Raw genomic sequence first — 230,686 nt, forward strand, 5'->3', positions numbered from 1 at the left:
ACTGGAAATCTGTTTGTTCTGTGGTTCAAAAGTTTGTTTTTACTACTAATAGCAACAGCTCTCCACATACGTAAAAAATCGAAGATTCGACGGAGTCAATGATGTTGTTTTTGAGCTGTATGATTTGACTTTCAACTTAACAATAACATAAGGCGTGGTATTACGTTTTATTACTTAAGGTTTAAAACTTCTAATATTTAATATCAAACTTTGTATCTATTACACGGGGAGTTAATACGTCATTTCCAGCTTGACTGGAAATCTGTTTGTTCTGTGGTTCAAAGGGTGTTTTTATTACTAGTAGCAACAGCCCCCCCCACATACGTAAGAAATCGAAGATTCGACGGAGTCAATGATGTTGTTTTTGAGCTGTATGATTTTAGACTTTCAACTTAACAATAACATAAGGCGTGGTATTACGTTAAATTACTTTAGGTATAAAACTTCTAATATTTAAGATCAAACTTTGTATCTATTACACACCCCTAACCCCTCTCAAGAGGGGAGTTAATACGTCATTTCCAGCTCGACTGGAAATCTGTTTGTTCTGTGGTTCAAAGGGTGTTTTTATTACTAGTAGCAACAGATCCCCGCATACGCGAGAAATCGAAGATTCGACGGAGTCAATGACTATTTGGTTGGTAGTTGTTGGTAGCTAGATACTGAATACTTAAAACTCTTTAGCAAAGAATTAAATAAATTACCGAATTGGGAACTTTTTATTATATTTGCAGTATTAAAGAATAAAATGTGAGAATAATATCAAGACGAACATTACGTGAATTTTGGGAAAAACACGCAGATAGTGAAGAACAATTAAAAGCGTGGTTTCGTGAAACAGAAAAAGCATCTTGGAAAAATAGCAATGAGTTAAAATCTGAATATCCAAGTGCAAGTGTTTTAAGAGATAACAAGATAGTTTTCAATATTAAAGGAAATAATTACAGGTTGATTGTTAAAATGAATTTTGAATTTCAAATATCTTGGATATTATTTATTGGAACTCACGCTGAATATGATAAAATAAATGCTAAAGATTTGTAATGATGGAAATTAAACCTATAAAAAACGAAGTAGATTATCAACAAGCACTTGACAGACTTGAACTGATTTTTGATGCAACAAAAGGAACAAAAAAAGGAGATGAACTTGAAATACTTACGATTTTAATTGACAAATACGAAAATGAAAATTTCCCAATTGGAATGCCCGATCCAATTGAGGCTATTAAATTTCGAATGGAACAAATGGGGATGAAACAAAAAGACCTTGCTGAACTTATTGGATTTAAAAGTCGTGTAAGTGAAATTTTAAATAAAAAAAGAAAATTGACTTTAGAAATGATTAGAAAAATAAGCATTTCTTTACATATTCCTACTGATATCTTAATACAGGAATATATTGTAGAATAATATTTACTGTGGCCTACACAATAATTACGTCATTTTCAGCTTAACTGGAAATCTGTTGGTGCTGTGGTTCAAATGTTGTTTATATTGCTTGTAGCAACAGCACCCCACATACGTAAAAAATCGAAGATTCGACGGAGTCAATGATGTTGTTTTTGAGCTGTATGATTTGACTTTCAACTTAATAATAACATAAGGCGTGGTATTACGTTAAATTACTTTAGGTATAAAACTTCTAATATTTAATATCAAACTTTGTGTCTATTACACGGGGAGTTAATACGTCATTTCCAGCTTGACTGGAAATCTGTTTGTTCTGTGGTTCAAATGTTGTTTTTACTACTAATAGCTACAGCTACCCACATACGTAAAAAATCGAAGATTCGACGGGGTCAATGATGTTGTTTTTGAGCTGTATGATTTTAGACTTTCAACTTAACAATAACATAAGGCGTGGTATTACGTTAAATTACTTTAGGTATAAAACTTCTAATATTTAATATCAAACTTTGTGTCTATTACACGGGGAGTTAATACGTCATTTCGGCTAAGCTCAATACAGCGCTCAAGAGGGGGAGTTAATACGTTGTAATCTTCCCCAAAAATGAGACAGTTTAGAAATAGAACATATTTTTTTAAATTTGAAGTGAAAATTTTAAAATTATTGATGCTTTGGAGAGCTCAATATTATTAGAAAAAAACAGCACTATTTAGAACAAAAACAAATTAAAAAGAACAGATAAGTATTTAAATAATTTATTTAAATTTGACAAACCCTAAAAAAAATACTGAATTCATTTATATATTTAATTAGATTTCTGAACTAACAATCCGCTGTTTTTTTAAGTGATTTTTATGGGTTAAAAGTAGCTTAATTTTAAAGCTGGTTTGCTTTAAATTTCAGTTAAAATAACATAGAATTTGTTTTATGCAGTTTTATTAAAAGATAAATAATTGATTGTATAAAATGAGTTATATACAGGCTGAAAACGGAATTTTTGATGAAGAAGAATCAATCAAATCAATAAAATGCAACCAAGAATAGAGAAACTTTCCGAAAAAAAATTAGTAGGAAAATCATTAAAAATGTCTTTAATTACTAATAAAACTACCGAATTATGGAAAGGTTTTATGCCTAAAGTAAAAATGATTCAAAACAAAGTTGGTTCAGATTTTATTTCAATGCAGATTTATGATAAATCTTTGAATTTTAAAGACTTTAATCCACAAACTGAATTTACAAAATATGCTATGATTGAGACATCTAAATTTGAGAATATTCCTGAAGAAATGGAAACACGAATTTTGAAAGGTGGACTTTATGCAGTATTTGTACATAAAGGAATGGCAATAGATTTTCCGAAAACATCGCAATATATTTTTAATCAATGGCTACCGAATTCAGAATACGAATTAGACCAAAGAGAACATTTTGAACTTTTAGGAGCAAAATACAATCCTACCGATAAAAATTCGGAAGAGGAAGTTTGGATTCCGATTAAATATCGTGAAAATATCAGCACATAATAACTCATAAAATCTATGCATACATTTCAACTAAATAACGAACAGACAAACATTTAATAAACGGTTTGCTACAACCAAAAAAAATATGAAAAATTTTATAAAACACTTTATAGTATTAATTACTTTTATTTCATTGTTTGGTTGTCCGTCAGATGATGATGATTGTATGAAAACAATTACAATACCTCAATATTATATAAGTTTAGGCCAATCTTATAGTTATGACACTACACTAGAAGTTCCTTGTGACTTTGCTGAGCCTGAAGAACCTCAATTAATAGAGCCTCCAATATTAGAAAATTTTTCATTTGAAATATTAAATTTCAACTTTACACCTGACACAGGAAACAATACTTCTAGATTACAGTTTCAAATCAAATTGAACAATTCAAATAATTATAGTATCAATGGTGTACCTATTATAACTATGAATTCAGATGGTTTAGAATATTCTGGTAGCTTTTCAAAAGACGCATCTGTTCCTTGTTATCAAATTGACGCTAATTCAGATTGTATATTGACTTATGATAAAGAAAGCTCTTTAGATTTGGGAATAATTAATTCAATTCAGATAATTAAGGTAGCGTACTATTTAACAAATTAATAGAACAAAGAAAAGTAAAAGCTAATTGCAATAGCTTTTATGATACGATATATAAAATATGTTTAAGTGGAGTCCAGAACCCACGCTTAAAAAAACGGGGAGCAACTGAAAATCCATAAGAGTAGGGGAATTCAATCTAAAACAGAAACAAAAATGGAAGCACAAAAGGTAGACATGTTTATCATGGCAAATGTCAAATACTTTGAAAGTCATCAAATTGCTCAAATCAGAGAAAAACTTATCCAAATGGATGACTCTAAATGGGGTTTGGTTCAAACATTACAATTTAAAGAGCCAACAACAAGCCTTATTATTTCATTGCTTGCAGGTAGTTTAGGTATTGACCGTTTTATGATTGGAGATACTGGTTTAGGTATTGGTAAATTAATTACTTGTGGAGGATTTGGAATTTGGGCTATTATTGATTGGTTTTTAATTATGGGAGCTACCAGAGAGAAAAATATGGCTAAACTTCAACAAGTTTTATATTAATGTCAATTAACAGGAATAAGTTATATACGCTATTATTTATTTCCTGTTTGGCGGGGTATATATATCTTTATATAAGTATGACTTCAAATTTTATAGAACCTAAATCAGTTGAAGTTTGCCCAATAAAGTTTACAACAAATATGCCCTGTCCCTCTTGTGGATCAACACGCTCTGTTATTTCAATTGTTAACGGAAAATTTAGTGATGCATTAAGTATAAATCCTTTAGGTTATATTATTGCTGTTATAATGGTTTTAATACCTCTATGGCTGTTAATAGATGTTTTAATTAAAAAGAAATCACTATTTAAATTTTATATAAAAATGGAGACCTATTTAAAAAAGCCACAACTTGCAATTCCATTAATTGTGTTGGTACTTATTAATTGGATTTGGAATATTACAAAAGGACTATGATAAAAGTAACAAACTTTGCATATAAACCAGGGGAGCATGAAGCTGAAAAAGCCTCAAATAGTTACCTTATGTCATTAATTGCTATAATGGGAGGCTTACCCTTACCAATAATTAACCTTGTAGCTACTTTGATTTTTTATTTAGGAAATAGAAAGGGAACCTATTTTGTACGTTGGCACTGTACACAAGCCTTACTTTCTCAAATATCAGTACTTTTTATTAATAGCTATGGTTTTTGGTGGACAGTTTCAATAGTTTTTACTTCAGATGAAAGCATTACAAATAACTATATAGCCTACATAATTGCAGCTTTAATTTTCAATCTTTCTGAATTTATAGCAACTATATATACTGCAATTCAGGTACGAAAAGGTATTCACGTATCGTGGTGGTTTTACGGTAGTTTAAGTAATTTAATATGTAAACCAACATTATGAAAAATATTTTTATACAAGGTTTAACAATAGTAGTGCTGTTTTTCTCAACTTGGTTTGTTTTAACAAAGGTTGACTGGATGACTATTTTAAAAATCGAAAATAGAACCAATAAAACTGAAGAAAAGCTTGGTGAATTCTTTTTGGAGACTTTCAAGCAGTCAGAACAAGAAAATACAAATCCATTTGTAGCCAATGCTATTGATAGTATTGTAAGTAAAATTTGCTCAGAAAATGAAATTGATAAAAAAATAATTAAGGTTCATATATTTGATAAAGATGAAGTAAACGCTTTCGCGTTACCTAATGGGCATCTTTTAATTTATAGTGGCTTGATTTTAGCATCAGACAATCAAGAAGAACTAAGCGGAGTAATTTGTCACGAAATAGCACATATTCAGTTAAATCATTTAATGAAGAAATTGATAAAGGAAGTGGGGCTTTCAGTGTTAATCTCCATGTCAACGGGCAATGGTGGACCTGAAATTATAGGAGAAACGTTAAGGTTACTATCATCATCAGCTTTTGACAGAACTTTAGAGCAAGAAGCAGATATTAAAGCTGTGGAATATCTTATCAATGCAAAAATAAACCCTGAACCTTTTGCTAATTTCTTATACAAGTTATCAGATAACGAGAACGAAGCCATGAAATATGTGTCGTGGACAAGCACCCACCCAGACTCAAAAGAAAGAGCGGAATATATTATTGAAGATAGTAAAAATAACGCTACAGTTTATGAGTCTGTACTATCAATCAATACTTGGGGGCAATTGAAAGTAGCATTGGAGGAATGAAAAAAATGAAAATTTCTACAGGTAACACTGTAATTGAAAAGGTAGATTTAAATAATTTTAGGAACCGAACTTAGAATTTTAAAACCCTCAAGAATTATAAAAAGGGAAGAGCTTCATTTTTACCATTTACTTGCTCATTAACAGAGTTGATGCTAAATTCTTAATGAATAAACATTATTCTGTCAAGTAGTTCTTATTAGTTTGATGATTATTTTTTACTCATAAAACAACTTACTCATTAGCCCCTAAATAAACCCAATACTCATGCTCTTTACAAAACTTAGAGTTTTCGTGTATATGGTTAATAATACCATTTTCCTTAAAGAATGCTTTAAATTCAACGGTGTCTTCTGTAGTGTTTAATACTTCTAGTTTTACCCAATTCACAGATTTCGTCCATTTTTCAATGGCTCTTTTTTCTTGTTTGTTTGGTCGGGTAGAGGAATGATGACTTTTTTGTAAGTAGTTTACATTTGCCAACACAAATGCACTATACCTAGAACGCATTAATTGTGCTGCTGTGCTAACAGTATGAATATTTTTATGTGCTTTTTGGCAGCACTCACTATATTTTTTTTGAGGATTACAAGGACACTGCATATAATTAATTTACCAGTTCTTTTTTAGCTTTAATTCTGAAACAACGTTCTGAACCTAAATATAACGGATCTCCATATTCTTCAGACCAAAAACCATCTAAGACGTCATTTGATATACAACGATAAACTACAACTCCTTTAAAAGTGTTTTCTTCTTCGCCTAAATAACTAAAATTAATCACTAAAATATTGTCTTTAAAAAAACCAGATCCAGTTTGTGTTTGGTCAGCGTGAATTAACCATTTAGCCAGTATTCTATTATTGGCATCCAGTGCTAAGGTTAATGTACCTTTATACGTGTTTTCAGAAGCATCTTGATTGCTCCCGATAATACTAAATGTTCCAACTAAATCTTCTACATTCATATAAACATCAAATTTAAAGAGTCAAAGATACTGTATCTATTAAATTGAACAATAAAAAGTTCTATTTGGGCATTAAATAAATTAATAGACCTGTGGCTAAATTAAACCAAGAATTTTAAAATAGAAAAGCTATATTTATTTTTTAATTTGTAGACTCCAAAAAATTATTTTAAATAATGGCAGAAGGAAAAAAATTTGGAACGTTTGAAGGTGTTTTTACACCATCTATTCTTACTATTTTAGGGGTAATTATGTATATGAGATTGGGATGGGTAGTTGGTAATGCCGGCTTATTAGGTGCTATTATCATTATAGTTTTGGCTCATGTGATTGCTGTTACCACAGGTTTAAGTGTTTCGTCTATTGCAACTGATAAAAAAATTGGGGCAGGTGGTATTTACTATGTGTTATCTAGAAGTATGGGAATTCCCATTGGAGGTTCTATTGGTATTGCCCTTTATGTAGGTACTTCGCTCTCAATAGCATTGTATTTAATCGGATTTGCAGAAAGTTTTAATGATTATTTCGGCTTTGGCACAGCTATTAATGATATTCGTTTAACAGGAACTTTAGCACTAGTTAGTTTAACAATATTGGCTTTGATAAGTACTTCGCTAGCGTTAAAAACTCAATTTTTAATTCTATCAGCCATTATCATTTCATTGATTGCTATATTTTTTGGGACTTCAAATTTTGAACCTCAAACGGTTCAATTATTAGCTCCTGAGCATGCGGTTTCTATGGAAGTTGTGTTTGCCATATTTTTCCCAGCTGTTACTGGTTTTACTGCAGGTATCGCCATGAGTGGCGATTTAAAAGATCCGAAAAGTTCCATTCCAAAAGGAACATTAATGGCTATTGGTGTTGGACTTGTTGTTTACATAAGTCTTGCAGTTTTTCTTGCGAATAAGGTAAATTCAGAAGTATTAATTTCGGATTATAATATATTAATGAAAATTGCTTTATTCTCTCCAGCAGTAGTTGCAGGTATTTGGGGTGCTACACTTTCATCTGCAATAGGTGGTATTCTGGGAGGTCCAAGAATTTTACAAGCCATGTCAATTGATAAAATAACACCAAAAATATTTGGAAAAGGTAATGGGAAAAATAACGAACCAGTAAATGCTTTGTTGTTGGTATTTATAATTGCACAAGCGGGGATATTAATTGGTGAATTGGATGTTATTGCACGTGTAGTTTCTATGTTTTATTTAACGGCTTATGGTTTTATTAATATTTCCTATTTTTTAGAAAGTTGGGCAAACCCAGATTTTCAGCCTAGTTTTAAAATCAAACGTTGGATAGGCTTACTTGGTTTTATGGCTTGTTTTGGTGTCATGTTTAAATTGGATACCCTTGCAATGATGGGCGCTTTAATAGTTATTGGAGGCTTATATTTTTGGTTGCAACGCAAAGAAGTAAAATTACAAACCAATGACGTTTGGCAAAGTGTATGGGAAAATGTTGTAAATAAAGGATTGAAAAAAATTGACGATCAAGAAGTAGAAAAATCTAATTGGAACCCTAATATCATTCTATTTAGCGGACAAAGTGACCATCAATCTTATTTATTACAGTTGGGTAAAACAGTTTCTGGGCGTACAGGAATTGTTACAAATTTTAAATTGATATTAGATACATCCAATTTACAACCGCTTAAAAAATCGGAGCAAATTGTAAAAAGTGAAGAGTTTAAGGAATTAGGAATATTTGGACGACAAATTAAAGTAAGTAACATTTATGATGGAATTACGACCATTGCTTCTGCCTTTGGATTTTCGGGTGTAGAGCCAAATACTATTATGATGGGGTGGCCAAAAGGATTGGAAAATTCTAAGGAATATTCAAAAATGACACAAACTTTGTTGTATTTAGATTATAACTTATTGTATTTAGATTTTGATAAAAAGGCCAAGTTTGGGAATTATGATACCGTAGATTTTTGGTGGAGAGAAACAGATAGTAAAAATGCTGAAATGATGTTGAATATAGCACGTTTTATCATTGCATCTCCACGATGGAACAATACAAGTATTAGGGTATTATTTGTAAATAATAACAATGTAGATAAAGCATTAATTCATGCTAAAATTTATAAATTGGTTGAAGATTTAAGGGTAAATGTTGAAATCATAATCATAAATAATGCTGTTGAACAAAAACCTTTTTATAACTTAATTGAAGAAAAATCTAAAGCAACAGGTTTAACCATTATCGGTATACCAAATTATCAGATTGAAAAACAAGCTGAATTTGTATTGAGAACAAATCATTTATTTGAAACTATAGGCTCAACTCTTTTGGTGAAAGCCTCAAATAATTTTAATGTGTTAGATTTAGATTTTGTAAATAGGTAATCTTATTTTTTTACAGTTGGATTGTTACTTTCCGATACAACATTTATAAATCCTTATTTTATAGGGGTTTGAAAGAGATGAGGTACAAAAAGGCAAAACATGTGACACGGAAATTAGCAATTGTTTGTAACTTTTTTCAAAGATAATCATTTCACCCGTGATTTCACCTCTCTGTAACCCCTTATTTCACTAGGATTTCATAAAACTCTCACTTTTTAAGGGTGAAATGTTGACGCATAAAAATAATTAATTTTTTATCAAATTTTCAGCGTTTTTTGTTGGTTACATGTTGCACAAAAATTAGAAAGTGAGCAAAATAAGGAAAAACTGAATTTTTTTGAGGTACAATAGGTACAACAAAATACGTAATTCATATAAAAATGCTTTTTTACGAAGTTGATTATATAGCTACTTCTTTTTTAGTATTAAGGAATGAGGAAAATCCACACTAAATTACGGGAAACCCATCTTTAATAAGCCTACTGATATTTATCACAGCCTCTTTAATTTATTTTTTTTATTTTAGCATTGCTATGAATTACACTACGGAAAACCGTACGATTAATCGGATTAAACGTACTAATTTTCAATTTTATTTTGAAATTGAAAAGAAAGAAAATAGGTCCTCTAGCATAAAACATAAAAGAATAACAAAAAACTGTTTATCCAGTATTATTAAAGGATAAACATGAGTTTTTAAGGATATAACAAGTTACCTGCAAGCAAAAAAAATGATATGAGATTAATAAAAGCAAGAGTACAAAATTTTCGAAGTATAAAAGATACAGGAGAATTTGAAATAGAAAAATTAAAAACAATTTTAGTTGGGCCAAATGAATCTGGTAAAACAGTATTATTAAGAGCTTTACAACAGCTTAACAAACCAGATGGTATAGACGGTTTTGATTTAATTAGGGATTATCCTCGTTCTTTATATAATGATATAACTACTGGCAGTGTAAAGGCCGAAAATATAGAAATAGTTCGTGGATATTTTGAACTTGATGAAGAGGATAAAAAACTAGTTCCTGAAGAATATAAAAATTGTACTTATGTACTTTATAGGTTGCTTGACAACAAAGGTCGGCACTGGCTAGACAATGCACCTAAAAAAAAAACATATAAAGATATAACAAAAGATTTATCTCGATTAAATGCTCATATTGATAAGCAATTTGAAAAAGATGAAGATTTTGATCCTGAAAAAAAACCAAGTATTAGATTAAAAATTGTTACAAATGTTTTCTCAGATTCAACCAATCTAACCAAAGAAAACACAACTAGTTTAATTAAAATATTAGAAGAATTTTATCCTTTAATTGATGAAGAAAATGAAAAAGAAGAAGACAGATACTCAAAGATTATTGAAATAATAGAATTTAATAATAAATATGATGAAGTACTTAAACTATTAGGTAGTCGTATTCCTGTATTTGTACTTTTTAATAATTATTTCAAAGTTAAACCATCGATTCATTTAGAACATTTAGCTGAACGAATAGAAAGAAATCTTTTAGAAGACGATAAATTTTACGATTACGGAAACCTTTGCTTATTAAAATTCTTAGGTTTTAAAGTTCGAGAATTGGCTGATATTGGAAATACTACAAGTCCTGATAAAAATGATATAGATGAATTAAAAGAGTATAGAGACACTCTAGATAATAGAACTTATCAACTTAATGCTGCAAGTATTAAATTAACAAAGGAAATAAAAAATATATGGAACCCTAATCCAAATAGACCTGAAGCTGAAAAAATTAGAATTACAGCTGACGGGCAATACTTAAAGGTGGTTGTAGAAGATGAAATTGGAGTAGAAATTGAACTTGATCAGCGTTCAGAAGGCTTTCAGTGGATAGTTTCATTTTTTGTAGTATTCTTTGCTGAAGCAATGGATAAACATAAAAATGCAATACTTTTGTTAGATGAACCTGGTATGAGTTTACACGGATTAAAACAACGTGACTTTAGAGATACTCTTTCTAGATTATCTATTACTAATCAAACTATTTACACAACCCACTCTCCTTTTCTAGTTGGAGCTAATGAATTAGATTTGGTAAGAGTTGTAGAATTAAAAGACCGAGAAGAAGGAACAAAAGTTCACACCACATTATCTTCAAGTGACCCAGCAGGATTACTACCGCTTCAAGAAGCTTTGGGATATGATTTGGCACAAAGTTTATTCACTCATCAGAAAAATTTAATTTTAGAAGGTTTAACTGACTATTGGTATGTTGAAGCAACATCTACAATGTTAAGAGAATCTAATATTATTGATTTTGACAAGAAAATAGCTTTAGTATTTGCAAATTCAGCAGGGAAAGTTGTTTATTATGCTACAATTTTACATTCTCATAATTTAAAAATTGCGGCTTTATTAGATTCTGATGCAGCAGGTGACCAAGCAGCTCAACAAGAAAATTTAGTTCACACATTGGGAAATAAAAACATATTAAGAACTAAAGATTATTGTTTAGATGTTAATAAACCTGAAATTGAAGATTTATTAAGAGAGACTTTAATAGAAATTGTTAAATCTGAATATTCAAAAGATGTAAAATCAATATCAGATTCTCAACCAACTAGACCAATTATAGATATTTTCACTCAAGAAGTTCCAGATTTTTCAAAATATAAATTAGCTAAAGCTTATTTAAGATGGTGCAAAACTAATGAAGCTAAATCATTAACTGAATCAGAAATAATATTTTGGAAAAAATTAATTGGAGCAGTAAATAAAGCATTGAAATAGTATTATGGATGAAATTTTAAAACCTTCAGTTATTGCATCTTTTACGGCTTTATGTATATCATTAATTACTTTATATCAATTTTTCAAAAATCAACGTTTTCAACAAAAACAATTTGATAAAAATTTAAATAGAACATTGACTAATAAACTTTATGATTTGAGAATAGAAAATTATCCATTAGCGTATGAAATAACTGACATTATTTATAAGCATAAAGGAGGTAATTACGATTATCAAGAATTAAAAACTGTATTAGAAAATTTAATTGTTTGGAAAAAAGGAATTGTTAATTTAATAATTTCCGTTGAGTGCCGTGATAGTTTTTATGATCTAAGAGATGTTTTAATGAAAAATCCTGCTAATAATCAGGAATATTCAAAAGAACAAATTGATAAGATATTTCAAGCAAATAAATTCTTTAGAAAACAACTAAGACGTGATTTAGGATTTATGTATAGAGAAGAAAGATTAAGAAGGAAATAAAGCCAGCAGGTAACATAGGGTATAAAAAATTGCTTAATTCAATAGAGTAGAATGTTTATAAAACATAAAAAAATTAAATTTAAACATCGGAAAATTGCGGTTTCAAACCCGCAACTTTCCATACCCTAAACCGTTGGGCAAAATTAAAAAAAAGGAAAATGACACTTTTAGAATCACTATATAAAATTTGTAAAGAAAACATCGATGAAACTAATGATTGGTATAATTGGAGAAAAATAAATGAATCATTTATTCCTGATTCTATATCACTTCCCAAAGGCAATCAATACATCAAAAACATTTACTTGAAAAAGGAACTTAATTCCAAATGGGAGAATGAAATTGATTTAAAAAAACGAGGAATTTATATTGAGTATTATATAAAAACTTGGGGAGGAATAAAAGGAAATAAAAAAGATTCAATAATAGAATATCAGACAAAGAGTGCTGATGAATTAATTAAAAAAGGAGTTAAAGGAATTGCTTCTTGGTCAAAAGCGTTAGTTCTACATAATTATAACAAATATGCTATTTTTGACGCTAGAGTTTCTTGCTCATTGAATTGTTTACAGATTATTGATTCAGTTGATGATAAAATTTTATTTCCAATACTTGCAAGTCAAAATAAAACTATCATTACTGCAAATAAAAAATTAAAAAGAATATCTAAAATTGAGAAATGGGAGATAAGTAATGAAACTACTTTCTATAATCAATATTTGAATACCTTAAAAACTACATCTGAAAAATTAAACACTAATATTTCAACAGTAGAAATGCTACTCTTTGCAAAAGCTGAGGAATTAATAAATAAATCATCGCTCTGATAAAAACTTTGCCCAACAACTCATAAAATTTATGCTTAAATTTCAAATAGAACAAATGACAAATGATTTGCTTCGTCCAAAAAAATGTCCAATTTTACAAATGCTCAAATCATAACTTTAAACCGTTGTGAGTATACCATAAATCTAGACTAAATTTAACATTTGAAGAAAAAAACACAATGCTAAAATTGGATTGAGGAAATCCGTAAAGAAATAAACTAAAAAAGAGATAATTTAGTCAAATTGAAATATAAAGAACATATTAATCTTACTCATTTAATAAAAGCTTCTGAACAAATTGTTCCGCTAGCAGTAACAATGAGAACAAAAATTGATGGGCTTAGAGAGTGTTTCTAAAACATAAAAATATATATCATCTATGAATCTATTTCCTATTAAAAGTTTAAATTATAGTAAGTTAATTTTCCTTTTGTTTTTATCATTGAGTGCCTGTATGACTAGTTCTAAAATAGCAGAAACAGAAATTGAGTTCGTTCAATTTGGTACAGGTGGTGGTTTTACAGGTGAAATAAAAACGTATATGCTAAATTCAAGAGGTGAGCTTTTTGAGAATGATAGTCTACTTAAAAGTATTGATTTAAAGGCAACCTTAACATTGTTCAAATTAGCAAAAGAAATAAGTGATTATGAATTTAAAGAAACTGGAAATATGTATTCGTATATCATAATTAAAAAAAGAGAAATTACTAATAGAATTGTTTGGTCTTTTGGTAACACGAAAGTTAATCAAGATGTTATTGAATTTTACAAAAAATTAAAAACGACAACAAAATAAATAAACTTTGAAAAAAAATCACATTAAACCGTTAGGAATCATTTTATTAATCTTGATTTCTTCTTATTCTTTTGGACAAGTAAAACAGCAATCTGCTCCAAAATTTAAAAACCCATTCCAAAGTAAGTCTACTAAAGATACAGCTCAAATAAAATCGCCTATAATTGGTAATAAGACAGTACCTATTCCTCAAGGTAAACCAAAGATTAAATTGGATAATGGTTCTTTTTCAGTTAACCTTAAAAAGGATAAATTAGCTAAAGCAACGGCACTAAAAGAATTTAGCGCCTGGTTACCTATGAATGATAGCAAATATTCATTTGAACAAGTATCTGAAAAAACTGATAAACTTGGTTATACTCACACTAATTTACAACAGTTTTATAATGGTTACCCAATAGAGGGGAAGGTTGTTATGTTGCATTCTAAAAATAATATGGTCACTGCAATGAATGGACAATTATCAGATTTACCAACTATTAAAACCATGTCAACTATTACTTCAGTACAAGCCACAGAAATAGCAAAAAACTATTTAAATGTTACAGAGCTAATTCAAGAATATCCTGTGGAAAAGGTTATTACTCAAATTTCTGGGAGTGAAAAAAAGGAAACTAGGTTGGCTTATAAAATAAGAATTGATTCCAATGCTCCTTTTATGATGTATCATGTTTATATTGATGCCGAAACTGCGGTTGTACTTAAAAAAGTCAGTTTGATTGCTCATACGGATACTCCTGGTACAGGTAAAACGCTTTATAGCGGTACACAAGACATTACAATTGATAGTTATTCTGGTGGATATCGTCTTAGAGAACAGGGAAGAAAAATTGAAACATATGATGCCACGAATGCAACTTTTGTAAATAATACAGGTTTCACTGGGTCTTCAGATTATGTTAGTTCTTCAACTGATTGGGTTGGTGTTTCGAGATTAAGCTCGTTTTCAATTTCAGCAGTTTCAAAGACTTGGTGGTATGCCGCTTTTGCTGATCAAATACCAGATTTATATATTGTTATCAAAGATGCTTCAAATCAAAAAGTTTACACATCTAAGTATGTAAGTGATGCAAATCCACCTTTAACATTTAATAATATTAATTTAAATCTTACGAATGGACCTTATAAAGTAGAAATTTGGGATTATGATACTTTTGGAGGGGATGATTTTGGTGGAAGTTATATTATTTCAGCTGATGTTGGAACTGGAAGTTGGTCCGGAAGTGGTAATGTTGGTACTTATGAGGTTGTAACATCTAGCTTAGCTTCTTTGGATGTTCATTGGGGGATGGAACAAACTTATGATTTTTATTTAAATGTTTTTGGTAGAGATAGTTATGATGGTTTAGGAAGTGTAATAAAGCAGTATATTAATCCGCCAGCTTTACAAAGTGAAAAAGGAGAAAGTCCTAATAATGCTTATGCTATGCCAGCACCATATAATATGATGGCTTATGGACTTGGGGATGGTGTACGAATGAATCCAGTAGTTGGGCTTGATGTTGAGGGGCATGAGTTTACTCATATGGTTGTTGATAACAATGGGAATGGAGGACTGGCTTATGAAGGTGAATCTGGAGCTTTGAACGAATCTTTTGCAGATATTTTTGGAGTTAGCGTAGAATTTTATTCAGGAGTAAATCCAGATTGGTTTATGGGAGAGGATATTATGGTGAGTGAACCTTTTTTGAGATCTATGTCAAATCCAAATGATAGCAATGGCCCAGATACTTATAATGGTACACATTGGGTGGATCCTTCAAATTTGGATTATGATCACGGAGGGGTGCATACGAATAGTGGGGTTCAAAACTTTTGGTTTTACCTACTTAGTGAAGGAGGGACAGGAACTAATGATTTGGGTAATCCTTATGCTGTAACTGGTATTGGAATTTCTGAGGCTCAACAAATTACTTATAGAAATTTAATCACTTATTTGGGGTCTAATGCTACTTATTTAGACGCATATTATGGCTCATTACAAGCAGCTGAAGATTTATATGGAAATGGATCTGTTCAATACAATTCTGTTAGAGAAGCTTGGTATGCAGTAGGGATTGGAAATGATGCAAGTGATTCTTGTAGTGGTGTAATAGAATTAACGGAGGTTAGCGGTACTGTTACAGATGGTAGTGGTTCTTCTAATTATATTAATAACGCAAATTGCACATGGGTTATAGCACCAGCAGGAGCTTCTCAGATTTCATTAGATTTTACGGAATTGAATACTGAATTAAATTTTGATACAGTATATCTGTATGATGGTCCAGATGAAACATATCCAGTGATAGCAACTTTGACTGGTACTGTTTTACCTTCAACTATTACAACAACTTTAGGAGTAGGAGCTATGTGCATAAAATTTGTTTCAGATGCTTACACTACAAGTAGCGGTTGGAGTGCAAATTATACAACGATTATTAAAGAAGGAGAAACTTGTCATGGAAGTACTGTTTTTGCATCGAATTCAGGGAGTTTTAGAGTTGGATCAGATATTAGTGGTTATGGGAATAATCAAAATTGTTATTATTTTATATCACCTCCTTGTGCTGAATCGGTGACACTTTCATTTTCTGAGTTTGATACAGAATTGGATTATGATGGTGTTATTATTTATGACGATTGGGAAGGAAATAATCAGTTAGCTGTTTATTCTGGTATAAGTATTCCAGCTTCAGTTACGTCAAACACAGGTCAAATGTTAGTGATTTTTGTTTCTGATCATTCTAATATAATGAAAGGTTTTTCGGCAGATTATACTTCTACTGGTGCTGATAACTACGGTGAAATAACTGTTTTAAATACGACTGATTATGGAATCATTTCTGATGGTAGTGGTTTAAATAATTATTGTAATAATCAGGAAAATAGCTGGTTGATCCAACCACCACAAGCTACAAGTATTACGTTAACTTTTACTGAGTTTGCTGTAGAAGAAGCTTCTTCTGATGGGGCTACAATTTATGATGTGGTTGAGGTTTATGACGGAGCAACAACCAGCTCAACACTTTTAGGGCGATTTACCGGAGCAAACTTACCACCTGTTATCACTTCTTCAGGTAGTAGTTTATTAGTAAGATTCAATTCAGATTTAGACATTAATGACAAAGGCTGGGAAGCATATTACACTTCAACACAAAATTCGTATTGCTCAAATGGTATAGTATTATCAGCGGCAAATGGAACGTTTTCTGATGGTAGTAATACAGATAATTATACTAATAATAGTATTTGCTCCTGGCTTATACAACCATCTAATACAAGTTCTATTTCTCTTTCATTTACAGAATTTAATACCGAGATTGATTATGATGGAGTTGTTGTGTATGATGGAGCAGATAGTTCTGCACCAATTTTAGGTCAATTTTCAGGAACAAGCTTACCGCCTTCAATCAATTCTACTGGAGGTGTTATGTACATTGAATTTTTATCGGATATAGCAAATAGGGAACAGGGGTGGACTGCAAGTTATACGTCTACTAGTACATTAGGGATTTCAGATAGCTTTTTTAAATCAAATTTAAAGGTTTTTCCAAATCCTTCAGATGGTATTTTTACCATTAAATCTAATTTTAATGAGCCAGTAAATTTTGAAATGTTTGACGTATTAGGTAGGGAAGTTTTAAAAATGAATAAATTAGATATAGGAATTAATGAAATTAATGCAACTAAATTGTCTTCAGGAACGTATTTAATTAAATTTACAAATGAATATGGGAGTTATATTGAGAAGTTAATTATCAATTAATTTTATGAATAAAAATAAACTTCAAATACTAAAAAATTTAGTTCAAAATAGAGCAACATCAACTACAATTTAAAAATAAATAACCATAAGAATATGAATAACAAGTTTTTATTATTAATTACACTAGTATTAACAAGTACTATATCAATTTCAAACACAAAAAATAATTTTGAATTAAAACCAAGTAAAGATCCTATGGCAGAATTTACTTTTGCTATAACTGGTCGTGCACCTGTAAGTGTACAATTTGTAAATCAATCTAAAAATGCTGAAATTTTTAATTGGGATTTTGGAGATGGAACAACTTCAACTGAAGAAAACCCAGTTCATACATATAATGAAGGAGGTCCATATATTGTCACTTTAAGAGTTTCTTTAGGAGATAAACATGACAAAATTCAATCTATTGTCAAAGTAGAAGAGAAACCTTCAAAAGTAATTATAAATAAAATTTCATTGAAAAAGATGCCTCTACTTCAACCAGATGGTAAACCTTGGGATAGAGATGGTGGAGTTGAGTTATACGTGAAAATTCTTGATGGTAATAATAACAACAATACTTTGTTAAAAAAATCAAATGTTCTTTGTGAAAATTTGAATATCAATAATCAACTTCAAGTGAATGCATTATTTAATAACCTGAAATTAAGAGTAATTAATGATACCTATTTTATTGTATTTATGGAATATGATGAGTGGTCGGATAATGAACAGGTCGGTTTCTTAGGTGTAAATTTCAACAATTATGCAATAGTTGGTAAAGACCAATATCCAACAAATATATTTTTAGAGCAAAACGGAATGATAATAGATCTTGATCTTGATTGGGAGTAAATGAAATAAATTTTAAAAATTAACTATGGGATTACTAAACAAAATATTAGGAAACGCAAGTGAAGTTTCTTCAGAAAGTTTAAATGAAAAATACGCAAGATTATTAGTTGATGGAGAACAAGTTGAACTTGGCTTTAAATTATTTAGAGATGTATTTATGTTTACCAACAGAAGACTTGTGTTAATAGATGTTCAAGGGTTAACAGGAAGTAAGATAGAATACAAAAGTTTACCTTATAAACATATTTCAAGATTTTCATTAGAAACAGCAGGTACATTTGATTTGGATGCTGAATTAAAAATTTGGATTTCCAGTGAAAACACACCAACAGTAAGTAAAAAGTTTAACAAAAGTATTAATGTTTATGAAGTTCAAAAATACTTGGCAGGTAAGGTAATGTAATAATAATTTATATAAAATGAAGAAACCCCTATTTTTATTGTTCCTAATTTGTGAACTGGCAATTTCACAAATTACTCCTATAACCATAATGTCCGGAAGTTTAAAATTACCTGGAATGCAATACAAACAATATACTTTTGCTTTTGCACAAGGAGATCGTATTGTATTTAATTATAAAGAGTTAAAAAATAAGGCGATAAATAAGATTGAAGTTTTTGAAATGCCTTCTAAACTAAAATTTTCAAGATTCAAGCCAACTAGTATTTCAAATGAAATAATAACAGTTCCTCAAACGGGTATTTATGTATTTAAATTCACCAATACTTCTTTAAGTAAAAGAGTTGCTGAATTGTCAATTCAGCGAATGCCTAAAGATGTTTCAACGATCTATTTTAATACGACTCCTCAAAAAAGAATAGTCTCAGACACCACTTTTACTACCCGCATTGAAAAAAGATTGGTAAAAACTATTTATGAAACAAAGCCTATTATTGACAAACAGCAGTTTTATATCAATAGTGGTTCAAATGCAATGTTTAAAGGAGGTAAGTCTAGAATTGTGATTCCAATTTCACTTCCGGTAAATACTGTTGAGTGGTATTATACTTTTTCAGCATCTAGATCTGAAGCAGAAATAAATAAGATTTCAAGTAATATGCAGCTTGCTTCAGAGTTATCCCAATTAATAGATCAATCAGGGTTGCTTTCTTTTGGGATTGATCAATTGACCCAACCACCAGGAGCAGATTATTGTGATGTTTATTTAATAGACCATGCTAATTATAGTAAATTTATAAATAAAGAGGGCTTTTCACATTATCCAATTGGTACTAGGGAAAATATTTTATCAGGTACGGTAAAGGTAAAAGCGAATTTACCTAATTCGTATTTAGGAATTAAAAATCCAGATTCAATGAATGGAATACACTTTGCTATTGAAGTAGTTGCGATTGTAAAAGAAAATATTTATGAAACTGTAGAAGTGAAAGTACCACATATTACAACTCAAGAAATGCTGTTTATTGAAGACTGAAAATGTAAATTTTAAAACATTGATATGAATGAAAAAGACCTATTATCTCAGTTAAAGAAGAAATTTCCAGTACTCGTAAGTGATTTGTATCCTTTTCCAAAACCTTACCAAGGTAAAGAAAAGGTAAAAGCCATTGTTTTGGGTGCCGATCCTAGCCATATTGTTGATGGTTTACCTAAACCTCTTAAGGAAGTATTTCAGCTAGACAATCCAAGATCTCCTTATTGGAGGTCTATTCAAAGGAATATTGACCACATTGATGGGGTGACTTTAGATAATTTATATGTTCAAAATCTATGTAGAAATTATTTCACTCAAGAAACAAGCGAAAATGAACATTGGTCTGAAATAGCTAGAAATTATTGGGCGCCATTTCTAAAACAAGAATTGGATGGGAAATTTGACGTTAGAGTTCCTGTTTTAATGACCACGGAGTTTATTTTGCATTCGCTTTTGAAAGACCCAACCATTAAATTAAAGGCAACGGATATTTATACGAATCATATTCTAATTAAAAAAGAAGATAATTTACTTGGAAGGGATTTGATTACTTTTTATCGACATCATCGATATTCTTTAACTAATTGGGATACTTATAAAGAATTTATTGAAAATAAAATTATAAATTAAGTTGCGGAATGTAATTCAAAGTTTACGTATATTTATTTTTTTAAAGCTATGAATAAAAAAGACCTATCTGAAAGAGATATTTGCACTAAATTCATAAATCCAGCTATTGAAAAAGCAGGTTGGGATATGAAACGACAAGTAAGAGAAGAAGTTTCTTTTACGGATGGTAGAATTATAGTGCAAGGAAATTTATATACAAGAGGAAAAAGCAAACGAGCAGATTACATTCTTTACTACAAATCCAATATTCCAATAGCTGTTATAGAAGCTAAAGACAATAAAAAACCTGTTGGAAATGGAATGCAACAAGCTCTAGATTATTCAGATATATTACAAATCCCTTTTGTATTTACTTCTAATGGAGATTCTTTTGTATTTCACGATAAGACAAAAACGTCTGGAGCAGTTGAGCAAGAGATTCCGTTAGATGATTTCCCTTCACCAGAAACATTGTGGCAAAAATATTTAGCATTCACAAATATTGAAACGCCTGAATCTAAAGAGATTGTAGAAAAAGATTATTTTGCTGACGATAGTGGAATGACTCCTAGGTACTATCAACAAAACGCCATAAATAGAACGATAGAAGCTGTTGCTAAAGGACAAGATAAAATAATACTTGTAATGGCAACTGGTACAGGAAAAACTTATACTGCATTTAATATTATTTGGCGTTTATGGAAAACAGGAATTAAGAAACGAATTTTATTTCTTGCGGATAGAAACGCTTTACTAACCCAAACTAAAAATGGGGATTTTTCTCCTTTTGGTAATGAGGTAATGCATATTATTAAAAACCGAAAAATTGATAAATCATATCAAATATATTTTGCCCTTTATCAAGGGTTAACAAGTACTGATGAAGACAAAAATGCTTACAAAGAATTTAGCCAAGATTTTTTCGATTTAATAGTTATTGATGAGTGCCATAGAGGAAGTGCTTCCGAAGCATCTGCCTGGCGTGATGTATTAACGTATTTTAATACGGCAACACAAATAGGTTTAACAGCAACTCCAAAAGAAACAAAGGATGTTTCTAATATGGAATATTTTGGGAAGCCTGTGTACACGTACTCTTTAAAACAAGGTATTGACGATGGCTTTTTAGCACCTTATAAGGTAGTTAGAATTACCACCAATGTAGATGAAGGTTGGAGACCTACTGCTGGTTTAGTTGATAAATACGGAAATGAAGTTGAAGACCGTATTTACAATTTAAAAGATTATGACAGAAAACTAGCGATAGATGAGCGTACAGAAATTGTAGCAAAGAAAATTACAGAATATCTAAAAGCAACAGATCGTTTTGCAAAAACCATTGTGTTTTGTGTAGACATAGACCACGCCAACAGAATGCGACAAGCATTAATAAATGAAAATGCAGATTTGGTGGCTAAAAACTGGAACTATTGTGTGAAGATTACGGGCGATGATGAAGTTGGAAAACAAGAATTAGATAATTTTACGGATGTTGAAGAACGTTTTCCGGTAATTGCAACCACGTCTAAAATGTTAACAACTGGTATTGATACTAAAATGGTGAAATTTATTGTTTTAGAATCTAACATACAATCGGTTACAGAATTTAAACAAATTATTGGTAGAGGAACAAGAATTAGAGAAGCAGAAGGTAAAGTGTTTTTTACCATAATGGACTTTAGAAAAGCGACCAATATTTTTGCAAGACCTGATTTTGATGGAGATCCTGTTCAAATTTATGAACCTGCACCTGATGAACCTGTTGTGCCACCAATTGAAGATGATACAACACAACCAAATGATGATGGAGAACCTATAGATATAGAAGGGTTTAAACCCACAACACCAAATATAGATATTGACGATACGGAAGATGAAGTAAAAAAGTATTATGTAAATCATATACCTGTTTCAATAGTTAATGAACGTGTTCAGTATTACGGAAAAGATGGTAAATTGATTACAGAATCATTAAAAGATTATTCAAAAAAGAATATAGAAAAAGAATTTACATCGCTTGATAAATTTATTCTACGATGGAATAATGCTGAAAAGAAAGAAGAGTTAATTAAAGAATTAGCAGAACACGGTGTTTTGCTAGAAGCGCTGCGTGAAGATGTTGGACAAGATTTAGATGATTTTGATTTAATATGTCACATTGCTTTCGACCAACCTGCTTTAACACGAAAAGAACGTGCTAACAGCGTACGTAAACGTAATTACTTTACAAAGTATAGCGAAACTGCTCAAAAGGTTTTAAATAGCCTATTAGATAAATACGAACAAGAAGGGATTGTTTCAATAGAACAAGGATCTGTACTTAAAGTACAACCTTTAAGTCAAATGGGTTCAGCAGTTGAATTGGTGAGAGCATTTGGTAAAAAGAAAGATTTTGATAAAGCCATAAAGGAATTAGAAAACGAAATTTATAATATCGCATAAATTGATTATTCAAGACAAAATTAAATTACCAGAAGGAAGACGGCTAGAATTTAAAGAGATTTTACCTACTAATTCAGATTTAGCAAAAACAATTGTTTCTTTTGCTAATGATGCAGGTGGTGAACTATTTGTTGGGGTGAAAAATAATCCAAGAATTATTATTGGAATTGAGGAGTTGCAGTTAGATAGTGTTGAAAATCAAATTAGTAATATTATAAATGATCAATGCGCACCTTCAATTTTTCCAGAAATTACTTTTATAAAAGATAATGGTAAAAATATTATTCGCATTTATATTCATAAAGGTGGTAAACCTCCATATTTCATCAAATCTAAAGGAAAGGAAAGAGGAACTTTTATTAGAGTTGGTTCGTCTAATAGATTGGTCAACAATGAAATATTGAAAGAATTAGAAAGGCAAGGGAATAATATTTCATTTGACTCAGAATTATATTTCAAAAAAAAGCATGAAGATTTAATTTGTAAAGATTTTGATATTTTTTTCAAAGAAAAAACAAATGAAGATTTAACTATTGAGGTTTTAAAAAAGTTAGACTTAGTTAAAGAAGAACAAGGTCAGTTATTTCCTACGTATGCATTAGTTTTATTATCGGAAGATTTAGCTAAGAAGGAGTTGTTTCCGAACTCTAAAATTGAATGTGCACGTTTTAAAGGAACTATTCCTGGAAATTTTATTGATCAAAAAACTATTGATATAAGTATTGCTTTGCAAGCAGAGCAGGCTTATCAATTTGTAAAACGTCATATTTCTAAGGGTACAGAAGATTACGATGGAGTTTACAGAAATGATCGTTGGGAATATCCAATAATTGCTATTCGAGAAGTTATTAGAAATGCAATAATTCATAGAGATTATTCTCTTACTGGAAAAGATATTAAAATTGCCATTTTTGATGATAAATTAGAAATAACTAGTCCAGGGAAATTATTACCTACTGTTGATTTTAACGAAATGGATGCAGGTCAATCAGATGTGCGTAATAAAGTACTTGCACCAGTTTTTAAGCGTTTAGGAATTATTGAGCAATGGGGAAACGGATTGCAGTTAATTGCGAATGATTTACAAGCATATCCAGAAATAGAACTTGCCTGGAAAGAACCTGGAGTAGCGTTTAGAGTATCGTTTATTAAGAAAAATTATAAGTTGCAGCAAGAGTTAGAGCACGAGTTAGAGCACGAGTTAGAGCACGAGTTAGAGCACGAGTTAAGGCACGAGTTAAGGCACGAGTTAGAGCACGAGTCTATGTATACAGAAGTTTTAAAAATTATAGCAACCAAAACTACTGCTACTAAAGGGATTGCAATAGCTTTAGGACACAAAAGCATTTCTGGAGCGCTAAAGAAAACGATTGCTAAACTACAAGAACACAGGCTCATAGAATGGACCATTCCAGATAAGCCAAAAAGCTCCAAACAACAATATAAAATAACAAATAAAGGAAACGTATTTCTACAAATTATAAAGAATAAAAAACTAAATGAGTAACATAACAACAAACATAAAAGGCATACGCGACATCATGCGTAAGGACACAGGAGTAGATGGAGATGCACAACGTATTTCTCAAATGGTATGGATGCTTTTCATGAAAATATTTGCAGACAAAGAAGAAGAATGGGAAATTACCATAGACGATTACGAATCACCAATTCCTGAAAACCTAAAATGGCAAAACTGGGCAGCAGATGATGAAGGCTTAACAGGCGATGCTTTAATGGAATTTATAGAAATTGAACTGTTTCCTGCGTTGAAAGAGTTGGATATTACCATAAGTCCGCAAGCAAAAATTATTCGTTCGGTGTTTGACGATACTTATAACTTTATGAAAAACGGAACACTCTTCCGTCAAGTTATAAACGTAATCAACGAGATAGATTTTAATAGCACGAGTGAGCGTCATGTGTTTAATGATATTTACGAAACCATTTTAAAAGACCTACAATCTGCAGGTTCTTCAGGTGAATATTACACACCAAGAGCAGTTACGCAGTTTATGGTTGATATGATCAATCCACAATTAGGTGAAAGCGTATTAGATCCTGCTTGTGGTACAGGAGGTTTTTTAACTTGTACTATTGATGGGGTTCGTAGTCAAGTAAAAACATCAAAAGACAGAGACATATTACAAAAATCAATACGTGGTATTGAGAAAAAACCATTACCACATTTACTGTGCACTACCAATTTAATGTTACACGGTTTTGATTTGCCAGCAGTGCGTAGAGATAATTTATTAAGCAAACCATATGCAGATTGGGGAGCAAAAGACAAGTTAGATATTATACTCTCTAATCCACCTTTTGGAGGAGTTGAAGAAGATGGTACCGAAACCAACTTCCCTAAAAAGTTTAGAACCAAAGAAACTGCCGATTTATTCCTAGCCTTAATCATCAAGTTATTAAAAAATAAAGGTCGTTGTGCTATTGTATTACCTGATGGAACTTTGTTTGGCGAAGGAATGAAAACACGCCTAAAAGAAGAGTTGTTAGATAAATGCAACTTACATACTATTGTACGTTTACCAAATGGCGTATTTAACCCATACACAAGTATTAAAACCAACTTATTGTTTTTTGAAAAAGGCACTCCAACCAAAGAAGTTTGGTATTACGAGCATCCTTATCCAGATGGTGTAAAAAGCTATAATAAAGGCAAGCCTATTAACATTAAAGAGTTTGATACAGAAAAAGCTTGGTGGAACAATCGTGAAGAAAATACACAAGCTTGGAAAGTTTCTATTGAAGAGATTAAAAAACGAGGTTATAATTTAGATATTAAAAACCCTCATCAAGAGGTAGATACTTTAGCAAGTCCAAAAGTAATATTAGAAAAACTTATAACTACGGAACAAAAGATTTCTACCATACAAGACGAAATTATAAATGTGTTAACTGAAGCTTTAAAATAATATGCAGTTACTACAACATTTTAAAGAACTTACGGTTAATCCTAAAAATGCTCAAGAATTAAAAGGCTTGATTTTACAATTAGCAATACAAGGAAAATTAACAGCTAATTGGAGAACAGAAAACCCAAATATTGAACCTGCTTCAGAATTATTACAGAAGACATTAAAAAAGAAGGAAGAACAAAGCAAGAATCAAAAAAAGAAAAAAGAAAGGGCTTTACCATCACTTACAGAAGACGAAACACCTTTTGGCATTGCAAGAACTTGGGTTTGGACAAGACTTGGAGAAGTAGGAACAACAAATGTTGGATTAACTTATAAACCTGCACATAAAAATGATTCAGGAGTTCCTGTTTTAAGGTCTTCAAATGTTCAAGAAGGAGAGTTATGCTTGAAAGATTTAGTTAGGGTAAATACTGATTATCGAGAAAAAGATATAATAAAAGAAGGTGATTTACTTATTTGTGCGAGAAATGGCAGTAGAAGACTTGTTGGGAAATGTACAATAATTGGACAGATTGATGAGATTATGGTTTTTGGTGCTTTTATGGCAATATTTAGGTCAGATTTTAATCCATACCTCCAATTATTCATTCAATCGCCTCAATATAGGTCAAAATTAGATGGAGTCGAAACCACAACAATAAATCAAATTACGCAAGGGAATTTAAAAGCTACAGCGGTACCTCTTCCACCACTAGAAGAACAAAAAGAAATCGTAAAAGTAGTAGCAACGCTGTTTAAAGAAGTTGAACAATTAGAGCAATTAACTTTGGAACGTATTGCTTTAAAAGAGGACTTTGTGATTTCTGCATTAAACCAACTCACCACAAATAATACAAAACAAGAATGGACTTTTCTACAAGACCATTTTAAAAGTTTCTTTAATCAAACTACCAACATTAAAAAGTTACGAGAAACGGTTTTACAGTTGGCAGTACAGGGAAAACTTACAGCAGATTGGCGCTCTCGTCATCCTGAACTTGTTTCAGGATCTCATCACGCGAGCGAACTCTTGAAAAGCATCCAAGAAGAGAAAACACAACTCATTTCAGACAAAAAAATAAAAAAGGAAAAATCGTTACCAAAAATAACCAAAGAGGAAATTCCTCATGAATTACCTGAAGGTTGGGTTTGGTGTAGGTTACAGGATTTAGTAAATGTAGGAACAGGTTCTACACCTGCAACTTCAAATTCGTCATACTATGGAGGTGAAATTCCTTGGTATACTAGTTCTGCTACTAATGATTTATTTGCAAAAGAATCAGAAAAACTAATAACAGAAAAAGCACTAAAAGAAACAAATTGTAAAGTTTTTCCAAAAGAAACATTAATAATTGCAATGTATGGTCAAGGTAAAACTCGTGGACAAATTAGTGAATTAGTTATTCCTGGAGCAACTAACCAAGCAGTTGCAGCAATGGTTTTTTATAAAACCTCAAAAGATTTTAAAGAATATATAAAATATTTCTTTAGAAAAATATATGATGAAATTAGACTTTTAGCAGAAGGAGGAGCACAACCTAATTTAAATGTTGGTAAAATTAAAAACACAATTCTACCACTCCCACCACTAGAAGAACAAAAAGCCATTGTTCAAAAAGTAAATGGGTTAATGGGTTTCTGTGATAAATTAGAGCTAGAAGTACAACAAAGCCAAAAACAAAGTGAGCAGCTAATGCAGAGTGTTTTAAGGGAGGTTTTTGAGAAAAAAAAAGCTTTTAAATATGAAGTATAATATAGTTTTGATTGGTGCAATGGGAATTGGTAAGACCACTATTTCTAACCTTATTTGTGAACAAAATAACGCTTATTCAGTACTTGACTCAGACGCCATAAAAGGAGGGCTAGTTGAAAAATTAGGGTTTGATGAGAAAGAGTATCAAGAAATACTTGATCAGAAAGGTTGGTTAGAAAGTAATAATTATGCTCGGAATTTTTTGAAGCCAGAGCATTTAAATGTAATTCTAGATGTAGCTAGCAGTAACAAGATTATTAATCTGGGAGGCGATTTTATAGACTGGAATAATGAAGAAGATTTTGAAAAATGTCACAAATATTTAAGAGATTATCCAAATGTTATAATGTTAAGATACTCTAATGATTTGAAAGAAAATTATGATGAACTATCAAAAAGGATTAAAAAACGAATAAATAAAGACACATCTGAATCATTACAGCAACAAGTTGAATATAATTTGACTTATATCCAGAGTGATTTGTTTAGTAAGGTGGCAAAACATGTAATTGAAACAAAGGGGAAAACAGAAGATGAGGTCGCTATGGAAATAATTAAAATTTATAGTGACTCAATTCCTAAAATAGATGATTGATTTAAAGAAGCAATAGAATACGATTAAACCCATTTAGAACAAATCATGCAAAGTTGTTTGAGGGAGGTTTTTGAGGGAGAAGTAGCTGTTGCTAAGTAAAATTAAATTAAGAAAACTAATGGATGATAAAAGCTATGACTTAAATAAATTATTTGAGTTTTTTAAATATTGGAAAGATTACACACACTCAACAGAATTTTATAATGAAGGTTGGTTACTAAAATTGTTAGTGTATGCAATTACAGATTTTGGTTTAAAAGAGCATCCGCTATATGTAAATGAAAATGAGAAGTTTTTTAGTGAGGGGTTACTGCCTAGTCCATTCTTAACGGAAGGTAAAAAAAATCCTTTTGCTGAAAGTCATACTCATGCAGATGGTGCAATAGGTAATTTTACTATTGGAAACAACAGTAGTAAAGGTCTTTTAGAATTAAAAGGAAACAAATTAAATATTTTTGAAGCTAAAATTAATTCTGGATTTTCAACAGGTGTTACTAATGCTTCATTTTATAATCAAGCTGCGAGGAATGTTGCCTGTATAGCAGAAACAATTGATAAAGCAGATAAACTCGAAAATTTAGACAGCTTATCAATTGGTTTTTATTTAGTGGTTCCCAAAGATCAATATGAAAAAAAGAAGAGTTTTGAAGAGTTCTTAGATAGAGACCATATTTTAAAAACCGTTAAAAAAAGGGTTGATCAATATAAAAATGAAGGTGATTATGTAGAAAGAAAAGACTGGTTTGATACAAAGTTTACACTAGTTCTTAAACACTTAGAAAGAAAGCCTCTTTTTTATGAAGATGTAATTACTGAGTTAAAAGGTTCTGTCTATATAAAGAAGATTAAGGACTTTTATAATTCCTGTATTGAATACAACTAAACAAAGAATAGAGTACGCAGTTAAAACAAAGTAGTTTAGGGAGGTTTTTTGAAAATTAGTAAATAAAAATATTATGAAAAGATTAATATCACATTCAAATTTCAGCTACGCTAACCTTAGGGATGAAACTATACAGTTCCAAGTTCAAGCAATTTATAAGAGTGAAATTGATTCTGGAATTGAATTATTAAGTTATCAAGAATTTAAAGGAATAACCATAGATCATATTGACAATGAAAATATTAATAATCCGATTTATTTCAATGATCGTTTAAATAATATTTTGACAAAATATCAATTGGATCCAAATTGGGAGGATAACTTAAAATACAATTGTCATTATTATTCTTTTTTTCAAGATACAGATTATTGGTTAGATGATATAGATGGTTTTCTAAGAGTTAGTGAAGCTAAGTTTGTAATTTCTGAATATTCATTAGAAGAAGTTTTTGTTGAAAGTGATATTATATTATTTATTGATAAAGATGACAAGATTATTCATTCTTGCAGATTTGAGAATAATCAGTTTATTCATAAATGTGGTACTAGAGGGCTTCATCATTTCAATAGCTTAGAAGATTGGAGAAACTGTGAAGAATGTAAATACGATGAAACAAAAAATTATAAAGTTTGTAGGTTAAATTTGAAATATAAAAAATGAAATTTTACACAAAAAATAAGCAAGTAATTTTAACCTTTCTGTTTATTATTGTTTTAGCTCTTTTATTCAATAAAAATTTGGCTAATATCCTTTTAGAAATTGGAAGATTAATTAATTATCATTCTGCTTCATTCTTTATTGCTTATATCATTATTTTGATTCTTATAATATCAGGTTATTTATATGTATTTATTAAACCTTATGTTTTAAATAAAAAAGTTTCTCTTATTGTAGGGATATCAGTTTCAATTTATATGATTTTATTATTAGCAGATAATAATCTTCATTTTGAAACATTTATTGAAAAAAACAAATATTTCAGATACGCTAATATTTTATTTTTAGTTGGTATAACTCAGTTTATTTATTTAATTATAAATATCAATTTGAAAAAATCAAGTAAACTTGAATCTGAAAAATTCAATAATGATATAGAACAGTTTAAAGATTCTAGTTTTATTGAAGATGGGTTATTTGTAGACGGAGAAATAGATAATGAATTAATTTTAAATCGTCTTTTAGGAATGCTTAATAATTTTAAGCCAAATTCTTCCTTTTGTGTTGGTTTAAATGCCGTTTGGGGTCATGGTAAAAGTAGTTTTCTTAAACGTTTTGAATATAAGTACAGAGCAACAAGTGCTAATAATATTATATTTTGGTATAACATATGGAAGAATCGTGAATCAACTGCTATTATTGAGAATTTCTTTGATGAACTTAAAAACAACTTGACTCCACACTCAGGAGAATTAAGTAATTCTATTGATTGTTATGTAGAAGCTATTTTAGCATTATCAAGTTCTCAAACCCAAACAATCTTAAATGCAGGAAACAAACTGCTTAGTCAAGATAAAACTTTAGAAACTTATTACAATGAAATTAATGAAAGTATTAAAAAGATTGATAAGCAAGTAGTAATTATCCTAGATGATTTAGATCGTTTAGAAAAAAATGAAATATTAAGTTCGCTAAAGCTAATTAGAACTTTGTCGGATTTTAATAATGTTATTTTTATTGCAGGATATGACAGAAGCTATATCACTAAAAAATTAGGACCAGATTATAAAGGTTATATTGATAAAATATTTAATGTAGAAATTAATTTTTTACCATCAGATCGAAATTTATTGTCTCAATTTTTAATTAATGAAATTGAAAAAATTGAAAATAATTCTAATAGAAATGAAGTAGATAAAACTCTTTCAGAATCGTTCAAAAATTTATTTTCAAATTTCAATGATTTAAGTTATTCAGATTTTTTCTCAACATATAGAGGTGTAAAACGTTTTATTAATGAATTTAAATTCAACTTAACATTTTTAGAGAATATTAATGATGTCCAATTAGATCAGTACATTCTTTTGAAACTTTGCACATATAAATTTAGATTTACTCAAAATTTAATTTTTAATGATTTAGATAAATTACTTACACTAAAGTCTGTCGATAAAGTAAATGAAAAATTACAATTTGCATCTTTTGAAAATCAAAATATTTATGTCTTTGATAAAGAGGCTAAAGAAAAAATCAACCAATTATTAGAGAAAAATAAAATTGATCCTGAAGATGTTATAATTATTAATGCGGTTTTAGTTTCTCTATTTAGTGAGAGGAATGATATTCAATACTACGAGGATAGAAATACAGCAATTTCAAAAATATATTATACAGAACTATACGTTAAAAATGATATTGCTACAGGTAAATATAAAGTTTCGAAATTTCAAGAATTATTTGAATCTAATGAACTTCATTCAATAGGTAGCGAGATTGAAGATTTGCCTAGTCAACTTAAGGGGCAAATAAAGAATGAGATAATGAATTTTATTTTTTCAAAGGTTAAAATTGATTCAGTTGATCGATTTATAGATGTGTTAAAAACCATCAACTTTAGTATGATTTCTTATTCTATTAGTGAGGATAACAAAATATTAAGTCTTATTGATGAAAAGTCTAATGAGTTATTTAATAGTGATGAAAAATTTATTGAATCTTTTGAAGCCATTCTAGTAGAGGCTAAAATTGGTTATTTAGCTAATCTGATAAGTGAAGTAAATATAAATGAAAAGCGAACTATAAATGGAACTTATAGTGCTAGTAGCATAGCTAATTATTCAAGTTCTACTTTTAATGATAGAACCATAAAAAGAGTCTCTTTGAAAATATTAAATGAATTAATTGATAAATCTGCGAATGTTGATATTATTTTGAATGCCTACCACTTATATACTCAGGCTATAGTTCAAGATAAAAAAATATTTAGATCATTTGAAGCTAATGAGCTAGTAAAAAAAGACATATGGAATAGATTTGAAAATTACATAGATACAGGACTATTAGACTATTCTCATGATGGTCCAACAGTAGGATTTGAAGACATAAGATATTATTATCCTCCTCATTTTTTCATTCAAATATTTTCAACAAAACAAACATATCAGACAGTGATAGAGAATCCTTTAAAAAAGTCTGTTTTTAATCTGTATGTAGAAATGGGATGTGCAAGTTATATTACTTTTTTAAGAGATTATTTAAGTAATAATGAAGTATCAAATGAAATAGAATTGAAGGTAAATAATATGATCTCCCTTTTAGATTACACTATAGCTAATCCAAATACTAAATTGATTGATGACGTATATGTGCAAATAGTAGGTTCTTAATTAATATTTTAATGTTTAAGGAGGAAAGTATTGGGGGTATTAATGAATTAATAGAATTACACATTAAAGATTTTAAAAAAAACAAGAGTTTACTATTGAGGATGGTGAGCAATATCAGGTGATAAATTAGAACTAAGAAATAGGTAAATGAATATCAAATCATGGAAGAATACACAAATAGAATTAATTAAAAATGACTAAACCACAAACCATACAAATATTTTTACCAGTCGGTTCACCAATTAATTTAAAATAAATATGGCTAAATCAGATAATATGTTATTCAGTACTGTAACCCTTGAAAATATAAAAACTGCAGTTGACGAATTCAATGAAAAAGGAACTCCTGATGGTTTTAGTACTTCAAAATATTATGATGTAAAAATTGATGGAGTTTTATATCCACCAATGCCCATCATGGCCATTGCCAATTATTATGCTACTGATAGAAAAGTGGAGAATTATTTTTCAGGAGGTGAAAATACACCTTGCTTTAAAGCATATCAAAGATTAGGAATTGAAATTATAACAAAGTCAAATAATATGTTAGAAAAGTTCAAATACCAATATTTATCACTCCCTATTTATCTGTTAATTAGACTTTCTAAAGAGAAATTTAGTATAGACAATATAGATAATATTGTAAGAGATCTGCAAAATTTTCGAAATACGGAGAAGGGAACCATCACTCAAAACCTTTTTCAAAAAGCATTTGATTGGGGAAGTGAAGATAAAAACAAAGCCATCAATTTATATCGATTAATGTTGAATGGTGATGAAAATGCTTTTAATCAATTAAGAGTTAGTGAAATTCTAGAATTCTCGAAATTGAAAGATATTAGTTTAGAGGAATTGGAAGCCAAAATTAATAAAAATAAGGGAAGTTGGATTATACCATCCGGATTCGAAAACAAATTTGACTTTCCTGAAATGCTTTCTAAATTTTTAGAACAAGCTAAAACCAATAATTTAAAAACGAAGCAGTATCCAAAAACATACGGAGAACTTAAAGTTAAAGTAAGTTTTGGAGCAGGAAATCAAGCTGAAATTCCTTGGATAGCCTTGTTAAAAGAACCTAATAGAGTTACTGAAGGGATTTATCCGGTTTATCTATATTTCAAAAAAGAACAAACGATCATTTTAGCTTATGGATTAAGTGAAACGATTAACCCAACTGCTATATGGAATATTGAGGATCCAACGACTATCACTAATTATTTTTATAAAAATGGTCTTGGAACCCCTAAACATTATGGTAGTTCTTATGTTTACAAGGTATATGATGTGAACGATTTACCAGATGAAGCGATTTTAAATGATGATTTAGATGGGATATTATCTATTTACAACCACCAAGAGGAGCCTATTTCAATTGTAGTAGATACCGAAGGTTTAGTAGAGCCTGAAACAATTATTGAACAAGAAGATTTTAAACTCTCAAAATTAATAGAAGATGCAGCAATATCAGGTTTGTTATTTAGTGATAAACTACTTACACGTTTTGTGAGTTCCTTAATTACTAAGCCATTTGTTTTATTAAGTGGCTTGTCTGGTTCTGGAAAGACAAAATTGGCACAAACATTTGCAAAATGGATATGTGAAAGCGATCAACAATATTGCGTTGTACCAGTTGGAGCAGATTGGACCAATAGAGAGCCTTTATTAGGGTATGAAAACGCACTAGATAGTAAAGAATATGTTTTACCTGAAAATGGTGCTTTACAATTGGTTATCAATGCGAATAAGAAACTTCATAAACCTCATTTTTTAATTTTAGATGAAATGAATTTGAGTCATGTAGAGCGTTATTTTGCAGACTTTTTAAGTGTTATGGAGTCTAAAGAAAAGTTTAAGTTGCACAGTGATCAAGAGGTTCTAAAATCAAAGGTTCCATTTGAATTGCAATGGCCAAAAAATTTGTTTGTAATAGGAACTGTAAATATTGATGAGACTACATATATGTTTAGTCCGAAAGTATTGGATAGAGCCAATGTTATTGAATTTAGAGTGCAAGAGGAAGAAATAGCTACCTTTTTAAACGCACCAAACGATATTAATTTCGAACATTTAATTGGGAAAGGAAGTACTATGTCCCAAGATTTTATTGGAATGGCGGCGAATGGTACTAATAGTATAATTTCTGAAAATTTAAACACTGCGTTGGTTTCATTTTTTGGACAATTGAAAAAAACAGGTACTGAATTTGGTTATAGAACAGCGATGGAAATACACAGGTTGTTTCATCAACTGGCTGTTGTAAACCCAGATTTGTCTGAAAATGAACAAATAGATATTGCGATAATGCAGAAACTATTGCCAAAATTACATGGTTCTAGACGTAAACTTTGTCCGGTGTTAGAAAGTTTAGGGAAGTTATGCGTGGATAACGTAGATGTTAAAAAAGCCTACTTTGAAAATTCTACAGATCTAAATTATGATACTGAATCTGTTATTTATCCTTTATCGCTTGAAAAGATCACCAGAATGTATAAAGGATCCATTGATAATGGTTTTGCTAGTTACGCTGAAGCATAAATTATGACAGGAAAAAGCTCCATTATTATTCCATTAGATTTTATAGAACAGGATCTAAATCTTTTTATAGATGATAAAAGGAATGAAACCTTGTTTTACGCAGAGGATGCCTTACGTAATAATGAAGCCCCTTTTCAAATTCAAGAAGGGAATTTTTACGATTATGAGTTTAGTAGTGAGGACTTTTATTTTCAAAAAACTGAAACGATACAACCACATAGAAGAAAGGCTTATACTGGGCAAATAGCACCCAATATTTATGTAGGTACTTTAACGCTGGAGATTTATAAAAAAGACATTGATAAGTCCGTTGGAACATTAAAATTAGAAGTACAATCTATCAAATCTGAATATCGCGAGGATTATAGGTATATGTTGGAAAGTATTACTGAGAAATGTACCGATTTAATTTTGCAATCGAACTCACCAGTTAGTCATTCTTTTCAAACAGATTATAATATTGATAGTAAGACTTTATACCAGCGCTTTGCTTTTATAAAATCTATTATCCAGTCGGATGACTTTGAAGAGGCTATTCATAGAATTATTACATCACCAACAACCATTTGGAAAGAAAAAGAAGAAAAGGTTGATGTTAGGAAAATGAAACGATTTAATGCTAACGCTGTAAAGCAGTTGGTTAATGGTTCTAATAGGGTTTCTTTAAACTCTGGGCATCCGTTATCCAGAAGAGGTCTTACTACGGTGTCCGACAAGATAAATTCAACTAAGAAAACTGAAAATGTTGATACCAATGAAAATAGGTTTATAAAACATGCCTTAAATACTTTTTTAAAGTTTTGTATTGATTTACAGTCACATCCGAAAGCGGGAGACCGATTGAAGAAGGAAGCTGATCTTGTGATCAATACTTTGGAGAACCATTTACAACATAGTTTATTTAAGGAAATATCTAGACCAGAAACCTTGAAATTGAATAGTCCTATTTTACAGCGAAAAGAAGGGTATAGAGAGGTTTTGAAAGTGTGGTTGATGTTTGATTTGGCGGCTAAATTAATTTGGGAAGGTGGTGAGGATATTTATAGTGGCGGTAAAAAAGATATTGCCACATTATATGAATATTGGTTGTTTTTTACACTCTTAGACATATTTCAGAAGAAGTTTGAAATTGAACCAAAGGAATTAGAGAAATTAACAAATTACAATTCTAAAACTAAAAACTTAAATCTTCAATTAAAGCAGGGGAGATTCACAGCTTTAAAAGGGGTTTATATCTCTCATTCCAGAGCCTTGAATGTGAAATTTAATTACAATCGAAGTTTTTCAGGAGCTTCTGTTTACCCTAGTGCAGGTAGTTGGACTACCACTATGCGACCAGATTATACACTTTCATTTTGGCCTAAAGAATTAAAAGAAAAGGAGGCAGAACAAACAGAGCAAATCGTTCATATTCATTTTGATGCAAAGTATAAGATTAATAAAGTTGATGAAATTATAGGAAATAGATCAGGTGCCACTGAAGTGGAACTAAATGAAGAAAAGTTAGCACAAAAAAAGGGAACTTATAAAAATGCAGATTTGTTGAAAATGCACGCTTATAAAGATGCTATTAGAAGAACAGGCGGTGCTTACGTATTATATCCTGGAACTGAACAGACAACCAAAATTGGATTTCATGAGATATTACCTGGACTTGGGGCTTTTTCAGTAAAACCATCAAAAATAAATGTGGAAACAAGTCATGTGGAAGCATTCATAGATAAAGTAATTGCACATTTTGTCAATAGATCTACTCAGCGTGAAAACCTAGCTACTAAGACCTATGATATTCATAATACAGCGATTATTAATAAACTGAAACAACCTATACCAGAGTATTTAAATAATAGAAAATTAATTCCTGATGAAACTTTTGTACTGGTAGGGTATTACAATTCAGTAGAGCAATATAATTGGATAAACACAAAAAAATTATATAATTTTAGAATGGGAAGTACCGCAGGGTCTTTAATATTGGATAAAGAAACTGTAGATGCAAAATTTTTACTATTACATGGTAGAGGAGATCAACATTCAAATGAGTTATGGGAAATAAAAAGTAAAGGGCCTAAAGTATATTCAAAAGATAATTTGATTTCAAAAGGCTATATCAATCCTTCCTCAGATCATTATCTAGTGATTGAAATTGAAAAGGTAGATCTAAATAATTTTGGAAATCAAAATTGGAACTTTAAAAAACTCAAAAATTATAAAAAGGGAAGGGCTTCATCTTTGCCGTTTACCTGCTCATTAACAGAGTTGATGTTAAATTCTTAATGAAAAACATTATTCGGCCAAGTAGTTCTTAAACACTTTACGCGATAATGCCATTTTATAGCTCAAAATTCACTCATTGTTTATTTTTCCTAATACGAATTAAACAATATTATCTAATGAGTTTATATAATTTGGATCTTCTAAATATATTAATGAACTGGTTGCCATATCAAAATAGGGCAGGGCACCATCATATCTACGATCCATATTTTGTATTAAAAAAAATCGAGTGCTAATTAACCTTTTAATTTCATCTAAATCACCTTTGGTTGCTGGTTTATTTTCCTTTGAAACAAATAAGTTTTTTGCGTATGCTGTTGCAGCATTTGCAGCTAATGTACCAGCCATAGCATTTCCAACCCCAGCTGCACTCATAGCTTCAACTTTCATTTTTTCCTGTTGTACAGCAAGTGCTTCAGAGAGGTGGTCTATAGGTTTTTTAATAGCTTTCTTTTTCTTGTGTTGGTGGTTTTTGTTTCTACAAGTATCAGAACAAAATTTTTGAGCTTTTCGTCTTGTAGGTATAAATTCATTTTGGCAAAATTGACAGGTATAGTATTTTTCTTCCATGGGGTTTTTAATATTAAGCGTAAAGGAAACGTTTGTTTTACGTATAATTGTTTTAGAAACGGTGTTTTAATAAGTATTCGTTGGCTTTGTCTTCAATATCATCTTTAGTTGTTCCCTTTCCTTTTTCTAGCCAGTCTATAATTTCTGATTTCTTAAATTGCAACTTAGCACCATTTTTATAAAACGGAATTTTACCTTTATGTCTTAAATCATAAATAGTAGGAACTGCATAATTTGTGAGTTCAGAAACTTCTTTTACGCTTAAAAAAACATCCTTTATTTGCTCATCTTTTTTGATAGGAGCTTTTGAAGGTTTTGGTGTAGGATACAATTTTTCTCCCAGTTGTTTATATAATGGAGTATTATAAACAGATCCGCCATAGTTTTTTATTTCAAACTTTTTAAAGTTATTCAACTCGTACATTAATTTGTAAATAGGATGGTAGTTACTAAACAAATTAGCTGTTTTACTTATGGCATCATAAATGGCTATAGATTTGATAAAACCTTCCAGATTAAAACTTTTTTGTTGATTGTTTTTCTTCAGAAGAGGAATAATTTTATGATTTAAAATTTTATTTATAGCATCATCTTCAAACATAATCTCACGATCATTAAATAGCGTTAAATACTCAGATTTACGAGCTACAGGAATGTTGTTTAATGCGCGTTGTTTGTAATGAGAAACTTGATCTGATAATTCTCTATAACTATAATCATAAGTGTAACCAATATTTTTTAACTTGATGAGGTTTCTTTTGAGTAACTTTTCTGAAATAGAAAGATAGCTGTTTAGTGTATTGTTATATAATTTGTTATAATCCATTCAAGTTTAATTTTATGCGGTTAGCAGCTTCAATCTTATTTTTATTAATAACCTTAGTGTAGATTTGAGTTGTATTCACATTTTTATGCCCCAATAATTTTGAAACAGTATAAATATCTGTTCCATTGGCTAATTGGAGGGTAGCATAACTATGCCTAAAATTATGGAAGCTAATTTTTTTATGAATTTTTGCTTTTTCAATCCAAGGTTTTAAATACCGAGCAACGTCATTATAATTCAAACTAGTAAAAACTTTACCCTCGGTTGTTCCTTCTTGTTTTAGTATATCGTGGGCATCATTAGCAATTGGATGATTGTGAATGTTGCCAGTTTTTTGTTCTTTTAGTTTTATATAATATCCTTGATGAATGTCTCCAAAGATAGTTTCCCATGTTAAATTTTTAATATCAACAAAGCGTAAACCCGTTAAAGCCGAAAATAAAGCCGCTCTTTTAATTTGTGGAAATTTAATATCTGTATTCCATAATTTAATTAATTCTTCTTCCGTAAGGTATTCCCTAAAAGTTTGCTCTTGCTTAATATATTCAGTTTGTTTAGCAAGATCTATTGAGATGATATTTTCTTTGAAAGCTCTTTTTAGTACAAATATGAAATGTTTGTAATATGTTGCAGCTGTATTTTGTGCTAATTTACTTTTACTAGATTTTAAACTAGTTGTTGTTAAAAGAAACTCTCGATATTTATAGGCTATTGCCAGTGTTAAATTTTGTGAGCTGATTTTGTTACCAATAAATGATTTAAAATAGTTAAATGAAGCCTGCCAACTCAAAGCATTGTTTTTAGATCCATTATTGAAGTACTCCAGAACAATAGCGTAATAGTAATCTACAAAATTAATATTGACTTCAATATTTTCCTTAAAACCGAATTCTTTGTTTTTTAACTGTACCAGTCTTTTTGCCCTAATCACTTCTGCTAACTCAATGGTAGTTTTATTGTGTTCTCTTTCAAATTGGTTTTTTGGATAGTCGTGAATTTTTAATTTTAAAAACTCACGTCTGGTTTCTTTACCAGTTTTAGGACTTATGATAGGAGGAAAGTAGTCTAAATATAAACTAGTTTTATCATTTGCTATTTTTTTATGTCGTAGGGTTACATTAGCCATTATTGTTCGGGGTTTTTAGGTTTACCAAATAATTTTATAATATCTTTTTTTAGCACATAAACAAACCTTCCTTTTTTTATTTTTTCTATGCTATTCTTTTTAATATGACGATCAATGGAGCGGTTTGATAAATTATAATATCTTGATATTTCACCTACGCTAAAATAACTATTATTATCATCTTTCTTGCCTTCATTTAAAATAATTTCCTCTGAATATTCATTTTCAAATTGATTGGTGATCAAGTTTTTCAAGTCTTTTTTTCTAATGATTACTCTAGCTCCAAATTTTGCTGCTTTCAGGTGTTTGTTTTTTATTAATCTTTGTACTGAAGACATGCTAATTCCTAATAGAACCATTACATCTTTCATACTTAACAAATCTTTTGCTTTTATAGTTTTTAGATGAGTATCATAAGGGATGATTTCATCATTTTGAATTAATGGTTTTTCACTGTCATTTTTTTTCTTTTTTCGTGCTTTTTTTCTGTAGTGCTCCTGATTACACTTGTGGCTACAATATTTGGTTTTTAATGTTTGTGCCATGAATTGCTTACCACAATAGCTACATTTTTTTGCGATTTTCATACAGTACGTTTTTAGATTTTTATGGTCCTTTTTAGTCCTGATAAGTCCATACAAGTCTGGATCGGTCAGAAACTCCTCAACACTCGTCAAGCAATGTAATTTTTCATACTTTTTTTAAAAAAGGTACAATAAATGTACAAAAACAATCTAAATATTACGTTTTTTTACAAAATGGAAAGGTCCGAAAACAAAGAGAAACTGTTGATAACTCTAGGTTTTCGGACCTTTTTTTTTGTAATTTTTTGTAAATTATTTGCCGATACAAAAATTAGCAAAAATATTACCTAGTAAGTCTTCAGTAGTTACTTCTCCAGTAATTTCACCTAAATAAAACAATGCTTGTCTAATATCAATTGCAAATAAATCTGTACTAACGTTTAGGTCTATGCTTTGTTGAATTTCCTTGATCGAAGTATAAGCATTATTCAAGGCTTCAAAATGTCGAGAGTTACTTACAATGGTTTCATTATTACTCAATGCTCCTTTATTTGCTAATTGAGTAAGTGTGCTAATAAGCTCATTAATTCCTGTTTTATTTTTTGCTGAAAGTATAATTAAATCGGTGTAGTTTGTGTTTAGTTCTGTGATTTGATTATTGTCTAACAAATCAGCTTTATTAACAATTGTCAATATTTTTTTAGCAGGATATTTTTCTTTCAGTTCTGTAATTTGTTGTTGAAGCGAATCAATTTTAGAAGCATCAATTAAATGCAATACCAATTGTGCTTTTTCAATATTTTCAAATGTTTTTTGAATTCCGATGCTTTCTACCACATCTTTTGTAGCTCTTATTCCAGCTGTATCAATAAAACGGTAAGCTACACCTTCAATAATCAATTCATCTTCAATAGCATCTCTTGTAGTTCCTGCAATATCACTTACAATGGCTCTTTCTTCATTTAATAGCGCATTTAATAAGGTCGATTTCCCTACATTTGGTTCCCCTACAATTGCAATTGGAATTCCGTTTTTCAATACATTTCCAAGCGCAAAAGAATCTATTAATTGTTTTAAAACAGCGCTAATTTCATTCACTAATTTTGTAAACGCTGTTCTGTCTGCAAATTCAACATCTTCTTCAGCAAAATCTAATTCTAATTCAATTAAACTCGCAAAATTTAACAATTGTTCTCGAAGTTTTTCAATTTCACTTCTAAAACCACCACGCATTTGTTGTAATGCAACTTGGTGTGACGCTGCTGAGTTTGACGAAATTAAATCGGCAACAGCTTCTGCCTGACTTAAATCCATTTTTCCGTTTAAAAATGCACGTAGTGTAAATTCTCCACCATTGGCATTTCTAACGCCATTTTTTAAGAATAATTGTAATATTTCTTGTTGAATATATACGGATCCATGGCAATTTATTTCAACCACATTTTCTCCTGTATACGAATTAGGATTTTTGAATACAGAAACCAATACTTCATCAATAATTCTAGTGTTATCAATAATATTTCCTAAATGAATGGTGTGCGATTTTACGGTTGTTAAATCTTTATTTCCAAATTTAGATTGAAAATGTTGATTCACAATTTTAATGGCATCTTCACCAGATAAGCGAATAACAGCAATGGCTCCAACTCCTGAAGATGTTGCCAATGCAATAATAGTATCGTTTTGTATTGTATTCATTGTGCAAAGATATATTTTTTAAGTGAGAAGTGAGAAGTGAGAAGTGAGAAGTGAGAAGTGAGAAGTGAGAAGTGAGAAGTGAGAAGTGAGAAGATGCTTCGCAGGCTCAGCAATGAACAGTTAATAAAACAATTATATGACTATACTTGAAAATAGGGTTCAACTATGATAAATTGAACCCTATAAAGAAGTTTACACACTTTATAGGATAGTGTCGCTAACTGCTAAAATCGAACTGACAACAGCTAATATATAGCACGTTTTATAAAATCTTCAAAGTCTTCATAAAACTCTTCAAACTGATGCATTGCTTCATTAAAAAACAAGAATACGCCTTGCCAAGTATTTTTATTATGTATGTTAAATTCACCATTGTAGGTAACATACACTCTATGAATCAATTTTCCGTTTTCTAAAGGGTATAATTCGTCAAAAACAGCATCAGGTATATAGTCTTCTAATAAATTACTTTTAACTTCAAGTAGTTGTTCAAATAGCAATTCATTTTTGGTTTTGTCGTACGATTCAATATCTAAACAAACCATTGCTTTTTTTTGATCGGCTACAAATTTAAAACTGAACCCTTTTATTTGTGTATTGTATAACAACCATTTTCGCGGAAACGATTTTCCGTAACTTGTCCAAAATTCCTTTCTAAGACTTGCAGATTCTTCTTTACTAAACATTTATCCGTGTATTTTTGCTTTAAACCCTCTTGATTTCATAAATTCAGCTTCATATTCCAACAATCCTTTCCATTTTTCATCAACAATTACTCTATCTTGATATTTGCGTGCAAAATTTAAAAATGTGGTATAATGATTTGCTTCCGAAGCCATTAAATCTAAATAAAATTTTGATAATTCTTCATCTTTCATATTATCAGCAAACACCTTAAAGCGCTCACAACTTCTAGCTTCAATTAAAGCCGCAACTAATAAACGTTGAATTAGGCTTTCATTACGGTCTTTTGTCTTTGGAAAATAATTTTGCAAATGTGCCGCATAATCATTTTTTTGACCTCTTCCTAACACCATACCGCGCTTTACCATAATGTCATGAACCATTTTAAAATGTTCCATTTCTTCAATAGCAATTAACGCCATTTCTTGAACCAACTCCGTTTCTTCAGAATAATTAATTATGATTGAAGTTGCATTTGCGGATGCTTTTTGTTCAGCATACGCGTGATCGGTTAATATTTGTTGCAAGTCGTTTTTTGCAATTTCAGCCCAAGAGGTTTCAGTTTCAAACTTTAGTCCTAACATCATTATGTATCAAATTTAAATTTAAGTTCTTCTAAACTATTTTCAGCTCCAACCAAGGTTATAGTGTCGCCCAATCGCATACGTGTATAACCGTGAGAAACCAATAATTGTCCTTTACGTTTTATTGATAAAACCAACACATCTGCAGGTAAACGTAAATCTCTTAAACGTATACCGTGAATGTCTTCATTTCTAATTTCTATATCCATAGAATCTTGTCCTTCATCCATTCCTAACAATAATGAAGTAGCATTAGGAGAACGTACAAAGTGATCTAATAGGCTAACAATTGCCGTTGCAGGTTCTATAATTAATGCACCAAGTTTGTGGAATTTTTCAAAATACTCACGATTTTCTAATCGTACTACAACGTCTTTTATTCCAATATGTTCGTATATTAATTCAGCCAATTTATAATTATCTTCATCAGATAGCATTAAAATTACAGCTTCGCTATTCTCTAAATTTAGTTCTTTTAACGATTTATAGGTGATAGATGGTAAATTTATAATTTCAAAATCATTTACCTCTTTTTTATTCGTAACATCAAAATTGATGATTCTAGACTCCCAATTTTGTTTTTTTAGTTGATTTGCCAATGAAATGGATTGATCTTCTAATCCAAATATTACAGAATCTCTTGTGCTCTTAACAACAGGCGTTTTAGCTCTTAAATGACTTTCTTTCACATAATTTAACGACCATTTAAACAATGGAGGTCCAATTAACTGATTGATAACAATAATGGCAATAACAATGGTTTCAAACTGTTGTCCCCAAACAGGAAAAACATCGGATATTACGGTAGCTAAACCTAATGCAACACCCGCTTGTGTTAAATAAGGCATCCACGCTATAAAGGCATATTTTTTAAAATCGTTTGCCGCATACACCCCAAAAATTCCTCCAAAAAACATAGTGATTAATCTTAAAAAGAAAAGCGCAATAGCAATTCCAAATACACTCATTAATGTTTGAATAGAAAGTGATGCACCTGTTAATGTAAAGAAAATGATATATATAATTGGACTAATTTCTTCTAAAGCTTCTGAAAATTCTATTCGGTGTTTGCTGTAATTTGTTAAAACAAAACTTCCAATAATACAGATCAAAAGCGGTTCTAAAATAAACTCATGCTGAAATAATTCAACAGATTTTATATTTACATAATAGGCAAATAAATAAGTGCAATAACCAATTATTAAAATGGCAATTCCTTTCATTTTAATATCAGCCTTCGTTAAAAATGGTACTTGTAAAATTTTACCAACTAGGTATCCAAGTGCAAAGGAAGTGATTAATTCAAACAATAAGATCACAAAGAAAAGGATGTCGGTTGTTTCGTCATTAATCAATGCTTTTGCTACAGACAAACAAATGGCAAACAATATAATTACCAGCACATCTTTTACAACGGTAACACCCATTACAGTTTTTGTAAAGGGGCCGTTAGCTCTCATTTCATTGATAACCGCTATTGCGGAAGAAGGTGAACGTGCAACAAATATGGTGGCAAATAATATAGCAACCCCAATTTTATGTGTTGCAGGCATTTTAGCCATAAAAGGAATATAACCAGCTATAAAATATATGACAATTGAACTCATTACAAATGTAATTACCAATTGGCCAATGGTCATCCATTTAATACTGTTAATTCGACTTCGTAAATCGTTTAAATACAACTCTGAACCAGCAGAGAATGCAATAACAGAAAGTGCTATCTCGTTTAAAAAATTTAAATCGTGAATAGCGGTAGGTGAAATAAAATTTAAGACTGAAGAACCGGCAATAATTCCGGTAATTATTAATCCTGTAATTAGTGGAAATTTAATTTTTTGAAAAACTTTAGCAATTTCATTAGCTGCAATGGCAACAATTAAAAAGCCTACTAAAAATGTTATTAATAATTTGATGTCCAAAAGCTACGGGATTTAAATTTTTAATTCATTATAAATAGTTGCTATAATTACAAATCTAAATCAAAAGTCTTCTTAAACAATTCTAAGGCACTATTTTTTTCTTTTAATTTTTCATAGCGTTCTTGTGGTGTGTAAGCGAATTTTTTTGTTTCAGATTCATTTACATGAATTATCAAATCAGTTTTAAAGTTATTAAGACATTCACGTAAAAATTTCATTAAATATGTTTTTTCACGTGTTAACTGATCCTTCATCAATAAGTTAGGAAGGGTATAATGCAATTCATTTCCTTTTGCAGTAGGTACATCAGCTTTCATAATAGAAGCAACACTTTTATGGCCTTTTTTTAATAATTTTTCAATATAAGCGTTCCACAATTCAACAGCCTGTGTTTGTGTAAAAGGGTCAGAAGGTAAGCCTTCAACTTCTTCAAACTCAACTTCAGTTTCTGCAATTTCCTTTTTTAAATGAATGCTTTTAAGCGTTAAGGCTGAAGTTCTTCTAGGTCGTGTATTTAGAGTTGGCTTTGCTAGTGCTGGTTTTGCTACCTCTTCAACACTTTTTTTAGTGATTTCTTGTTTTACCTCGGCTAATTTAACTTCTTGAGGTTGCTTATTTTTTACAGTTCTTTTTATTTTTTGTCGGTAATGAATTGCTGCAATTATGTAAGGTTTGCTATTTTTTTTTTCTCCATCAAAAGTGATAGAGGCTAATTGCATTAGGGCAAGTTCAACTAATAATCGCTGATTTTTACTAGCCTTATATTTTAAATCACAATCGTTTGCAAGGTCAATTGCTTGCAGTAAAAAACGCATTTCACATTTTTTAGATTGCTCTAAGTATTTCTTTTTAGCATTGTCTCCAACTTCTAATAAATCGATTGTAATTTGATCTTTAGCCACCAATAAATCTCTAAAATGTGAAGCCAAACCACTAATAAAATGATGTCCTTCAAACCCTTTTGCTAAAATGGTATTAAAATGAATTAAAACTTCAGGAATTTTATTTTGCAATAAAAAATCGGTGGTTATAAAATATTCATCGTAATCTAATACGTTTAAATTTTCAGTAACCGCTTTTCTAGTTAATTCATTTCCCGAAAAACTTACAACTCTATCAAAAATAGATAAAGCATCACGCATAGCACCATCAGCTTTTTGCGCAATAATATGTAGCGCATCATCTTCAGCATTGATATTTTCTTCTTTGGCTATTTTTTCTAAGTATTTTTTAGCGTCTAAAACTCCTATTCTTTTGAAGTCGAATATTTGACAACGTGATAAAATAGTCGGAATTATTTTGTGTTTTTCAGTAGTTGCTAATATAAAAATTGCGTGCGCTGGTGGCTCTTCTAATGTTTTTAAAAAGGCATTAAAGGCTGCTTGCGACAGCATGTGAACCTCATCAATAATATAAACTTTATATTTTCCTGTTTGTGGTGGAATTCTAACCTGATCGGTTAAACTTCTAATGTCATCAACAGAGTTATTTGAAGCCGCATCTAATTCAAAAATATTAAATGCAAAGTCATCTTCACTAGTTTCTCCAGCGTTTTCATTTATTTTTTTAGCCAAAATTCGGGCGCAAGTTGTTTTACCAACACCACGGGGACCGGTAAACAATAAAGCTTGCGCTAAATGGTTGTTTTTTATAGCATTTTCAAGCGTGTTTGTAATTGCTTGTTGCCCAACAACTTCCTCAAAAGTTTGAGGTCTGTATTTTCGAGCTGATACTATAAATTGTTCCATTTATTGAATGTTGGTTATTTTACAAAAATATAAAAACGAATGGTTTTTGAATGCTTATCGTGGATTATTTTCATAAATTTTATTATACAAATGAAGGTATTTTTTTAATATTTCAGTACGCTTAGGTTTCATTGTAGGTGTTAATAAATTATTTTCAATACTCCACACATCAGGTGTTAGCTCAAAGCGTTTAATGGTTTCCCATTTCCCAAAACTTTTATTCCCTTTTTTAATCTCTTTTTCTATTCTTTTAACCACATGTGGATTGTCAATTAATTCCTGATTGTTTCCAGGGATTGGCTCGTGATGAATGCGTGCCCATTCTCGTAAAAAATCAAAATTTGGTTGTATTAAAGCAGCAGGCATTTTTTGACCTTCACCTACAACTAATATTTGCTCAATAAAACGAGATTGTTTCATTTCGTTTTCTAAAAGGGCAGGGGCAATGTATTTTCCTCCTGAAGTTTTAAATATTTCTTTTTTACGACCTGTAATTGAAAGAAAACCATTGCTATCAAATTCACCTTTATCACCGGTATGAAAAAAGTCGCCAGTCATTACACTTTTTGTACGTTCAGGATCTTTGTAATACCCTTGCATAACATTAGGCCCTTTTACTAAAATTTCACCATCATCAGCTATTTTCACTGTTACATTGTCTATAGTTTTACCAATGGTTCCTATTTTAAACATATCGCCTTCAATCATATTTACCGAAATAACTGGAGACGTTTCTGTTAATCCGTAACCTTCCATAACGGGCATTTGAGCAGCAGCAAATACTCTTGCCAAACGTGGTTGTAAAGCAGCGCTTCCTGAAACCATTGTTTTTAAATTTCCACCTAAAGCTTCACGCCATTTAATGAAAATTAATTTATTGGCAACTTTAAGTTTTTGTTCGTACCACCAACCATTAGCTTGGTATGGTTCATATTTTAAACCTAAATCAACGGCCCAAAAGAACAGCATTTTTTTGATTCCTTTTAATTCAGATCCTTTATTGATAATGCCATCGTACACTTTCTCTAATAAACGAGGAACAACGGTCATAAATTCAGGTTTCACCTCTTTTATATTTTCACCAATTTTGTCCATTCCTTCCGCAAAATAAACCGAAGTTCCAGTAAATTGATATAAATAATGCAGCATACGTTCAAAAATATGGCAAACAGGTAAAAAACTCAATGCTTTAATTTTTCCGTGTTCTAAGGGAAGTCTAGGTGTGCTATCAATAACATTGGTAACAACGTTTCTGTGCGAAAGCATCACACCTTTTGGTTTTCCTGTTGTTCCTGAAGTATAAATTATGGTTGCTAAATCGTCTGTATTTATGGATTCTTTTAGTTGTTCAACTTCACTCTGTAAGCTTTCATCACTACCTAATTCAATAACTTCTTTCCAGTTTTTACATTTTTTCACTTCGTCGAAAGAATAAATTTCTTGTAAAGTTGGGACGTCCTTTTTAATGGATTTTACTTTTTTGAATAAATCTTTATCAGAAAGGAAACAGTGAGTAACTTCAGCATGATTAAAGATGTATAAAAAATCTTCTTCGGAAATAGTAGGATAAATAGGTACATTGATAGCCCCTATTTGAAGCATTCCAAAATCTAAAATATTCCATTCAGTCCTATTGTTGGTTGAAATTACGGCTATTTTATCACCGGGTTTTACACCTAGTTTTAATAATCCACGACTTATAGCATTTCCTTTTGCAATAAATTCTTGCGAAGAAGTAGCTTCCCAGTTTCCATTGTATTTGGTGTTGTAAGCCTTAGGTAAATTAAAGGTGTCGAGTTGATGGTAGGCAAACTCGAATATCTTAGTTATTTTTTTTGACATTTGATTTGGTTTAAATGAAGTATTGCAAAGTATAAAATATAAAATGATTACACAAGAATGTAAGTTGCTTAGCTATCATATTAATTAGTTGTTATAAATTTTATCGAATAACTGTTTGTATTTAATTTTTATTGCACTGCGTTTTAATTTTAACGTTGGTGTTAACAGTCCGTTCTCAACAGACCAAATATCAGCGGTTAATTCAAACGCTTTTATTTGTTCCCATTGGCCAAAATTTTTATTGGCACTATCAATTTCTTTTTGAATGCGGTTAATTACTTTTTTATTTGAAATTAAGGAAGTGTATGCTTCATTAGTCTCAATATTTTTTCTTTTACACCATTCAATTAAAAATTCAATTCTGTTTGTAGTTGTTACTACGGCAATTTTATCATTTGGTTTTATACTAAGCCTTAATAATGCTCTGCTTATGGTGTTGGCAAGTTTTAAATACTCTTGTACAGAAGTAGCTATCCAACTATTATTTAACTTCGTGTTAAACAGTTTTGGTTGCTTATTGTTTTTCAACAGTAAATAAGCAAAATCAAATAGTCGAGTTGCATTTTCAGTCATTAATAATATTGGTTGGTTTCTGCAAAATAGAAATTAATAACTGATTTTGCAAAACTATATATAGGACTGAATTTATGAATGATGAAAAATGAGCAATTAAATAAGTTAAATTTTTACAAATAATGTTTTTTATGCACTTGTTTTAATCTAATAAATGAAATTTCTAATACTTTTTACGCATTTTTCAGTATTATTATGAATTGTTTTGTAGCTTATTTTAACCCAAAAATATGCTAAATTATTTTCTAAAGTATCAAAACTGTTAATATTTTAATGAATTCTATACGCTAGCTATATACTTCAAACGTTTTAGTAAAAAAGCCAACAATAGCAGTCTAATTAGTCCTAAAATCTAAGGTTTAAGGGGTTTTTAGTCGTATTTTTGTATTTTAAAAATCGAAGGTTATACATTAAAAATATAAGCACATGAAAACAGTAAGTTTTAAAAAAGGAATTTGGGAAAGTACGATTAACGTAAGAGATTTTGTATTAAAAAATATAACTCCATACCATGGAACTCACGACTTTTTAGAAGGTCCTAGTGAAAAAACTAATAAATTATGGGACACTTGTAAAGAAGCAACGCAAGAAGAAAGAGATAGAAATGGTGTTCGTTCTGTAGATACTGAAACAATCTCAACAATTAGTGCTTTTGCAGCAGGTTATATTGATAAAGAAAATGAAGTAATTGTTGGTTTACAAACCGATGAATTATTAAAAAGAACAATGAAACCTTTTGGAGGTTTTAAAGTTGTTCAAAAAGCATTGTCTGAGCAAGGTGTTGCGCCTAATAAAGATTTAACCGCTTTATTTTCGAAATTTGTTAAAACCCATAACGATGGTGTTTTTGATGCCTATACGCCTGAAATTAAAAAATTCCGTTCTTTAGGATTTTTAACAGGATTGCCAGATAATTATGCGCGTGGTAGAATAATTGGAGATTATAGAAGAATTGCTTTATACGGTGTTGATAAATTAATTGAAGCTAAAAAAGCAGATCAAGCTGCAATTACTGGCCCAATGACTGATGCTGTTATTCGTTTACGTGAAGAAGTAGCTGAGCAAATTAAAGCTTTAAAAGAAATTGTTGAATTAGGTAATATTTACAATCTTGAATTAAACCGTCCGGCTACAAATGCTCAAGAGGCTGTACAATGGACTTATATGGCTTATTTAGCAGCTGTAAAAGAGCAAGATGGTGCAGCAATGTCTTTAGGTAATGTTTCTACATTTTTAGATATTTATATTGAAGAAGATTTAGCTAAAGGTATTATTACTGAAGTTGAAGCCCAAGAATATATTGATCAAATGGTGATGAAATTACGTATGGTACGTCATTTACGTATGGCTGCTTACGATGAAATTTTTGCAGGAGATCCAACGTGGGTTACTGAAGCTATTGGAGGTATGTTTTCTGACGGAAGAACTAAGGTTACAAAAACATCATTCCGTTTCTTACATACATTGTACAATTTAGGACCATCACCTGAACCTAATATGACTGTTTTATGGTCTAATGATTTACCTGAAAACTTTAAAAGATATTGTGCAAAAGTATCTATTGATACATCTTCAATTCAATTTGAAAATGATACGTTAATGGTTGCTAGTCGTGGTTCTGATGATTACGGAATTGCTTGTTGTGTTTCTTACCAAGAATTAGGAAAATCTATTCAGTTTTTTGGAGCACGTACCAACTTAGCAAAAACATTATTATTAGCGTTAAATGGTGGTCGTTGTGAATTTACAGGAACACAAGTAATCAATGGAATTCCAGCATATACGGATGAGTATTTAGATTTCGACAAAGTAATGGCAAACTTTAAAGTTGCTATGAAAGAAGTAGCGCGTGTGTATAACGATTCAATGAATATTATTCATTATATGCATGATAAATACTACTACGAAAAATCTCAAATGGCTTTAATTGATACCAACCCAACAATAAACATTGCCTATGGTATTGCAGGATTATCAATTGTTGCCGATTCACTTTCAGCTATTAAATATGCAAAAGTAAAACCTATTAGAAATGAAGAAGGTTTAACGATAGATTTTAAAATTGAAGGAGAATTTCCTTGTTACGGAAACGACGATGATAAAGCAGATATGATTGCAGCAAAAGCAGTAGCAGATTTTAACGATGAGTTAAAAAAGTTACCAGTGTATAAAAATGCTACACCAACAATGTCTGTATTAACAATTACATCAAACGTTTCTTACGGTAAAAAAACAGGTGCTACACCTGATGGAAGACCTCACGGAATTGCTTTTGCACCAGGAGCTAACCCAATGCACGGTCGTGATAAAAACGGAGCAATTGCCTCTTTAAATTCAGTAGCGAAAATTAGTTACGAAGATTCTCAAGATGGTATTTCTAATACGTTCTCTATTGTGCCTAAATCATTAGGAGCAAATGAAGAAGATAGAATTGAGAATTTAACAGCTACTATTGATGGTTATTTCTTAAACAATGCACAGCATTTAAATGTAAATGTATTAGACAAAGAAACATTAATTGATGCAATGGAACGTCCAGAAGAATATCCGCAATTAACAATTCGTGTTTCAGGATATGCTGTTAACTTTGTTCGATTAACAAAAGAACAACAAATTGAAGTTATTACACGTTCGTTCCACGATTCCATGTAATATTAAATATAAATTGTATTATTGGTGTCCAAAAGGTTAATTCGTTAATTTTTTGGACACTTTAATTCAAAAACTACGCTTATCAAAACTACTAAAACTAAACTAAGAGTTCATTCCATAGAATCATTCGGTACCCACGATGGTCCGGGGATTCGATTTGTAATTTTTTTACAAGGCTGTAAATTAAAATGTTTGTATTGCCACAACCCTGATACTATTGAAACTTCAGGAGGAACGGAGTACGAGGTTGAAGAATTGGTAAAAATGGCAAAACGAATGAAACCTTATTTTAGAGCCAATGGTGGCGTTACGGTTTCAGGAGGAGAACCTTTATTGCAGTCAAAAGAATTAATTCCTTTTTTTAAGCGATTGAAAGAAGAAGGTATTCATACAAATATTGATACCAACGGAAGAATCTTAAATAATTCAGCAAAGGAGTTGTTAGATGAGTATGCCGATTTGGTAATGCTTGACATTAAGCATATGACTGAAGATGGTTACGAAGCACTTACAGGAATGCGAAATAAAGAAACCACCTTTAATTTTGCAGCTTATAGAGAAGCATCAGGTAAAAAAATGTGGTTGCGTTATGTATTAATTCCAGGAATCACTAATAAACCTGAATTATTACACGCAATGGGAGAACACTTTAAAGAGTATAAAACCATTGAAAAAATTGAAATTCAACCGTATCACAAGCTAGGAGTTCACAAGTGGGAAGCTTTAGGTTGGGAATACCAGTTAAAAGACGCCCGTGAAAACACCCAAGAAGAAATAGAGGAAGCTGCGGCAATTTTATCGAAGTATTTCAAAGAAGTAAAAATAAATTAAAAAGTGTTGTTAGAAGCAACAAGATATTTTCAAAATGAATACCCCAAAAGAAGTAATAAGTATCGTAAGTAAATTAGCCTTAAACAAAGGAAATTATACAATAAATAAAACATTAATACTTGCATTTTTAGCAGGAGCATACATTGCATTTGGAGGCTTGTTAGCTTTAATTGTAGGTGGAGGTACACCCGGAATTGCAGCTTCAAACCCTGGAATTACTAAATTCTTATTTGGAGCAACTTTCCCAATAGGGCTGATTCTTGTGGTAGTTGTAGGAGCAGAACTTTTTACAGGTAACAATGCTTATTTTATTCCAAACTTAATCAATAAAAAACAAGGTATTCAGGCGTTGCTTAAAAATTGGGGTTTGGTATATGTTGGTAACTTTGTTGGCGCAGTTTTTGTAGCTTATGTTATTACACATTTAACGCATATTGTAAGTGGTTCTCCATTTCAAGACGCCGTACATAAAGTCGCAATTGGTAAAACTAGTCATACGTTTTTAGTTACCTTTTTAAAAGGAATTGGTGCAAACTGGTTGGTTTGTTTAGCCGTTTGGCAAGGAATGGCAGCTAAAGACACTACAGGTAAAATACTGGCTATTTGGTTACCAGTAATGGCATTTGTTACCATGGGGTTTGAGCATAGTATTGCAAATATGTATTTTATTCCGTTGGCTATTTTTGAAGGCGCAGATATTACGTGGACTACTTTTATAGTAAAAAACCTAATTCCAGCAACTTTAGGGAATATTGTTGGAGGCGTGCTGTTTGTCGGTTTGCCGTATGGTTATTTATTTGGAAAGAATCAATAAAAATAGCTAAGCCGTTCAGGAGCATTGATTCAAAATCTTACCATACTAAAAATTAATTAGTATAAGAATCTGAAATTTTAAGTCAATTATTTGGGCGTTCCCTTTCAGGTCGCGTCTTCACTACTCGCTTTTTTTAAGTTGCTAAAAAGCAACAAAAAAAGAGCTCAAACATGCCGTTCAACCGCTAACGCAAAAGCAAGTTTGCATCCTGTTTTTTAGTGATAGCTAATAAATCACCGTTTTCTAAAGACACCTGAAAACAATAAACCACCAATAATTCCCATCAAGGTAAAAGCAACTTGTTCGTAAATATTCCCTGCAATAATAATAGATGAGTTTAAAAACGAATTGCTTAATCCCATAAAAGATTTACTACCTGGCACAAGCATTACAATGCCTTGCATTAAATACACCGTTTTTGGTGTTTTTGTAATTCTATTGAATAAATTACTAATAGCTACTGCGGCAATTGTTCCTATAAAAGTGCTAAATAATACACCATAACCTGAAAATAGTACGGTAAGAAAGAAAACCAAAACAGCTGTAACAACTCCTAAAAACATGTCTTTTTTTCGAACCTGAAAAATAGGTAATAAGCTCATTGAAAATAAAGGAATACCGCAAAACATAATCCATTGTGGTAAATCAGATATATGAACTAATTGCTTAAAATCAATAATTGAAGACATCAAAGCCAAGCCGAGTAAAACCCCGAAAAATTGTTTAAATAGCGTAATAATGGAATCAAATAATTTAGCACCTCCAGAAACTAAGTTTTTTGAAGTGATTTCTTCTAAAGAGGTGGTTATGGATAATCCTGGTATAAATATAATAATGGCAGACAAAATGGTAATACCAACATTCAAATCAGGAAATACCAAATGTAATAAACTGGCAATAATAGTTACAGCAAATGAGGTTAACGATTCTAAAATGGTTTCAAAATAATTAGACTTTGTAGAGATATAAACAAATGGGTAAATCAAAGCACCTAATAGCAAAGCAACAATTAACGAGATCCAATTGGTGCCAATCATTAAGCTAAACCCTGCTGATGCAAGGGCATAAGATAATGTTAGTATAAAATGATTTGTTTTTTTAGTTTCATCGTTGATTAATTTTAACTCGTGAATCACTTCTGAACTGTCAATTTCTTTTGAAATTACTTTATTGGTAACTTCATCAACACTTGATAATCCGCCTAAGTTTAAAATTCCGGGAGGAATACACTCTATATAATTATAGGTTTGATCGTCTTCATAAAACACATAATTTATCCAAGTAGGTAAGTCCATAAATACACCATTAATACCTTCGGTTTTAGAAACTTTGGTTAAATAAGATTGTATTTTATAAGAAGGCACACCGTAGATATGTAGCGCTTTACCTAATTCAATAATATGTTTGTATTTATCAGGAATTTTCATTTGTTGCTATTCAATTAAAAATGCAAATGTAAACTATTGATGTATATGTATTTAACTCGTTGTGAATTTTAAATAAATATCATGAATGTTCGTGAATTTTAGCATTTTGTAGCCTTAAATAGCAATGTACATAGAAACTTCATTAAAAAAAGTGATATTCTCGATACATTTATTATTCAGATATCAGTTGAAATGATGTTGATTAATAAACTTTTAAGTAAAAAAAAGGCTTTCAAATGAAAGCCTTTTTTAGATACTATATGTTACTTATTTAGTTAACCAATTTTTAGCATTTACAAAAGCTTCGGCCCAAGGCGAAACTTCATCTTTTCTTCCGTTAGGATAATTAGCCCAGTTCCATTGAAAAATAGAACGTTCAATATGAGGCATCATTACTAAATGTCTACCATCTTTACTGCTCATCATTGCCGTGTTGTAATCAGAACCATTTGGATTTGCAGGATACCCTTCATACGCATATTTAGCAACAATATTATAAGCACTTTCTTCCATAGGTAAGTTAAATTTACCTTCACCATGAGAAATCCAAACGCCTAAAGTACTTCCAGCTAAGTTAGAAAGCATTACAGAATTATTTTCTTGAATGGTTACAGAAGTAAAATTACTTTCGTGTTTATGAGAATTATTATGTAACATTTTTCCGTGAACTTCGTGTTCAGGATTGATTTCTTCTAATTCCATAAATAACTGACAACCATTACAAATACCAACAGATAAGGTATCTTTTCTTTTGAAGAAGTTTTGTAAAGATGTATTGGCTTTTTCGTTGTATAAGAATGCACCTGCCCAACCTTTTGCTGAACCTAACACATCCGAATTACTAAATCCACCAACAGCACCTACAAACTGAATGTCTTCTAAGTTTTCACGCCCAGAAATTAAATCGGTCATATGTACATCTTTTACATCAAAACCAGCTAAGTACATGGCATTTGCCATTTCACGCTCAGAATTTGATCCTTTTTCACGAATAATAGCCGCTTTAGGTCTTGGTTTTGTAGCATCAATTTCAGGAAGTTTTCCTGTAAAATGTGTTGGGAATGTATATTTTAATGGTTGATTTTTGTAATTGTCAAAACGATCTTTCGCCAAACCATTTGCAGTTTGTTTGTCATCTAACAAATAAGAAGTTTCAAACCAAACATCACGTAATTCAGGGATGTTAAATTCTAAAACTTCGCCATTGTTGTTAATTTTTACAGTTTCACTTCTAACAGCATTTCCTAATTCAAAGAATTCAACGTTGTTATTTGCTAAAATTACAGGAACATCTTCTGAAATACTTTGGAAAATAATTCCGCTGTTTTCAGCAAATAAAACTTTTACAGCATCACTTTCACCTAAAGCAGAAATATCAATGTTTAAGCCTATCATTTCTTCAGAGAAACATAATTCTAATAAGGTAGTTAACATTCCTCCAGCAGAAATATCATGACCCGCTAAAATTTTATCGTCTTTAATTAATTGTTGAATGGTGTTAAAAGCATTTTTGAATTTAGCAGCATCCTTAATTGTAGGAGTTTCTGTTCCAATTTTGTTTTGCGTTTGTGCAAAAGAAGAACCGCCTAATTTATAAGCATCATTTGATAAGTTGATGTAATAAATTTTGTTCATTCCACTTTTTTGAAGCACAGGTTCTACAACCTTTGTAATATCGTTACAATGACCAGCAGCTGTAATAATTACAGTACCGGGAGATATAACATCTTCATTAGGATATTTTTGTTTCATTGATAAAGAATCTTTACCTGTTGGAACATTGATACCTAATTCAATAGAAAAATCTGAAACAGCTTGAACAGCTTTGTATAAACGCGCATCTTCACCTTCGTTTTTACAAGGCCACATCCAGTTTGCAGATAATGAAATTGAAGCTAAATTATCTTGTAAAGGTGCCCAAATAATGTTTGTTAATGATTCTGCAATGGCATTTTTACTACCAGCAGCAGGATCAATTAAAGCACTTATAGGAGCATGTCCCATAGCCGTAGCAATTCCTTCTTTACCATTATAATCTAAGGCCATTACACCAACATTATTTAATGGCAATTGTAAAGGTCCGGCATTTTGTTGTTTGGCAACCTTTCCACCAACACAACGGTCTACTTTATTTGTCAACCAATCTTTACAAGCAACAGCTTCTAACTGCAATACTTGTTTAATGTAGTTGTAAATTTTATCTTGAGTATAAGAAATTTCTTGGTAATTTCTTACAACTGTTTTATCAGTCATAATGGTTTTAGGAGAACTTCCAAACATATCATTCATTTCTAAATCCATTGGTTTTTCACCAGTAGTTTTAGATTCAAATGTAAAACGATGATCATTAGTTACTTCACCAACTTCATAATAAGGAGCACGCTCACGATCTGCAATTCTATGCAAATATTCAGCATCTTTTTCTCCAATAACCAATCCCATACGTTCTTGAGATTCGTTTCCTATAATTTCTTTTGCTGAAAGGGTAGGGTCACCTACAGGTAATTTATCTAGGTCAATTAATCCACCAGTATCTTCAACTAATTCTGACAAACAGTTTAAATGTCCACCTGCACCGTGATCGTGAATAGAAACAATGGTGTTTACATCACTTTCTACCATACCACGAATGGCGTTGGCAGCTCTTTTTTGCATTTCAGGATTTGAACGTTGTACCGCATTTAATTCAATACCACTTTCAAATTCTCCAGTATCTGCAGAAGAAACCGCAGCACCTCCCATACCAATTCTATAATTATCACCACCTAAAATCACAATTTTATCGTGTTCTTTTGGCGTGTCTTTTAATGCTTGTTCTTCTTTTCCGTAACCAATTCCACCAGCTTGCATAATCACTTTATCAAAGCCAAGTTTACGAGCATTTGTCATGCTGAGCTTGTCGAAGCATTCTTCGTGTTCAAAAGTTAATACTGAACCATTAATTAATGGTTGTCCAAATTTATTTCCAAAATCTGAAGCTCCGTTAGAAGCTTTGATTAAAATATCCATTGGAGTTTGGTATAGCCACTCACGTTCTTTCATACCGTTTTCCCAAGGTCTATTATGGTTGCTGAGCGAAGTCGAAGCATCTTTTAAACGAGAATAAGAAGTCATATAAACTGCAGTTCCAGCTAAAGGTAAAGAACCTTTTCCACCAGCCAAACGGTCTCTAATTTCTCCACCAGCACCAGTTGCAGCTCCGTTAAAAGGCTCAACAGTTGTTGGGAAGTTATGTGTTTCAGCTTTTATTGAAATAACCGATTTAAAATCTTTTTTCTCATAGAAATCAGGTTTATCGGCAGATTTTGGTGCAAATTGCTCTACAACAGGTCCTTTTACAAAAGCAACATTATCTTTATACGCTGAAACAATTCCGTTAGGGTGTGTTTCAGAAGTTTTACGGATGAGTTTAAATAAAGAGGAAGGCATTTCTTCTCCATCAATAATAAAAGTTCCGTTAAATATTTTATGGCGACAGTGTTCGGAGTTTACTTGTGAAAACCCAAACACTTCAGAATCAGTTAATTTTCTTCCAATTTTTTCACTAATTCCATTCAAATATTCAACTTCTTCATCGCTTAATGAAAGTCCTTCTTGTTGATTGTAAGCTGCAATATCTTCAATATCTAAAACAGCTTCAGGTTGAATGTGAATATCAAAAATTTCTTGATCTAATTCTTCAAACTTCTGAAAAATCATTGGGTCAAATGATTCTTTTTCGTTTGAAGCTGTAAATTCTTCAATTCTTATGATGTCATTAATCCCCATATTTTGGGTAATTTCAACCGCGTTTGTACTCCAAGGAGTAATCATAGCAGCACGTGGGCCAATAAAATAAGCTTTGATTGAAGAAGCAGCAACTTTTGTTTGATTTCCAAAAAGCCAATTTAATTTGTCAGTAGTTTCTTGCGAAATATCTTTTGACGTTTGCACAGCATAAATTTTGCTGTTTTGGTTTCCAAAGAAATGAATCATATATAGATTGTTTTTAGTGTATTGTTAGAAAGCGCAAATTTAACTAATTTATTAGAAACAATGCTGTTAGTTATTACTGAATTTAAACACTTATTAATGAGTTTTAAACAATTTTTTTCAAAGCTAAATTTCTTTGCTTTTTTTGTTAAATAGTTAACAAAGCATTACTTTATGTAAATATTTGAAAAATGTATTGGGTTAGTTTTAAACAATTGTATATATTTGTGCTGTTAAAATAAAAGAAATGAAATCAATTCAATTACATCATCATCATCATACTACTGGCAATCAAGCGAGCTAATGATGTATTGAATAAACTAAAATATATGTTAAACCCGTTTGATTAATTCAAGCGGGTTTTTTATTTAAAACTGTTTGAATTTTTCAAGCAAAAAAATAAAAAAAATGAATAAAATTAAAATTGCAGTACAAAAATCAGGGAGATTAAATGAAGATTCTCTAAAATTATTAAAAGATTGTGGAATTTCTATAGACAATGGAAAAGATCAATTAAAAGCTTCAGCAAGTAATTTTCCTTTAGAAGTATTGTATTTAAGAAACGGTGATATTCCACAATATTTAAGAGATGGTGTGGTTGATATTGCGATTATTGGAGAAAATGTATTGATTGAAAAAGGCACAGATATTAATATTGCAGAGCGTTTAGGTTTTTCAAAATGTAGAGTTTCTATTGCAATTCCTAAAGATGTGGAATACAAAAGTATTCAGGATTTAGATGGCGCTCGTATTGCAACATCGTATCCAAATACAGTGTTAAATTATTTCAAACAATTTAACGTGAAACCAGATATTCACTTAATTAACGGTTCGGTTGAAATTGCTCCAAATATTGGTTTGGCTGATGCAATTTGTGATATTGTTTCTAGTGGAAGTACCTTGTTTAAAAACAATTTAAAGGAGGTTGAAAAAATGTTGACTAGTGAAGCTGTATTAGCTGCTTCACCAAATATTTCTGAAGAAAATCAGAAAATTTTAGACAAATTACAATTCAGAATTCAATCTGTTTTAAAAGGAAGAAAATCTAAATATGTATTAATGAATGCGCCTAACGATAAGGTTGAAAGCATTATTAAATTATTACCAGGTATGCGAAGCCCAACGGTTTTACCTTTAGCAGAACCAGGTTGGAGCTCAATTCACACAGTAGTTGAAAAAAATTCGTTTTGGGAAGTTATTGACGAGTTAAAAGCAAACGGAGCAGAAGGTTTATTGGTAGTTCCAATTGAAAAAATGGTACTTTAAAAAAAGGTTTAAGAGTTTAAAAGTTGAATAGTTAAAGTTATACCATGAAAAAAATAATAAATCCTGCAAAAAGTGAATGGTCTCAAATTTTAGAACGACCAACGCAAACTGTTGAAGCAATTGAAGAAACGGTAACCTCAATTTTTGATGATATTAGAAGAAATGGAAATGACGGTGTAAAACGCTACACTTCTATTTTTGACGGTGTTGAGTTAGATGATATTTTTGTTTCAGAAGCTGAAGTTGTTGAAGCTGAACAATTGGTTTCAGAAGATTTAAAAGAAGCTATAAATACAGCAAAGGCTAATATTTATAAGTTTCACGCTGCACAAAAAACAGGTAAGATAGTAACAGAAACTACAGAAGGGGTTGAATGCTGGCAAGAAAAACGTCCGATTCAAAAAGTTGGATTGTACATTCCAGGAGGAACAGCACCTTTATTTTCATCGGTTTTAATGTTAGCGATTCCAGCACAAATTGCGGGTTGTAGAGAAATTATTTTAGCAACTCCACCAAATAAAAGAGGTAAAATTCATCCTGCAATAATTTATGCAGCACAACAATGTGGTGTTACCAAAATTATAAAAGTAGGAGGAATTCAGGCAATTGCAGGTTTAACCTTTGGAACAGAAACAATTCCGCAGGTGTATAAAATATTTGGACCTGGAAATCAATACGTAACTGTAGCTAAACAATTGGCAACTAAATACGGTGTTGCCATTGATATGCCAGCAGGACCAAGTGAATTGTTGGTAGTTGCTGATGCAACAGCAAACGCTAGTTTTGTCGCCTCTGATTTATTAAGTCAGGCAGAACACGGAACAGATAGTCAGGTGATTTTAGTATCAACTTCAAAAGAAAAATTAGCAGCAGTTGAAATTGAAATAGAAAAGCAAATAGAACTACTTTCAAGAAAAAAAATAGCCAAAAAAGCCATTGATAATTCAAAATTATTATTTGTTGAAACCAAAGAAATTGCATTGCAATTAATTAATGAATACGGTCCAGAGCATTTTATTGTTTGTACGGCTGATAATGATTTTTATGTAAACGGTGTAGAGAATGCAGGTTCGGTATTTATAGGTGATTACACTCCTGAAAGTGCTGGTGATTATGCTTCAGGAACCAATCATACCTTGCCAACAAATGGGTATTCAAAAGCCTATTCGGGTGTAAATTTAGATTCGTTTTTAAAATCCATTTCATTTCAAAAAATATCAGAAAAAGGAATTCAAAAAATTGGAGAAACCATTGAGATTTTAGCAGCTGCAGAAGGCTTAGATGCCCATAAAAATGCAGTTACTTTAAGGTTAAACAGTTTAAAATAAATTGCAAATAGTTATAAAAATGAAAATTGAACAATTAATTAGAAAAAACATTCAAGCTTTAAAACCGTATTCTTCTGCAAGAGATGAATACAAAGAGTTAGGGACTGATATGATTTTCTTAGATGCGAATGAGAATCCGCATGAAAATGGTGTAAACAGGTATCCAGATCCTCAACAAACAACCGTTAAAAGTGAATTAGCAAAAATTAAAGGTGTTAAAGAAACTCAAATTTTGTTAGGAAATGGGAGCGATGAGGTGTTAGACCTAGTGTTTAGAGCCTTTTGCGAACCAAAAGTAGATAATGTAATTACCTTGCCGCCAACTTATGGAATGTACAAAGTATTGGCAAATATTAACAATATTGAAGAAAAAGAAGTACTGTTAACCAACGATTTTGAGCCTAGTGTAAAGAAAATTTTGGAAGCTGCCGATAAAAACTCTAAAATCTTGTTTTTATGTTCGCCTAATAATCCTACAGGAAATACTTTTTCTAAAGAATCGGTAGAGGTTTTATTAAACATGTTCAACGGTTTGGTAGTAATTGATGAAGCTTATATTGATTTTTCAAAAGAGAAAAGTTGGTTGAAAAGATTGCATGAATTTCCGAATTTGGTAATTACTCAAACCTTGTCTAAAGCCTACGGAATGGCAGGTATTCGCTTGGGTATTTGTTATGCTTCCGAAGAAATTATTGCAGTTTTAAATAAAATTAAACCCCCTTATAACGTAAACGAACTAACTCAAAAAAGAGCCATAAAACGTTTACTAGATGTTAAAAAGGTGAAAAGTGAGATTCATAAAATTTTAAAAGAGCGTACTCGATTAATTGAAAAGTTAAAAGACATTTCATTTATAAAAGAAATTTACAATACCGATGCTAATTTTGTGTTGGTTAAAGTAGATGATGCAAACAAAAGGTATAGCCAATTAATTGATAAAGGAATTGTAATTAGAAATAGAACAACTCAACCATTATGTGAAAACACATTAAGGTTAACAGTTGGTACTAAAAGAGAAACAAAGATTTTAATACAAGCATTAAGCGAAATATAAAATGAGAAAAAAAGTTTTATTTATTGATCGAGATGGGACGATGATTAAAGAACCTGCCGATGAACAAATTGATGCATTTGATAAATTAGTATTTTATCCACAAGTATTTACATATTTAGGTAAAATTGCAAAAGAATTAGATTTTGAATTAGCCATGATAACCAATCAAGATGGTTTGGGAACCGATGTGTATCCTGAAGATACTTTTTGGCCAGTTCATAATTTTATAATGGATTCTTTTGAAAATGAAGGTGTTATGTTTTCGGATGTATTTATTGATAAAACTTTTCCTCACGAAAATGCAGATACACGTAAACCAAAAACAGGTTTGTTAACCAAATATTTTTCTGATGAATATGATTTGGAAAATTCATTTGTAATTGGCGATCGTTTAACCGATGTTGAATTGGCAAAAAATTTGGGTGCTAAAGCAATTTTCATCAATGATGACACAAATTTAGGAACCGATGAAATTTCTGTAAAAAGAAATGAATTAGACGAATTTATTGGTTTAGAAAGTAACGATTGGGAAAGAATTTACGAGTTTTTAAAGCTTGAAAATAGAACGGCTGAATTAACCAGAAATACCAACGAAACAAAGATTTATATCAAATTAAATTTAGACGGAACTGGTAAAAGCGACATTTCAACAGGAATTGCATTTTTTGATCATATGCTAGATCAAATTGCGCGACACGGAAATATGGATTTAACCATAAAAGTAAAGGGAGATTTAGAAGTTGATGAACATCATACGGTTGAAGATACGATGATTGCTTTAGGTGAAGTTTTTGCCAAAGCATTAGGTAATAAATTAGGGATTGAACGTTATGGTTTTTGCTTGCCAATGGATGATTGTTTAGCACAAGTAGCTATTGATTTTGGAGGAAGAAACTGGTTGGTTTGGGATGCTGATTTTAAGCGTGAAATGATTGGTGCTATGCCAACTGAAATGTTTTACCACTTGTTTAAATCTTTTACTGATGGAGCGCGTTGTAATTTAAATATCAAAGCTGAAGGTGTAAACGAACACCATAAAATTGAAGGCATATTTAAAGCCTTTGCAAAAGCTATGAAAGCTGCTGTAAAAAGAGATTCAGAAAAAATGATTTTGCCAAGTACAAAAGGACTTTTATAATGTAAGATATTAAATATTAGAAGTTAAAAGTTAAGCATACAATTAAACTTTTAACTTCTAATATCTAACTTTTAAAATCAAAAAATTGAAAATAGTTATAATTAATTACGGAGCAGGAAATATTCAGTCTATAAAATTCGCTATAAAGCGTTTAGGCTACGAAGCTGTGTTATCGCATGATGAAGAAGAAATAAGAAATGCCGATAAAGTTATTTTTCCGGGTGTAGGTGAAGCAAGTAGTGCTATGGAAATGCTAAAATCTACAGGCTTAGATAAAGTAATTCCAACCTTAACGCAACCTGTTTTAGGGATTTGTTTGGGAATGCAATTGATGTGTAAGTATTGTGAAGAAGGTGATACCAAGGGATTAAATATTTTTGATTGCGATGTGTTGCGTTTTGATGAAAGTGAAAAAGTACCACAAATTGGATGGAATCAAATTGAAAATTTAAAATCGGATCTGTTCAAAGGAATTAAAGAAAAAGAATATATGTATTTGGTGCATAGTTATTATGTTCCAATGAACAATGAAGCCATTGCAACCACCAATTACGGATTAAAATATGCTTCGGCATTGCAAGAAAAAAACTTTTATGGCGTGCAATTTCACCCAGAAAAAAGTAGCAAAGCTGGAGAACAAATAGTGCGAAATTTTTTAGAAATGTAAATAAATTAAGGCTGTAGTGTCATATCTATGAAAACAGGAATCTAAACAGTGTAATAAATGGATTCTTACCTACGCAGGAATTAAAGGTTTTAAGTTATAAATGAATCGTCACCCTGAACTTGATTCAGGGTCGCAATAAAGTAGGATTGTTGAATGAGATACTGAAACAAGTTCAGTATGACGGAATAAAAAAGAATAAAGTAAACAATGAGAATAATACCAGCAATAGATATCATCAACGGAAAATGTGTACGACTTTCAAAAGGAGATTATGCAACTGAAAAGGTGTATAATGAAAATCCGTTAGAAGTGGCTAAAATGTTTCAAGATCACGGAATTCAACATTTGCATTTGGTTGATTTAGACGGAGCAAAAGCAAGTCATATAGTGAATTATAAAGTATTAGAAACCATTGCTTCAAATACGAATTTATCAATTGATTTTGGTGGTGGATTGAAATCTGATGAGGATTTGAAAGTCGCGTTTGAAAGTGGAGCTAATCAAATTACAGGTGGAAGTATTGCTGTTAAAAATCCTGAAATATTTAAAAGTTGGCTTGAGAAATTTGGTGCAGATAAAATTATTTTAGGTGCCGATGCCAATAACGAAAAAGTGGCTATTAGCGGTTGGTTAGAAGAATCTGATAAAGAACTAATTCCTTTCATTCAAAGTTATTTAAAAGAAGGTGTGAGTTATGTAATTTGTACAGATATTTCAAAAGACGGCATGTTACAAGGACCTTCATTTGATTTGTATCAAAAAATATTAGATCAAACCAATGTTGTCACTTCGAGCGCAGTCGAGAAGATAAAACTAATAGCTTCAGGAGGAATTTCAACCTATGATGAATTGCCACGTTTAGCTGAAATGGGCTGTGAAGGAACCATTGTTGGTAAAGCCATTTACGAGCATAAAATTAGTATGAAACAGATTGAAAATTTTATTTTAAATAATTAGTAATTAGCTTTTAGCCGTTAGCCTTTAGCTAATTGCCAAGAGCCAAAAGCGAAAAGCTATTAAAATGTTAACAAAAAGAATAATACCTTGTTTAGATATTAAAAACGGAAGAACCGTAAAAGGTGTCAATTTTGTAGATTTACGAGATGCTGGTGATCCTGTTGAATTGGCGGAGATTTATGCAAATGAAGGTGCTGATGAATTGGTGTTTTTAGACATTACAGCTACAGAACAACGTAGAAAAACATTAGTTGAATTGGTAATGCATGTCGCTGAAAAAGTAAATATTCCATTTACTGTTGGTGGTGGAATTTCATCAGTAGAAGATGTTGAAGTTTTATTAAACTCGGGAGCAGATAAGGTTTCTATAAACTCTTCCGCAGTAAAAAATCCGCAATTAATCAATGATTTGGCGGCAAGATTTGGAAGTCAGTGTGTAGTAGTTGCAATAGATGCGAAACAAATTAATGGCGAGTGGATGGTGCATTTGGTTGGAGGAAAAGTCCCTACAGATATTAAATTATTTGACTGGGCAAAAGAAGTTGAAAAACGTGGTGCAGGTGAAATTTTATTCACATCAATGGATCACGATGGAACAAAAAACGGTTTTGCAAATAAAGCGTTAGCTTATTTAAGTGAATTGGTAAATATTCCAATTATTGCTTCTGGAGGTGCTGGAAATATGCAACATTTTGCTGATACTTTTATTGAGGGAAAAGCTGATGCAGCTTTAGCCGCTAGTGTTTTTCACTTTAAAGAAATAGAAATTGTAGATTTAAAAAACGAATTAAAAAATCAAGGTGTTGCTGTTAGGTTATAGTGTCATTTCTACCAAGGTAAGCATCTTTAGTCATGCATAAACAGATTTCTGCCTACGCGGAATGACAGAAAGTTGTTTTAAAGAAGTTCGAATAGCGATAGTTTAAAAAGATAATAACTGATAATTATGAATATAGATTTTAATAAGAATAACGATGGTTTAGTTCCTGCTATTATTCAAGATTTTGTAACCAGACAAGTTTTAATGTTGGGTTATATGAACAAAGAAGCGTACGAGAAAACAGTTGAAACTGGAAAAGCTACTTTTTTTAGTAGAACTAAAGATAGGTTATGGACTAAAGGCGAAGAAAGTGGTAATTTTTTAAACGTGGTTTCTATAAAAAATGATTGTGATAGTGATTCTTTGTTGATAAAAGTAAAGCCCGTTGGCCCAACTTGCCATAAAGGAACTGATACTTGTTGGGATGAAGTAAATGAACAATCTTTCGGTTTTCTTTCTGAATTAGAGAGTGTAATTACTAGTAGAAGAGTAAATGCCAATTCAGAAAAAAGTTATGTGGCATCTTTATTTGAAAAAGGAATCAATAAAATTGCTCAAAAAGTAGGAGAAGAAGCGGTTGAAATAGTTATTGAAGCTAAAGATGATAATGAAGAGTTATTCTTAAATGAAGGCGCAGATTTGTTGTTTCATTATTTAATTTTATTACAAGCTAAAGGATATACCTTAAAAGATATTGTTAAGATTTTAGAAGGAAGACATAAGTAATTACGAATTACGAATTACGAATTGCGAATTTTTAGAATTAACTTCTAATAGCGTATATTTAATATCTAAAATTTAATATTTTGAATATGATTTCAATATCTACATTAGACTTTTTGAAGCAGCTAAAACGGAATAACAACCGTGAATGGTTTGCTGAACATAAGGCTGAATTTCAAATAGAACAACAAAAAGTGAAAGACTTTTACAATGCTATTGAGGAGCAATTAAAAGCACACGATGACATTGATAAATTTAAGTTGTTTAGAATTTATAGAGACGTTCGTTTTTCAAAAGATAAAACACCGTATAAACCGCATTTTGCAGGTTCATTTTCTAGAGCAACAAATCGTTTACGCGGAGGCTATTATTTAAGAATTCGTCCGGGAGAAAGTTTTTTAGCTGGTGGATTTTGGGAGCCAAATAAAGAAGATTTATTGCGAATAAGAAAAGAATTTGAAATGGATACTTCAGAAATTCGTTCAATAATTGCAAATGAAAATTTTGTGGAGTGTTTTGGTGAATTGCAAGGTAACGCCTTAAAAACTGCACCAAGAGGTTTTGATAAAGAGCATCCTGATATGGATTTAATTAAAATGAAGCAATTTATTGTTGTTCAAAATTTTACAGATCAAGAAGTTACAGCTCCCAATTTTATAGACGAAGTAGGTAAAAGTTATCAAACGATGCGTCCGTATTTTGATTATATGAGTGAAATACTTACCACTGATTTAAATGGAGAATCTATTATAGGTTAAAAAAAACAGGTTGTCTTAAAAGTTTACTTTTTAGACAACCTGTTTTATATGAATCAGTTAGGGTAAGTTATTCTACAATTATTCTTTTTGTAGCAACAGCTTCATCACTTTTCACTTTTAATAAATATACTCCACTTGGAATATGATCAATCATCACTTTGTTATCTCTTGATGAAGGGGTTTTGATACTTTTTATAAGTTGCCCTGTGATAGCAAACAATTGAATAGTGTTTATTTCGTTATTAGATAAACGAATTGTTATTGAATTATTTTTTGAAGGATTAGGATACACATTAAATAAATCAGCAACAAATTTGTATACACTTAGTGTTGTTGCGTGTGAGCCAATTCCATCAATAACGTCTTTTCCTAAAATATCCCATTCACTCTCAGTATAGTCTGTCCTTGGCGCTATAACAGAAGATTTTCTTCTTAATGTTTGATCTTTAGCGAAATCAGAACTGTTATTAATTACGCCTACAATATCAATTAAAATTCCATTTTTAAATAAGCCAACTGGATCGTTTCCATTAAAGTCAATTGGAGCCCCATTTTTTGTAGTATTAGCTAAGTTTAGCAAGGCTGTAATAGCACCGCTATTCACAATACTATATACGTTACCATTAGATAATGAGCCACTTAAGGTTAGTTCATTTACCCAAGAACCAGCTCCATTAACTTGTTTTTTAATTGAATAGATACTTAAGTTAATGGTATTACCAGTATAGTTTGCGATTTCAATAGCTTTATTATTTCCTCCACCTTCAACATATTCAGAGATAAACAAATCATTTGCTCCAGATTGTTGCTTTAAAGTAGTAACTTGTAAAGTATTACTAACTAATGAAGTATTGTTATCAGCGTCCTTTGCATAAACAGTAAAGTTGTAGGTTGTTTCCGACGATAAAGAAATTGCAGTATATGAATTTGGAGCAATAGATGCTAAAAACACACCATCTTTAAAAACTTCGTAAGATGTAACTTCAACATTGTCAGTTGCAGCAGTCCAATTTAAATCTACAGACGAGCTAGAGATGTTTGAAGAAATTAAATCGGTAATTGTTGAAGGTTTTTCAGTATCAATAAAATTATCAGTTGTCACTTTTTTTGTATTACTAACAGTTGATGTATTTCCTGCAGCATCTTTTGCGTATACTGTAAAATTGTATGCAGTATTTTTAGTTAAACCTGTAACTGTTTTTGAATTTGTTGTAGAAGTGGTATATAAAGTGCCGTCAACAAAAATTTCATATTTAGAAATACCAATATTGTCGGTAGAAACAGTCCAAGTCAAATCTACGGTGGTGTTTGTAATGTTTGAAGCAACTAAATTTGTTGGAGTTGTAGGGGTTTCTGTATCAGGAACAGTATTCCAACGATCTTCTGCAACAGGTCCTCCCCAAATTTGAGTTGCTAGGTTTGGGTTATCAATAAAAGGATTTCTATTTCCCTGACCGTAAGTATTAGAAGTATTTTGTAAATAATCATTTCTATTGTCTTCATAATTAGAAACAGGATCTTCAGCATTCCATTCTAAAAGAAGATCAATCATGTTTGAATCTATTGAGTTTGTAGATCCAATAGTTACATTGTTAGGGTAACATCTGTCACCATAACGTAAGTACATATACATCATCATTCTTGCAACGTCTCCTTTCCATTCGTCTCCAGGATACCAACCGCTACTTATTTGCCCTGAGTTTCCAGAACCATCAATAAATTTTAAGCTACCTCTAGCGCCATTTCTAACTACATCACTAGCTCTTAGATGATGTACATCTGCACCAGGACCACTAGTTTCTAAATTAGGTATTCCAAGTGATTTTGGATAAGTGTGTTCTCTGTTCCATTCGCAGGAGTTGCCTCCACCAAAATAAGCTTTATCTCTTGTTCTATGGTCATCATCAGTATTGCTTAGACAAGTATTATTGCTGTAACCATACAATAAATAAACATTATCTGCTGAATCAGGAACTAAATCTACAATTTTAAGGGCTTCTCTAGCCTCATCGTAGCTTAAATTATAGGTGTGAGTAGTCGTGATTTTTGAAGCTAATTCGTTTTTTAAATCTAGACCTGTTTTTGTAAGTGTAACATCACTATAATATGTCTGTTGGCAAAATCCTATATTTGCAGTTAAACATATAATAAAGAGTAATAGTTTTTTCATAAAAAATGTATTTAAAAATTTAAAAACACGAATTTATAGAAAATTTTATAGGACTGTACAATATTTTGTGTTTTAGCTATTTAATAATTGAAAAAATGATTTTGAAATTCATAGGTAAAAATTTTAAATTTGTCCATTGGAAAAATTGTCGAATAAAAATAATATAAGATCTAATAAACTCTTATATATAGAAAATTTAACAAGGATAAACGTATTCATATGTGTTTAAAACAAATTAGCGGTCATTGTAAAATAGCATATTGTAAAGTATATACAGGCAAATAAAATAATGAATAAATTAAAATTAACTATTACATTGCTTTTGACAATAGGTTTTATTGGGAAAGCACAAACGACAAGATATTTTGAGTTTTCTACTAACTGTGGATCTGGAAACTGGCAAGACACTACATTTATTGCTGCGACTTCAAACCAAGTATTAATCGACACGGTTCTCGCTAATATAGCAAAACCTTTTAACCAAAGGAAATTTATTAATGGGAACATAGACTATGGAAACGGCGGATACAATCATAATGCAAGTCATTGGTTTTTATGGCATTTTATTCCTAATGAATGGGATCTTACGGAAATGGCAATTGAGGTTTGTGACGGTTGCCCATACACAGATGTTGACGCAGATACAGCTTATTGGGTTGGAATTATTGGTCAGTTTTGCCCTTGGAGTAGTCGACCAGTTAAAGAAGTAACAAATACATTAGGAATTGATACCCCAATTTTTGAAAATGAAATTTCACTTTATCCAAATCCAACCAAAGATAAGTTAAACTTGAAGTGGAATAGTTTAAATAATATTACTGTTACTATTTATAATTCAATAGGACAAGAATTATGGACTGTATACTTGTCTAAACAGCATAAAATAATAGACATATCAGAACTTGAAAACGGTATTTACTTTTTAAAAATTCGTGACAGAAATAAAATAGCAATCAAAAAAATAATTGTAGTTTAAAATAAGCAACGAATAGCCATCTCTAGTGCTGTTGGTTTTGGGAATAGAAGAATAATATCAAAATTAATGATTCATTTACTTTACTTTGTTATTTTTGCAGCATAATAATTAAAATTATCTGAATATTTTAAAATGCAGGTAAAAACAAAGCATCGCATTGTCTTAAGTACTTATTTCTTTTTATCGGGTCTCTGTTTTGCAACTTGGGCATCAAGAATTCCTACCATAAAAGATTTTTTTAATTTCAATGAAGCTGAACTTGGTACAGTATTACTTTCAATGCCAATTAGTTCGCTTATTGGATTGCCCATTTCAGGTTGGTTGGTATCAAAATTCGACAGTCGTTTTCCATTGATTGTGGCTATGTTTTTTTTAACAATAGCTCTTGCATCTATTGGGTTTGCAAACACCCCTTTTTTATTGGTAGCAGCACTTTGCTTATTCTCTTTTAGTTCGCGTATTTTATATATTGCTATGAATACCCAATCAATTTCAATTCAAAAGGAATTTGAAAAAAAAATAGTGGGTTCTTTTCACGGTCTTTGGAGTGCAGGAGGGTTGTTAGGAGTTGTATTTTCAACGATTATGGTGAAATATGAAATACCAATATATATTCATTTAGCTTTAGTAGCGATATTTATAGTGGTTATTTCGTTATTGGTTTTTCCATATATACTAACAAATGACAAATCAGCATTTGGAAATAAATTAATTTTTGGAAAACCAGATCCATTTGTTTTTTACTTAGGAATGTTAGTGTTTTTTGCAGCAATTTGTGAAGGCGGTATGTTTGATTGGAGTGGTGTTTATTTCAAAGAAGTTATAAACGAACCTATTTTTACCTATGGATATTTATTATTCATTGCATCAATGGCTTTGTCTAGGTTTTATTCAGATAAATTAATGGATATAATAGGGTTGGATAAAACGTATATTTTGAGTGCCTTATTAATTTCCGTAGGTATTTTATTAGCCATTACATTTCCCTATTTTTATCCTGCTTTAATAGGTTTTTGTTTGGTGGGTTTTGGAACTGCAGCTATTTTTCCAATGACATTTATGTTAGCTGGAACATCCAAAAAGTACTCACCTGGAATGGCAATCTCAATTATATCAACGTATGCAACTGTGGGTATGCTTATTGGACCTCCATTAGTAGGATATATGGCACATACATTTGGATTAAAAAATGCCTTTTATATTTTTGTTTTTGCAGGTTTACTATTTATCCCATTATCACAATTTTTCTTCCGATATCAGAAAAGAGACTCAACTCAGGAGTAAGTAGATGTTCCTATGTTGATTTAGTGAGATTTAAAAACAAATGAAATTTAATGATGTAACTTTTTTTGAGTTGAGGGGAATTTTGTGTTATCGAAATATGTTTTATAGGTTGTTCAATTTGAGTGAATTAGAAGAATATTATTGGTTTTGAAAATAAACGTTTAATTCAGATTTTATGAATATATTTGCACGAAATTTGAAATTACTATATATGAAGCGTATCAATGAATACAAAAAAATGTTTAAGGTTGAAGGTGAGATTAATCTGAAAGAATTAAAAAAAACTTACAGAGATTTGGTGAAGGAATGGCATCCAGATAAGTTTCAAGATGAAGAAAAAAAGGAAAAAGCAGGTATTGTAAGTACCAAAATTATTGATGGTTATCATTTTTTGGTTAGCATAGCTCCAGAAACAAAAGCGGCTAATTTAGAAGAATATGCAAGCATCACTTCAGCTTCAAATATTGAAGATTTCCAACATAAAAGTATGCTTTTAGAAATTACGTTTGCTTGTGGAACCACTTATGAATATTTTGGTGTTAACAAAAACCTCTTCACTAAATTTGTGAATAGTGGAAAGCGATCTAATTTTGCAAAAAGGAAATTATATAATTCTTTCCTTTATAGAAAATCTAAAAAAGCAGCATAAACCAAAAAATTTAACTTTAGAAGTTTATACATAAAAAAACCTTTCAATAATTTGAAAGGTTTTTTTGTACTGCTTAATGTTTATAGGTTAATAATTTAGTATTCAATCCAACCCATAATTGTATTTGCAACAAATCGAGGTTCTGGAGGTAAAGAATAAATGTCTTTTTCGTAATTTTTATTATAAGGTGAAATATTCATGATTTTACCATCAACTACTAATGTGCTACTTCCTCCTGGATCAAATCCCATAGCTTTGTGCATACCGTACTTTTGTAAAATATCAGCCATATCAAAATGAGTTGCACCCACTGATTCTCTAATTCTACCATTTACCATTAACACCATTAGTTTTCCTTCTTTGGTAATTCCAACGGCTATTTTTGGTCCTCGCATATCTGTGAAATCTAAACGAGCTGCTTGTGTTTTTATGGAGTTGGCTGTTTTCCAACCTTCTTCTTCCATATTTAACACTTGTTTTCCTTCATCTAATAATAGTGGCCCGGCTTCAATAGCATATAATATTTCACTCCAATTATAAGGATTTTCTGTTGGTTCTAATAACAGGATATCTATTGTTTTTCCTATTTTAAAGAGCTCTTCTGAAAAAATTTCTGAAGGAATTGACAATGTAATTCCAACAGGAATTATCGAAGTAGTTTCGTTAGCTTTAGTTTTAAGTATTTGTTTTACGGTATTTCCTGCAATTCTTACAATTACATTACCATTGGCTTGTATGGTTTCATTGCTATAGGATAAATCGTAAAAACAAGGAGCTGTGTCGCTATGTTTGTTATAATTACTTGCTTCAAAAACTAGCTTTTTTTGTTTTCCTTTCACTATAAAACCAGCTTTGGTATTCACTTTACGAATGTCAACGTTACCATTTTTATATATAATAAAGGCAGGTTTATTAAATAAAGGCGGACAAAATACTTTATTGTTCATAATTAATAAACCTAAAGGAGAACCAATATATGTTTCAGGCAATCCTAGTTTTCCAACCAATTCAGGGTTTAAAATATAACCACCATTCCAAGCTAATTCAATTTTGTCTGATTTTTTATTTTTCTTTTGATACTCTTTTATCAGCGCAGGAACATTTTTAGGTTCTTTATTGGCAATATGAGCAGCAAACTTCCAATTGTGTTTTTTAGTGTCAATTTCAGCCAATACACCGCTCCAAGGTAAACCATCATCATACACACCACCAGCAAATGATGATTTTACTTTTTCTATAGCATCGTTCTCTTTTAAACTTTCTTTAATTTCTTCTAAAAGTTTTGCAATTGGTGTTCCATTTTCAATGGCATCTTTAGAAATGAGTTGTAATAATTCTTTTTCTCCTAATGTATTTTTAAGCTCTTTAAATAGATCACTTTTTAAAACTAACTCAAAGTCTTTTGCTGTTTGAATTGGCGTAGGGTAGGCTAAAGTTGTGCGAACTCCTGCAGGAACATACTGAATAAAACCACAGTCTTTAGGTATTCCCATTATTTTGGCAGTCATTTCATACAACACTTTTCCAATGTGGAAATGATCAATTTCAATAATGTCAGTCATCATTGCGGCATATTCTCCATTGGTAATAATAAAGCCGTTTGATTCTTTTATTTTGCGTAAAATTTGAATTGCTTTTGCACCCATTTGAGGAAAATGAACCCCTTCAGACCATTGCTTGGTTTCAATAATTTGAACAATACCCGCTTTGTATAACAAGGTTAATTCTGGTTCTTTACCGCTTTCTAAATACTCTTTAATATTTGCACTTGAAAACCATTTGGTGATTCTTGGTTCATGAATAAAAATATACACTTTTTCTAATGATTTACCTTTTGTGTCAAGCACATCTTGTGTAAGTTCTTGTTGAATGGTTAATTCCAGTTGTGCACGAATAGGTTGTAAAACAAAATATTCTAATTCGTGTTTGATATAGCGTCCTGGGAAATATCCTTTTGGAACGTTGTTCTTTAAATTTTTAGTTAATATTTTTCGATCATCAATTCCAAGGAATTTACTGTTTGTAAGTTGAAATAAAGCCAATTCCCAATCTGCAAAAAACTGTGGAGCCAAAGTTAAATCGGCTAGGTTAGTAGGTTTAAAAACATCGTTATAAATCATATTTACCAAACCAGTAACTTCTTGGTAGGTGAAAGCTTGGTAGGCATACGATTTTTTATTTCGATGTCTGTAAGCCATTGCGTGATCGTGGCGAATGGTAAATTCACCATCTACATAGCTAAAAATATCATCAATGGCGTTATAATATTCGTGAATAAGCTCTAAATCGGTATTTACTAAATCTGGAATATCATTTTCCATCATTCTAGCATAACTCATTACTTTTCCTTTCACAAGTTGTTGTTCAACCCTGAAAAAGCTAGGATCGATGAGCGATTTTAGGTACAACATAAACGACAAACGGCCATAACCTGGTAAATAATGTCTTGTTTTTTTATTCAGAATGGCAAGTAAATCTTCATTTTCAAAATTTACAGATGCTTTGTATTGTTCCAATAAATGAATGACTTGTGGATTTACTTCTGAAGAAATTGCGTTTAGCTGATAATACATTCGTTTTAGAATATATTTCATACTTTTTTCAAGAGATTCTAGGCTGTATCGTTTATTTATAACATTTCTGTTATGGGTAACATCAACCATTCTGTTTTGTGGATAAAATACGTGATCACATATTTTTTCAGCCAATTGTTTTGGAACTTTAGAACCTTTAAATTCTAGTACTTTTAAACGCATGGATTCCTCTAAATGATAACCAATAACTTCGTCATAAACTTCTCTTGGTTCGTATTGTCTACAAAAAATAGGTGTACCACAAGCTGCAGCTTCAATAATTGGTAAACCTCTTCCTTCTGTTTGACTTGGTAATAAAATTAAGGAAGCAACATCGTATAATTGCTCAATATCTAATGGTTTTTTATATTTTTTCTTGAAGTCGTTTTTGTCGAACTCACTAAATAAAAAACCTAAAAGTACTCTTGATCTAAATTCTTTTGGAAGTTCCTTCAAAAACGTATTAAAATCTTTTTTTAAATCTTCATAATAATGCTGTTGTCCGTGTGGAATTGGACCTGAAACAATTAATGAAAGTTTTAACTGTGGATTGGTGATAAATTTTTCAGAGAAATTTTCATACGAAAATAAACGATGAATGAGTTTAAAGTTCAGCTCAATAGATTTTCGGCTAATAACTCTAGTTGGTTGTAAAAAAACAATGTTATTGTTGACAAAATCAAACTCTTTAATGGTTTTGTATCCTAATAATATAGGTTTTAAAGAGCGTTCACTATCCTCGTGATTTGCGGCTTTATGAACAGTAATTGTATCCTTTTTATTGGCGAAAATTGAAGAAACTTGCATAAACGCTTTGATAATATCGCGCTTACTCATTTGATGCATTTTGGTGTCAACAGCGGTTCCTAATAAAGCTACATTTGCCGGATTGTGTCCATTGATATCAATTAAGTGGTTTTGTTGAATTTTATTGATATTCACATTCATCCAAGAGCGACTTTCCCAAGGATACAGCATTTCAATAACAGAGAAAAATTCACCTACATGTGAGTTGTGAAAAAAGAAATCTCGTGGTCCTTTTTTCAATCCTTTCTTTTTAATGTCTACTTCTTTATTTCCACCTTCCCAGTAAAAGTCATGATTGTTATTAATTACAGGCAGCCCTAAATATTCTGAAAGTAAAACGGTTGCAAAGGCTAACGAAACATTGCCAGGATTTGAACAAACATTGATTAAATAGAGCAGCGAAATATCATTTTCTTCAATATAAGTACCTAATTTTTCTATCAATACTAAAACTTCTTTCCAAAACTTACCAATTAGGTTGTTATAAGCTTCACTACCACGTTCCATTTTAATATTAAAGAAATCGTTGTACAGTGGCCAAGCATCAAAAGCTTCCATTTCTGGAATTACTTTTTTGAAAGCGTCTTTAGGAATAAGTTCATCAGCTTCCTGTTTAATATCTCCAGCAACAAAGTGAATGGGGATATTCGGGTAAATATTTTTAAAGGTTTTAGCATACTTTTCCGTTTCTACAGTAATACCATCAATGGTAAAATAAAATGTAAGGAAAGCAATGCCTCCTTTTTCAAGGGCGGCATCATAGGATTGTGCAGAGCCTTTAAAGGCAGATTTTGAGTTTTGATCTTTAAATTTATCAATAAATAAACCGAGATCAAACCAAGTGTTAATTTTTTCGTTTTTTAATTCATTTAAAATGGTACTAATTTTCGCTGTCTTTTTTTTAATCATTCTTTATATTAAAATTTAAATAGATTAGTTAATTTTTCTTCAAGTACTTCAAACGAGAAATATTTTTTACCAAGATTAAAGTTGTATTCGCCAATTTCTATGCATCGTTTTGGGTTGTAAATAATATCAGACATTTGTTGTACACTTTCAGAAGTTAAATTACTGTCTTCAATCATTACGGTTTCAAATCCCTTATTACCAATATCTTGCATATAAACGGGTTTGTAATTATTTACAAAAATTGGTTTTTTGGCCAGTACAGTTTCTACAAAAGCATTTCCAAAACCTTCATAAGTACTAAAATAAGTTGCCGCTCTACCGTGCGCATAAACATCAGATAAATCTTTATGATCTAATACTTTATGTGCTGCAAAAATAATTTGATTTGAAAGGTTTAATTCGTGAATTTGGTCTATCAACTCATTGTAATATTCTTTATTTTCATCGTCGTTATTATTTCCTGTAATCACCAATTTCAGTTTTTTATCGTTGAGCTTGTCAATTAATGAAATAGCGGTTTCAATTCCTTTTCGCCTTACAATTCGGGTAACTTGTAATAACGCTATTTCATCTTCAGTTACACCAACATCTCTAAGGAAAAATTGATTTTCTGGAGTTGGAACACCATAAACTCTATCAAAATCCATCACATTAGGCACTAAAGTGGCATCAATATTAAATCGGTTTTTAAAGGTTTCTACACCAAAAGTATTGATTACTGCGTGCTTTACATTTGGAAGCAATAACGGAAAATTATCATCTACATATTTGTTGATTTCAGGATGTACTGAGACATATCGTTCACCACGTTCCCAATGAAAATCGTGATCGTGTGTTACAATTGGTATTCCCGTGTTTTTAATTAGTTTTTTAATGGCAATTCCCATTGATAGTTGGCAGGGTAGTGCCGATGCATTTTCAGAGAGAAGTACATCAATTTTTTTGTCTTTTACCCATTGACGCATATCTTTTTCAATGGTATCTGACCAATTTTCTACGTGATTTAATAAAAGATCTGGATCTTCATCTGGTTCAAAAAAAGCTTTACGTTGTTCCCATTCAGCTTCAGGAGAAAAAAATGACAATGCCGGATATAAATAGTCATGTTCATAATTTATATTCCAAGATTCAAATTCTCCAGACATTATAAAAACCTCATGACCCAATTTTTTTAATACTTCAATCCACTTTTCAGTTTCGAGTGCTACACCATCTACACCTCCAATTCTTCCAATGATAATACCTATTCGCATGTTCATAATATAAAAGTTAGTAGTTACTAAAGATACATTTTTATAAAAATTTTAAATGGTTTTAGCTGCTTATGTTGTATAAATTACCACTTCAAAAATTTAAGTTAGTTTTAAATAAGGGTTCTAAAAATAAGTGTGCTTATTTTGATAAATTGATAATTTAAAAAACTACGTTTTGTACAAAACGGTTTTTTTAAGGAACGAGATTTACCTTAAAAATGTAGTATATTGATAAGGGATTCCTCTTTTAAACTATAGTATATGGTTAAATGCTAATAAAGTAAGAATGATTTTATTACTTTGGTTTAACTAATTCTTTTTAATTATTTCCTTGGATTTAGGTTTTATATGGGTAATGTAAATTTAAAGAGACTTCCCTTTCCAACTTCACTTTTAACCCAAATTTTTCCGCCAATTTTTTCAATAAATTCTTTACATAGTACCAAACCTAAACCAGATCCTTTTTCATTTTCAGTTCCCCTAGAAGAACTATTTGTAGCGGTTTTAAATAGTTTTTTGCAATTTTCGTCATTTATTCCAACACCATTATCAGCAACAGAAATTTCAATATGTTTTTGTTTTTGTATAGCTGAAATGGTAATTATTCCATTTTTTTTAGTGAATTTAATGGCATTTGAAATTAAATTTCGTAAAACGGTTTTTAATAAATCAATATCAGTATGAATTTCAATTTCATTTGTTTTAATATAATTTAATGCAATATGTTTAAATTTAGCAGTTGTTTTAAAGTTGCTAACCATTTCATCAATTGCAGATGATAAATTAATTTTTTGAGGCGTGTACACAATTCGTCCTGATTGGGATTTTGCCCAGTTTAATAAGTTGTCTAGAAGATCTAATGTGTTTTTTGCAGACGAATTTATAATAGATAAATACTGCTTGTTTTTATCAGCATCATACTTTTTTTCATTTTTAACCAATAGTTCAGAAAATCCTAAAATGTTATTAAATGGACTTCGTAAATCATGTGCAATTATAGAGAATAGTTTGTCTTTTGAAGTATTTAATTCTTTTAATTCTTGATGTACTTTTTTACGATCTGTAATATCTCTAACGCTCGCAATCACTTCATTTTTATTTAAAAAAGAAAATTTGGCTTCAAAATATTTTAATTCATCCATTTGTATGGAGTATTCCATTTCAGAACTTCCGGTTTCTAAAGTTTCAGTTATTTTTTCTTGAATAGAGAGGGCGAGTTCTTTTTCAAATATTTCTGAAATAGATTTATGAATAAATTCTTTAGGATCCGATAATAATTTTAAATCTTTATTTTCTTGATAAAAATCAATAAAAACACCTTTTTTGTTGAAATGAAATATATAGTCGGGTATGGTTTTTAAAATAGCTTTCAGTTTTTCTTTACTTTCTTTTAGGGCATTTTCTATATTATGGTGCTCTGTAATATTTACGGCTAAACCAGATACTCCTATTATTTCACCTTCTAAAAAAATGGGATTCAGAGATACTTGGTAAAATTCCTTGTTATGACCTTCTTTATTCAAATAATCAAAAACAATTTGTTTTCCTGCAAGTGCTTTATCGTACTTCGATTTCCAAAAATCAAATAATCTAGGAGTAAGATAGCTTAAGGAGTTCAATCCTTTATAGATCTCATTATTAAATGTTTTTAAATAATTATCTTTATAAATAGTATTGTAAATGTTAAAGTTGTAATTTCTATCAATTGTCCATATTCCTTGTTCTCTGTTATTTATTAAAGAGTTTAAATATGATTCTCGTTCTTCAACTATTTCTTTAGATTTTTTCAAATCATTGTTCATTAATTCTTGTGTTATTTTTTGAGCTATAATAACTTCTTTTGAACGATTAATATTCTTCATGATTGTTTTTAATACTAAAACAATTGATACAGAAATTATAATGTATGAACTTATCATGTCAAACACGTGGTCTCCCTCGGTTAGATAAGAGAATTGTATTGCTTGAGGGCTTAAGTAGCTGAATACAGCTAAAAATGTGTAAATAATTATATTTAAACTTAACAATGGGATGTAGTTTTTATTATAAAATCCTAGGATATAAATATTAAGTCCTAAGAAAACTAACACACTTGAACCATTAATTCCTGCATTGTAAAACCACCCTAAAATTGAAAACGAATATAATATTAGAGTGAATATTAGTTTAGAAACTTTAAAGTAATTTTTGAAATTGCTAAGCCAAATTAATAAAATTCCAAGGGCTGAAGTAATTAAAAATAAGATTGAAATAAATAAAGGTTGATAAATAAAAAAGGACTGAGCAAAACCGCATAGTGAAAAGATGAATAGCAATATGCAAATTTCATTAAAAATCTGATAATCAAGTGGAAGTTTCTTGTTTCGCTCCCAAATTTTTTGGACAAATTGGTGCATGGTAATAAAATTTAAAAATCTATAGCAATTTAAGATAAACCTAGTTCCAAAGTTGTTTATATCAAATTTTTGATTTAAAATTAAGAATAACTTTCATATAAAACAACCTTTTTAAGATATTTAATACTTTTTAATCTTAAATAATGGAATTTCTAAAATATTGATTTTTAATAATATTTCAAAAAAATAAAAGAAAAATCTAACCTTGTTCTTGAGCTAAAACTTCACGAACAGCCAAATCATATGCTTTGATGCTTTTTGCTTTTTTAATTTTTTTGAAAGTTTTACGAGAATCTGAAAAAGTAGTAGAGAAATACTCCCAAAAACTTGTCATTTTCAACAATAAATGATGTTGACCAGAAAGTGCCTCGCCATATTGATTGTAAATTTCAGCATGAAAGTCTTCAAATACTTGCATTTTTGAAGTTGGATATTCCAATGTATTGTTTTTAATCATACTCGGTAAAAAAGGATCTGAGATTAGCCCTCTACCTATCATCCAATTATTTATTGAAGGGAAACGCTCTTGCAGCTCTTTAAACGTTGTTACAGATGTTATATCACCGTTGTAATATAGTTTATGTGTTGTATTGTTGATGCATTTTTCAAAAGCGTCTAAATCAACACCTCCTTTATACAATTGTTTTCCAATACGTGCGTGAATAGCAATATTTTTAAGTGGGAATTGTTCTAAAACAGGCAGCGTTTTTAAAATTTCATTGCTATTTTCATAACCCATTCGCATTTTCATTGAAATAGTAATGTGGCATTTTTCGTACACTTCTTGAAGAATTTGTTCAATTTTTACAAAATCACAAATTAAACCAGCTCCCATTCCTCGTTTAGTAACCATAGGGTAGGGACAACCTAAATTCCAGTTCAATTCTTTATAGCCAAGTTGTTTTACATAATTTGCTACAAATAAAAATTCTTTGGCATCATTTGTCATTATTTGTGGTATTACCTCGATATGCTTATTGTTTTCAGGTAAAATATCACGTTCATAAGCTTTTTTGATATCAAGCTTACCATTTAATTTAATGTAAGGAGCATAGAACGTATCAATACCGCCAAAATAAGTATTGAAAGCATTTCGAAACCGAAAATCTGTAAACCCTTGAAGAGGAGAGGAAAGTAATGAAAAATTTGAATCCATATAATCAGCAAATATATAACAAAAGCCTAGTATTTATTGTTTTGTTATTTTTAAAATTCTGATTTAAGGTTTCATGTAAAATTGTATAAAAACAAAATAGACTATTAATTAAAAATTAATAGTCTATTTAACCAAATCTAATATAAATAATAATAATTGTTATAAGGTAATTATTAACCTCTAACTTCTTTAATTAGCGCCATTGCATTTTTTACATCTTGCTCTAATTTTGCGTAATCTTTGTTCGCAATAATATCTTTTGAAATCAATTGAGATCCCATACCAACACAAGTAACACCTGCATTAAACCATCCTGTTAGGTTTTCTTTGTTTGGAGCAACACCACCAGTTGGCATTACACTTGTCCAAGGTTGAGGACCTGTAATTCCTTTTACAAATTGAGGTCCGTAAATATCACCAGGGAATAATTTTACAATTTCACAACCTAATTCTTCAGCTTTTGTAATTTCAGTTAAGGTTCCACATCCAGGAGACCATAAAACTTTACGACGATTACAAGCAATTGCAATGTCTTCTCTTAAAACAGGAGTAACAATAAAGTTAGCACCTAAAGCCATATATAGTGAAGCAGCTGCAGCATCGGTAACTGAACCTACACCCATAATCATACCTGGTAATTCAGCAATTGCATATTTAGTTAATTCACCAAAAACTTCGTGAGCGAAATCTCCACGAGCAGTAAATTCCATTAATCTTGCACCACCATCGTAACAAGCTTTTAATACTTTTTTACTTAATTCAATATCGTTATTAAAAAACAAAGGAATCATCCCTGTTTCTTTCATTGCAGTTGCAACTTCTATTCTTGTAAATTGTGCCATTTTTGTTGTTTTTTGAATTTTAAATAGGAATATTGAACCGCAAGTTATGCGGTTCAACTGTTCCTAAAAACCAAACTTAATTAATAATAATCAATATTGTTATCGAGCAACTCTACCAGAGGCATCTCCACCCATTAATTTATTTACTTCATCAACAGTTACCAAGTTAGCATCACCCTTAATCGTGTGTTTTAAACAAGAAGCTGCTACTGCAAAGTCAAGTGCATTTTGATCATCTTCTGGGTATTTTAATAATCCATAGATCAATCCTCCCATAAATGAATCTCCACCACCAACTCTATCTACAATATCAGTAATTTGATATTGACGTGTTTCGTACATTTTTGTACCATCGTATAAAACTCCAGCCCACGTGTTGTGAGAAGCTGAAATAGAACCTCTTAAAGTAGTAATTACTTTTTTAGCTCTTGGAAATTTTTCGATCATTTGCTCACAAACTGATAAGAAAGCTTCTGCTTTTACATCATGTCCAGCAGTTTGAACTGCTGCACCGTCTGGCTTAATTCCAAAATGCATTTCTGCATCTTCTTCATTTCCTAAAACAACATCACAATAAGAAGTCAATTCAGTCATAATTGCTTCTCTATGAGCATCATCACAGAAATTCCAAAGTTTAGCTCTATAATTTAAATCTGTAGAAATAGTTAATCCTAATTTGCTAGCAGCTTTAACAGCTTCTAAACAAACATCAGCAGAACTTTGAGAAATAGCAGGTGTAATCCCAGTCCAGTGAAACCATTCAGCTCCAGCAAATACTTCTTCCCAGTTGATCATTCCTGATTCAATTTCAGACATTGAAGAGTGTGCACGGTCATATACAACTTTAGAACCACGAGAAACTGCACCAGTTTCTAAAAAGTAGATTCCTAAACGGTCACCACCATATACAATCTTATCAACACCAACACCTCTTTTACGCATTTCCATCATAGCGCATTCACCAATGTCATTTTTTGGTAAACGAGTTACAAAATCAACAGGTACTCCATAATTTGCTAAAGATACTGCTACGTTAGATTCTCCACCTCCATAAACAACATCAAAATTGCTTGCTTGAGAAAATCTTAAAAATCCTTGAGGAGCTAATCGCAACATGATTTCTCCAAACGTTACTACTTTTTTCATTCTTTACTTATGTTTAATTTTAGTTTGTTACATCGTTGTAACAGTTTTTTAAAAAATATAGAATTAGTTAAAATTCTATTTTTATAAACGACTATTTTTTAACTTAAAGGCTTGATTTAAATTTATTTATTTATGATTTGCCTTTTTTTTTATTGAAAAAATAGATACATTTGTTCCAACGATGTAGCAAATGTATAAAAAATTTGGGAACTAAAAAAAAAACTACCATAAAAGATATTGCAAATGTTTTGGGATTAACTCCATCTGCAGTTTCTAAAGCATTAAATGACAACCCACGAATCAGTGATAAGACGAAGATAGCGGTAAAACAAGTTGCAGAAAATTTAAATTATCAACCTAATCATTTGGCAAGTGCCCTAAGAAGCGGTAAAAGTAATTTAGTAGGTGTAATAATTCCGCGTAATAACAGTAACTTCTTTTCCTCAGTACTTGAAAAAATGGAAGAAGTACTTAATAAAAAAGGGTATAATATTATAATAACACAGTCTTATGAATCTTATAAAAAGGAGTGTTATAATATAGATTCATTATTATTTACCCAAGTTGACGGAATAATTGCTTCAATGGCAAATGAAACTACCAATCTCAAATTTTATGAAAAAATTAAATCAAAAGGCATTCCTTTAATTCTTTTTGATAGAGGGGAAAATGATTTAAATGTAGATTATGTTGGTATTGATGATTACGATACTAGTTTAGAGATTGTTGAACATTTGGTTGGTAGTAATTACAAAAGGATTGCGCATATTGGTGGATTTAGTCACACTCGTATTTTTAAAAACAGGATTAGAGGGTATATTGATGCTTTACACAAGTTTGATCTTCCGTATGAAGAAGAATTAATGAGTGAAAGTAATCTTACCTTAGAAGATGGAAGAAACATAACAACAGCATTGTTAAAGTTACCTAATAGACCCGATGCTATTTATGCTGCAGGAGATTATGCAGCTTTAGGTGCCTTACAAGTTTTAAAAGAGCAAAAGGTTAAAGTACCTGAAGAAATAGCTTTAGTTGGTTTTGGAAACGAACCATTTACGTCTTTTGTTGAACCATCAATATCCACCATTAATCAGCATAGTGCTCAAATAGGTAGGTTAGCTGCAGAAGCTTTTATAGAGAGAATTAATAATCCAAAGAAAGAAGTGTCACTTAACAAAATTATTTTAAAAGCAGAATTAATTGTTCGAGGTTCTTCAGATAGAAATTAGAGATACTACTATATATTTTAATTTATAATTATTTTTTATTTTAAAACAGCTATTTAAAGTTGAAGTTTAAAATAAATAAGTATATTTTTGAGTGTTATTATCGCATTCTTTTATGAAATTTATACAGCGTTACTTATTAGTTTTATTTTTTTGGTTAGGTCAAATAACGATCTTCTCACAAAATTCTATAGAAAATTTTAAGGTACTAGTGAACCCTACCGAACCTAAGATGGAGGTAGTTTTGAGTAACTATATACAATTTAATTCGATTAGTGGTAATGAAAAAGAAGCAGGTGAGTGGTTAAAAAAAGTTTGTAGTGACAAAGGATTACATATTACTTCAATGGGAACAAGAAACGGAAATTATAATTTTTCTGCTTCATTGTATCCATTATCAAAACAATTACCAAACATTATTTTTTTAAACCATATTGATGTGGTTCCTTCAGGAGATATAGCAAAATGGGATTACCCTCCATTTTCAGGGAAGATTACAGAAACTGAAATTTGGGGTAGAGGTGCTTTTGATAATAAAGGAAACGCCATGATGCAATTGTTTGCATTGTTAGATATAAAAGAAAAATATAAAGATATACAATTACCCTACAATATTACTTTCTTAGCAGTTTCAGTTGAAGAAACACAAACAGAAGGTGGTGCACAATTTGTGGTTGAAAATTATTTAGAAAGTTTAAATCCTGCAGTATTAATTGGTGAAGGTGCTCCTGGTTTAATTGGTATTTTAGACGAAACATCTACAAAACCACTATTTGGAATTTCTGTAGCGCATAAAAGAGCTTTGTGGATTGAATTAGAACTTTCAATAAAAACTTTTGGACACGGTTCAGTAACTCCCAATAATTATCCTACAAAAGCGATGAATAAAGCGTTGCATCGTCTTTTAAAAAAGAAATCAAAAGTAGTTTATAACGATTTAAATGTAGATTTTTTAAAACAATTGGGATATGTTGAAAAAGGATTTAAAGGTTGGATTTTAAAACATCCAAGGTTATTTAAATGGGTGTTAACACCGCAATTAAGAAAGAAAGAAGAATTATTTGCTTTATTTTCAAATACAACCACTTTAACAGGTATTCAAAGTAAAGGTGAAACTATTAATGTTATACCTAGTACCATTAAAGCAACCTTAGACTGTAGATTATTGCCTTATGAGTCGAGTGAATTATTTTTACAGAAGTTAAAGAAAAGGTTGAATAACGATAACATAAAGGTAACAATTAAAGAAAATATGCCTGATGTAATTCCATCAGACAATCAAACAAAGTATTATCAATGCATTGAAAGAGGATTGTTACAATCGTATCCAGATAGTGACGTAATTACTACGTTGTTACCAAATTTTAACGATGTTGGTATTTTTAGACTTTTTAAAGTCCCTGCTTATGCCATAACACCACTTGTTTTAGAACGGGAATATTTAGAACATATTCATAATGAAAATGAACGTATACCTATTGATAATTTAAATAAGGGAAAAAATGCTTATGTAAGCATTATGAATGAAATATTAAAGAAACAATAATTATAAATGTTCTTTTAAGGTTTTAATTTCATCACGAAGTTTTGCAGCAATTAAGAAATCTAATGCTTTAGCCGCTTCTTCCATCATTTTACGTTTGTCTCTAATTTTTTGTTCAATTTGTGGTTTTGTTAAATAAGCTAGTTCTTCTTCAGCAGCCATAGTTGCAGTAGCATCGTATTGATAACTAGAACCAGTATTATTTCCTAAGGTATTTTCAATACTCTTTTTAATTTGTGTAGGTGTAATTTTATTTGCAGTATTGTAAGCTATTTGTTTTTGTCTTCTTCGTTCTGTTTCATCAATAGTTTGTTGCATACTATTGGTCATTTTATCGGCATACAAAATAGCTTTCCCTTCAACATTTCTAGCAGCTCTACCAATAGTTTGTGTTAAGGAACGATGCGAACGTAAAAAACCTTCTTTATCAGCATCTAAAATAGCTACTAATGAAACTTCAGGTAAATCCAATCCTTCACGCAATAAGTTGACTCCAATAAGCACGTCAAACAGTCCTTTACGTAAATCTGCCATAATTTCAACACGTTCTAAGGTGTCAACATCAGAATGTATATAACGACAACGAATTTGAATTCGACTTAAATATTTGGTCAATTCTTCCGCCATTCTTTTGGTTAACGTAGTCACCAATGTACGTTCATCTTTTTCAACTCTAATTTGAATTTCTTCAATTAAATCATCAATTTGATTTAAGCTTGGACGTACTTCAATAATCGGGTCTAATAAACCAGTTGGTCTAATCACCTGATCAACAACAACACCTTCCGTTTTTTCTAACTCATAATCCGCAGGTGTAGCACTTACAAAAATCACTTGATTTTGAATCATTTCAAATTCATCAAACTTCAGTGGACGGTTGTCCATTGCAGCTGTTAATCTAAATCCGTAATCCACCAAATTTATTTTACGAGATCTATCACCTCCATACATGGCGTGTACTTGCGAAACCGTTACGTGGCTTTCATCAATCACCATTAAATAATCATCAGGAAAATAGTCTAATAAGCAGAATGGTCTTGATCCAGGCTCCCTTCCATCTAAATATCTCGAATAGTTTTCAATACCGCTACAATAACCCAATTCACGAATCATTTCTAAATCAAATTCGGTACGTTCTTTTAGTCTTTTCGCTTCTAAATGTTTACCTACTTCTTTGAAATATTCATATTGCTTCATTAAATCTTCCTGAATAGCGTGAATGGCATTTTGTAAAACATCAGGAGAGGTTACAAATAAATTGGCAGGATAAATATTGAGTTGCTCAAATTTTTCAACTACCATATTATTGGTTACATCAAAGCTTTCAATTTCTTCAATTTCATCTCCAAAGAAATGAACTCTATATGCATGTTCCCCATAAGAAGGATAAATAGTAATGGTGTCACCTTTAACTTTAAACGTTCCGCTGCTAATTTCAGTTTCAGTTCGTGAATATAAACTCGTTACCAATTGTTGCAAAAATTTGGTTCTTGCAATGGCTTGATCTACTTCAATAGAAATAATATTCTTTTTGAATTCAACAGGGTTTCCAATACCGTAAATACACGAAACCGAAGCAATAATGATGATATCTCTTCTTCCTGAAAGTAGGGCAGAAGAAGCACTAATTCTCAACTTTTCAATTTCTTCGTTGATGGATAAATCTTTTTCAATATACGTTCCTGTGGTTGGTAAAAAAGCTTCAGGTTGGTAATAATCATAATACGAAACAAAGTATTCCACAGCATTGTTGGGAAAAAATTGTTTAAATTCAGAATATAATTGTGCTGCCAATGTTTTGTTATGTGCCAAAACTAGCGTTGGTTTTTCAACTTGTTGAATCAAATTTGCCACAGTAAATGTTTTTCCAGATCCTGTAACACCCAACAAAGTCTGATACTTTTCACCTGAATTAACACCTTCAACTAATTGTTTAATAGCTTCGGGCTGATCTCCTGTGGGTTTAAATTTTGATTCTAATTGAAACTTCATGCTGCAAAAATAAACTAAATATTTACGATTTATGATGTATTGTAAAATTGAATAAATTTTTAGGAAGAAGAAAAGTTGTTTCGTTAAATTTTCTACAATTTTATTGTCGAACCAAACTAAAGTGACCTTTTAACACACGTCCGTCTTCTAATTCAACCCTATACCAATAGTCTGTTGAAGGCAATGGGTTTCCTTTGTAAATTCCGTTCCAACCAGGACCTAATGGATCTAAAATAGCAATTAATTTTCCAAATCGGTCAAATATATATACGTTTGAAGTCGGTTGAAATTCAATTCCCGTAACGTGCCAAGTATCATTATAACCATCATTGTTAGGTGTAAAGAAATTTGGAATGCTAATTACAGAAACCTTTACGGAAGCTTCTAGGCAGTTTTCTAGATCTCTAATTTTAACGAGATGTTTTCCTGAAGTTACATTTTCAAAAACGTTATTAGTTTGAAAATCGCCATTATCTAAAGCATATTCATAATTACTTATAGGTAAATTAAGTGTTAAAACAGTAATGGTATTGTTGGTTGAATTGTCAATGATTTCAATATTATCTATACCAAAATTTGGTAAAATTCCAACAGGTTGCTCATCAACCTGCACAGCTTTAGTTTGGGCACATGCGTTTCCATTTACAATGGTTGCCGTTACGGTATACAGGTCTGGCTCTGTAATTGAAATTTCAGGAGTGTTCCCAATAACGTTACCTGCTTCATTTACCCAACTATATTCATAAGTTCCTTGAGGGTTTTCAATACGAATTGTTGTGTTGCTCGACGAAAAACAAATAGTTGTATTTGAAGCTAAATCAAACTGCGGAATAGCTTGAACGTTTAAAGTAACGTGAAAACCTAGTCCGAAACAACTGTTATTTATATCATCCGCACGTACTACAATTTGCTGTGTGTTTGGTGTTGTATTGGTGTAATTTGTTTCGTCTATGGCATTTTGTTCCGCCAAAGCATCCTCAATAGTTTCATAATATGTAATGGTAAAACCTGTTTGCGGCAACAAAGCGTTCAACACCTGATTGGTTGCAGCGCTAAAATCAAAAGTAGCTATTCCGTTTAAAATATCACATTCATAAAAGTTGAGCATTAAATCGTCAGGAATATCTGTTACGGAAACTTCTAAATTCACTTCAGCAACAGCTTTACAAGAAGTTGTATTTTCAACACTTGCCCAAACAGTTGAAGTTGTAGCGTTTGAAAAAGCGGTTGGATTTGCAATTAAAAATGTGGTATCTGCGTTAATAGCAGCCAAAGAATCGGTGTAATACGTAATTGTCTCGGTTAAATAATTTGCTGAAATTAAGTTGTTGGCTTCTTCCAAATTAAAATTTACAATGCCATCCAAATCATCATCACATTGAATTAAAGATACAGGAGAATTTACAATAGGAGTTTGAGTGAAAGTAACTTGTGTAGACTTGCTATTAAAACAAGTTATTCCACTTAAACCAGTTGCTGTAACTGTGTACAACCCCATAGTATTGATATTTATACTTGATGTTGTACCTACTAAAATTCCATTTTCATCTACCCATAAATAGGTGTATGTTGCGAGTGGATTTTCAACTGAAATAGTTTTAGGGGTTTCATTTTCGCAAAAACTAATTGTTGTTGCTAAATCAAACTGCGGAATAGCTTCAACGTTTAAAGTAACGTGAAAACCTAGTCCGAAACAACTGTTATTTATATCATCCGCACGTACTACAATTTGCTGTGTGTTTGGTGTTGTATTGGTGTAATTTGTTTCGTCTATGGCATTTTGTTCCGCCAACGCATCAGCTATAGTTTCATAATAACTAATTGCAAAACCTGTTTCGGGTAATAAGGCATTTAACACCTGATTTGTTGCAGCGCTAAAATCAAAAGTAGCTATTCCGTTTAAAATATCACATTCATAAAAGTTGAGCATTAAATCGTCAGGAATATCAGTATTGGTAACTTCTAAAATTACTTCGGCGACCGCTTTACAAAAAGATGTGTTTTCTACACTAGCCCAAACAGTTGAAGTTGTAGCGTTTGAAAAAGCAGTTGGATTTGTAATTAAAAAGGTAGTGTCTGCATTAACCGCAGCTAAAGAATCGGTATAATAGGTAATGGTTTCGTTTAAATAATTTGCTGAAATTAAACTATTTGCTTCTTCAAGGTTGAAATCAACAATACCATTCAAATCATCATCACATTGAATTAAAGTTACGGGGGAGTTTACGATAGGAGCATCATAAATTGTTACGTCTATTGATAAATTAGACGTTGTTGAGCCAATAGTAACTGTTGCTGTAATGGTAAATATTCCTGCGGAAGAAAATAAATGAGTTGGGTTCAAATCGGTAGAGGTATTATCTGATCCGGTTGAAGGATCTCCAAAATCCCACAAAATACTGGATGGTGTTGTTGATGAGTTTAAAAAGAATTCAGTGGGAGTTCCAAAACAAACATCCGTGGCAGTTATGGAAGGTTCTACAAAAAATGAAGCGATAAAAGGAGGCAACCCTTCAACAGCATTTCTAAAGGAATCTCCATTACTTATATCAATGGCATCGTGTACATAATTACAGGCTATTCCATCAGCTTCAGGATTATTTATAACTCCCAAATAAGGGGTTCCAACTTGTGTTATTCCTAATGAAATTGAACAAGCTCTATATATTTTACCATCAATGGCCAATTGTAGTGCACCTCTTGTATTTACCATTGAAGTGTGAATTAAAACCCTTGAATTAGAAATATTGGCACTCAATAAATCGTATTGAATAATTTTACTTGGCGGCGTTCTTCCTTGCGCATTATTCTTATCAGTTTCAACATATAGTTTTTCAGAAGATGGAGAAAATTCAACACCATAAGGTATGTCGTCACTTTCATCTAATGTTAGTTGCATTTCATTAGAAACAGTTCCTGTAGTAGGGTTAAAATCAAATAATCTAAAACTTTGAGTACTACTGTAATTTGCACAGGCAATTTTAGAACCATCAGGAGTTATTTTTAAATAACCAATAGAGCCTTCAGAATTTGATACTGAGGACGTAATAGGAGTTAGATTAACTCCAGAAGCATCAACCAACCAAGCATAGAACTGATCTCTGATAAAAGTAATTACCCAGTATGAGTTGCTGTTTGCATGTTTAATTGCTGTAATTTTTTCAAATGCAGGAGCAATTACGGGAATGTTTTTTTCAGAAGTTACAACATCTCCCATTCCTCCATTCAATGTTAAATTAACGGTGGAATAATTAATTCCGTTAGATGTTAATCCAGTTGGATTGTCATCAACAGTGAAAATGTAATATTGATCTGTATTATTTGGTCTAGGTATAATAATGGCAGATTGTGTGCTAGAAGTATCTCCTAATAATCTTCTACCATTAGGCATAATGTTATGATTTCTATCCCAAACAGTAACACCATCAGTATAAAACAGTAAATTACCCATTTTATCACTAATAGTTGCGCAACCTTCATAGGTATCAATTTGTCCGTTAGTTAATACAACAGGTGTACCTGAGTTAAAATCTAACCCAGCATATTGACCAAAATACCATATAGCAGCTTCTTTTTGGGAGAAAGAAATTGTTGGTAAAATAAATAGCAACAAAATCAATAACCTTTTCATCACAAAAGATATAATATATTAAAGTTACTATAAATATTTGAAAATTAATAGTTTGTGCCTTAAAAAAAGAGTGAGTTAGGTTAATTATTTTCTTACCAAACTAAAATGTCCTTTTCTAATTTTTGAAGTTCCATCATTGCCGATTAATTCAACAGAAAACCAATAATCTGAAGAAGGTAAAGTTTGTCCGTTATACAATCCATTCCAACCATTGCCTCTAGGGTCAATTTGAGTGATTAACTTTCCATATCTATCATAAATATAAATGTTTGAAGCATTGTAAAAGGTTTCGTTAATTCCTAATACTTTCCAAGTATCATTAAAGCCGTCATTATTTGGTGTGAAAAATTTAGGATATCCTATAACTGAAACATCAATAGAAGTAATTCCACAGTAATTTTTATCTCTAACAAACACAGTGTGAATTCCTGGAGAAACATTCTCAAAATAAGGTTCATCTTGAAAAAGGTTAGTATAAGAATCTAGCGCAAATTCATAATCTCCAATTCCTAAATTTGTAGTTGCTATTGTTATTGAATTGTTCTCTGAATCATCAACAACAGTTATATCATTTTGAGAAATAGTAGCAACGCTAGAAGGTTCAATTTTAATTGAAGCAGGAAAGGATTTACATCCTGCACTTGAAGTTGCAATAACAGTGTAAATTCCTTCTTTATTTATAGTTGCAAAGGCATTGTTACTTATTTCGGTTCCATTATTATTCATCCAAATATAGGTGTAATTTCCTTTTGCATTATTTACCGCAACTGTAATAGGGTTTAAATTTAAACAATAAATAGCCGAAACATCTAGATCAAATTCTGGTCGAGGTTGCACAACAAGTTCTAAATAAGGACCTAAACCAAAACACGCTCCGTTATCTTCACTTTCAACCCTAACATAGAGTATTTGGCTGAATGGTGTTTCGCTAAAATAAGGTGTAGTTTTTTCTATTGTATTTTGCTCCAATTGTGCATCCTCCAAATTTTTGTAATATTTGACATTTAAGTTTTGACCGGTAGGAAATAAGCTTATAATTTCAGTGTCATTTTCTGATAAGTTGAAAAAATGCAATCCATCAATTGTGTCATCATCATCACAGGTAGTACTTGTTTTTAAATAACCTGAAGGAAACGAGGTTGAAGAAACTAATAAATCTACTTGAGCAATTCTAAAACACCCGTTTTGGTTTTCAATTCGTGCATAAACAGTAGCTGCTGTACTATTTGAAAATGGAGTTGGTGTTATTGAATTTGTATTTGCAGTAGCATTGTTGAAACTTAAAAAATAAGAAACCACTAAATTAGGATTATTTAAGGTTAGATATTCATTGGCTTCATTTAAATTAAAATTGGTAAAACCATCAGGGGTACCATCTTCATCACATTGTTTAAAAGTGAAAACATCATTAATAACGGGTAAAACCAATACTTCAATATTGAAAGAAGATGAAATTATACAATTACTATTTAAATTACTGGTTATTTGAAAATAGATAGGTTGTATGTTTTGTATGGTGTTTTTATAAGCCGTTTTATTGCTTATTGGGAGCGTAAGTGTTGCTTCTTCAAAATACTCAATAGTGAAATCTGAGGCTAATTGTCCATTTAAAATTTCAGTTTCTTTAGCTGTTAAATCAAATATTTCAAATCCATCGGTATCCGTTCCAGTTGTATTTGAATCACAAGTTGTTAGGTTTGTGATTGTATTTGGTGGGGCAGGAGATTCAAAAAGATGTAGTTCAAAACTTTCAGTTTCATAACAAATTGGGTTGTGAATATTATGAATTCTAGCATATAAAGTTTCCGTTGTAATAGCTACTGAATTTGTATAGGGTTCAACAATAGCATTGCTATTATTATCAGCATCTAATTGATTTGTAAAATAAACAACTTCAAATAAAGTAGCATCTTGTCCGTTTAATATTTCAGAAGTAGTTGTAGAAAAATCAAAGGTGTAAATACCATCATTATCATCATCACATTGTAAAATATTGGTTGGTTTGGTAATAGTTGGTGGTTGATAAACTTCTAACTCAACATTTCCATTATATGAAATTTTAAAGCCACAATCATCTATGGTTTCTGCTTCAAAATAATAAATACCTTCATTAACAGTACTTAAATTTGGCAAGTTTAGTGTAGCACTTGTACTTATAACTAAATTATTTAAAGTCCATTTATAAGTAGGATTTCCTTCTATAGCTTGGGCTGTAAATTGATAATTTTCACCAATACATCTTTTTGCAACAGTATTATTTAGATTTTGAACAGAAACTCCATCTGTAATTTCAACAGGAATTAAAAGAGAAGCAATAAAAGGAGGTAGACCTTGCATAGATAAACCAGAACCTAAGTCTAAAGCTTTTAGTTCAAAATTACACTCTTCTTTAGTTTCATTTGGTACATTAATGGCGTTTAAGTAACGCGTTCCAATTTCATAAGAAGAAGGGACGGTACTATAAATTTTACCATTAGGTGCTAATTGAAGTGCACCTCTATACCCAACTTGTGAACTTATAAGATATCTTGTGTCAGGAATGTTTGCATCATTTACATCAAATTGGTATAGGTTATTAACACTATCTCCATCAAAAGTAGTTACATATAACTTTGAAGAGTTGGGAGAAAATTCGACACCATAACTATAGCCGTGAATTCGAGGGTTGGTAATTAGTGAAACACCATCGTTTGATACTTTACCTGTTGTATCATTAAAACTATATAAGTATAACTGCCCAGCACCATAGGTTGCACTGGCAATTTTTTTTCCGTTAGGAGCTACTTTTAAATAACCTCTAGGGTCTTCAGAGTTGTATGTTACGGTTGAGTATACGGGAGTAGTTTGCAATCCGAAAGCATCAATTTTAAATGAAACATACGTATTATCAACCAATGATATTACCCAAAACGAATTACAATCGCTTCCTTTTACTGAAGTGATTTTTTCTGTCCAGTTAGCGCTATTATTACCAGATAATATTATAGGTCCTTCAACAACATCACCTAAACCTCCTCTTGCAGTCATATCTACTTTATAGCTGTGTAAACCTTCTGTAGCTTTAATTAAGTTTCCTTCAAAATCATAATCATTAGCACCTACAGTAAAAATATAGTATTGAGAATTGTTACCGGGATGCGGGACAATAATGGCCGATTGCGTGCTAGATGGGTTTCCTAAGAGGTTTTGCCCGTTCGTCATTTTTTGGTGGTTTTTATCCCAGACAGTAATTCCATCGGTATAAAAAAGTAATTCACCACTGCTATTAGAGAAAGAAGCACAGCCTTCATAAGTGTCTAAACTCCCAGATATTGGTGTTGCCGTTCCTCCGTTGAAATCAATACCAGAATTTTGTCCAAAAAACCAATGATTGGCTTCGCCTTGAGCAAAAAATGTTAATGAGCTAAATAAGAAAATTAGCAATAAAATCTTTTTCATTAAAATTATATATTTTTAAAGAACATCAAATATATAAATAACTTAAAGATTTATGATTAAAATTATTTATTTTCTAACCAAACTAAAATGCCCTTTTCTAGTTCTTATTTCACCTTTTGTGTTTGTGAGTTCTACAGAATACCAATAATCAGTTGAAGGAAGTATTTCTCCGTTGTAAAGCCCATCCCAACCATTTCCATTAGGATCAATAGTGGTTATTAATTTACCAAATCTGTCGAAAATATAAATTTTTGAAGTTGGGTAAAAATCTTGGTTAAGACCTAACACATTCCAAGTATCATTAAAACCATCGTTGTTTGGTGTAAAGAATTTAGGGAAACCAATTACAGAAACTTCAATTTCTGAAATTCCACAGTTATTTTTATCTTGAACATATAATGTGTGATTTCCTGCTTCTACATAATCAAAATAGGGTTCATCTTGAAAATTATACGGATTGTCTAATGCAAATTCATAAGCTCCAATTCCTAAATTATCGATAATTATTGTTATGGTATTATTATCAGAATCGTCTTTAATAATTAAATCATCATACGTAATAGTTGCAATAATTGATGCGTTTACATTAATGGTTCTAGTGCGTTCACATAAAGTTCCATCTGTTTTAAGCAGTTTAATGGTATAAACTCCAGGTTCTGATACGGTTGCAGTAGCTTGTGTTGAAATTAAATTTCCACTTTCATTTTTCCATTCATAATTAAAAACTTCGGAAGGGTTTTCAGGAAAAACACTCAAAGTAATATTTGATGCTGGTTCTGTAATACAAATTATTTGTGGTGTTATAACTTGAAAATTAGGTAACGGATTTACAATGAAATCTAACGTTGTTTTTGCTATACAAACTGAATTTAAAGGATTTATTACTTCAACCAAAACTGTTTGCGAACTGGTTGTAAATGGATTTGGTAACGGACTAGATAATTCCGTACCAGTTGCATCATAATAATGAACTTCCATATTTGTTTGTGTTCCTAATAGTTGTGCTTCAATTGATGAAGTATCAAAATCATAAATCCCGTCATTTGATTCATCGTCACAAACAGGAGCAATGCTTACAGGATACGCTACAGGCGATTTATCTACAATAAATTCTAAAGTAGTTTCATCGTAACAAGGTCCGTTAGGAGATTGAGTATTGTTATTTTCAACCTGTATGGTGATTATTTGTGAAGTTGACAAAAACGGATTTGGTAAAGGGCTTGGAAGCGGATTACCACTTTCATCAAAATAACTTAAAGTTACATTTGTTTGTCCGTTTAACACAGTTGATTCTACTAAAGAAGTATCAAAAGGAAATAAACCATCATCGTCATCATCACATTGGCGGCTCATAGTTACAGGGTTTGCAAAAGGCAATGCTTCAACATTTAAGGTAATATGAGCACCAAAACCTAAACAATCATTGTCAAGTTCGCTATCAACTCTAATATAAATATCTTGTGAATTTGGATAGCTAATATTTCTATAGTTTGAAATGTCTGAAATGGCATTTATTTCAGCCAAAGCATCGTCTTCATTTCTATAATAGGTAATAAAAATTTGCTGTCCTGAAGGGAAAATTGCTCTTACTTCAGCATCTACTTCACTAAAATCAAAAGCAGTAATACCATCTCTTTTGTTATTATTTGCGTTATCATCTCCATTTTCATCTAAAAAATCATCACATTCATAAAATGTGCGGTGATAGGTTGAAGGAATTCCTGTTGTTGAAACAAATAATTGTATTTCAGCAACTCTTGTACATCCAAATTGAGATTCAATACTAGCCCAAACAATGTCTTTATTTACCGTTCTGTTTTCAAAAGTAGTTGGGTTTGTAATGGCGTTTGTTTGTGAAATGGCTTCAGCTTCAGATAAATAATATGTAAAAGTTTCATTTGCTGCATTTCCAGATATTTCATCATTTACCTCAGTTAAATTAAATAAACTAAACCCATCAGTATCGTTATCACATTGTTTTAAAGTTACAGGTGAAGTTATAATAGGTAACGGATGCACGATTAAATCGAACGTTAAATGCGAATTTACGCAGCCTGTAAGCTTGTTTAAAACACGAACAAAAATGGTTTGTGAATTTGGACTTGAAGTGTTTGCATGTGGACTAACTAATGGAGAGTTTCCTGAAACGGCATCAGCTTTATTGGCATGATATGTAACTTGGTAATCTGCACTAGGTTGTGTGCCTAAAATGGTGTTAGTTTGACTTTCTAAATCGAAGGTTTGAATAATACCATTGGTATCATTTCCGTCATCTAAATTATCACAATCTTCTAAATCTGATACCGTATTTGCAACTGGTAACGGATTTACAATAACGTTAAAAGTTAAATGAGGGTTTACACAGCCAGTGGTATTATTTACAATTCTCACATAAATAGTTTCAGAAAACGGACTCAAAGTATTTGCATGCGGACTAGTAAGTGGTGAATTTCCTGAAACAGCATCAGCTGCTGATATGTGATAGCTTACCGTATAATTTGTTGGTAACTGTGTTCCTAAAATAGTACTGGTTTGACTTTCTAAATCAAAATTTTGTACAATACCGTTCGTATCATCACCATCGTTTAAATTATCACATTCAACTAAATCGATCACAGGATTTGCAATTGGTAACGCATTTACAATGAGTTGAAAATTTAAATTTGTTACAAAACAACCAGTGATTAAATTTTCAACTCTCACATAAATAGTTTGTGGATTTGAAGTGTTTTCAAACGGACTTGTTAAAGCTCCAGTGTTAGTATCAGCTTCAGTTTGTGATAAGTGATAAGTAACGCTATAATCAGCAGGGTTTTGAGTTCCTAAAATAGTACTAGTTTGACTTTCTAAATCGAAATTTTGTACAATTCCATTGGTATCATCACCATCAACTAAATCGTCGCAATTTTCAAGGTCTAAAACGGTATTTGCAATAGGTAATGCATTCACAGTTAATGTAATTTCATTAGAAATTAAGCCACAACTATTTCCTGTTTTTTCTAAAACAACCCGGTATTTATAGTTGTTGTAAAGTAATGGAGTAATGGTTATAGTTAACTGGTTAGTAGTTGCGTTAGTGTAAATTAAATCATCAACAATATTTGTCCATAAAGTACCATTATCAATACTTACTTGCCACTGATAACTATCAATAATATTTGTTTCAACAGTTAACATTACAGTTTCTAATTCACAGATTGTTTTATCTATAGGTTGGGTTGTTATTTCAATAATTCCAGGCGTGCTATAATTAGTATTAGGAGTAGCGTATCCATCACTTCCTGTAATTAACCCATTTAAAGGGTTTGTACCTGTACCTTTTATAATAGTTTCATTGGTATCACTCGGTGTAAATCCAGCTTCAAAAACATCAAAACAAGCATCTCCATCGCTATCACTATCTATATAATCAAAATTTGCATCTCCGTCAATATTTCTAATGGTATAACCAACTAATCCACTATCAGGACTTGTTTCAGCATTGTCATCCCATCCATTTAAACCAATAGTAGTGTTTACATTATCTATAATTCCGTTGAAATCTGTGTCAGGTAAACCACTACCAGATTCTTCTAAATCGTAAATACCATCGTTATCGCTATCTAAATCTAAATAGTCTGGTATATTGTCGTTATCCGTATCAACAGGAATTGCATTGATATCAAAAACATCATCTAAACCATTGTTATTGCTGTCGTTTATAAGTAATACTTTAAGAGTTCCAGTTGCTTCAGCAATATCAGGAATACCATCATTATCACTATCGTTGTCAAATTCATTAGAATTTCCATCATTATCGCTATCAATAGGCACACAAGTTGCTATTATTTTAAAAGCTGCACTTGTATTTACGGTATCTGAAATATTTTTATGTTCGTATGAAAAGAAATCAACCATACTCGACACAAATTTGAATGTGGCTGTTCCGCTAGCAAGTGATGTTCCTTTTATTTTGAAATGAATTTCGAAGGAAGAAAATTGAGTGATACCACTTTCAAAAACACCGTCATAATTAGTATCTACTAGCAGTTGATCATCAGGGTCTAAAAGTGTGATGGTTTTTTGGTTTGAAACCTGAATTATAAATTCGTCTTGATCTGTTAGAGCACTATTTGCATTTACTTCAATATTTAAATTTTTATTGAAGTTTAGTTGATATTCAGTACTTGATTCGGGTAAACTGTTTTTAGAACCTAAGGTACTTGTAAGTATGCCGTTTGCGTCTCCTGTTATGTTGTTTGAAGGATCACCAACAGGAGTACTAATAACACCTGTGTATGAATAACTGCCTACAGGTAAACTTCCACTTAAAAGATTTGATAAATTTATAGTTTGATCACCGTAAGATTCGGTACAATTTAAAATTCCGTCGTTATCATTGTCAATATCAATATTGTCAATAATACCATCGTTATCGGTATCATCAGGACAAATACTTACAGGAACTTCATCAGACAGTATTTCATCTCCAGTACAGGTAATTCCTTTTAAATAGTAGGTTCCAGTACTAAACGGACCATTACCAGGAAAAGTAGGTTTAAGCGTTTGAGTCGTATTTCCTGTTGGAATAAAACCCCCTCCAGAGCCATCATCATAATACCATTCAATACTTTCAAAAGCGCCCATATTTGCAGCTTCTAAAGTAATATTGTCAATACAATTACCGAGGGTAACAAAATCTGCGTCAAAATTAATTTCGGGAGCCGTAGGGAATCCTGAATAAAAACTTCCTGAGGTAGCAGCACCGTTGTAATTAAAATAAGCACAATACAATTCGTCATCGCTTTCAACAGAAATATTTCCCGTTAAACCTAATACTTTATAGGTTTCATATTCGGTATTTCCAGTAACATCAAAAGGACCCTGCGTAGCAAACGATGAAAGAGGAGTATTATTTATGGTAACTGTAGCTCCTTTTTTAGTAACAATTGAAATTCCACCAGTATATGCTGTTGATCCTATATAATCAATATTTGCAATATTATTTACATTTCCTTTCGTTTCACAACTTAAAGGAGGTACAAAAAACATTCCTTGGTTTGCCTCACTTGTTGTAGCTCCAACTCCTTGGTATGCAAAAACAGGATAAGAAGCTTTTACATTCATATTTCCAACGGAACTATATTTATCACCTTCAATTAAATAATACTTTCCTGTAATAGTTATTGGAGCTTCTCCATTTATACTTATAGTTGTACCCGTTGTATTAGGTACAATTAATACATTTTCCCATTCATTTTGTCCATCACCTTTTACAAAAATATATTCTAATCCAATTTTATCAGCACCAACAATTTGATCTATTCCATAATCTCTTCCACCACCATTATGAAAACTTCCATTGGCTGAACCACAGTTTACTACAATAGCTTTGTCAGATTTTACGAGAGCACCAATTAAACCATCTTTATTGTTTTCTGGGTAAGTTGCAGAATAACTATTCATTGCAATAATGTAGTATTCCCCTTTTTGGAGTGTTTCTGAATAAGGAAAAGTTTTTGTGCTACCAATAATTTCGGTATCATTAGAAATATCGGAAAAAGTAACTTTTGTATTGTCTTCAGTAGCCATTACAGAAAGAAAACTAAGTAAATTTTCACTAGTTGACCCATTGTTATTTGTGGTTCTACCTGCTTGGTTTGTAAATGCGCCAATTCTAAACTCAGTTCCTAAAGCCGAGAGTCCTTTACTTACTAATGCACCAGCTTGCGCACCATTTTCACTATTCATTCTTACAGAAGCATAAATTAAATCTGTCGCTTCAATAATATAACCTCTTCCGTATAAAACTCTACTTGAATTAACAGGGTCATCAAACAATGGTCCGTAGCCAAAATTATTATCTAATTCAATCCTTTGAGGAGAAGTATTTGATACAGTTCCTGTAATATTGTTATTTGGATCGGTAGCTCCTATAATTATTTTAAACTCTACAGGAGTTTCACTAGGTGTTGAAATGTATAAATATTGATCTCCTGGAAGAGAACTACCGTTATTTGCCGCTGTTAACGGCGGAATGTAATGCGTTTTACTTAATTGTGAATAATTTATTTGGACGGCAAACAACAGCAGTGCCCATAACAGTAAATTTTTTAACCTAACTATATTCACAAATTGATCATTTTATATTTAGACCAAATTTACATGTAAAAGTTTAAATATGAATAAAAAATAATTTCAAAAAATACTGTAAAATATTACAAATCACGTTTTTTTAATAAAGCGTACGATAAATAGATAAATAGAAACGTCCAAGCAATCGCAATTATAAGATCTAAAGGTTGTACCGAAAAATCTTTTGATAAATCCTCTCCAACTTGTTTTGCAACCGTTTTAACAGCATCTAGTCTAGAACCTGGCTCTTTAATTAGGTTACTTAATGCTTCAAGAGGTAAAAAGTTTTTAATTTTTTGTGCAGTTTCCCAAGAAACAGCTTTCCAACCTAAAATTGCAAATATTAACCATTCAATAATATACCAAATTATCATAGCTCCAACTGCAAAGGCAGATCGTTTGACTAAAATCCCTAGATATAATCCAAACGAGAAAAAGCCTACTAGTTTTAAAAAGAATGCAGGTAAATACTCTAAATCCATTAATATTATTGATAATTCAGTATAATCTGAATATATAAATCCAAGAATTAGTGATACAGAAAAAACAAATAATGTTGAAATTGCTGAAAATAGGATTACGGTATAAAATTTAGAAAGAATAAATTCTTTTTTACTTAAACCATCTATTAAATTCTGTTTAAGGGTTTTGTTACTATATTCATTAGCCATCATAGATACAATAACAAGAAGTAAAAATAATTTTAATAATGATGCTACATAAGTGTTGAAATGCCAAATGTATGGGAAGTTAAAAATACCCATTTCTGCTAAATGAAATTTAATAGGACCAATATCAAATTTAATGGCTGCAATTAGTGCAATAGATGTCAATAAGGTAAAATAAATAAGAATTAAAATTCTACTTGCTCTGTTGTATTTTAATTTATGGATTTCAATATTTAGTAATCGTAGCATTTTAATTTTTGTTGTTGGTTAATGATAAAAATTGTTGTTCTAAGCTTGGTTTACGTTTTACCAAATGTGATAAAAGTACACCATTTTGAAATAAGTAACTGTTTATTTCTGTTGCAGTTACAGGTTTGCTTAAAGTGGCAATAATAATGTCTTCGTCATTTTTTATTGAAGAAATACCTTCAAATTTAGACAGTAATTTGATTAGTTTTTCTGAATCATCTTCAACCTTTAATTCAAACAAGCCATGTGAAGCGGTCAATTCATCTACTCTTCCTGAATATAATTTTACGCCTTCTCTAATAACCACAACATGTGTACAAACTTTTTCAACTTCATCTAATAAATGTGAAGCCAATAAAATAGTGGTACCAGTTGCAGCAATGTCTTTAATAATTTTTCGTATTTCGTGAATTCCCTGCGGATCTAGTCCGTTGGTTGGTTCATCTAAAATTAAAATTTCAGGATTATTTAACAACGCCGAAGCAATGGCTAAGCGTTGTTTCATTCCCAAAGAAAATGTTTTGAATTTACTGTTTCGTCGTTCGTATAAATTAACAATTTTTAATTTTTCATCAATATTAGAACGGTCAACTTCTTTAATTTTGCACACCAAATCAAGATTTTGAGCGGCGGTCATATACGGGTAAAAGTTAGGGCGTTCTATAATAGCGCCTACTTTTTTTAGTGCCTGATGTGTGGATAAGCTACCATCAAACCAGCTAAAACTTCCAGAAGTTTTGTTGACAACATTTAAGATAATTCCCAAGGTGGTAGATTTTCCACTTCCGTTAGGACCTAGAATTCCATAAACGTTTCCTTTTTTGATATCAAATGATAAATTATTTACTGCGTGAATGGCTCCAAATTTTTTATTGAGCTTGTTAAGAGATATAATTGTTTCCAATAGTTTGGTGTTTAGTATAAAATTAAGACGAAGAATTGTAAGATTTGTTACAGCAATATAGTAAATTTGCTCGGATTAATTTATAAAAAGTATGGAGGAACAGCAATTAATATCAAAGAAAAAACCAGCATTTCCAATAAATCAAGAATTGTCTGAGTATTTAACCAAATACAGTAGAAGTATTAAAATACCTGTTTTTTATGATGATTTGTTGCGTTTTGCAGGAGCTATAAATTTGTATGATAAAAAAGGTGAAGATACCTTATGGGTACGTGTTTATTATCCTGAACATGAGCGTGATGAAATTGAATTAAGTTTAAAACGGATGTATATGATTCTTCACGGTGATGGTGGGGAAGACTCTTTATCTTTTTTAAATATTGATGGAATTGATTATTGTACGTTTGGAAATTCTAAACCTTTTAGAATTAAAATTAGAAATGTATTAAACGATAATCACACTTATATTTATGTGAAAAAAGCCGATGCTTCCAGAGTTTATGGCTTAGAGTTAGAACATATATTATCTCCAAATAATATCAACTTTCTAATTTATAAAGATACCTTAATTGAAGAGCATGTACTAGGTATTCCTGGAGATCAATTTTTACTGGAGAATTTAAAGCAAGTTTCAAAAAGTGGTTTAAGAAGACTTTCTAAAGAATTTGTAAAATTCAATGAACGTTGTATGATTCGTTTGCTAGGCGATATGCGTTCTTATAATTACGTGATTGTTGCTTCGTACGATTTTGATCAGGTTGAATATAGAATTAGAGCAATGGATTTTGATCAGCAAAGTTATGAAGGGAATTTAAAAGTATACTATCCGCAGTTTTTTAAAGAGAATTATCCTTTTGTTAAAATGGTATCGGATAATTTAGGACCAGAATCTGTTGAGCAATATAAAAAAGAAGAACGTTCAGCAATAGCTAGGCGTTTAAAAGGTTCTCACATACGTATTCATAGGTTGATTGATTGTATGAGTAATGACCAAATTTCAACTCCTGAAAAAATAGATCAATTAAAAATGGATTTGAAAAAATATACGGGCGATTTAAATTTTAAAGAACCTACGTCTATGGGAGGTATTTTAGATGTGGCTTTTAAATTTGTAATTAGAAATTACGAAAATGTAAACACATACATTATTCGTTAATACACTAAAATTAAAGCTTCACACGAAGGTATGAAGCTTTAATTATTAAATTTTATAAAATAGAAGGTTTTTTAGCGATTGAATAGTTGATTAATAATTATCTAAATCAAGATCATCAATACTATCAAAGTTATTTTCGTCATTAAAAATATCAATTTCATCTTCATCATCTAAAGAAATTTCTGCTGTAAATTCTTTTTCAGGAGCTTCATCAGGAACATCTCCAAATGAAAGCGCTATAATTGGTAAGTTTTCTTCAGTAGCGTCGGCTATATCTGTAACTTCAACAAAAAATGACCACATAGACATAAAATCGTACACGTAAATTAATTTGTCTCCTTTGCGTTTAAAGGTCTCTGCAACTAAGCATTTTTCCATAGTAATTGCCATTCCATCTTCAGACATGTCAAACAACGGAATTTCTTCTCCTTGCTCCCAATTAACATCCGTTGTATAAAAAGAAGCCATTTCTTGACCTTTAAAACCAAAAGATTTTGCAATGGTAAAATGTAACTCTTCTAAGTGAATGTTACTTGCAACAATAATATCTCTAAACACATCTTCTTCAACATCTAATATTACTCGAAATTTGTAGGCCATAATAGTTTTTTAAATTGTTGCAAAGTTACTATTTTAAATTCTTATTTTTACCATTCAACTTTGAAATTATATGGACAAAAAAGCAACCTTAGAAATGTTAAATAAAATGTGTGAAAATACATTAAATGAAACATTGAATATTAAATACACCGATTTAGGGGAAGATTTTTTAGTAGCTACAATGCCAGTTGATTACCGCGTTCATCAACCCGATGGGATTTTAAATGGCGGTGCAACAATGGCTTTAGCTGAAAGTGTTGGTAGTCCAGCTTCAATTTTAGCCATAGATCGTGAAAAGTATTCAGTGCGTGGTATAGAATTTTCAGCCAATCATTTACGAAGTGTAAAAAGTGGTTTAGTTACAGCTACGGCTACAATTATTCATAAAGGAAAAACAATTCATTTGGTTGAAATTAAAATTGTTGATGAAAGAAATAGAGTGATTTCATTATGTAAAATCACCAACTATATTTTAGCGAATAAAAAATAAATGCGGAAGAGAATTTATAAAATACTTAAAATAATTACGATAGTTTTTTTACTATTAGTTGTTGTTTTAGCAGTGTTTTTTTATCGATTTTCTCAACCAAAGTCTGATGCGTATATTCAAAAAGAGTTTAAAGAAAATAATGCTAAAGTTTTTATAACACAAAAGCAGTTTAAAGATTTTAAGTATCGAGTTTTAGCCACCCAAAAAGAAATTGACACAACGCTTCCATCATTAGTTTTTATTCACGGCTCCATAGGTTCAGTGCTCGATTTTAAAAGCTATTTAATGGATAGTGAGCTAAATAAAAATGCTAATTTATTAGCGTATGATAGGGTAGGATATGGCGAACAACAAACTGGTGAAGTGCAAGAATCTATAGCTTTTGAAGTTGAATTGTTAGAAGATTTTACCAAAAATTTAAAGATTAATAACACCGTTTTAGTTGGTTACTCGTATGGAGGTCCTATTGTGTTAGCTTCAAAAAAAAAGTACAAAAAGGTGGTGTTGCTAGCACCTGCTGTTTATTCAGAAGTAGAGCCAATGCCATGGGCGTTGAATTTTTATAAATGGAATAGTACGCGTTGGTTGGTTCCTTTAGCTTGGCAAGCGGCTTCCATAGAAAAATTATCACATAAAAAAGATTTATTAAATTTTGAAACTCACTGGGATTCAACGCCTTCAAAGGTTTTGAGTATGCACGGTTCTAAGGATTGGATTGTTCCTTATGAAAATTCATTGTATTTAAATAAGATATTTACACCAAATAAGTTTGAATTAGTAACTTTGAACGGTGCCGGACACGGGTTGGTTTGGTCACATTTTGAGGAAATAAAAGCAACCATTTTGAAACAACTAAAATAATTTAACTTGCAGGAGATTACTCTTTTTTTTGAAAAAATTGAAGGCATTATAAATTCAAATTTGCCTTTTGTTGTGTATAGGAAGCCAAATGAAAATTTGGTAACAGTAATTGTTCAAAATACAACTAAAATGTACACTGTAAATTCTTTTATGGAGCGTGGTTTTGTATTTGCACCTTTCAATAAAAAAGAAGCTTCCATAATTTTTCCAGCAAATAAAACTACTACGTTTTCAATAACTATAAAAGATTTTAATGAAGTTTCTAATGTTGAGCAAAATGCTAAAACTAAAATTATTTCAGACCTAGAAAAAGAGAAAGAGCAACATATTTTATTGACCCAAAAAACAATAGAATTTATTGAACAGAAAGCAGCTGAAAAGATTGTAATTTCTAGAAAGGAAACAATAAAATATAGCCAATTAAAGGTGTTAGAGAGCTTTAAACGTATGTTGAAAAACTATCAAAATGCCATGGTTTATTTGTGGTTTCACCCAAATATTGGTTGTTGGATGGGGGCCTCACCAGAGAGATTGATTCATATTCAAAATAATCAATTTAAAACAATGGCGTTGGCAGCAACACAAGCCTATGTGGATACAACAAATGTAACTTGGAAACAGAAGGAGCAACAAGAGCAACAATTTGTAACAAATTATATTTTAAATACGATAGAAAAGACAATAGATACCATTAAAGTTTCTAAACCTTACACTATAAAAGCAGGAAGTTTGTTACATATTCGGACAGATATTACAGGGAAATTAACTTCGGAAAAAATGTTAGGAGAGCTTGTAAATGCATTGCATCCAACACCAGCCGTTTGTGGGGTGCCCAAACAAATTGCTACCAATTTTATTGTAGAAAATGAAAACTATCATCGGAAGTTTTATACGGGCTATTTAGGTGAATTAAATGTACATAAGGAAACTAATTTGTATGTAAATTTACGTTGTATGGAAGTTGAATCTGAAACCATAGCACTTTATATTGGTGGTGGAATTACAAAAGATAGTGTTGCTGAAAAAGAATGGAATGAAACTGTTTTTAAGGGAGAAATTATGAAAACAATCATATAAAAAAGAAATACCAAGTTTAAATCTTTTGTTTTTTCAACGCAATTTAAAATTTCAAGCAATACATCCCAATTAAGTGTAATTTGTTAAACTTAGTATGTTCTTTTTTGAGTTATAAATGTAAAAATATTTAAGGTGTTTGGGTCTTTAAATCATAAAATTGAATACTCAAATCGTAAAAATTAAGAATTTAATTTTTTAAAGAGAGCAGGTGTTTTATGTTCACTGGCTTTAAAAATTCGTATAAATGAATTTACGGAACCAAAACCGGAAAGTTCGCTTATTTCAGCAATAGAAAGTTTAGGGCTTTTTTTCAGGAGTAGTTTTGCTTCATTAATTCTATAGCTATTTACAAACTGATTAAAATTACAACCAATTTGCTCGTTTATAATATTTGAAACATAGGAGCGGTTTGTACCAATGTGTTTTGCCACTTGTAAAATATTTAATTGCGGATCTAACCAAGGTTTGTCGTTTTTAAAATAAGTTAATAATTCGGCTTCAATTGTGTTTAATTCCTTTAGATGTATTGTTGCATCTTTAGTTGTTTCAATGTTATTACTTAAATTTATTTCCGCAGGAATTTGCCTTAAACCTACAATTGCCAAAATAATAAATAATAGCGTAAACAAGCTGCACATAAATAATAACTGTAAACCGTTTTCATCTAAAGGAGTTCTTCCAATTACGGTAACATAAAATCCAGGAATCGACATAAGTACGATAAAGGATATCGTTACAATGTAAAAATATTGTAGCTGAAACTTATCAAGGTTTGAATAGAAATTTTGCATTTTGTTTTTTGCGATAATAAGAAATCGAATGGTTAAATAATTATAAAACAATATTTGACCTAAATGAAAAAACCGACTTCCCTTATACATATAACTTAGCCATAAAGCTTCTTTGGTTGTAATTTCAGTACCGTATAAATTGTTATTCATATACATTTCGTAATTCTCCCAACTCGTAGATAAAACCATAATAAACATAAGTAAAGCAACTAAAATTGGTGGAATAAAATGATAACTTTTTTTAGTTGCTACAATATTAAAATTAAAGGCACTGTAAATATAAATGTAATACAGGGGGTAAAAAGCGAGCAATGCGCTTAAGAAAATAAAATCAAAATATCTAAACGTAATCCAGTATTCATTAAACGACAAAAAATGACCAACAAATAATAAAAAACTATTGAAGAAGAATAGCCCTAAGAAAAAACGATTTTTAAATTTTTTTGAACTTGTTGCAAACAAAAAGATAGCGCCATAAAGGTTTATGAAAAGTGTAGATAATAAGGCAACTATTTTTATCATAACTTAGGGTTACTTATAATGGGTTGATTTGTATGTTTTTATCTACTAAAATTAAGTGTTATTTGTGGGTAATTAGATGATATTTATCAAGGGTGAATTTGAAAGGCCTTAATTATTGTACTATGATAAGTTTCTTTAACTTTGCAGCGTTAATATTTTTAATGAATGACGCAGTTTCCAAAAAATAAATTGGCTCAGTTAGTAATCGCTTCATGCATAGCAAATGGTATTGAACAAGTGGTTATTTCTCCAGGTTCAAGAAATGCTCCATTAACCATAGGTTTTTCAAATCATTTAGAGATTAAAACCTATAGTATTGTTGATGAGCGAAGTGCTGCTTTTTTTGCTTTAGGAATGGCACAACAGTTGCAAAAACCAGTTGCAATTGTTTGTACTTCAGGTTCAGCATTATTAAATTATTATCCGGCAATTGCAGAAGCATTTTACAGCAATATACCGTTAGTGGTAATTTCAGCAGATAGGCCAGCACATTTAATAGATATTGGAGATGGGCAAACTATTCGGCAAGAAAATGTTTTTGAAAACCATATCCTAAATTCAATTAGTTTGGTTGAACATTTAAACGTAGAAAATTCGATTGCAGAAATGTTACAAGAAACAATCGAAATTGCAATGGTAGAAAAAGGACCTGTACATATCAATGTTCCTTTTGATGAACCTTTGTATGAAACTACTTCTGAATTAATTACATTAGATAAAGTAGATTCAACGGTTGAAGAAATTCCTTTAGATGTTGATGAACTTCAAAAATTTGCGGATGTTTGGAATAGTTCTACAAAAAAAATGGTATTGGTTGGTGCGTGTATTCCTGATGAATTGTTGCAAACGCAATTAGCACATTTCACTAAAGACCCTTCGGTTTTGGTGCTTATAGAAAATACAGCAAATGTTTCACATGCTAAATTTATTAATAGTATTGATAAATTGATATTTCCTTTAGAATCAAATGAACTAGAAGCTTTTCAGCCCGATATTTTATTGAGTTTAGGAGGTATGATTGTTTCAAAAAAAATAAAACAACATTTACGTAAAATTCAACCAAAGCTACATTGGCATATAGATAGTAAAAGGGCTTTTGATACGTTTCATTGTTTAAAGCATCATTTTGAAATTTCACCACAGTTATTTTTTAGTCAGTTTTTCTTTTTAACAAAACCAGTAGCTAGTAATTACCAACAATTTTGGTTGCAAAAAAAAGAACTTCGTTTAAAAAAACACGATAAGTTTATTGAAGATTGTGAATTTTCAGATTTAAAAACGGTTGCTATTTTATTAAAAAGTATTCCAAATAATTCATTATTACAGGTAAGTAATAGCGCTGTAATTAGGTATACACAGTTATTTGATTTAAACAAAACACTACAGGTTTTTTGCAACAGAGGTACTAGCGGAATTGACGGCAGTACAAGCACAGCAATTGGAGCAGCGGTAGTTTTAGAAAAAAATACGGTTTTTATCACAGGAGATATTAGTTTTTTTTATGATAATAATGCACTTTGGAATAGTTATATACCTAATGCGTTTAGAATTATTGTGGTAAATAATGGAGGTGGAGGTATTTTTAGATTTATACCAGGGCCTCAAAAATCTAACGCCTTAGATTATTTTGAAACACCACACAATTTAACAGCCGAACATTTGTGTAAAATGCATAAATTTGAATATTCAAGTGTTTCAAATATAACCAATTTAGAAAGCAAGCTTTCTAAATTTTACAATACTTCTAATGCACCAAAACTATTAGAAATATTTACACCAAGAGAAATAAATGATACCGTGTTAAAAGCGTATTTCAACAATTTAAAAGAATAAAAATGGATTTAAAAGTAGGAGATAAAGTAGATTTAATTGTAGTTAGAAAAGCAGGAATTGGTTTTACAGTTTTAATTGAAGAGGAATATGAAGGAATGTTATACAGAAATGAACTGTATCAAAAAATAGAAGAAGGACAAAGGTTAGTTGGTTACGTTAAAAAAATACGTGACGATGAAAAGATTGATGTAAGCTTACAAGCAGTTGGTTTTAAACAAACTATTGTAAAAAATGAAATTACCATTTTAAATGCTTTAAGACAACATGATGGGGTTTTAGCATTGCATGATAAAAGTGACCCTAACGATATTAAATACCAATTAGGAATGAGTAAGAAAGCATTTAAAAGTGCTGTTGGCGGGTTGTTTCGTCAAAAATTAATTGCTATTTCTGATGAAGGAATTTCTTTTGTGAAGTAAAAAAATCATATAAAAAGAAGCTGTCTGAAAGTATCAAAATTAGTCATTCTAGATATGTCACACTGAGTTTGTCGAAGTGTGTTTTAGAATCTCATTATGCTGATAGTCAATCATTATGAGAGCCTAAATCATCCTTCGGCTCCGCTCAGGAACCGAGTTTCATGTTGACGAAAATTTTACGTTTAAACAGCCTCTTTTTTATGTCTAATTTTCAAAGCTAATTATTCTACACTTGATCCAAAAACTTATCATATTTATAATAGAATTTGAATCAAGTACAGGTTGTCGTTATTTTTATTGTTATAACTCTATAAGATCACTTACAGCATCTTTATGAACCATTACCGAAATGGTTTTAAGTTTGAAAAAAGCTTTACTCATATACACGTAACCATTGTTTCCTATTCGGTTGCTATTTGTACCCCAAGAATTTTTTACTTTGTAATATTCTGTTCCATTTTGATCTTTTACCAAACCTACAATATGCATTAAATGATCATCGGTAGTATTAAAATTCTCAAACTCTTCTTGTCTAAATTCTGGAGTAACATCTTTTTCTGTTACAATATAAGTCAATGATTTTTCTGTTTCATTTGGATTATTTGGTAATATGGCTACACCATATTTTGAAGAAAATGTTTTTTCAGAAACATCGCAATCTAAAGCCAAGGTATATCCTTTATCTAACGCTATATCAACTCCATCAACTAACTCATTTAATGGAATATTATAAAAACTTCCGTTTGAAAAATTGTCGGGAATATTCAATACAAATTCAGTATGAAAAGGCTGGTGTAAAAATGAAGTTAATGTAATATAGTTGTTTGGTTTTATATTGGTCATTTTTAAAAATGACATAGCGTTGTATTCAATTCCTTCATAGAGAAATGTTGCTGAAGGAGTTCCTAAATGAACTGTTAATATTGAATCAACAGCTACTTTCCAATTGCTGTGTTTAGAATTTTTATCGTTTTTAATATAAGCATCTAATACTTCTTTAAGGTCAGGAACAATTTTAGCGTGGTTATGTATTTTAGCATTACCCAATAAACCTGAATAAGCAATTTCTGGCTGTAAACCATTTTTTTGAACTGAATTCATCACATCGTGTGCCAATCCTCCTTCGCTAAATTGAATTTTACCTTGTCGCATTACATAATTCCAAGATTTGTCCATATAAGCATTTCTAACATTGTACATTTCAGAAATATCAATCATTTTTCCTGAACTTCTGAATATTTCAGATTCTAAAAATGAAGAGGTAGAAAAGCTCCAACAAGTTCCTGTGTTTCCTTGACTTTTTACTGCAGAAGCTTCAATATCAATAACGGTTGTGAATTCGTATTTTTGTTCCGTAGGAATATGAACTTTAACAACAGTATCTTCTTGCGCGTAAAAGATTGTTGAAATGCATAAAAATGCAATTGTAAATAGGGTTTGTCTCATAATATATTTTTAATTTTTAGGTTCTGTGTAAGTTCCATCTCTTTTTGCTAAAACACGTTCAACATTTTCGTAATAAGCATCGGCATTTGGATCGCCTTCAGGAAGCTTCATATAACCACTTTTATAATAATTAAGTGCCTGTTTTAACTTTTGTCCGGTTTCATAATAACGACCAATATAATAATCTCCAATTGGAGATTCTTCATATAATTTGTTAATCATTTCGCCAAAATTCTTTAAATAATCGCCGTTTTCTTTATCTAAAATAATAGATTCAATGGCAAATATATCTTGCTCTCTAATTTTTAAATTACTTCCAAAAAGATATTCAATTTCAACATATTTATTTTCTAAATAAGCAATCGCATCAGGTGGTGAAAGGTTTTTAATATTGGTGTCAAATTCTTCTTTAGAAATAGCTGAATATAAGTCGAAAATAAACGATAAAGCACTAGAAATTGACTGGCCAATTGAAGCTGTTTTTGAACTGTTTTCAAAAGTATCAAACTTGTATTTAAACTTTTCGTTGGATAGAGCGCTTAACAAACTATTAGTGTTTGTAATTGCTGCTTGTCGTTTTTCTGAATTTTGTTTTGTTGTTGAAAGGTAGTAATATACATTTTCGGTGTTTAGCTGTTTTACTTTGTTTTGAATTAGCGTTGGCATGTCCATAGCGTAATAAGGGCTTACATTTATAAATGCATTAAAAGCAGGATAATCTTCAATTAAAAAATAATTTATATAATTGCCAGTTAATGTATTTCCAACAATGGTTTTGAATGGAGAAACACGATAATTTTCTTCAAAATAATCAAATAATTCACTTCTAATAAAACGGTAAAAAGCTTCACCTTGCTCGGTAGGAAAACTATTTTCTTTTAAATACGAACAATCTTCATAACGTTCGTTGTATTTATTTTGGTTGATTCCTACAATAATTTGTTCTGGTGCCTCTTCTTTGTTTGCAAATAAAATAGCGTTTCCTACATAAACATCAAACAAATATTCAGCATCTAAAACAATGGTAAGTGGATAAAACTTGGTTGAATCAATTTCATAACTAGGCGGAATGTAAATTTTAATTGAACGCTCAATTCCTAATTCATTTGAATTGAAATTTTTTAGTTGAATGTTTTGCGACCAACTTTGGTAACTAACCAAACACATTGTAAAAAGTAGTACTAATTTTTTCATAATTTTTTATATTTTAAAATTCAAAACCTAAACCAAATCGAACACGGGTACCATCTTTTGACCCAAAAAAAGATAAATTAAAATTAATTAATTCAGCTGCATCTGCCCAAATTCCTCCACCATAGGAGGTTTTCCAACCGTTAGAATCTTCGCCTTTATACCAAACCCTACCATAATCAAACCCGCCAAAAGCACCAATTTGAAAAGGAACAATCTTTGTTTTTATTTTGGTGAAATTATAGCGAATATCTGTATTGTTATAATATGATGTATTTCCTGTAAAACGGTTGTTATTATAACCACGCAAACCATCATCTCCACCAATACTTGCTGCATTATAAAACTTAAAATTGTCACCAATTATTATATTTCCTTTAAATTTTGTTGCTAACATTAATTTACCGTTTGTTGTTAATTTGTAATTAAATCCTATAGCAGGTGTAATATACCCATTGTTTTCAGAAGTATCAGTATTTATATTTGTCCGCCAACCAGCTTTAAAACCAACTGCCATTCCAAGTGTTGGAAATGTACTTTTATTAAAATTTTCATAGTAATAGGAAGTTCTTACACCCACGTAATTGTGTCTTTTTTCATTAAAAATAGGGAATAAATTAATAAAACGATTGTCTGTTTTTTCAATTTCTATACTTTCAAATGTCGGTCCAAATTTAATTTCACCTCCCATTCTTCCTGTCCATTTTAAAGAAGGAGAAGCGGCGTATGTGCTAATTCTAACTCTGTGATAGTCTTTTCCAAAAATATCTTGTAGGTTTTTGGAATCGTTTCCATAGCCATAAAAATTATGTGTAAAGTTCGGACTTGTAAAAAGGCCTTCTACTAAAATATTCCATTTATTAAAAACATTGGCAAATTCACCACTGTACCTTAAATCGTAACCACTAGAAGCAAAATAATAGCTTAGGTTAATAATATGTTGTTGAGAAAACGGATTTCTTTCAAAGCCATAAATAGTGAAAATATCAGAAACACCAATTTTTAATCCATCGTCAGGGTTTGCGCCAATAGCTGGCTTAATTCTGTTTTGAGTGTACTTATATTTTTTAAAGTTGTACAAATTCATGTCGTAATCATCAAATAAACGTTTCCGACCTTTATTAGTTTTAAACGTGTTTTTTTTTGAATAGAAATCATAAACAGTAACTCTTTTACCACTTTTTATATTGTAAATGTCATTGTTTTGACCTCCAATAATTTTTAGCGTAATAGCATTCTTTTTTTCTCCAGAGACAATAAATGTATCGCTATCATCTAATCCGTAAATCCAAATCTCTTTAGTTTCTTTTTTAGAATACGTTTTATTGAATATTTCGGTGCCTTTTTTATCTTTTTTAATATTTGAAATAGTTATTTCTGTAATCCCATTTTTTAAACGTTTAATTTCAAATAAATTATCTTTATCGTTACCTGTTACAATAGGATATTTTATTAAATGTTCATAGTACTCACCAGCTATTTTATATAAATTATTTAAACGACCTTTTAATTTTTGCTTGATTATTGAAATGGTTTCATCTTGAACTTCTAAAGGCATTTCAGACAATGCTTCATCAATAACTTTATTGGTAATATTTTTTTGAAGAAAGGCAACTTGTTCTTTCCAATCGTTATAAGTAGCTTTTTGTATAAGTGACAAGTCTAACGGAAAAGGTGCGTGATTAAACCATTTTACATTTCGTATATCCTCATCATAAATTTGAAGAAATTTTAATCCTGGAACTATGCGACTTATGGCGCCTAAAGCAAAACCATCATAAATAGAAAAAGCTTGATCTCTATCTCTTGGTATAGGCTTGTACATTGTTTTACCATTCTTTTTAAATTCAGCCCATCGCCATTGATCTTGATGTCTATCCCAATCACCAATTAACATATCAAATAAACGAGCTCTAATATAACTAGCTTCATCCAAATAAAAATCGTCAGATTTTCTTAAATTCTTATAAAAATCATCTGTACTTATAATTGTGTTTGAATTGCCAAAATTATTTTTATCTCCGTGACCAGAGGTAGCACGTTCTTCAATCAAATACAATTCACCACCAAAATTGGTATTGAATTGTTCAAGAGATGGTTGCTTCGGAACAAAATATAAAACTGGGTTAGCGTGAAGTACATCAGCAGCGTTAGCTAATTTTCCAATAGTTATAGGAGCATAAGGATGAGCCGTAGTATAAATGTCTAGTAATAAACTTTCAGTATACGTATTAGAGTATTCATCTTTAATATATTGATCTCTAAAAGCTACAGCTTGTAAATATTGTGTAGCGCTTTTGTGTAATGCTCTCATAACAAACTCTTGTCCAGATGCATTTTGAAGTCTTAATGAACGAGATTGATTACCGCCACCTTTTCGAACAGGTTTTAAGCCTCCAAATAAAGTGTCTAAATTTACCGTTGAAGCCTTTATTTTAATACCATAATATTTTCGATAATGCGTACCCCAAAAGCTGATGAAGGCATTACTTTTTTCTGTATCTTTTTGAAGGTAGATTGAGGCGGCTATGGTGTCAGGAAAATTCAAATCATACTTATTTATATCTTCAATAGTTTTTGTATTCTGAATGTTGGCTTTAAAAAGCAATTCTTTTATGCCATTCGTTTCAGTATAGTAATACACCCAAGAGGCTCCATTTTTATATTTTACAAATTTAGCATAACCCAATCCTCCGTAAGAGAATTTACTGCCTTCAATAACCCTTGCTGGTGAAGTTTTTGAACCTGAACCACTAATAATTTGTGGAATTTTATCATTTACAATGTACTGTAAATTGTGCTCGTGACCAGAAACAAAAATAATATTTTCTTGTTTTTGGCTAATAGTTAATAATCTTTTTCTAAGGTCCTGATAATATGGATTTATCATATCTTGGGAGGAAAGACCACTTGTTTTACGTAAAACATTAACTAGACTTCCAATTATTGGTAAAGGAAACGAACCTCCTGTAGGATAAAGTTGGGCTTTTAAAGAATAGTGCCCCGCATGAGATCCATAACTAAACATAGGGTGATGAATAGCTACAACAGTTGTTTTTAGTGTGTTTTTTTTAATTAAACGTTCATATTCTTGAAAAAACTTTGTTCTAGTTTTTATTTCACAATTGGCATTCATAGCTGGGTTTTTATCCCAGTTTTCAAGGTACCATTGCGAATCAATAATAATTAAAGCAATCTCTTCAGAAATATCAAGCATGGTAATTGGACAACCATTTTTTGGTAAAAAAGAATCTTTATCATCTAATTGTTTTGTAATATAATTAGCTTCTCTTTCTAAGCCTTCAATACCATCATTGTAATAGTCATGATTTCCAGGTATAAATATAGGAGTGCCTTTAAAATCTTTTACCAAATCAATTTGAGTGTTCAATCTATGTTCTGCTAAATCTCTTTCAGGATCCGATTTTTTAGGCATTCCCTTTTCATAAATATTATCACCCAAAAATAAAACGGTAGCATTTGTATTTGTTGTTGAAAGTTCTTTTTTTAAGAGCTTAAAGTGGCTTAACGGATTGCTAAAACTTGCGTTTCCAGCATCACCAATTAAATAAAATGTATGGTCAATTTCATCGCTAGATTCGTAGTTTTCCTGATGTTCAATTGTAATAGATTCACTATATTGCTTATTGTAAGAAGCACAACCAGCAATAAAAAGAGTAATTAAAAAAAATGAAAGTTTAGCACTATTAAATCGACTCATTGATGGTGTTTAAATTTAAAGTTTAAAAATACATAAAATAATGTATTTTTATTGTTGGTTTTTAATTAGATGAAATGCTACAAAATGATTTTTTTAAAGAAGTAAGAAGTTATGTGTTTAATTTGTTCAAAAATGAACTTCCTGCGGAAGTAGTATATCATAATTTTAATCATACTGTTGAAGTCGTAAATGCTGCTTTTGAAATAGGAAATGCTGAACATATTTCAGGTAAAGAGATGGAAATCTTGTTGTTAGCTGCTTGGTTTCATGATGTGGGAAATGTAAAAGGGTATAAAAATCATGAGGCTGAAAGTAAAAAAATGGCTGCTGAATTTTTAGCAAATAAAAGCTTCAAAAAAGAAAGTATCGCACAAATAGAAGCATTAATAGATGCGACTAAAATGCCTCAAAAACCAAAAAATAAGTTAGAAGAAATAATTTGTGATGCCGATTTAGTGCATTTAGGGAAGAAAGACTTCAAAGAAAAATCAGAACTATTAAAGTTAGAGTGGGATTTATTAGGTTATAAAAATGTATCAGAATTTGATTGGTGTTGTGAAAATGAGAATTTTTTAACTACCCATTCGTTTTTTACAAACTATGCTTATGAAAACTTCAATCATCAAAAATCAATAAATATATTAAAACAGCATAAAGATTTAAAAAAAATGAAGGAGAAAGCTGTTGAAAAGCCCAAAAAGAAGTCATTAAAAAAAATCGATACACCTGAAAAAGGCATAGAAACAATGTTTCGCGTTACGTTAAGAAATCATATCAAATTGAGTGATATTGCAGATACAAAATCAAATATTTTACTTTCTGTGAGTGCAATTATGATGTCTATAGTTTTAACAACCCTAGTTCCTAAACTTGACAAAGCAGGTAATTCATATTTAATTTATCCAACACTTATTTTTTTAGTAATTACTGTTTCTACCATTATATTTTCAATTTTAGCTACCCGTCCAAAAGTAACATCAGGAGATTTTACCAAGGAAGATGTAGCCAATAAAAAAGTGAATTTGTTGTTTTTTGGTAATTTTTATAAAATGAAATTAGAAGAATTTCAGGAGGGGATGTTTGAAGTTATGGGAGATTATAATTACTTGTATAAATCCTTAATGAAAGATTTGTACTTTTTGGGAATCGTACTTCAAAAAAAATATAAATTATTAAGAATTGCCTACACTATTTTTATGATTGGTATTGTGGTTTCAGTAATTGCCTTTATTATTTCTTTTCGAATAATGAGAGTAGAAACTGGAGCAATTGAGCCTAGTTTTTTTGATTTATTGTTTTAAAACTTCGTTTAAAGTATTGTTTAGCGAGTTAGAATAATTTATAGTAACTCTTAAAGCTTTTAAACCAGAAATACCTTGTAAATTTTCAAGGTCTAATTCTTCAATTGTATTTAACAAATAACCATTAGATTGTAAATATTTTATATGTTGCATATAGTCAGTCATGTCTTTAGATTGGCTATAAACAATTGCAATTTTACCGGGTTTTGTTAAACGTTCGTTGGTGTTTTTAATATGCACTTTATCAATACGTTTTTTAATAATTTCGTATCTAATATTGTAAGCGCCGTCAACATCAAATTTTTTCTCATCCATTCTAAATTTAATTGCTAACGGGTTGCTATGAACCAATATTAAAGAAGCAATTTCTAACGGATGTGGTAATGTACTTTTTAAATGATGGGCAATTTGCTCAACCTCACACATCATTTGTAATTGCCACAATCTTAAATTATTCAAATAAATAGGATCATAAGTTTTATTTTTAACTAGAGATTGACCAATGTACATATTGTGATCAATACCATCGGTTTTGTAGCGTTCAAAATAATGAGGAAACATTTCTTGAGCTTCTTCTTGCTTCTGATCAATAAAACGAGCCAACGTTTCATTTAACGTATTTACACTATCGTCGTACATTTTTCGCTTGTAATAAATTACATGTAATTCATCATCAATTAAATTCATATAATCCGAAATGTCGTTTTGCAGTGTTTTGTCTAATTTTTTTAAATGATTAAAAACAGGGTAAATATCTTTTTGTAAAAAGTCCGTTAAACTATTCTCATCACCAGAATTTAATCCTTTTTTTATGTTGTGTAAACACTCTTCAATTCTAAAAATTAAATCGTTATAAATAGGTAATTTATATTTTTTAAAGGCTTTTTCAATAATAGCAGAAGCTAATTTTAATTGCTTCACTAAATCTTCCTGAATGGCAATATTTCTTGCGGTTGAAGAACCTTTTATGTCACTTTGCCCATAAAGAGGTGTAACTTGTTCAAAAACAATACTATTTAAATTGTGTATTTTTTGGTTGTTTTTTATGCTGAATAAATGCTGTTCAGCTTCTTCATAAAACTTCCATTTTACACTAGGGTGAATGGCCGTATAATTTTCTTGAATGATAGATTCTAATTTGTTATTGAACTCTTCAATAAATCGTTTTACAGCGATTTTAAAATCAGGAATAACATCTTTTAATTTGTATGCGTTTATTGAATTTAGTTCATATTTTTTTGGGGAAACTAGTTCTAATAGTACCAATAAATTTTCATTTAGTTGTAAAGGAACCAATATAATACTTTCAATATGATTAGCTTTTAATGCTTTGTAGAATCCATTAAGGTTGTTTTGTTCGCCATATTTTTGAATATCAGAAATGGCCAATAATTCTTTATTTTCAAAAACCTTTGAAGCGATACCATTACAAAAGAAGCTTTCAAAACTGTTATTTTTAACTTCAAGTTTATTGGTTATGAAGCTATTGTTTTCAATAGTTCTGTTGAATTCAAAATGATGATCGATACGGGTGTATGACGAGATACCAAATTCAATGGTTGAAGAATTATATAATTTAGCAATACTTTCCCCAATTCTATTGAAGGCTTCTTGATCGTTTTTTAGTAGATTTTCTTTTAAGTTTGTTAACGATTGATCACCAGTAGCATCTACAAGGTTTATGATGCCAAAACCTTTAAATTCGTAACTATTTGGTGGGAATTTTTCTTTCCAAATATCAATATTATTGAAGTTATCTAGTAATAAGTGAATATCTTCATCTGTAATTTCAGGAGCATTTGCTAAAGGTTTTACTTTAAAAAAATCTCCGTTGTAAAGCGTTTTGTAGTGTTTAATTAAACCGGTACTGGTTGGTATATCGTAATAAAAAGGTCTTCTAAAATCAATATTTACATGGTAGCAGTAGCCTAAAATAAACGCACAAGAAAGTATGTAGGTGTTATTTTCATCAAAATTCCGAAGTTTTAATCTATACTCATCACCAGCATCATCTAATAGTTTTTCAAACCTAGTAGAGAGTTTAAATGTTGTAAATTCAAAAGGAATGCTTGCTGCTTTAATTTCGTTTGTTTGCAACATTTCAGGAAATAAAATGTCTAACAATTTGTCGATTTGAGCGTTGTATTTTTCTAATTTCTTAGGGTCTTCAAAACCCAATCTAAGTTCAGGGTACGCTTTGTATTCTTCCAGTAGTTTAACAGCTGCGTGGTATAAATAATGGTTTTTTTGTTGAATGATGCTTTCAAGGTACTCAAAAACAGCTTCAAAACTAATATGTAGTTTTAAAGGCAAATCGGTTGTTTTAGTATAATTTGAAGGTATAATTCTCATTTGGACAGCTTTTCAATTTCTATTGTCGGTTTTACAATAACAAAATTACGAATTACAATCGGAATTACATGAGCTTGGTTACCAAAGTCACATTTATAACTTTTAAGTAATAATTTTTTAAACCATAAAAAACAATTATTTTAGCCTTAAATAACAACTGAATATGGAAAAAATAAATTGGAAAACTGTAAAAGAGTTTGAAGATATTACGTATAAAAAATGTGATGGTGTTGCAAGGATTGCTTTTAACCGACCAAATGTTAGAAATGCTTTTAGACCTAAAACTACAAAAGAACTTTACGAAGCTTTTTACGATGCAGGTGAAGATACTTCAATAGGTGTTGTGTTGCTTTCTGCGGAAGGCCCTTCAACTAAAGATGGTGTTTATTCATTTTGTAGTGGAGGCGATCAAAAAGCGCGTGGGCATCAAGGTTATGTAGGTGAAGATGGGTACCATCGTTTAAATATATTAGAAGTACAACGGTTGATTCGTTTTATGCCAAAAGCAGTTATTGCTGTGGTTCCGGGTTGGGCTGTTGGTGGTGGTCATAGTTTGCATGTAGTGTGCGATTTAACTTTGGCGAGTAAAGAACATGCTATTTTTAAGCAAACTGATGCTGATGTTACTAGTTTTGATGGTGGTTACGGATCGGCTTATTTAGCAAAAATGGTTGGACAAAAAAAAGCGCGTGAAATCTTTTTCTTAGGAAGAAATTATTCTGCACAAGATGCTTATGAAATGGGTATGGTAAATGCTGTAATTCCGCATGATGAGTTAGAAGCTACCGCTTTTGAATGGGCACAAGAAATTTTAGCAAAATCGCCAACCTCAATAAAAATGTTAAAATTCGCTATGAATTTAACTGATGATGGAATGGTTGGACAACAAGTATTTGCTGGAGAAGCAACACGTTTAGCCTATATGACGGATGAGGCGAAGGAAGGTAGAAATGCCTTTTTAGAAAAACGCAAACCAAACTTTGAGAAAAAGTGGATTCCTTAAAATAAAATAGGTTTTTACTTTTAACACAGATTTAATAAGAATGATTCCTGCGAAAGCAGGAATCTTATAAAACAATACTAAGTTACTTATTTATGAAAATTATTTGCATTGGTCGTAATTATGCCAAACATATAGAAGAGTTGGATAGTGAAAAACCAGTAAATCCAGTCATTTTTTTAAAGCCAGATTCTGCTATTTTAGCTAAAAATCAGCCATTTTTTATTCCAGCGTTCTCAAATGAAATTCATTATGAGGTAGAAGTATTGGTTAAAATAAATAAAGTAGGAAAGTACATTCAAGAAAAATTTGCGCATAAATATTACGATGAAATTGGTTTGGGAGTAGATTTTACAGCACGTGATTTACAAAATGAATTAAAAGACAAAGGATTGCCTTGGGAAAAATCTAAAGCTTTTGACGGGAGTGCTTTAATTGGGAAGTTTGTAGCCAAAGAAACGTTAGGTGATTTAACAAGTTTAGATTTTACACTGCATAAAAATGAAACTCTTGTTCAAGAAGGCAACACCAATGCAATGCTTTGGAAAATTGATGAATTAATAGCGTACGTTTCTCAGTTTTTTACCTTAAAAAAGGGAGACGTGTTATTTACAGGAACTCCTGCAGGCGTGGGTAAAATTTCAGAAAACGACATACTTTTAGGAGCTATTAAAGGCGAAGAATTTTTTTCGGTAAAAATTAAATAGTTGCTTTTTAAAAAGTAAATAAAATTGGACGCCCGTTTTCCGTAGGTTCTTCTTTTCTGTGCTCTTTTAAAATGTTGTAGCCGTAATGTGTTTTTACTAAATTTTTAAAATTGTATTTCAATCTAGGGAATTCACGCAATAATTTTTCAAAATCATTGGTTGAAGAGCGTTCCATAAAATGATGTAAAATTTCAGTATAAGCTTTGGTTAACGTAATATTGAATTTATCATTTCTTAAAGCTGTTTTAAAGTAATTTTCCTTTATTTCTTTGTTTTTAACAATAGCTTCATCTAAACCATACTTGTTAATTAATACCCAAGTAAGCCTTAATAATGTTTCATGTGTAAAGTCTGTAGGATCTAGTGTACAGTCTTGTATTCTGCCAAGTAATTGGTCGTCAGTTAATTGGGTTTTGGTAATCATAGCTCAAGTTTTATTTTTAGTTTATAGTAACATTCTTTTGTTTATAAGATACATAAAAGTGAAAAAGGTTGCGTTGTATTTTGTACTTTTAATGCAACTAATAAATTAGAAATGCAAGCAGAGATTATTACCATTGGCGATGAAATTTTAATTGGTCAAATTTTAGACTCAAATTCAAAATGGATTGCTGAAGAATTAAATAAAATAGGTGTTTCGGTATATCAAATTACATCTATTCAAGATGATAAAGAGCATATTTTAAAAGCGCTAAAAGAAGCGCAATTAAATTGTGATATTGTAATTGTTACTGGTGGATTAGGACCCACAAAAGACGATATTACAAAATTAACTTTAGCTGAATATTATGTAGATAAACTTATTTTTAATGAAGAAATTGCAGCACATATTAAAGCGTTATTTGCAAAATCAAATTATCCTTTTACCGAAGTAAATAAAAATCAGGCTTTAGTTCCTTCAAAATGTGTTGTTTTTAAAAATGAATTAGGAACAGCACCAGGTATGTGGTTTCATGAAAATAGTAAAGTAGTAGTTTCACTCGCAGGAGTGCCTTATGAAATGAAAGGACTTATGATAAATAGTGTGCTGCCTAAATTAGTTGAAACGTATCATTTACCTTTTATTGTACATAAAACAATTCAGACTTACGGGATGGGAGAGAGTATGTTGGCTGAAAAAATTGAAGATTGGGAAACTAATTTACCAGAATTTATAAGTTTAGCTTATTTACCATCTTTTGGAAAAGTGAGGTTGCGTTTAACAGCAAAAGGACCTGACAAAGAAATTTTAGAAGAAGCTATTGCTAAAAATGTGGCTATTTTACAGAAACTTATTGGAGATATTATAGTTGGATATGAAGAAAATGAGAATTTAGAAGCTTTAATAGGGAAATTATTGATTGAAAAAAATAAAACTTTAGCAACCGCTGAAAGTTGTACAGGAGGAAATATTGCCAAAATGATTACTTCAATTCCGGGTTCTTCAAATTATTTTGTTGGTTCGGTGGTAGCATATCAAGCTGCTATAAAAATTAATGAATTAAATGTTGCCGAAGAATTAATCAATAATTATTCGGTTGTAAGTTCACAAGTAGCTGAAGCTATGGTAAAGGGAATTCAGCAAAAATTTAAAACAGACTATGCGATTGCAACTACCGGTAATGCTGGACCAACAACAGATTTAACAGATAAAACAGTTGGGGTCGTGTATATTGCAATAGCCACACCAATTGGCGTTTTTTCCGAAGAATTTAATTTTGGTAAACCAAGGGAGAAAGTTATTGAACGAACTTCAATAAAGGCTTTAGAATTGTTGAGAAAAGAAATTTTAAAAAACTAGTTAAATAAGTTTGTTTATTACGTATTAAAAATTTAATTTTGCATCTCGTTTTGAGAATACATTAAAAAGGTATAGAATTATGTCAAGAGTTTGTGAACTTACTGGAAAAAAAGCAATGGTTGGAAACAATGTTTCTCACGCCATGAATAGAACAAAAAGAAAATTTGACGCTAACTTAATAAAAAAGCGTTTTTATATTCCTGAAGAAGATAAGTGGGTAACTTTAAGAGTTGCTACATCTGCTTTAAAGAATATTAACAAGAAAGGAATTTCTGCTGTTATTAAAGAAGCAAGAGAAAAAGGTTTTTTAAAAAAATAATTATATTAGGAAATGGCAAAGGCTAAAGGAAATAGAATTCAAGTAATTTTAGAGTGTACAGAGCACAAAGCTTCTGGTAAAGCAGGAACTTCTAGATACATTACTACTAAGAATAAGAAGAATACACCTGATAGAATGGAAATTAAAAAATTCAATCCTATCTTGAAAAAAATGACTGTTCATAAAGAAATTAAATAATATAGGACCATGGCAAAGAAATCAGTAGCATCGTTACAAACAGGATCAAAAAGATTAACTAAAGCTATCAAAATGGTAAAGTCTCCAAAATCAGGAGCTTATACTTTTGTTGAAGCTATTATGGATCCTACAAATGTAAAAGACTTTTTAAGCAAAAAATAATTTTTTGCTCATAAAAATATTCAAGCTACTTTCTTTATTGAAAGTAGCTTTTCTTTTTTATATTTACCATACTAATAATTAAAAAATGAGTTTATTTAAAAGAATTTTTTCAAAAGAAAAAAAAGAAACATTAGATAAGGGCTTAGAGAAAACAAAATCATCTTTTTTCTCAAAACTTTCTAAAGCAGTTGCAGGTAAAACGAAAGTTGATGATGATGTTCTCGATAATTTAGAGGAAGTTTTAGTATCATCAGATGTTGGAGTAGAAACTACTTTAAAAGTAATTGAGCGTATTGAGGAACGTGTTGCTAAAGATAAATACTTAGGAACAGAAGAATTAAATTCAATCCTTAGAGAAGAAATAGCAGGACTTTTAGCCGAAACAAATGTTGGAAATGATACTGATTTTTGTATTCCAGCTAATAAGAAACCTTATGTAATTATGGTGGTTGGTGTCAATGGAGTTGGCAAAACTACAACTATTGGTAAGTTAGCTGCTCAGTTTACAAAAACAGGAAAGAAAGTTGTACTAGGTGCAGCCGACACCTTTAGAGCGGCAGCAATTGATCAATTACAAGTGTGGGCAGATAGAGTAGGGGTTCCTATTGTACGACAAGAAATGGGTAGTGACCCAGCTTCGGTTGCCTACGATACACTAAAATCAGGTGTTGCTCAAGATGCTGATGTTATTATTATTGATACCGCAGGTAGATTACACAACAAGGTGAACTTAATGAATGAGCTAACAAAAATAAAACGTGTTATGCAAAAAGTGGTTGCCGATGCTCCACATGATGTGTTGTTAGTTTTAGATGGTTCTACAGGGCAAAACGCTTTTGAACAAGCTAAACAGTTTACCAAAGCTACGGAAGTTACTTCATTAGCTGTCACAAAACTAGATGGAACAGCAAAAGGTGGCGTTGTGATAGGAATTTCAGATCAATTTCAAATACCCGTAAAATATATTGGTGTTGGTGAAGGTATTGATGATTTACAAGTTTTTAATAAAATTGAATTTGTTGATTCGTTCTTCAAATAAAAAATAATCTAAATAATTTAAAAGACCTTTTGTATTTTAATATATAAAAGGTCTTTTTTTATATGTAGTTAAATAATTGGTTTACAAGTAAAAAGTAGTATTTTTGCGCTCCTTAAATATAGAAGATGAGAACTAAATCTAAGAAAGAAAATAAAATTAATGTAGTTACTTTAGGATGCTCTAAAAACGTTTACGACAGTGAAGTTTTAATGGGGCAACTAAAAGCAAATGATAAAAATGTAGTGCACGAAGATGAAAACGACGATGGAAACATTGTGGTGATTAATACGTGTGGCTTTATTGGTGATGCTAAGGAAGAATCTATCAATACAATTTTACATTATGTAAATAAAAAAGAATTAGGTGAAGTAGATAGAGTGTATGTATCAGGTTGCTTAAGTGAACGTTATAAACCCGATTTGCAAAAAGAAATTCCTGATGTTGACGAATATTTTGGAACACATGATTTGCCTAATTTATTGAAAGTTTTAGATGCAGATTACAAACACGAGCTTATAGGAGAGCGTTTAACTACAACGCCTACACATTACGCTTATTTAAAAATTGCAGAAGGTTGTGACAGGCCTTGTTCTTTTTGTGCAATTCCTTTGATGAGAGGTAAACACGTTTCAACACCTATTGAAGATTTAGTAACTGAAGCTACAAAATTAGCAAAGAAAGGAATTAAAGAGTTAATTTTAATTGCTCAAGATTTAACCTATTATGGTTTAGATATTTATAAAAAACGTGCGTTGGCCGATTTGTTAAAAGAGTTGGTTAAAATTGATGGAATTGAATGGATTCGTTTGCATTATGCATTTCCTACAGGATTTCCGCTAGATGTTTTAGAGGTTATTAAAAACGAACCTAAAGTTTGTAATTATTTAGATATTCCATTACAACATATCAATGATGAAGTTTTAAAATCTATGAGACGTGGAACTTCGCATGAAAAAACAACAAATTTAATTGCTGAATTTAGAAAATCTGTTCCAGATATGGCAATTAGAACGACTTTAATTGTTGGATATCCAGGTGAAACTGAAGAAGCTTTTCAAGAATTAAAAGATTGGGTACAAGAAATGCGTTTTGAGCGTTTAGGTGCTTTTGCGTATTCACACGAAGAAAATACACATGCAGCTAGTTTAGTTGATGATGTTCCTGAAGACGTAAAACAGCAACGTGTAAATGATATTATGGATATTCAAAGTCAGATTTCTTTTGAATTGAACCAAGAAAAAGTAGGTAAAACGTTTAAAGTTATTATTGATAGAAAAGACGGTAACGATTTTGTTGGAAGAACAGAATTTGATTCTGCCGATGTTGATAATGAAGTTTTAATTGATGCTACAAAACATTACGTTCAAGTTGGTAAGTTTGCCAATATAAAAATTACTTCAGCAACTGAGTTTGATTTATACGGAGAACCTGTTTAGAAATTAGAATTAAGGATATAAAAAAAGCGAGCTAAGGCTCGCTTTTTTTGTTTATCTCTAAATTTAATTCAAGAAAACTGCATTCGTAAAAAATAATTTTCCATTTTCCCAAAACGATCTAAATAAAGGATTGTCGGTCATATATATAAGTTTACCACGACCTTTATTTTCAATTCCAAAAAGTAAAGAGTTCGAAACATTTTTTAATGCTTTTTCTCCTGCATATCCAGAAATTGGAGTAGTTTCTTTAGGGAAAAATCCAACATTTACACCTTTTTCTAGTAATTTATAAGCATTTGAGTTTAATTTTAAACTGTAATAATTTTGTTTGTAACCAAATGCTAAAGGGTGAGTATTATCAATGGTGCTTTTAAAAATAGTTCCCGTAATTTCACCTTCAAAATAACTAGCTTCAAGTTGATTATAAGGTGTTAAATTTTCGGTAATGCTATCTTTATCAGTGTTGTCTTTTTTACTTTTCAATACAAAACCTTCTTTATCAGCAAAACTTTTTAAGGCACTTCCAATAGCTATTACTGTACCTCCATCAATAGTGAATTTTGATAGTAATTTTAGGCTTTCTTTGTTTGAACGATAGCCGTCAGGTAAAATTAATACTTGATATTTTGAAAATGTAACCTGATTTAAATCGTTAGCGTTTATAACATTCAAAGGATACTTTAATTGCGTTTCAAAAAAGTGCCAAATTTCACCAAAACTTAATGATGATGTTCCTTTACCGCCTAAAACAGCCACTTTTTTAGGTTTAATTAATTTCATATAATCTGAGCCAAAATCGGGTCCGGCATCAGAAAAACCTGTTTCAGTTGTTTGTAGATTTTGAGAATTTGCAGCGGCTATTTTCAGAACAGTTTCATTAAAATTTTGAAGGTGTTTATTTTCACCCTTCATAATTACTAAGGCTCCTTTATTGAATGCCTTTCCTTCAACAGTAAAACCTTTTTGACTAAAGCGTACATTAAAACCTTTTTCTAATAAATCACCTAAAAATGCTGCATCTTTAACAGTATTCCAATTGCTTATATAGGCGTATATATTTTGATTGCTAGGTGTTGTAAGTGTAATGTTTTGATTCGTTTTTTCTGATTTTTGAAGTGAAACTTCCGAAGAAAATCCTTGTAAACCATAAGCAAAAGGAATATTCCAAGCGGTAATATCATAAGTAATTGGTGTAGAAAGTTCAGCTTCTAACTCAAACAAAACTTTCACCATTTTTCCTTTTGGCTGATTTGTTGGTACAATTAAATCATTGTTAGAGATATGAAGCTTACTACTTTTTCCTGTTTCATAATTAAAAGCATTGATGGTTTTTTCCGAAGAAAAATAACTAATAATTTCATGTTTATTTAAAAGTTGAACAACAGCATTTATTTTTTTAGAGTTACCCTTTAAAATATAGCTTTTGGTTTTTTGGTTTGTGTTATCAAAGAATTTACCAAATTCAGTAATCATTTTCGAAGTATTTTTTGATGCAACTTCAACAGTTGAAAGCCCTGTAGTTGTATGGTGAGCAATTCTATCTTTTAAAGTTAACACGGTATTGTTTTCGGTAACAATTCCTAATCCAGCCATTCCGTGACCAGCTTGCTCGTAAGTCATACCAATGGCTCCCATATAAGTTGGGTAGGTATCTCCATAGCTTGGGTAAAATAAATCGAACGATTCTTTTGTAAAATATCTCCAACCTTTTTTGTCGAAGTATTTGGCATGGTTTTTACCTATTTCAATCTGAAAATTGCGTTGCCAATCTGTAATTATTTCATGAAAAGGCTCAGCGCCTGGAGCAAAATAATATGGATTGTTAATAAATTGCTCGTGAAAATCTACGTGAATATGAGGCATCCAAGCATTGTAAACTTTCAAACGTTGTTGCGTTTCTATTTGAGTTGCCCAAGCCCAATCTCTATTTAAATCGAATAAATAATGGTTTGGTCTTCCGCCTGGCCAAGGTTCTTGATGCTCAATAACATCTGGATTTGTGTTAAACGGAGCGCTCTTAGTTTGGTTGTACCAGTTTACATAGCGATCTCTTCCGTCAGGATTCACAGAAGGGTCAATAATAACCAAGGTATTTTTTAACCAATTTTGTTTTTCAGTTATCAATTTATACAAAGTTAGCATGGATGCTTCAGAACTTGAAGCTTCGTTTCCGTGCACATTATAACTTAACCAAACAATGCCTACTTCTGAAGTTGCTTCACCATTTAAAATACCTGTTCTTTTTAAATTATCTTTTCTAATTTGTTCTAAATTCTCAATATTTTCTTCCGAAGAAATAAAAGAGATATACAATGGTCGGTGCTCATTAGTTTCTCCGTATTTTTTTAACTCAGTAGTTTTTGAATGTTCACTTACATATTTAAAATATGCAACAACTTGGTGATTTCTTGTAAATCGTGTTCCTAATTCGTACCCTAAAAATTCTGACGGAGATTGAATAGTTTGCGATTTTATTGAGAAGGAAAAGGCAATAATAGCAACTAAAAGTGAGATTGTTTTTTTCATTGAAAAATTAATTTAAGGGTCAAATGTACTTAAATTTTATGTAGGTGATTTTATATAAAAGTGTTTTTTAGTTAAAATAATGTTAGATATATTAGTGTTAACCGACAAACTATTTAAATTTAGTATTTTTATAAAAATTAAAACCCATTAAAATGAGTAGTAGTATTGAAGAAGATTATGATTTTGAAATGCATTGGACCAATGCTTACAGAAAAACTCCTGTAACCAGCTTAGGTTGGTATGAAGAAACTCCAACCAAATCATTAGAATTAATAGGTGAATGCAATTTAGCTGAAGATGCATTTATTTTTAACGCAGGAGCAGGAGCAAGTACTTTAATTGAATGTTTGTTAAATGATGGGTTTACAAATATTGTGGTAAATGATATTTCTGCATCGGCACTGGTTGAACTAAAAAATAGTTTATCAAAACACAATCATTCAAACGTAGAATTTATTGTTGATGATTTAACAAACCCTTCTTCATTATTAAAACTAAAAAATGTTGATCTTTGGCATGACAGGGCTGTTTTGCATTTTTTTACTTCTGAAGAGCAACGAATAAATTATTTTAATTTGTTGAAAAAAGCGGTAAAAGTTAGTGGTTTTGTTATTTTAGCTGAATTTAATTTAGAAGGAGCTAAAAAATGTTGTGGTTTAGATGTTTTCAATTATAATGAAGTAATGCTTCAAGAGTATTTAGGTGCTGATTTTGAGTTGTTAAAGTCATTTAATTATACCTATACACAACCATCAGGAAACACACGAGAATACGTATACACTTTATTTAAAAGAAGCGCATAAGAATACATGAAAGTACATAATATTCCTTTTCAAGAAACAGGTTATTTTTCAAAATTAATGGGAGATTATTTAGATAAGAACCCAAAATTAAGTGATTTTTACAACAATTTTCCAAATTTAAACGGATTTAAAAATCAGTTAGCATTAAAACAATCGTTTCCAGTAAAAACTAGAAATGTGTTGGTTGATGCGTTAAAAAAGCAATATGTTTCAATAGCAATTTCAGACGCTACAGCTAAAAATATTGAACAATTACAATTAGAAAACACCTTTACAATAACTACAGGGCATCAGTTAAATATATTTACGGGTCCGTTGTATTTTTTATATAAAATTGTTTCAACCATAAATTTAACAACGCAGTTAAAAAAGCAATTTCCTAATAGCAATTTTGTACCTGTATATTGGATGGCTACGGAAGATCACGATTTTGAAGAAATAAATTATTTTAATTTCAAAGGAAAAAAAATAGCTTGGGAACAAGAGAGTAGTGGTGCTGTTGGGAGATTAAAAACAACCGATTTTGATACAGTTTTTAAAAACTTTTCACAAAAGTTAGGCAATTCTAACAACGAAAAATATATCAAAGATTTATTTCAGAAAGCATACATTTCACATAACAATTTAACCGAAGCTACACGCTATTTGGTAAATGAACTTTTTGGAAGTTATGGTCTGGTAATTATTGATGGTGATGATAGTACATTAAAAAATGAATTTTCACCCATTGTAAAAGATGAATTATTACATAAAACTTCGTTTAAAAATGTTTCATTAACCAATCAAAAATTAGGTGAAAATTATAATATTCAAGTAAATCCAAGAGAAATAAACTTATTTTATTTAAACAATGAACTAAGAGAACGTATTATTTTTGAAAATAATGTATTTAAAATTAACAATACTTCTATTGTTTTTTCTGAAGAAGAAATTCTTGCTGAACTAAAAACTCACCCTGAACGATTTAGTCCAAATGTAATTATGAGGCCGTTATACCAAGAAACCATTTTACCGAATCTTTGTTATATTGGTGGCGGTGGAGAAATAGCATATTGGTTTCAGTTAAAAAACTATTTTGAAGCTGTAAAAACTCCATTTCCAATTTTATTGTTACGTAATTCTGTTTTATTAGCTTCTGATAAACAGTTACTTAAAATGGGAAAGTTAAATATTTCGCTTCAAGAAATATTTTGCAAGCAAGAAGATCTAATTACCAAAAAAGTAAAAGAACTTTCAAAATTTTCGATAGATTTTTCGCAACAAAAAATATTTTTACAAGAACAGTTTAAAGGTTTAAAAGAACTTTCACTGCAAACTGATGCTTCTTTTTTAGGAGCTGTAAATGCGCAAGAGAAAAAGCAATTAAACGGATTGGCTAATTTAGAAAAAAGACTATTAAAAGCTCAAAAACGAAAATTAGCAGACCAAGTAACCAGAATTAAATTCATTCAAAATGAATTATTTCCAAACCAAAGTTTAGAAGAACGAACACGAAATTTTTCAGAAGTTTATTTAAATTTAGGAACCAATTTAATTCCGATGTTAATTGAAGCTTTAGATCCGTTAAAATTAGAATTTACGATTCTTGAATATTAGCAACAGGCTTTAAATGAATGTTGTTTTTTTTGTAGTTAATTACAACTTCAATAACTTTTTCTGCTTGTAATTTTTTAGATTCATCCTCTGATAATTCAAAATCTACAGGAGTATAATACACGCCGCTTTTTTGTATTTGATTAGATTCTATGGAGGTGTTATCTGAAGTTAACGTTAGTTTTCCTTCTTTAAAAATAAACGAAATGGTACAGCCAGTTCTTTTAATATTAATTTCATGAATACCAAATAACACCGTTTTTAAATACGGAAATCCGCCTAATTCTTCAACATCAGCATATAAAATATGTGTAGCACATACAGCATATTTAGTACCTTCTTTATAATCAATTTGATTGAGAATTTCAGAAGCATCAACAGTTGGTTTTGGTTTAAATAATTTTGAAAGAGAAAAAGCCATAGAAGGAATTTGTATTTTATTAATTATGGTATAATTGATTGTGCGTTAATTTATTACCGCAAGATTTACAACTGTCTGCAGCTCCTGAACCACCAGCACAGCCATTTGTACAAGTATAGTGATAAACACCTTTTGTGTTTTGAGCTGGAGTAGGAGCTTTTGGAGCTGCTTGTGGCGTTTTTTGTGTTGGATTTGTAGCGTTACTCTCAACTTTTAGAGGTCCCGATTTTAATAAGTCATTCGCGTGGTAAGCTGTATTGTGTGTATATGGATTTTTACATACTGGGCAATTTCCAGCCGCATCACCACCGCTATTTTCGCACTTGTTTTCACAAATATAATGTTGCACTTTTTTAACGGTGTTTTTAGAGTTTACAACTTTAGTTTTTTCTTCTTTACAGGAAATAGTAAGAACAACAATTAGTAGCACTAAAAAATTTAAAAGTTTCATAAACGTATATTTTTGTGAGTTGTAAAAATCAAATATACTATAAAAACTAAAACTGTTTAATTTTTAATGTTGAAATTCTAAATAACGGCAGTTATTCTTTAATTGAAAAACTTTGAATGGCTTTATTTGGCTCAATAATTGTTTCTTCTGCCCAAAAGTTAGCATCGTATTTAGCTAAGTGTGTAGGTTGAAAGTCTTTATTTTCGGTAATAGTTTCAAATTCAGCTTTATCAATTGCGTTAGTTTCATATACAAGGTATTCAAAACGCTCAAATGAGTTGATTTTAGCTTCAATTTTTAAAGCGACTTCATTTTGTTTTTTTCTACCTTTTACATGTTTATTCTTTTCAATAATTGTTAAAGGACGTTTAATGCCAAAATCCATTCCTTTATCTAGCTGTACAAAATACGGGAAATAGTTATTGTTTTCTTTTTTGAAAAAAACTTTTGATTGGTATAAATTAGAACTGTATGATAATCCTAAAAGAGAAAAATCTTTTAAGTTTTTTATATTTTTATAATCCATTTGTACAATAGCAAAATCATTTACATTAACAAACAAGGTTCCTTTGTACTCTTTACTTCCTTTAGGCTCAAAATTAATAATATAACAAGGTTCATTGTTTACAATGCTATATCCTTTAATGGTGTATTCGTATTTATTTAGTTTGTCTATTAAATTAAACGTAGGGTCTTCAGCATAAAATAAAGATTCGTATAAGTTTTTGATACTTGATTTTATATAAAATAATTTTCTTTTAGATTTTTCTGCAAGCGCGGCAGAGTCTTTTGCTTTTAATTTTTCTTCAATTTCTTTTGATTCCTTATTTTCAGCAATAATAGAATCTACTTGTACTTTACTGCCAAATATGCCCGATTTAATTTTTAAGTACGAATTTCTTTTTACGTTTTTATTTAAAATTTCTTCTAATTTTTTAGATAAACCTTCCATTGAAAGGTTTACATCTTTATCGTACAATTCAGCGGCCTTAGAAATGATTAGCTTCTGATTTTCTAAATCGGTATAGTAATTCCCTAGTGTTTCTTGGTAATAGTCGGATTTACGTGGAATTAAGCCGTTAATACTATCAATTAATTTTTTATTGATTTCAGGGATACTAGATTCCTTCATATCCATTGTAAGTTTATTTACTGTAGTAATATAAGATTGTCTGTAAAATATTTTTTGATTTGAAAGTACATTTTGGTAGTTACTATCGATATGTTCTTCAACCAACTCCATAATCTCTTTGGCTGAATAGTTGTTTTTAGAAAGATATACCAAGTCTAAATTTTCAACTTCTTCTTTTAAATAAAGGATGCTGTCTTTTAAGCTATTTATAGCAAAACCTTTTTTTAGATAACCAACAGATGATATATAAATACTATCCTGATTTATTTTACTTAAATCTAAACTAAAGTTACCTTCTTCGTTGCTAATAATTCCTTTATTAGGAGCATAGGAAATACTTGCGTACGGAATAATTTCGTTGCTAATAGTATCTTTTAAGGTAGCTTGATAATTTTGAGCGTTGCTATTGAAAATACAACAAAAAATTAAAGTAAGTATAGCTAAATAGCTAAATGTTTTCATAACAATTAAAGTTTTTCGTATAAGTTGTATGACGAATATAATTTGAAATTGTTACCAATAGTGTTAAAAAAAAGCCATTCTTTATGAATGGCTTTTTAATTTAATAGTTTATTAACTTTTATAAATGAATTACTTCATCATAAGCATCAGCAACGGCTTCCATTACGGCTTCACTCATTGTTGGATGCGGGTGTATAGTTTTTAATACTTCGTGTCCTGTTGTTTCTAATTTTCTACCTAAAACAGCTTCAGCAATCATATCTGTAACTCCAGCACCAATCATATGGCAACCTAACCATTCGCCATATTTAGCATCAAAAATTACTTTTACAAATCCATCAGGTGTTCCAGCAGCTTTTGCTTTACCAGAAGCAGAGAAAGGGAATTTACCAACTTTAATTTCGTAACCAGCTTCAATTGCTTTAGCTTCAGTTAAACCAACACTTGCAATTTCAGGAGTTGCATACGTACAACCAGGAACATTTCCGTAGTCAATTTTTTCAGAATGTAAACCTGCAATTTTTTCAACACAAGTAATTCCTTCAGCAGAAGCAACGTGCGCTAAAGCCTGACCAGGAACAACATCACCAATTGCATAATAACCAGGAATATTAGTCTGGTAAAAATCGTTTACCAATATTTTATCACGGTCAACAATAATACCAACATCTTCTAAACCAATATTTTCAATGTTTGATTTAATTCCAACAGCAGAAAGTACAATATCAGCTTCTATAATTTCTTCACCTTTTTTAGTTTTTACAACAGCTTTTACACCATCTCCAGAAGTATCAACAGATTCTACAGAAGAATTAGTCATTACTTTAACACCAGATTTTTTGAAAGAACGTTCAAATTGTTTTGAAATATCAATATCTTCAACAGGTACTAGGTTTGGTAAAAACTCTACAACAGTTACTTCAGTTCCCATTGCATTGTAAAAATGAGCAAACTCTACACCAATTGCTCCAGAACCAACAACAATCATTTTTTTAGGTTGTGTAGGTAAAGTCATTGCTTGGCGATATCCAATTACTTTTTTACCATCTTGGGGTAAATTAGGTAACTCACGTGAACGTGCACCTGTAGCAATAATAATATGATCTGCACTATATTCAGTAACCGTACCATCGGCAGCAGTTACATCAACTTTTTTACCAGCTTTAATTTTTCCAAAACCGTCAATAACGTCAATTTTGTTCTTTTTCATTAAGAATTGAACACCTTTGCTCATTCCTTCAGCAACATTTCTACTACGTTTTACTACAGCTTCAAAATCTTTATCAATAGCTTCGGCTTTTAAACCATATTCATCTACGTGTTTTAAATAATCGTAAACTTGCGCACTTTTTAATAATGCTTTGGTTGGTATACAACCCCAGTTTAAACATATTCCACCTAAATTTTCTTTTTCAACTACGGCAACTTTAAATCCAAGTTGCGATGCTCTAATAGCTGTAACATAACCTCCAGGGCCACTACCAATAATTATAACGTCGTATTTCATGTTCTATATATTTTTTTATTCAATGCTGAATTTCGCAGCAAATTTACTTATTTTTTAACTGAATTGATTTAAGAATTCGTTAATTCTTCAACTCCTTTTTTTCTAATATCGTAATTTTTAGCCTTTAAGCTGCGTATTACATGCGTTCAGGAACACTAATTCCTAATAATTTAAAAGCATCTTTAATAATAATGCTCACTTTTAATGAAAGCTGTGTTCTAAATATTTTTTCATTTTCATTTTCACAACCTAAAATAGGAACAGTTTGATAAAATGAATTGTATTCTTTTACTAAATCATAAGTGAAGTTTGCAATTAACGCCGGGCTATGATTTTTAGCTGCATTTTGAATTACTTCAGGGAATAACTGAATTTGTTTTATCAATGATATTTCTTTTGAATGCAATGAAATATCTTCAGAAGTAATTTCAACAGTATAATCAAAAGTAGCCTTTCTTAATATAGATTGAATTCGAGCATAGGTGTATTGAATAAACGGACCTGTATTACCTGCAAAATCTACAGATTCCTCCGGATCAAATAAAATACGTTTTTTAGGATCAACTTTTAAGATGTAATATTTTAAAGCACCTAAACCAATAGTTTTGTACAATGCTTCTTTTTCATCATCGGCATAACCGTCTAACTTTCCTAATTCTTGAGAAATAGTTCTAGCTGTGTTGGTCATTTCAAGCATTAAATCATCAGCATCAACTACGGTTCCTTCTCTAGATTTCATTTTACCGCTTGGTAAATCAACCATTCCGTAAGATAAATGATACAAGTTTTTAGCCCAATCAAACCCTAATTTTTCAAGAATTAAAAATAGTACTTTAAAGTGGTAATCTTGTTCATTACCAACAGTGTAAACCAATTCATTTAAATCGTAGTCTTTAAAACGCTCAATAGCGGTTCCAATATCTTGGGTCATATAAACTGCAGTACCGTCAGATCTTAAAACAATTTTCTCATCCAAACCTTCTTCGGTCAAATCAATCCAAACTGAACCATCTTCCTTTTTATAAAAAATGCCTTTTTCTAACCCATCAGCCACCACATCTTTTCCTAATAAATAGGTGTTACTTTCGTAATAGTTTTTGTCAAAATCTACTCCTAATTCTTTATAAGTTTCATCAAAACCAGTATACACCCACTGGTTCATAGTTTTCCATAGATTAACAATTTCAGCATCACCAGATTCCCACTTCAATAACATTGCTTGAGCTTCTAATAATAAAGGAGCTTGTTTTTTAGCTTCTTCTTCGGTTTTGCCTTCTGAAATTAATTGAGCTATTTCTTGTTTGTATTCTTGGTCGAATTTCACATAATAATTTCCAACCAGTTTATCACCTTTTAAACCTGTACTTTCTGGAGTTTCTCCATTTCCAAAACGTTGCCACGCTAACATACTTTTACAAATATGAATTCCACGGTCGTTTATAATTTGCGTTTTGTAAACTTTTTTTCCTGAGGCAGCAATAATTTCAGCAACAGAATAGCCTAATAAATTATTACGTATATGTCCTAAATGAAGTGGCTTATTGGTGTTTGGTGAAGAATATTCAACCATTACCGCTTTTTCATTTTCTTTAGGCTCAATGATCCCAAACTTGTCTGTTTTTAGAATGCTATTAAAGCTAGAAATAAAGAATGAATCGGAAATCACCAAGTTTAAAAAGCCTTTAACAACGTTAAAATCTTCAACTTCAGCAACGTTTAATTTTAAATATTCACCAATTTTAGTACCTATTTCAACAGGATTTCCTTTTACATAGCGTAAAAAAGCAAAAACTACAATGGTAATATCACCTTCAAAATCTTTTCTAGTAGCTTGAAATTCAACAGTATCAATTTCTTTATCGTAAATTTCTTTAAACCCTTTTTTTACAGCGAGTTCTAAATTATGTTGCATAATTTTAATTAAATATTAGGAAGTGCAAAAGTACACAATTTTTAAAAGTTTAAATTGTATTTTTGTTGAAAATTAAAGGGATGGACGCGTTTTTAAAAGAGTTACCAGAATTAGCAAAAGAAAAACACTTAGAAACAAAAAAGTATTTTGCTAGATTAAAGAAAAGAACACCTAAAAATTTAGATGTTGTAATGAAAGATTTGCACCAAAAAGAGTTTAAGAAAACAGACTGTTTAACGTGTGGAAATTGTTGTAAAACTACAAGCCCAATATTCACAAATAAAGATATTGAGCGTATTGCTAAATCTATGAAAATGAGGGTTGTTAATTTTATAGCGCAATATTTGGAAAGAGATGGTGATGATTTTTATGTGTTAAAAACAGCCCCTTGTACTTTTTTTGATGAAAGTGATAATACTTGTTTTATTTATGATGTTCGCCCAAAAGCTTGTGAAGAATATCCACATACTAACAGAAGAAAGTTTATTCAATTAACAGACCTAACGTTAAAGAATACAGAGGTTTGCCCAGCAGTATATAATATTGTGGAAGCATTAAAAATTAAATTACCGTTTGTAGGAGGTAAAAAATAAACAGTTATATTATGCCAAATTTTTCAAAAAAATCATTTTTTATATTACTATTTTTTTTAGTTACATTTTTAAACGCCCAAAATGTATTATATATTTATGGAGATGTTTCTGCAGAAGGAGATATACCTTCAGGGGTTAAAGAACCATTTCATCAAATGCGTTTAAATGATACTGGCGATTTAGGGATGAGTCAGTTTTTAAATGCTTTGGAAGAAGTTAAATTAAATGTAACGGAAGTGTATGATCAGGAAATTGAATTTACCTCAAAAAGTTTAGAAAATATTGATGTATTAATTTTAGGATCTAACCAACGTATGTTTTCTGAAAATGAAGCAGATGTAGTTGCTACATGGGTTAAAAATGGTGGCGGAATGGTAGTGTGGTCTGATAGTGCATTTGGAGGTGAGTATAAGGTAGTTGGTGTTGATAATGAAACAGGAAGAAATTCAGATAATATAATCACGGAACAATTTGGAATGGAGTTTTTAACAGATAATGGAGCGGGAAATTATTTAGTGAAAGATTATACTGAAAATCATTTTTTGAACGCCAATAATAAAAATGGTGGTGTAAAGTTTAGGGGGGAAGGAGTAAGTTTTGTACGTGTTTCTCCACCAGCAAAAATATTAGCCAAAGCTCAAGAAGGTGGTTTAGGAGGTGCATTAAGAGTAAATAAAAATGATGGAGTTTTTAATATAGAAACAGATGCGGCTTTAGCAGTTTCAACAATTGGAAAAGGTAGAGTGGTTGGTTTATTTGATCGAAATTTATTTTGGAATGCAGGAGCAGGTACACGTTTAAGCCATTCAGATAATAGAGAATTTACCCAACGATTAATGTTGTTTGCTGCAGGAGTTGAAGATGAAAGTAGAATTTCATTAGAGGTAAATAAAATTAATAAAGGAATTAATAACCCACCAAAAATTACGATTAACCATAATTTAGAAAAGAATAAATTTGTTAATATAACCACCGTAATTGAAGACAATGATACAGACGATATTTATCCTGAAATTCATTGGAAACAGCTTAGTGGACCTGCGCAAGGAGTGTTTGAAAATAACAACCCAAACACCTTAACACCAGTAATTGAATTACCAAAAAAAGGTACTTATGTTTTTCAAGCAATTATAAATGATGGTGAATTTGATTTCAGAAAAAAGATTAAAGTAACTAAGAGTTAAATTTGTCAAAGAAACCCGAAAAGCTTAATTGTATATTAAATACTTCTTTCTAATTTTTTTAAAAGCTTCAATTTTTGGTTGCCATGAATCTTGAATTTCTTTGGCTGAAAGTCCGTTTTTAAGTTGCTGTTCAAGTTCTAAACTGCCTGCGTGTATGGTAAAAGTACTTCCAAAGAATTTTTCTGTTGAGGGTGTTTTATTATAAGCATCAATCAACCATTCAATATTTACAGCGCTTAATTTTGAAGTATTTTTTAAATCTATACCATAACATAATTTACTTTGATGTTTAGGGTATTTTGATCCAAAATTAGGTTCAGGTGTGTAACTAAACTCACTTTTTGGAAAAAAAGGAGCACCATATTGCTGAAATTGATATTCGGTTCCGCGCCCAGCGTTGATAATTGTTCCTTCAAAAAAACCTAAACTTGGGTATAAATTAATAGCAATATCGTTTGGTAAATTAGGAGAAGGACGAATAGCCAAATGGTACGTGCTTTTATGTTTGTAATTTTTTAAAGGAATTACCGTTAAATTACAAGTTGAATTGTTTTTAAGCCAACCTTCACCATTTATCATTTGTGCATATTCCCCAATGGTCATTCCGTAAACTAACGGAACAGGGTGCATTCCCACAAAACTTTTGTATTCAATGTTCAATGTTGGTCCGTCAATATAATGTCCGTTTGGGTTTGGTCGATCTAAAACTATCAACGAAATTTTATTTTCAGCACAAGCTTTCATAACGTAATGCAACGTAGAAATATAGGTATAAAAGCGAACACCAACATCTTGAATATCAAAAATAACTACATCAATTCCCTTTAATTGTTCAGGGGTAGGTTTTTTGTTTTTCCCATATAAAGAAACAATAGGTAAACCTGTTTTAACATCTATGCCGTCTGCTACTTTTTCACTAGCATCTGCTTTCCCTCTAAAGCCATGTTCAGGAGAAAACACTTTTTTTATGTTGATTTTTAACTTCAATAATGAATCTATTGAATGGGTATAAGTTTCAACTTCATTCTTAAATATTACAGAAGTTTGGTTGGCAACAATGGCAATATTTTTGTTCTTCAAAAGTTGTAAATACTCAACTGTTTGTTGTGCACCGGTTTCAATTTTTGAAATTGAAGTAGTATTTTTTTTGGTTGAATTAGTTTCGGTAGTAGATTTATTGTTTTGACCACAAGAAATGAAGCTAAAAAACAAGCTGAAAACCAAGAAGAAATATGTATTTTTGAAAAATTTAGAAATCATTTATAAGTTGAATTACGAGTTATTTATAGCCAAGCGAATTATTGCTGCTAAACAGTATAAAAGTAGTATATCGTCACCAATAATAAAAATTGCAATTATTGCCATTTCATTGGGGATTGTTATTATGATGATTGCGATTGCGACAGGTATTGGCTTGCAACAAAAAATTAGAGAAAAAATTGCAGGTTTTAATGGGCATATTCAAATTACAAATTTTGATAATAATTATTCTGAAATTACCTTAGAATCCGTATCTACAAATCAAGAATTTTATCCTGAATTTAAAGAGATAGATAATATTGATAATGTACAGATTTTTGCTACTAAGGCAGGAATTATTAGAACGGCTTCAGACTTTGAAGGTATTATTTTAAAAGGTGTTTCTAATGATTATAATTGGCGTTTTTTTGAAGAATATATGGTGGCTGGAAAGTTGCCTGATTTTTCGCAAGATGTTTCTACCGATGTTTTAATTTCACAGGAAATTTCCAATCGTTTGCAAATTAATTTAGGTGATCAGTTCAATGTGTTGTTTGTAAAAGACGATCCTTCCAAAGCACCTTGGTTACGTGTGTTCACCGCTGTAGGAATTTACAATACCGGTTTTCAGGATTTTGATGAAAATTTTGTGATTGCTGATATTCGAAATATTCAAAAAATGAATCGTTGGGCAGTGGATGAAGTAGGGGGTTTTGAAGTGCTTATTTCTAATTTTGATGAAATTGAAGTTAAAAGTATAGAGGTTTATGAACAAACCGCTTCTACCTTAAATACACAAAATGTGATTGAAAAATACCCAGCTATTTTTGAATGGATTGGTTTATTTGATAACAATATTTACTTAATAATTGCAATTATGATTTTGGTTGCAGGTATTAATATGATTACAGCTTTACTTGTTTTAATTTTAGAACGCACTCAAATGGTGGGGATTTTAAAAGCGTTAGGAGCAAGTAATGTAAGCATACGTAAAGTATTTTTATACAATGCAGGTTACCTTATAATTAGAGGGTTGTTTTGGGGAAATTTAATTGGATTATCTATTTTATGTATTCAAAAATATACGGGTATTATTACGCTAGATCCCGAAACATATTACGTTACCAATGTGCCTGTTTATATAAATATTGGGTATATTATTTTGTTAAACATAGGTACGTTGCTGCTTTGTTTATTGATGTTGATAATTCCTTCAATAATTATTTCAAAAATAAATCCGGTGAAATCTATTAAGTTTGAGTAAAGCGATTTTGGGTTTACGATATTAGAAAATTAAATTTATAATATTAAACTCCAAACTCCTCCAAACTCCAAATTTTCAACTTCTAATATCAAACTTAGGTTTTTCATCTTCAGTATCTATACGTCTAATATCTACTATTTAATATCAACCTTAGGTATTTCTGACGTAGCAAATTGCTTATTGAATGTTTGTAGTTTATGCTAAATTAAATTTAAGCATAAATTTTATGAGTTGTTGTGCTTTCGTGCTTATTTTATGTCCTTCTGTAATTTATTAGGATTTTGTCTTGAGTCAAAAACTGTAATAATCTCAATCTCTTTTTTCTCAAAATTTACTCTGTAATAGAAAGTTATCTGCTTTGTTACAACACACTTAAATAAACCATTAAATTCAGATGACTGAGGACAACTTTCAGGCTGATCTGAAATTTGTTCAATTTTAGAAGTTTATTTTCAGCTAATTCTGATAAAAATACTTTCATTAAGAAATCTTTTTCAAAAAGTCATTGAACTCAACTCTTTTGCCTTTATTCAATTCTTTAATGCCTTTTTCTATTTCTTTTTGCTCAGACAAAGTTAATTCATTCCAAAAATCAACTTTTTCTTTTTGAATAAATTCCGTTATTTTCGCAATGAATTTATGATTCTCAATGTTGAGAATCATTTTTACTAGCTCAATTTTTGAAGTTTGAATATTCATAATATATTATTTCTTAAATCAAATTTACAAAAAAATCGGTTTATTGTCGGAACTAAATTTTTTTCGTGTGTATGAAGCACAACTTCTAATATTTAATATCAAACTTAAGTGTTTCATCTTCAGACTCAAAACTTCGAATATCAAATATCTACTATTTACTATCAACCTTCGATTTTCATCTTCAGTCTCAAAACTTCAAATATCAAATATCTACTATTTACTATTTAATATCAACCTTCGATTTTCCGTTTAGGTCTCAAAACTTCTAACTAAATTCACTAGTAAAGTGTAATTTAACTGAAGGATATTTACTCTGCGTCATCTGAATAGTAAACGCAGAATCTGCTAAAAACACTAATTGACCTTGTTTATCCTTTGCTAAAAAACGTTGTTTTACACGCTTAAACTCTTTAAATTCTTCATTTTTAGGGTCTTCAGGTTGTACCCAACAAGCTTTGTGTACAGGTAAATTTTCGTAGCTACATTTAGCTCCATATTCGTGCTCTAAACGGTATTGAATAACTTCATACTGTAATGCACCCACAGTACCAACAATTTTTCTACCATTTAAATCTAGGGTAAATAATTGCGCAACACCTTCATCCATTAATTGATCTAAACCTTTAAATAATTGTTTAGATTTTAAAGGATCGGCATTGTTTACATAACGGAAATGTTCTGGTGAAAAACTTGGAATTCCTTTAAAGTTTAAGTTTTCGCCTTCAGTTAGTGTATCTCCAATTTTAAAGTTTCCAGTATCTTGAATTCCTACAATATCTCCAGGGAATGATTCGTCTACAATTTCTTTCTTTTCAGCAAAAAAGGCATTCGGACTTGAAAATTTCATTTTTTTATTTAAACGAACATGTAAATATGGCGAATTACGTTTAAAAGTTCCCGATACAATTTTTATAAAAGCCAAACGGTTTCTATGATTTGGATCCATATTGGCGTGTATTTTAAATACAAAACCTGTAAGTTTTTCTTCTTTAGAATCAACCAAACGCTCTTCAGATTTTTTTGGTTGTGGTGTAGGAGCAATTTCAATAAAACAATCTAATAATTCTTTAACTCCAAAGTTATTTAAAGCAGAACCAAAAAACACTGGTTGTAAATCACCTTTTAAATATTCATTATTATCAAAAGGAGGGTAAACTTCTTCAACCAACTCTAATTCTTCACGTAAGGTTTCAGCAGCTTTATTTCCAATAATTTCGTCTAATTCAGGAACCGAAATATCATTAAATTCAACACCTTCAGAAATAGTTTGTTTATTATCTCCAGAGAAAACATTTAATTTTTTTCCGAAGATATTGTAAATACCTTTAAAATCGTATCCCATACCAATAGGAAAACTTAGTGGAGTTACACGCAACCCTAATTTTTGTTCTACTTCATCCAATAAATCAAAGGCATCTTTTCCTTCACGGTCCATCTTATTGATAAAAACAATCATTGGGATTTTTCGCATTCTACAAACTTCAACCAATTTTTCTGTTTGTTCTTCAACCCCTTTTGCAACGTCAATAACCACAATTACACTATCAACAGCAGTTAAGGTTCTAAAGGTATCTTCTGCAAAATCTTTGTGACCAGGCGTATCTAAAATATTTATTTTTTTGTCCTTATAAATAAAAGCCAATACTGATGTAGCTACCGAAATACCACGTTGACGCTCAATTTCCATAAAATCGGAAGTTGCACCTTTTTTAATTTTATTATTTTTTACGGCACCTGCTTCCTGAATTGCACCACCAAATAATAATAACTTTTCAGTTAAAGTTGTTTTACCTGCATCGGGATGCGAAATAATACCAAAAGTTCGTCTGCGTTGTATTTCTTCTAAAAAACTCATCTGTGTATCTAAAATTTGTGTGGGTTTATTTCTTTAATTAATTTCGGTTTGCAAAAATATAAATAATTACCACACTATGTTAGCTATTTATGTAAGACTTTCAAAAGAAGATAATTATAAAATTTATTTACTTACCAATTAAAATAAATAAAACAGTATAAAAGTAAATTACCACAATCACATAATAAGATTTTTTACTATATTACCTTCAACACTAAATAATCACAAATACTATAAATTATGAAAATCAATAACATTTTAGAAGGCATTGGAAACACCCCAGTTGTGCGACTTGCTAAATTATTTCCAAATGCTAATGTTTGGATGAAACTTGAAAAAGCCAATCCAGGTGGAAGTATTAAAGATAGAATTGCATTAGCTATGATTGAGGATGCTGAAAAAAGAAATATTTTAACTCAAGACACAGAAATTATAGAACCAACTTCAGGAAATACGGGTATTGGCTTGGCAATGGTTGCTGCAGTAAAAAATTACAAGCTTACACTGGTAATGCCTGAATCAATGTCAGTTGAAAGAAGGGCTTTAATGGCGGCTTATGGGGCTAATCTTGTGCTTACTCCAAAAGAATTAGGATTAGGTGGTACCATAGCAAAAGCAAATGAGTTAGTGGCAAATAATAAAAATGCTTGGATGCCTTCCCAATTTACAAACCAAGCAAACCCTGAAATACACCGTAAAACAACTGCTTTAGAAATTGCGGCTGATTTTCCTGAAGGTTTTGATTATTTAATAACGGGTGTTGGTACAGGAGGCCATATTACAGGTATGTCGGAGGTTTTAAAAGAAAAATTCCCAAGCTTAAAAGTTATTGCTGTAGAGCCTAATGATTCAGCCATTATATCTGGTGAAGAACCAGGGCCTCATCCAATACAAGGTATTGGACCGGGTTTTTTTCCAGAAGTATTCAATAGAAACTCAATTGATGGTGTAATTAAAATAACAAAAGAAGAAGCGTTTTCTGAAGTTCAAAATATAGCAAATACTGAAGGTATTTTGGTGGGTATTTCTTCGGGAGCCTCTTTAGCAGCAGTTAGAAAACAATTAAAAACAATAAATACACCCTTAACAATAGTAACTATTAATTACGATACAGGAGAGCGCTATCTTTCTATTGAAGAGCTTTTTAAGAAGGATTAATTAAAATCTAAGAAGTTTTTATTTTACGTGCATTTATGTTTACTGTAATTACAACTGGTTATTTTATGGTAATACTTGATTTAATACCGTTAAAAAATTTCACATTATTGACTTTTAATATGGCGGTTATTACACATTCTTTTTTGTAAATTTGTTGCAATTCAAAAATAAATGAAAGAAGAACAAGTAATTTTAGTAAACGAAAAAGATGAGCAAATTGGCTTGATGCCAAAAATGGAAGCTCACGAAAAAGCGGTATTGCACCGTGCATTCTCAGTATTTGTATTTAATAGTAAACAACAATTAATGTTGCAACAAAGAGCTGCAGATAAGTATCATTCACCTTTATTGTGGACAAATACTTGTTGTAGTCACCAACGCAATGGAGAAAGTAATATTGAAGCAGGAAAAAGACGTTTACAAGAAGAAATGGGTTTTGTTTGTGAGTTAGAAGAGAAAACTTCATTTATTTACAAAGCACCTTTTGATAATGGCTTAACTGAACACGAATTAGACCATGTAATGGTTGGTTTTTATGATGAAGATCCAATTATTAATAAAGAGGAAGTAGAAAGTTTTAAGTATATGACTGTTGAAGAAGTGAAAGCTGATATGGAAGTAAACCCTCAGATGTATACCGAATGGTTTAAGATTATATTTGATAAATTTTATAGTTTTATTAAGCACTAATTATGAAAGTAACGGTTCATAGAAAAGCGCATTTTAATGCAGCGCATAGATTATACAACGCCGATTGGACAGATGCACGAAATGCGACTGTTTTTGGTAAATGCGCCAACCCAAATTATCACGGCCATAATTACGATTTAATTGTAGCTGTAAAAGGCGAGGTACATCCAGAAACTGGTTTTGTTATGGACATGAAAGTCCTAAAAAAATTGATTGAAGTTGAGATAGAAGATCAATTTGATCATAAAAATTTAAACGAAGAAGTTTCAGAATTTAAAAATTTAAATCCAACGGCTGAAAATATAGCCGTTGTGATTTGGAATAAATTAAGACCAAAAATTGATTCAAATTTAGAAATTTCAATCACATTATATGAAACGCCTCGAAATTATGTAACCTATTCAGGTGAATAATTAATTATCTTTTTTCTGTTTATTCAATTCATCTTGTAATTGACGTCTAACTTTTTGTTCGCGTTCTAAAGCTTTTTTACGATGCAATTCAAACTCCTCATCAAGCTCTTTTAAATCTAGTTTTGTTTGAGTAGTAATGCTATTACTTTGTTTGAATTTTGTAATAAAAAACAGTAATAATAGAGTTAAAATTACAATTACTGAAAACATGATGGTTTTAAAAGTTCCTTTATTAATTTGTATTCCAACTAAAGAAATACTTTGAATTTCATTATTTAAATTAGTAATAGTGGCTTCTGATGTATGTATCGCTAATTTAAGACTGTCAATGCTTTTCTTTTGGGAGTTTATTAATTTATCAGCAGCTATTATTTCTTTTTTTGAAGCTGAAATAGAATCGGTTACATTTTCTTTTAATTTATATAACCAGGTTGTTTTTACTACTTTATAATCTTGATAACGGTTGGAGTTTTTAATTAAATTATCGAATTGATTGCTTACTGAACCAGTATCAGTAAATTTCTTTACAGTCTGTCCAAAGGTTAAATTAACTGTGAATAGTAGTGTAAATAGTATGAGCGTTTTAGTTTTCATTTGTATAGAGGGGTATAATTAATATCTAGGTGTTTAACGAATGTTGTTGTGAGTTATTGTAAATAGGTGTAAAGTTTATTTAAAACGTTTATCCGATTTAAAGTTTTCTTTATCTATGTTTGTTTTTTTAGCAAGCCATCCTTTTTTAGTATTGAAGCGATTGTCAAAGTCTTCAAAAAAAGGTTTAATATCTAATAAAGGTGAATTATTCATCATATCCACGTCTAAAATATGAATTTTATTTTCATCAATGCGTTCAATTTCAACAATAGAAATTCCTAATTTATTAGGCCTTTTTGGAGATCGAGTAGCAAAAATTCCTTTAGGCTCAGTATCCATAAACGGAATTACTTCAAGCTGCGGTTCTTTTATTAAGTGCAGTTGGTAAATTAAAATAATATGAGAAAACTCTTCTAAATTTTTTAATCCATTTACATAATTTTCGTTTAAAACAATTGTGCCTTTAACTGTTTTTGCTCCAGTTGGTTGAATTGGCATATTTTCGGGTGTAACCCAAGGTGTTTTAATACTACCAATTATATCTAAGTTAATACTTTTCTCACTCATAAAACTGCTAATTTACATATTTTTCAAATTTATTTGGCTTTTGTGCATATATAAATAATAAAAAATAAGATGTGCATATAGCAAAGGTTTTTTTTATATAAACAATTGCCTTGTAGTAGTTACGAAGGCTTTTATTTTATTGATTTGTTCATAAGTGGTTAATAAATACTAATCAGTCTTTAATTAATGAAGCTAAATTAATAATAGATTTGACTAGAATTAGGTTCTTTATTAAATTTCAATTTAAAATAGATTAAAAGGGAATTAAGTGTAAATCTTAAACTGTTCCCGCAGCTGTAAACTCAGTAGTTGTTTTACAATCTTTTGCCACTATCAATAGTTATTGGATGGGAAGGCGTAAAACAGAAGTAAGTCAGAAGACCTGCCTTTTTCAAAATAACATAAAACTTTCGGGAGAAAAGTTTGTTTAAATATTTCTAAAAGATAACAAGATTTGTTTTTTACAGGTTCTATTGTTTAGATGTTTTCTAAACAATATTGCATTGTACAATTTAATATTATGATGAATTACGTCGATTTGTGTGTTGTTTTACAAGAGGTTCCGGGTGAGATTAGCATTTGTTTTTCAATAACAGGTTGTGAGTTAATGTGTAACAACTGTCATTCTGCATACCTGTGGAAAAAAGAAAATGGAGATCCTTTAACACTTCAAAAATATACACAAATTTTAACAGGATATAGCAATTTAGCAAGTTGTGTGCTTTTTATGGGAGGTGAATGGTATGAAAATGAGTTAGAAGAATTTTTAAAAATAGCCAAAGAATTTAATTATAAAACCTGTTTATACACAGGTAAAACTACTGTTTCAAATATATTACTAAATCAACTTACTTGGGTTAAAACTGGACCTTGGATTGAGAAATTAGGAGGTTTGGAATCAAAAACCACCAATCAAAAATTTATAGAAGTAAAATCAAATAACATATTAAATCACTTATTTCAAAATAATTAAGCTATGATACGACTTACCGACGAGCAACTTACACAAAAAATCAATTTTATTGAAAATTACATCAACTCTAACAATGCGGCCGACGGTTCAGCGGTTGATGCCAACGCCAATGTAACTTCAAAAAACATTGCAACAATGGAGGCTGAATTGAATAAAGATATTAATATTCAGGTAAATAGAAGCTTGGTTAAAAATAAAATAAGCGAATTATTTGGAGAAGACTTAGCGAATGAATACATACGCCAAATTGAAAGTCATGAAATTTATGTACATGATGAAACATCATTAAAACCATATTGCGTTTCAATAAGTATGTATCCATTTTTATTTGATGGTTTAACAAAATTAGGTGGTGAAAGTAAAGCACCACAGCATTTAGAAAGTTTTTGTGGCGAATTTGTAAACTTGGTTTTTGCCATAAGTTCTCAATTTGCAGGAGCCATGGCAACTGTAGAATTTTTGATGTATTTTGACTATTTCGCTAGAAAAGATTACGGAGATAATTATTTAGAAACCAATGGTAAATTAGTAGCCAATCATTTACAACACGCAGTGTATGCTATAAATCAACCAGCAGCAGCAAGAGGCTATCAGTCGGTATTTTGGAATATATCTTTATATGATGAAGCTTATTTTAATAGTATGTTTGGAGAGTTTGTTTTTCCAGATATGAGTAAGCCTATTTGGGAAAACCTTAAAAAAACACAACAGTTTTTTATGAAATGGTTTAATAAAGAACGTGAAAAAGCAGTGCTAACTTTTCCTGTAGTTACAGCTGCTATGTTGGTAAAAGAAGGAAAACCTGTAGACCATGATTTTGCCAATATGTGTGCGGAGGAATTAAGTGAAGGCAATTCGTTTTTTATCTATCAATCTGAAAATGCAGATAGTTTAGCTTCGTGTTGCAGGCTTAGAAATGAAATAAGCGATAATACCTTTAGTTATTCTTTAGGGGCTGGAGGAGTTGCAACAGGATCAATAAATGTAATCACCTTAAACATGAATCGTTTGGTGCAAAAAGGAAAGCATTTAAAAACTGAAATTGAAAAAATTCATAAATATCAAGTTGCATATAGAAAGATAATTGAAGCATATAAACAGGCCGGAATGTTACCGGTGTATCAGGCTGGTTTTATTTCGTTAGATAAGCAATTTTTAACAATTGGTATTAATGGTATGGTTGAAGCTGCGGAGAGTTTAGGTTTGCAAGCTGAAAATTCAACTAGCTATAAATCTTTTGTTCAGGAAAAATTAAAAATTATTTATGATGCTAATAAAGAAGCTAAAAAGAAATACGGCTATATGTTTAATACTGAATTTGTACCTGCTGAAAATTTAGGTGTTAAAAATGCAAAATGGGATAAGGAAGACGGTTTAATAGTGCTTAGAGATTGTTATAACTCTTACTTTTATGCTGTTGAAGATACTACAATGAATACATTAGATAAAATTTTGCTACATGGAAAAGAAACTATTAAATATTTAGATGGTGGTTCAGCACTTCATTTAAATTTAGAAGAAATTCCTAATAAAGAAGGATTTTTAAAATTAATTAATGCAGCAGCAGTAGCAGGGTGTAATTATTTTTGTTTCAACGTAAAAATTACCATTTGTAATAAATGCAATCATATTGATAAAAAAACGTTGACTAAATGTAGTAAGTGTGCAAGTACAGATATAGATTACGGTACTAGAGTAATTGGTTACTTAAAACGAATTTCAAGCTTTAGTTCGCACAGGCAAACGGAACAAAAATTAAGGTTTTATCACAGAAAAGAAATTTCTTTTAATACGTGTACTGTTTTAGAAAAAAGGAGTGAATTATTAAACAATCATTTTAAAACTAAAACCAATCAGTTACTAAACTAATTATAAAAGAAACTGTTTGAAATTAGGTGTTAAACCATTACTCAAACAGTTTCTTAAGTTTAAAGATCTAAGAAGCTTTTAAAAAAGGTTCTTTTAACTGAAATTTAAATGTAGCCTTACAAGTGGTAGTTTTTGTTTTTTCATCATTGACTAAAACTAATAATTGTAATTCGTTATGGTTTAATTTTGTAATTTGAGATTGTATTAGCAATTTATCATTCAAAAATGCATTTTTCAAAATTTCTAACTTATATAATTTGGGTGCATTCACACTTAAATCAGGATTGTTAGTAATCATATCTGTCACAAATTGTTCCATTACCTCATATAATTTGTTAGGAAGTAATGCTTTGTGATTGTTAATGTCATTTTTTGTTACTTTGAAGTAGGTGGTAGGGTTGTTTGTAGTGATGTTATTTAACGTATTCATAATTTTGTATTTTTAAGTTCTTATTCGCAATGGTATGGGTATTCTTGTTGTAGTGTTATAAGCTAAGCGTTTACCTAGCATTTGAATGGACTTGGCGACTTGTTGAATAATGATGTTTAAATGTTTCATAATTGTATTTATTTAAAATTAATATTAGTGTATAAAAAAAGGTGCTTTTTGTTGTAAAAGCACCTTTTAAATATGTTGTAATTTTTAGTTTATTTACTAAAATTATTGAAAGTGCTTTTTTTTACATATATATGTTGTTGCTTAAAATTACGCATAGCATACAGGGAACAAATCGATTGTATGGCCGACTTGACATAATTTAAAATTGTTGTATGTGCAGTAAATACTTTCATTATTTATCAAAAATAATATTATTATTTAAAATGCAGGTATTTTTATGTGTTAATTTTATGTTATTTCATCTTTTTGTTAAATTATTCACAATAAACTAGGTGCCTTTTACATTTCATAAAAAACAAGTTATCAAAAAGATAAAAATTAAATACATCCTAAACCAATTTCTCGTACATTTGCAAAATATTTTAAATACATAAATTATGGGAAGCATTAAAAACTTAAAAAAAGATATTAATTACGTTTTAGGAGATATTATTGAAGAGTGTTATTCTTGGGAATTATCAAACCCAAAAGCTGACAAGAAAGAGTCTGAGGCTATTATGGATGAGGCAGTTAATACTTTTGATTCTCTTATAGATTTGATTAACACGAAAGATGTTGAAAATAAAAAAGCACATTTTAAAGCTATAGAAGCTGCATTAGAAGCAAAAGCTGTAGAATTAATTGCTAGAGTAAATAAATTGTAGTGGTTAAATGTTAAAGTAATGTTTTTTTTGTATATTTATAACACTAAAAATACAACTTAAAACGTTCATGTTTTTATAACAAAAAAATTAAACCCTATGGCAAGAGAAATGTTTGAGTATACAAAAACGGTACTCAAAAAAGTAAGCTTTAACACAGAATTATTTAAAAAAGAATTAGAAAAAGCGGTAAATAGGTTATTACCATTTGAAATTAAAGAATTATACATTTGGTTAAAAGAATTTACCTATAATAAACCAGAATTATATCCGTGTTTAGCGTTAGTATCTAAAAATTAAAAAAGGAGCCTTAGGCTCCTTTTTTTTGTAGTATAGGACTTATTATTTTAACATCATTAAAAGCTATAATTCCTCTAACAATACCGTCTATGGTATTTTTTAAGGTTTCAATTAAATGAATTTTTAGTTGAGATTTATGATAAAGAATGCTGACTTCTCTAGCTGGAACTGGTTCTTTAAACTGGCGTAAATAAATACGATCCTTATCGTTTAAATCTAATGTTTGTAGATAAGGAAGTAATGTCATGCCTAAGCCTTCTTTTGATAATTTTATCAACGTATCAAAACTTCCACTATGCAATTGAAAGTGTTGATTTGTTCTTCCAAAGGTTCTACATAAATTAATAACACTTTCTTTAAAACAATGTCCGTCTTCTAATAAAAGAATATCATCAATATTTAAATCATCAATGTTTAAAGATTTATTTTCAAATAAACGATGCTCTTTGGGTACAAAACCAACAAAGGGTTCATAATACAATACACGTTCTTTAATTAAATCATTTTCTAACGGTGTTGCAGCAATAGCTACATCAATATGTCCATCAGTTAATTTTTTTATACATTCTTCAGTAGTTAATTCTTCAATTTTTAAATTTACTTTAGGATATTTCTTGATAAATGTCTTTAAAAATAAAGGAAGTAGGGTAGGCATTACTGTAGGAATAATTCCTAATTTAAAATCTCCACCAATAAACCCTTTTTGTTGTTCAACTATATCGTTTATTCTATTGCTTTCATCAACAATAATTTTTGCTTGTTCAACAATTTTACTGCCAATTTCAGTAAGTTGAATCGGTTTTTTATTTCTATTAAATATTTTGGTATCCAATTCATCTTCTAACTTTTGAATTTGCATACTTAATGTTGGCTGGGTTACAAAACAATGCTCTGATGCGGTTGTAAAGTTTTTGTATTCAGCAACAGCTAAAACATATTTTAATTGTGTAATAGTCATGACTATAAGTTTTTCCGATAAAGATATTAAAACTATCAATTGTAATTATGATAAATCGTTCTTTTTTTTCAAGAAATTTGTATTAGAAATAAAACATAGATTAATAATTAAAAACAATAGATATATGAATACTACAATTATAGGTTTAGATAAAAAACAAGCAGAAGAATTAACAATTAATTTAAATGAATTATTATCTAATTTTCAGGTATATTACCAAAATTTAAGAGGTTTGCATTGGAATATAAAAGGAAAAAACTTTTTTGAATTGCATGTCAAGTTTGAGGAGTTTTATACAGATTCACAAGAAAAAATTGATATGATTGCTGAACGAATATTAACGTTAGAAGGTACGCCATTACATACGTTTTCTGATTATATTGAATTAGCTAAAGTTCCTGTTGGAAAAAATGTTACCAATGATGTTGAAGGAGTTTCTTTAGTAGTAAATTCTTTAGCTGAATTGTTGAGAATTGAGCGTTTCATATTAGAAGCTTCTGATAAAGCAAGTGATGAAGGTACAAATTCTATGATGAGCGATTTTATAGCAGAACAAGAAAAAACAATTTGGATGTTAAATGCTTGGTTGTCTTAATTAATTTAAGTAAAAAAAAGCGGTTTTCAATTAATTGAAAACCGCTTTTTTCATGATTTAAATAATTTGATGCATCCATAAAATGAAGGATATATCAATAGTATTTTTTTACGACCAAAATTTACGTTTTTTATTCAATTCATCTTCTTGTAACTTGTATTCTTCAGGAGTAATTACTTTTAAAAATGAAGGGTCTTGTTCTATTTCAATTTGGATTCGTTTTACAATTTCTTCAAAAGTTTCATTTTCGTAATCAATTTTCATAGGCTCTTTAATAACCATAGACTGTAATACGTCTCTTTTTTTGATGATGAGTCCTTTTTTATCAAATGATCTTCTAAAACCATCAATCACAATTGGAACAACAACAGGTTTATAGGTTTTAATAATATGCGCAGTTCCACGACGAATAGGCTTAAAAGGAGTTGTAGTACCTTGTGGAAAGGTAATTACCCAACCATCATCTAGCGCTTTTTTTATATTACTAATGTCAGACATTTTTACTTGCCTTTTTACATCTTGACCTTTACTTCTCCAAGTACGTTCAATAGAAATTGAACCAACATAAGCAAAAATCTTAGGTAGAAGTCCAGCTTTCATAGTTTCTGAAGCGGCTATATAATAGATGTTTAGCTTAGGGTTCCAAATGTATCCAACATTTTTAATGGTATCAACTCTTCCTTTTAAAGAAGCATTAAATACGTGTAACATTGCTGCGACATCAGCAAAATATGTTTGATGATTTGAAACAAAAAGTACATTTGTTTCGGGAAGGTTTCTAATAATTTCTGAGCCTTCTATTTGGAGTTTGTTAAAGCGGCGATAACGTCCGTGTGAAACAATTCCAAAAAAGCGAATAAGCCATTTTTTTAGAAATAAAATGTGCCCAAAAGGGTTCCTTTTAAATATTGGCATTTGGTTGGTTTAGTTTTGTTGGTTGTACAAATTTACTAAAAAAAAGTTAGATATTTTTTAAGAGTTCCCTTATTTCATTCAGCATCATGGCTGTTGCGCCCCAAACAATATAACTGTTTAATTTAAAGCAAGGTACCTTAATTTCTTTTGCATATGAAGTTGATAATATTGTTGTTGAAATAACAGTTTTGTTTAAAAAATCATCTAATGTAACTTGAATTAATTCTTCAACTTCATGATTTGTTCTAAATTGCGGTGACTGGTATGTAATTCCTAAGAAAGGAGTAACTAAAAAATTACTAGGTGGAATGTACACGTTTGTCATTTCTTTAAAAACAGAAATAGTGTTTTTTTTAATTCCTACTTCTTCAAAAGTTTCTCTTAAAGCTGTATTTTTTAAATCAATGTCGTTGGCTTCAAATTTCCCTCCAGGAAAACTTATTTGTGCAGAATGTGTACCGTTATAGCTTGCTCTTTTGGTTAATAAAAAACAAGTATCATTATGTTTGTTTGGGTAAAATAACGCTAGTACACCTGCTTTTTTTGGTTGTTGGTTTTCAATATAATCTTCTGAAAGTTGTTTTCTTATTTTAGGAGCCAATTTAAATTGAGCATCTAAGCCTCCAGTCGGAAGGGTATCTATTGCAGAAATACGATCTTTAAAAAGTGAAAAATCCATATTATTCCTTAGTATAAAAGGTAGGTAATGATAAATGAAATTTTACAGCAATAATTCTAATAACAATTACAATAGAAGTTGTGATTACATAGATCATATTTATTGGTAAATCAAACTTATTTAATATTAAAAAAGTTATTGAGCCAATAAAGGCTGCTGTTGCATAAATTTCTTTTCTAAAAATTACAGGAATTTGAGTGCAAAGAATATCTCTAATAACACCTCCAAATGAAGCTGTTATGATACCTAATGCAATAGAAATAATTGGATTGAAGTTTGATTCTACACCAATTTGTGTACCTGTTATGGTAAAAATACCCAATCCAATAGTATCAAATAAGAATAGGGATTTACTTAAGTATTTTATGTGGTTTCTAATTACAATAGTTACAATAGTAGTTGCAATAATAGTAAATACATAATACGTTTCAAGCATCCATCCTACAGGTTCTTTCCCTATTAAAACATCTCTAAGCGTACCACCTCCTAGGGCAGTAACAAAAGCAACCATAAAAACTCCAAAAGGATCGAGTTTCTTATTTATAGCAACTAAAGCTCCTGAGGTAGCAAAAGCAATGGTTCCTAAAAGGTCTAATAAATCAAAGAAGTTCATAGGTTAATGTACAGTAAAGCGTTTACTTTTTTATTTAATATGAAATTTTGCAGCCAATGCAGCTCCAATAATTCCGGCTTCATTTTCAGCTTCAGCAGCCACAATAGGTGTGTTGATATTTATTCTTGCTTCAAATTTATCTAATTTTTTGCTTGCTCCACCGCCAACAATAAATAAATCTGGCGATAGTAAAAGCTCAATATGTTCAAAGTATTCATGCAGTCTGTCCCCCCATTTTTTACGACTTAACTGTTCTCTTTTTCTGGCAGAATCAGCAGCGTATTTTTCGAAAATTTCTCCATTCTTATGTAATACATGTCCAAATTCAGTATTAGGTAATAGTTTTCCATCTAAAAAAACAGCCGATCCAATTCCGGTCCCTAAAGTAATTACAACAACAACTCCTTCTTTATCTACACCTGCGCCAAATCCAATTTCAGCTAAACCCGCGGCATCAGCATCATTGACAATAGAATATTGATTTCCTGTTTTTTGTTGAAATAGTTCCTTTACATTAGTACCTTTCCAATCTTCGTGTAAATTTCCTCCACTTAAGCAGGTTCCATGTTGTAGTGGAGTAGGGAAGCCACAACCCACTAAGCCAGTCCAATTAAAATGTTTTACCATTTTTTGAATAACTTTTGATACTGCTTCCGGTGTTGCGGGTTTAGGAGTTGGTATTCGGTATCTTTCGGTAGTTAGTTTACCTGTGCTTGTATCTACAATAGCACCTTTTATACCTGTTCCACCTACGTCAATACCTAATACTTCCATAATTATATTTTTAAATGTTACTTGTTTTTGTTAAACGGTCTTCAATCCATTTTTTTAAATCGAAGAAGTTTTTTGGAGCCACACCGTGTCCTACAGGATATTCTTGATAACAATGTTTAATATTCAATTGTTTGAAGAATTCTGGAGCTTTATTAGCCCAAGTTACAGGAATTACTTGATCAACGCTTCCGTGAGAAATAAAGAAATCCAATGCCGAATAATCTTTAGTTTCTAAATTTTCAGGTAGTAAATCTGGGTTTACATGACCACTTAACGCGATTACTTTTTGAATAATTTCAGGATAATTTAAAGCTACCGAATAGCTTAAAATTGTTCCTTGACTAAAGCCTAGTAAAAAGGTATTTTTAGGTGCAATCGCATATTTTTCTTGAACTTCTTTTATAAAAGCAGCAATGGTTTCTCTTGCTGAAATGGCTTCAGGTATGTCTGAAAATTTCCCTTGTGTGTCGTTAAAGTTAATGGAGTACCAGGCATAGCTTCCAAAGCCAAGCATTTGAGGCGCTCTTGCACTTATAATTAATAATTCATCAGGTAATTCACCTGCAAATGAAAATAAATCTTCTTCATTGCTACCGTAACCGTGTAATAAAATAAGTAATGGTGTATTTTCTGAAGGTGTTTTTGGTTCTCGAATAATATATTTTAATGATAATTCTTCCATAAATTAGTTGGCAACTGTTTTATTAAATTGATTTAAACCATTCTTGAAATTTATCTCCCAACAAAGGAACTTCTTTTTCTTCACCGTTAAATGCACCTATAAGTCCTATTACCCAAAGTACAAAAACACCAAGGTTTAATAAATAACCAGCAGTATGTGGTAAAAATTTATAGGCTAAATTTGCAACTAAACTTAATAGTAATAAGCCAATTGCTTGACGAATATGAAATGAGGTAAAATAATTTTTTTTATCTTTATTTAAAATTACGGCTATAATTAACCCAATCCACCATAAGTAAGCTATTATTGCGTTGGTTTTACCTTCTGAAACTGTATTGTTTTGCATAGTTATTTTAGTTAGTTTTATTTTAAAGTATTGTTTTGTTGTTTGCTATAACACCATAAACTCTTCCTGTTAATTTTTTATTTAAAAATATGGAGTTTTTTGAAGTTGATAAAATATGAGCTTCGGTAAAAGTGTATGCATCATCTGGATTGAAAAGGGTTAAATCTGCCTTTTCACCTACTTTAATGCAATTAATTTCAATATTAAATATTTTACGAGGGTTTGTAGTTAAACTCGCAATTAAAACATCAGTATCAATAACTTTATTTAAGGCTCCAAATAAGCTTTCTAAACCAATAGTTCCAAATTTAGCATTGCTATATTCTACTTTTTTATGTTCAATATCAATTGGGTTGTGATCGCTTGTAATGATATCTATAACACCATCATTTAAGCCTTTTATTAGAGCATTAATGTCTTTTGAAGTTCTTAAAGGAGGTAAAACTTTGGTGTTTGAGTCGAAATCCATCAATTCATCATCGGTTAACACTAAATTATGAGCAGTAACACTACAAGTAACTTGTAAACCTTTCTTTTTAGCATCTTTAATTAATTGTACTGATTTTGCAGTTGAAATACTTGGTATGTGCAATTTTCCGCTAGTATATTCTAAAATAAATAAATCACGCGCTATTTGCATTTCTTCAGCAAGTGCAGGCAACCCTTTTAATCCTAGTCTTGTACTATTTTTTTCTTCGTTTACCAAGCCGTTGCGAGCGATGGAATTATCTTGAGGATAGCTCATAATTAAACCGTCAAAATTTTGCGCATATTGTAAAGAAATTTTTAACAAATTAGCATTTGAAATCGGTTTTTTATAATCACCAAAAGCAATGGCTCCGTAATTTTTCATATCAAAAAGCTCTGCAATATCTTCACTTTCTGAATTTTTAGTTAAGCTTCCTAACGGGTAAAGGCTAGTAGCAAAACCGCAGGCTTTGTTTTTTATAAATTCAATAGTTGCTTTATTATCTGCAACTGGAGAAGTATTTGGGTTAACCGCAACAGCAGTAAAACCACTTTTAGCAGCGGTATTTAAACCGTTTTCAATGGTTTCTCGTTCTTCAAAACCAGGTTCTCCAAAACATACACTTGTGTCAAACCAGCCTTGTGAAATATGAAGGTTGTCTAATTGAATTTCTTCAAAATTCCCCTTATTTTCTATGGAATTTTCAATTTTAAGAATGATCCCATTTTCAATTAAAATGTCTTTTGTTTGATTGTGAAAAGGGCTTGTTTTATCAATTATTGTTGCAGATTTGATAAGTAGTGTCATATTTTGAAATATTTTAATATCAGCATTTCAATGCACAAAAATAGTACAGAAAATGCTAAAAACCATTTAAAAAGCCAATTGATTTTTTGTTGATCGTGAATTGATGAAAAAATAGCAGCTACTGAAGCTACTGTTGTTATGTTTTTATTGGTTGAAATTAGTTGTTGTAGATCCATATAATCTAAATTACTTTCGTCTCTATTGTAATTAAATGCAATGGTTTGCAGTGTTTTATTAGCTGAAGTAATGTTGTAAAATCCGCTTTTTAAAATATGATCTTGCAAGTCTAAACGGACCTTGTTGTTTGAAATTGTTTGCAGTGGAATAAATTCAGTAGCTTCATTTGAAACTTTTAAAACAGCATCTTTACCAATTTCAGTTAAAACATCAATGTTTGTATTTGGTGAAATGGTATAGTAAAGTTCAGATAATTGCACGCTCTTTTTGGCGAAATTATAAAAAACAGGCACAATTAAAGAGGATTGTGTAAAGTTGCTATTGTTTTTATTTAAAGGAGAAGCAACCCAATAAACGGAGTTATTTTTAAAGTCTATGGAAGAAATAAAAGGCGAATTATTTTCAAAACTTATTATATTAGAACTCGAATTTAAAGTACTTTCAAAATAAATAGAAGTGGTTGGGTATTGAAAGTTGGTGATCGGTTTTTCAAAAACATCTTGTAATAAAGGATGCTTGTAATTGATGGTCGTTATTTTATGCTCTTGTTTAATTTTATAGTTAATGTTGCCTATTTGTAATAAATTTAAAAAGTAATTGTACCTGTTAATATTACTTTTTTCAGAAGGAATGATAACGACGCTTCCTCCGTTTTTTGAAAATTCAAGTAAATTATTCGCTAATTCAGCAGGGATATTTTCCAACTCATTCAGTAAAATTAAATGCTGCTTTTGAATGTTATTATAGTTTAAATTTGGTAGGAGTGAAGTGTTGAAATTGAATTCATTTTCAGTATAAATTTTCCTTAGAAATGTACTGTTTTTTCCAATGCTTAAAACGTTGATTTTAGTTGGTTTTGAAAGGGTGAAAAAGAAGTCGTTATCAAACGTTAAAAAATTATCAACTAGTGATATTTTACCATTGAATTTAGTTGTTTTAGGAATATTGAATTGAACAATTTTAGAGGTACTGTTATCAAATTTAGCGGTTGTTTTACCTATGAGTTTAGTGTCTTCAAATAAAGAAATTGGAATACTTAAATTGTTTTTTAGCGTACTTTTAATAACTACGTTTAAGGTGGTTTCTTCTAAAGATGTTGCTTCTGTATAAATACGATCAATATAAATATTGTTAATTTTAGTAGGTGTTGTTTTTAAAAGCTGAATTGGGAAGTTTACATTTGTAACATCAATTTTATTTTTGTTATTAATATTTTGAAAATCAGATATTAATATAGATTCATTTAAAGTGTTAGTTTTGTTTGATCTGTTGCTGTTTAATTGAAGTAAAAGCGTGCTTAATTCTAATTTATGAGGATAGTATTTAATACTCATCAATTCATTTTTTAAATTCTCAGGAGTTGAATTTTTAAAAAAATCATTGTTTGTGAGTAAAGATATTTTTTGATTTGGGTTGGTATTGTTTTCAATAATATGTTGCGCTATATTTTTTAAAAGTTCACCATTTTCACCTTTAGCTTGCATACTAAAAGAATTGTCTAAATAAATGGTGGTATTTAATTTTTGAGTGGTCCTGTGTTTTGAAAAATAAGGTTGTGAAAAGGCGAATATTAAACAGGTAAAGGCAAGCATTCTTGTGAGTAATATGAACCACTTTTTTAAACGTGCACTTTTACGTGTTTGTTGCTCAATGTTTTTTAAAAATTTTACATTGGTAAAAGGTATTTTAACAAAGCGCTGCAATTGAAATAAATGAACTATTATCGGAATGATAAGTAGCAGAAGTGCGTATAAAATTTCAGGATGCTTAAACTGCATTATTTATGTAAAGTTTATCAAAGATAAAAAATTCAATGGTACTTAAGCAAAATAGTTTTTTAAAATTCCCAGCGCATAATTACTTGCAATTGAATTTGCAAATCTTGAAAAATCTATAGTCGCATTATCGTTTGCTTTGTCTGAAATAATTCGAATAATTGAAAACGGTACACTGTATTCAAAACAAACTTGCGCTACAGATGCGCCTTCCATTTCAACACAAGTTGTTGAGGGTAACAAATCGTTTAAAAATTTAATTTTTTCTATACTCGAAATAAATTGATCACCACTAGCAATGTCTCCTAAAATTGCTTTTGGTGTTGTGATGTTAAAAGCATTAGCTTCGGTTTTCGAAATAAAATCGCCGTATGTACCTATAAATTGTTCTGTTGCTTTTAAAAGATTTTTAGGATTTTTTGTAGCCACGTATTTGTTTTTCAGAATGGGTATTTCAAATTGATTGTAAAACGGACGTGCATCTAAATCGTGTTGATATAAATGCTTTCCAATTACAACATCACCAATATTCAACGTTTCTTTAATTCCGCCAGCAACACCCGTAAAAATAATTTCTTCAACATTAAAATCATTGATTAGCTGAGTAGTGGTAGCAGCAGACGCTACTTTTCCCCAACGCGAAAAAACAAGCACTACATTTTTGTTGAAAAGCGTACCTGAGTAGTATTCTCGCATTCCTTTTTTAGTAGTTGTTATATGTTCAAGTTCGTTTAGCAAAGCTTGAATTTCTTCTTGCATTGCGCTTATAATTCCTATCATTTCTAAAAAATTAATTGATTATTTTGCCATCTTTCATTTCTAATTTTCGATCAGCCATTTCAGCTAATTCGGTATTGTGTGTAACAATTACAAAGGTTTGATTGAATTTTTCGCGAAGCGTAAAAAACAATTCGTGTAAATTTTTTGCTGAAGTTGAATCTAGGTTTCCACTTGGTTCGTCAGCAAAAATAACATCAGGATTGTTTATTAAAGCTCTAGCAACTGCAACACGTTGTTGTTCACCACCAGAAAGCTCGTTTGGTTTGTGATGAATTCTATCTGAGAGTCCTAAAAAATCTAATAATTTTTTGGCGGCTTTTTCAGCTTCTTTCTTAGATTTATTGGCTATAAAAGCTGGGATACACACATTTTCTAAAGCTGTAAATTCTGGCAGTAATTGGTGAAATTGAAAAATAAATCCAATATGCTTATTTCTAAATTTAGAAAGTGCGTTATCTTTTAAGTTTAATAAGTTTTCTTGGTTTATTGTTAAGTGTGAATTGGCTTCCTTTGAAGGTGTATCTAATGTGCCTAAAATTTGTAAAAGGGTTGTTTTTCCAGCACCTGAAGGTCCTACAATAGCTACAACTTCTCCTTTTTTAATGGTTAAATTAACGCCTTTTAAAACTTCTAAATCTCCGTAAAACTTGTGTATATTTTTTGCTTCAATCATGTGGTAAATTAATGCTGTGAAATTAAACAATTAAAGCGAATTTACAACCACGTTTTTAGTTTGTTGTAGTCTAAAAAGTAAATTACTTTAAGTGAAATAACATTGTTTATAGGTTCGTTAAACAAGTTGGTTAGATTTTCCCCAAAATCTATATACGATAAATCATCTTCGTTAAATATAGAATTTCGGTACAGCGCTGTTAAAAAGCTTCCTGGAGCAAATTGCCAGGTGTAGTTTAAATCTAAATTCCAAATATTATAATTGATGTTGTTGTTTTCTGAATAGGAGGTTGGATCTAATGTACCTTCTTTATTTAAAACGTAATATTGATCTTGGTATTGAACAGGAGACCAATAATGCCTAAAAGAAAGTGTGAGTGCCGATTTAGTTGAAAAACTCAATTTTCCGCTAAGGGTATTTATTACATTTTTCACATCTCTAGTTCCAAAAATAATATCTTCATTTTCAAGTTGGGTAATATAGCCGTTTTCGTTGACTAACTTCCCATATTCTACATTGTATATCATTTGAAATTTATCAGAAAATCGATAACGAGGTTCAATTTCAATTCCGTAATAATAATTGTTAAGTGTGTACCTTTTTGCGTAATTGATATTAGCTTCAACGGCAAACTTTTTCCTGAAATCTGAAGAAATCCATGCTCCAGATTCAAATACACCTTGTTGTTTAAAAAAACGACCTTCAACTCGTGGTTCAAAATAATCGTATTGATCTCCAATATTTGCTTCTATGTTTGCTCCGTAAGCCAAACGATTAATAGTAATAAAAAAGGCATTTAATTCAACATCGTTTCCTGTATATTCGTTAGGTTCACTTAAATAGCGCAAACTAGCATCAAACCGTATTCTAAATCTTTCAAATTTTTTGGTAGGTTCAAAAATTTGGTACGAAATTCCAGAATAGAAATTCGAGTAATTATTTCTTCGTTGAAAGCCAAAATCCTGAATATCAAAATTATCATCGTTTCTAGAATAACGAAAGTAATATTGATAGTTTCCAGAAATTTTACCTAATCTAACAGTGCCAGCATAACCAGCATTATTTTCACCATCTTCACGAACATTACTCATTTTTATATTTCCAGAGACATTGTATTTGTTTTCTTTGTTTGAAATGTCAAAAAGTAACGCAGTAGTGTTTGCATCTCTAAAATCACCATTTCTAAGTACGTTAGTATTGATAAGGCTTACAGATGAATTTCCATTGAATTGTTTGTCAATTACAAAAACATTGTAATTGGTTAAAGGCTCTGTAATTTCTTTTCTTTCAGTTCCTGAAACTGTATCTTTTATTGTTGCATAGGTTTTTTCGGTAATGGCATTAAAAAACCCAATACCTAAGCCATTTTTATCTCTACCAGAAAGTTTAATGGCATTAATCATATTCACATTGGTAGGGTTATTTGCAATTGCTTCGTTTTCTTGAAGATTTTCTTCAACATCGTAATAACCAATAGGACTGCTACCAATTCTTCTTGAATAAAATAAATTTCCTAGTCCAAAAAGCTCCGTTCCTTCTGTAAAAAAAGCACGTTTTTCGGAGTATTGTTGTTCAAACGGACCTAAGTTTAAAACGGTCTCATCAAAAGCTGTCTGACCAAAATCGGGTATTAGTGTAACGTCTAAAGTATGACTTTCACTTAAACCATATTTTATATCCAGTCCAAAATTAGCATCAAATCGGGTATCATTATTGTAAGACGATAAAGTTCCTGAGGTGTATGGGTAAAAATTTAAGCGGGTAGGAGGTTGAATGTTTTCAATACCATTAATTAATCCAGCGTATAGTGAAAGTTCTCCGGCACTTTTGTCAATATAATTCCAAACATATTGTTCGTTTAAGTAGTTAATTTTTCTATGGAAGTTAACACCCCAAGTTTGAACTGGTGCGTTTGAAAATCGAAGTTGCGAATAAGGAATTTTAATTTCAACAACCCAGCTGTCTTTGTTTATACTTACTTCACTATCCCAAACAGCATTCCAGCTAAAATCTTCATTTCCATTAGCAAATACTTTGGCATCGGCTTGTGAGTTAGTGCTCATTACTACAAATTCAAAATCGTTTTGGTTATCGTTAAAAGGATTTAAACTCACTAAAAACCAATCAACATTTCCAAAATCATCACGACTGGTAAATTGAAGCGGTATTTCTTCAGGGGTATCATCATACAATATAGCACCAAAATAAATGGCTTCATCATCGTAGGTTATTTTAACCGCTGTTTTTTTGTTTTCCCTTTCTTTTGTGCCATCACCAGGCCTAAACATTACAAAGTCTTTCGCAATGTCAGCATTTTCCCAAGCTTCATCATTTAAAATTCCATCAATAGTTGGTGCTTTTTTTGTTTTTGATGCTTGTACGGATTTTTTAGGTTGCTGTGCAAATGCAAATGAAAAAATACAGAGGAAATAAATAAACAGGTACTTTTTCATGGAAGGTTTGGTTGGATATTTATTACAAAACTATTTAACATCTAAAGGAAATCGTCTTAAATTAATGTTAATAATGATTCGTTTATGAAAACGTTTTCTTAAGTTTTCTAAAAATAACAATTGAATGTTAATTTTTTTTGAATTCAATGTAAATTTTAACTTTGGATTATTACATTTGTGAATATTAACTAAATAATTTACGGCTAATGAATTTACACGAATATCAAGGAAAAGAATTACTAAACAGTTTTGGGGTTAGAATTCAGCGAGGAATAGTTGCTGATAACCATAAAAAAGCAGTAGAAGCTGCAAAACAGCTAGCTACTGAAACCGGAACAGGTTGGTGGGTAGTAAAAGCTCAAATTCACGCAGGTGGTCGAGGAAAAGGCGGTGGTGTAAAGTTGGCAAAAAGTTTAGCTGAAATTGAAACTATTTCTGAAAATATTATTGGAATGATGTTGGTTACGCCTCAAACTTCTGCTGAAGGTAAAAAGGTAAATCAAGTTTTAATAGCTGAAGATGTTTATTATCCGGGAGATAATGAACCTGAAGAATACTATATGTCTGTGTTGTTAAATCGTGCAACAGGAAAAAATATGATTATGTATTCTACCGAAGGAGGTATGGATATTGAAACGGTGGCTGAAAATACACCGCATTTAATTTTTACTGAAGAAATTGATCCATTAATTGGTATACAGGCTTTTCAAGCACGTAAAATAGCTTTTAATTTAGGTCTTTCAGGTGCAGCTTTAAAAGAGATGATAAAGTTTGTAACTAGTTTATACACTGCGTATGTAGAATCGGACGCGTCTTTATTTGAAATTAATCCTGTTTTAAAAACATCTGATGATAAAATTTTAGCTGTTGATTCTAAAGTTACGTTAGATGATAATGCATTGTACCGTCATAAAGATTTAGCAGCCTTAAGAGATCTTCGCGAAGAAAATGCAATTGAAGTTGAAGCTAACGCTGCAGGTTTAAATTATGTAGATTTAGATGGAAATGTTGGTTGTATGGTAAACGGAGCTGGTTTGGCAATGAGTACGATGGATTTAATCAAACAATCAGGAGGAGAGCCAGCAAACTTTTTAGATGTTGGTGGTACAGCCGATGCAAAACGTGTTGAAACTGCATTTAGAATTATTTTAAAAGATGATAATGTGAAAGCAATTTTAGTAAATATTTTTGGTGGAATTGTACGTTGTGATCGTGTAGCTCAAGGTGTTATTGATGCCTATAGAAATATGGGAGATGCTATAAAAGTGCCAATTATTGTTCGTTTACAAGGTACCAATGCTGTTGAGGCAAAACAGTTAATTGATAATAGTGGATTGGATGTGATTTCAGCTACTGAATTTCAAGAAGCTGCTGATAAAGTACAAGAAGTACTTGCATAAAATATAATCTAATTATAAAAATGCGTTTTCAAAATTTTGAAATCGCATTTTTTGTTTTAAAATAAACGCATACAGTTAAAAGTAGCGTAGTGCAGCAAATAAAAAAAAGGCTAACAATTTATAAATTGTTAGCCTTTTTTTTATGATTTTTGAATTTTAAATATCTTCAAATTTTACATCAGTAAAATTTTCTGTACTGGTAACTTCTACCTCTTCAGAAGATCTTTTAAAATCTTTTTGGTGACGTTCAGATATAACTTCTTCACCTTTTTCTTCTAAAATATAATCAGTTGCAGCTTTCAGCATCTCATTAAATTCTTGAAAATCTTCTTTGTATAAATAAATTTTGTGTTTTTTGTAATGGAAAGATCCATCGTCGTGTGTGAATTTTTTACTTTCAGTAACTGTTAAGTAATAATCTTCAGCTTTCGTAGCTCTTACATCAAAAAAGTAAGTTCTTCTTCCTGCTCTAAGAACTTGAGAAAAAATCTCTTCTTGTTCTAAATGTTCGTTGTCGCTCATAATTAACTTTCTATTTTATTAATCTTTTTATTAGATTCTCCCACAAATCTATAAAAATATTTTGCTTTTTTAATGTTTTTTAGATTTCTTTTTCTAAAAGTTGTTGCTCATATAATTGTTTGTAATAACCGCTTTTATTAACAAGCTCAGAATGTGAACCTTGTTGAATAATTTCACCTTTTTCAAGTACAATAATGCTGTCTGCATTTTTAATTGATGAAATTCTATGACTTACAATAATGGTTGTTTTATTTTTGCTAATTTCGTGTAGATTATTCAGTATAATTTCCTCAGTTTCAGTATCAACAGCTGAAAGGCAGTCGTCAAAAATTAATATTTGAGGATCTTTAATAATGGCTCTAGCAATAGAAACACGTTGTTTTTGTCCGCCTGATAAAGTAACACCTCTTTCTCCAACATACGTGTTGTATCCTTCTTTAAACTCTACAATATTATGATGTATGTATGCGTTTTGGGCGGCTGTTTCAATTTTAGCATCTGAAGCATCTTCGTCTCCAAATTTAATATTGTTTTTAATAGTGTCTGAAAATAAAAAAGCTTCTTGTGGTACAAAACCAATACTTTGTCTTAAATTATTTAAATTTAATTGTTCAATTGGAATACCATCAATTAAAATTTTTCCTGAATCAACATCATATAATCGAGCAACTAAATTAATAATGGTGGATTTTCCAGAGCCTGTATTCCCTAAAATAGCGAGTGTCTTTCCTTGTTCAAGTTTAAAACTAATGTGTTTTAAAGCCGTAATATTAGTGTCGTCGTAGGTGAATGAAACATCTTTAAACTCAATACTTCCTTTGATGGTTGAAGGTTTTAAGTTGTTGTTTACAATTTCAGGTTGGTGCTCTAAAAATTCATTGATACGCTTTTGAGATGCTTCAGCTTGTTGTACAATTGAAGTAACCCACCCCACAACAGCAACTGGCCAGGTAAGCATATTTACATACATTATAAATTCAGCAATGGTTCCCAAAGAAATTTCTCCAGCCATATAACGTAAACCACCAATGTAAATTACTAAAATGTTACTCAAACCAATTAATAAAATCATTAACGGAAAAAATAGGGCCTGTGCCTTAAATAAGTTAATGTTTTTTTCTTTGGTAACTTCTGAAAGATCTATAAAATCAGTCATTACTTTAGGCTCAATTCCATACGATTTTATAATGCTAATCCCTGAAAAAGTTTCTTGAGCATTTGCCGTTAATTTTGATAAATATTGTTGAACAATGGTACTTCTTTTGTTAATAACACGACTTAAAACATAAATCGAAATGGATAGAATAGGAAGCGGAAGCAATGTGTAATTTGTGAGCGTTTTGTCAATACTATACATTTTAACAATGGCTACAATAAATAATACCAACATATTTATGGAATACATGATTGCGGGTCCAAAGTACATACGAACTTTAGTAACATCCTCGCTAATTCTATTCATTAAATCGCCTGTTCTATTTTTTTTATAAAAATTAATAGATAAGCGTTGGTATTGCTTATATATTTCATTTTTTAAGTCGAATTCAATCAATCTTGAAGTAACAATAATGGTTTGACGCATTAAAAAAGTAAAGAATCCCGAGAGTAAAGCGGCACCTACAATTAATAAAATATTGTAAAGTAAGTCACTTTTTACAAGTGCTAAATCAGTTATAATTCCGTTTTGATAATCATCGGCAATATCAATTGATTGACTTACAAGTTGTGGTATTTCAAGTGCTAAGTATTTAGAACAAAAGGTGATAAATATACCAACAAGCAAGCGGTATTTATATTTTACAAAGTATTTATTTAGGTATTTTAAGGCTTTCATAAAGTTGTAGCGAACTTCAAATTTTAATGCACGAATATACAGCAATATAATTTTAATTATACAATTATTAAGATACTTTTAACTTTGTTTAAAAAATTAAAAACAACTAATGAATTGTAACAAAATAATACTATTTTTGCAAAGTTAAAAACAAAGTTCTTTAAATGATAAACAGAAGACATATTAGAGTTAAAGTTATGCAATCGGCTTATGCATTGCTGCAATCTAAAAGTGATAACCTTGTAAGGGAAGAAAAATTTCTATACCACAGTATAGATAAAATGTACGATTTGTATGCGCTTTTGTTTCGATTGATGGTTGAAGTAAGAGATTTTGAAAAAAAGCATATCAAAATTTCACAACAAAAGTTTTTAGCGACTCCAGAAGAGAAAAATCCAAATCCAAAATTTATTAATAACCAAGTTTTTGATATTATTTCAGAAAGTTCTTCATTAAAAGATTTTGAAGAAACACATAGTTTACATAATTGGAAATTAGATGATGAGTATGTAAAAGAGATTTGGAAATTGACCAAAGAAAGTGATTTGTATAAGACTTATATGGAGTCTGAAACTTCAAATTTTCAAACGGATAAAGAATTTGTGGTTGCTATGTTCAAAACAATAATAGCTCCGAATGATAAATTAGCTGATTATTTTGAAGACAAAACAATTAGTTGGGTTGATGATATTCCTTTTGTAAATACTTGGGTAGTTAAAACATTAAATGGTTTAGCACCAACTAAACCACTTCTTTTTGGAAACTTGTATAAAGATGAGGATGATAAAAAGTTTGTAGTTGATTTGTTTAGAAAAGTTGTGTTGAATCATAAAGAATTTGAAAAAGATATTGAAGATAAAACACCAAACTGGGATGCAGATAGAATTGCAGAAATTGATATGTTGTTAATAAAAATGGCAATAACTGAATTTTTAAAATTCCCTTCAATTCCTACAAGGGTTACTATTAATGAATATATTGAGATTTCAAAAGATTATTCAACTAATAAAAGTAGCTATTTTATTAATGGAGTGTTAGATAAAATTTTAAAAGATTTTACAGCTTCAAAAAGATTGAATAAAATAGGTAGAGGATTGATGTAATTTTATATTTTTACTAAAATTTTTAAAAAATGAAAAAACAAATCTTATTTAGTATAGCTTTATTCACTTTAATTTTTACTGCTTGTGAAAAAAAAGCTTCAGCAAAAATTAACACAACAAACATAGAAACCGCCAAAGAAAGAGATGCTAAGCTTAGTTTAGGCGCACCTATTATAGAGTTTGATCAAAAAGAATACGACTTTGGAACCGTTACAGAAGGTGAAAAAGTACAAGGCGTTTTTAAAGTAACAAATTCAGGAAAGGTTGATTTAATTATTACAAGTGTAAAACCTTCTTGTGGTTGTACTACTCCAGAATATACAAAAGAAGCAATTGCTCCAGGTGCCACCGGTGAAATTAAATTTGAATTTAATTCAGCCAATAGAGTAGGGAAACAAAATAAATCTATTACCGTTAAGTCTAATGCCGAAAAAAACACGGAAGTTATTCGTTTAAAAGGTACTGTAATAGCAAAAAGTTAATTCAATAATAATAAATTATATAAATAAATGTATACAGCAATTTTTTTACAAGCAGAAGGATTTTCATTACAAGGTATGTTACCTTTTTTATTAATGTTTGTGGTTATCTATCTTTTTATGATTAGACCTCAAATGAAAAAAGCTAAAAACGAAAAAAAATTCCAAGCAGAAATAGCTAAAGGAAACAAAATAATTACAACAAGTGGTATTCACGGAAAAATTGTTGACATTGTTGATCACGATAATACGGTAATTGTTGAAACAGGTGCAGGAAAAATGAAATTTGAACGTTCAGCAATTTCTATGGAGTTAAGTAAAAAATTACAAGCCCCTGTAGAAAAAAAATAAGAAATTATATTTCTAATTTAAAAGTGAGCTAATCGGCTCACTTTTTTTGTATATTTAAGTTTTATAAATGGTATGAAAACAGCTCAAAAAATTTCAAATTTAAGGTTAAAAAACAATAGGAAATTTAAAGTTTTTTTATTTTTTTTAATTCTGACATCTATAATTTGGTTGTTAATAGCACTTTCAAAAAATTACACAACTACGGCTTTATTTAAGGTTAAATATGCGGGTTTACCAATAGATAAAGTTTTACAAAACACACCAGTTTCAGAACTTGAATTAACAATAAACGCACCTGGTTTTACATTGCTTAGGTATAAGGTTGTAAAACATAAAATTACATTCAACTTAAACACTTTAAAAAGCAATAAACAACGAGATTTTTTGTTGCCAAATACGCAGCTAACCAACTTAAATAAACAACTAATTAGTGAAACAAAAGTATTAAATGTTTTAACAGATACCATTTTTTTAGATCTGGGTAGAAATGTTTCAAAAAAAGTAGTTGTTCATCCAACTATTGATGTGAAATTTAAATTGGGCTATAATTTTATTGAAAAATTAAATGTGATACCAGATTCTGTACTAGTTACAGGACCTGAAAAACAACTGGATTCCATTTTAGAAATTTCAACCATTCCGTTGAAACTTACTGAAGTTTATGAAAGTATAGACACAAAACTAAAATTAGTAGTGCCTAGCAAACATAAAAATTTAATACTATCAACCAATACAGTAAATGTAGTTGGAAGTGTAGATAAATTTACAGAAGGTGTTTTAAAAGTTCCAGTGCAAATTATAAATCAACCTGAAAACATAAAAATTAACCCTTTTCCAAAAGAAATTGAAATTATTTATAGGGTTGGTTTGACACATTTTAGTAAAATTAATACGAATAGTGTATCTGTAGTATTTGATTACAATCAATATATGAACGATACGCTTGTTCGTTATTTAACACCTGTAATTCAGCAGAAAAGTGAATTTATTCAGTCGTTAAAAGTGAATCCAACTCAAATTGAGTTTTTAATTCAAAAGTAAGTATATGAAAATAGTTGGTTTAACGGGAGGTATTGGAAGCGGTAAAAGCACGGTATTAACTTATTTTAAAGAGCTTGGAGCTGCAACTTTTATAGCCGATATTGAAGCTAAACAACTTATGAATACAAATGCTGAACTAATTAAAGAGATTACATTTTTATTTGGTTCGGAAGCATACAAAAATGGAATACTGAATCGTTCTTATATTTCAGAAATAGTATTTAACAATAAAGCCAAATTAGCCAAATTAAATGCACTCGTTCATCCTAAAGTGCGGGCACATTTTGAAAATTTCACCAAAACAACTAAAGCTGAAATTGTGATTTATGAAGCAGCCATCTTATTTGAAAGTGGTAGCCATAATTTGTGTGATTATGTTATTACGGTTACGGCAGATTTTGAAGAACGGATTAAACGTGTTATGCTTAGAGATCAAACCGATAAGGAGGCTGTTATGCAAAGAATAAAACATCAATTAAATGATGAGGCTAAAGTGTTAAAATCAGATTTTGTAATTACAAATAACACATTTCAATCAGCAAAAGAACAAGTGAAAACTATTTTTGAAATATTACTAAAATTAAACTAAATTTGTAGATATTCTTAAGAATATGTTAAAAAAATAAATTGTTTGTTAATGAACGTTAAAACAAAGCTTTTTTACTATTAAAAGTTTAATTTTGAATCAATGGGGAAAAGAATATTTTTGCTGATTATTGTTTTAATGAGTACCGCCTTAATAGGCATTATTTCGGTTCAAGTATTTTGGATAAAAAATACAGTTCAAATTACTGAAGAGCAATTTACTGCAAACGTAAGGTTTGTATTGGCAAAGGTTTCAGAAGATATTGGGCAACGAGAATTTGATAATTTTTATCAAAAATTTGTTGATAATTATAAAGAAGGTGAACAGGTTGAAAAATCAGATGTTATTAAATTTATTTTTGAAAAAGTAGATACCACTAACAACGAACGTTTTACTTTTTCACAAAGTATAATTGAACAAAATTATAAAGTTCCCACCGAGTTCTTTGAAAATGATTCTGTTTACTTTAAAGAAATTTTTAGTAAAGAAGAAATTGTAGTTGTAAAAGATCAAAGTTTAGACAATCAAAGCAATCTAGTGAATCCACCCGTTGAACGTATTATAAAAATGGGAAGGTTTGTAAGAGCTGAAAAAGCAAATATTGAGCCTTTATTTGATGTGTATACTAGTAAATTACCTATTCATAAAAGAGTAAGTAACAACGAGATAATGGTTCGATTAGATCGTGAGTTGAAAAGAAAAGGTATTGAAACCGATTTTAAATATGGTGTTTATAGTAATGGTTTGGCAACACAATTAAAATCTGGCTATTTTAGAAAAGAAATCGGTAAAAGTTATATGGTGCCTATGTTTGTAAATGCTGATGGTAAAAGCGATTTTCAGTTGTATGTAACATTTCCTGAGAAAAAGAACTTTATATTGTCTTCAATTTCAAAAATTTTAATCTTATCAGTATTTTTTATTGTCATTATTATTTTAGCTTTTGTTACGGCATTGTACCAATTAATACGTCAAAAACAAATTTCTGAAATTAAAACAGATTTCATAAATAATATGACACACGAGTTTAAAACGCCTATTGCAACCATTAACTTAGCGCTAGATGCCATTAAAAATCCTAAAATAATTAATGATAAAGAGAAGGTTGAGCGCTATGTAAAAATGATTCGTGATGAAAATAAACGAATGCACACCCAAGTTGAAAATGTGTTGCGTATTTCTAAACTTGAAAAGAATCAATTAGATGTAAGTAAGGAAGTGGTTGACATGCACGATATTATTGAAGAGGCGATTACGCATGTTGAACTGTTAGTAAAAGATAGAGGAGGTTTTATAGACTTGAAATTAGAAGCAAGTTTAACCGAGGTTTCAGGAAACGAATTCCATTTAAATAATATCATAGTAAATATGCTTGATAATGGAATTAAGTATTCCGAAGGAGCTCCAAAAATTAAAGTCATCACTGAAAATACAGAGAAGCATATTGTAATTATGATAAAAGATAAAGGTATTGGAATGAATCATAATGTTCAAAAAAATATTTTTAAGAAGTTTTATAGAGAAGAAACAGGAAATATACACAACGTGAAGGGGCATGGTTTAGGACTTTCGTATGTGAAAAAAATAGTAGAAATTCATCAAGGTGAAGTACACGTTGAAAGTGAAAAAGGAGTAGGAAGCACTTTCATAGTTAAACTTCCTTTGATATAATAAGATAACACAAACTATATATGGAAAATAATAGAATTTTATTGGTAGAAGACGATCCTAATTTTGGAACAGTTTTAAAAGATTATTTATCGTTAAATGATTACAATGTTACCCATGCTAAAGATGGTTTAGAAGGTTTAATAATGTTTAAAAATGACGATTTTGATCTATGTATTTTAGATGTTATGATGCCTAGAAAAGATGGGTTTTCTTTGGCAAAAGATATTAGGGCTACAGACTCTGAAGTGCCTATTATATTTTTAACGGCCAAAACTATGAAGGAAGATGTTTTAAAAGGATATCAGGCCGGTGCAGACGATTATTTAAATAAACCGTTTGATTCAGAAGTGCTTTTGTATAAAATTAAAGCGATTTTACAACGTAAAGAAACTGAACAAAGTGCTGAAGAAGATGCTTTTGAATTTAAAATTGGAAAGTTCGAATTTAATTCAAAATTAAGACACTTGTCTTATAATGGTGAAGAATCTCAAAAATTGTCTCCTAAAGAAAGTAAGTTGTTAAAAATGTTGGCTGTTCATAAAAATGATTTGATGCCGCGTGAATTGGCATTGACCAAAATTTGGAGAGATGATAATTATTTCACTTCAAGAAGTATGGATGTGTATATTGCAAAACTTAGAAAATATTTAAAAAAGGATGAAAATGTTGAGATTTTAAATATTCACGGTGAAGGTTTTAGATTGATTGAGAAATCTTAAAAATAGTTCCCTTTTATAAAATAATAAATCCTCTTTCTAATTCATTTTAGAAGAGGATTTTTTTTAGAAATAAGTAGTAATAAAAGATGAAAGTTTAGTGTAAGTATCGTTTAAAGCTTCACCTTCCCAACCGTGACCTTCATTTTCATAAAGAGTAAATTCATTGATAATGTTTAAGCTATTCAATTTCTCGTGCATTTCAATGCCTTGAGATCTAGGTACTAAATCATCTTCACCTCCATAAAATAAAATACTCGGCGGAGCAGTTGAAGTAACTACATGATAAGGGCTTGCATTTTCATAATAGCTTGGATCTTCTTGAAAACTGACACCAGTAATTAACTGAATTCCTAAAATTAATTGTTGGTAATCAGGATTTAAAACATAATTGTCATCGGTGAAATTTGTAGGTCCTACAATACTACAAACAATTTTAATCTCACTCAAAGCATCATAATCATAAGCGTATAGCATTGCTAAGTGTGCGCCAGCACTTGTTCCTATAAACCCAAAATTTGATGAGATATGATAGTTGTTAGTATTTGATTTTAGGTGGTCAATTACAGTTTCAATATCTATTAATTGCATCGGGAAAGGGCTTTTCCCAATCCCCGCAAGTTGGTAATTCATATTAACAACCGCATAGTTTGGAAACCTAACTTGAATCCCTGAAACAATGTTGTTTAAATCATCTTTATCTCCGCCTACCCAGCTTCCACCGTGAATTAATACAAAAACTTTTGTAGTACTACCTGATCTATTTTTTGGTAAATAAATATCGTATTTTTGTAAGGATGCCGAACCATATTCAACATTTAGTAAAGCTATTTCTTCGGAAGCATCTGTAGCGTTGCTAAAAATTTCATCAGAGGTGTCTGAACAAGAAAAAGTAGTTAAAATAAAAAATAAAAAAAAGATGATTTTATTAAAGTGGTTTAGTGTATATTTCATTTCAGAATTTATTAGAATCAAAATATAGTAAAAAGATGGCACAATTTGTAAAAATATTTGAAGAAAACCCAAATGAACGTGAAATTGAGAAGGTTGTTAAAGTCTTAAAAAAAGGAGGTTTAATTATTTACCCAACAGATACGGTGTATGGGTTGGGTTGTGATATTACAAACACAAAAGCTATGGAAAAAGTAGCTAAAATTAAAGGTGTTAAGTTAAATAAAGCCAAATTCTCGTTTATTTGTTCTGATTTAAGTAATCTTTCAGACTATGTGAAACAAATTGATAATTCAACGTTTAAAATTCTAAAGCGCGCATTACCGGGACCTTATACTTTTATTTTACCTGGTAGTACAAATTTACCTAAAGCATTTAAACACAGATCAACTGTTGGAATTAGAGTGCCAGATAATAATATTGTTCGGGATTTGGTAAAAATGTTAGGAAACCCAATTGTTTCAACATCAATTTATGATGAAGATGATTTAGTAGAATATACAACTGATCCAGAGTTAATTTTTGAAAAGTGGAAAGATATTGTTGACGTAGTAATTGATGGTGGTTATGGAGACAATACACCTTCAACAGTAATTGATTTGTCTGATGGAGAAATAGAAATTGTGAGGGAAGGAAAAGGATCTATAGACGATTTGTAGTTTACAATTCCTTTACTGTTTTTTTTCCTAAAACAAAATAATCCCAAACAATACTTTTTCGATGAAAGTAATTGCTTTTTTGAGTAGATTGTTTGCGCTTTTTCAACATTTTAGGTAGTTGAAAATAAAAACTAAAATGTGCTTTGATAATTGCAAGCGTGTGTATTGGGCGTAATTCTAGCAAAAATTTCAATCCAGCAACTCCATCTAAAATAAGTCTGCCTAAAATTATTGGCAGTAATTTAGAAGTGGGTAAGTTTTTTGCCAATGAAAATAAACTGTTTCTAAAATTTAAAAAACTTTTTCTTGGACTCTCTTCTTTCAAAGTAGCGCCTCCAATATGGTATACGGTTGAAGCGCCAACATATTTTATAGTTTGTTGTGCATTTTCAGCTCTCCAACATAAATCAATTTCTTCTTGGTGTGCAAAATAGTCTTCATCAAAACCATTCAATTCGTGAAAAATTTCGGCCCTGATAAAAAAACATGCCCCTGAAGCCCAAAAAACCTCAGTAGTATCATTAAATTGTTGCACATCTTTTTCTATGGTATTAAAAATACGACCTCTGCAATAGGGATACCCAAATTCATCAATATAACCACCACCTGCACCAGCATATTCAAAGTATATTTTGTTTTTATAATCTAAAATTTTAGGTTGAATAATGGCTGTAGTTGGCTCGTTTTCAAAAACTGAAATAATAGGTTGTAACCAGTTTGGAGTGACTTCAATGTCCGAATTAACCAAGGCATATACATCCGCTTTTATAAGTTGTAAAGCATCGTTGTAACCTTTTGCATAGCCGCCATTTTTTTTGTTTTGTATAATTTTTATTTCAGGATATTTTTTTGAAATAAATAAAACAGAATTGTCTGTTGAAGCATTGTCTGCAACGTAAATTGTAACCTTAGGAAGGTTGCTGTAAGTTGTAATTGAAGGTAGAAATTTTTCTAGTAAATTTTTACCGTTCCAGTTTAATATGACGATGGCTATTTTCACAAGTGCAAACTTACTTTAAAAAAGATAAAATAGAATCAATATTTTCTTAATTATTTAGTATAGTTGGGAATGTTTTCTAAAAATATATAGCATTCGTTTTTAGTGTCCATTTTACAGAAAAAATGATGTAATCCGTTACTAACAATCAAATAATTTGCTTGTAATTTTAAATTATAACGCGCTATTTGGTCAAAAGAACCTTGTGTAATTTTTACAGATGGAGCTTTACATTCAACAATTATTTCAGGAAGTCCTTTGGTGTTAAAAACTAAAATATCAGTTCTTTTGGTTAAGCCATTGATAGTCAGTTTTTTTTCAACAGCAATTAAAGAAATGGGATAGCTTTTATCTTTTATTAAATAATGAATAAGATGTTGACGCACCCATTCTTCGGGTGTTAAAACCATATATTTTTTTCGAATGATATCAAAAATAGCATAGTTATTTTCGTTACTTTTGATTTTCAATGGATATGTAGGCAAATTCAATGGCTGCATTCAGCAAAAATGCTAAATTTTTTTATGAAATGAGTGATGTTGCTAAAATAGTTTCAGATATAAAAAGCGGAAATATTAAACCTATTTATTTTTTAATGGGTGAGGAGCCTTATTATATTGATAAAATTTCAGAATTTATCGAAAATAATATTTTATCGGAAGAAGAAAAAGGATTCAATCAAATGGTATTGTATGGAAGAGATGTAACTATTGAAGATGTTGTAGACAATGCCAAACGATTTCCAATGATGGCTGAAAAGCAAGTTATTATTGTTAAAGAAGCGCAGGATTTATCTAGAACTATTGATAATTTAAATGTGTATGCTTTAAACCCACAACCTTCTACGGTATTGGTGCTTTGCTATAAATACAAAAAATTAGATAAGCGTAAAGCGGTGTATAAATCCATTAAAAAGAATGGTGAGATTTTTGAAAGTCCGAAATTATACGACAATCAGGTACCCGAGTGGATAAAAAGAGTGTTGGCTGGAAAAAACTATCAAATTGAACCCAAAGCTAGTTTAATGTTGGTAGAGTTTTTAGGAACTAATTTAAGTAAAATTAGTAATGAATTGGATAAGTTGTTAGTGGTACTCCCTGCCGGTTCAACTATTACAGCAAAAGACATAGAAGATAATATTGGGATTAGTAAAGACTATAATAATTTTGAATTGCGAAAAGCAGTTGGAGAGCGTAATGTGTTAAAAGTCAATCAAATTATCAATTATTTTGGGCAAAATCAGAAAGCAAATCCTATGATTATGACCATTTCATTGTTGAATAGTTTTTTCACACAATTGCTTATTTTTCATAGTTTACAAGATAAATCAAAGAATAGTGCAGCAAGAGCCTTAAAAGTGAATCCGTATTTTATTGGCGATTATGTAACCGCAGCTAAAAATTACCCAATGCGTAAAGTTTCACAGGTGATAGGGTTACTTCGTGAAGCAGATTTAAAAACAAAAGGGCTAGGAGCAAATGCACTTCCTGCAAAGGATATTTTAAAAGAGTTGTTATTTAAAATTATTCATTAATAAATTTACCGTCATCTTGAGCGCAGTCGAAAGATCTTTTTCTTTTGAAATTCAATAATATAAAGCAAAGATGCTGAAACAAGTTCAGCATAACGCGAACAAGAGTTTTTTTAATCTAAAATATACGTCACCCTGAATTTGATTCAGTGTCTCATCCATTTAAACTAAAGTGTGTATAAAAAAAATGTCATTCCTGTGAAAACATGAATCTACAGTAGGTTAGAGAAGTAAACCATCAATTGTTTTGATGCTTACCTGAGCAGGTATCACAATTGATCCTATATAAAATATGATCTTTTAATAAGCAATAAGTAGTTGGATACAGGTTCCTTCAATGTGGAAATTTAAACCTATAAACCTTCAAGCCTATTTATCCACAATAATCTTTTCAGTCCTATTCGCTAATTCCCAAGCAGTATAAAAAACCAATTGTGTTCTTTTTGCTAAAACGTCATAATTAATTTTGTCGGGTGTATCTGAAGGTCTGTGATAATCTTGATGTGTGCCGTTAAAATAGAAAATAATAGGAATGTTATTTTTCGCAAAATTATAATGGTCAGATCTGTAATAATAACGATTTGGATCGTTATCATCGTTATAGGTATAATCTAATAACAAATTAGTAAACTTTTTATTGATGTTTTCTGAGATTTCATGAAGTTCAGAGCTCAACTTATCGCTACCAATCAAATACACAAAATCGGGTGTTTTTGTATGTGCATCATCAACTCTACCAATCATATCAATATTTAAATTGGCAACCGTATTTTTTAACGGGAAAATAGGGTGGTTTACGTAGTATTTAGAACCCAACAATCCTCTTTCTTCACCTGTAACGTGTAATAATAAAATAGAGCGCTTTGGACCAACACCATTGTTTTTTGCATTTTGAAATGCTTCTGCAATTTTTAGCAATGCAACAGTACCTGAACCATCATCATCTGCACCATTAAAAATATCTTCATCGGTACTTCCTAAATGATCAAAATGTGCAGAAAGCACTATAATTTCTTCAGGATGTTCAGCGCCTTCAATAAAGGCAACTACGTTTTCCGAAGGTTTTATGCCAGGTTTTAATGCTTCCGTAGGAATGTCTTGAAAATAATCTGTTCCTCCCAAAGGTGAAGCTATATGATGCTCAATATAAAAATTCTTTAAATAATCAGCTGCTTTTTTCTGACCAGGTTCTCCCGTAGCTCTTCCTTCAAATTCATCAGAAGCAACTTCATATAAATGGACTTTTAAGGCTTCCGAAGATATAACTTCAGCATATTTTTCCGCTAATTTACCAGTAATTATTTCGGCTTCAGTGTTGGTTAAAAGAGGATCACTATTTCCACAAAAAATAAGAGGTAAAGCAAGGATGATGTAAATAAGGTATTTCATTGTATAAAGCTTCTATTTACCAAATATATCAAAATATTTAAGAGTGATTTATAGTGAACTGCTTTAAAGTTTTGTTAAAGCTAATTAATTCTGAATCAAAAAGCAGATTTAAATCGTTGTTTGAAATTAATTCAGCAGTTGTGCCTGCAATAAATTTTGTGGGCGTCATTAACCAAAGAGCATCAGCTATTTGTAGGGCTAGATTTATTTCGTGGGTAGATACAATAATAGTTTTATTGAAATCTTTAGCCAACTTTTTTAACAATGTAAACGTATTAATGGTGTGGTGTAAATCTAAATGAGCTGTAGGTTCATCTAAAACAATGATAGGTGTATCTTGAGCCAGCGCACGCGCTATCAACACCTTTTGTAATTGTCCGTCACTTAACTCATGACACTTGGCATTCATTAAATGTTGTGTGTTTGTTTTTTCAAAGGAAGCCTGAATTATCTCTAAATCATTCGTTGTTAAATAACCAATCCAGTTTGTAAAAGGCTGTCTACCTAAAGCAACCAATTCATAAACGGTTAAACTGGTGTCTGGCAATCTTTCAGTAAGTACCAAACTTAATGTTTTGGCTAGGGAATGGTTGGTGAATGTTTCTAAATATGCATTGTCAATTAAAACATCACCCTCTAAGGCAGGTTGTACTTTAGTAATGGTTCTAAGTAAAGTAGATTTTCCAATTCCATTTTTTCCTAATAAACAAACAAGATTTCCTGATTCTAAATTAATATTTAGATTTGAAGCAATGGTATTTATGCCTTTTTTTGAGGAATATCCAATGCTTAAATTAGCTGTTTTTATGATAGGATTCGTTACTTGTTTCATTAGTAATATATTTTTCTTTTTCTAACCAATAACCAAATAATAATAGGTGCACCAAATAACGATGTAATTGCATTAATAGGTAGCGTATATTCACTGTTAGGCATTTGTGCTATACTATCACAAATTAACATAACTATAGCACCACAAATGGCTACTGCAGGTAATAATGTTTTGTGATTAGAGGTGTTAAATAGTAATTTAGTTAAATGTGGTACTGCCAAACCAACAAATGCAATAGGACCAGAAAATGCGGTAATAACACCTGTTAGCAAGCTAGTAGCAATTAATGTGATGTTTCTAGTTAATTTAACATTAACTCCCATGCTTTTTGCATAATTTTCGCCTAAAAGCATACTGTTTAATGGTTTTATTATGAAGGTTACCAAAGCAACACCTATAATAAATATGCTAAATAATGCCGTAATTTCTTTCCAACTTAAATTACCTAAACTTCCAAAACTCCAAAACATATATTGTTGTAGTTCACTAGCGCTACTAAAATAAGCCAATACACTAATTACAGATGAAGTAATACTGCCAAACATTAAACCTATAATTAATATAGACATGGTATTTCTAACTTTTATAGCAGCAAGCATTACAGCTAAAAGTACTATAAATGAACCTAAACTAGCAGCAATTGCAATTCCAAAGTTGGTAAAAGCATAACTGGTAATATTGGCACCTAAAAATGAAGCGCCTAAAATTAAGATAGCAACTCCTAAACTAGCTCCAGAACTAATACCTAAAACAAACGGACCTGCCAACGGGTTTCTAAATAACGTTTGCATTAACAAACCACTTATAGATAAGCCAGAACCTACAATAATGGCAGTAATTGCTTTAGGTAAGCGGTAATTTAAAATAATTGTTCGCCACGATTCTTTTTCAACTTCGCCATTAATCAATGATAAAAACAGCTGTTTTAGCGGAATGCTTACAGAACCTAAACTTATGTTTATAAGACAAATAATAAGCAATACAATTACTAATATTATAAAGGTATTTCTATATGATTTAATTGGATTTAACAAGTGTAATTTTTTAAGAATTCGACTAATTGTTGAATGGCTTTTCCTCTATGGCTTATGGCTCCTTTTTCAGTCATATCCATTTCAGCAAAAGAATTGTTATAACCTTCAGGCTTAAAAATAGGATCATAACCAAAACCACTATTACCCGTTTTTTTGGTTAAAATTTCACCTTTACAAACACCTTCAAATACAAACAGTTTGCTTTCAATATTTAAAGCTACTGCTGTTCTAAATTGTGCTTTTCTATGCGTATTGTTTTCAAGATTACCTAATAATTTGTCCATATTAGCATTTGCATTATTTTCAGCGCCAGCATAACGTGCAGAATATACTCCAGGTTCGTTATTTAAAGCTTCAACTTCCAAACCAGTATCATCGGCAAAACAATTTAAACCGTATTTTTCAGTAACATAGTTCGCTTTTAAAATGGCATTTCCTTCAAGTGTATTTGCCGTTTCAGGAATATCATCAAAACAATTAATATCGGCTAAACTAACAATTTCAAAGTTGGTAAGCATTGCTTGAACTTCTTTCAGCTTGTTTTTATTATTGGTGGCAAAAACCAGTTTTAATTTACTCATGGTGATAAGGTTCATTTTTTAAAATAGTAAATCCGCGGTACAATTGTTCCACTACAAATAAACGAATCATTTGATGAGAAAAAGTCATTTTAGACAAAGAAATTTTTCCTTGTGCTTTTTTGTAAACCGCTTCTGAAAATCCGTAAGGACCGCCAATTACAAACACCAATTGTTTAATTCCTGCATTCATTTTTTTTTGAAGGAATGATGAAAATTCTAGCGAACGAAACTCTTTTCCTTTTTCATCTAATAAAATTAACTGATCTGTAGCAGCTAATTTTTTTAAAATAAGTTCTCCTTCTTTTTCTTTTTGCCGAACTTCGCTTAGATTTTTTACATTTTTTATATCGGGAATCACTTCTAATTGAAAGTTGATATAATGTTTCAACCTATTTTGATAGGTTTCAATAAGCGTTTGTAAATTTTTATCATCGGTTTTCCCAATGGCCAATAACTTAATTTTCATCTTGCAAATATAAAAAGAAATTAAGATGATTTTTTTGAAAATAAAAAAGTTATTTTTGTAGTTAAATGCGCGTACAATATGATAAGTAAAGAACAATTTGAAAAAGAACTAGATTTAATAATTTCAAACGCAATTAGAGAAGATGTTGGTGACGGTGATCACAGTTCATTAGCTTGTATTCCTAAAGATGCAAAGGGAAAAGCTAAATTATTAGTGAAAGATACTGGTATTATTGCTGGAGTTGAAATGGCAAAAAGAGTGTTTCATTATGTAGATCCTTCGTTAAAAATTGAAACCATTATAAATGATGGAGAGCACGTAAAATATGGCGATGTTGTTTTTTATGTTGAAGGAAGCTCACAAGCTATTTTAAAATCGGAACGTTTGGTGTTAAATATTATGCAACGTATGAGCGCCATTGCAACTAAAACAAATGAATTTATGCATTTGTTAGATGGCACTAAAACAAAAGTGTTAGATACCCGTAAAACCACTCCCGGAATTAGAGCTATTGAGAAATGGGCAGTACTTATTGGTGGTGGTGAAAATCACCGATTTGCATTGTATGATATGATTATGTTAAAAGACAATCATATTGATTTTTCAGGTGGTGTTACAAAAGCAATTGAAAAAACAAAACAGTATTTAAAAGACAATAACTTAGATTTAAAAATTATTGTTGAAGGTAGAAGCTTGGATGAAATTAAAGAAATATTGGCTTGTGGAGGCATTCATAGAATTTTAATTGATAATTTTAATTATGAAGATACACAAAAGGCTGTTGAATTAATTGGAGACCAATGTCAGTCTGAATCTTCGGGAGGAATTAATTTGCAAACCGCTAGAAAATATGCTGAATGTGGGGTGGATTATATCTCATCGGGTGCTTTAACACATTCGGTTTACAATATGGATTTAAGTTTAAAAGCTGTAAAATAATTAGAATGGATGCATATTTTGACGATGTAACATTTAAAGGTGTTGATTTTACTAAGAAAGATATTGTAAAAGGTGAATATGATAATTGTACTTTTTTAAATTGTAATTTCTCAGGTATTCATGCGTCAAATATTGGTTTTGTTGAATGTGAATTTATCAATTGTAATTTTAGCAATGCGGATATTGGTAATACAGCGTTTAAAACGGCTAGTTTTATTGAATGTAAAATGTTAGGGCTCAAGTTTAACAAATGTGATCCTTTTTTATTAGCCTTAAATTTTAAAGATTGTCAGTTAAATGTATCTTCATTTTATCAGTTAAACGTTCCAAATATCAGTTTTGTAAACTGTAACTTGCAAGAAGTTGATTTTACAGAAGCCAATATTTCAAATGGAGTTTTTGATAATTGCGATTTGAAAAATGCTATTTTTAATAGAACCAAATTAGAAAAATCGGATTTTAGTTCAGCTTTTAATTTTGACATAAATCCAACAGATAACTTTGTTAAAAAGGCACTATTTTCAAAAGAGAATATAATAGGTTTACTAAAATCGTTTGATATTCGTTTAGATTCATAACTAATAATGACAAAAATTGTAGAAGACAAATTAGCTAACATTCCTTTGATCAATTCATTGGTAGTTCTCGGGAAAAAAATAAAAATTCCGGGCTTACAAGGTTTGTCGTTATACGATATTTTAGAAATGTACATTATTGGAATAGTTAGAGGCGCTTTAACTTCAAGAGCAGGAGGTATTGCTTTTAGTTTTTTTATGGCATTATTTCCTTTTTTGTTATTTATATTAACGCTTATTCCTTTTGTTCCTATAGAAGGTTTTCAAGCAGATTTTATAAAAGCATTAGAAACGTTATTACCACCAAATACAGGTGATGTGGTAAAGGATGTAATCTCAGATATTGCTAATAATAGATACGGAGGGCTACTTTCCTTTGGTTTTATTGCATCTATTTTTTTAATGACCAATGGTGTAAATGCCGTTTTAGGGGCGTTTGAATATTCGTATCATATTAAAGAAATGCGAAATGTAATAAAGCAATATTTAGTGTCTATGGGAATGGCTTTAATGTTGTCGGCCATACTGCTAAGCTCCATTGCCATAAATGTTTATTTTGCCATAGGAATTCACGATTTAACTGAAAAAGGATGGTTGCAAAACGAAGGATTTTGGGTTAAAATAGGTAGTGCAGTATTCTTTTTAGTCCTTATTTTAGTATCCGTTTCGTTCTTATATAAATACGGAACAAAAAAATCAAAAGATTTCACCTATTTACCGGGCGCCATATTAACCACTTTATTAACCATAGTAATGTTTAGGCTATTTGCTATTTATGTAGTAAAATTCTCAACATATAATGAGTTGTATGGTTCTATTGGTACGTTACTGGTATTAATGTTATTTGTTTGGTTGAATTCTATTATTTTATTGCTTGGGTTTGAATTAAATGCAAGTATTAACCGTTTGAAAAAATTACATACTAAATAGATTATGAAAGTTATAGCTATGATACCAGCTCGTTATGAAGCGAGTCGTTTTCCAGGGAAATTAATGAAAGATTTAGCCGGAAAAACAGTGATTTTAAGAACTTATGAAGCTGCTAAAAATGCAGGTTTATTTTCAGAAGTGTATGTGGTTACCGACAGTGAAATTATTTTTAATGAAATTACTTCTAACGGCGGTAAAGCAATTATGAGTAAAAAGGAACACGAATCTGGAAGCGATCGTATTGCTGAGGCTGTAGAAAATTTGGAGGTAGATATTGTAGTAAATGTGCAAGGAGATGAACCTTTTATTCAAAAAGATGCTTTATTTAACTTGTTAGAAGTTTTTAAAACTGATGTTGAAAAAGAAATAGCAATTGCTTCCTTAAAAATTAAAATGAATGTTGAAGATGAAATTAACAATCCAAACAATGTAAAAGTTGTTACAGATGAACAAAACTTCGCAATGTATTTTTCACGTTCACCAATTCCTTATCCAAGAGAAAAATCTACAGCAGAATATTTCAAGCATATTGGTATTTATGCTTTCAGAAAAGAGGCTTTATTGAAATTCACCCAATTACCAATGAATGCTTTGGAAGCCACCGAAAAATTAGAAAATTTACGTTTTTTAGCCAACGGATTAAAAGTGAAAATGGTTGAAACAAACGAAATAGCTATTGGAATAGATACTCCTGAAGACTTAGAAAAAGCCAATGCAATTTTTAAAAACAATCATTAATAGGATTCGTAATTTTAGTTTTACTTCAAACAATTTAACATTAACATAAAATGAGTTATTCAAAAGAACCAAAAGACTTTATAAAGTCGTTACAAATTATTCACACCGTTTTACTAGTTGGTGTTTTAGGGTTTTCAGCGTATGTGGCCTTAACCGTTAAAGAAGAATTATTTTTTTCTTACCAAGAAGGAAAGGCATTTTTATATTTAGCCATTATCATAGCGTTTTTAGGAAATTTATCAAGTAAGTTTTTATATGCAAAACTAATCAAGCAAATCTCAGCAAAGTTAGATTTATCCCAAAAAGTAGTAAAATATAGCACAGCACATATTTTTAGAATTGCTATGCTAGAATTCCCTGCATTAATGTGTGCAATTTTTGTACTGTACTCAAATAATAGTTTTTATTTTATTTTGGTAGGTATATTGTCTTTTATGATGTTAGCATTGTTTCCAACAAAAACAACCTTCGAAAAAGATATTCCATTATCAACAAAGGAAAAATCAATGCTTGAAAAGCTTTAATTAGTATATTTAATTTCAGATATTTGCAAACTAATTTTTTAAAATGGCACAAAAACCAAGCATACCAAAAGGAACTCGTGATTTTTCACCTACTGAAGTTGCAAAACGCAACTATATATTTTCAACCATAAGACAAGTTTTTGAAACGTTTGGATTTCAGCCTATTGAAACCCCTTCGTTTGAAAATTACGGAACGTTAATGGGAAAATATGGAGAAGAAGGAGATCGCTTGATTTTTAAAATTTTAAACTCAGGTGATTATTTAAAGAAAGTAGATGAAAATCTATTGGCAAATAAAGAAAGTAATAAAATAACACCAAAAATTTCAGAAAAGGCATTGCGTTACGATTTAACCGTTCCCTTTGCACGTTATGTGGTACAACATCAAAACGAAATAGAGTTTCCTTTTAAAAGATATCAAATGCAACCAGTTTGGCGTGCTGATAGACCACAAAAAGGACGTTTTAGAGAGTTTTATCAATGTGATGCTGATGTAGTTGGAAGTAAAGGTCTTTGGCAAGAAATAGAGTTTGTACAGTTGTACGATGAAGTTTTTAGTAAGTTAAAATTAAGGGGTACGACTATCAAATTGAACAACCGTAAAATTTTAGCAGGAATTGCAGAAATTATTGGGGCAAAAGATAAATTAATAGATTTTACAGTTGCTTTAGATAAGTTAGATAAAATTGGTGCTGAAGGCGTTACAAATGAAATGATTTCAAAAGGGATTTCTGAAGCTGCGATTGAAAAAGTACAACCGTTGTTTAGTTTTAATGGAAGCAATCAGGAAAAATTAGATCAGTTACAAGCGCTATTGGCCGAATCAGAAGAAGGTTTACAGGGTGTTAAAGAATTGCGTTTTGTAGTAGATCATATTGAAGTGTTAGGATTGCAATCTGCCAAGTTAGCGTTGGATGTAACTTTGGCACGTGGTTTAAATTATTACACAGGAGCTATTTATGAGGTTTCAGCACCTGAAGGTGTTAGCATGGGATCTATTGGTGGTGGTGGAAGATATGATGATTTAACAGGAATCTTCGGTTTGAAGGATGTAAGTGGAGTAGGTATTTCATTTGGATTAGATCGAATTTATTTAGTGTTAGAAGAATTGAATTTATTTGATGCTGTTGAGTTACCAAAACCCAACGTTTTGTTTATTAATTTTGGTGATGCAGAAGCTGCTTTTTGTATGAAAGCATTAGCTCAATTGCGTAAAGCAGGTATAAAATCAGAGTTGTATCCAGAGAGTGCTAAAATGAAAAAACAACTAAATTATGCAAACAGAAGAGAAATTCCATTTGTTGTTTTAGTGGGTGCTGATGAGGTTAAAAATAATAATTATACATTAAAAAATATGCAAACTGGTGAACAGCAAGCGTGTAGTTTGGAAGAATTACTTAAAATCACCACAAAACTTTAAAACAAAGTTGTAAATTTGCAAGCTAATTATATAGAGAATGTTTGAAGGGAAAAATATAATGATAGATAAAATAGATGAAATGGGAGAAGATCACGTTGGGTCTTCTGCTAAAACACCACTAAGAGCCGATGCTTTTGATATTTCTAATGAAGAAAAAAGAAAGCGTATTGAAGCTAGTGTTAGAGATATTTTGGATACGTTAGGAATGGATTTGGATGATGACAGTATCAAAGGAACACCACGAAGAGTTGCAAAAGCGTATGTAAATGAAATTTTTGGAGGTTTAGATCCTGCAAATAAGCCAAAATTATCAACGTTCGACAATAATTATAAATATGGTGAAATGTTGGTAGAAAAAAACATTACGGTTTACTCTACTTGTGAACATCATTTATTGCCAATTATTGGTAGAGCGCATGTTGCTTATATTTCAAACGGAAATGTTATAGGATTGTCTAAAATGAATCGTATTGTAGATTATTATGCAAAACGACCTCAGGTACAAGAGCGTTTAACAATGCAAGTGGTACAAGCTTTGCAAGAAGCTATGGGAACTGAGAATGTTGCTTGTGTAATTGACGCTAAGCATTTATGTGTAAACTCTAGGGGCGTTAAAGATATTGCCAGTAGCACAGTTACTGCTGAATTTGGCGGTAAATTTAAGGACCCAGCAGTTAAAAAAGAATTTATGGATTATATTAATTTAGATACTATTTTTGAATAGTATTCTAAATATGATTCATAAAGAAAAGCTGTATAAAAAGTATTAAAACGCATCATTTTGAATTGGTTACACTGATTCTAAAATAGTATAGAGCCTTTATTTCGACTCCGCTCAATAACCAGTTATTGCGCGGAGTTTAAATATAAGTTAGCAAATAATTGAGCTTTTAGATAGTCTTTATTTATTACCTACACATTAATAAATACCATAGATCTTAAAGTTTACAATCTGGAGCTATTAATTAATTTTCACTTTCGTAAAAAAAAGATAGTATTTGCTATTAATTAAAAATCTATATTTACAATCTAACTAAATTCAAAAACTACTTTAAATGAAACCATTTATTCGCTTCTTCGCATTTTTAATGTTATTTTCTTACGGATTAAATGCTCAAAACAATTCAAAAAAAATTCAAATTCATAAGGTTTGGGCAAAAACAATGGATGGCTCTATGGTTAAAGGTGTATTATACTCAGCGGATGAACAGTCTATTAAAATTTCTAAAAACAATTCATTCAGCGATTCCAATTTAATAGTTATTAATGATGAAAAAATAGATGTTATAAAAATTAGACGGAAAGGGAAAATTGGAAAGGGAGCATGGATTGGTGCTGCTTCTGGAGCTGGATTTGGAGTAGCATTAGGTCTTGCTGCAAATAACGATGAATGGGAGGGAGTAGTTTCAACCGTAACGGGTCTTTTCTTTGGAATTGTTGGGACTGGAGTTGGTGCAGGTGTTGCTGCTATCAAAAAAAAGATTCAAATAAATGGAAATTCGGAGGTATACATTAGTAATTTGCCTTTCTTGCAATCTGTTTCGTTAGTTCCTTAAAAGTGATTTTAAAAGACACTAAAGTGAAAGTCTTTTTTTAAACCGTTGTTTAAAGTGTTGCAAAGTAATTTAATTACAATAATTATCCATTACACCATTATAATGTAATAAGTGTACAGATATTGTAATCTATTAATTTAACATTCTTTTTATAGTGAATTTCATTGTAGATCTGTTGGAACGTTATTTTTAAAATTTTTATTTTGGTTATTATAGAAACTGTTTTTTAAAGAGTCCATTTCTTTAAATGTTCTTTCAATTCTTTTTTGATGAAATTTAAAATTCTGCTGGAAAAAGTCATCAGTATAAAAGTCCTTTATTTTAAAAGGAGTGTCACTGAAGAAATCACTCATAAATATACTGTCTAAGGATTTATACTGATTGTTAAATTCAAACATAAATTTATCAAAGATTAATTTTTCTTGAATGGAATCCTTATGAATATTAGAATAAAAATAAGAATAGGTTGAGTCAATGCTAATTAAATTTCCGTCTTTATCGTATTTTTTTTTAACTTTTATATCTATTTTGGGTTGAATCGTATCCAAATTTTTTACTTGTTCATCTTGCTTAACTTGACTATTACAACTTATAAGTATGAAGGAGAATAATAATGTATTTAATATTAATTTTATCATTGTATTAAGATTTTATTAGATTTTTTCCTGTAATTATAAACTACCAAAGAACTTGCTTTCCTTCATAGTTAAGAATCTAAATAGTTGAAAATTCATTCGTGACATTATGAGCTATTTTAGTGAAATAATAGTTAAAAGAACGCATAATTTATTACCTGTAAAATGACCTCCATCAGTTTGATTAGATGATAGTTGTCAACTAGCTATTTGATCTCAAAGAAAGGAGTAAATCTAAATTATTGGGGTGCTAATAAATTAAAAGGGTAGGTAGGAATATTTCTAAATATCCAAAAAGCAATAATTACCAAAAGCAAAGCAATTGGCGTTTTTGGATGGTATATATAATTGTAATATGTTTTGTTAAGAAATCGATTCAATCCTAAAATAACAATATGATAGGTAAAGATAACAAAGCCCAAAACATATAACAGATTCTGTTGTACTACACCTAAAAAATTAAGATTTAATAATTGATGTGTGGCACGTTGACTTCCACAGCCCGGACAATACAATCCAGTTGTAAAATACAAAGGACATTTTGGTAAAAAGTCAACTTCATTTGGATTGATGTTTAGGTATAGAAGAACAATTCCGAGTAGAAGTAAAAAGATAGCAACATGTTTAAAAGTCATTAAACTCACCACTTTGGTATGCAAAAAAGAAAATCGCTCCATAAATTAATAAAAACAATATACCTGCTACAAGTCCTGTAATAAAACCCCATTTAGTCCATTTTTTTGCTTCTTTTGAGGCTTGTAAAGCACCTTCATAATCACCAACAGCATATTTTGAATTTACTTGACTAGAAAACACAATACCTACAATTCCGAAGGGTTGACAGCAAAAAATAGTTATTAAAATAGCTTCTACAAGGTAGTTTTTTGGTTGAGGTTGTTCCATAGAATTTTAAAATATAAGATAAATGTTATTTTGAAATACTAAATTACAAAATATTAAAGAGCTGTTGCAATACTTTTAAAAATAAAATGAATTTCGCCTGCAATTTGTTTATTGGTTTCTAAATACTTTTCTGAAGCGTATAAAGTATTGTCAAAGGTTTTAGGATCATTAAACGGTAAATGAAAACGTTGAATGGCTTCTGAAATAAAAGGACAATGTTCATCGGCATTTGAACAGGTGGTAATCGCAATAAAAGGAACTGCATTGAATTCATCGTTGTATAATTTTGAAAATGCCAAAATTGGTTTTTGGCAATTTTCATATTCAATAGAATATACAGGGTTGTGATGTGAAAATTCAGAAAGTTTAAAAACAAAGCCTGTTTGTTGTAATGTTTTTACCGTGTTTCTATAAAAGGAGGTAACCGAAGTTCCGCCAGAAAAACTTTTAACAGTGCTTAATTCAAAGTAATTGGCAGCATAACTACTCCAAACATTTGATAATTGGCTTCTTCGGCTATTATGTGTACAAATATAATTAAGGTTTACGGGCTTGTTTTGTTTCAATTGAGAAACAATAAAATGGGCAATTTTTGTTAATAATTGCTTCCTGTTTTCATCAATTTCAAGTTCTTTTAAAGCTGTTAAAAAAAAATGTTCGGTATTTATGGAGATATTTCGGGTCATGAGTTTAACTTTGTGCAAGTTTAAAAAATTAACGATACCTATATATTTCTAAAAAATTAATATAAAGTTAAGAAATGAGTTTTAAAATTGGTGATAAAGTTGCTGTAATTGATGATGCGATTAGTGGTAAAGTAATTGCAGTACATCCAACTAAAATAGTGATTGAAACTACGGATGGTTTTCCTTTTGAATTTATGCCGAAAGAATTGGTTGTTATTAAACAAAGTCAATCAGAACTTTCAAAATATAGTGATATTTCAAACGAATCGTTATTACTTCAAAAGGAAGATTTTACTTCAAAGAAAAAGAAAACAACTAAATTTAAAACCGATTTAAAGCCTGAGAAACAGCCTCCAATGGAAGTTGATTTACATATTCATAATTTAACAGCCTCAGTAAAAGGACTGGATAATTATGATATGTTAACCATTCAAATGGAACATGCCAAGCATAAGTTAGAATTTGCCATTAGGAACAGAATACCTAGAGTGGTTTTTATTCACGGTGTAGGTGCAGGTGTTTTAAAAAGTGAATTGCAGTTTTTATTTAAAAACTATCACGTTGAGTATTATGAAGCTTCGTATAAAAAATATGGCTTAGGTGCTACAGAAGTGTATGTATTTCAAAATCCTAAAAATTAATCAACATCAATTTCGTAATCCTCACCAAATTCAAAAGATTCAAAGAAAATTTGGTTACCATTGGTTTCTATAAATAATAAATCAGATAGTGTAATTACATAGTTGTAACCTGTAACTAGGTTATCATCATCTAAAATTTCTGATGTTGTAATGTTTATAGTTCCACTTTCAGCATTTAACTCTTTAACAACTATTGGCGTTGTTGGCGGAATTGCCTGACAAAAATAATTATTGTCTATTCCTTCATCAAAAATACGATACGCAACTTCACGCGTTGAACTTACTGAGAAAGATGCAGTGCCAACTTCAGTTCCTAATTCGCCATTAATTAATGTCATAACCATCGCTTCAGTATCTGAAGCACTTGTAATATATAATACTTGATGATCCCAACAACCATTTATAGTATCTTCAAATTCAAAATCGGGTACATTAAAATCACCATCGTTACAAGAAAACAATGTGAATGCAATAAAAAGAGTCAATAATTTTTTCATGATTTTAATATATATGCTACAAAAATAATTGTTTTAAGTAATTCTACACTAATAGATACCAACTATTTTAATTACTTTTGTTTTGATGAAAAAAATTTATTTAGACAACGCTGCTACAACGCCCATATTACCCGAAGTAATTGAAACAATTACCGAGGCTATGACTGCTAATTTCGGGAATCCTTCATCAACTCACCAATATGGTAGAAAGGCAAAATCGGCTGTGGAAACTGCTCGAAAAAACATTGCAAAATGTTTAAACGCTTCAGCCAACGAACTTATTTTTACAGCAGGTGGAAGTGAAGCAGACAATCTAATTTTAAGAAATGCAGTTACAAATTTAGGTATTACCACCATTATTTCATCAAAAATTGAACACCATGCCGTTTTACATACTATTGAGAACTTAGAAAAAGAATTCAAAATTAATGTAAAATGGGTCGATTTAACTAATGAAGGAACAGTTAATTACCAACATTTGACTTCGTTACTTGAAGATGATGACACCCAAAAATTGGTAAGTTTAATGTATATAAATAATGAAATTGGCAACAAGCTTAACATTCAAAAAGTAATTGAGTTATGTAGCGTTAACAATGCACTTTTTCATAGTGATGCCGTTCAAGCTGTTGGACATTTTAAGATAGATGTTCAAAAAACACCGATGGATTTTTTTGTAGCAAGTGCTCATAAATTTCACGGACCAAAGGGAGTTGGTTTTGCATATGTAAAAAAAGGTTTTGGAATTTTTCCAATGTTACACGGTGGTGAACAAGAAAAAGGAGCTAGAGCAGGGACTGAAAATGTACACAGTATTTTAGGAATGGAAAAAGCTTTGGAAATTGCTTGTGCTAAAATTGACGAAGAAACAACACATATTCAAGCAATAAAAAGTTATTTTATTGAAGCATTAAAAGCTAATTTTGAAGGAGTTAAATTCAATGGAGTTTCTGAGAGTGTTTCAGAAAGCAGTTATATCATTTTAAATGTGCGTTTTCCGAAAGATTATCCAATGTTATTATTCAATCTTGATTTAAAAGGGATAGCGGTTTCAGGTGGAAGTGCTTGCCAAAGTGGAAGTAATAAAGGATCACATGTATTAAATGAAATTTTAAACGAAGAAGAAGCAAAAAAAACTTCAGTACGTTTTTCATTTAGTAAGTTCATTTCAAAAAAGGATATTGACTATGTGATTGAAACCTTAAAAGGACTTATTAAGTAAACTTTGTTTTACCAATCTACGCGTATTTAAAAAACGTCATTCCCGTGAAAACGGGAATATTTTCCATAGGAATTCAGCACAATTCCCCTCTAGAGCTGTGTATTGAACGTAGCTGAAATGAGAGGTTAGCGGTGTGTAGTTTTTAATGGAAAACCAACCAAACTAATGTCATCCTCGCGTATGCGGGGATCTTTTCAATTGAAACTAAAAAACAAGTTTGATTTTTTTTAATGTTAGTAGCGAACCGCCAACTTCTAACAACAGTTTTAGTAAGCATTCCGCAGTTAGCAGTCACTAAACCCCAAAACCAACCTACCAAGCAACCTGTATATTGCTAGACAAAGTAGGCGTTTTGTCATTTCGAATGCTAATGAGAAATCACAAAAAATTAAGCGTTAGATATACTTGAAATAAATCTGTCATTCCCAAGCTTGTACTAAGCGTAGCCGAAGTGTTGATTGAGGATCTTTACCATAGGAATTCAAAAGATATTTCATTCTTTTTTTCATTGTTAAAAAAAGAAAGCGACTTTAGGAGATTCACGAATACTTCATAAAATAATAAATGGGTGAGCTAACCAAACAAATCTAGTCTGCTGAAAATCTCTTTAAAATACAATCCTTAAAAAAGACATGCGCTGAACTCGCTGTGCTCAAACAGCACCGCCTGTTTTCTCTTTCTTCGGAAGTATTTTCTACAGAAATATTCATAGGACGGTTTAAAACCAACAACCAAAAATCTGTCATTCCCAACCTTGTACTAAGCGTAGCTGAAATGTTGAGTGGTAATCTTTTCCTTAAACTATTTATAATCCGCGTTACTAACGCTACAATTCAACTTCAATTTATAAGCAGGCTGTCATTCCTGCGAAGGCAGAAATCCATAAGTTAGCTGTAAAACTCCAAACTCTAAATCAAATCACATTCACTTCAATTTCTAAAGATATAGTAAACGCATCTTTTACTTTTTGTTGAATTTTTTGAGCCAAGCTGTAAATTTCTTTACCAGTAGCATTGCCGTAATTAACCAATACCAATGCCTGATTTTCATGAATACCAGTATCACCAAAACGTTTTCCTTTAAATCCGCACTGTTCTATAAGCCAGCCAGCAGGTACTTTTATTTCATTCTCTGAAACAACATAATGTGGTGCGTTAGGATACTTTTTTTGTAATACTTCAAAAGTATTTTTAGTAATTACAGGGTTTTTAAAAAAACTGCCGCTATTACCAATTTTAGCAGGATCAGGTAATTTACGTTCTCTAATAGCAATTATAGTGTCAGAGATATCTTTTAAGGTCGGATTTTCAATAGCTTTCAATCCTTCTTTTATAGCGCCATAAGAAATATTAAAGTTGTGCTTATGTTTAGTCAGTTTAAAAGTAACAGATGTAATAATATACTTTCCTTTTAATTCATTTTTAAAAACCGAATTTCGATATCCAAAATTACATTCTTTGTTGTTAAACACACGCAACTTTCCCGTTTCAATTTCCAAAGCTTCTAATTGGTGAAACGTATCTTTGATTTCAACACCATAGGCCCCAATATTTTGAATAGGAGAGGTGCCCACATTTCCTGGGATTAAAGATAAGTTTTCTAAACCGCCATAGTTTTGAGAAATACACCAAATAACAAAATCATGCCAATTTTCGCCAGCTTCCGCAGTAACAAAAACGCTATCTTTCTCAGTTTCATTAACAATAATTCCTTTGAAGTCTAAATGTATTACTAAGTCTTCAATAGTTTTAGTTAACAGCATATTACTACCACCGCTTATTAAAAACAACTCTTTTTCAGTAGCAACTATTTTTTTTAATTCGAGTAAAGAATTAACGGTAACAAAACGTTTCGCTTGTACATCAATACCAAACGTATTATAAGGTTTTAAGGATATGTTTTCTTGAATTTTCAATTAGTTCTTGTATTTTGAAAGGGCAATTTTTAAAAGTTCTACAGATCGTTTTAAATCTTCTTTTTTTAATACATACGCAATTCGAACCTGATTTAATCCAAGTCCCGGTGTAGTGTAAAAACCAGCAGCAGGAGCTACCATAACTGTTTGATTGTTATCTGAAAAATCCTCTAACAGCCACTGCGAAAATTTTTCAGCATCATCCACAGGTAATTCTACCATACAGTAAAAAGCACCCATTGGTTTTGTAGCTTTTACGCCTTCAATCTTGTTTAATTCTTCAATTAATAAATTTCTTCGACTTTTGTATTCCACAATTACTTCATCAAAATAAGATGTTGGTGTATCTAAGGCTGCCTCACTAGCTATTTGTGCATAGGTTGGCGGACTTAAACGTGCTTGTGCAAATTTTTTAGCGGTTGTTAAAACGTCTTTATTTCTTGAAATTAGATACCCAATACGTGCGCCACACATACTATAACGTTTAGAAACAGAATCAATTAAAATACCGTGTTCTTCTAATCCAAAATCTCCTAAAATAGAATGGTGTTTTGCACCTTTATTATAAATAAACTCTCTATATACTTCATCTGCAATTAAAAAGATGTCATGTTTTTTAACTAGAGCAGCCAATTGTTGTATTTCTTCTTTTGAATAACAATAGCCTGTTGGATTGCCAGGGTTGCAAATTAATATTGCCTTGGTTTTTGATGTAATTAATGTTTCAAAATCTTCAATATCAGGTAGTGCAAAGTTATTTTCAATTTTAGAAGTAATTGGAATTATTTTTACACTTAATGATGACGAAAAACCATTATAATTTGCGTAAAATGGTTCAGGTATAATAATTTCATCTCCTGGATCTGTAATACTTCCAAGCGCAAATAATAAAGCTTCAGAACCCCCAGTAGTTATAATAATATCTTCAGCCTTTAGTTTTATATTGCTTTTAGCAAAATAATGATTTGCCAATTTTTCACGGTAACTTTCTGATCCGTCTGTATTGCTATATGCCAATACTTCAATCGTGTTATTTTTTACAGCTTCTAATGCACAACTAGGTGATTTAACATCGGGTTGACCAATGTTTAAATGAAAAACTTCAATGCCTTTGCTCTTTGCTTTTTCAGCAAATGGAACAAGTTTTCTTATGGGTGATTCGGGCATATTTTTACCCGTATTTGAAATTTTTGGCATATTTCTGAAATTTAATTAGAATTAATCACAAATTTGCGAAAATTTATTCAGATACCTTCAAGTTTTCAATGATTTGTTAAAGGTTAAAGTTTTCATAAAAGTTGCATAAATTGAGGATAAAATGTTAAATTAATAGTTTATACTTCAAAATTTTGAAAAACATATACACACATATCATTTTTATAGGTTTTATCTTTTTATTTTCTTTAGAGATAAACGCTCAAAGAGATTTTATGCTGCAAAATGGCATAGAAAAACAAACGATTTCATTTAAATTATTAAGCAATTTAATTGTATTTCCAATGCAGGTAAATGGGAAAGAATTAAATTTTATTTTAGATTCTGGGGTGGGTGCAACCATTCTTTTTAATTTAAATCCTAGTGACTCTTTGAATCTTCGGAATATTGAAAAAATAAAACTGCAAGGTTTGGGGCAAGAAGCACCTGTTGATGCTATTTTATCTAGAGGAAACGAATTAAGTTTAACCAATATAAAAAGTAATAATGAAAAACTATATGTTATTTTTAATGATGGTTTCGATTTATCTTCAAAATTAGGGACAACAATTCATGGAATTATTGGGTACGAACTTTTTAAGAGCTTTACCATTCGTATTAATTACAGTTCGCGTAGACTCACCTTCTACGATACTGCTTTTTACGAATATAAAATTTGTAAAAATTGTGAAGTTTTTCCACTAGAGTTTAATATGATGAAACCCTACATAAATGTAGCCGTTGTTTTAAAGGAAGCACCTACCAAAAAAGTACCTGTAAAATTATTGATAGATTCTGGAGGAAGCGATGCTATGTGGTTGTTTGAAAATTCGCATCCAGATATTGTACCGCCTTTAAATTATTTTGAAGACTATTTAGGTGAAGGTTTGAGTGGTGTTATTTATGGAAAAAGAACAATGATTGAAAGTTTACAAATTGGAAAGTTTTTATTGAAGAACCCAACAGTTTCATATCCAGATTCTTTGTCGGTAGCACACGCTTTAAGGTTTGAAGAACGAAACGGCAGTTTGGGAGCAAGCATCTTAAAACGATTTGTAGTAACATTTGATTATAAAAATAACCGATTATTATTGAAAAAAGGCGGCCACTTTAACGATGCTTTTAGGTACAATATGAGCGGTATTGAATTGGTGTATAATGGTAAGGTGTTGGTGAAAGAAAAAGAAGCCTATAATACTTTAGGGGCTTATGGAGAGAATCAGCAAGCATCAAATACTACAGTTAGCATCAATACCAATTATAAATATACCTTTAAACCAACCTATAAAATTTACAAAGTTAGTCCAGGTTCACCTGCAGCAATAGCCGGAATAAAAGATGGAGATGTTTTAATTAAAATAAATGGTAAATATACCTTCAATTTAAAATTAGAAGAAATTGTACACCAGTTTTATCAAAAAGAAAATACAAAAATTAATGTGGTTATTGAAAGGAATGGAATAGATTATCAATACAGTTTTAGATTGAAAAATCAGTTAAAATAAAAAGACTTTCCGTTAAGAAAGCCTTTTTTAAATATTATAAAAATCGATGTTTTACTTTGAAGAAACAGTTGATTTTGCTTTTTCTACTGGTGATTCAGGTTTTAAAACAATTCCTTTAATTCGTAATTTTTTAGTAGGTTCCGAAGCATTTGAATAAACAGTAATCATTTTTGAAAAACCGCCCTGTCTGTTCGTAGCGTATTTTACTTCAATTTCACCACTTGCTCCAGGCATAATAGGATCAGTTGGTTTCTTAGGCACCGTACACCCACAGCTAGATTGAATTCTACTAATTACTAAAGGTGATTTTCCCACATTTTTAAATTTAAAAACACGTAAACCATCAGCATTCAACTCAATTTTTCCATAATCAATTACATCTGTTTCAAACTCAAATACAGGCGCATTAGGGTCTATAACAGTTTCAGTTACTTGTTTTTCTTGTGCATTCATTGAGATTGTTAGTAATCCAACAAATAAAAGTGTCATTATTTTTCTCATCATTTTTAATTTTAAAATGTAAAGTTAGTTATTTTTTTATGCTTTCAAAATATTTTATGTTAATGCTTATAATTGTACATTTGCAAACTTAGTTTACAAATATTAGACCAAAAATGAGTTTAGCAACAAAATACAATCCACAAGACGTAGAAGACAAGTGGTATGATTACTGGATGAAGAATAATTATTTTCATTCAACACCTAATGAAAAAGAACCTTATACTATAGTAATTCCACCACCAAATGTAACTGGTGTTTTACATATGGGGCATATGTTAAATAATACCATTCAAGATGTATTGATTAGACGCGCCCGTTTAAAAGGTAAAAATGCTTGTTGGGTGCCAGGAACCGATCACGCTTCTATTGCTACTGAAGCAAAAGTGGTTGCTAAATTAAAAGAACAAGGAATTAATAAATCTGATTTAACTCGTGATGAATTTTTAAAACACGCATGGGATTGGACAGATGAGCATGGTGGAATTATTTTAGAACAACTTAAAAAATTGGGAGCTTCTTGCGATTGGGATCGTACGAAGTTCACCATGGATGCTGATTTAAGTGAAGCTGTTGCTAAAGTTTTTATTGATTTGTATAATAAAGGCTTAATTTACCGTGGGTATAGAATGGTCAATTGGGATCCTTCTGCAAAAACAACCTTGTCTGATGAAGAAGTTATTTTTGAAGAGAAACAAGGGAATCTATACTATTTAAATTATAAAATTGAAGGAAGTGATGAGTTGTTAACCATTGCAACTACACGTCCTGAAACAATATTAGGAGATACCGCTATTTGTATCAATCCAAATGATGAACGTTTTACGCATTTAAAAGGAAAGAAAGCTATTGTTCCTATTGTTGGTAGAGTCATTCCTATTATTGAAGACGAATATGTTGATATTGAATTTGGTACAGGTTGTCTAAAAGTTACACCTGCACACGATCAAAACGATAAAGTATTAGGTGAAAAACACAACCTTGAAGTAATTGATATTTTTAATGATGATGCTTCTTTAAATTCTTTTGGATTGCATTATGAAGGAAAAGATCGTTTTGTAGTTAGAAAAGAAATCACCAAAGAATTAGAAGAAATTGGTTGTTTAGTGAAAATTGAACAACATATGCATAAAGTAGGTACTTCTGAAAGAACAAAAGTAGTAATTGAACCTAAAATTTCTGCACAATGGTTTTTAAAAATGGAAACTATTGTAGAACCTGCTCTAAAAGCGGTGTTAGAAGATGAAGAAATTCACTTTTTTCCAAAGCATTACAATAGTACTTACAAACATTGGTTAGAAAATATCCGTGATTGGAATATTTCTCGTCAGTTATGGTGGGGACACCAAATTCCTGCTTATTTTTATGGAGATGGAGTAGAAGATTTTGTAATTGCGCAATCTATTGAAGAAGCATTGGAATTGGCAAAACAAAAAACCAACAACCAACAGTTGACCCTGAATGATATTACACAAGATCCTGATGCATTGGATACTTGGTTTTCTTCTTGGTTATGGCCAATATCAGTTTTCGACGGAATTAGAAATCCTGATAATGAAGAAATTGAATATTATTATCCAACCAACGATTTAGTTACAGGACCAGATATTATTTTCTTTTGGGTAGCTCGTATGATTTTTGCTGGATACGAATTTAGAAATGAAAAACCTTTTACCAATGTATATTTTACAGGAATTGTACGTGATGGTAAAGGACGAAAAATGTCAAAATCTTTAGGGAATTCACCTGATCCAATTGGATTGATTGAAAAATATGGTGCTGATGGGGTGCGTGTAGGAATGTTATTGTGTTCTGCTGCAGGAAATGATTTACTATTTGATGAAGATTTATGTGCTCAAGGACGTAATTTCTCGAATAAAATTTGGAACGCCTTCCGTTTGATTAAAGGATGGGAAGTTTCTGAAACTATTGAACAACCACAATCGGCTAAAATAGCCATTGAATGGTATCAAGCTAAGTTTCAACAAACATTGGTTGAACTAGAAAAATCATTCAATCAATACAGAGTAAGTGAAGCTTTAATGAGCATTTACAAATTAATTTGGGACGATTTTTCTTCTTGGTTCTTAGAAATGGTAAAACCAGCTTATCAACAACCAATTGATGCGGTAACCTTAAAAGCAGTGATTTCATTTTTAGAAGACAATTTAAAAGTGTTGCATCCATATATGCCATTTATTTCCGAAGAAATTTGGCAACATATTTCAGATAGAACTCCGGAAGAAGCCTTGATTATTGCTGAATATCCAAAAATGACGGAAGTAAATGAAAGTATCATTCAGAACTTTAAAGTAGCTTCAGAGGTAATCTCAGGAATTAGAAATATTAGAAAAGAAAAGAACATTGCCTTTAAAAATGAAATAGAGTTCTCAGTGTTAAATAACGACCAAATAAATACTGATTTTGATGCAGTAATTGAAAAACTAGGAAACTTGTCTGGTATTACTTATGTAGATGAGAAAGTTGATGGAGCGTTGAGTTTTAGAGTAAAATCGAATGAGTATTTTATTCCTATGGGTGATGCCATTGATGTGGAAGCTGAAAAAGCGAAGTTGCAAGAAGAATTAAAATACAATGAAGGTTTCTTAAAATCTGTTCAAAAGAAATTAAGCAACGAACGTTTTGTAAACAATGCACCAGCACAAGTAATTACAAACGAACGAAAAAAAGAAGCAGATGCCTTGGCAAAAATTGAAACGATAAAAGCGAGTTTAAACAGCTTGTAAAAAACGGTACATTAGCTAAGGATGGCGAATGTTGTAGACACTCCATCAATTAGTATATCACTGATTTGATTAGAATTCGAATCGGTTGACACTTTTACGGGATAGTGTCAAATTTTATGAGTTGTTGGCAATTGTAATTTTTATAATATATTTTTCAAATCTTGACGTCCAATTAATGCCATAATCTCAACAACTTTATCATTCTCATTAATTTTAAAATAAATAGAATCTGAACCACAGACACATTTTCGATATCCTATTTTGATATAATCAACTGAGTCAAAAGAATATGGGTTTTTAGATATTACATCAAAATACTCAAAAAATGAATTAAAATATTTATCCGCTTGTCTTTCTCCAAATGTTTTTATTCCGTAATGATGAATTCTTATTAAATTTTCTTTTGCTGTATTACTCAGTCTATAATTTGTCATTTAATAATGATTTTGATTGAGCTAAAATTTGTTCTTTGGAATCAGAAGTGAATCCACTTTTCTCAGCTCTTTCAAGTTTAGAACTAATCCAATCAATTTGAGCTTGTTGTTTTCTTGCTTGTCTAATCAAATCATTGACTAATTCACTTTTACTTGAATATTCTTTATTTTCAATTTGAGCCTTTAACCAATTATCATTCGGTTCTGTAAATGAAATACTTTGTCTTGCCATAATTATCTATTTTGATGTAAATTTACACCAAAAATGTATTCAATCCAAATTTTCTTTATAAGTTGAATTTTAATCTTTATAGTTGCCAACGGTCTAGAATATGGGAAGTTGCGGGTTTGAAATTGTAATTTTCCGATGTTTAAATTTAAGTTTTTTACGTTTGAGAAACATTCTATATTATTGGATTTAGCAATTTTTTATATGCATTGTTGTAACACGTTTTTAATTTGAATCGAGTATTTTTTTCTTTTCATCTTGGTATTCTTTTTCTGTTAATACGCCTTCATCAAGCAGTTTTTTTAATTCTCGTAATTTGTCGTATTTAGTTAGTTCACTATTATTCTCATTTTTTTTACTTGAAATAATCACTTTCTCATTTTTAAATGTCTTTCCACAATTTTCTATTTCACATAATTTGATTGCCTTTTCTATGTCTAAATAATGATTATATGTTAAGGTTGTAGTAGGTCCAGTAACAACAAATTCTACTATATTATATCCTACGTATCCTTCGTATTTAATGATTTTTAGAATTGTTAGGTCGACACCTTGATTTGCAGGAGTTAATTTATCTTTATCTAAACCTCCGAAAATCCCATATCTAATAGACTCAAATTTCAAATCTTTTCGAGATCCTTTAGTTAGTTTTATTTGATCACCAATTTTATAAGTTACTTCATTTGATGCTTTGTAATTTTTAAGTTTTACTTTTTTTTGAGCAAAACTTAAATTTACAGATAAGATCAAAATAATTATTATAGTAAATTTTCTCATTGTAATATTTTTAAAAATTCTTATTATTCGATACAATCTTCAATTTCACAGGTTAAAATAGCATTTTGAATGTCTAAGGTATAATTTTTAAATCCTTGCCCAGACACAACAAAGTACACACCTTTTATAAGTTTCATATTATAGCGTTCAATTTTTTTTATTGTTATGAATTTGTCAGAATATTCTTTTGATAAATTTTCGTGTAATACATGGTTAACTTTGTTTAAGAAGTACACATATTCAAATTCTCCATTTGCAATTGACCCTTTCTTTAGTTTTATAGTATCACCTATTTTGTATGTAATTCCATTTAGAGCTTCAAATTCATTGAGTTTATCATAACTCTTTTGAGCAATTAAAAAATTAACATTCAATAACAGTATTACGAAAAAAGCGGTTTTTTTTATATTCATAATTTATGTGTGTTTCGTTTTAATGTGTTACAACGGGCTTCTTTATTTAGCCTTATTAAATAAAGCATATTAACTTTACTAAGAAACAAGAGGAGAACTAAAACGGGTTTTAGACTAAAGCTCTCTTATAAGTATTAGTCCTCTTGTCTCTCTTAGGTTGCTTAGGACCATTTGGAATACTAGGTTTAATTAGAACCCATTAAAGGTAATAGTCATAGCAACAATTATTAATTTAATTATAAAAATATGAAAAATTATGTAGATGTAATCGGAATTGACGTATCAAAATTAACAATAGATGCCTATATGCATAAAAGAGGCCTCCATCGTTTGTTTACAAATAATACAAAGGGTTTTAAAGAACTCTTAAATTGGGCAAATAAACACCTAGGATTGATTCTTCATTTTTACTGTTTTGAGAATACAGGAAATTACTCATTAAACCTTTCGATTTACTTAGATGAAAGAAGTATTGATTATGTGGAAGAAAACCCTTTATTGATAAAACGTTCAGCAGGAATTGTAAGAGAAAAAACAGATAAGTTAGATTCAGCGATGATAGCCAGGTATGCTTGGCTTCATCGAGAAGAATTAAGTTTAAGTAGTGTACGAGACAATAAACATCAAGAGTTAGGACGGTTAATGGCGCTTAGAGATCAATTAGTACGTAACAGAACAGGTCTGATGAGTAGTTTAAAAGAGCTGAAATCACTTTTAAGCAGTCCATCTACAGATGTCTGTTGTAAGAGTATACTTCGAAGCATAAGCTACATTACAAAGCAAATTTTAATGCTTGAAAAAAGAATGAAAGAAATTATAAAATCTGACACTCGTTTAGATAGAAATTTCAAGCTTTTAAACAGTGTAAGAGGAATTGGTCTAATCCTTTCGTGTCAATTGCTTTACCACACATCTAACTTTAAGAGATTCAATCGTTGGAGGCAATTTTCAAATTATTGTGGGACTGCACCTTTTGCATATAGCTCAGGAACTAGTGTCAAAAGAGCTAATAAATGTCATCATATAGGAGATAGGAAAATGAAGACTCTATTAAGTTTGGCAAGTGTTTCAGCAATACAATATGATAGCGAACTAAGGTTATATTACAAAAGAAAAATAGAGGAAGGAAAACCAAAATTGGTAGCATTAAATAATGTAAGAAACAAAATATTAGCCAGAGCATTTGCTGTAATTAAAAGAGGAACACCTTATGTAGAATTACATCAATATGCAGCTTAAAAAATAAAGCTAAAAGATATTAGGATTTGATCTTGGACGGGCTTTTATAAGATTTGTGCGACTGGAAAATCGGAGATTTTTCGGACGTAGTAAATCGTTTGTTGAATGTTTGTCGTTTGTTCTAGTTCAAATTTAAGCATAAATTTTATGAGTTGTTGTACCCAGTTGTTAATTTATAAATTGTTTTGTTTCTTTCTCCAATTCTCTTAAATAGTTCAAGTTCAATTCCTTTTTTTAAATCGCGACTTGCAGTAGCGGATGAAATATCTTTAAAAATGTCCATATAATCTTTTCTAGAAAACACAATCTTATTTAAAGAAATAAAATATTCAAGTCTATCTTTTTGATTTAGTGTTCTATTATTAAAAGTTAATAGCTCATTTATAGATAAATCAATTACACTCAACATATATTCGATAAATTTTGTTGATTTTCCAACTTTATCACACTCGGATAAAGCATTGTAATATTTTTCTTGGTCTTTACTTATTAAAGTTTCAAAAGGTAAAAATTCAAATACAGGATATTTTCTCATTAAAATTAATGTTTGCCACAACCTACCCATTCTACCATTTCCATCTAAAAAAGGATGTATAAATTCCATTTCGTAATGAAATACGCAACATTTTATTAATTCTAATTCTTCTGAATCGCTCAAATATTCAAATAAATTTTTCATTAGAAATGGGACATTCTCATAAGGAGGAGCGAGGTGTTCAACTTTAGACCCTTTAACAATTCCGACTCCTTGTTTTCTATATTTTCCAGCATCCTCAATAAGGTTATTCATTAGGTTTTGGTGAGCTTTTAAAAATGATTTTTCACTTAGAGGATTGTACTTTACTAAATTCTCATAAATTTCAATTGCATTTATAACCTCTTTTACATCTTTTTGAGGTCCAATAACTCTCTTATTTTCAATTAGCGCAGTAATTTGTTCTTCTGTCAAGGTGTTTCCCTCAATTTTCAGTGAAGAATGAATTGTTCTAATTTTATTCTGTTTTCTTAACTGAGGAGAAGGTTTATTCAGAAAGGTTGCATTTACTTCTCCGATTTTCTCAGAAATTGAAGTTAGAAGTTTTAAAATTTTCGGTGTTATTTCGTATGGTGGTTTCATTTTGATACTATCATTTGATACTATCAAATATAATATCATTTATCTGAAAATACTATTATTCTGTCAAATTTTAATTGGGTACAACGGGCTTCTTTATTTAGCACTATAAAAATAATGCTTATTAACTTTACTAAGAAACAAGAGGAGAACTAAAACGGGTTTTAGACTAAAGCTCTCTTATAAGTATTAGTCCTCTTGTTCTCTTAGGTTGCTTAGGACCACTTGGAATACTAGGTTTATTAGAACCCATTATAGGTAATAGTCATAGCAACAATTATTAATTTAATTATAAAAATATGAAAAATTATGCAGATGTAATCGGTATTGATGTATCAAAATTAACAATAGATGCTCATATCCATAAAAAGGATGTCCATCGTTTGTTTTCAAACAATACAAAGGGATTTAAAAAGCTCTTAAGTTGGGCAGAAAAACAGCTAGGATTGATTCTTTATTTTTACTGTTTTGAGAATACTGGAAATTACTCGTTAAATCTATCCATTTACTTAGATGAAAGAAGTATTGATTACGTAGAAGAAAATCCTTTATTGATAAAGCGTTCTGCAGGTATTGTACGGAGTAAAACCGATAAGCTGGATTCAGCGATGATAGCCAGGTATGCTTGGCTTCATAGAGAAGAACTAGGTTTGAGTAGTGTAAGAGATACTAGACATCTAGAGTTAGGGAGGATATTGGCATTTAGAGACCAGTTAGTGCGTAATCGAACAGGGATGAAGAGTAGTTTAAAAGAGCTAAAATCACTTTTAAGCAGTTCCTCTACAGATTTATGTTGTAAGAGTATACAACGGAGTATAACTTACATTACAAAGCAAATTTTGACGCTTGAAAACAGAATGAAGGAACTCATAAAGTCTGAAGATTGTTTAGAAAGAAATTTTAAGCTTTTAAACAGTATCAAGGGAGTTGGGTTAATATTATCGTGTCAATTGCTGTATCACACCTCAAACTTTAATCGATTCAATAGTTGGCGGCAATTCTCAAATTATTGTGGTACAGCTCCTTTTGAATATAGTTCAGGAACGAGTATTAAAAGGGCTCATAAATGCCATCATATAGGGGATAGGAAAATGAAGACATTACTTAGTTTAGCAAGCGTTTCAGCGATACAATGTGATAGTGAACTAAAATTATATTATAAGAGAAAAATAGCAGAAGGAAAGCCTAAATTGGTAGCATTAAATAATGTTAGAAATAAAATATTGGCTAGAGTATTTTCAGTGATTAAAAGAGGAACACCTTATGTGGAATTACATCAATATGCAGCTTAAAAAAATTATAAAAATATATTAGGATTTGACCTTGGAATACCTTATAAGATTTGTGCGACTGGAAAATCGGAGATTTTTCGGACGTAGCAAATCGTTAGTTGAATGTTTGTCGTTTGTACTAAATCAAATTTAAGCATAAATTTTATGAGTTGTTGCAAGTTTTAGCGACACGCTCTGCGGATAATTGACTTTTAGTATTTTCCGAGTTTTGTCATTCGTGTAAATCTTTCTTAAATCGTTGTTTTTTGGTTTAATTTATCTCTTTACTTGTTTTTACGTTTTGCAATTTTTCTCCGTTTCAATGCTCAAATCCGTTATAATTTTAAATCTCTCCGTTTCATTGTGTTTTGCGTTTCAATTCTCAAAAATCGATAGAGTAGAAGTGAACTCAAATTTATCATTAAGTTTAATTTATCTTTAAACAGCTTTGAAATCATTTCACTTTTTTACTCATTTGAGCGAAAGCTAATCTTAAGAAAAAAATTGTCATTGAACTATAAGCTAATATTGGGAATATCTTATTTTCATTATCACCTTTAGAAAAATAGAATAGATGGATTAAGAACGCAATCAATCCGATAACGTATAATATCAATAAACTCCAATGTTCTCTTTTTAAAAAATCTTTTCCAGTCATTTTTAGTTTTTTTTAATATAATCTTTTTTCATTTCTGCCGTGACTCATTCGAGCTATTACTTGCAACGGGCTTTTATAAGATTTGTGCGACTGGAAAATCGGAGATTTTTCGGACGTAGCAAATTGTTTGTTGAATGTTTGTCGTTTGTTCTAGTTCAAATTTAAGCATAAATTTTATGAGTTGTTGTACAATGTTTTTTAATTCTAATCTTTAATCTTGTAGGAGTTAAATCGTCTAACTTTTCTCATTTGTATGTTTTCTATTAATTGAAAAATTATAAATGGAATTGCAAATGCTCCAAGTAATTTTCCAAAACTAGAATAGTTCTTTTTACTTTCAAATTGTTCTTTATGTTCCAAGTAAAATTCTCCAATAAAATGATAAATCAGAATTGTTCCAATTACGAAAATTAAAAATCCAATTATTGAGATAACTCTATTTTTCTTTGCATTTATATCATTCGGATGATGACAACTTTTAGTTGAACATTCTTTACAGAATAATTCTATATTTTCTCCTTTTTCAAGACTCAATTCTGCTCGGTCAGAAACATTCTCAGTGAACTCAATATATTTTCCACAATTTTTGCATTTTGATTCGAGTTTCATCTTTTCTAGCAATATTTTTATTTGATTTGAATAAGTTTTGGTGGACCTCCTCCTTGTAAATGATTCTCGGGATAACTCAATTCCCAAATTTCACTATCGTTTCTTTTATATCTAGTTGTCCAACCATCTTCACTTGATTCAAGTTTAACAAACTCATTTTTAATCATTAATTCTATGATTCCACAATTTGAATCAGCAATCATTTTATTATCTCTAAAAATCCATTTTCCTATGATTACTTTTTTATTCATCAAATATTGTACAACGGTTTAGTATTAAGATTTGTGCGAATGGAAAATCAGAGATTTTTCGGACGAAGCAAATCGTTTGTTAGAATCTTTGTCGGTTTGTACTAAATCAAATTTAAGCATAAATTTTATACATTGTTGTGCTTAGTGTTTATCTGTCAATTCTAATAATCAAATCGGATATATATTTTAATAATGAAATACATTTTAAACTATTAATCTTATTCCCATAATTGATATCTACTCCATGTAATATTTCGTGTCTATTTAATTTTAAAGGAAAATCTCCAATTTTCTTTTCCCAGACATTTAATGGCGAAGAATTTTTTATAGGAGCTAAAAATATATCAGTCATACTGCTATGCATTTTCTCTATTATAGGATATACTTCAGGTAAATACTCTTTGTTTTTTATGAAAAATTTCTTTGTAGTTATATCATTACATATTCCATCAATTTGAGATAAGACAACTGGTATCGTTAGATAGAATAATTCCTCATTGTAAGATTTTTCTATTTGGCTTAAAATTTCTTTTCTTATAGGATGTCTTTTTGATAGAACTTCAAATATCTCTGTTAAATTATTTGAGTAATAATTTACTAATGATTTTTCTGCCTCGTCATATTTGTCATTTTCTATTAAATCATTAAGTTCAAATGAATATTTCATTTCACAATCTAAATCAAGAAACCATCCGAATTTTGAGATGTTTAATAAATTATCTGGTGTCTCGGTATAAACTCTGATTAGTCCTTTTCCTATTTTACTCAAAGAATCTTTAATCTCACTTGGCATTTTAAAAACTTCTTGGTTAGCTTGAAGTTCTTTTGCAATATTTTCGAAACGTTTATTTAATTCTTTAATACGTTCAAATATAATAGGGGAGTTATTCATTTCTTTCTTTTTCAATCATTAAGCACAACGGTTTATGGTATGGAAAGTTGCGATTTGATAATCGTAATTTTCCGATGTTTAAATTTAGTATTTTTATGTTTTAATAACATTCTATTTTATTGAATTTAGCAATTTTTTATACCAATTGTTGGCTGCTGGCATTATTCAAATCGTGATTTATCTTAAATATTCGAAATTGGCACATCAATTCTATCTCTTGCAACACAGATGTTATCTTTAATGATATAACATTCCACAAAATGTGCTCCTGCAAAATTTGAATTTTCTTTTCGGAATTCACTTCCTTTATCATTTAGAATATGACCTCTTAAATTATTTCTTGATTTCGCAATCGAACCTTCATTCTTAACTTTCCATTTTACTAAATATGGTTTTTTAACATCATTTGACTCTATGTAAAATTTAAGTTTTTTATTTATTTTCAATTTTGAGTACATATTTCTTAAAAACTCAACTCTAAATCCGGGTTGATTAACTTCACAGTTTATTCTCATAGAAGTGATGATGTCAACTGGAAATAAATCTTCGATAAACTCTTCGTTTTCAGTATAGTCTATTGATTGCTCTTTTATAATACTTGGATAAGGAAATGGATAACCAAAAACTTTTTTCCAAATCGTATATACTGTTGAATTGTTTTCTTTATCAATTGCTTCTAAAACATTTTTGTGAGCTTTTTTAGCTTTACTAATAAAGTTTGATTTTTTCTTGTAAACCTTTTGATTACTTCCTGGAGCATACCAAAAATCTCTATTTTTATCTAGATTCTTTAGATACTCAAAGAAATCTCGAACAAAAATGTCGTAATCTGAAAATGTGGTTGTGTGATGATTTGTATTTGCAACTAAAAACTCATAGCAAAGTGTATCTATGAGTAATCCTCCGATTTTTACACCACATTTATTTTTCCAAGCTCTTGTCATTTTCGCAAGATTTTTGAGGTTAGAATTGGTGGTAATATTGAAACTGTTAATCTCTGAAATTTCAGGTTTAGGATTTGTTTTTTTCCATTTTCCTCCATTGTTAGTATCAGGATATTTGTAGCTACCATCTGATTGCTCAAATACAGGACAAACTTCAACTATGTCATTTGTAAATGAAACAACAACAACTTGACCATCTCCTCTTATATCAGTTGTAGAATAAGTATTTAAAATTGCGCTTTTAACATCTTGAAGTAGAGTGGATTGACCATTATTCTGTAAGTTGTCATATTTGGTAAATAATTCTGGAGTTAATTCAAATAACATATCCAAATCACTAATCCCATTTACAGCAGTTTTTCGTCCATAACTACCGACTTGAAGTGAGTTTTTTATTTCAGACTCATCATCAAAGAAATCTTTATTAAGTGCTTTTGTTATGTTTTTATATTTTCTTGAAATTTGGTCCTTATTCTTAATTATTAAGTTAGATAGAAGCTGTTGAAATATCTCCGAAGTATTCATAGCAAATGAAAATGATTGAGGTTAATAAAACGATTAGTAAAAATATTTTTAATGAATTGGGTACTTTATCCTTAAAAAACTGAAAATTCAATTGCTCATTAATCCAATCAATTTGCATTTCATAAAAAAATTTAAAATGAGCAAACCAATGTGAAAGAAATACCTGTTTACTGATAGTATTAGAATAAAAATCTTTCATTATTTCATCTAATTCAGATTTTTCCTGTGTGAAATCATTTTTTGTGCTTGATTTTACAGAAAAATATAAATCCTTAAGTTTATTAAATAATTTGGTTAATCTAATACCTTCTTTATCAAATTTTTCGGTATCGGAATTATAAACACTTATATATAAGCTTATAACACTTATTAATATAAGAGAAGTTGATAATAATTTGCCTCCAAAAATTTCTGAAAATCCTAATTGAAAAATTCCAATAGCTAAAGTTGTAAAACCAACTTTTTTGAATTCCGATTAAACGATTCGTAAATGTCTTTTGCGGAATCATAATTTTGATTTTTATAATTCCCAGTCAAAATTAGTTGCTCTTTATCAATTCCTCTTTTTTTTAGAATTTCTAATGTGTCATTTCTCAAATTTTCATCATAACCGTATTGACGATAATTTTTAACAATATCTATTAATTTCTCAGAATCAAAGGATTTTAATCGTTCTATTTTATCTGTCATTTTTTTCAATCGTAATAGTGCCTAACGGGTTTGAGCATGAAAAGTTGCGACTTTTGAAATCGTAATTTTTCAGGCGTATAAATATATTATTTTTTTGATTTAGAACCATTCTATTTTACTGAATATAGCAATTTTTTATGCGCGGTGTTGTATAACGTGGTTTTGAGTTCAAATTATTTTATTTTGTTCTAATTAAATCCGTTTCAACATTCAAATCCGCTTTAATTTATAAATTGTTGAATTTATCTTTTTTGTAATAAATACTTTTCCGATACAAAGCTAAAATCTCACGTTTCAATATTCAAATCTGCAAAGATTGATAAATCGTTGAATTTATCTTTTTTGTAATAATTTATCATAAATACTTTTCCGATTCAAAGCTCAAATCTCACGTTTCAATGAGTTTTTCCGTTTTCATTGCTCAATTTATGCGTTTCAATTTTTAATTCCGTAATTATTCTCAAATCTAACCAATTCAATGATTTTTCTCCGTTTCAACTTTCCATTTTCCGATTCATTGCTCAAATCTGACAATTTTATCTTTCTCAATAATTTTTAATGCTCGTGTCTCAGACAGTTTAATATTTTTAACTCATAAAACTCAAATTAGGAATTTCGGAGTAAATTCCGCCATGTTATACAACGTGTTTGTGTATGATTTCGTTGCGTGTTTAAGCACTAAAGTTAGCAAATAAATCACAGATAGAAAGTCCGCGAGGACTTTCGTAAGTAAGCTTTAACTAGCAATGAATTATACACGGTGTTACCATACGTTATTTTTTATTCAACAATTTTTCTATTGTAATTGATGTGTTTTCAGATTGTGGTCTCGAAGCATTTTTACTATAAACTTCACCTTGTTTGTCAATCAAGATATAACTTGGGAAACCAACGATTTCAAACTGTTTTTCAAAATACTCATATTGCTTTTGATTGAGTATATATTGTTGTCCTTTCAATTGGTATGTTTTTATAATGTTTTCAGCGGCTTCTTTTTTTGATTTACAGCAGAGAAAAACAAATGAAACATCTTTGCTCTCAAATTTTGAATGCAATTTTTTCGAATATGGAAATTGTTTTATACAAGGATTGCACCAAGTAGCCCAAAAATCCATATATATGACTTTTCCTTTGTTTTTTTGTAGTATTTCATCATACAAGTTACTAGTTAAATCCTTGGAAGTATTTTGAAATTCAGAACCTGAAGGAATATTAATATTGTCTCGTTCAATAATAGAAAGTTTCTCCTTTTTTAGCATTGCAAGAAGTAATTGTCTGGTGTAATTATCTTTAATATTTTTTTTAACTAGTTCTAAATAATAATCAATAGACGAAGCTGTAAATTCTTCTTCTCTCTCAATAACGGTATTTCTAATATTTGAGGCAACTGAATAATCTCCCCATATACCGGGTCTTAATTTTAGTTTATTTTCAATTTTTTGAGCGATTAACTCTTTTTTTATTTGTTCATCAGATTTACCTGTTGATATAATACTTATTGTACTTCGAGGTTCTACAAAATTAGAATAGAAATTAAGAAAATACATATATTCTGATGTAATTAGAGCATTTTGATTAAAAGTTATAGAATCCGTTAAAAAAGAATAAAATGTTTTTTTTTCTTTTTGGTCCTCAATTTTCCGTCCCAATTTAATAATATTTTCATAACAGCTATATGTCGCACTATATTTAAGATAATCGTAAATTATTTTATTTGATTGTTTGTCTTTTATACGTGAATCTATTTTTTTGTGTAGTAACTTCTCAAAGTCGAGAAATTCTATTTTAAGGTTGTTAGGTGATTGTTCTTTTTCTAGATTTTTTTTAAATTTATCTACTTCTGTATAAAACCAATTATCGTGTTTTTTAAAATTATTCTGAAATTTTTTATGTTTTTCATCGTATGATGTTGCCTTTATACCAATTAAGGATTCTCTTTTAATAATTTCACAATTAATCATAAGCGTATCATTTGGAAAAATATATGGTGCTATTCGTCCATCTGAATATACTAAAAAAGATTTTGTTGAATGACTTAAGGGGATATCGAATAAGAACTTTCCGTTCTCATTTATGGTTGTTATATATTTTACTTGTTTGTCTATTGTTATATCATCTACAATTAATCGAATTGTTTTAGATTTATTTGAAAAGTTCTTTATGTTACTTATTTTTCCAGTAATTACAGAACGACTTTCAACTTTAGGATAAAATACTCCTGATGAAACTATTTCTTCTTCTTTTTCTTTATTGGAACAAGAAAATAAAATGATAAAGAAGGTTATTAAATAATAATTTTTCATAGTTTTTGTTAATGTATGGTAACGGGCTTTTATAAGATTTGTGCGTTTGGAAAATCGGAGATTTTTCTGCTGTAGCAAATCGTTAGTTGAATGTTTGTCGTTTGTTCTAGTTCAAATTTAAGCATAAATTTTATGAGTTGTTATATGCAGTTTATTCTGATATTTTCTTTTTATCTTCCTTTGTTGTTTCAATCGCACCTTTTTCTTTTTCAATTCTTTTTCTTTTCGCTTCTCTATAAATTTCACTTGGCCATATTTTGTCAACTTCAGATTCTAAAATTTCAGTTAATTGTAAGCATTGTTCATAAGAATGCAAGAAATACTGATTATCAACGGGTAAATATTCTCCACTTTTAACTCTAGCTAATACTCCAGCCTTTGAAAGATAAATGTCATTTGCAGTTCCTCCGTTATGTATATGAATATCTCTAGTAGCTTTTAGTTCAATATATTTATGATAAACAGGGTTTTCTAAGAAATTTACTCCAGTATATTTATTAAATTCTTCGGCATAATCTCTTGGGGATTTATAAGCTATTTCATTCAAGATTGTATCTATGATAATAATTTTTACTTGTTCAATTGAATTTGATGAAAGTACACATTCAACATCAACTTTTTTCTTATTGGATATTTTACTAGGATATTCTGTCAAAATGGACTTTAAAATTTCATTCAATAAAGTTTCCATTATTGTTACTAATTGAAAAATACTATCAATAGGCAATTTGTTTAATCCTAAATGAGAATAACGTCCTTTTAGTTCTTCCTTTGTATAGTTTCTTTCAAACATATTAGGCGTATTATTGGCTCTATATCCTATTGGGTATGATATAGGAATTGAATCTCCTCCCTGATTATCTATCCATTCGAGAAATTTCTCAAAGGAAATATATGTTAATTGTGCCATTTCTCCTTGTGAAAATAGTAACGATTTAGCATTATCAATAAGTAAATTTAATTTATTTCCAAATGTATCCATAGTGTTTTTTTATTGCATATAACGGGCTTTTATAAGATTTGTGCGACTGGAAAATCGGAGATTTTTCGGTTGTAGCAAATTGTTAGTTGAATGTTTGTCGTTTGTACTAAATCAAATGTAAGCATAAATTTTATGAGTTGTTATGCACTGGCTTTATCAATCTGTTTTTATTGTTTGTATGTTAATATCATTGCGGTTGAAATACTCCCATATTTTTTCCATTTAGCGTGTGTTCCATATTTATAATAATGTGTCGAACTAAACGAAGGAACGAGTATTGGTAAGCTTAATTTATCTCCTTTTTCAGAAGCTTTAATCCATTCAACTGCTACAATTATATCTTCTTGAGTTTTAATTTCGTAATCTGTTAAATCAACAGATATCCAACCCGTAAATTGATTTTCTGCTGGAATAAGAATATTTCTGCTATTAATTTTCTTTGATGGTTTATTATTTTCAATTTTGTAGAAATTTATTCTAAACAAAACCGAGTCAAAATTATTCTCTTTAAGAAAGAATTTAAATTCTTTTAATAAACTTGGTTTTTTTGTTCCTAAAGAAAATTTTCTGCCAATTTCTGATCCTAAATTCAAATTTTTCAAACTTGGAATAGCAAAAAACACTTTGTTTTTAGTTTTTGTTTTTTCTTTACCTTTTGAATAAGTCTTTAAATTACTCGATTTTATGATAATTTCATTAAGTATTTCGGTATGATTCTCCAATGAAATAATAGCTGATTCGTTATTTGACAATTTTTCAATTTGTAACTCTTTAGATTTATAACCCAAACAAGAAATCTTTAAAGTGTCTGAAATAAATGAATTGTTTATGTTTAAAAAAAACTCTCCATTTTCATTTGTAACTGTTCCAACAGGTTTATTTAAAATTCCCACATTTACATATTGAATTGGGTTTTTTAAACTGTCAGTTATAACTCCTTTAATATCTCTTTCTTGTGAATTAGATATTGTAGAGTTAAGAACTAAATAAATAATTACTAAAATCTTTTTCATAAATTTTATAGTATCTTTTTTAATCAATTTTTTTTGAAACCCGCTTGTGCATAACGATTTTTTATAAGATTTGTGCGTTTGGAAAATCGGAGATTTTTCGGACGGAGCAAATCGTTTGTTGAATGTTTGTCATTTGTATTAGTTCAAATTTAAGCATGAATTTTATGAGTTGTTGTACACAGTTTTTAATCAATCTTTTGAAATTTCCATTCACATCCTTCAACACACATAAGATAAGTCGGATTTATAATCAGTTTATCTGACTCAAAAGTTATTCTTTCTACAAAAGTTCCTTCTGGGGTTTCAATTCCTGCAGTAAATCCATCACAATCATAATCTAAAATTAATTCATTTTCATTCAATGTGTAAGTTCCCGATTGACATTCGGAGAATCTGTCTGAGGTAAATCTATTTTCGGAATCAAACTCATACTTGTATCCATTCTCAATTGAATTCCATTTTCCCTTTCCATCTCCAATATCACTATAAATTTCTATTAATTGCCAAGTTCCAACAATGGATTTCTCGTTATCATTAGAATCATCATTATCACAACCTATTAAGAGAATGGTAAATATAATTGACAGTCCTAGTATAATTTTCTTTTTCATTTGTGTCATTTTTTGTTTTTCGTAAATTGTGTACAACGGTTTAGTATTAAGATTTGTGCGACTTAAAAATCGGAGATTTTTCGGACGTAGCAAATCGTTTGTTGAATGTTTGTCGGTTTGTATTTAGTTTAAATTTTAGCATAAATTTTATACATTGTTACCAAATTTTAGCGACACGTTCTGCTTATAATTGAATTTTAGTATTTTCCGATATTTATCATTCTAGTTTTATTTTTGTTTGAACTCAATCAAATCATTTCTTTAATTATAAATTTATCTTTTTTCTTGTTTAAGCGTTTTGCAATTTTTTCTCCGATTCAACTTTAAATTTCTCCGATTAAATGCTCAAATCGGTCCTCATTTTAAAACTTCTCCGTTTTCATTGAATTTCTCGTTTTAACTCTAAAATCGATAGAGAGTAGAAGTGAACTCAATTATTCTCATTATATATTTTCTCAGTTTCGAATATTAAAACTTTGTAAACTCAGGAATCAAACTATTAAAATGCAACAGTATTTTTCATATATTCTATCATTACAAAGTGAAAATAGATTATTGCTATCGGTATATTTAAAAGTATAATTCCAGCACTAATTAAATTCTTATTTCTATTCTCTTTTTCTTTGATAAATTTATTTATTAATCCTAATAATATTCCAGCATTTACAATTGCTGCAATAATTACAAAAAACATTCCTGGTATCATTAATTGGTATCTATAATCAGTATAGAAGAAACTCAAGAAAAATATTGAGCCTAAAACAAAAGAAATAATTGCAGTATAAATTCCAATTTTATTTATCATTTTTCTTTCGAGCTATTTTTGGTAACGGTTTTTTATATGATTTGTGCGACTGGAAAATCGGAGATTTTTCGGTGGTAGCAAATCGTTAGTTGAATGTTTGTCGTTAATGTTAGTTCAAATTTAAGCATAAATTATATGAGTTGTTGCCTACAGTAATTTTTTACTCAAGCTCAAAATAAATCAAATCTAAAAATATTATTCTGTAAACTATTTTCTCAAACTTTTTATCTGGTATTTTATTCATAGCATTTTTCAGATAATCATAATTCTCTTTATCAATTCCAACAGATTCAAACTTGTTATATGCAAGACAAAACTCATATTGCCAACTTGATTTATCTAAAATTTTCAATTGTTCAAATAAATATCCATAACAAGATAATCTTGTGTTTGGTGAAAATCCGAAATACGGGTCATATCCTAATTCTGAACTAAATTTGTCAATTAAATCTGACTTTTTCTCATTAAGTTTTATTTTATCCAATAATTGAGAATATCCTTTTTTAGATATCTCGGTCAAGTAATTTTCTTGAATTAAAAAATTTTCAAATAAACTATAAATATTCTGATTATAAATCGGTTTACTATTATCAGGAGCTAAATTATTTATTCTGCTTTCTAATCTTAATTTATTGCAAAGTTCAAATTTTTCATCTGCTATAATTTCATTCGAGTTTTTCATTGAACCACAAGAGGTTATTATGAGTAGAATTAATATTTGAAGCAGTTTTTTCATTATTGTAGGCAACGAGTTTTTATATGATTTGTGCGACTGGAAAATCGGAGATTTTTCGGACGTAGCAAATCGTTAGTTGAATGTTTGTCGTTAATATTAGTTCAAATTTAAGCATAAATTATATGAGGTGTTGTGCAACGTTTTTACTTTAGGCTTATCGTATCCTTTCAATTATCAAATTTTTGTCATTAAGAGTTATAATTTTCCATTTGATATCTTCCATTCCATTTATTCCACTATCAATTGTAATAATTAAATCAGAGTCATTTCTTGTCCAAGTTCCTTGAAAATCAAAAAAAGTTAATGGCGGAGTTCCACACCATCCTGAACTTCTTTCAATACAATTACTTTTCTCCAAAAATGAGATTCCGTACTCATTATCTTTCAAGGAATTAGCTCTTGTCAATTTAAGTTCGGAATCATTTGAGATTGGATTTATCCAATGTCCAATTAATTTGTCGGATTCATTAATTGTTATAGTTTCATTGTCTTTTTCACATCCAATTGATGTAAATATTAATAAAAAAAGAACAGTTTTCATTATTGTTTTCATATTCATAAAAGTTTTAATTATTCTTTATTTAACTATTTTCATTTATGTTGCACAACGTGTTTGTATATGGTTTGTTGCGTGGTTTAGCACCTAATTTAGCAAATAAAAACCGAATAGAAAATCCGCGAGGATTTTCGTAAGTAGGCTAGAACTAGCAATAAATTATATACGGTGTTACCAGCTGGTTTTTATTCAAATTTTCTATAATATGTTTTTTTCTGTCCTAAAAATCCAACTTCTGGCTCAAATGTCAGAGGATATAATTTTCTCCCTTTAAGAACAAAAGTCTTTGTCATCCAGTCCAATATTGCAATGTCTCCAGTCTCTTCACTTTCTGATGCAAAAATCTCAATATAATTTTTATCCGTTTCTGGTCTGAAAATAGAGTCGGTCAGTTTTAAAAAATCATCTCCTATTTCCATTTTTAAAATATCCTTAATTTCAATTTTTTCAACTTTAGCTCTTGGAATAGTTAGAACTCCGTTTTCGTTAGTTTTAATGAATTCTGCATTATTAATAGACACATACCAATCCCAATTTTCTATGTCAGTTTTTCCTTTTTCAGCCAATCGTTGAAATTTTATCTCAATTTTTGTCGAATCAGAATTTTTGTATTCTTTCTCGATGATTTTAGACTTTGCAGCATACAATACTTTGTCGGGACTTAGTTTTAATGTATCTCCAATTTTCTTATATGTTCCTGTTAGTGTTCCACTACCTAAAATGTCTTGGTGATATTGATATTCAAAAGTTCCATTTTCATTGAATTTATAAACAAAACAATTAGGTCCAAATTCACAAATATTGTGTTTAAACTTTCCATCAATTTGAGCGATTGAACTCAATGATAGTAATAATATCAATATTTGTAGTACTGTTTTTTTCAACTTGCTGGTAACGGGCTTTTATAAGATTTGTGCGACTGGAAAATCGGAGATTTTTCGGACGTAGCAAATCGTTTGTTGGATGTTAATCAGTTCGTTATTTAGTTTAAAAGTAAGCATAAATTTTATGAGTTGTTGCCTGTAGTACTTTACGCTACTTTGAATTCTCCCTCGTTCATTTCTATACTGAATTTCACATTAGCTTTCAAAGCTTTAAAGACTTTCAAAATTGTCTCAATTGTAACATTTCTCGTATTTCTCTCCAGTTTTGATATTTGAGATTTTTGGACTCCAATTAATTCTCCTAATTGCTCTTGTGTTAGATGTCTTTCTTTTCTTACAGATTTTATCATATCTCCAAGAATTTCAATTTTTAAATCAAACTCATATTTGTCTCTTTCAGTTGTTCCAACTTCTCCAAGATGTTTATCTTTAAGTTGGTCTAAACTCATCATTTTCATTTTTTTATTAGTTTCCATTTTCTAAAGTTTTTTTTGATTAAAATATTCCTCTCTCAATTTTTCAGCTTTCTCAATATCACCTTTTGGAACTTTACTGACTTTTTTAATAATTCCGTGAGTTGATATTACAAGTGTATCAGTTTTCTCTGTTTTGTCCCAAAAAGCAAAAAGTCTAATTTGAACTCCGTTAAATTTAGTTCTGAATTCCCAAATTTCATCTTTTAGTTTTTTAAAAAGTTTAGGATCATTTATCAATTTAGCTTTATCAATATTGTAGAAAATTTTTGTTCTCGTTTTATTGTCTAAATTTTCCACAAACTCAATAGCTTGTTCTAAAAATATAACATCAAATTTAGGTTTCATTCCTTTTCTTACTGTTTAGACAACAAATCTAGTGAAAAGTTTCAATATATGGAAACTATTTTTTGTTTTATGATTTTAATCGTATTACAGGCAACGGGCTTTTATAAGATTTGTGCGTTTGGAAAATCGGAGATTTTTCGGACGTAGCAAATCGTTAGTTGAATGTTTGTCGTTTGTACTAGTTCAAATTTAAGCATAAATTTTATGAGTTGTTAGGCACTGGCTTTTTCATTCGGAAGATTTTTAATAATCTAGGACTAATCATAAATAAAAGAAAATAATCTATTATCAAACTTATAATCAGATATGTAAATTGGTAATCAGTGTCTATTTTATCGCCTAATGTTCCTTCCATCAGTTCTGCTATAAACCAAGTTGGAATTATTCCTTTTGTATAAATCATCAAATATGTCCAAGAAAAACTACTTAATCCTACAAGTTTATGATTTGGTTCAGGTAATGAAAATAATAGAATTAAAAAAAATATCAATTCTGTTATAATTAAAAGAATCAACGAAAGTTTAGTTTGATTTAATCCAATGAAGGTTTCTTTTGATTTAAAAAAACCAAATATTAACCAAGGAATAATTAATAAAAACGAAATCATAATTATTAATAAAATTCGGTTTCATCAAATTCTCCAGTTTTCATCATTAATCTCACAGCTCTTTCATATTCTGTATGTTCAGTTGTAAAGTTACTCGGGATTTCACCATCCTCCCAAAGTAAATATAATTTATTTTCAGCTTCTTCTCTTGTCATAATAATTTTCATTTCCGCTTGTGCCTAACGGGCTTTTATAAGATTTGTGCGTTTGGAAAATCGGAGATTTTTCGGACGTAGCAAATCGTTTGTTGAATGTTTGTCGTTTGTTCTAGTTCAAATTTAAGCATAAATTTTATGAGTTGTTGTAGGTAGTTTTTTATTTATCCTTTTTATCTAATCTACTTTTAATCATTGAATAAGCTGTCTTAAATTCCTTTATTTTTCCAACTTGTTTAATCGTTTCACTTTTATTGTCTTTTAAAACAAATACAATTCTATTTTCGTTATACAATGTTTGAGCATCCGCATCTGCTATTGGACTCCGTCCTCCTAAAATCAAGAATTGTCTTCTTAGAAAAAATATTTTCTCAATATCATTGAAACTAATCGATATCGATTTACTAAACTCTTTAACAATACTTTTTGATTCAAATTCTATAAATTCTTGATCAATACTCAGATATTGTTTAGATGAAAATAATGTAATCAATAATCCTATAATCATAATGATTAATCCAAAAAAGGATAACACATCGTAATCGTTAATAATTGTTGGAATCATTATCAAAATTAATCCAATCGCAAAAATTGAATATTTAAAATAATTCTTAAATCGATATTCTGGAATAATTTCAAATTTCATTTAATCTATTTTGTTACAATTTTATTTCTGATGTAATTCGGAATTACCTACAACGGGCTTTTATAAGATTTGTGCGACTGGAAAATCGGAGATTTTTCGGACGTAGCAAATTGTTTATTGAATGTTTGTCGTTTGTACTAAATCAGATTTAAGCATAAATTTTATGAGTTGTTGCAAGTTTTTACGACACGTTATGCTGATAATTGAATTTTAGTACTTTCCGAGATTTGTCATTCTTGTTCTTTATAAAAATCCTTTTGTTTTTTGTTATTAATTTATCTTTTTACTTGTTTTTACGTTTTGCAATTTTTCTCCGTTTCAATGCTCAAATCCACTCTGATTTTAAATTTCTCCGTTTCATTGAGCTTTTTGCGTTTCAATTCTCAAAATCAGTAGAGTAGAAGTGAACTCAAATTTATCATTTTTATTTAATTTGTCATTGAACTAATTAAAAAAAATCAATCTTCTCATTTTACTGAATTTATCATTTATAGAAATTTTAATCAACTCAATTCTCCTCCTGGTTTTTATCTTAAAATCTATTTTATTAAAATCAATTTTATCTGTTTTACATCCAACCAAAACTCCGCCGAGTAATTACTTGCAACGGTTTTTGGTATGGAAAGTTGCGTTTTTGGAAACGTAATTTTCCGATGTTTAAATTTAAGTTATTTATGTTTTAGAAACATTCTATTTTATTGAATTTAGCAATTTTTTATACCAGTTGTTGGGCAATCGTTTTAATTTGTCGGTAATCCTAATTTATCAAATAATATCCTATTTCTCATTTTAGCATCTTTTAATAGTTTCGGGTAAGAAATTACCTCAATATAAGCATTGTACTTATCGTGAAATTTAAAATAACCCATCGAATCAGGTGTTTTCTTAAAATCTTTATCATCCAAAACTTGTTTTAAACTTTGATTAAAATCTAAAACTATATATGCGTAAAAAGGAGTATTATTATCTACAAAATCAATAATTTTACCTTTACGATCAATTCCTTTATTTTCTCTTATTGTTCTAATATATTGTAAAACTTGGTCGATTGGATTCTTTTTGCTCGATTCAGAAGAATAACCAACTCTTTCAGGTCTCTTAAATTCCACAATTGTAAAAGAGTGATGCGGAGCATCATCATTTACGAAAGCAAAACTATCGTTAAAAACTAGTAAATCGGGTCTTTGTAAATCGTTGCTTTCTGAAACTTTAATACTTTTGAATGATTTATCAGATGACAAATAGTTATGATAAGATAAACGTTCATCAATTAACCATAAATTTTGTTTATCGTAACTTATTTCATCAGATTCTGAACGAATTGGAAAGAATAAATTATGTATAGTTTCCTCGGTTTGGAAATTATTATCTTCCATTCCTAGAAATTTATCTAATAATTCAATTACAGATTTTCGATGAACAATGTGTTTAGCTAAATTAGATTTTCCGATATCATTAAATTTTTCAATATATTCTGAATATTTTTTTTGATATTCTTCCGAACTTTTAATATCCTCTTTTGCATTTAAAACTTCTTCACCTAATTCTTTAATTTCGGATTCTAAAGTATTTTGAACTTTAAATAATTCTATATCTAATTTATTTCCTTTTAAATTTGGTGGAAGTTTTTTTATTGTTTCCGGATGATACTTTAATATTGTTTTATATTGAGGAGCTGAATCATATATGTGAGATTGATAATTTTCAAATTTATGTTCTCTAACTTTTGATAGATATGGTTCAAGTAAAACTTCAATTTTTTCAATTGCAAGATTTCTGATTTTTTTTAAAGATAATTCCTCGTTTGAATCTTCTTCTCCTTCTTCATTTTCGTCAATCGATTCGTTAAGATTGAAATCAATCCTTTCACTATCAACAGCCTCATCAAAAAATGGACTTGTAATGTAGGAATGATAGACGAAATGATTATTATCTTCATCATCGATTTTTCTTCCTAAATCTGAAATATAGTTATTTAATAATTCGTGTTTAACCTCTCTATTATTTGCGCAATAATGTATTTGGTGGGTTTTTCTAGTATTGAATACTCTTAATAAATATAGATGGAAATCATTCTCTAAAATTTTGAAATTTGATTCTTTAATTGAACCTTTAAAAACGCTACCATAATAATTTTGAAGTAATAATTCTTTTCCGTTTTGGTCAATTAATGTAATGTAAGGACATTTATTTTGTAAAAAGTATATTAAAAAATGTTCAACAATTTTTTCTGCAATATCATCTAATGTTAACGGGCAATATTTTTGATACTCCTCTTTAAAATTCTTTAATTCAGTAATTGTCCAAGATTTTTTCTCTGAATTAACATTTTCATCAAAATCGAAAATTCCATTTCCAATTGATTTAAATTTAAATTCTCTTGTGAAATAATCATCTTCTAATTTAAATGAACTTTTGTAATGAACTTCTTTAAAAGCTTTCAGAGTAACAAACCTACCGATTCCTTTAGCTCCTTTTTCAATTTTATAATCAGATTCTGCGGTTAAAAAGGATTCGAAATTATTATTGTTAAAACCCATTCCATTGTCTTGAACTACGAAGCTTTGTACAGGGAAAATATCTATTTTATTCATTCCCTTTAATGTTTCTGCATCTCCATTTCTAATGATATAGATATAAATATGTCCAGATTCAAGATTGCCTTTTTCTTCAATAGCGTGAATAGAGTTGCTTATTGTTTCAAATAAAGGCCAAAGCGCTTTTCTTTTTGGTAGTTTGGTGTTTCGAACTTTTCCAACAATGTTAGTATGGAATTCTCTTTTTTCTTGCATTTTTTTTTCTTTTTATAGCTATTTCGTAATGTTGCCCAACGGGCTTTTATAAGATTTGTGCGACTGGAAAATCGTAGATTTTTCGGACGTAGCAAATCGTTAGTTGAATGTTTGTCGGTTCGTTATTTAGTTTAAATGTAAGCATAAATTTTATGAGTTGTTGGCTTTAGTTTTTTTCTTAATAATCGTTTTAATGTCTGTAATTAAGTATAAAGTACCTAAAACAATTGCTCCTCCAACTTTAGGTACAATATTTCCGCCTGTTAAGATTGTATATATTGGAAATAAAATAATAAATATTGAAAATGGATAAGCAAACAATCTGAATAAAATCATTTTTATTGTCCACTCATTTTTTTCATTTTCAATTTTCTCAATATTATCTTTGGTTTCTATTCCAATAGCAATTTTTAGGTCATTTAATAAATATTTTGTCTCGTTTAGATAAATTTTCTTAAAAACCCAATAAATTCCAAATGCTAGTAACCCATAAATTCCTAAAATTATCAAAGCAGTATAATCAAGATATTCAAAATCCTGAATCATTGGGATTATTAGAGCGAAAACAAAGAATGATAGAATTAAACCACCTAATACGATTGTCCATAATTTTCCATTTAGGCTTAACTCCGTTTTAATATTCTTTATTTCGTTTTTCTCGTTGAAGTTAATTTTGAAAATCGGATAAAAAGTTCCAACCCAATAATTTGTCATCCAAATAGTATATTCACTCAAGTTTTTTTCGGCAATAGTTTCTCCCTTGTTGAACAAACTTGTAGAAATGTGATTTAATAAATTATTTTCTCTTTCAAGTGTAATTAATTTATCAATTTTTTCTTTGTGAGATTTCATTTAATCTTTTTCGTTAATTAAAGCCAACGGGCTTTTATAAGATTTGTGCGACTGGAAAATCGGAGATTTTTCTGCCGTAGCAAATTGTTTGTTGAATGTTTGTCGTTTGTACTAAATCAAATTTAAGCATAAATTTTATGAGGTGTTGTAAAACGTTTTTTAAAATGGTAAATCTTCTTGTTCAACTGGTGGAGGCGGTGGTACTTTTCGTTTTTTGACTACAGTTACATTCATTATATACTCTCTCCAAAAGAAATTCCCTTTATCTGTCAATTCATAATAAATTCTTTGATTCTCATCATCAGTAATTTTATCAACGATATTTTGATAAAGATATTTTTCTTTAATAATATCGTTTATGTGGTTTGGGAATTCATTTCTGTTTCTGATAGATAATCCAATTTCTCTGAAGTCCTCATATAAATCAGATTCTTTAAACTCTTTATAATCATTTTCTAATTTTTTTAGAGTATTCTCGGAAAGATTTTTTGTGTTGTCCTTTTCAACTAAAGATTTTATTTGAGAATAATCTTCGTTCAAAGTTTTAAAATCAATTTGTAAATTGTCTATTGTATTGTCTCTATCCTCAAGTTGTTTTTTTAACTTTTCTATTAACTTATTTAAATCGGCCTTGTCTCTATATTTTGCCTTTAAATCTTCTAATTTATTTTCTTCTTCTGCTAATTCTTGTTTTCCTTTTATATCTATAACTAACTGTTTTATAATATTCTTTTTTCTACCAATAATTGATTTATTAAGTATTTCATCCATTCCCCACATAAAATAAGGAAGAATTATTAAATACACTATTGTAATTATAAATGGAACAAGAAAATAGGATTGAAATGAAGAGTAATTATCATTTATATGTGTAATTCTATATTCAATGTCTTTATTTGAAAAAAATAAAATAGAAATAGGTTTCCAATTAATTGCAATCCAAGAAATCAAAAATGTTCCAATTAATGGATTCTTAATTCTTTCTCTTGATGCTTCAAAAAATGATTTAATTATCTCTTTCATCTTAATGTTTTACAACGGGCTTTTATAAGATTTGTGCGACTGGAAAATCGGAGATTTTTCGGACGTAGCAAATCGTTTGTTGGATGTTAATCAGTTCGTTATTTAGTTTAAAAGTAAGCATAAATTTTATGAGTTGTTGGGTAAAGTAGTTTTGGGTATTATATCTCCATTGGAAGAATATATTTCTAGCAAAATATTTATGAATTTTCTTATCAGCAATTTTTATGGTGATTGGTAAATGTTAGTTCCAAGGAATTGATTTAAATGAAACATTATAGTAACCATCATCAGCTTTTTTAAATTTAAGTTTTAATTTTTTATCTTTTTCAAGATTCCATATATCTAAAAAGTCACAATTTATTCTGATAATTTTATATTTACTAGAATTAAAATTCAGGTTTAAGTAATTAAACTCATTTTGTATTAAAGTATTTTTGTTCATAAATGAACTCCAATAATAAATAATGTAATATTCATACTCTTTAAAATCAGATATTTTTATTTGTTCTTTCAAATCTAGATTTTTTAAGCTTTTAATGTTGTCCTCGAGTTTTTCATTTAATATTAACATTAAAGAATCATTATTTTTATTTATTATTTCTATATCATCATTTATACAAGTTGAATTTTTAAAGAATATTTTTTCTCCATTTTTATTATATATATTTAAACTCCCGTTAAAAGATAAGCTTAAGATTTTATTTAAAAAAATAGAATCTTTGATTCCTTCCGTAAAATAATAATCACTTATGTTATCATTAAATATTTGGTTTCTAATGTCTTTTAATTCCTCAATTGTAATAACTTTTGGATTTTTAAATCCAATAATTATTTTAGAGATACTAATACAAGATGTTAAAAATAGAATAATAAAGGTATATGAAATAACTCCACCTTTATTTTTAATGATATTATAATTCATTCCAAACAATTTGTTTTTTCATATTACGCTTTTTAAATCAAATCTTTATAATGTATTTATTTAGGACGAGTCACTATTTTACCCAACGGGCTTTTATAAGATTTGTGCGACTGGAAAATCGGAGATTTTTCGGACGTAGCAAATCGTTTGTTGAATGTTTGTCGGTTCGTTATTTAGTTTAAATGTAAGCATAAATTTTATGAGTTGTTGTATGCTGTTTTTTAATCAATCAAAACTAATTCGTTTGTTTATATCATCAATATTTTTCTTGTGTTTTTCTCTTTCTATTGCTTTTCTTTCAATTTCTTGATTTCGTTTTAATTCAATTTGTTCGAAATGTTCATTTGCAACGTTAACACAAAGTTTTAAAGTTTCCTTATGATATTTTTCTACCTCCTCAATTGTAGTTCCATCTAATATTATTTTATTTCCATAAGTTGAGGCAATACCAGGTCTATGCATTGTACTAAAACTTGGTGGGAAGTTCCAAGCTTGGACAAAATAATCTCTCCATTCTTGACTTGGTGTCTTATTCAGTTCAAATGGGATTTTGTATAAAGCACTTCCAGCTGTTCCGTCGTTTATGGGTTCGGTAATTTCATCAATTAAAATTCCTTTTATCATTACTTGGTTCTCAATAGTAGGAATTTTTGTCTCTTTTAAAGTTGTTTTCGAGTTTTCTTTCGGAACTCCAAGTTTTGGAGCAGTTTCACGTTTGTTGAATAACGTTGTTGTTAAATCTGAATAATTGTTTGAATAGTGTTGCTCATTTGATAGGTCGACATAATATTTTCCTGATAGCCACGATGGTATCGCAGTTTGGTTTGTTCCCGATTTAAGAATTGGAATAAATTTTCTATGGTTTAGTTTTTGTAACACTTCAGCTGTCATAATATCTCCTTCATATCCAACACCTCCAATTCTGTTTTCAGATTTTGATTTATACTTTGGAGTGCATATTATCAGAACATAATCATTTTCTCTAACAGATTTTTCCATAAAATGAGGCATCTGGTCTCCTGGGATTATTTCCCATTGGTCAAGTTTTGCATCGATTCCATCATTTCTCAATTCGGTAGCAAGGTTTTTCACCCATTGTTTGATTTCATCACTTTCCCAAGCGTATGAAATAAATGTTCTCGGATTATTCATATAGTTTCTTTTTCAAATAGCATACAACGGTTTAGAGCATGAAAAGTTGCGGGTTTGAAAACGCAATTTTCCGATGTTTAAAATTAATGTATTTTTGTGTTGTAAATATCATATTTACAAGAGTTTAGCAATTTTTTATGCGCATTGTTGGCAACTGTTATTTTTTATCGATAATTCTTTTTAATTCTTGTGAATATTGTATTAATTGTTCATTAACTCTCATTAAATCTTCAATTAAATCATTGTATTCTGGGTATTCTTGTTGAAGCTCTTGAGGAGTCATATCCATAAGTTTTTCTTTTTT

The 230,686-nt window shown here is 30.3% G+C and carries 204 protein-coding genes and 1 riboswitch (1 of these 205 cut by a window edge); of the genes, 97 read left to right on the forward strand and 107 right to left on the reverse strand.

Annotation, left to right across the window (positions count from 1 at the left end):
- The first annotated feature begins 750 nt into the window (after positions 1–750).
- The 8 genes from CHB67_RS10635 to CHB67_RS10670 all read left to right on the forward strand — a co-directional run bounded on the left by CHB67_RS10635 (position 751) and on the right by CHB67_RS10670 (position 5,679).
- Complete coding sequence (locus CHB67_RS10635) at positions 751–1,044, forward strand: type II toxin-antitoxin system HigB family toxin (protein ID WP_089381765.1); 294 nt, start codon at positions 751–753, stop codon at positions 1,042–1,044.
- 2 nt (positions 1,045–1,046) lie between these two features.
- On the forward strand, positions 1,047–1,412 hold the full coding sequence (locus tag CHB67_RS10640; RefSeq protein WP_089381766.1) for a helix-turn-helix domain-containing protein: 366 nt from the start codon (positions 1,047–1,049) through the stop codon (positions 1,410–1,412).
- Between the two features lie 1,026 nt (positions 1,413–2,438).
- The gene (locus tag CHB67_RS10645; protein WP_089381767.1) at positions 2,439–2,936 is read left to right on the forward strand and encodes a GyrI-like domain-containing protein; all 498 of its coding nucleotides are present in this window, start codon (positions 2,439–2,441) and stop codon (positions 2,934–2,936) included.
- 85 nt (positions 2,937–3,021) lie between these two features.
- Complete coding sequence (locus CHB67_RS10650; protein WP_089381768.1) at positions 3,022–3,540, forward strand: hypothetical protein; 519 nt, start codon at positions 3,022–3,024, stop codon at positions 3,538–3,540.
- A gap of 153 nt (positions 3,541–3,693) precedes the next feature.
- Complete coding sequence (locus tag CHB67_RS10655; RefSeq protein WP_089381769.1) at positions 3,694–4,032, forward strand: TM2 domain-containing protein; 339 nt, start codon at positions 3,694–3,696, stop codon at positions 4,030–4,032.
- Between the two features lie 77 nt (positions 4,033–4,109).
- Complete coding sequence (locus CHB67_RS10660; RefSeq protein WP_217900267.1) at positions 4,110–4,448, forward strand: DUF2752 domain-containing protein; 339 nt, start codon at positions 4,110–4,112, stop codon at positions 4,446–4,448.
- Entirely contained in the window at positions 4,445–4,885 is a 441-nt protein-coding gene (locus CHB67_RS10665; RefSeq protein ID WP_089381771.1) for a DUF4870 domain-containing protein, read from the forward strand. Before CHB67_RS10660 ends, CHB67_RS10665 begins: the two co-directional genes overlap by 4 nt.
- Complete coding sequence (locus tag CHB67_RS10670; protein ID WP_089381772.1) at positions 4,882–5,679, forward strand: M48 family metallopeptidase; 798 nt, start codon at positions 4,882–4,884, stop codon at positions 5,677–5,679. The genes CHB67_RS10665 and CHB67_RS10670 overlap by 4 nt, the downstream gene beginning before the upstream one ends.
- 231 nt (positions 5,680–5,910) lie before the next feature.
- Here CHB67_RS10670 and CHB67_RS10675 read toward each other — a convergent pair whose 3' ends face one another.
- Together CHB67_RS10675 and CHB67_RS10680 are read right to left on the reverse strand one after the other, a co-directional pair.
- Positions 5,911–6,279, reverse strand: a complete 369-nt coding sequence (locus tag CHB67_RS10675) for a YchJ family protein (RefSeq protein WP_089381773.1) — start codon at positions 6,277–6,279, stop codon at positions 5,911–5,913.
- A gap of 4 nt (positions 6,280–6,283) precedes the next feature.
- Positions 6,284–6,643, reverse strand: coding sequence for a hypothetical protein (locus CHB67_RS10680; RefSeq protein WP_089381774.1), 360 nt, complete (start codon positions 6,641–6,643; stop codon positions 6,284–6,286).
- A 176-nt stretch (positions 6,644–6,819) separates the two neighbouring features.
- Between CHB67_RS10680 and CHB67_RS10685 the strand changes: the two genes are divergently transcribed.
- The 20 genes from CHB67_RS10685 to CHB67_RS10780 all read left to right on the forward strand — a co-directional run bounded on the left by CHB67_RS10685 (position 6,820) and on the right by CHB67_RS10780 (position 37,216).
- On the forward strand, positions 6,820–9,000 hold the full coding sequence (locus tag CHB67_RS10685) for an amino acid permease (protein WP_089381775.1): 2,181 nt from the start codon (positions 6,820–6,822) through the stop codon (positions 8,998–9,000).
- Positions 9,001–9,736: 736 nt separating this feature from the next.
- Complete coding sequence (locus CHB67_RS10690) at positions 9,737–11,758, forward strand: AAA family ATPase (protein ID WP_089381776.1); 2,022 nt, start codon at positions 9,737–9,739, stop codon at positions 11,756–11,758.
- Positions 11,759–11,762: 4 nt separating this feature from the next.
- Positions 11,763–12,242, forward strand: coding sequence for a hypothetical protein (locus CHB67_RS10695; RefSeq protein WP_089381777.1), 480 nt, complete (start codon positions 11,763–11,765; stop codon positions 12,240–12,242).
- A gap of 158 nt (positions 12,243–12,400) precedes the next feature.
- Positions 12,401–13,069, forward strand: coding sequence for a hypothetical protein (locus CHB67_RS10700; protein WP_089381778.1), 669 nt, complete (start codon positions 12,401–12,403; stop codon positions 13,067–13,069).
- A 454-nt stretch (positions 13,070–13,523) separates the two neighbouring features.
- On the forward strand, positions 13,524–13,865 hold the full coding sequence (locus tag CHB67_RS10705; RefSeq protein ID WP_089381779.1) for a hypothetical protein: 342 nt from the start codon (positions 13,524–13,526) through the stop codon (positions 13,863–13,865).
- 7 nt (positions 13,866–13,872) lie between these two features.
- Positions 13,873–17,613, forward strand: coding sequence for a CUB domain-containing protein (locus CHB67_RS10710; protein WP_089381780.1), 3,741 nt, complete (start codon positions 13,873–13,875; stop codon positions 17,611–17,613).
- 93 nt (positions 17,614–17,706) lie between these two features.
- Entirely contained in the window at positions 17,707–18,447 is a 741-nt protein-coding gene (locus CHB67_RS10715; protein WP_089381781.1) for a PKD domain-containing protein, read from the forward strand.
- A gap of 25 nt (positions 18,448–18,472) precedes the next feature.
- On the forward strand, positions 18,473–18,850 hold the full coding sequence (locus CHB67_RS10720; protein ID WP_089381782.1) for a PH domain-containing protein: 378 nt from the start codon (positions 18,473–18,475) through the stop codon (positions 18,848–18,850).
- 16 nt (positions 18,851–18,866) lie between these two features.
- Positions 18,867–19,883: a hypothetical protein gene (locus CHB67_RS10725; RefSeq protein WP_141119705.1), complete on the forward strand. Its 1,017-nt coding sequence runs from the start codon at positions 18,867–18,869 to the stop codon at positions 19,881–19,883.
- A 24-nt stretch (positions 19,884–19,907) separates the two neighbouring features.
- Complete coding sequence (locus CHB67_RS10730) at positions 19,908–20,513, forward strand: hypothetical protein (RefSeq protein WP_089381784.1); 606 nt, start codon at positions 19,908–19,910, stop codon at positions 20,511–20,513.
- A gap of 48 nt (positions 20,514–20,561) precedes the next feature.
- Entirely contained in the window at positions 20,562–22,934 is a 2,373-nt protein-coding gene (gene hsdR / locus CHB67_RS10735) for an EcoAI/FtnUII family type I restriction enzme subunit R (RefSeq protein WP_089381785.1), read from the forward strand.
- A gap of 1 nt (position 22,935) precedes the next feature.
- Positions 22,936–24,441, forward strand: coding sequence for an ATP-binding protein (locus CHB67_RS10740; RefSeq protein WP_089381786.1), 1,506 nt, complete (start codon positions 22,936–22,938; stop codon positions 24,439–24,441).
- Complete coding sequence (locus tag CHB67_RS10745) at positions 24,434–25,864, forward strand: N-6 DNA methylase (protein ID WP_089381787.1); 1,431 nt, start codon at positions 24,434–24,436, stop codon at positions 25,862–25,864. Before CHB67_RS10740 ends, CHB67_RS10745 begins: the two co-directional genes overlap by 8 nt.
- Position 25,865: 1 nt before the next feature.
- Positions 25,866–27,602, forward strand: coding sequence for a restriction endonuclease subunit S (locus CHB67_RS10750; RefSeq protein WP_089381788.1), 1,737 nt, complete (start codon positions 25,866–25,868; stop codon positions 27,600–27,602).
- The gene (locus CHB67_RS10755; protein WP_089381789.1) at positions 27,592–28,197 is read left to right on the forward strand and encodes a shikimate kinase; all 606 of its coding nucleotides are present in this window, start codon (positions 27,592–27,594) and stop codon (positions 28,195–28,197) included. Before CHB67_RS10750 ends, CHB67_RS10755 begins: the two co-directional genes overlap by 11 nt.
- 118 nt (positions 28,198–28,315) lie before the next feature.
- Positions 28,316–29,080: a hypothetical protein gene (locus CHB67_RS10760; RefSeq protein ID WP_089381790.1), complete on the forward strand. Its 765-nt coding sequence runs from the start codon at positions 28,316–28,318 to the stop codon at positions 29,078–29,080.
- A 73-nt stretch (positions 29,081–29,153) separates the two neighbouring features.
- Entirely contained in the window at positions 29,154–29,741 is a 588-nt protein-coding gene (locus tag CHB67_RS10765) for a hypothetical protein (protein WP_089381791.1), read from the forward strand.
- The gene (locus CHB67_RS10770) at positions 29,738–32,404 is read left to right on the forward strand and encodes a KAP family P-loop NTPase fold protein (RefSeq protein ID WP_089381792.1); all 2,667 of its coding nucleotides are present in this window, start codon (positions 29,738–29,740) and stop codon (positions 32,402–32,404) included. Before CHB67_RS10765 ends, CHB67_RS10770 begins: the two co-directional genes overlap by 4 nt.
- A gap of 258 nt (positions 32,405–32,662) precedes the next feature.
- Complete coding sequence (locus tag CHB67_RS10775) at positions 32,663–34,939, forward strand: McrB family protein (protein ID WP_089381793.1); 2,277 nt, start codon at positions 32,663–32,665, stop codon at positions 34,937–34,939.
- A gap of 3 nt (positions 34,940–34,942) precedes the next feature.
- Positions 34,943–37,216: a DUF2357 domain-containing protein gene (locus CHB67_RS10780; RefSeq protein WP_089381794.1), complete on the forward strand. Its 2,274-nt coding sequence runs from the start codon at positions 34,943–34,945 to the stop codon at positions 37,214–37,216.
- A gap of 99 nt (positions 37,217–37,315) precedes the next feature.
- Here CHB67_RS10780 and CHB67_RS10785 read toward each other — a convergent pair whose 3' ends face one another.
- From CHB67_RS10785 to CHB67_RS10835, 11 genes are all read right to left on the reverse strand, one after another.
- Positions 37,316–37,786, reverse strand: a complete 471-nt coding sequence (locus CHB67_RS10785) for a hypothetical protein (RefSeq protein WP_089381795.1) — start codon at positions 37,784–37,786, stop codon at positions 37,316–37,318.
- A gap of 52 nt (positions 37,787–37,838) precedes the next feature.
- Entirely contained in the window at positions 37,839–38,612 is a 774-nt protein-coding gene (locus CHB67_RS10790) for a helix-turn-helix domain-containing protein (protein ID WP_089381796.1), read from the reverse strand.
- Positions 38,602–39,738, reverse strand: coding sequence for a tyrosine-type recombinase/integrase (locus CHB67_RS10795; protein ID WP_089381797.1), 1,137 nt, complete (start codon positions 39,736–39,738; stop codon positions 38,602–38,604). The genes CHB67_RS10790 and CHB67_RS10795 overlap by 11 nt, the downstream gene beginning before the upstream one ends.
- The gene (locus CHB67_RS10800; protein WP_141119706.1) at positions 39,738–40,325 is read right to left on the reverse strand and encodes a helix-turn-helix domain-containing protein; all 588 of its coding nucleotides are present in this window, start codon (positions 40,323–40,325) and stop codon (positions 39,738–39,740) included. Before CHB67_RS10800 ends, CHB67_RS10795 begins: the two co-directional genes overlap by 1 nt.
- A 249-nt stretch (positions 40,326–40,574) precedes the next feature.
- On the reverse strand, positions 40,575–41,960 hold the full coding sequence (mnmE, locus tag CHB67_RS10805) for a tRNA uridine-5-carboxymethylaminomethyl(34) synthesis GTPase MnmE (protein WP_089381799.1): 1,386 nt from the start codon (positions 41,958–41,960) through the stop codon (positions 40,575–40,577).
- A gap of 245 nt (positions 41,961–42,205) precedes the next feature.
- Positions 42,206–42,646 (reverse strand): DUF4268 domain-containing protein, encoded by a 441-nt coding sequence (locus CHB67_RS10810; RefSeq protein ID WP_089381800.1) that lies wholly within the window; start codon positions 42,644–42,646, stop codon positions 42,206–42,208.
- A complete protein-coding gene (gene miaE / locus CHB67_RS10815; RefSeq protein WP_089382005.1) occupies positions 42,647–43,228 on the reverse strand; it encodes a tRNA-(ms[2]io[6]A)-hydroxylase in 582 nt (193 codons plus the stop codon).
- Positions 43,229–43,230: 2 nt separating this feature from the next.
- Positions 43,231–45,150 carry a cation:proton antiporter domain-containing protein gene (locus CHB67_RS10820; protein WP_089381801.1) on the reverse strand — a complete coding sequence of 640 codons (1,920 nt, stop codon included), beginning with the start codon at positions 45,148–45,150 and terminating at the stop codon, positions 43,231–43,233.
- A 47-nt stretch (positions 45,151–45,197) separates the two neighbouring features.
- Positions 45,198–46,898 (reverse strand): DNA polymerase III subunit gamma/tau, encoded by a 1,701-nt coding sequence (gene dnaX / locus CHB67_RS10825; RefSeq protein WP_089381802.1) that lies wholly within the window; start codon positions 46,896–46,898, stop codon positions 45,198–45,200.
- 54 nt (positions 46,899–46,952) lie between these two features.
- Entirely contained in the window at positions 46,953–48,740 is a 1,788-nt protein-coding gene (locus tag CHB67_RS10830) for an AMP-dependent synthetase/ligase (RefSeq protein ID WP_089381803.1), read from the reverse strand.
- Between the two features lie 84 nt (positions 48,741–48,824).
- On the reverse strand, positions 48,825–49,313 hold the full coding sequence (locus CHB67_RS10835) for a hypothetical protein (protein WP_089381804.1): 489 nt from the start codon (positions 49,311–49,313) through the stop codon (positions 48,825–48,827).
- Between the two features lie 426 nt (positions 49,314–49,739).
- Here CHB67_RS10835 and pflB point away from each other — a divergent pair, with 426 nt between their 5' ends.
- The 3 genes from pflB (at position 49,740) to CHB67_RS10850 (ending at position 53,610) form a co-directional block, all read left to right on the forward strand.
- Complete coding sequence (gene pflB / locus CHB67_RS10840; RefSeq protein ID WP_089381805.1) at positions 49,740–51,965, forward strand: formate C-acetyltransferase; 2,226 nt, start codon at positions 49,740–49,742, stop codon at positions 51,963–51,965.
- Between the two features lie 117 nt (positions 51,966–52,082).
- Positions 52,083–52,796: a pyruvate formate-lyase-activating protein gene (pflA, locus tag CHB67_RS10845; RefSeq protein ID WP_262494286.1), complete on the forward strand. Its 714-nt coding sequence runs from the start codon at positions 52,083–52,085 to the stop codon at positions 52,794–52,796.
- Between the two features lie 34 nt (positions 52,797–52,830).
- Complete coding sequence (locus CHB67_RS10850) at positions 52,831–53,610, forward strand: formate/nitrite transporter family protein (protein ID WP_176461259.1); 780 nt, start codon at positions 52,831–52,833, stop codon at positions 53,608–53,610.
- A gap of 233 nt (positions 53,611–53,843) precedes the next feature.
- Here CHB67_RS10850 and CHB67_RS10855 read toward each other — a convergent pair whose 3' ends face one another.
- The gene (locus tag CHB67_RS10855; protein WP_089381808.1) at positions 53,844–55,037 is read right to left on the reverse strand and encodes a threonine/serine exporter family protein; all 1,194 of its coding nucleotides are present in this window, start codon (positions 55,035–55,037) and stop codon (positions 53,844–53,846) included.
- Positions 55,038–55,304: 267 nt separating this feature from the next.
- Entirely contained in the window at positions 55,305–59,012 is a 3,708-nt protein-coding gene (gene purL / locus CHB67_RS10860; RefSeq protein WP_089381809.1) for a phosphoribosylformylglycinamidine synthase, read from the reverse strand.
- A 405-nt stretch (positions 59,013–59,417) separates the two neighbouring features.
- Here purL and hisG point away from each other — a divergent pair, with 405 nt between their 5' ends.
- The 9 genes from hisG (at position 59,418) to CHB67_RS10905 (ending at position 67,720) form a co-directional block, all read left to right on the forward strand.
- A complete protein-coding gene (hisG, locus tag CHB67_RS10865) occupies positions 59,418–60,275 on the forward strand; it encodes an ATP phosphoribosyltransferase (protein ID WP_089381810.1) in 858 nt (285 codons plus the stop codon).
- Positions 60,276–60,319: 44 nt separating this feature from the next.
- Complete coding sequence (gene hisD / locus CHB67_RS10870) at positions 60,320–61,603, forward strand: histidinol dehydrogenase (RefSeq protein WP_089381811.1); 1,284 nt, start codon at positions 60,320–60,322, stop codon at positions 61,601–61,603.
- 19 nt (positions 61,604–61,622) lie between these two features.
- A complete protein-coding gene (gene hisC, locus CHB67_RS10875; RefSeq protein ID WP_089381812.1) occupies positions 61,623–62,657 on the forward strand; it encodes a histidinol-phosphate transaminase in 1,035 nt (344 codons plus the stop codon).
- A 1-nt stretch (position 62,658) separates the two neighbouring features.
- Positions 62,659–63,795 (forward strand): bifunctional histidinol-phosphatase/imidazoleglycerol-phosphate dehydratase HisB, encoded by a 1,137-nt coding sequence (hisB, locus tag CHB67_RS10880; protein ID WP_089381813.1) that lies wholly within the window; start codon positions 62,659–62,661, stop codon positions 63,793–63,795.
- 85 nt (positions 63,796–63,880) lie between these two features.
- Positions 63,881–64,462 (forward strand): imidazole glycerol phosphate synthase subunit HisH, encoded by a 582-nt coding sequence (hisH, locus tag CHB67_RS10885; protein WP_089381814.1) that lies wholly within the window; start codon positions 63,881–63,883, stop codon positions 64,460–64,462.
- Positions 64,463–64,669: 207 nt separating this feature from the next.
- Complete coding sequence (gene hisA / locus CHB67_RS10890; RefSeq protein ID WP_089381815.1) at positions 64,670–65,419, forward strand: 1-(5-phosphoribosyl)-5-[(5-phosphoribosylamino)methylideneamino]imidazole-4-carboxamide isomerase; 750 nt, start codon at positions 64,670–64,672, stop codon at positions 65,417–65,419.
- Between the two features lie 64 nt (positions 65,420–65,483).
- Positions 65,484–66,239 (forward strand): imidazole glycerol phosphate synthase subunit HisF, encoded by a 756-nt coding sequence (gene hisF / locus CHB67_RS10895; RefSeq protein ID WP_089381816.1) that lies wholly within the window; start codon positions 65,484–65,486, stop codon positions 66,237–66,239.
- 126 nt (positions 66,240–66,365) lie between these two features.
- A complete protein-coding gene (hisIE, locus tag CHB67_RS10900; protein ID WP_089381817.1) occupies positions 66,366–66,965 on the forward strand; it encodes a bifunctional phosphoribosyl-AMP cyclohydrolase/phosphoribosyl-ATP diphosphatase HisIE in 600 nt (199 codons plus the stop codon).
- 86 nt (positions 66,966–67,051) lie between these two features.
- Positions 67,052–67,720 (forward strand): DUF2461 domain-containing protein, encoded by a 669-nt coding sequence (locus CHB67_RS10905; protein WP_089381818.1) that lies wholly within the window; start codon positions 67,052–67,054, stop codon positions 67,718–67,720.
- Positions 67,721–67,787: 67 nt separating this feature from the next.
- Here CHB67_RS10905 and CHB67_RS10910 read toward each other — a convergent pair whose 3' ends face one another.
- Positions 67,788–69,890 (reverse strand): endonuclease, encoded by a 2,103-nt coding sequence (locus CHB67_RS10910; RefSeq protein WP_089381819.1) that lies wholly within the window; start codon positions 69,888–69,890, stop codon positions 67,788–67,790.
- 289 nt (positions 69,891–70,179) lie between these two features.
- On the opposite strand from CHB67_RS10910, the gene CHB67_RS10915 reads away from it, so the two are divergent.
- The 3 genes from CHB67_RS10915 to CHB67_RS10925 all read left to right on the forward strand — a co-directional run bounded on the left by CHB67_RS10915 (position 70,180) and on the right by CHB67_RS10925 (position 72,799).
- Complete coding sequence (locus CHB67_RS10915; protein ID WP_089381820.1) at positions 70,180–70,866, forward strand: T9SS type A sorting domain-containing protein; 687 nt, start codon at positions 70,180–70,182, stop codon at positions 70,864–70,866.
- 132 nt (positions 70,867–70,998) lie between these two features.
- Positions 70,999–72,150 (forward strand): MFS transporter, encoded by a 1,152-nt coding sequence (locus CHB67_RS10920; RefSeq protein ID WP_089381821.1) that lies wholly within the window; start codon positions 70,999–71,001, stop codon positions 72,148–72,150.
- A 211-nt stretch (positions 72,151–72,361) separates the two neighbouring features.
- Complete coding sequence (locus CHB67_RS10925; RefSeq protein ID WP_089381822.1) at positions 72,362–72,799, forward strand: KTSC domain-containing protein; 438 nt, start codon at positions 72,362–72,364, stop codon at positions 72,797–72,799.
- Between the two features lie 95 nt (positions 72,800–72,894).
- Here CHB67_RS10925 and CHB67_RS10930 read toward each other — a convergent pair whose 3' ends face one another.
- From CHB67_RS10930 to CHB67_RS10955, 6 genes are all read right to left on the reverse strand, one after another.
- Positions 72,895–77,088 (reverse strand): phosphodiester glycosidase family protein, encoded by a 4,194-nt coding sequence (locus CHB67_RS10930; protein ID WP_089381823.1) that lies wholly within the window; start codon positions 77,086–77,088, stop codon positions 72,895–72,897.
- Positions 77,089–77,096: 8 nt separating this feature from the next.
- Complete coding sequence (locus CHB67_RS10935; protein ID WP_089381824.1) at positions 77,097–78,347, reverse strand: glycosyltransferase family 4 protein; 1,251 nt, start codon at positions 78,345–78,347, stop codon at positions 77,097–77,099.
- A 338-nt stretch (positions 78,348–78,685) separates the two neighbouring features.
- On the reverse strand, positions 78,686–80,203 hold the full coding sequence (locus CHB67_RS10940; RefSeq protein WP_176461260.1) for a sensor histidine kinase: 1,518 nt from the start codon (positions 80,201–80,203) through the stop codon (positions 78,686–78,688).
- A 733-nt stretch (positions 80,204–80,936) separates the two neighbouring features.
- Complete coding sequence (locus tag CHB67_RS10945; protein WP_089381826.1) at positions 80,937–81,893, reverse strand: tRNA dihydrouridine synthase; 957 nt, start codon at positions 81,891–81,893, stop codon at positions 80,937–80,939.
- A gap of 173 nt (positions 81,894–82,066) precedes the next feature.
- Positions 82,067–82,735 carry a bifunctional 4-hydroxy-2-oxoglutarate aldolase/2-dehydro-3-deoxy-phosphogluconate aldolase gene (locus CHB67_RS10950; protein WP_089381827.1) on the reverse strand — a complete coding sequence of 223 codons (669 nt, stop codon included), beginning with the start codon at positions 82,733–82,735 and terminating at the stop codon, positions 82,067–82,069.
- A gap of 99 nt (positions 82,736–82,834) precedes the next feature.
- A complete protein-coding gene (locus tag CHB67_RS10955) occupies positions 82,835–83,881 on the reverse strand; it encodes a sugar kinase (RefSeq protein ID WP_089381828.1) in 1,047 nt (348 codons plus the stop codon).
- Positions 83,882–84,084: 203 nt separating this feature from the next.
- Between CHB67_RS10955 and CHB67_RS10960 the strand changes: the two genes are divergently transcribed.
- Entirely contained in the window at positions 84,085–85,110 is a 1,026-nt protein-coding gene (locus CHB67_RS10960; RefSeq protein WP_089381829.1) for a LacI family DNA-binding transcriptional regulator, read from the forward strand.
- Between the two features lie 241 nt (positions 85,111–85,351).
- Positions 85,352–86,653, forward strand: a complete 1,302-nt coding sequence (locus CHB67_RS10965; protein WP_176461261.1) for a M20/M25/M40 family metallo-hydrolase — start codon at positions 85,352–85,354, stop codon at positions 86,651–86,653.
- Here the strand turns inward: CHB67_RS10965 and uvrB are convergent, their stop codons facing one another.
- The 6 genes from uvrB to CHB67_RS10995 all read right to left on the reverse strand — a co-directional run bounded on the left by uvrB (position 86,654) and on the right by CHB67_RS10995 (position 103,646).
- Positions 86,654–88,642 (reverse strand): excinuclease ABC subunit UvrB, encoded by a 1,989-nt coding sequence (gene uvrB / locus CHB67_RS10970; RefSeq protein ID WP_089381831.1) that lies wholly within the window; start codon positions 88,640–88,642, stop codon positions 86,654–86,656.
- 100 nt (positions 88,643–88,742) lie between these two features.
- Positions 88,743–92,273, reverse strand: a complete 3,531-nt coding sequence (locus CHB67_RS10975; RefSeq protein ID WP_089381832.1) for a T9SS type B sorting domain-containing protein — start codon at positions 92,271–92,273, stop codon at positions 88,743–88,745.
- An 84-nt stretch (positions 92,274–92,357) separates the two neighbouring features.
- The gene (locus CHB67_RS10980; RefSeq protein WP_089381833.1) at positions 92,358–95,711 is read right to left on the reverse strand and encodes a T9SS type B sorting domain-containing protein; all 3,354 of its coding nucleotides are present in this window, start codon (positions 95,709–95,711) and stop codon (positions 92,358–92,360) included.
- A gap of 66 nt (positions 95,712–95,777) precedes the next feature.
- On the reverse strand, positions 95,778–101,822 hold the full coding sequence (locus tag CHB67_RS10985; protein ID WP_141119707.1) for a T9SS type B sorting domain-containing protein: 6,045 nt from the start codon (positions 101,820–101,822) through the stop codon (positions 95,778–95,780).
- An 86-nt stretch (positions 101,823–101,908) separates the two neighbouring features.
- Positions 101,909–102,742, reverse strand: a complete 834-nt coding sequence (locus CHB67_RS10990; protein WP_089381835.1) for an ABC transporter permease — start codon at positions 102,740–102,742, stop codon at positions 101,909–101,911.
- 1 nt (position 102,743) lies between these two features.
- A complete protein-coding gene (locus CHB67_RS10995; RefSeq protein ID WP_089381836.1) occupies positions 102,744–103,646 on the reverse strand; it encodes an ABC transporter ATP-binding protein in 903 nt (300 codons plus the stop codon).
- A 91-nt stretch (positions 103,647–103,737) separates the two neighbouring features.
- Between CHB67_RS10995 and CHB67_RS11000 the strand changes: the two genes are divergently transcribed.
- Positions 103,738–104,802 carry a hypothetical protein gene (locus CHB67_RS11000; protein WP_089381837.1) on the forward strand — a complete coding sequence of 355 codons (1,065 nt, stop codon included), beginning with the start codon at positions 103,738–103,740 and terminating at the stop codon, positions 104,800–104,802.
- A 90-nt stretch (positions 104,803–104,892) separates the two neighbouring features.
- On the opposite strand, the gene CHB67_RS11005 is transcribed toward CHB67_RS11000, so the two are convergent.
- On the reverse strand, positions 104,893–105,402 hold the full coding sequence (locus CHB67_RS11005; protein ID WP_089381838.1) for an IS1096 element passenger TnpR family protein: 510 nt from the start codon (positions 105,400–105,402) through the stop codon (positions 104,893–104,895).
- A 70-nt stretch (positions 105,403–105,472) separates the two neighbouring features.
- On the opposite strand from CHB67_RS11005, the gene CHB67_RS11010 reads away from it, so the two are divergent.
- From CHB67_RS11010 to CHB67_RS11020, 3 genes are read left to right on the forward strand one after another with little or no spacing between them, the layout of a single operon-like run.
- Entirely contained in the window at positions 105,473–105,892 is a 420-nt protein-coding gene (locus CHB67_RS11010) for a PaaI family thioesterase (protein ID WP_089381839.1), read from the forward strand.
- Positions 105,893–106,753, forward strand: a complete 861-nt coding sequence (locus CHB67_RS11015) for an alpha/beta fold hydrolase (RefSeq protein WP_089381840.1) — start codon at positions 105,893–105,895, stop codon at positions 106,751–106,753.
- A gap of 6 nt (positions 106,754–106,759) precedes the next feature.
- Positions 106,760–107,830 (forward strand): isochorismate synthase, encoded by a 1,071-nt coding sequence (locus CHB67_RS11020; protein WP_089381841.1) that lies wholly within the window; start codon positions 106,760–106,762, stop codon positions 107,828–107,830.
- Between the two features lie 179 nt (positions 107,831–108,009).
- Here CHB67_RS11020 and CHB67_RS11025 read toward each other — a convergent pair whose 3' ends face one another.
- Positions 108,010–109,143, reverse strand: a complete 1,134-nt coding sequence (locus CHB67_RS11025) for a helix-turn-helix domain-containing protein (protein WP_089381842.1) — start codon at positions 109,141–109,143, stop codon at positions 108,010–108,012.
- A 165-nt stretch (positions 109,144–109,308) separates the two neighbouring features.
- Here CHB67_RS11025 and menD point away from each other — a divergent pair, with 165 nt between their 5' ends.
- Both menD and CHB67_RS11035 read left to right on the forward strand, forming a co-directional pair.
- Positions 109,309–110,976 (forward strand): 2-succinyl-5-enolpyruvyl-6-hydroxy-3-cyclohexene-1-carboxylic-acid synthase, encoded by a 1,668-nt coding sequence (gene menD / locus CHB67_RS11030; protein ID WP_089381843.1) that lies wholly within the window; start codon positions 109,309–109,311, stop codon positions 110,974–110,976.
- A gap of 2 nt (positions 110,977–110,978) precedes the next feature.
- Complete coding sequence (locus tag CHB67_RS11035) at positions 110,979–111,395, forward strand: S1 RNA-binding domain-containing protein (RefSeq protein ID WP_089381844.1); 417 nt, start codon at positions 110,979–110,981, stop codon at positions 111,393–111,395.
- A 300-nt stretch (positions 111,396–111,695) separates the two neighbouring features.
- Here the strand turns inward: CHB67_RS11035 and CHB67_RS11040 are convergent, their stop codons facing one another.
- The 3 genes from CHB67_RS11040 to CHB67_RS11050 are packed head-to-tail and all read right to left on the reverse strand — an operon-like array spanning position 111,696 to position 117,753.
- Positions 111,696–112,841 carry a C1 family peptidase gene (locus tag CHB67_RS11040; RefSeq protein WP_089381845.1) on the reverse strand — a complete coding sequence of 382 codons (1,146 nt, stop codon included), beginning with the start codon at positions 112,839–112,841 and terminating at the stop codon, positions 111,696–111,698.
- A gap of 9 nt (positions 112,842–112,850) precedes the next feature.
- Positions 112,851–114,035, reverse strand: a complete 1,185-nt coding sequence (locus CHB67_RS11045) for an alpha/beta hydrolase (protein WP_089381846.1) — start codon at positions 114,033–114,035, stop codon at positions 112,851–112,853.
- A 13-nt stretch (positions 114,036–114,048) separates the two neighbouring features.
- Positions 114,049–117,753: a metallophosphoesterase gene (locus CHB67_RS11050; RefSeq protein WP_089381847.1), complete on the reverse strand. Its 3,705-nt coding sequence runs from the start codon at positions 117,751–117,753 to the stop codon at positions 114,049–114,051.
- A gap of 74 nt (positions 117,754–117,827) precedes the next feature.
- On the opposite strand from CHB67_RS11050, the gene CHB67_RS11055 reads away from it, so the two are divergent.
- The gene (locus CHB67_RS11055; RefSeq protein WP_089381848.1) at positions 117,828–119,054 is read left to right on the forward strand and encodes a Pycsar system effector family protein; all 1,227 of its coding nucleotides are present in this window, start codon (positions 117,828–117,830) and stop codon (positions 119,052–119,054) included.
- Here CHB67_RS11055 and CHB67_RS11060 read toward each other — a convergent pair.
- Complete coding sequence (locus CHB67_RS11060; RefSeq protein ID WP_089381849.1) at positions 119,043–121,406, reverse strand: GAF domain-containing protein; 2,364 nt, start codon at positions 121,404–121,406, stop codon at positions 119,043–119,045. The genes CHB67_RS11055 and CHB67_RS11060 overlap by 12 nt on opposite strands.
- 163 nt (positions 121,407–121,569) lie before the next feature.
- On the opposite strand from CHB67_RS11060, the gene CHB67_RS11065 reads away from it, so the two are divergent.
- Together CHB67_RS11065 and CHB67_RS11070 are read left to right on the forward strand one after the other, a co-directional pair.
- Complete coding sequence (locus CHB67_RS11065; RefSeq protein ID WP_089381850.1) at positions 121,570–122,409, forward strand: 1,4-dihydroxy-2-naphthoyl-CoA synthase; 840 nt, start codon at positions 121,570–121,572, stop codon at positions 122,407–122,409.
- Between the two features lie 92 nt (positions 122,410–122,501).
- Entirely contained in the window at positions 122,502–123,113 is a 612-nt protein-coding gene (locus CHB67_RS11070) for a fumarylacetoacetate hydrolase family protein (RefSeq protein ID WP_089381851.1), read from the forward strand.
- A gap of 7 nt (positions 123,114–123,120) precedes the next feature.
- Here CHB67_RS11070 and CHB67_RS11075 read toward each other — a convergent pair whose 3' ends face one another.
- Positions 123,121–123,537, reverse strand: a complete 417-nt coding sequence (locus CHB67_RS11075; protein ID WP_089381852.1) for a hypothetical protein — start codon at positions 123,535–123,537, stop codon at positions 123,121–123,123.
- 111 nt (positions 123,538–123,648) lie between these two features.
- Between CHB67_RS11075 and CHB67_RS11080 the strand changes: the two genes are divergently transcribed.
- From CHB67_RS11080 to rimO, 6 genes are all read left to right on the forward strand, one after another.
- Positions 123,649–124,893, forward strand: a complete 1,245-nt coding sequence (locus CHB67_RS11080) for a competence/damage-inducible protein A (RefSeq protein WP_089381853.1) — start codon at positions 123,649–123,651, stop codon at positions 124,891–124,893.
- A gap of 79 nt (positions 124,894–124,972) precedes the next feature.
- Positions 124,973–125,212: a 50S ribosomal protein L28 gene (rpmB, locus tag CHB67_RS11085; protein ID WP_089381854.1), complete on the forward strand. Its 240-nt coding sequence runs from the start codon at positions 124,973–124,975 to the stop codon at positions 125,210–125,212.
- A gap of 12 nt (positions 125,213–125,224) precedes the next feature.
- Positions 125,225–125,410: a 50S ribosomal protein L33 gene (gene rpmG, locus CHB67_RS11090; protein ID WP_089381855.1), complete on the forward strand. Its 186-nt coding sequence runs from the start codon at positions 125,225–125,227 to the stop codon at positions 125,408–125,410.
- 9 nt (positions 125,411–125,419) lie between these two features.
- The gene (locus CHB67_RS11095) at positions 125,420–125,572 is read left to right on the forward strand and encodes a DUF4295 domain-containing protein (RefSeq protein ID WP_089381856.1); all 153 of its coding nucleotides are present in this window, start codon (positions 125,420–125,422) and stop codon (positions 125,570–125,572) included.
- Positions 125,573–125,657: 85 nt separating this feature from the next.
- A complete protein-coding gene (gene ftsY / locus CHB67_RS11100) occupies positions 125,658–126,611 on the forward strand; it encodes a signal recognition particle-docking protein FtsY (protein WP_089381857.1) in 954 nt (317 codons plus the stop codon).
- A 125-nt stretch (positions 126,612–126,736) separates the two neighbouring features.
- Positions 126,737–128,047, forward strand: a complete 1,311-nt coding sequence (gene rimO, locus CHB67_RS11105; protein WP_089381858.1) for a 30S ribosomal protein S12 methylthiotransferase RimO — start codon at positions 126,737–126,739, stop codon at positions 128,045–128,047.
- Positions 128,048–128,110: 63 nt separating this feature from the next.
- Here rimO and CHB67_RS11110 read toward each other — a convergent pair whose 3' ends face one another.
- A complete protein-coding gene (locus CHB67_RS11110) occupies positions 128,111–130,573 on the reverse strand; it encodes a M14 family metallopeptidase (RefSeq protein WP_089381859.1) in 2,463 nt (820 codons plus the stop codon).
- Between the two features lie 152 nt (positions 130,574–130,725).
- Between CHB67_RS11110 and CHB67_RS11115 the strand changes: the two genes are divergently transcribed.
- Positions 130,726–131,376 carry a methyltransferase domain-containing protein gene (locus tag CHB67_RS11115; RefSeq protein WP_245813518.1) on the forward strand — a complete coding sequence of 217 codons (651 nt, stop codon included), beginning with the start codon at positions 130,726–130,728 and terminating at the stop codon, positions 131,374–131,376.
- 6 nt (positions 131,377–131,382) lie between these two features.
- Positions 131,383–132,972: a bacillithiol biosynthesis cysteine-adding enzyme BshC gene (bshC, locus tag CHB67_RS11120; RefSeq protein ID WP_089381860.1), complete on the forward strand. Its 1,590-nt coding sequence runs from the start codon at positions 131,383–131,385 to the stop codon at positions 132,970–132,972.
- Here the strand turns inward: bshC and CHB67_RS11125 are convergent.
- The 5 genes from CHB67_RS11125 to argS all read right to left on the reverse strand — a co-directional run bounded on the left by CHB67_RS11125 (position 132,953) and on the right by argS (position 138,854).
- A complete protein-coding gene (locus tag CHB67_RS11125; protein WP_089381861.1) occupies positions 132,953–133,390 on the reverse strand; it encodes a hypothetical protein in 438 nt (145 codons plus the stop codon). The two genes, bshC and CHB67_RS11125, sit on opposite strands and share 20 nt — an antisense overlap.
- 19 nt (positions 133,391–133,409) lie before the next feature.
- Positions 133,410–133,841 (reverse strand): hypothetical protein, encoded by a 432-nt coding sequence (locus CHB67_RS11130; protein ID WP_089381862.1) that lies wholly within the window; start codon positions 133,839–133,841, stop codon positions 133,410–133,412.
- A gap of 91 nt (positions 133,842–133,932) precedes the next feature.
- A complete protein-coding gene (locus tag CHB67_RS11135; protein ID WP_089381863.1) occupies positions 133,933–135,435 on the reverse strand; it encodes a peptidase associated/transthyretin-like domain-containing protein in 1,503 nt (500 codons plus the stop codon).
- Positions 135,436–135,553: 118 nt separating this feature from the next.
- A complete protein-coding gene (gene lpdA / locus CHB67_RS11140; RefSeq protein ID WP_089381864.1) occupies positions 135,554–136,942 on the reverse strand; it encodes a dihydrolipoyl dehydrogenase in 1,389 nt (462 codons plus the stop codon).
- A 136-nt stretch (positions 136,943–137,078) separates the two neighbouring features.
- On the reverse strand, positions 137,079–138,854 hold the full coding sequence (gene argS / locus CHB67_RS11145) for an arginine--tRNA ligase (protein WP_089381865.1): 1,776 nt from the start codon (positions 138,852–138,854) through the stop codon (positions 137,079–137,081).
- A gap of 80 nt (positions 138,855–138,934) precedes the next feature.
- Here argS and CHB67_RS11150 point away from each other — a divergent pair, with 80 nt between their 5' ends.
- Together CHB67_RS11150 and CHB67_RS11155 are read left to right on the forward strand one after the other, a co-directional pair.
- Positions 138,935–139,447, forward strand: a complete 513-nt coding sequence (locus CHB67_RS11150; RefSeq protein WP_089381866.1) for a YkgJ family cysteine cluster protein — start codon at positions 138,935–138,937, stop codon at positions 139,445–139,447.
- Positions 139,448–139,458: 11 nt separating this feature from the next.
- Positions 139,459–140,631 (forward strand): hypothetical protein, encoded by a 1,173-nt coding sequence (locus tag CHB67_RS11155; RefSeq protein WP_089381867.1) that lies wholly within the window; start codon positions 139,459–139,461, stop codon positions 140,629–140,631.
- A 24-nt stretch (positions 140,632–140,655) separates the two neighbouring features.
- Here the strand turns inward: CHB67_RS11155 and CHB67_RS11160 are convergent, their stop codons facing one another.
- The gene (locus CHB67_RS11160; protein ID WP_089381868.1) at positions 140,656–141,891 is read right to left on the reverse strand and encodes an exo-beta-N-acetylmuramidase NamZ family protein; all 1,236 of its coding nucleotides are present in this window, start codon (positions 141,889–141,891) and stop codon (positions 140,656–140,658) included.
- 7 nt (positions 141,892–141,898) lie between these two features.
- Between CHB67_RS11160 and CHB67_RS11165 the strand changes: the two genes are divergently transcribed.
- The gene (locus tag CHB67_RS11165; RefSeq protein ID WP_089381869.1) at positions 141,899–143,134 is read left to right on the forward strand and encodes an ABC transporter permease; all 1,236 of its coding nucleotides are present in this window, start codon (positions 141,899–141,901) and stop codon (positions 143,132–143,134) included.
- Positions 143,135–143,614: 480 nt separating this feature from the next.
- Here the strand turns inward: CHB67_RS11165 and CHB67_RS11175 are convergent, their stop codons facing one another.
- Positions 143,615–143,833, reverse strand: a complete 219-nt coding sequence (locus tag CHB67_RS11175; protein WP_089381870.1) for a hypothetical protein — start codon at positions 143,831–143,833, stop codon at positions 143,615–143,617.
- A gap of 265 nt (positions 143,834–144,098) precedes the next feature.
- Positions 144,099–145,688 carry a peptide chain release factor 3 gene (locus CHB67_RS11180; RefSeq protein ID WP_089381871.1) on the reverse strand — a complete coding sequence of 530 codons (1,590 nt, stop codon included), beginning with the start codon at positions 145,686–145,688 and terminating at the stop codon, positions 144,099–144,101.
- Between the two features lie 240 nt (positions 145,689–145,928).
- Here CHB67_RS11180 and cysK point away from each other — a divergent pair, with 240 nt between their 5' ends.
- From cysK to CHB67_RS11195, 3 genes are all read left to right on the forward strand, one after another.
- Positions 145,929–146,846 carry a cysteine synthase A gene (gene cysK / locus CHB67_RS11185; RefSeq protein WP_089381872.1) on the forward strand — a complete coding sequence of 306 codons (918 nt, stop codon included), beginning with the start codon at positions 145,929–145,931 and terminating at the stop codon, positions 146,844–146,846.
- A gap of 171 nt (positions 146,847–147,017) precedes the next feature.
- Complete coding sequence (idi, locus tag CHB67_RS11190; protein ID WP_089381873.1) at positions 147,018–147,536, forward strand: isopentenyl-diphosphate Delta-isomerase; 519 nt, start codon at positions 147,018–147,020, stop codon at positions 147,534–147,536.
- A 2-nt stretch (positions 147,537–147,538) separates the two neighbouring features.
- Positions 147,539–147,949, forward strand: a complete 411-nt coding sequence (locus tag CHB67_RS11195; protein WP_089381874.1) for a 6-pyruvoyl trahydropterin synthase family protein — start codon at positions 147,539–147,541, stop codon at positions 147,947–147,949.
- Here the strand turns inward: CHB67_RS11195 and CHB67_RS11200 are convergent, their stop codons facing one another.
- Entirely contained in the window at positions 147,950–148,543 is a 594-nt protein-coding gene (locus CHB67_RS11200) for a hypothetical protein (protein ID WP_089381875.1), read from the reverse strand.
- A gap of 75 nt (positions 148,544–148,618) precedes the next feature.
- Positions 148,619–149,110, reverse strand: coding sequence for a tRNA (N6-threonylcarbamoyladenosine(37)-N6)-methyltransferase TrmO (tsaA, locus tag CHB67_RS11205; RefSeq protein WP_089381876.1), 492 nt, complete (start codon positions 149,108–149,110; stop codon positions 148,619–148,621).
- Between the two features lie 204 nt (positions 149,111–149,314).
- Positions 149,315–149,514: riboswitch (cobalamin riboswitch) on the forward strand.
- Positions 149,515–149,630: 116 nt separating this feature from the next.
- On the opposite strand from tsaA, the gene nrdG reads away from it, so the two are divergent.
- Together nrdG and nrdD are read left to right on the forward strand one after the other, a co-directional pair.
- A complete protein-coding gene (nrdG, locus tag CHB67_RS11210; protein WP_089382007.1) occupies positions 149,631–150,083 on the forward strand; it encodes an anaerobic ribonucleoside-triphosphate reductase activating protein in 453 nt (150 codons plus the stop codon).
- Between the two features lie 3 nt (positions 150,084–150,086).
- Positions 150,087–151,952 (forward strand): anaerobic ribonucleoside-triphosphate reductase, encoded by a 1,866-nt coding sequence (gene nrdD, locus CHB67_RS11215; RefSeq protein WP_089381877.1) that lies wholly within the window; start codon positions 150,087–150,089, stop codon positions 151,950–151,952.
- A gap of 67 nt (positions 151,953–152,019) precedes the next feature.
- Here the strand turns inward: nrdD and CHB67_RS11220 are convergent, their stop codons facing one another.
- Complete coding sequence (locus tag CHB67_RS11220; RefSeq protein ID WP_089381878.1) at positions 152,020–152,382, reverse strand: hypothetical protein; 363 nt, start codon at positions 152,380–152,382, stop codon at positions 152,020–152,022.
- A gap of 566 nt (positions 152,383–152,948) precedes the next feature.
- Between CHB67_RS11220 and CHB67_RS11225 the strand changes: the two genes are divergently transcribed.
- Both CHB67_RS11225 and CHB67_RS11230 read left to right on the forward strand, forming a co-directional pair.
- Positions 152,949–153,215, forward strand: a complete 267-nt coding sequence (locus CHB67_RS11225) for a hypothetical protein (protein WP_089381879.1) — start codon at positions 152,949–152,951, stop codon at positions 153,213–153,215.
- Between the two features lie 96 nt (positions 153,216–153,311).
- Positions 153,312–153,512 (forward strand): hypothetical protein, encoded by a 201-nt coding sequence (locus CHB67_RS11230; RefSeq protein WP_089381880.1) that lies wholly within the window; start codon positions 153,312–153,314, stop codon positions 153,510–153,512.
- A gap of 10 nt (positions 153,513–153,522) precedes the next feature.
- Here CHB67_RS11230 and CHB67_RS11235 read toward each other — a convergent pair whose 3' ends face one another.
- Positions 153,523–154,470 carry a hydrogen peroxide-inducible genes activator gene (locus CHB67_RS11235; protein WP_089381881.1) on the reverse strand — a complete coding sequence of 316 codons (948 nt, stop codon included), beginning with the start codon at positions 154,468–154,470 and terminating at the stop codon, positions 153,523–153,525.
- A gap of 124 nt (positions 154,471–154,594) precedes the next feature.
- Here CHB67_RS11235 and CHB67_RS11240 point away from each other — a divergent pair, with 124 nt between their 5' ends.
- Positions 154,595–155,065, forward strand: a complete 471-nt coding sequence (locus CHB67_RS11240; protein WP_089382008.1) for a Dps family protein — start codon at positions 154,595–154,597, stop codon at positions 155,063–155,065.
- 108 nt (positions 155,066–155,173) lie between these two features.
- Here CHB67_RS11240 and CHB67_RS11245 read toward each other — a convergent pair whose 3' ends face one another.
- Genes CHB67_RS11245 through CHB67_RS11295 form a run of 11 tightly spaced genes read right to left on the reverse strand, consistent with a single transcriptional unit; the run spans position 155,174 to position 166,208 of the window.
- Positions 155,174–155,980: a lysophospholipid acyltransferase family protein gene (locus CHB67_RS11245; protein WP_089381882.1), complete on the reverse strand. Its 807-nt coding sequence runs from the start codon at positions 155,978–155,980 to the stop codon at positions 155,174–155,176.
- Between the two features lie 46 nt (positions 155,981–156,026).
- Entirely contained in the window at positions 156,027–156,659 is a 633-nt protein-coding gene (locus CHB67_RS11250) for an NUDIX hydrolase (protein ID WP_089381883.1), read from the reverse strand.
- A 1-nt stretch (position 156,660) separates the two neighbouring features.
- A complete protein-coding gene (locus CHB67_RS11255) occupies positions 156,661–157,272 on the reverse strand; it encodes a trimeric intracellular cation channel family protein (protein WP_089381884.1) in 612 nt (203 codons plus the stop codon).
- 30 nt (positions 157,273–157,302) lie between these two features.
- Positions 157,303–158,046 carry a polyphosphate--glucose phosphotransferase gene (gene ppgK, locus CHB67_RS11260; protein ID WP_089381885.1) on the reverse strand — a complete coding sequence of 248 codons (744 nt, stop codon included), beginning with the start codon at positions 158,044–158,046 and terminating at the stop codon, positions 157,303–157,305.
- Between the two features lie 10 nt (positions 158,047–158,056).
- A complete protein-coding gene (locus CHB67_RS11265) occupies positions 158,057–158,728 on the reverse strand; it encodes an alpha/beta hydrolase (RefSeq protein ID WP_089381886.1) in 672 nt (223 codons plus the stop codon).
- A 22-nt stretch (positions 158,729–158,750) separates the two neighbouring features.
- Positions 158,751–159,074, reverse strand: a complete 324-nt coding sequence (locus CHB67_RS11270; RefSeq protein ID WP_089381887.1) for a DUF4870 domain-containing protein — start codon at positions 159,072–159,074, stop codon at positions 158,751–158,753.
- Between the two features lie 22 nt (positions 159,075–159,096).
- Positions 159,097–160,350 carry a dihydroorotase gene (locus CHB67_RS11275; RefSeq protein ID WP_089381888.1) on the reverse strand — a complete coding sequence of 418 codons (1,254 nt, stop codon included), beginning with the start codon at positions 160,348–160,350 and terminating at the stop codon, positions 159,097–159,099.
- Positions 160,347–162,305: a BatA domain-containing protein gene (locus CHB67_RS11280; protein WP_089381889.1), complete on the reverse strand. Its 1,959-nt coding sequence runs from the start codon at positions 162,303–162,305 to the stop codon at positions 160,347–160,349. The genes CHB67_RS11275 and CHB67_RS11280 overlap by 4 nt, the downstream gene beginning before the upstream one ends.
- 42 nt (positions 162,306–162,347) lie before the next feature.
- Complete coding sequence (locus CHB67_RS11285) at positions 162,348–163,082, reverse strand: 5'-methylthioadenosine/adenosylhomocysteine nucleosidase (protein WP_089381890.1); 735 nt, start codon at positions 163,080–163,082, stop codon at positions 162,348–162,350.
- Between the two features lie 10 nt (positions 163,083–163,092).
- The gene (locus CHB67_RS11290; RefSeq protein WP_089381891.1) at positions 163,093–163,755 is read right to left on the reverse strand and encodes an ABC transporter ATP-binding protein; all 663 of its coding nucleotides are present in this window, start codon (positions 163,753–163,755) and stop codon (positions 163,093–163,095) included.
- Between the two features lie 41 nt (positions 163,756–163,796).
- Positions 163,797–166,208 (reverse strand): DUF5916 domain-containing protein, encoded by a 2,412-nt coding sequence (locus tag CHB67_RS11295; RefSeq protein WP_089381892.1) that lies wholly within the window; start codon positions 166,206–166,208, stop codon positions 163,797–163,799.
- A gap of 206 nt (positions 166,209–166,414) precedes the next feature.
- On the opposite strand from CHB67_RS11295, the gene sucC reads away from it, so the two are divergent.
- Entirely contained in the window at positions 166,415–167,608 is a 1,194-nt protein-coding gene (gene sucC, locus CHB67_RS11300) for an ADP-forming succinate--CoA ligase subunit beta (protein ID WP_089381893.1), read from the forward strand.
- 156 nt (positions 167,609–167,764) lie between these two features.
- Here the strand turns inward: sucC and CHB67_RS11305 are convergent, their stop codons facing one another.
- Together CHB67_RS11305 and CHB67_RS11310 are read right to left on the reverse strand one after the other, a co-directional pair.
- Complete coding sequence (locus CHB67_RS11305; RefSeq protein WP_089381894.1) at positions 167,765–168,130, reverse strand: PUR family DNA/RNA-binding protein; 366 nt, start codon at positions 168,128–168,130, stop codon at positions 167,765–167,767.
- A 79-nt stretch (positions 168,131–168,209) separates the two neighbouring features.
- A complete protein-coding gene (locus CHB67_RS11310; protein WP_089381895.1) occupies positions 168,210–169,964 on the reverse strand; it encodes an ABC transporter ATP-binding protein in 1,755 nt (584 codons plus the stop codon).
- A gap of 164 nt (positions 169,965–170,128) precedes the next feature.
- On the opposite strand from CHB67_RS11310, the gene nusB reads away from it, so the two are divergent.
- The 7 genes from nusB (at position 170,129) to CHB67_RS11345 (ending at position 175,914) form a co-directional block, all read left to right on the forward strand.
- Complete coding sequence (nusB, locus tag CHB67_RS11315; protein WP_089381896.1) at positions 170,129–171,067, forward strand: transcription antitermination factor NusB; 939 nt, start codon at positions 170,129–170,131, stop codon at positions 171,065–171,067.
- A gap of 29 nt (positions 171,068–171,096) precedes the next feature.
- Positions 171,097–171,549, forward strand: coding sequence for a DUF1573 domain-containing protein (locus CHB67_RS11320; RefSeq protein ID WP_089381897.1), 453 nt, complete (start codon positions 171,097–171,099; stop codon positions 171,547–171,549).
- Positions 171,550–171,576: 27 nt separating this feature from the next.
- A complete protein-coding gene (gene yajC / locus CHB67_RS11325) occupies positions 171,577–171,897 on the forward strand; it encodes a preprotein translocase subunit YajC (protein ID WP_089381898.1) in 321 nt (106 codons plus the stop codon).
- Between the two features lie 72 nt (positions 171,898–171,969).
- Positions 171,970–172,938, forward strand: a complete 969-nt coding sequence (locus CHB67_RS11330) for a YbbR-like domain-containing protein (protein ID WP_089381899.1) — start codon at positions 171,970–171,972, stop codon at positions 172,936–172,938.
- A gap of 4 nt (positions 172,939–172,942) precedes the next feature.
- Positions 172,943–173,527, forward strand: coding sequence for a dephospho-CoA kinase (gene coaE / locus CHB67_RS11335; RefSeq protein WP_089381900.1), 585 nt, complete (start codon positions 172,943–172,945; stop codon positions 173,525–173,527).
- Between the two features lie 99 nt (positions 173,528–173,626).
- On the forward strand, positions 173,627–175,195 hold the full coding sequence (locus CHB67_RS11340; RefSeq protein WP_089381901.1) for a sensor histidine kinase: 1,569 nt from the start codon (positions 173,627–173,629) through the stop codon (positions 175,193–175,195).
- A 20-nt stretch (positions 175,196–175,215) separates the two neighbouring features.
- Positions 175,216–175,914: a response regulator transcription factor gene (locus tag CHB67_RS11345; RefSeq protein ID WP_089381902.1), complete on the forward strand. Its 699-nt coding sequence runs from the start codon at positions 175,216–175,218 to the stop codon at positions 175,912–175,914.
- Between the two features lie 63 nt (positions 175,915–175,977).
- Here CHB67_RS11345 and CHB67_RS11350 read toward each other — a convergent pair whose 3' ends face one another.
- A complete protein-coding gene (locus tag CHB67_RS11350) occupies positions 175,978–176,865 on the reverse strand; it encodes an alpha/beta hydrolase (protein WP_089381903.1) in 888 nt (295 codons plus the stop codon).
- 35 nt (positions 176,866–176,900) lie between these two features.
- Here CHB67_RS11350 and CHB67_RS11355 point away from each other — a divergent pair, with 35 nt between their 5' ends.
- Positions 176,901–177,521: an L-threonylcarbamoyladenylate synthase gene (locus CHB67_RS11355; protein ID WP_089381904.1), complete on the forward strand. Its 621-nt coding sequence runs from the start codon at positions 176,901–176,903 to the stop codon at positions 177,519–177,521.
- Position 177,522: 1 nt separating this feature from the next.
- On the opposite strand, the gene CHB67_RS11360 is transcribed toward CHB67_RS11355, so the two are convergent.
- Both CHB67_RS11360 and CHB67_RS11365 read right to left on the reverse strand, forming a co-directional pair.
- Complete coding sequence (locus tag CHB67_RS11360; RefSeq protein WP_089381905.1) at positions 177,523–178,521, reverse strand: glycosyltransferase family 2 protein; 999 nt, start codon at positions 178,519–178,521, stop codon at positions 177,523–177,525.
- Between the two features lie 50 nt (positions 178,522–178,571).
- Positions 178,572–179,018, reverse strand: coding sequence for a type I restriction enzyme HsdR N-terminal domain-containing protein (locus CHB67_RS11365; protein WP_089381906.1), 447 nt, complete (start codon positions 179,016–179,018; stop codon positions 178,572–178,574).
- Positions 179,019–179,047: 29 nt separating this feature from the next.
- Here CHB67_RS11365 and holA point away from each other — a divergent pair, with 29 nt between their 5' ends.
- Positions 179,048–180,052: a DNA polymerase III subunit delta gene (holA, locus tag CHB67_RS11370; protein ID WP_089382009.1), complete on the forward strand. Its 1,005-nt coding sequence runs from the start codon at positions 179,048–179,050 to the stop codon at positions 180,050–180,052.
- A 366-nt stretch (positions 180,053–180,418) separates the two neighbouring features.
- On the opposite strand, the gene CHB67_RS11375 is transcribed toward holA, so the two are convergent.
- From CHB67_RS11375 to rlmH, 5 genes are read right to left on the reverse strand one after another with little or no spacing between them, the layout of a single operon-like run.
- A complete protein-coding gene (locus tag CHB67_RS11375) occupies positions 180,419–181,438 on the reverse strand; it encodes a M28 family metallopeptidase (protein ID WP_089381907.1) in 1,020 nt (339 codons plus the stop codon).
- 37 nt (positions 181,439–181,475) lie between these two features.
- A complete protein-coding gene (locus CHB67_RS11380) occupies positions 181,476–182,270 on the reverse strand; it encodes an ABC transporter ATP-binding protein (protein ID WP_089381908.1) in 795 nt (264 codons plus the stop codon).
- Positions 182,270–183,304 (reverse strand): FecCD family ABC transporter permease, encoded by a 1,035-nt coding sequence (locus tag CHB67_RS11385; RefSeq protein ID WP_089381909.1) that lies wholly within the window; start codon positions 183,302–183,304, stop codon positions 182,270–182,272. Before CHB67_RS11385 ends, CHB67_RS11380 begins: the two co-directional genes overlap by 1 nt.
- Positions 183,298–183,885 carry a non-canonical purine NTP diphosphatase gene (locus CHB67_RS11390; RefSeq protein WP_089381910.1) on the reverse strand — a complete coding sequence of 196 codons (588 nt, stop codon included), beginning with the start codon at positions 183,883–183,885 and terminating at the stop codon, positions 183,298–183,300. The genes CHB67_RS11385 and CHB67_RS11390 overlap by 7 nt, the downstream gene beginning before the upstream one ends.
- Positions 183,878–184,351 carry a 23S rRNA (pseudouridine(1915)-N(3))-methyltransferase RlmH gene (gene rlmH / locus CHB67_RS11395; protein WP_089381911.1) on the reverse strand — a complete coding sequence of 158 codons (474 nt, stop codon included), beginning with the start codon at positions 184,349–184,351 and terminating at the stop codon, positions 183,878–183,880. The genes CHB67_RS11390 and rlmH overlap by 8 nt, the downstream gene beginning before the upstream one ends.
- A 78-nt stretch (positions 184,352–184,429) precedes the next feature.
- Between rlmH and nadC the strand changes: the two genes are divergently transcribed.
- From nadC to CHB67_RS11435, 8 genes are all read left to right on the forward strand, one after another.
- Complete coding sequence (gene nadC, locus CHB67_RS11400; RefSeq protein WP_089381912.1) at positions 184,430–185,290, forward strand: carboxylating nicotinate-nucleotide diphosphorylase; 861 nt, start codon at positions 184,430–184,432, stop codon at positions 185,288–185,290.
- 5 nt (positions 185,291–185,295) lie between these two features.
- Positions 185,296–185,868 carry a pentapeptide repeat-containing protein gene (locus CHB67_RS11405; protein ID WP_089381913.1) on the forward strand — a complete coding sequence of 191 codons (573 nt, stop codon included), beginning with the start codon at positions 185,296–185,298 and terminating at the stop codon, positions 185,866–185,868.
- 6 nt (positions 185,869–185,874) lie between these two features.
- Positions 185,875–186,795, forward strand: a complete 921-nt coding sequence (locus CHB67_RS11410) for a YihY/virulence factor BrkB family protein (protein WP_089381914.1) — start codon at positions 185,875–185,877, stop codon at positions 186,793–186,795.
- 3 nt (positions 186,796–186,798) lie between these two features.
- Positions 186,799–187,533 carry a 3-deoxy-manno-octulosonate cytidylyltransferase gene (gene kdsB, locus CHB67_RS11415; protein WP_089381915.1) on the forward strand — a complete coding sequence of 245 codons (735 nt, stop codon included), beginning with the start codon at positions 186,799–186,801 and terminating at the stop codon, positions 187,531–187,533.
- A gap of 50 nt (positions 187,534–187,583) precedes the next feature.
- Positions 187,584–188,057, forward strand: a complete 474-nt coding sequence (locus CHB67_RS11420) for a hypothetical protein (RefSeq protein ID WP_089381916.1) — start codon at positions 187,584–187,586, stop codon at positions 188,055–188,057.
- A gap of 43 nt (positions 188,058–188,100) precedes the next feature.
- On the forward strand, positions 188,101–189,477 hold the full coding sequence (gene hisS / locus CHB67_RS11425; protein WP_089381917.1) for a histidine--tRNA ligase: 1,377 nt from the start codon (positions 188,101–188,103) through the stop codon (positions 189,475–189,477).
- Positions 189,478–189,535: 58 nt separating this feature from the next.
- Positions 189,536–190,201, forward strand: coding sequence for a GTP cyclohydrolase I FolE (gene folE / locus CHB67_RS11430; RefSeq protein WP_089382010.1), 666 nt, complete (start codon positions 189,536–189,538; stop codon positions 190,199–190,201).
- 331 nt (positions 190,202–190,532) lie between these two features.
- Entirely contained in the window at positions 190,533–191,033 is a 501-nt protein-coding gene (locus CHB67_RS11435; RefSeq protein ID WP_141119708.1) for a hypothetical protein, read from the forward strand.
- A 161-nt stretch (positions 191,034–191,194) separates the two neighbouring features.
- Here CHB67_RS11435 and CHB67_RS11440 read toward each other — a convergent pair whose 3' ends face one another.
- The 4 genes from CHB67_RS11440 to CHB67_RS11455 form a co-directional block, all read right to left on the reverse strand.
- A complete protein-coding gene (locus CHB67_RS11440; RefSeq protein WP_089381919.1) occupies positions 191,195–191,671 on the reverse strand; it encodes a hypothetical protein in 477 nt (158 codons plus the stop codon).
- Between the two features lie 236 nt (positions 191,672–191,907).
- Complete coding sequence (locus CHB67_RS11445) at positions 191,908–192,303, reverse strand: DUF2752 domain-containing protein (RefSeq protein ID WP_176461262.1); 396 nt, start codon at positions 192,301–192,303, stop codon at positions 191,908–191,910.
- Complete coding sequence (locus CHB67_RS11450; protein WP_089381921.1) at positions 192,293–192,571, reverse strand: CD225/dispanin family protein; 279 nt, start codon at positions 192,569–192,571, stop codon at positions 192,293–192,295. The genes CHB67_RS11445 and CHB67_RS11450 overlap by 11 nt, the downstream gene beginning before the upstream one ends.
- A gap of 53 nt (positions 192,572–192,624) precedes the next feature.
- On the reverse strand, positions 192,625–193,257 hold the full coding sequence (locus CHB67_RS11455; protein ID WP_089381922.1) for a low molecular weight phosphatase family protein: 633 nt from the start codon (positions 193,255–193,257) through the stop codon (positions 192,625–192,627).
- 74 nt (positions 193,258–193,331) lie between these two features.
- On the opposite strand from CHB67_RS11455, the gene CHB67_RS11460 reads away from it, so the two are divergent.
- Positions 193,332–193,898: a Smr/MutS family protein gene (locus CHB67_RS11460; RefSeq protein ID WP_089381923.1), complete on the forward strand. Its 567-nt coding sequence runs from the start codon at positions 193,332–193,334 to the stop codon at positions 193,896–193,898.
- On the opposite strand, the gene CHB67_RS11465 is transcribed toward CHB67_RS11460, so the two are convergent.
- Positions 193,895–194,395 (reverse strand): hypothetical protein, encoded by a 501-nt coding sequence (locus CHB67_RS11465; RefSeq protein ID WP_089381924.1) that lies wholly within the window; start codon positions 194,393–194,395, stop codon positions 193,895–193,897. The two genes, CHB67_RS11460 and CHB67_RS11465, sit on opposite strands and share 4 nt — an antisense overlap.
- An 85-nt stretch (positions 194,396–194,480) precedes the next feature.
- Here CHB67_RS11465 and CHB67_RS11470 point away from each other — a divergent pair, with 85 nt between their 5' ends.
- Entirely contained in the window at positions 194,481–195,617 is a 1,137-nt protein-coding gene (locus CHB67_RS11470) for a cysteine desulfurase family protein (protein ID WP_089381925.1), read from the forward strand.
- A gap of 913 nt (positions 195,618–196,530) precedes the next feature.
- Here CHB67_RS11470 and murB read toward each other — a convergent pair.
- Entirely contained in the window at positions 196,531–197,532 is a 1,002-nt protein-coding gene (gene murB / locus CHB67_RS11475; RefSeq protein ID WP_089381926.1) for a UDP-N-acetylmuramate dehydrogenase, read from the reverse strand.
- Positions 197,533–198,729: a pyridoxal phosphate-dependent aminotransferase gene (locus CHB67_RS11480; protein WP_089381927.1), complete on the reverse strand. Its 1,197-nt coding sequence runs from the start codon at positions 198,727–198,729 to the stop codon at positions 197,533–197,535.
- 152 nt (positions 198,730–198,881) lie between these two features.
- Here CHB67_RS11480 and CHB67_RS11485 point away from each other — a divergent pair, with 152 nt between their 5' ends.
- Complete coding sequence (locus CHB67_RS11485; protein ID WP_141119709.1) at positions 198,882–200,231, forward strand: aspartyl protease family protein; 1,350 nt, start codon at positions 198,882–198,884, stop codon at positions 200,229–200,231.
- Positions 200,232–200,282: 51 nt separating this feature from the next.
- Here the strand turns inward: CHB67_RS11485 and CHB67_RS11490 are convergent, their stop codons facing one another.
- A complete protein-coding gene (locus tag CHB67_RS11490) occupies positions 200,283–200,732 on the reverse strand; it encodes a DUF1573 domain-containing protein (RefSeq protein WP_089381929.1) in 450 nt (149 codons plus the stop codon).
- A gap of 113 nt (positions 200,733–200,845) precedes the next feature.
- On the opposite strand from CHB67_RS11490, the gene CHB67_RS11495 reads away from it, so the two are divergent.
- Complete coding sequence (locus CHB67_RS11495) at positions 200,846–203,476, forward strand: valine--tRNA ligase (protein ID WP_089381930.1); 2,631 nt, start codon at positions 200,846–200,848, stop codon at positions 203,474–203,476.
- A 140-nt stretch (positions 203,477–203,616) separates the two neighbouring features.
- On the opposite strand, the gene CHB67_RS11500 is transcribed toward CHB67_RS11495, so the two are convergent.
- The 4 genes from CHB67_RS11500 to CHB67_RS11515 all read right to left on the reverse strand — a co-directional run bounded on the left by CHB67_RS11500 (position 203,617) and on the right by CHB67_RS11515 (position 205,329).
- A complete protein-coding gene (locus tag CHB67_RS11500; protein ID WP_089381931.1) occupies positions 203,617–203,910 on the reverse strand; it encodes a type II toxin-antitoxin system RelE/ParE family toxin in 294 nt (97 codons plus the stop codon).
- Positions 203,897–204,142 (reverse strand): ribbon-helix-helix domain-containing protein, encoded by a 246-nt coding sequence (locus tag CHB67_RS11505; RefSeq protein WP_089381932.1) that lies wholly within the window; start codon positions 204,140–204,142, stop codon positions 203,897–203,899. Before CHB67_RS11505 ends, CHB67_RS11500 begins: the two co-directional genes overlap by 14 nt.
- A gap of 222 nt (positions 204,143–204,364) precedes the next feature.
- Entirely contained in the window at positions 204,365–204,916 is a 552-nt protein-coding gene (locus CHB67_RS11510; RefSeq protein WP_089381933.1) for an SHOCT domain-containing protein, read from the reverse strand.
- A gap of 23 nt (positions 204,917–204,939) precedes the next feature.
- Positions 204,940–205,329, reverse strand: a complete 390-nt coding sequence (locus tag CHB67_RS11515) for a hypothetical protein (protein ID WP_089381934.1) — start codon at positions 205,327–205,329, stop codon at positions 204,940–204,942.
- A gap of 246 nt (positions 205,330–205,575) precedes the next feature.
- Here CHB67_RS11515 and CHB67_RS11520 point away from each other — a divergent pair, with 246 nt between their 5' ends.
- Positions 205,576–206,568: an IS110 family RNA-guided transposase gene (locus CHB67_RS11520; RefSeq protein WP_089381935.1), complete on the forward strand. Its 993-nt coding sequence runs from the start codon at positions 205,576–205,578 to the stop codon at positions 206,566–206,568.
- A gap of 145 nt (positions 206,569–206,713) precedes the next feature.
- Here the strand turns inward: CHB67_RS11520 and CHB67_RS11525 are convergent, their stop codons facing one another.
- A complete protein-coding gene (locus tag CHB67_RS11525) occupies positions 206,714–207,685 on the reverse strand; it encodes a Fic family protein (RefSeq protein ID WP_089381936.1) in 972 nt (323 codons plus the stop codon).
- A 296-nt stretch (positions 207,686–207,981) separates the two neighbouring features.
- On the opposite strand from CHB67_RS11525, the gene CHB67_RS11530 reads away from it, so the two are divergent.
- A complete protein-coding gene (locus tag CHB67_RS11530; RefSeq protein WP_089381937.1) occupies positions 207,982–208,974 on the forward strand; it encodes an IS110 family RNA-guided transposase in 993 nt (330 codons plus the stop codon).
- A gap of 841 nt (positions 208,975–209,815) precedes the next feature.
- Here CHB67_RS11530 and CHB67_RS11540 read toward each other — a convergent pair.
- The 25 genes from CHB67_RS11540 to CHB67_RS11650 all read right to left on the reverse strand — a co-directional run.
- Entirely contained in the window at positions 209,816–210,220 is a 405-nt protein-coding gene (locus tag CHB67_RS11540) for a hypothetical protein (RefSeq protein WP_089381939.1), read from the reverse strand.
- A 17-nt stretch (positions 210,221–210,237) separates the two neighbouring features.
- Positions 210,238–210,471 carry an Imm27 family immunity protein gene (locus tag CHB67_RS11545; RefSeq protein WP_089381940.1) on the reverse strand — a complete coding sequence of 78 codons (234 nt, stop codon included), beginning with the start codon at positions 210,469–210,471 and terminating at the stop codon, positions 210,238–210,240.
- A gap of 148 nt (positions 210,472–210,619) precedes the next feature.
- The gene (locus tag CHB67_RS11550; protein WP_141119710.1) at positions 210,620–211,378 is read right to left on the reverse strand and encodes a hypothetical protein; all 759 of its coding nucleotides are present in this window, start codon (positions 211,376–211,378) and stop codon (positions 210,620–210,622) included.
- Between the two features lie 167 nt (positions 211,379–211,545).
- Positions 211,546–212,832 carry an SMODS domain-containing nucleotidyltransferase gene (locus CHB67_RS11555; protein WP_089381942.1) on the reverse strand — a complete coding sequence of 429 codons (1,287 nt, stop codon included), beginning with the start codon at positions 212,830–212,832 and terminating at the stop codon, positions 211,546–211,548.
- Positions 212,795–213,271, reverse strand: a complete 477-nt coding sequence (locus tag CHB67_RS17470) for an SLATT domain-containing protein (RefSeq protein ID WP_141119717.1) — start codon at positions 213,269–213,271, stop codon at positions 212,795–212,797. The genes CHB67_RS11555 and CHB67_RS17470 overlap by 38 nt, the downstream gene beginning before the upstream one ends.
- Before the next feature lie 2 nt (positions 213,272–213,273).
- Positions 213,274–213,522, reverse strand: a complete 249-nt coding sequence (locus CHB67_RS11560) for a hypothetical protein (protein WP_089381943.1) — start codon at positions 213,520–213,522, stop codon at positions 213,274–213,276.
- A gap of 773 nt (positions 213,523–214,295) precedes the next feature.
- Entirely contained in the window at positions 214,296–215,825 is a 1,530-nt protein-coding gene (locus tag CHB67_RS11565) for a TlpA family protein disulfide reductase (protein ID WP_141119711.1), read from the reverse strand.
- A gap of 151 nt (positions 215,826–215,976) precedes the next feature.
- Complete coding sequence (locus CHB67_RS11570) at positions 215,977–216,807, reverse strand: hypothetical protein (protein ID WP_089381945.1); 831 nt, start codon at positions 216,805–216,807, stop codon at positions 215,977–215,979.
- Between the two features lie 167 nt (positions 216,808–216,974).
- Positions 216,975–217,820 (reverse strand): carboxypeptidase-like regulatory domain-containing protein, encoded by an 846-nt coding sequence (locus CHB67_RS11575; protein ID WP_089381946.1) that lies wholly within the window; start codon positions 217,818–217,820, stop codon positions 216,975–216,977.
- A gap of 185 nt (positions 217,821–218,005) precedes the next feature.
- Positions 218,006–218,431, reverse strand: a complete 426-nt coding sequence (locus CHB67_RS11580; RefSeq protein WP_217900268.1) for a lipocalin family protein — start codon at positions 218,429–218,431, stop codon at positions 218,006–218,008.
- Between the two features lie 499 nt (positions 218,432–218,930).
- On the reverse strand, positions 218,931–219,236 hold the full coding sequence (locus CHB67_RS11585) for an MPN domain-containing protein (RefSeq protein ID WP_089381948.1): 306 nt from the start codon (positions 219,234–219,236) through the stop codon (positions 218,931–218,933).
- A 160-nt stretch (positions 219,237–219,396) separates the two neighbouring features.
- Positions 219,397–219,972 (reverse strand): hypothetical protein, encoded by a 576-nt coding sequence (locus CHB67_RS11590; protein WP_089381949.1) that lies wholly within the window; start codon positions 219,970–219,972, stop codon positions 219,397–219,399.
- 154 nt (positions 219,973–220,126) lie between these two features.
- Complete coding sequence (locus CHB67_RS11595) at positions 220,127–220,513, reverse strand: hypothetical protein (protein ID WP_141119712.1); 387 nt, start codon at positions 220,511–220,513, stop codon at positions 220,127–220,129.
- A 200-nt stretch (positions 220,514–220,713) separates the two neighbouring features.
- On the reverse strand, positions 220,714–221,412 hold the full coding sequence (locus tag CHB67_RS11600; RefSeq protein ID WP_141119713.1) for a hypothetical protein: 699 nt from the start codon (positions 221,410–221,412) through the stop codon (positions 220,714–220,716).
- Positions 221,413–221,558: 146 nt separating this feature from the next.
- Entirely contained in the window at positions 221,559–221,888 is a 330-nt protein-coding gene (locus CHB67_RS11605) for a helix-turn-helix domain-containing protein (protein WP_089381952.1), read from the reverse strand.
- 3 nt (positions 221,889–221,891) lie between these two features.
- The gene (locus CHB67_RS11610; RefSeq protein WP_089381953.1) at positions 221,892–222,233 is read right to left on the reverse strand and encodes a type II toxin-antitoxin system RelE/ParE family toxin; all 342 of its coding nucleotides are present in this window, start codon (positions 222,231–222,233) and stop codon (positions 221,892–221,894) included.
- 202 nt (positions 222,234–222,435) lie between these two features.
- The gene (locus CHB67_RS11615) at positions 222,436–222,840 is read right to left on the reverse strand and encodes a hypothetical protein (protein WP_089381954.1); all 405 of its coding nucleotides are present in this window, start codon (positions 222,838–222,840) and stop codon (positions 222,436–222,438) included.
- A gap of 5 nt (positions 222,841–222,845) precedes the next feature.
- On the reverse strand, positions 222,846–222,995 hold the full coding sequence (locus CHB67_RS17210) for a hypothetical protein (RefSeq protein WP_176461263.1): 150 nt from the start codon (positions 222,993–222,995) through the stop codon (positions 222,846–222,848).
- Positions 222,996–223,155: 160 nt separating this feature from the next.
- Positions 223,156–223,641, reverse strand: a complete 486-nt coding sequence (locus tag CHB67_RS11620) for a hypothetical protein (RefSeq protein WP_089381955.1) — start codon at positions 223,639–223,641, stop codon at positions 223,156–223,158.
- A gap of 740 nt (positions 223,642–224,381) precedes the next feature.
- Positions 224,382–226,433 carry a hypothetical protein gene (locus CHB67_RS11625; RefSeq protein ID WP_089381956.1) on the reverse strand — a complete coding sequence of 684 codons (2,052 nt, stop codon included), beginning with the start codon at positions 226,431–226,433 and terminating at the stop codon, positions 224,382–224,384.
- Positions 226,434–226,583: 150 nt separating this feature from the next.
- Positions 226,584–227,285 carry a hypothetical protein gene (locus CHB67_RS11630; protein ID WP_089381957.1) on the reverse strand — a complete coding sequence of 234 codons (702 nt, stop codon included), beginning with the start codon at positions 227,283–227,285 and terminating at the stop codon, positions 226,584–226,586.
- Between the two features lie 159 nt (positions 227,286–227,444).
- Entirely contained in the window at positions 227,445–228,308 is an 864-nt protein-coding gene (locus CHB67_RS11635; RefSeq protein WP_089381958.1) for a hypothetical protein, read from the reverse strand.
- 241 nt (positions 228,309–228,549) lie between these two features.
- Entirely contained in the window at positions 228,550–229,230 is a 681-nt protein-coding gene (locus tag CHB67_RS11640) for a hypothetical protein (RefSeq protein ID WP_089381959.1), read from the reverse strand.
- Between the two features lie 225 nt (positions 229,231–229,455).
- A complete protein-coding gene (locus CHB67_RS11645) occupies positions 229,456–230,382 on the reverse strand; it encodes a toll/interleukin-1 receptor domain-containing protein (RefSeq protein ID WP_089381960.1) in 927 nt (308 codons plus the stop codon).
- A 157-nt stretch (positions 230,383–230,539) separates the two neighbouring features.
- A protein-coding gene (locus CHB67_RS11650) for a hypothetical protein (protein ID WP_089381961.1) crosses the window boundary here: on the reverse strand, positions 230,540–230,686 show its 3' end. It continues 471 nt past the right edge of the window; only the last 147 of its 618 coding nucleotides appear in the window; its start codon lies beyond the right edge, outside the window; it ends in the stop codon at positions 230,540–230,542.

The organism is Lutibacter agarilyticus, assembly GCF_900188235.1.
Lineage (GTDB): Bacteria > Bacteroidota > Bacteroidia > Flavobacteriales > Flavobacteriaceae > Lutibacter > Lutibacter agarilyticus.

Bases quoted from the DNA above. Each gene is read 5' to 3' on its own strand.
- CHB67_RS10640 (WP_089381766.1), top strand. From the start codon at position 1,047: ATGGAAATTAAACCTATAAAAAACGAAGTAGATTATCAACAAGCACTT.
- CHB67_RS10645 (WP_089381767.1), top strand. From the start codon at position 2,439: ATGCAACCAAGAATAGAGAAACTTTCCGAAAAAAAATTAGTAGGAAAA.
- CHB67_RS10650 (WP_089381768.1), top strand. From the start codon at position 3,022: ATGAAAAATTTTATAAAACACTTTATAGTATTAATTACTTTTATTTCA.
- CHB67_RS10655 (WP_089381769.1), top strand. From the start codon at position 3,694: ATGGAAGCACAAAAGGTAGACATGTTTATCATGGCAAATGTCAAATAC.
- CHB67_RS10660 (WP_217900267.1), top strand. From the start codon at position 4,110: ATGACTTCAAATTTTATAGAACCTAAATCAGTTGAAGTTTGCCCAATA.
- CHB67_RS10665 (WP_089381771.1), top strand. From the start codon at position 4,445: ATGATAAAAGTAACAAACTTTGCATATAAACCAGGGGAGCATGAAGCT.
- CHB67_RS10670 (WP_089381772.1), top strand. From the start codon at position 4,882: ATGAAAAATATTTTTATACAAGGTTTAACAATAGTAGTGCTGTTTTTC.
- CHB67_RS10675 (WP_089381773.1), bottom strand. From the start codon at position 6,279: ATGCAGTGTCCTTGTAATCCTCAAAAAAAATATAGTGAGTGCTGCCAA.
- CHB67_RS10680 (WP_089381774.1), bottom strand. From the start codon at position 6,643: ATGAATGTAGAAGATTTAGTTGGAACATTTAGTATTATCGGGAGCAAT.
- CHB67_RS10685 (WP_089381775.1), top strand. From the start codon at position 6,820: ATGGCAGAAGGAAAAAAATTTGGAACGTTTGAAGGTGTTTTTACACCA.
- CHB67_RS10690 (WP_089381776.1), top strand. From the start codon at position 9,737: ATGAGATTAATAAAAGCAAGAGTACAAAATTTTCGAAGTATAAAAGAT.
- CHB67_RS10695 (WP_089381777.1), top strand. From the start codon at position 11,763: ATGGATGAAATTTTAAAACCTTCAGTTATTGCATCTTTTACGGCTTTA.
- CHB67_RS10700 (WP_089381778.1), top strand. From the start codon at position 12,401: ATGACACTTTTAGAATCACTATATAAAATTTGTAAAGAAAACATCGAT.
- CHB67_RS10705 (WP_089381779.1), top strand. From the start codon at position 13,524: ATGACTAGTTCTAAAATAGCAGAAACAGAAATTGAGTTCGTTCAATTT.
- CHB67_RS10715 (WP_089381781.1), top strand. From the start codon at position 17,707: ATGAATAACAAGTTTTTATTATTAATTACACTAGTATTAACAAGTACT.
- CHB67_RS10720 (WP_089381782.1), top strand. From the start codon at position 18,473: ATGGGATTACTAAACAAAATATTAGGAAACGCAAGTGAAGTTTCTTCA.
- CHB67_RS10725 (WP_141119705.1), top strand. From the start codon at position 18,867: ATGAAGAAACCCCTATTTTTATTGTTCCTAATTTGTGAACTGGCAATT.
- CHB67_RS10730 (WP_089381784.1), top strand. From the start codon at position 19,908: ATGAATGAAAAAGACCTATTATCTCAGTTAAAGAAGAAATTTCCAGTA.
- hsdR (WP_089381785.1), top strand. From the start codon at position 20,562: ATGAATAAAAAAGACCTATCTGAAAGAGATATTTGCACTAAATTCATA.
- CHB67_RS10745 (WP_089381787.1), top strand. From the start codon at position 24,434: ATGAGTAACATAACAACAAACATAAAAGGCATACGCGACATCATGCGT.
- CHB67_RS10750 (WP_089381788.1), top strand. From the start codon at position 25,866: ATGCAGTTACTACAACATTTTAAAGAACTTACGGTTAATCCTAAAAAT.
- CHB67_RS10755 (WP_089381789.1), top strand. From the start codon at position 27,592: ATGAAGTATAATATAGTTTTGATTGGTGCAATGGGAATTGGTAAGACC.
- CHB67_RS10760 (WP_089381790.1), top strand. From the start codon at position 28,316: ATGGATGATAAAAGCTATGACTTAAATAAATTATTTGAGTTTTTTAAA.
- CHB67_RS10765 (WP_089381791.1), top strand. From the start codon at position 29,154: ATGAAAAGATTAATATCACATTCAAATTTCAGCTACGCTAACCTTAGG.
- CHB67_RS10770 (WP_089381792.1), top strand. From the start codon at position 29,738: ATGAAATTTTACACAAAAAATAAGCAAGTAATTTTAACCTTTCTGTTT.
- CHB67_RS10775 (WP_089381793.1), top strand. From the start codon at position 32,663: ATGGCTAAATCAGATAATATGTTATTCAGTACTGTAACCCTTGAAAAT.
- CHB67_RS10780 (WP_089381794.1), top strand. From the start codon at position 34,943: ATGACAGGAAAAAGCTCCATTATTATTCCATTAGATTTTATAGAACAG.
- CHB67_RS10785 (WP_089381795.1), bottom strand. From the start codon at position 37,786: ATGGAAGAAAAATACTATACCTGTCAATTTTGCCAAAATGAATTTATA.
- CHB67_RS10790 (WP_089381796.1), bottom strand. From the start codon at position 38,612: ATGGATTATAACAAATTATATAACAATACACTAAACAGCTATCTTTCT.
- CHB67_RS10795 (WP_089381797.1), bottom strand. From the start codon at position 39,738: ATGGCTAATGTAACCCTACGACATAAAAAAATAGCAAATGATAAAACT.
- CHB67_RS10800 (WP_141119706.1), bottom strand. From the start codon at position 40,325: ATGAAAATCGCAAAAAAATGTAGCTATTGTGGTAAGCAATTCATGGCA.
- mnmE (WP_089381799.1), bottom strand. From the start codon at position 41,960: ATGAATACAATACAAAACGATACTATTATTGCATTGGCAACATCTTCA.
- CHB67_RS10810 (WP_089381800.1), bottom strand. From the start codon at position 42,646: ATGTTTAGTAAAGAAGAATCTGCAAGTCTTAGAAAGGAATTTTGGACA.
- miaE (WP_089382005.1), bottom strand. From the start codon at position 43,228: ATGTTAGGACTAAAGTTTGAAACTGAAACCTCTTGGGCTGAAATTGCA.
- dnaX (WP_089381802.1), bottom strand. From the start codon at position 46,898: ATGGAACAATTTATAGTATCAGCTCGAAAATACAGACCTCAAACTTTT.
- CHB67_RS10830 (WP_089381803.1), bottom strand. From the start codon at position 48,740: ATGTCAAAAAAAATAACTAAGATATTCGAGTTTGCCTACCATCAACTC.
- CHB67_RS10835 (WP_089381804.1), bottom strand. From the start codon at position 49,313: ATGACTGAAAATGCAACTCGACTATTTGATTTTGCTTATTTACTGTTG.
- pflB (WP_089381805.1), top strand. From the start codon at position 49,740: ATGAAAACAGTAAGTTTTAAAAAAGGAATTTGGGAAAGTACGATTAAC.
- CHB67_RS10850 (WP_176461259.1), top strand. From the start codon at position 52,831: ATGAATACCCCAAAAGAAGTAATAAGTATCGTAAGTAAATTAGCCTTA.
- CHB67_RS10855 (WP_089381808.1), bottom strand. From the start codon at position 55,037: ATGAAAATTCCTGATAAATACAAACATATTATTGAATTAGGTAAAGCG.
- purL (WP_089381809.1), bottom strand. From the start codon at position 59,012: ATGATTCATTTCTTTGGAAACCAAAACAGCAAAATTTATGCTGTGCAA.
- hisG (WP_089381810.1), top strand. From the start codon at position 59,418: ATGAATAAAATTAAAATTGCAGTACAAAAATCAGGGAGATTAAATGAA.
- hisD (WP_089381811.1), top strand. From the start codon at position 60,320: ATGAAAAAAATAATAAATCCTGCAAAAAGTGAATGGTCTCAAATTTTA.
- hisC (WP_089381812.1), top strand. From the start codon at position 61,623: ATGAAAATTGAACAATTAATTAGAAAAAACATTCAAGCTTTAAAACCG.
- hisB (WP_089381813.1), top strand. From the start codon at position 62,659: ATGAGAAAAAAAGTTTTATTTATTGATCGAGATGGGACGATGATTAAA.
- hisA (WP_089381815.1), top strand. From the start codon at position 64,670: ATGAGAATAATACCAGCAATAGATATCATCAACGGAAAATGTGTACGA.
- hisF (WP_089381816.1), top strand. From the start codon at position 65,484: ATGTTAACAAAAAGAATAATACCTTGTTTAGATATTAAAAACGGAAGA.
- hisIE (WP_089381817.1), top strand. From the start codon at position 66,366: ATGAATATAGATTTTAATAAGAATAACGATGGTTTAGTTCCTGCTATT.
- CHB67_RS10905 (WP_089381818.1), top strand. From the start codon at position 67,052: ATGATTTCAATATCTACATTAGACTTTTTGAAGCAGCTAAAACGGAAT.
- CHB67_RS10910 (WP_089381819.1), bottom strand. From the start codon at position 69,890: ATGAAAAAACTATTACTCTTTATTATATGTTTAACTGCAAATATAGGA.
- CHB67_RS10915 (WP_089381820.1), top strand. From the start codon at position 70,180: ATGAATAAATTAAAATTAACTATTACATTGCTTTTGACAATAGGTTTT.
- CHB67_RS10920 (WP_089381821.1), top strand. From the start codon at position 70,999: ATGCAGGTAAAAACAAAGCATCGCATTGTCTTAAGTACTTATTTCTTT.
- CHB67_RS10925 (WP_089381822.1), top strand. From the start codon at position 72,362: ATGAAGCGTATCAATGAATACAAAAAAATGTTTAAGGTTGAAGGTGAG.
- CHB67_RS10930 (WP_089381823.1), bottom strand. From the start codon at position 77,088: ATGATTAAAAAAAAGACAGCGAAAATTAGTACCATTTTAAATGAATTA.
- CHB67_RS10935 (WP_089381824.1), bottom strand. From the start codon at position 78,347: ATGAACATGCGAATAGGTATTATCATTGGAAGAATTGGAGGTGTAGAT.
- CHB67_RS10940 (WP_176461260.1), bottom strand. From the start codon at position 80,203: ATGAAGAATATTAATCGTTCAAAAGAAGTTATTATAGCTCAAAAAATA.
- CHB67_RS10945 (WP_089381826.1), bottom strand. From the start codon at position 81,893: ATGGATTCAAATTTTTCATTACTTTCCTCTCCTCTTCAAGGGTTTACA.
- CHB67_RS10950 (WP_089381827.1), bottom strand. From the start codon at position 82,735: ATGGCACAATTTACAAGAATAGAAGTTGCAACTGCAATGAAAGAAACA.
- CHB67_RS10955 (WP_089381828.1), bottom strand. From the start codon at position 83,881: ATGAAAAAAGTAGTAACGTTTGGAGAAATCATGTTGCGATTAGCTCCT.
- uvrB (WP_089381831.1), bottom strand. From the start codon at position 88,642: ATGAAGTTTCAATTAGAATCAAAATTTAAACCCACAGGAGATCAGCCC.
- CHB67_RS10975 (WP_089381832.1), bottom strand. From the start codon at position 92,273: ATGAAAAGGTTATTGATTTTGTTGCTATTTATTTTACCAACAATTTCT.
- CHB67_RS10980 (WP_089381833.1), bottom strand. From the start codon at position 95,711: ATGAAAAAGATTTTATTGCTAATTTTCTTATTTAGCTCATTAACATTT.
- CHB67_RS10990 (WP_089381835.1), bottom strand. From the start codon at position 102,742: ATGCTACGATTACTAAATATTGAAATCCATAAATTAAAATACAACAGA.
- CHB67_RS11000 (WP_089381837.1), top strand. From the start codon at position 103,738: ATGGAGGAACAGCAATTAATATCAAAGAAAAAACCAGCATTTCCAATA.
- CHB67_RS11005 (WP_089381838.1), bottom strand. From the start codon at position 105,402: ATGGCCTACAAATTTCGAGTAATATTAGATGTTGAAGAAGATGTGTTT.
- CHB67_RS11010 (WP_089381839.1), top strand. From the start codon at position 105,473: ATGGACAAAAAAGCAACCTTAGAAATGTTAAATAAAATGTGTGAAAAT.
- CHB67_RS11015 (WP_089381840.1), top strand. From the start codon at position 105,893: ATGCGGAAGAGAATTTATAAAATACTTAAAATAATTACGATAGTTTTT.
- CHB67_RS11025 (WP_089381842.1), bottom strand. From the start codon at position 109,143: ATGATAAAAATAGTTGCCTTATTATCTACACTTTTCATAAACCTTTAT.
- menD (WP_089381843.1), top strand. From the start codon at position 109,309: ATGACGCAGTTTCCAAAAAATAAATTGGCTCAGTTAGTAATCGCTTCA.
- CHB67_RS11035 (WP_089381844.1), top strand. From the start codon at position 110,979: ATGGATTTAAAAGTAGGAGATAAAGTAGATTTAATTGTAGTTAGAAAA.
- CHB67_RS11040 (WP_089381845.1), bottom strand. From the start codon at position 112,841: ATGAGACAAACCCTATTTACAATTGCATTTTTATGCATTTCAACAATC.
- CHB67_RS11045 (WP_089381846.1), bottom strand. From the start codon at position 114,035: ATGAAAAAATTAGTACTACTTTTTACAATGTGTTTGGTTAGTTACCAA.
- CHB67_RS11050 (WP_089381847.1), bottom strand. From the start codon at position 117,753: ATGAGTCGATTTAATAGTGCTAAACTTTCATTTTTTTTAATTACTCTT.
- CHB67_RS11055 (WP_089381848.1), top strand. From the start codon at position 117,828: ATGCTACAAAATGATTTTTTTAAAGAAGTAAGAAGTTATGTGTTTAAT.
- CHB67_RS11060 (WP_089381849.1), bottom strand. From the start codon at position 121,406: ATGAGAATTATACCTTCAAATTATACTAAAACAACCGATTTGCCTTTA.
- CHB67_RS11065 (WP_089381850.1), top strand. From the start codon at position 121,570: ATGGAAAAAATAAATTGGAAAACTGTAAAAGAGTTTGAAGATATTACG.
- CHB67_RS11070 (WP_089381851.1), top strand. From the start codon at position 122,502: ATGAAAATTATTTGCATTGGTCGTAATTATGCCAAACATATAGAAGAG.
- CHB67_RS11075 (WP_089381852.1), bottom strand. From the start codon at position 123,537: ATGATTACCAAAACCCAATTAACTGACGACCAATTACTTGGCAGAATA.
- CHB67_RS11080 (WP_089381853.1), top strand. From the start codon at position 123,649: ATGCAAGCAGAGATTATTACCATTGGCGATGAAATTTTAATTGGTCAA.
- rpmB (WP_089381854.1), top strand. From the start codon at position 124,973: ATGTCAAGAGTTTGTGAACTTACTGGAAAAAAAGCAATGGTTGGAAAC.
- rpmG (WP_089381855.1), top strand. From the start codon at position 125,225: ATGGCAAAGGCTAAAGGAAATAGAATTCAAGTAATTTTAGAGTGTACA.
- CHB67_RS11095 (WP_089381856.1), top strand. From the start codon at position 125,420: ATGGCAAAGAAATCAGTAGCATCGTTACAAACAGGATCAAAAAGATTA.
- ftsY (WP_089381857.1), top strand. From the start codon at position 125,658: ATGAGTTTATTTAAAAGAATTTTTTCAAAAGAAAAAAAAGAAACATTA.
- rimO (WP_089381858.1), top strand. From the start codon at position 126,737: ATGAGAACTAAATCTAAGAAAGAAAATAAAATTAATGTAGTTACTTTA.
- CHB67_RS11110 (WP_089381859.1), bottom strand. From the start codon at position 130,573: ATGAAAAAAACAATCTCACTTTTAGTTGCTATTATTGCCTTTTCCTTC.
- CHB67_RS11115 (WP_245813518.1), top strand. From the start codon at position 130,726: ATGAGTAGTAGTATTGAAGAAGATTATGATTTTGAAATGCATTGGACC.
- bshC (WP_089381860.1), top strand. From the start codon at position 131,383: ATGAAAGTACATAATATTCCTTTTCAAGAAACAGGTTATTTTTCAAAA.
- CHB67_RS11125 (WP_089381861.1), bottom strand. From the start codon at position 133,390: ATGGCTTTTTCTCTTTCAAAATTATTTAAACCAAAACCAACTGTTGAT.
- CHB67_RS11130 (WP_089381862.1), bottom strand. From the start codon at position 133,841: ATGAAACTTTTAAATTTTTTAGTGCTACTAATTGTTGTTCTTACTATT.
- CHB67_RS11135 (WP_089381863.1), bottom strand. From the start codon at position 135,435: ATGAAAACATTTAGCTATTTAGCTATACTTACTTTAATTTTTTGTTGT.
- lpdA (WP_089381864.1), bottom strand. From the start codon at position 136,942: ATGAAATACGACGTTATAATTATTGGTAGTGGCCCTGGAGGTTATGTT.
- argS (WP_089381865.1), bottom strand. From the start codon at position 138,854: ATGCAACATAATTTAGAACTCGCTGTAAAAAAAGGGTTTAAAGAAATT.
- CHB67_RS11150 (WP_089381866.1), top strand. From the start codon at position 138,935: ATGGACGCGTTTTTAAAAGAGTTACCAGAATTAGCAAAAGAAAAACAC.
- CHB67_RS11155 (WP_089381867.1), top strand. From the start codon at position 139,459: ATGCCAAATTTTTCAAAAAAATCATTTTTTATATTACTATTTTTTTTA.
- CHB67_RS11160 (WP_089381868.1), bottom strand. From the start codon at position 141,891: ATGATTTCTAAATTTTTCAAAAATACATATTTCTTCTTGGTTTTCAGC.
- CHB67_RS11175 (WP_089381870.1), bottom strand. From the start codon at position 143,833: ATGAATATTCAAACTTCAAAAATTGAGCTAGTAAAAATGATTCTCAAC.
- CHB67_RS11180 (WP_089381871.1), bottom strand. From the start codon at position 145,688: ATGAGTTTTTTAGAAGAAATACAACGCAGACGAACTTTTGGTATTATT.
- cysK (WP_089381872.1), top strand. From the start codon at position 145,929: ATGAAAATCAATAACATTTTAGAAGGCATTGGAAACACCCCAGTTGTG.
- idi (WP_089381873.1), top strand. From the start codon at position 147,018: ATGAAAGAAGAACAAGTAATTTTAGTAAACGAAAAAGATGAGCAAATT.
- CHB67_RS11195 (WP_089381874.1), top strand. From the start codon at position 147,539: ATGAAAGTAACGGTTCATAGAAAAGCGCATTTTAATGCAGCGCATAGA.
- CHB67_RS11200 (WP_089381875.1), bottom strand. From the start codon at position 148,543: ATGAAAACTAAAACGCTCATACTATTTACACTACTATTCACAGTTAAT.
- tsaA (WP_089381876.1), bottom strand. From the start codon at position 149,110: ATGAGTGAGAAAAGTATTAACTTAGATATAATTGGTAGTATTAAAACA.
- nrdG (WP_089382007.1), top strand. From the start codon at position 149,631: ATGATGAATTACGTCGATTTGTGTGTTGTTTTACAAGAGGTTCCGGGT.
- nrdD (WP_089381877.1), top strand. From the start codon at position 150,087: ATGATACGACTTACCGACGAGCAACTTACACAAAAAATCAATTTTATT.
- CHB67_RS11220 (WP_089381878.1), bottom strand. From the start codon at position 152,382: ATGAATACGTTAAATAACATCACTACAAACAACCCTACCACCTACTTC.
- CHB67_RS11225 (WP_089381879.1), top strand. From the start codon at position 152,949: ATGGGAAGCATTAAAAACTTAAAAAAAGATATTAATTACGTTTTAGGA.
- CHB67_RS11230 (WP_089381880.1), top strand. From the start codon at position 153,312: ATGGCAAGAGAAATGTTTGAGTATACAAAAACGGTACTCAAAAAAGTA.
- CHB67_RS11235 (WP_089381881.1), bottom strand. From the start codon at position 154,470: ATGACTATTACACAATTAAAATATGTTTTAGCTGTTGCTGAATACAAA.
- CHB67_RS11240 (WP_089382008.1), top strand. From the start codon at position 154,595: ATGAATACTACAATTATAGGTTTAGATAAAAAACAAGCAGAAGAATTA.
- CHB67_RS11245 (WP_089381882.1), bottom strand. From the start codon at position 155,980: ATGCCAATATTTAAAAGGAACCCTTTTGGGCACATTTTATTTCTAAAA.
- CHB67_RS11250 (WP_089381883.1), bottom strand. From the start codon at position 156,659: ATGGATTTTTCACTTTTTAAAGATCGTATTTCTGCAATAGATACCCTT.
- CHB67_RS11255 (WP_089381884.1), bottom strand. From the start codon at position 157,272: ATGAACTTCTTTGATTTATTAGACCTTTTAGGAACCATTGCTTTTGCT.
- ppgK (WP_089381885.1), bottom strand. From the start codon at position 158,046: ATGGAAGTATTAGGTATTGACGTAGGTGGAACAGGTATAAAAGGTGCT.
- CHB67_RS11265 (WP_089381886.1), bottom strand. From the start codon at position 158,728: ATGGAAGAATTATCATTAAAATATATTATTCGAGAACCAAAAACACCT.
- CHB67_RS11270 (WP_089381887.1), bottom strand. From the start codon at position 159,074: ATGCAAAACAATACAGTTTCAGAAGGTAAAACCAACGCAATAATAGCT.
- CHB67_RS11275 (WP_089381888.1), bottom strand. From the start codon at position 160,350: ATGACACTACTTATCAAATCTGCAACAATAATTGATAAAACAAGCCCT.
- CHB67_RS11280 (WP_089381889.1), bottom strand. From the start codon at position 162,305: ATGCAGTTTAAGCATCCTGAAATTTTATACGCACTTCTGCTACTTATC.
- CHB67_RS11285 (WP_089381890.1), bottom strand. From the start codon at position 163,082: ATGATAGGAATTATAAGCGCAATGCAAGAAGAAATTCAAGCTTTGCTA.
- CHB67_RS11290 (WP_089381891.1), bottom strand. From the start codon at position 163,755: ATGATTGAAGCAAAAAATATACACAAGTTTTACGGAGATTTAGAAGTT.
- CHB67_RS11295 (WP_089381892.1), bottom strand. From the start codon at position 166,208: ATGAAAAAGTACCTGTTTATTTATTTCCTCTGTATTTTTTCATTTGCA.
- sucC (WP_089381893.1), top strand. From the start codon at position 166,415: ATGAATTTACACGAATATCAAGGAAAAGAATTACTAAACAGTTTTGGG.
- CHB67_RS11305 (WP_089381894.1), bottom strand. From the start codon at position 168,130: ATGAGCGACAACGAACATTTAGAACAAGAAGAGATTTTTTCTCAAGTT.
- CHB67_RS11310 (WP_089381895.1), bottom strand. From the start codon at position 169,964: ATGAAAGCCTTAAAATACCTAAATAAATACTTTGTAAAATATAAATAC.
- nusB (WP_089381896.1), top strand. From the start codon at position 170,129: ATGATAAACAGAAGACATATTAGAGTTAAAGTTATGCAATCGGCTTAT.
- CHB67_RS11320 (WP_089381897.1), top strand. From the start codon at position 171,097: ATGAAAAAACAAATCTTATTTAGTATAGCTTTATTCACTTTAATTTTT.
- yajC (WP_089381898.1), top strand. From the start codon at position 171,577: ATGTATACAGCAATTTTTTTACAAGCAGAAGGATTTTCATTACAAGGT.
- CHB67_RS11330 (WP_089381899.1), top strand. From the start codon at position 171,970: ATGAAAACAGCTCAAAAAATTTCAAATTTAAGGTTAAAAAACAATAGG.
- coaE (WP_089381900.1), top strand. From the start codon at position 172,943: ATGAAAATAGTTGGTTTAACGGGAGGTATTGGAAGCGGTAAAAGCACG.
- CHB67_RS11340 (WP_089381901.1), top strand. From the start codon at position 173,627: ATGGGGAAAAGAATATTTTTGCTGATTATTGTTTTAATGAGTACCGCC.
- CHB67_RS11345 (WP_089381902.1), top strand. From the start codon at position 175,216: ATGGAAAATAATAGAATTTTATTGGTAGAAGACGATCCTAATTTTGGA.
- CHB67_RS11350 (WP_089381903.1), bottom strand. From the start codon at position 176,865: ATGAAATATACACTAAACCACTTTAATAAAATCATCTTTTTTTTATTT.
- CHB67_RS11355 (WP_089381904.1), top strand. From the start codon at position 176,901: ATGGCACAATTTGTAAAAATATTTGAAGAAAACCCAAATGAACGTGAA.
- CHB67_RS11365 (WP_089381906.1), bottom strand. From the start codon at position 179,018: ATGCAGCCATTGAATTTGCCTACATATCCATTGAAAATCAAAAGTAAC.
- holA (WP_089382009.1), top strand. From the start codon at position 179,048: ATGAGTGATGTTGCTAAAATAGTTTCAGATATAAAAAGCGGAAATATT.
- CHB67_RS11375 (WP_089381907.1), bottom strand. From the start codon at position 181,438: ATGAAATACCTTATTTACATCATCCTTGCTTTACCTCTTATTTTTTGT.
- CHB67_RS11380 (WP_089381908.1), bottom strand. From the start codon at position 182,270: ATGAAACAAGTAACGAATCCTATCATAAAAACAGCTAATTTAAGCATT.
- CHB67_RS11390 (WP_089381910.1), bottom strand. From the start codon at position 183,885: ATGAGTAAATTAAAACTGGTTTTTGCCACCAATAATAAAAACAAGCTG.
- rlmH (WP_089381911.1), bottom strand. From the start codon at position 184,351: ATGAAAATTAAGTTATTGGCCATTGGGAAAACCGATGATAAAAATTTA.
- nadC (WP_089381912.1), top strand. From the start codon at position 184,430: ATGATAAGTAAAGAACAATTTGAAAAAGAACTAGATTTAATAATTTCA.
- CHB67_RS11405 (WP_089381913.1), top strand. From the start codon at position 185,296: ATGGATGCATATTTTGACGATGTAACATTTAAAGGTGTTGATTTTACT.
- CHB67_RS11410 (WP_089381914.1), top strand. From the start codon at position 185,875: ATGACAAAAATTGTAGAAGACAAATTAGCTAACATTCCTTTGATCAAT.
- kdsB (WP_089381915.1), top strand. From the start codon at position 186,799: ATGAAAGTTATAGCTATGATACCAGCTCGTTATGAAGCGAGTCGTTTT.
- CHB67_RS11420 (WP_089381916.1), top strand. From the start codon at position 187,584: ATGAGTTATTCAAAAGAACCAAAAGACTTTATAAAGTCGTTACAAATT.
- hisS (WP_089381917.1), top strand. From the start codon at position 188,101: ATGGCACAAAAACCAAGCATACCAAAAGGAACTCGTGATTTTTCACCT.
- folE (WP_089382010.1), top strand. From the start codon at position 189,536: ATGATAGATAAAATAGATGAAATGGGAGAAGATCACGTTGGGTCTTCT.
- CHB67_RS11435 (WP_141119708.1), top strand. From the start codon at position 190,533: ATGAAACCATTTATTCGCTTCTTCGCATTTTTAATGTTATTTTCTTAC.
- CHB67_RS11440 (WP_089381919.1), bottom strand. From the start codon at position 191,671: ATGATAAAATTAATATTAAATACATTATTATTCTCCTTCATACTTATA.
- CHB67_RS11445 (WP_176461262.1), bottom strand. From the start codon at position 192,303: ATGACTTTTAAACATGTTGCTATCTTTTTACTTCTACTCGGAATTGTT.
- CHB67_RS11450 (WP_089381921.1), bottom strand. From the start codon at position 192,571: ATGGAACAACCTCAACCAAAAAACTACCTTGTAGAAGCTATTTTAATA.
- CHB67_RS11455 (WP_089381922.1), bottom strand. From the start codon at position 193,257: ATGACCCGAAATATCTCCATAAATACCGAACATTTTTTTTTAACAGCT.
- CHB67_RS11460 (WP_089381923.1), top strand. From the start codon at position 193,332: ATGAGTTTTAAAATTGGTGATAAAGTTGCTGTAATTGATGATGCGATT.
- CHB67_RS11465 (WP_089381924.1), bottom strand. From the start codon at position 194,395: ATGAAAAAATTATTGACTCTTTTTATTGCATTCACATTGTTTTCTTGT.
- CHB67_RS11470 (WP_089381925.1), top strand. From the start codon at position 194,481: ATGAAAAAAATTTATTTAGACAACGCTGCTACAACGCCCATATTACCC.
- CHB67_RS11480 (WP_089381927.1), bottom strand. From the start codon at position 198,729: ATGCCAAAAATTTCAAATACGGGTAAAAATATGCCCGAATCACCCATA.
- CHB67_RS11490 (WP_089381929.1), bottom strand. From the start codon at position 200,732: ATGAGAAAAATAATGACACTTTTATTTGTTGGATTACTAACAATCTCA.
- CHB67_RS11495 (WP_089381930.1), top strand. From the start codon at position 200,846: ATGAGTTTAGCAACAAAATACAATCCACAAGACGTAGAAGACAAGTGG.
- CHB67_RS11500 (WP_089381931.1), bottom strand. From the start codon at position 203,910: ATGACAAATTATAGACTGAGTAATACAGCAAAAGAAAATTTAATAAGA.
- CHB67_RS11505 (WP_089381932.1), bottom strand. From the start codon at position 204,142: ATGGCAAGACAAAGTATTTCATTTACAGAACCGAATGATAATTGGTTA.
- CHB67_RS11510 (WP_089381933.1), bottom strand. From the start codon at position 204,916: ATGAGAAAATTTACTATAATAATTATTTTGATCTTATCTGTAAATTTA.
- CHB67_RS11515 (WP_089381934.1), bottom strand. From the start codon at position 205,329: ATGAATATAAAAAAAACCGCTTTTTTCGTAATACTGTTATTGAATGTT.
- CHB67_RS11520 (WP_089381935.1), top strand. From the start codon at position 205,576: ATGAAAAATTATGTAGATGTAATCGGAATTGACGTATCAAAATTAACA.
- CHB67_RS11525 (WP_089381936.1), bottom strand. From the start codon at position 207,685: ATGAAACCACCATACGAAATAACACCGAAAATTTTAAAACTTCTAACT.
- CHB67_RS11530 (WP_089381937.1), top strand. From the start codon at position 207,982: ATGAAAAATTATGCAGATGTAATCGGTATTGATGTATCAAAATTAACA.
- CHB67_RS11540 (WP_089381939.1), bottom strand. From the start codon at position 210,220: ATGAAACTCGAATCAAAATGCAAAAATTGTGGAAAATATATTGAGTTC.
- CHB67_RS11545 (WP_089381940.1), bottom strand. From the start codon at position 210,471: ATGAATAAAAAAGTAATCATAGGAAAATGGATTTTTAGAGATAATAAA.
- CHB67_RS11555 (WP_089381942.1), bottom strand. From the start codon at position 212,832: ATGAATACTTCGGAGATATTTCAACAGCTTCTATCTAACTTAATAATT.
- CHB67_RS11560 (WP_089381943.1), bottom strand. From the start codon at position 213,522: ATGACAGATAAAATAGAACGATTAAAATCCTTTGATTCTGAGAAATTA.
- CHB67_RS11565 (WP_141119711.1), bottom strand. From the start codon at position 215,825: ATGAAAAATTATTATTTAATAACCTTCTTTATCATTTTATTTTCTTGT.
- CHB67_RS11570 (WP_089381945.1), bottom strand. From the start codon at position 216,807: ATGGATACATTTGGAAATAAATTAAATTTACTTATTGATAATGCTAAA.
- CHB67_RS11575 (WP_089381946.1), bottom strand. From the start codon at position 217,820: ATGAAAAAGATTTTAGTAATTATTTATTTAGTTCTTAACTCTACAATA.
- CHB67_RS11580 (WP_217900268.1), bottom strand. From the start codon at position 218,431: ATGAAAAAGAAAATTATACTAGGACTGTCAATTATATTTACCATTCTC.
- CHB67_RS11585 (WP_089381948.1), bottom strand. From the start codon at position 219,236: ATGATAAATAAAATTGGAATTTATACTGCAATTATTTCTTTTGTTTTA.
- CHB67_RS11590 (WP_089381949.1), bottom strand. From the start codon at position 219,972: ATGAAAAAACTGCTTCAAATATTAATTCTACTCATAATAACCTCTTGT.
- CHB67_RS11595 (WP_141119712.1), bottom strand. From the start codon at position 220,513: ATGAAAACTGTTCTTTTTTTATTAATATTTACATCAATTGGATGTGAA.
- CHB67_RS11605 (WP_089381952.1), bottom strand. From the start codon at position 221,888: ATGGAAACTAATAAAAAAATGAAAATGATGAGTTTAGACCAACTTAAA.
- CHB67_RS11610 (WP_089381953.1), bottom strand. From the start codon at position 222,233: ATGAAACCTAAATTTGATGTTATATTTTTAGAACAAGCTATTGAGTTT.
- CHB67_RS11615 (WP_089381954.1), bottom strand. From the start codon at position 222,840: ATGATTTCGTTTTTATTAATTATTCCTTGGTTAATATTTGGTTTTTTT.
- CHB67_RS17210 (WP_176461263.1), bottom strand. From the start codon at position 222,995: ATGACAAGAGAAGAAGCTGAAAATAAATTATATTTACTTTGGGAGGAT.
- CHB67_RS11620 (WP_089381955.1), bottom strand. From the start codon at position 223,641: ATGAAATTTGAAATTATTCCAGAATATCGATTTAAGAATTATTTTAAA.
- CHB67_RS11625 (WP_089381956.1), bottom strand. From the start codon at position 226,433: ATGCAAGAAAAAAGAGAATTCCATACTAACATTGTTGGAAAAGTTCGA.
- CHB67_RS11630 (WP_089381957.1), bottom strand. From the start codon at position 227,285: ATGAAATCTCACAAAGAAAAAATTGATAAATTAATTACACTTGAAAGA.
- CHB67_RS11635 (WP_089381958.1), bottom strand. From the start codon at position 228,308: ATGAAAGAGATAATTAAATCATTTTTTGAAGCATCAAGAGAAAGAATT.
- CHB67_RS11640 (WP_089381959.1), bottom strand. From the start codon at position 229,230: ATGAATTATAATATCATTAAAAATAAAGGTGGAGTTATTTCATATACC.
- CHB67_RS11645 (WP_089381960.1), bottom strand. From the start codon at position 230,382: ATGAATAATCCGAGAACATTTATTTCATACGCTTGGGAAAGTGATGAA.